Origin of the sequence: Sphingobium sp. SJ10-10, from assembly GCF_036038995.2 — a bacterium.
Lineage (GTDB): Bacteria > Pseudomonadota > Alphaproteobacteria > Sphingomonadales > Sphingomonadaceae > Sphingobium.
In genome coordinates this window covers 1133072-1361413 of the sequence record NZ_CP158132.1, presented here as the reverse complement: position 1 = coordinate 1361413, position 228342 = coordinate 1133072, and the positions used below count along the sequence as shown (strand labels likewise).

201 protein-coding genes, 4 tRNA genes and 2 pseudogenes (2 of these 207 only partly in view) are annotated in these 228342 nt (G+C 62.8%); 124 read left to right on the top strand and 83 right to left on the bottom strand.

The annotated features are described in order from the left end of the window. The 6 genes from VVT58_RS06450 to VVT58_RS06425 all read left to right on the top strand — a co-directional run. Positions 1-794: the 3' portion of a hypothetical protein gene (locus tag VVT58_RS06450; protein WP_327752087.1), read on the top strand. The gene continues 1 nt to the left of window position 1, outside the view; the window shows 794 of its 795 coding nt (coding positions 2-795); its start codon straddles the left edge of the window (only 2 of its three bases are visible, at positions 1-2); its stop codon occupies positions 792-794. A 33-nt stretch (positions 795-827) separates the two neighbouring features. Continuing rightward, entirely contained in the window at positions 828-2381 is a 1554-nt protein-coding gene (locus VVT58_RS06445) for an ATP-binding protein (protein WP_327752088.1), read from the top strand. 159 nt (positions 2382-2540) lie between these two features. Continuing rightward, positions 2541-3116 (top strand): hypothetical protein, encoded by a 576-nt coding sequence (locus tag VVT58_RS06440; RefSeq protein WP_327752089.1) that lies wholly within the window; start codon positions 2541-2543, stop codon positions 3114-3116. A gap of 106 nt (positions 3117-3222) precedes the next feature. Next, positions 3223-3513, top strand: coding sequence for a hypothetical protein (locus VVT58_RS06435; protein ID WP_327752090.1), 291 nt, complete (start codon positions 3223-3225; stop codon positions 3511-3513). After that, positions 3482-5257 (top strand): hypothetical protein, encoded by a 1776-nt coding sequence (locus tag VVT58_RS06430; protein WP_327752091.1) that lies wholly within the window; start codon positions 3482-3484, stop codon positions 5255-5257. Before VVT58_RS06435 ends, VVT58_RS06430 begins: the two co-directional genes overlap by 32 nt. A 159-nt stretch (positions 5258-5416) precedes the next feature. Continuing rightward, entirely contained in the window at positions 5417-6328 is a 912-nt protein-coding gene (locus tag VVT58_RS06425) for a ParB/RepB/Spo0J family partition protein (RefSeq protein WP_327752092.1), read from the top strand. A 103-nt stretch (positions 6329-6431) separates the two neighbouring features. Here VVT58_RS06425 and VVT58_RS06420 read toward each other — a convergent pair whose 3' ends face one another. Both VVT58_RS06420 and VVT58_RS06415 read right to left on the bottom strand, forming a co-directional pair. After that, positions 6432-8282 (bottom strand): site-specific integrase, encoded by a 1851-nt coding sequence (locus VVT58_RS06420; RefSeq protein ID WP_327752093.1) that lies wholly within the window; start codon positions 8280-8282, stop codon positions 6432-6434. Between the two features lie 472 nt (positions 8283-8754). Then, positions 8755-9561: a helix-turn-helix domain-containing protein gene (locus VVT58_RS06415; RefSeq protein ID WP_082748703.1), complete on the bottom strand. Its 807-nt coding sequence runs from the start codon at positions 9559-9561 to the stop codon at positions 8755-8757. 119 nt (positions 9562-9680) lie between these two features. On the opposite strand from VVT58_RS06415, the gene VVT58_RS06410 reads away from it, so the two are divergent. From VVT58_RS06410 to VVT58_RS06370, 9 genes and pseudogenes are all read left to right on the top strand, one after another. Next, complete coding sequence (locus VVT58_RS06410) at positions 9681-12257, top strand: TonB-dependent receptor (RefSeq protein WP_082748705.1); 2577 nt, start codon at positions 9681-9683, stop codon at positions 12255-12257. A gap of 10 nt (positions 12258-12267) precedes the next feature. Then, positions 12268-12798, top strand: a complete 531-nt coding sequence (locus VVT58_RS06405) for a cupin domain-containing protein (protein ID WP_082748707.1) — start codon at positions 12268-12270, stop codon at positions 12796-12798. Continuing rightward, positions 12795-13775 carry a 3-carboxyethylcatechol 2,3-dioxygenase gene (locus VVT58_RS06400; RefSeq protein WP_066560393.1) on the top strand — a complete coding sequence of 327 codons (981 nt, stop codon included), beginning with the start codon at positions 12795-12797 and terminating at the stop codon, positions 13773-13775. Before VVT58_RS06405 ends, VVT58_RS06400 begins: the two co-directional genes overlap by 4 nt. Then, entirely contained in the window at positions 13765-14622 is an 858-nt protein-coding gene (locus VVT58_RS06395) for an alpha/beta fold hydrolase (RefSeq protein WP_197672729.1), read from the top strand. Before VVT58_RS06400 ends, VVT58_RS06395 begins: the two co-directional genes overlap by 11 nt. A 73-nt stretch (positions 14623-14695) precedes the next feature. Further along, positions 14696-15868: an acyl-CoA dehydrogenase family protein gene (locus VVT58_RS06390; RefSeq protein WP_066560397.1), complete on the top strand. Its 1173-nt coding sequence runs from the start codon at positions 14696-14698 to the stop codon at positions 15866-15868. Positions 15869-16120: 252 nt separating this feature from the next. After that, positions 16121-16870 carry an acyl-CoA dehydrogenase gene (locus VVT58_RS06385; protein ID WP_197672730.1) on the top strand — a complete coding sequence of 250 codons (750 nt, stop codon included), beginning with the start codon at positions 16121-16123 and terminating at the stop codon, positions 16868-16870. A gap of 20 nt (positions 16871-16890) precedes the next feature. Then, a complete protein-coding gene (locus tag VVT58_RS06380; RefSeq protein ID WP_066560401.1) occupies positions 16891-18075 on the top strand; it encodes a CaiB/BaiF CoA-transferase family protein in 1185 nt (394 codons plus the stop codon). Between the two features lie 72 nt (positions 18076-18147). Then, entirely contained in the window at positions 18148-19347 is a 1200-nt protein-coding gene (locus VVT58_RS06375) for an alcohol dehydrogenase catalytic domain-containing protein (protein WP_197672731.1), read from the top strand. Positions 19348-19538: 191 nt separating this feature from the next. Then, a pseudogene (locus VVT58_RS06370) lies at positions 19539-20643 on the top strand (IS630 family transposase). A gap of 173 nt (positions 20644-20816) precedes the next feature. Here the strand turns inward: VVT58_RS06370 and VVT58_RS06365 are convergent. Both VVT58_RS06365 and traA read right to left on the bottom strand, forming a co-directional pair. Next, the gene (locus tag VVT58_RS06365) at positions 20817-21521 is read right to left on the bottom strand and encodes a DUF6118 family protein (RefSeq protein WP_066560403.1); all 705 of its coding nucleotides are present in this window, start codon (positions 21519-21521) and stop codon (positions 20817-20819) included. 9 nt (positions 21522-21530) lie between these two features. After that, positions 21531-24527 (bottom strand): Ti-type conjugative transfer relaxase TraA, encoded by a 2997-nt coding sequence (traA, locus tag VVT58_RS06360; protein WP_066560408.1) that lies wholly within the window; start codon positions 24525-24527, stop codon positions 21531-21533. Between the two features lie 171 nt (positions 24528-24698). Here traA and traD point away from each other — a divergent pair, with 171 nt between their 5' ends. Together traD and VVT58_RS06350 are read left to right on the top strand one after the other, a co-directional pair. Further along, the gene (traD, locus tag VVT58_RS06355) at positions 24699-25004 is read left to right on the top strand and encodes a conjugal transfer protein TraD (protein ID WP_066562018.1); all 306 of its coding nucleotides are present in this window, start codon (positions 24699-24701) and stop codon (positions 25002-25004) included. Between the two features lie 37 nt (positions 25005-25041). Next, positions 25042-25287, top strand: coding sequence for a conjugal transfer protein TraD (locus tag VVT58_RS06350; protein WP_066560417.1), 246 nt, complete (start codon positions 25042-25044; stop codon positions 25285-25287). On the opposite strand, the gene VVT58_RS06345 is transcribed toward VVT58_RS06350, so the two are convergent. Both VVT58_RS06345 and VVT58_RS06340 read right to left on the bottom strand, forming a co-directional pair. Continuing rightward, complete coding sequence (locus tag VVT58_RS06345) at positions 25278-25598, bottom strand: XRE family transcriptional regulator (protein ID WP_066560426.1); 321 nt, start codon at positions 25596-25598, stop codon at positions 25278-25280. The two genes, VVT58_RS06350 and VVT58_RS06345, sit on opposite strands and share 10 nt — an antisense overlap. 2 nt (positions 25599-25600) lie before the next feature. Continuing rightward, positions 25601-25963 (bottom strand): type II toxin-antitoxin system RelE/ParE family toxin, encoded by a 363-nt coding sequence (locus VVT58_RS06340; protein ID WP_066560434.1) that lies wholly within the window; start codon positions 25961-25963, stop codon positions 25601-25603. A 551-nt stretch (positions 25964-26514) separates the two neighbouring features. Between VVT58_RS06340 and VVT58_RS06335 the strand changes: the two genes are divergently transcribed. Continuing rightward, positions 26515-26718, top strand: a complete 204-nt coding sequence (locus tag VVT58_RS06335) for an AlpA family transcriptional regulator (RefSeq protein WP_066560436.1) — start codon at positions 26515-26517, stop codon at positions 26716-26718. A gap of 12 nt (positions 26719-26730) precedes the next feature. Here VVT58_RS06335 and VVT58_RS06330 read toward each other — a convergent pair whose 3' ends face one another. The 4 genes from VVT58_RS06330 to VVT58_RS06315 form a co-directional block, all read right to left on the bottom strand. Further along, a complete protein-coding gene (locus VVT58_RS06330) occupies positions 26731-27963 on the bottom strand; it encodes a phage integrase central domain-containing protein (protein ID WP_066560438.1) in 1233 nt (410 codons plus the stop codon). A gap of 164 nt (positions 27964-28127) precedes the next feature. Beyond that, positions 28128-28202 (bottom strand) — tRNA-Glu (locus VVT58_RS06325). A gap of 292 nt (positions 28203-28494) precedes the next feature. Then, the gene (locus tag VVT58_RS06320; protein WP_327752094.1) at positions 28495-29283 is read right to left on the bottom strand and encodes a SapC family protein; all 789 of its coding nucleotides are present in this window, start codon (positions 29281-29283) and stop codon (positions 28495-28497) included. Positions 29284-29424: 141 nt separating this feature from the next. Next, the gene (locus VVT58_RS06315; RefSeq protein WP_327752095.1) at positions 29425-30864 is read right to left on the bottom strand and encodes an FAD-binding oxidoreductase; all 1440 of its coding nucleotides are present in this window, start codon (positions 30862-30864) and stop codon (positions 29425-29427) included. A gap of 78 nt (positions 30865-30942) precedes the next feature. On the opposite strand from VVT58_RS06315, the gene VVT58_RS06310 reads away from it, so the two are divergent. Then, a complete protein-coding gene (locus VVT58_RS06310) occupies positions 30943-31377 on the top strand; it encodes a hypothetical protein (RefSeq protein WP_327752096.1) in 435 nt (144 codons plus the stop codon). A 111-nt stretch (positions 31378-31488) separates the two neighbouring features. Next, a complete protein-coding gene (locus tag VVT58_RS06305) occupies positions 31489-32838 on the top strand; it encodes a DEAD/DEAH box helicase (protein WP_327752097.1) in 1350 nt (449 codons plus the stop codon). Between the two features lie 143 nt (positions 32839-32981). Here VVT58_RS06305 and VVT58_RS06300 read toward each other — a convergent pair whose 3' ends face one another. Then, positions 32982-33608, bottom strand: coding sequence for a hypothetical protein (locus VVT58_RS06300; RefSeq protein ID WP_327752098.1), 627 nt, complete (start codon positions 33606-33608; stop codon positions 32982-32984). Positions 33609-33713: 105 nt separating this feature from the next. Beyond that, positions 33714-35162, bottom strand: a complete 1449-nt coding sequence (locus VVT58_RS06295; RefSeq protein WP_327752192.1) for a sigma-54 dependent transcriptional regulator — start codon at positions 35160-35162, stop codon at positions 33714-33716. 213 nt (positions 35163-35375) lie between these two features. On the opposite strand from VVT58_RS06295, the gene VVT58_RS06290 reads away from it, so the two are divergent. The 5 genes from VVT58_RS06290 (at position 35376) to VVT58_RS06270 (ending at position 38549) form a co-directional block, all read left to right on the top strand. Continuing rightward, the gene (locus tag VVT58_RS06290; RefSeq protein WP_327752099.1) at positions 35376-35501 is read left to right on the top strand and encodes an aa3-type cytochrome c oxidase subunit IV; all 126 of its coding nucleotides are present in this window, start codon (positions 35376-35378) and stop codon (positions 35499-35501) included. A gap of 25 nt (positions 35502-35526) precedes the next feature. Further along, a complete protein-coding gene (locus VVT58_RS06285) occupies positions 35527-36645 on the top strand; it encodes an NAD(P) transhydrogenase subunit alpha (RefSeq protein ID WP_327752100.1) in 1119 nt (372 codons plus the stop codon). A gap of 69 nt (positions 36646-36714) precedes the next feature. Continuing rightward, a complete protein-coding gene (locus VVT58_RS06280) occupies positions 36715-36984 on the top strand; it encodes a proton-translocating transhydrogenase family protein (RefSeq protein WP_327752101.1) in 270 nt (89 codons plus the stop codon). An 8-nt stretch (positions 36985-36992) separates the two neighbouring features. Further along, positions 36993-37796, top strand: a complete 804-nt coding sequence (locus tag VVT58_RS06275; protein ID WP_327752102.1) for an NAD(P)(+) transhydrogenase (Re/Si-specific) subunit beta — start codon at positions 36993-36995, stop codon at positions 37794-37796. 60 nt (positions 37797-37856) lie between these two features. Further along, positions 37857-38549 (top strand): amino acid racemase, encoded by a 693-nt coding sequence (locus VVT58_RS06270; RefSeq protein WP_327752103.1) that lies wholly within the window; start codon positions 37857-37859, stop codon positions 38547-38549. A 60-nt stretch (positions 38550-38609) separates the two neighbouring features. Here the strand turns inward: VVT58_RS06270 and VVT58_RS06265 are convergent, their stop codons facing one another. Then, on the bottom strand, positions 38610-40025 hold the full coding sequence (locus VVT58_RS06265; RefSeq protein WP_066556135.1) for a short-chain fatty acyl-CoA regulator family protein: 1416 nt from the start codon (positions 40023-40025) through the stop codon (positions 38610-38612). A gap of 120 nt (positions 40026-40145) precedes the next feature. Between VVT58_RS06265 and VVT58_RS06260 the strand changes: the two genes are divergently transcribed. The 6 genes and pseudogenes from VVT58_RS06260 to VVT58_RS06235 all read left to right on the top strand — a co-directional run. Further along, on the top strand, positions 40146-41678 hold the full coding sequence (locus VVT58_RS06260; protein WP_327752104.1) for an acyl-CoA carboxylase subunit beta: 1533 nt from the start codon (positions 40146-40148) through the stop codon (positions 41676-41678). Positions 41679-41786: 108 nt separating this feature from the next. Further along, positions 41787-42227 (top strand): methylmalonyl-CoA epimerase, encoded by a 441-nt coding sequence (gene mce / locus VVT58_RS06255; RefSeq protein WP_327752105.1) that lies wholly within the window; start codon positions 41787-41789, stop codon positions 42225-42227. A 1-nt stretch (position 42228) separates the two neighbouring features. Next, the gene (scpA, locus tag VVT58_RS06250) at positions 42229-44394 is read left to right on the top strand and encodes a methylmalonyl-CoA mutase (protein ID WP_327752107.1); all 2166 of its coding nucleotides are present in this window, start codon (positions 42229-42231) and stop codon (positions 44392-44394) included. Further along, the gene (gene bioB, locus VVT58_RS06245) at positions 44394-45392 is read left to right on the top strand and encodes a biotin synthase BioB (protein WP_327752108.1); all 999 of its coding nucleotides are present in this window, start codon (positions 44394-44396) and stop codon (positions 45390-45392) included. The genes scpA and bioB overlap by 1 nt, the downstream gene beginning before the upstream one ends. A 102-nt stretch (positions 45393-45494) precedes the next feature. Further along, complete coding sequence (locus tag VVT58_RS06240) at positions 45495-47495, top strand: acetyl/propionyl/methylcrotonyl-CoA carboxylase subunit alpha (protein ID WP_327752109.1); 2001 nt, start codon at positions 45495-45497, stop codon at positions 47493-47495. 86 nt (positions 47496-47581) lie between these two features. Next, positions 47582-47719, top strand: a pseudogene (locus VVT58_RS06235) (tRNA-binding protein); the annotation flags it as partial. A 241-nt stretch (positions 47720-47960) separates the two neighbouring features. Here VVT58_RS06235 and radC read toward each other — a convergent pair. Then, positions 47961-48698, bottom strand: coding sequence for a DNA repair protein RadC (gene radC / locus VVT58_RS06230; RefSeq protein ID WP_405053726.1), 738 nt, complete (start codon positions 48696-48698; stop codon positions 47961-47963). A 97-nt stretch (positions 48699-48795) separates the two neighbouring features. Between radC and VVT58_RS06225 the strand changes: the two genes are divergently transcribed. The 26 genes from VVT58_RS06225 (at position 48796) to VVT58_RS06100 (ending at position 73810) form a co-directional block, all read left to right on the top strand. Continuing rightward, positions 48796-52032 carry a YdbH domain-containing protein gene (locus tag VVT58_RS06225; RefSeq protein ID WP_327752110.1) on the top strand — a complete coding sequence of 1079 codons (3237 nt, stop codon included), beginning with the start codon at positions 48796-48798 and terminating at the stop codon, positions 52030-52032. Then, positions 52029-52217 (top strand): YnbE family lipoprotein, encoded by a 189-nt coding sequence (locus VVT58_RS06220; protein WP_327752111.1) that lies wholly within the window; start codon positions 52029-52031, stop codon positions 52215-52217. Before VVT58_RS06225 ends, VVT58_RS06220 begins: the two co-directional genes overlap by 4 nt. After that, the gene (locus VVT58_RS06215) at positions 52214-52615 is read left to right on the top strand and encodes a YdbL family protein (protein WP_066556160.1); all 402 of its coding nucleotides are present in this window, start codon (positions 52214-52216) and stop codon (positions 52613-52615) included. Before VVT58_RS06220 ends, VVT58_RS06215 begins: the two co-directional genes overlap by 4 nt. 177 nt (positions 52616-52792) lie before the next feature. Continuing rightward, positions 52793-53116, top strand: coding sequence for an AtpZ/AtpI family protein (locus VVT58_RS06210; protein ID WP_087574745.1), 324 nt, complete (start codon positions 52793-52795; stop codon positions 53114-53116). A 48-nt stretch (positions 53117-53164) separates the two neighbouring features. Continuing rightward, entirely contained in the window at positions 53165-53950 is a 786-nt protein-coding gene (locus VVT58_RS06205; protein ID WP_066561580.1) for a F0F1 ATP synthase subunit A, read from the top strand. Positions 53951-54006: 56 nt separating this feature from the next. Continuing rightward, the gene (locus VVT58_RS06200; protein WP_004207392.1) at positions 54007-54234 is read left to right on the top strand and encodes a F0F1 ATP synthase subunit C; all 228 of its coding nucleotides are present in this window, start codon (positions 54007-54009) and stop codon (positions 54232-54234) included. Positions 54235-54322: 88 nt separating this feature from the next. After that, a complete protein-coding gene (locus VVT58_RS06195; RefSeq protein ID WP_327752115.1) occupies positions 54323-54817 on the top strand; it encodes an ATPase in 495 nt (164 codons plus the stop codon). Then, positions 54810-55424 carry a F0F1 ATP synthase subunit B gene (locus VVT58_RS06190; RefSeq protein ID WP_327752116.1) on the top strand — a complete coding sequence of 205 codons (615 nt, stop codon included), beginning with the start codon at positions 54810-54812 and terminating at the stop codon, positions 55422-55424. Before VVT58_RS06195 ends, VVT58_RS06190 begins: the two co-directional genes overlap by 8 nt. Positions 55425-55789: 365 nt before the next feature. Beyond that, positions 55790-57703: an excinuclease ABC subunit UvrC gene (gene uvrC / locus VVT58_RS06185; RefSeq protein WP_327752117.1), complete on the top strand. Its 1914-nt coding sequence runs from the start codon at positions 55790-55792 to the stop codon at positions 57701-57703. A 167-nt stretch (positions 57704-57870) separates the two neighbouring features. Continuing rightward, the gene (locus tag VVT58_RS06180; RefSeq protein WP_352000032.1) at positions 57871-59526 is read left to right on the top strand and encodes a histidine kinase; all 1656 of its coding nucleotides are present in this window, start codon (positions 57871-57873) and stop codon (positions 59524-59526) included. 149 nt (positions 59527-59675) lie between these two features. Then, the gene (locus VVT58_RS06175; RefSeq protein ID WP_327752120.1) at positions 59676-60461 is read left to right on the top strand and encodes a DUF2569 domain-containing protein; all 786 of its coding nucleotides are present in this window, start codon (positions 59676-59678) and stop codon (positions 60459-60461) included. A 653-nt stretch (positions 60462-61114) separates the two neighbouring features. After that, a complete protein-coding gene (locus VVT58_RS06170; protein ID WP_066556169.1) occupies positions 61115-61306 on the top strand; it encodes a Flp family type IVb pilin in 192 nt (63 codons plus the stop codon). Between the two features lie 24 nt (positions 61307-61330). After that, entirely contained in the window at positions 61331-61528 is a 198-nt protein-coding gene (locus VVT58_RS06165; protein ID WP_242122816.1) for a Flp family type IVb pilin, read from the top strand. Positions 61529-61599: 71 nt separating this feature from the next. Further along, positions 61600-62526 carry a Flp pilus assembly protein CpaB gene (gene cpaB, locus VVT58_RS06160; protein ID WP_087575395.1) on the top strand — a complete coding sequence of 309 codons (927 nt, stop codon included), beginning with the start codon at positions 61600-61602 and terminating at the stop codon, positions 62524-62526. Further along, positions 62513-64018, top strand: coding sequence for a type II and III secretion system protein family protein (locus VVT58_RS06155; protein ID WP_327752121.1), 1506 nt, complete (start codon positions 62513-62515; stop codon positions 64016-64018). Before cpaB ends, VVT58_RS06155 begins: the two co-directional genes overlap by 14 nt. Positions 64019-64032: 14 nt before the next feature. Next, on the top strand, positions 64033-64308 hold the full coding sequence (locus VVT58_RS06150) for a hypothetical protein (protein WP_327752122.1): 276 nt from the start codon (positions 64033-64035) through the stop codon (positions 64306-64308). Between the two features lie 22 nt (positions 64309-64330). After that, positions 64331-65914, top strand: coding sequence for a pilus assembly protein TadG-related protein (locus tag VVT58_RS06145; RefSeq protein ID WP_327752123.1), 1584 nt, complete (start codon positions 64331-64333; stop codon positions 65912-65914). Positions 65915-65919: 5 nt separating this feature from the next. Then, on the top strand, positions 65920-66426 hold the full coding sequence (locus tag VVT58_RS06140; protein ID WP_327752124.1) for a TadE/TadG family type IV pilus assembly protein: 507 nt from the start codon (positions 65920-65922) through the stop codon (positions 66424-66426). Next, a complete protein-coding gene (locus VVT58_RS06135; RefSeq protein ID WP_327752125.1) occupies positions 66423-67058 on the top strand; it encodes a TadE/TadG family type IV pilus assembly protein in 636 nt (211 codons plus the stop codon). Before VVT58_RS06140 ends, VVT58_RS06135 begins: the two co-directional genes overlap by 4 nt. 20 nt (positions 67059-67078) lie before the next feature. Beyond that, positions 67079-68290 (top strand): pilus assembly protein CpaE, encoded by a 1212-nt coding sequence (locus VVT58_RS06130; RefSeq protein ID WP_327752126.1) that lies wholly within the window; start codon positions 67079-67081, stop codon positions 68288-68290. Further along, positions 68290-69651, top strand: a complete 1362-nt coding sequence (locus tag VVT58_RS06125; protein WP_066556187.1) for a CpaF family protein — start codon at positions 68290-68292, stop codon at positions 69649-69651. The genes VVT58_RS06130 and VVT58_RS06125 overlap by 1 nt, the downstream gene beginning before the upstream one ends. After that, on the top strand, positions 69651-70652 hold the full coding sequence (locus tag VVT58_RS06120; protein WP_066556188.1) for a type II secretion system F family protein: 1002 nt from the start codon (positions 69651-69653) through the stop codon (positions 70650-70652). The genes VVT58_RS06125 and VVT58_RS06120 overlap by 1 nt, the downstream gene beginning before the upstream one ends. A gap of 4 nt (positions 70653-70656) precedes the next feature. Further along, positions 70657-71628 (top strand): type II secretion system F family protein, encoded by a 972-nt coding sequence (locus VVT58_RS06115; protein WP_066556191.1) that lies wholly within the window; start codon positions 70657-70659, stop codon positions 71626-71628. A 21-nt stretch (positions 71629-71649) separates the two neighbouring features. After that, positions 71650-72465 (top strand): tetratricopeptide repeat protein, encoded by an 816-nt coding sequence (locus VVT58_RS06110; protein ID WP_327752128.1) that lies wholly within the window; start codon positions 71650-71652, stop codon positions 72463-72465. Further along, positions 72462-73289: a tetratricopeptide repeat protein gene (locus VVT58_RS06105; RefSeq protein ID WP_327752129.1), complete on the top strand. Its 828-nt coding sequence runs from the start codon at positions 72462-72464 to the stop codon at positions 73287-73289. The genes VVT58_RS06110 and VVT58_RS06105 overlap by 4 nt, the downstream gene beginning before the upstream one ends. Continuing rightward, positions 73286-73810, top strand: a complete 525-nt coding sequence (locus VVT58_RS06100) for a prepilin peptidase (protein ID WP_327752130.1) — start codon at positions 73286-73288, stop codon at positions 73808-73810. Before VVT58_RS06105 ends, VVT58_RS06100 begins: the two co-directional genes overlap by 4 nt. A gap of 126 nt (positions 73811-73936) precedes the next feature. On the opposite strand, the gene VVT58_RS06095 is transcribed toward VVT58_RS06100, so the two are convergent. Continuing rightward, positions 73937-74596, bottom strand: coding sequence for a response regulator transcription factor (locus tag VVT58_RS06095; RefSeq protein WP_066556198.1), 660 nt, complete (start codon positions 74594-74596; stop codon positions 73937-73939). Next, complete coding sequence (locus tag VVT58_RS06090; RefSeq protein ID WP_327752131.1) at positions 74593-76278, bottom strand: histidine kinase; 1686 nt, start codon at positions 76276-76278, stop codon at positions 74593-74595. The genes VVT58_RS06095 and VVT58_RS06090 overlap by 4 nt, the downstream gene beginning before the upstream one ends. 210 nt (positions 76279-76488) lie before the next feature. Here VVT58_RS06090 and recO point away from each other — a divergent pair, with 210 nt between their 5' ends. The 12 genes from recO (at position 76489) to VVT58_RS06030 (ending at position 98991) form a co-directional block, all read left to right on the top strand. Beyond that, complete coding sequence (gene recO / locus VVT58_RS06085; RefSeq protein WP_327752132.1) at positions 76489-77223, top strand: DNA repair protein RecO; 735 nt, start codon at positions 76489-76491, stop codon at positions 77221-77223. A 169-nt stretch (positions 77224-77392) separates the two neighbouring features. Then, entirely contained in the window at positions 77393-78439 is a 1047-nt protein-coding gene (gene leuB, locus VVT58_RS06080) for a 3-isopropylmalate dehydrogenase (RefSeq protein ID WP_327752133.1), read from the top strand. A gap of 24 nt (positions 78440-78463) precedes the next feature. Continuing rightward, a complete protein-coding gene (locus VVT58_RS06075) occupies positions 78464-79672 on the top strand; it encodes an aminotransferase class I/II-fold pyridoxal phosphate-dependent enzyme (protein ID WP_327752134.1) in 1209 nt (402 codons plus the stop codon). A gap of 33 nt (positions 79673-79705) precedes the next feature. Further along, positions 79706-80104: a Co2+/Mg2+ efflux protein ApaG gene (gene apaG / locus VVT58_RS06070; RefSeq protein WP_176595413.1), complete on the top strand. Its 399-nt coding sequence runs from the start codon at positions 79706-79708 to the stop codon at positions 80102-80104. Next, the gene (locus VVT58_RS06065) at positions 80101-80892 is read left to right on the top strand and encodes a LysR family transcriptional regulator (protein ID WP_327752135.1); all 792 of its coding nucleotides are present in this window, start codon (positions 80101-80103) and stop codon (positions 80890-80892) included. The genes apaG and VVT58_RS06065 overlap by 4 nt, the downstream gene beginning before the upstream one ends. A gap of 203 nt (positions 80893-81095) precedes the next feature. Next, complete coding sequence (locus VVT58_RS06060) at positions 81096-81770, top strand: tetratricopeptide repeat protein (RefSeq protein WP_327752136.1); 675 nt, start codon at positions 81096-81098, stop codon at positions 81768-81770. A 783-nt stretch (positions 81771-82553) separates the two neighbouring features. After that, positions 82554-92264, top strand: a complete 9711-nt coding sequence (locus VVT58_RS06055; protein ID WP_327752137.1) for a VCBS domain-containing protein — start codon at positions 82554-82556, stop codon at positions 92262-92264. A gap of 52 nt (positions 92265-92316) precedes the next feature. Continuing rightward, positions 92317-93024 (top strand): OmpA family protein, encoded by a 708-nt coding sequence (locus tag VVT58_RS06050; protein ID WP_197672775.1) that lies wholly within the window; start codon positions 92317-92319, stop codon positions 93022-93024. 12 nt (positions 93025-93036) lie between these two features. Beyond that, positions 93037-94431 (top strand): TolC family protein, encoded by a 1395-nt coding sequence (locus VVT58_RS06045; protein ID WP_327752138.1) that lies wholly within the window; start codon positions 93037-93039, stop codon positions 94429-94431. 50 nt (positions 94432-94481) lie between these two features. Next, positions 94482-96641: a type I secretion system permease/ATPase gene (locus tag VVT58_RS06040; protein ID WP_087575674.1), complete on the top strand. Its 2160-nt coding sequence runs from the start codon at positions 94482-94484 to the stop codon at positions 96639-96641. Beyond that, positions 96638-97720, top strand: a complete 1083-nt coding sequence (locus tag VVT58_RS06035) for a cell wall hydrolase (protein ID WP_327752139.1) — start codon at positions 96638-96640, stop codon at positions 97718-97720. The genes VVT58_RS06040 and VVT58_RS06035 overlap by 4 nt, the downstream gene beginning before the upstream one ends. Beyond that, complete coding sequence (locus VVT58_RS06030; RefSeq protein WP_087575676.1) at positions 97717-98991, top strand: HlyD family type I secretion periplasmic adaptor subunit; 1275 nt, start codon at positions 97717-97719, stop codon at positions 98989-98991. Before VVT58_RS06035 ends, VVT58_RS06030 begins: the two co-directional genes overlap by 4 nt. A gap of 154 nt (positions 98992-99145) precedes the next feature. On the opposite strand, the gene VVT58_RS06025 is transcribed toward VVT58_RS06030, so the two are convergent. The 3 genes from VVT58_RS06025 to VVT58_RS06015 form a co-directional block, all read right to left on the bottom strand. Then, positions 99146-100204, bottom strand: coding sequence for a transglutaminase-like cysteine peptidase (locus VVT58_RS06025; RefSeq protein ID WP_327752141.1), 1059 nt, complete (start codon positions 100202-100204; stop codon positions 99146-99148). A 113-nt stretch (positions 100205-100317) separates the two neighbouring features. Further along, positions 100318-102291, bottom strand: coding sequence for a DNA topoisomerase IV subunit B (gene parE, locus VVT58_RS06020; RefSeq protein WP_066556221.1), 1974 nt, complete (start codon positions 102289-102291; stop codon positions 100318-100320). A gap of 106 nt (positions 102292-102397) precedes the next feature. Next, positions 102398-103075: a GcrA family cell cycle regulator gene (locus VVT58_RS06015; RefSeq protein ID WP_066556223.1), complete on the bottom strand. Its 678-nt coding sequence runs from the start codon at positions 103073-103075 to the stop codon at positions 102398-102400. A gap of 117 nt (positions 103076-103192) precedes the next feature. Here VVT58_RS06015 and VVT58_RS06010 point away from each other — a divergent pair, with 117 nt between their 5' ends. Continuing rightward, positions 103193-104041: an ABC transporter permease gene (locus VVT58_RS06010; RefSeq protein WP_327752143.1), complete on the top strand. Its 849-nt coding sequence runs from the start codon at positions 103193-103195 to the stop codon at positions 104039-104041. Positions 104042-104093: 52 nt separating this feature from the next. Here the strand turns inward: VVT58_RS06010 and VVT58_RS06005 are convergent, their stop codons facing one another. Both VVT58_RS06005 and VVT58_RS06000 read right to left on the bottom strand, forming a co-directional pair. Continuing rightward, positions 104094-104219 carry a hypothetical protein gene (locus VVT58_RS06005; RefSeq protein ID WP_254911636.1) on the bottom strand — a complete coding sequence of 42 codons (126 nt, stop codon included), beginning with the start codon at positions 104217-104219 and terminating at the stop codon, positions 104094-104096. Further along, positions 104219-105538: a UDP-glucose/GDP-mannose dehydrogenase family protein gene (locus VVT58_RS06000; protein ID WP_327752145.1), complete on the bottom strand. Its 1320-nt coding sequence runs from the start codon at positions 105536-105538 to the stop codon at positions 104219-104221. Before VVT58_RS06000 ends, VVT58_RS06005 begins: the two co-directional genes overlap by 1 nt. Positions 105539-105695: 157 nt before the next feature. Between VVT58_RS06000 and wecB the strand changes: the two genes are divergently transcribed. The 5 genes from wecB to VVT58_RS05975 all read left to right on the top strand — a co-directional run bounded on the left by wecB (position 105696) and on the right by VVT58_RS05975 (position 111711). Beyond that, a complete protein-coding gene (gene wecB, locus VVT58_RS05995; RefSeq protein ID WP_327752146.1) occupies positions 105696-106838 on the top strand; it encodes a non-hydrolyzing UDP-N-acetylglucosamine 2-epimerase in 1143 nt (380 codons plus the stop codon). Between the two features lie 117 nt (positions 106839-106955). Then, positions 106956-108251, top strand: coding sequence for a UDP-N-acetyl-D-mannosamine dehydrogenase (wecC, locus tag VVT58_RS05990; protein ID WP_327752147.1), 1296 nt, complete (start codon positions 106956-106958; stop codon positions 108249-108251). Between the two features lie 122 nt (positions 108252-108373). Further along, the gene (locus VVT58_RS05985; RefSeq protein WP_327752148.1) at positions 108374-109084 is read left to right on the top strand and encodes a polysaccharide biosynthesis/export family protein; all 711 of its coding nucleotides are present in this window, start codon (positions 108374-108376) and stop codon (positions 109082-109084) included. After that, complete coding sequence (locus VVT58_RS05980; RefSeq protein WP_327752149.1) at positions 109084-111192, top strand: polysaccharide biosynthesis tyrosine autokinase; 2109 nt, start codon at positions 109084-109086, stop codon at positions 111190-111192. The genes VVT58_RS05985 and VVT58_RS05980 overlap by 1 nt, the downstream gene beginning before the upstream one ends. 165 nt (positions 111193-111357) lie before the next feature. After that, complete coding sequence (locus tag VVT58_RS05975) at positions 111358-111711, top strand: hypothetical protein (protein WP_066556236.1); 354 nt, start codon at positions 111358-111360, stop codon at positions 111709-111711. 350 nt (positions 111712-112061) lie between these two features. Here VVT58_RS05975 and purQ read toward each other — a convergent pair whose 3' ends face one another. Beyond that, entirely contained in the window at positions 112062-112736 is a 675-nt protein-coding gene (gene purQ / locus VVT58_RS05970; protein WP_327752150.1) for a phosphoribosylformylglycinamidine synthase subunit PurQ, read from the bottom strand. Positions 112737-112739: 3 nt separating this feature from the next. Further along, positions 112740-112970: a phosphoribosylformylglycinamidine synthase subunit PurS gene (gene purS / locus VVT58_RS05965; protein ID WP_007682101.1), complete on the bottom strand. Its 231-nt coding sequence runs from the start codon at positions 112968-112970 to the stop codon at positions 112740-112742. Between the two features lie 129 nt (positions 112971-113099). Between purS and VVT58_RS05960 the strand changes: the two genes are divergently transcribed. Continuing rightward, positions 113100-113249 (top strand): hypothetical protein, encoded by a 150-nt coding sequence (locus tag VVT58_RS05960; protein WP_165363364.1) that lies wholly within the window; start codon positions 113100-113102, stop codon positions 113247-113249. Between the two features lie 57 nt (positions 113250-113306). Then, on the top strand, positions 113307-114059 hold the full coding sequence (locus tag VVT58_RS05955; RefSeq protein WP_327752151.1) for a sulfite exporter TauE/SafE family protein: 753 nt from the start codon (positions 113307-113309) through the stop codon (positions 114057-114059). 18 nt (positions 114060-114077) lie between these two features. Here the strand turns inward: VVT58_RS05955 and purC are convergent, their stop codons facing one another. The 6 genes from purC to VVT58_RS05925 form a co-directional block, all read right to left on the bottom strand. Then, positions 114078-114860, bottom strand: coding sequence for a phosphoribosylaminoimidazolesuccinocarboxamide synthase (gene purC, locus VVT58_RS05950; protein ID WP_066556241.1), 783 nt, complete (start codon positions 114858-114860; stop codon positions 114078-114080). Between the two features lie 130 nt (positions 114861-114990). Further along, entirely contained in the window at positions 114991-115119 is a 129-nt protein-coding gene (locus VVT58_RS05945) for a hypothetical protein (protein ID WP_327752153.1), read from the bottom strand. A 31-nt stretch (positions 115120-115150) separates the two neighbouring features. Beyond that, on the bottom strand, positions 115151-116554 hold the full coding sequence (gene otsA / locus VVT58_RS05940) for an alpha,alpha-trehalose-phosphate synthase (UDP-forming) (protein WP_327752154.1): 1404 nt from the start codon (positions 116552-116554) through the stop codon (positions 115151-115153). A gap of 25 nt (positions 116555-116579) precedes the next feature. After that, entirely contained in the window at positions 116580-118349 is a 1770-nt protein-coding gene (locus tag VVT58_RS05935) for a glycoside hydrolase family 15 protein (RefSeq protein WP_327752194.1), read from the bottom strand. 107 nt (positions 118350-118456) lie between these two features. Then, positions 118457-119221 (bottom strand): trehalose-phosphatase, encoded by a 765-nt coding sequence (gene otsB, locus VVT58_RS05930; RefSeq protein WP_327752155.1) that lies wholly within the window; start codon positions 119219-119221, stop codon positions 118457-118459. Positions 119222-119291: 70 nt separating this feature from the next. Beyond that, positions 119292-119438 (bottom strand): hypothetical protein, encoded by a 147-nt coding sequence (locus VVT58_RS05925; protein ID WP_327752156.1) that lies wholly within the window; start codon positions 119436-119438, stop codon positions 119292-119294. 129 nt (positions 119439-119567) lie between these two features. On the opposite strand from VVT58_RS05925, the gene gcvA reads away from it, so the two are divergent. The 3 genes from gcvA (at position 119568) to VVT58_RS05910 (ending at position 124724) form a co-directional block, all read left to right on the top strand. Further along, the gene (gene gcvA / locus VVT58_RS05920; protein WP_327752157.1) at positions 119568-120488 is read left to right on the top strand and encodes a transcriptional regulator GcvA; all 921 of its coding nucleotides are present in this window, start codon (positions 119568-119570) and stop codon (positions 120486-120488) included. A 113-nt stretch (positions 120489-120601) separates the two neighbouring features. Further along, on the top strand, positions 120602-122890 hold the full coding sequence (gene parC, locus VVT58_RS05915) for a DNA topoisomerase IV subunit A (protein ID WP_327752158.1): 2289 nt from the start codon (positions 120602-120604) through the stop codon (positions 122888-122890). An 82-nt stretch (positions 122891-122972) separates the two neighbouring features. After that, positions 122973-124724 carry a bifunctional diguanylate cyclase/phosphodiesterase gene (locus VVT58_RS05910; RefSeq protein ID WP_327752159.1) on the top strand — a complete coding sequence of 584 codons (1752 nt, stop codon included), beginning with the start codon at positions 122973-122975 and terminating at the stop codon, positions 124722-124724. Here VVT58_RS05910 and VVT58_RS05905 read toward each other — a convergent pair. The 4 genes from VVT58_RS05905 to VVT58_RS05890 are packed head-to-tail and all read right to left on the bottom strand — an operon-like array spanning position 124688 to position 127618. Continuing rightward, on the bottom strand, positions 124688-125899 hold the full coding sequence (locus VVT58_RS05905; RefSeq protein ID WP_327752161.1) for a CCA tRNA nucleotidyltransferase: 1212 nt from the start codon (positions 125897-125899) through the stop codon (positions 124688-124690). The two genes, VVT58_RS05910 and VVT58_RS05905, sit on opposite strands and share 37 nt — an antisense overlap. Continuing rightward, positions 125880-126491 carry a CoA pyrophosphatase gene (locus VVT58_RS05900; RefSeq protein ID WP_327752162.1) on the bottom strand — a complete coding sequence of 204 codons (612 nt, stop codon included), beginning with the start codon at positions 126489-126491 and terminating at the stop codon, positions 125880-125882. Before VVT58_RS05900 ends, VVT58_RS05905 begins: the two co-directional genes overlap by 20 nt. After that, positions 126488-127054, bottom strand: coding sequence for a DUF1285 domain-containing protein (locus VVT58_RS05895; RefSeq protein ID WP_327752165.1), 567 nt, complete (start codon positions 127052-127054; stop codon positions 126488-126490). The genes VVT58_RS05900 and VVT58_RS05895 overlap by 4 nt, the downstream gene beginning before the upstream one ends. Before the next feature lie 45 nt (positions 127055-127099). After that, a complete protein-coding gene (locus VVT58_RS05890) occupies positions 127100-127618 on the bottom strand; it encodes an N-acetyltransferase (RefSeq protein ID WP_327752166.1) in 519 nt (172 codons plus the stop codon). A gap of 143 nt (positions 127619-127761) precedes the next feature. On the opposite strand from VVT58_RS05890, the gene VVT58_RS05885 reads away from it, so the two are divergent. Continuing rightward, a complete protein-coding gene (locus VVT58_RS05885; RefSeq protein ID WP_066556253.1) occupies positions 127762-128145 on the top strand; it encodes a dihydroneopterin aldolase in 384 nt (127 codons plus the stop codon). 46 nt (positions 128146-128191) lie between these two features. On the opposite strand, the gene VVT58_RS05880 is transcribed toward VVT58_RS05885, so the two are convergent. Then, positions 128192-129136, bottom strand: coding sequence for a 2-oxoglutarate and iron-dependent oxygenase domain-containing protein (locus tag VVT58_RS05880; RefSeq protein WP_327752167.1), 945 nt, complete (start codon positions 129134-129136; stop codon positions 128192-128194). A gap of 105 nt (positions 129137-129241) precedes the next feature. On the opposite strand from VVT58_RS05880, the gene VVT58_RS05875 reads away from it, so the two are divergent. Both VVT58_RS05875 and VVT58_RS05870 read left to right on the top strand, forming a co-directional pair. Beyond that, positions 129242-129649: an EVE domain-containing protein gene (locus VVT58_RS05875; protein WP_327752168.1), complete on the top strand. Its 408-nt coding sequence runs from the start codon at positions 129242-129244 to the stop codon at positions 129647-129649. A gap of 135 nt (positions 129650-129784) precedes the next feature. Then, entirely contained in the window at positions 129785-130069 is a 285-nt protein-coding gene (locus VVT58_RS05870) for a hypothetical protein (protein WP_327752169.1), read from the top strand. A gap of 64 nt (positions 130070-130133) precedes the next feature. Here the strand turns inward: VVT58_RS05870 and VVT58_RS05865 are convergent, their stop codons facing one another. Then, positions 130134-130436, bottom strand: a complete 303-nt coding sequence (locus tag VVT58_RS05865) for a glycine zipper 2TM domain-containing protein (RefSeq protein WP_066561591.1) — start codon at positions 130434-130436, stop codon at positions 130134-130136. Between the two features lie 121 nt (positions 130437-130557). On the opposite strand from VVT58_RS05865, the gene VVT58_RS05860 reads away from it, so the two are divergent. After that, complete coding sequence (locus VVT58_RS05860) at positions 130558-130998, top strand: cupin domain-containing protein (RefSeq protein WP_327752170.1); 441 nt, start codon at positions 130558-130560, stop codon at positions 130996-130998. A 484-nt stretch (positions 130999-131482) separates the two neighbouring features. Here VVT58_RS05860 and VVT58_RS05855 read toward each other — a convergent pair whose 3' ends face one another. The 5 genes from VVT58_RS05855 to VVT58_RS05835 form a co-directional block, all read right to left on the bottom strand. Next, a complete protein-coding gene (locus VVT58_RS05855) occupies positions 131483-131863 on the bottom strand; it encodes a YkvA family protein (RefSeq protein WP_327752171.1) in 381 nt (126 codons plus the stop codon). Positions 131864-131912: 49 nt separating this feature from the next. Continuing rightward, positions 131913-131987, bottom strand: a tRNA-Thr gene (locus tag VVT58_RS05850). A 29-nt stretch (positions 131988-132016) separates the two neighbouring features. Continuing rightward, positions 132017-132877, bottom strand: coding sequence for a hypothetical protein (locus tag VVT58_RS05845; RefSeq protein ID WP_327752172.1), 861 nt, complete (start codon positions 132875-132877; stop codon positions 132017-132019). Next, entirely contained in the window at positions 132874-134184 is a 1311-nt protein-coding gene (locus VVT58_RS05840; RefSeq protein ID WP_327752173.1) for a replication-associated recombination protein A, read from the bottom strand. The genes VVT58_RS05845 and VVT58_RS05840 overlap by 4 nt, the downstream gene beginning before the upstream one ends. Before the next feature lie 45 nt (positions 134185-134229). Beyond that, positions 134230-135408, bottom strand: a complete 1179-nt coding sequence (locus VVT58_RS05835) for a glycosyltransferase family 1 protein (protein WP_066556280.1) — start codon at positions 135406-135408, stop codon at positions 134230-134232. A gap of 123 nt (positions 135409-135531) precedes the next feature. Here VVT58_RS05835 and VVT58_RS05830 point away from each other — a divergent pair, with 123 nt between their 5' ends. Beyond that, complete coding sequence (locus VVT58_RS05830; RefSeq protein ID WP_066556281.1) at positions 135532-135750, top strand: DUF2945 domain-containing protein; 219 nt, start codon at positions 135532-135534, stop codon at positions 135748-135750. Between the two features lie 57 nt (positions 135751-135807). Next, a complete protein-coding gene (locus tag VVT58_RS05825; RefSeq protein WP_327752174.1) occupies positions 135808-136458 on the top strand; it encodes an MOSC domain-containing protein in 651 nt (216 codons plus the stop codon). Positions 136459-136646: 188 nt separating this feature from the next. Here VVT58_RS05825 and purU read toward each other — a convergent pair whose 3' ends face one another. The 3 genes from purU to VVT58_RS05810 form a co-directional block, all read right to left on the bottom strand. Next, the gene (gene purU / locus VVT58_RS05820; RefSeq protein ID WP_327752175.1) at positions 136647-137519 is read right to left on the bottom strand and encodes a formyltetrahydrofolate deformylase; all 873 of its coding nucleotides are present in this window, start codon (positions 137517-137519) and stop codon (positions 136647-136649) included. A 53-nt stretch (positions 137520-137572) separates the two neighbouring features. Further along, positions 137573-138601 carry a DUF1338 domain-containing protein gene (locus tag VVT58_RS05815; protein ID WP_327752176.1) on the bottom strand — a complete coding sequence of 343 codons (1029 nt, stop codon included), beginning with the start codon at positions 138599-138601 and terminating at the stop codon, positions 137573-137575. Positions 138602-138666: 65 nt separating this feature from the next. Beyond that, a complete protein-coding gene (locus tag VVT58_RS05810; protein ID WP_327752177.1) occupies positions 138667-139689 on the bottom strand; it encodes an SPOR domain-containing protein in 1023 nt (340 codons plus the stop codon). A 167-nt stretch (positions 139690-139856) separates the two neighbouring features. On the opposite strand from VVT58_RS05810, the gene VVT58_RS05805 reads away from it, so the two are divergent. The 3 genes from VVT58_RS05805 to VVT58_RS05795 are packed head-to-tail and all read left to right on the top strand — an operon-like array spanning position 139857 to position 142463. Beyond that, positions 139857-140576 (top strand): ParA family protein, encoded by a 720-nt coding sequence (locus VVT58_RS05805; RefSeq protein ID WP_066556294.1) that lies wholly within the window; start codon positions 139857-139859, stop codon positions 140574-140576. 15 nt (positions 140577-140591) lie between these two features. Beyond that, positions 140592-141128 carry a hypothetical protein gene (locus tag VVT58_RS05800; protein WP_327752178.1) on the top strand — a complete coding sequence of 179 codons (537 nt, stop codon included), beginning with the start codon at positions 140592-140594 and terminating at the stop codon, positions 141126-141128. Positions 141129-141143: 15 nt separating this feature from the next. Beyond that, positions 141144-142463, top strand: coding sequence for an SPOR domain-containing protein (locus VVT58_RS05795; protein ID WP_327752179.1), 1320 nt, complete (start codon positions 141144-141146; stop codon positions 142461-142463). A gap of 209 nt (positions 142464-142672) precedes the next feature. Here the strand turns inward: VVT58_RS05795 and VVT58_RS05790 are convergent. The 4 genes from VVT58_RS05790 to moaA all read right to left on the bottom strand — a co-directional run bounded on the left by VVT58_RS05790 (position 142673) and on the right by moaA (position 144878). Next, positions 142673-142747, bottom strand: a tRNA-Asn gene (locus VVT58_RS05790). A 194-nt stretch (positions 142748-142941) separates the two neighbouring features. Next, positions 142942-143016, bottom strand: a tRNA-Asn gene (locus VVT58_RS05785). 78 nt (positions 143017-143094) lie between these two features. Further along, positions 143095-143871, bottom strand: a complete 777-nt coding sequence (locus tag VVT58_RS05780) for an NAD kinase (RefSeq protein ID WP_066557182.1) — start codon at positions 143869-143871, stop codon at positions 143095-143097. Further along, complete coding sequence (gene moaA, locus VVT58_RS05775; protein ID WP_327752181.1) at positions 143868-144878, bottom strand: GTP 3',8-cyclase MoaA; 1011 nt, start codon at positions 144876-144878, stop codon at positions 143868-143870. Before moaA ends, VVT58_RS05780 begins: the two co-directional genes overlap by 4 nt. Before the next feature lie 94 nt (positions 144879-144972). On the opposite strand from moaA, the gene VVT58_RS05770 reads away from it, so the two are divergent. Beyond that, positions 144973-147009, top strand: a complete 2037-nt coding sequence (locus VVT58_RS05770; RefSeq protein ID WP_405053725.1) for a putative bifunctional diguanylate cyclase/phosphodiesterase — start codon at positions 144973-144975, stop codon at positions 147007-147009. Between the two features lie 13 nt (positions 147010-147022). On the opposite strand, the gene mfd is transcribed toward VVT58_RS05770, so the two are convergent. Next, positions 147023-150487, bottom strand: a complete 3465-nt coding sequence (gene mfd / locus VVT58_RS05765) for a transcription-repair coupling factor (RefSeq protein ID WP_327752183.1) — start codon at positions 150485-150487, stop codon at positions 147023-147025. A 128-nt stretch (positions 150488-150615) separates the two neighbouring features. Further along, positions 150616-150885 carry a succinate dehydrogenase assembly factor 2 gene (locus VVT58_RS05760; RefSeq protein WP_327752184.1) on the bottom strand — a complete coding sequence of 90 codons (270 nt, stop codon included), beginning with the start codon at positions 150883-150885 and terminating at the stop codon, positions 150616-150618. Positions 150886-150970: 85 nt separating this feature from the next. On the opposite strand from VVT58_RS05760, the gene recG reads away from it, so the two are divergent. Together recG and VVT58_RS05750 are read left to right on the top strand one after the other, a co-directional pair. After that, positions 150971-153034, top strand: coding sequence for an ATP-dependent DNA helicase RecG (recG, locus tag VVT58_RS05755; RefSeq protein WP_327752185.1), 2064 nt, complete (start codon positions 150971-150973; stop codon positions 153032-153034). A 146-nt stretch (positions 153035-153180) separates the two neighbouring features. Then, on the top strand, positions 153181-154272 hold the full coding sequence (locus VVT58_RS05750; protein ID WP_327752186.1) for a mechanosensitive ion channel domain-containing protein: 1092 nt from the start codon (positions 153181-153183) through the stop codon (positions 154270-154272). On the opposite strand, the gene VVT58_RS05745 is transcribed toward VVT58_RS05750, so the two are convergent. Next, on the bottom strand, positions 154244-154597 hold the full coding sequence (locus VVT58_RS05745; RefSeq protein WP_066557202.1) for a PilZ domain-containing protein: 354 nt from the start codon (positions 154595-154597) through the stop codon (positions 154244-154246). The two genes, VVT58_RS05750 and VVT58_RS05745, sit on opposite strands and share 29 nt — an antisense overlap. A gap of 76 nt (positions 154598-154673) precedes the next feature. Beyond that, positions 154674-155891, bottom strand: a complete 1218-nt coding sequence (gene tyrS, locus VVT58_RS05740; RefSeq protein WP_327752187.1) for a tyrosine--tRNA ligase — start codon at positions 155889-155891, stop codon at positions 154674-154676. Between the two features lie 117 nt (positions 155892-156008). On the opposite strand from tyrS, the gene VVT58_RS05735 reads away from it, so the two are divergent. The 3 genes from VVT58_RS05735 to VVT58_RS05725 all read left to right on the top strand — a co-directional run bounded on the left by VVT58_RS05735 (position 156009) and on the right by VVT58_RS05725 (position 158816). After that, positions 156009-157097 carry an anhydro-N-acetylmuramic acid kinase gene (locus tag VVT58_RS05735; protein ID WP_327752196.1) on the top strand — a complete coding sequence of 363 codons (1089 nt, stop codon included), beginning with the start codon at positions 156009-156011 and terminating at the stop codon, positions 157095-157097. Positions 157098-157550: 453 nt separating this feature from the next. Next, positions 157551-157901 carry a hypothetical protein gene (locus tag VVT58_RS05730; protein ID WP_327752188.1) on the top strand — a complete coding sequence of 117 codons (351 nt, stop codon included), beginning with the start codon at positions 157551-157553 and terminating at the stop codon, positions 157899-157901. Between the two features lie 75 nt (positions 157902-157976). After that, on the top strand, positions 157977-158816 hold the full coding sequence (locus VVT58_RS05725) for a transporter (RefSeq protein WP_327752189.1): 840 nt from the start codon (positions 157977-157979) through the stop codon (positions 158814-158816). Between the two features lie 22 nt (positions 158817-158838). Here VVT58_RS05725 and VVT58_RS05720 read toward each other — a convergent pair whose 3' ends face one another. Next, positions 158839-160014: a VWA domain-containing protein gene (locus tag VVT58_RS05720; protein ID WP_327752190.1), complete on the bottom strand. Its 1176-nt coding sequence runs from the start codon at positions 160012-160014 to the stop codon at positions 158839-158841. 124 nt (positions 160015-160138) lie between these two features. Between VVT58_RS05720 and VVT58_RS05715 the strand changes: the two genes are divergently transcribed. Next, the gene (locus VVT58_RS05715) at positions 160139-161518 is read left to right on the top strand and encodes a methyl-accepting chemotaxis protein (protein WP_327752191.1); all 1380 of its coding nucleotides are present in this window, start codon (positions 160139-160141) and stop codon (positions 161516-161518) included. 65 nt (positions 161519-161583) lie between these two features. Here the strand turns inward: VVT58_RS05715 and VVT58_RS05710 are convergent. The 8 genes from VVT58_RS05710 to VVT58_RS05675 all read right to left on the bottom strand — a co-directional run bounded on the left by VVT58_RS05710 (position 161584) and on the right by VVT58_RS05675 (position 170466). Further along, positions 161584-162344 (bottom strand): IS5 family transposase gene (locus VVT58_RS05710; RefSeq protein ID WP_351999964.1). Its coding sequence is split into 2 segments (ribosomal slippage): positions 161584-162017 and positions 162017-162344, totalling 762 coding nucleotides; the frame shifts between segments, so codons are not numbered across the junction. 133 nt (positions 162345-162477) lie between these two features. Further along, complete coding sequence (locus VVT58_RS05705; RefSeq protein WP_327754423.1) at positions 162478-163506, bottom strand: hypothetical protein; 1029 nt, start codon at positions 163504-163506, stop codon at positions 162478-162480. Between the two features lie 93 nt (positions 163507-163599). Beyond that, entirely contained in the window at positions 163600-164013 is a 414-nt protein-coding gene (locus VVT58_RS05700) for a GFA family protein (RefSeq protein WP_327754422.1), read from the bottom strand. Between the two features lie 4 nt (positions 164014-164017). After that, complete coding sequence (locus VVT58_RS05695; protein WP_066561703.1) at positions 164018-164863, bottom strand: MoxR family ATPase; 846 nt, start codon at positions 164861-164863, stop codon at positions 164018-164020. 67 nt (positions 164864-164930) lie between these two features. Then, on the bottom strand, positions 164931-165629 hold the full coding sequence (locus VVT58_RS05690; protein ID WP_327754426.1) for a DUF6975 family protein: 699 nt from the start codon (positions 165627-165629) through the stop codon (positions 164931-164933). Positions 165630-165837: 208 nt separating this feature from the next. Next, the gene (gene rpoD / locus VVT58_RS05685) at positions 165838-167883 is read right to left on the bottom strand and encodes an RNA polymerase sigma factor RpoD (protein ID WP_066557224.1); all 2046 of its coding nucleotides are present in this window, start codon (positions 167881-167883) and stop codon (positions 165838-165840) included. Positions 167884-167925: 42 nt separating this feature from the next. Continuing rightward, positions 167926-169824, bottom strand: coding sequence for a DNA primase (gene dnaG, locus VVT58_RS05680; protein ID WP_327754421.1), 1899 nt, complete (start codon positions 169822-169824; stop codon positions 167926-167928). A gap of 189 nt (positions 169825-170013) precedes the next feature. After that, on the bottom strand, positions 170014-170466 hold the full coding sequence (locus VVT58_RS05675; protein WP_327754420.1) for a GatB/YqeY domain-containing protein: 453 nt from the start codon (positions 170464-170466) through the stop codon (positions 170014-170016). Between the two features lie 154 nt (positions 170467-170620). On the opposite strand from VVT58_RS05675, the gene carA reads away from it, so the two are divergent. The 6 genes from carA (at position 170621) to VVT58_RS05645 (ending at position 177440) form a co-directional block, all read left to right on the top strand. Further along, a complete protein-coding gene (carA, locus tag VVT58_RS05670; protein ID WP_327754419.1) occupies positions 170621-171781 on the top strand; it encodes a glutamine-hydrolyzing carbamoyl-phosphate synthase small subunit in 1161 nt (386 codons plus the stop codon). Further along, positions 171778-172146, top strand: a complete 369-nt coding sequence (locus VVT58_RS05665; protein ID WP_327754418.1) for a ribonuclease E inhibitor RraB — start codon at positions 171778-171780, stop codon at positions 172144-172146. Before carA ends, VVT58_RS05665 begins: the two co-directional genes overlap by 4 nt. Beyond that, positions 172146-172886 carry a hypothetical protein gene (locus VVT58_RS05660; RefSeq protein WP_327754417.1) on the top strand — a complete coding sequence of 247 codons (741 nt, stop codon included), beginning with the start codon at positions 172146-172148 and terminating at the stop codon, positions 172884-172886. The genes VVT58_RS05665 and VVT58_RS05660 overlap by 1 nt, the downstream gene beginning before the upstream one ends. Before the next feature lies 1 nt (position 172887). Then, positions 172888-176223, top strand: coding sequence for a carbamoyl-phosphate synthase large subunit (gene carB / locus VVT58_RS05655; RefSeq protein ID WP_327754416.1), 3336 nt, complete (start codon positions 172888-172890; stop codon positions 176221-176223). An 81-nt stretch (positions 176224-176304) separates the two neighbouring features. Continuing rightward, positions 176305-176781 carry a transcription elongation factor GreA gene (gene greA / locus VVT58_RS05650; protein ID WP_066557239.1) on the top strand — a complete coding sequence of 159 codons (477 nt, stop codon included), beginning with the start codon at positions 176305-176307 and terminating at the stop codon, positions 176779-176781. A gap of 5 nt (positions 176782-176786) precedes the next feature. Next, positions 176787-177440: a rhomboid family intramembrane serine protease gene (locus VVT58_RS05645; RefSeq protein WP_327754415.1), complete on the top strand. Its 654-nt coding sequence runs from the start codon at positions 176787-176789 to the stop codon at positions 177438-177440. 12 nt (positions 177441-177452) lie between these two features. Here VVT58_RS05645 and VVT58_RS05640 read toward each other — a convergent pair whose 3' ends face one another. The 5 genes from VVT58_RS05640 to VVT58_RS05620 all read right to left on the bottom strand — a co-directional run bounded on the left by VVT58_RS05640 (position 177453) and on the right by VVT58_RS05620 (position 179747). Further along, complete coding sequence (locus VVT58_RS05640; RefSeq protein ID WP_327754414.1) at positions 177453-177674, bottom strand: DUF4170 domain-containing protein; 222 nt, start codon at positions 177672-177674, stop codon at positions 177453-177455. A 106-nt stretch (positions 177675-177780) separates the two neighbouring features. Beyond that, a complete protein-coding gene (locus tag VVT58_RS05635; protein ID WP_327754425.1) occupies positions 177781-178401 on the bottom strand; it encodes a hypothetical protein in 621 nt (206 codons plus the stop codon). Further along, positions 178394-178717, bottom strand: coding sequence for a hypothetical protein (locus VVT58_RS05630; RefSeq protein WP_327754413.1), 324 nt, complete (start codon positions 178715-178717; stop codon positions 178394-178396). Before VVT58_RS05630 ends, VVT58_RS05635 begins: the two co-directional genes overlap by 8 nt. Beyond that, a complete protein-coding gene (locus VVT58_RS05625; protein WP_327754412.1) occupies positions 178714-179070 on the bottom strand; it encodes a phage holin family protein in 357 nt (118 codons plus the stop codon). The genes VVT58_RS05630 and VVT58_RS05625 overlap by 4 nt, the downstream gene beginning before the upstream one ends. Positions 179071-179126: 56 nt before the next feature. After that, positions 179127-179747 (bottom strand): hypothetical protein, encoded by a 621-nt coding sequence (locus tag VVT58_RS05620; RefSeq protein WP_327754411.1) that lies wholly within the window; start codon positions 179745-179747, stop codon positions 179127-179129. A gap of 212 nt (positions 179748-179959) precedes the next feature. On the opposite strand from VVT58_RS05620, the gene eno reads away from it, so the two are divergent. From eno to VVT58_RS05600, 4 genes are all read left to right on the top strand, one after another. Next, positions 179960-181234, top strand: coding sequence for a phosphopyruvate hydratase (gene eno / locus VVT58_RS05615; RefSeq protein ID WP_327754410.1), 1275 nt, complete (start codon positions 179960-179962; stop codon positions 181232-181234). A 77-nt stretch (positions 181235-181311) separates the two neighbouring features. Beyond that, on the top strand, positions 181312-181623 hold the full coding sequence (locus tag VVT58_RS05610) for a septum formation initiator family protein (RefSeq protein ID WP_066557279.1): 312 nt from the start codon (positions 181312-181314) through the stop codon (positions 181621-181623). Positions 181624-181753: 130 nt separating this feature from the next. Next, on the top strand, positions 181754-182821 hold the full coding sequence (pdhA, locus tag VVT58_RS05605; protein ID WP_066557282.1) for a pyruvate dehydrogenase (acetyl-transferring) E1 component subunit alpha: 1068 nt from the start codon (positions 181754-181756) through the stop codon (positions 182819-182821). Continuing rightward, entirely contained in the window at positions 182821-184176 is a 1356-nt protein-coding gene (locus tag VVT58_RS05600) for a pyruvate dehydrogenase complex E1 component subunit beta (RefSeq protein ID WP_327754409.1), read from the top strand. The genes pdhA and VVT58_RS05600 overlap by 1 nt, the downstream gene beginning before the upstream one ends. 58 nt (positions 184177-184234) lie before the next feature. On the opposite strand, the gene VVT58_RS05595 is transcribed toward VVT58_RS05600, so the two are convergent. The 3 genes from VVT58_RS05595 to VVT58_RS05585 are packed head-to-tail and all read right to left on the bottom strand — an operon-like array spanning position 184235 to position 187100. Beyond that, complete coding sequence (locus VVT58_RS05595) at positions 184235-184915, bottom strand: TadE/TadG family type IV pilus assembly protein (RefSeq protein WP_327754408.1); 681 nt, start codon at positions 184913-184915, stop codon at positions 184235-184237. Positions 184916-184917: 2 nt separating this feature from the next. Beyond that, entirely contained in the window at positions 184918-185514 is a 597-nt protein-coding gene (locus VVT58_RS05590) for a TadE/TadG family type IV pilus assembly protein (RefSeq protein WP_327754407.1), read from the bottom strand. Continuing rightward, on the bottom strand, positions 185511-187100 hold the full coding sequence (locus tag VVT58_RS05585) for a TadE/TadG family type IV pilus assembly protein (protein ID WP_327754406.1): 1590 nt from the start codon (positions 187098-187100) through the stop codon (positions 185511-185513). Before VVT58_RS05585 ends, VVT58_RS05590 begins: the two co-directional genes overlap by 4 nt. A gap of 141 nt (positions 187101-187241) precedes the next feature. Between VVT58_RS05585 and VVT58_RS05580 the strand changes: the two genes are divergently transcribed. Further along, on the top strand, positions 187242-187889 hold the full coding sequence (locus tag VVT58_RS05580; protein ID WP_405053724.1) for a hypothetical protein: 648 nt from the start codon (positions 187242-187244) through the stop codon (positions 187887-187889). Between the two features lie 11 nt (positions 187890-187900). Further along, positions 187901-188365, top strand: coding sequence for a hypothetical protein (locus VVT58_RS05575; RefSeq protein WP_327754405.1), 465 nt, complete (start codon positions 187901-187903; stop codon positions 188363-188365). A 3-nt stretch (positions 188366-188368) separates the two neighbouring features. On the opposite strand, the gene trmFO is transcribed toward VVT58_RS05575, so the two are convergent. Together trmFO and VVT58_RS05565 are read right to left on the bottom strand one after the other, a co-directional pair. Further along, on the bottom strand, positions 188369-189706 hold the full coding sequence (gene trmFO, locus VVT58_RS05570; RefSeq protein ID WP_327754404.1) for a methylenetetrahydrofolate--tRNA-(uracil(54)-C(5))-methyltransferase (FADH(2)-oxidizing) TrmFO: 1338 nt from the start codon (positions 189704-189706) through the stop codon (positions 188369-188371). A gap of 61 nt (positions 189707-189767) precedes the next feature. Beyond that, the gene (locus VVT58_RS05565) at positions 189768-191069 is read right to left on the bottom strand and encodes a dicarboxylate/amino acid:cation symporter (RefSeq protein WP_327754403.1); all 1302 of its coding nucleotides are present in this window, start codon (positions 191067-191069) and stop codon (positions 189768-189770) included. 192 nt (positions 191070-191261) lie between these two features. On the opposite strand from VVT58_RS05565, the gene VVT58_RS05560 reads away from it, so the two are divergent. Then, the gene (locus VVT58_RS05560; RefSeq protein WP_327754402.1) at positions 191262-192674 is read left to right on the top strand and encodes a M20/M25/M40 family metallo-hydrolase; all 1413 of its coding nucleotides are present in this window, start codon (positions 191262-191264) and stop codon (positions 192672-192674) included. A 32-nt stretch (positions 192675-192706) separates the two neighbouring features. Here the strand turns inward: VVT58_RS05560 and leuA are convergent, their stop codons facing one another. The 7 genes from leuA to miaA all read right to left on the bottom strand — a co-directional run bounded on the left by leuA (position 192707) and on the right by miaA (position 200279). Further along, positions 192707-194380: a 2-isopropylmalate synthase gene (gene leuA, locus VVT58_RS05555; RefSeq protein WP_327754401.1), complete on the bottom strand. Its 1674-nt coding sequence runs from the start codon at positions 194378-194380 to the stop codon at positions 192707-192709. Positions 194381-194663: 283 nt separating this feature from the next. Then, a complete protein-coding gene (locus tag VVT58_RS05550; protein ID WP_327754400.1) occupies positions 194664-195287 on the bottom strand; it encodes a YceI family protein in 624 nt (207 codons plus the stop codon). Positions 195288-195425: 138 nt separating this feature from the next. Further along, a complete protein-coding gene (gene ilvC / locus VVT58_RS05545; RefSeq protein ID WP_327754399.1) occupies positions 195426-196445 on the bottom strand; it encodes a ketol-acid reductoisomerase in 1020 nt (339 codons plus the stop codon). A gap of 155 nt (positions 196446-196600) precedes the next feature. Further along, on the bottom strand, positions 196601-197116 hold the full coding sequence (ilvN, locus tag VVT58_RS05540; protein ID WP_066557311.1) for an acetolactate synthase small subunit: 516 nt from the start codon (positions 197114-197116) through the stop codon (positions 196601-196603). Continuing rightward, entirely contained in the window at positions 197116-197460 is a 345-nt protein-coding gene (locus tag VVT58_RS05535; RefSeq protein WP_327754398.1) for a hypothetical protein, read from the bottom strand. The genes ilvN and VVT58_RS05535 overlap by 1 nt, the downstream gene beginning before the upstream one ends. 10 nt (positions 197461-197470) lie before the next feature. After that, positions 197471-199219 (bottom strand): acetolactate synthase 3 large subunit, encoded by a 1749-nt coding sequence (locus VVT58_RS05530; protein WP_327754397.1) that lies wholly within the window; start codon positions 199217-199219, stop codon positions 197471-197473. 100 nt (positions 199220-199319) lie between these two features. Further along, entirely contained in the window at positions 199320-200279 is a 960-nt protein-coding gene (miaA, locus tag VVT58_RS05525; RefSeq protein WP_327754396.1) for a tRNA (adenosine(37)-N6)-dimethylallyltransferase MiaA, read from the bottom strand. Between miaA and serB the strand changes: the two genes are divergently transcribed. The 4 genes from serB (at position 200278) to VVT58_RS05505 (ending at position 204178) form a co-directional block, all read left to right on the top strand. Then, the gene (serB, locus tag VVT58_RS05520) at positions 200278-201156 is read left to right on the top strand and encodes a phosphoserine phosphatase SerB (protein ID WP_327754395.1); all 879 of its coding nucleotides are present in this window, start codon (positions 200278-200280) and stop codon (positions 201154-201156) included. The genes miaA and serB overlap by 2 nt on opposite strands. A 218-nt stretch (positions 201157-201374) precedes the next feature. After that, complete coding sequence (locus VVT58_RS05515; protein WP_066557323.1) at positions 201375-201635, top strand: hypothetical protein; 261 nt, start codon at positions 201375-201377, stop codon at positions 201633-201635. Positions 201636-201706: 71 nt separating this feature from the next. Then, the gene (locus VVT58_RS05510; protein WP_327754394.1) at positions 201707-203188 is read left to right on the top strand and encodes a L,D-transpeptidase family protein; all 1482 of its coding nucleotides are present in this window, start codon (positions 201707-201709) and stop codon (positions 203186-203188) included. A 229-nt stretch (positions 203189-203417) separates the two neighbouring features. Beyond that, a protein-coding gene (locus VVT58_RS05505) for an IS5 family transposase (RefSeq protein WP_351999964.1) occupies positions 203418-204178 on the top strand; the annotation gives its coding sequence in 2 pieces (ribosomal slippage) (positions 203418-203745 and positions 203745-204178; 762 coding nt in all). 18 nt (positions 204179-204196) lie between these two features. Here the strand turns inward: VVT58_RS05505 and ruvX are convergent. Together ruvX and VVT58_RS05495 are read right to left on the bottom strand one after the other, a co-directional pair. Continuing rightward, on the bottom strand, positions 204197-204667 hold the full coding sequence (gene ruvX / locus VVT58_RS05500; protein WP_327754608.1) for a Holliday junction resolvase RuvX: 471 nt from the start codon (positions 204665-204667) through the stop codon (positions 204197-204199). A 2-nt stretch (positions 204668-204669) separates the two neighbouring features. Next, a complete protein-coding gene (locus VVT58_RS05495; RefSeq protein ID WP_327754609.1) occupies positions 204670-205788 on the bottom strand; it encodes a DUF3089 domain-containing protein in 1119 nt (372 codons plus the stop codon). Between the two features lie 107 nt (positions 205789-205895). Between VVT58_RS05495 and gatC the strand changes: the two genes are divergently transcribed. Genes gatC through VVT58_RS05470 form a run of 5 tightly spaced genes read left to right on the top strand, consistent with a single transcriptional unit; the run spans position 205896 to position 210454 of the window. Beyond that, the gene (gene gatC, locus VVT58_RS05490; protein WP_046765720.1) at positions 205896-206183 is read left to right on the top strand and encodes an Asp-tRNA(Asn)/Glu-tRNA(Gln) amidotransferase subunit GatC; all 288 of its coding nucleotides are present in this window, start codon (positions 205896-205898) and stop codon (positions 206181-206183) included. After that, the gene (gatA, locus tag VVT58_RS05485) at positions 206183-207667 is read left to right on the top strand and encodes an Asp-tRNA(Asn)/Glu-tRNA(Gln) amidotransferase subunit GatA (protein ID WP_327754610.1); all 1485 of its coding nucleotides are present in this window, start codon (positions 206183-206185) and stop codon (positions 207665-207667) included. The genes gatC and gatA overlap by 1 nt, the downstream gene beginning before the upstream one ends. Beyond that, positions 207668-207997 (top strand): hypothetical protein, encoded by a 330-nt coding sequence (locus VVT58_RS05480; protein WP_327754611.1) that lies wholly within the window; start codon positions 207668-207670, stop codon positions 207995-207997. Position 207998: 1 nt separating this feature from the next. Continuing rightward, entirely contained in the window at positions 207999-209516 is a 1518-nt protein-coding gene (gatB, locus tag VVT58_RS05475) for an Asp-tRNA(Asn)/Glu-tRNA(Gln) amidotransferase subunit GatB (protein ID WP_327754613.1), read from the top strand. Between the two features lie 53 nt (positions 209517-209569). Further along, a complete protein-coding gene (locus tag VVT58_RS05470) occupies positions 209570-210454 on the top strand; it encodes a hypothetical protein (RefSeq protein WP_327754614.1) in 885 nt (294 codons plus the stop codon). 192 nt (positions 210455-210646) lie between these two features. Here VVT58_RS05470 and VVT58_RS05465 read toward each other — a convergent pair whose 3' ends face one another. The 4 genes from VVT58_RS05465 to VVT58_RS05450 form a co-directional block, all read right to left on the bottom strand. Next, positions 210647-213856, bottom strand: coding sequence for an autotransporter domain-containing protein (locus tag VVT58_RS05465; RefSeq protein WP_327754615.1), 3210 nt, complete (start codon positions 213854-213856; stop codon positions 210647-210649). 98 nt (positions 213857-213954) lie between these two features. Continuing rightward, complete coding sequence (locus VVT58_RS05460; protein ID WP_327754616.1) at positions 213955-216396, bottom strand: TonB-dependent receptor domain-containing protein; 2442 nt, start codon at positions 216394-216396, stop codon at positions 213955-213957. Next, the gene (locus tag VVT58_RS05455; RefSeq protein ID WP_327754695.1) at positions 216380-217309 is read right to left on the bottom strand and encodes a FecR domain-containing protein; all 930 of its coding nucleotides are present in this window, start codon (positions 217307-217309) and stop codon (positions 216380-216382) included. Before VVT58_RS05455 ends, VVT58_RS05460 begins: the two co-directional genes overlap by 17 nt. Before the next feature lie 55 nt (positions 217310-217364). Beyond that, complete coding sequence (locus VVT58_RS05450) at positions 217365-217877, bottom strand: sigma-70 family RNA polymerase sigma factor (RefSeq protein WP_327754617.1); 513 nt, start codon at positions 217875-217877, stop codon at positions 217365-217367. 140 nt (positions 217878-218017) lie between these two features. Here VVT58_RS05450 and VVT58_RS05445 point away from each other — a divergent pair, with 140 nt between their 5' ends. From VVT58_RS05445 to glgX, 6 genes are all read left to right on the top strand, one after another. After that, the gene (locus tag VVT58_RS05445) at positions 218018-219244 is read left to right on the top strand and encodes a serine hydrolase domain-containing protein (protein WP_327754618.1); all 1227 of its coding nucleotides are present in this window, start codon (positions 218018-218020) and stop codon (positions 219242-219244) included. 87 nt (positions 219245-219331) lie between these two features. After that, positions 219332-221800: a glycogen/starch/alpha-glucan phosphorylase gene (locus VVT58_RS05440; protein WP_327754619.1), complete on the top strand. Its 2469-nt coding sequence runs from the start codon at positions 219332-219334 to the stop codon at positions 221798-221800. Positions 221801-221818: 18 nt separating this feature from the next. After that, positions 221819-223996: a 1,4-alpha-glucan branching protein GlgB gene (gene glgB / locus VVT58_RS05435; RefSeq protein WP_327754620.1), complete on the top strand. Its 2178-nt coding sequence runs from the start codon at positions 221819-221821 to the stop codon at positions 223994-223996. Positions 223997-224046: 50 nt separating this feature from the next. Next, entirely contained in the window at positions 224047-225306 is a 1260-nt protein-coding gene (glgC, locus tag VVT58_RS05430) for a glucose-1-phosphate adenylyltransferase (RefSeq protein WP_327754621.1), read from the top strand. A 20-nt stretch (positions 225307-225326) separates the two neighbouring features. Next, a complete protein-coding gene (gene glgA, locus VVT58_RS05425; protein ID WP_327754696.1) occupies positions 225327-226769 on the top strand; it encodes a glycogen synthase GlgA in 1443 nt (480 codons plus the stop codon). After that, on the top strand, positions 226766-228342 hold the 5' portion of the coding sequence (glgX, locus tag VVT58_RS05420; RefSeq protein ID WP_327754622.1) for a glycogen debranching protein GlgX. Its footprint extends 304 nt past the window's final position; 1577 of the gene's 1881 nt are visible here — the first part of the coding sequence; it begins with the start codon at positions 226766-226768; the stop codon falls past the right edge of the window. The genes glgA and glgX overlap by 4 nt, the downstream gene beginning before the upstream one ends.

Below are 228342 nucleotides of genomic sequence, written 5' to 3'. Positions count from 1 at the left end.
TGGCGAAGCTGAACCGTAAGCAGATCGAGGACGCCACCCGCGCTATGCTTGAACGCCATCCTGGCGGGGTGCGTTGGGCGGAAGTGCTGAAGGCGGTGTCCGCCGCGCATCCCGAGACGCCGCCGAACTCGATCCGCGGTGCGACCCACCACCTATTCCAACGCGGCGACGGCATCGTGAAGATCGCGCGCGGTACCTATCAGCTTGCTCGCTATGCTGATGCCGACGCGGCAGAGGCCGTCGCGCAGGACGAGGCCGTTGCCGCAGAACAGGTTGTCATCGAGAACGCTGCGACAGATCCGGCCTCGCTGTCCGAACAAGATTTCTACGCGAGCTTCGCCGAATGGTTGGAGGAGAATGAGGAGGTGACCGTCGCCGGTGCGCTCGGCGGTAGCGTGCTGGGCGGCAAGTGGGGCACGCCCGACGTGATCGGCGTGTTGAAGCCCCGCGCACAGGACATCTTCAAGTTCGAGCCCCAGATCGTCTCGGCCGAGATCAAGGCGGTGCCGAGCCAGCCCGTCGTCGCCTTCGGACAGGCGGTCGCCTACCGCCTGTTCAGCCACAAGAGCTACATCGTCGTACCGCGCACGACGACCAGCGACGATATGAACCGCCTGACCTCGCTGTGCAGCATTCACGGTGTCGGCCTGGTGATTTTCACGCTCGACCGCGAACTGCCGGATTACGCCGTGGTAGTCCTCCCCGCTGTCGCCAGCCCGGACATGTTCTACGTCAACACCATGCTCGACCGTCTCAAGACAAGCGAGCCGAGGTTGCTGAATCGATTGTTCTGAGGTTGATTACACCCACGAAGTGGGGGCTAAAAAATGGCGAAGAGAAGTATAACCAACGAAGAGATTGCTCTTATAAAAGCGATGCGCGATCGCGGGATGCGAAACAGCTCCATCCAGTTTTACTTTAATCGCCCAGATCGACAGGTGAATTCCGGTCGCATCACCAACATTGCGGACGGAAGCTATAGCGACTCCGCCACGATTCCCGCGGCCGATGATGCGACCCTGGATACCTTTCTGGGCAGATTTCAGCAGGTGTCAGCCAACATGCCGACGGTGTCGGCGGCGGTCGCCCCATCACCGCCGAGGGGTCCGCTGGATCCGGTCACGATCGCGGAATTGTTCGCGCAGGATGCTGATGGCATCTGGCGCTTTTGCCCCGGCGAAACTGACGAGCACGAATGCAAGGCAAGTTTTCGCTTGCGCAATCCGCACGTCTGGCTTCGTGCGATTGCGGCGCTCGCCAACAACCGGGGCGGCTACATTCTGTTTGGTGTGCACGACAAGGATACCGCCCAGCCAGACGGGATCGACAAGAGTTTCGCGGTTCTTGGCCTGGCTGGCACGGAATTCGCTAATCTCGATCCGGCCGACCTTACCTCGCATATTAAGGCAAAACTCGACCCGACACCGCGGGTCAGTTCGGCAGTTATGGACTTGGGCGGCAAAGCGGTCGGCGTCCTCCATGTGGAGCAGCATCCGAGCCGTCCCGTCATCGTCACCAAGCAAGAAGGCGATATCCGAGAAGGAGATATCTTCTTCCGCTACCCTGGTCAGTCGTCGCGCATCAAATATGGCGACCTTCGCACTATGCTCGACGAACGCGACGCTATGGCTCGTCAACAGATTCTGCCGATGGTGGAGAAGTTGCTGCAACGCGGCCCCGGTCGCGTTCTGCTTGCTGACCTCGAAGACGGCGTCCTCGACGACGGCAAGCGCCCGATTTCGATCGACAAGACGCTGCTCGACCAACTCAGCTTCATCCGCGAGGGAGAGTTCAGCGAGGTGGACGGTGCCCCGACGCTGCGGTTGATCGGCGAGGTTTGCGCCATCGGTGACGACCGTATCGGAAGCCGCGGTGTTGTGACCGACGCAAATCTTTTAAAGAATTTTCTCAAGCAGGAGACGCTGTTCCGGCCGGTCGAATATATCCGTTTCGCGGTGGAGGCATCGCATGCCGAATGGCTGCCTATCTTTTACTTTGCCCAGCAATCGCAGTTCGATCGCGCTGATCTCGCCGCATTCATCGGTCGGCTTGGCGGCACCGCAAAGCGGCGCGAGATGTTCACCAAGCGAGCAACCGGCGCCAAGATGGCTCTGACCGTACCAGTGGGGACGCCCGCCGCCATGCTGATGCAGATTGTCGCAGGCGATTTGCCGGAGCCCACTAATGGCAAGGACGCCGCGAACGTAGCCCTCGCGATGTGCGGCCTGACCTCGCTCCCGGACATCGAGCGGGTGACGATCCTTGCGTTGCTGGAGCGATGTTACGACCTCGCCCAGGCGGAGGCGAAAAGCGGCGTCATCAGCACCATCCGGAGGGCAGCCTGCCGGATTGACGAACTGTTATTTGCGCCACCGTCATAGCCGCTGACAGCGCGGATGACCTCCAGCAAGTTTGGCAACGAATCATGATCTAAGGAGGTCATGCAACGTGACCTAACAGCTTCCGAACCAGCTTCTTCTTCCGACGCGCGAAATGCGTTGCGCAGCCAAATCGCCTCCGTGCGCGCACGCGTCAGGATCATGAAGGCCGCCGCCGCCGTCCGAGAAGGCGACGCGGAAAGGCTATCCTTCCACGTCCGGCAGGAAAATATCCGCCGGACGAACAGCCGCACCCGCAACAACAAATTGTTCGCGCACGGCTCGGTCGCTGAAAAAGGCGGCTACGTTGATCTGGACGATCTGGCCATTCTCGGCCTCGAACATCACGGGCCGCTGTATGCATATTGGATAGCGATCTCCGCTGCCGAGGTCGCCGGCGGCCGGGGCGCATATCTCGCAAACATCTTCGCCTGCCCGAAGCGGCTCGCCTGGTGTCATGCCGAGGGCGCGCGGGTGGCCTGGGCATGGGCGAAAACGCTTCGTGATCAGCAGACAGCGGAATTCGAAGCGAGAGATCGGGCGGGCACATTGAGCGACTGGCGCAAGCTGCCCATGTCCGCCCGGCAATATTATCTCATCGGCTTGATTTGTAAGCGCTTGGGGATCGAGGAACCCCGCCGTCTGCGACGTGGCACCGCCTATGACTGGATCAAGCTGAAGGGCGGTCATCCGATCTTCTGGCAGCCCCCCGATCGCCTTCCGGACTGGGAAGGTTGATGATGCAGATCATTCCAATTCTGCCGCTGGCCCGCTGCCATTGGCATCGCAGCCGAGCGCCACCCCGTGTTCCCATTCCACCAGATAAACTCAAAGGAGAATTTCGATGAAAGATGAGAATAGCATGGTTGGTCTGACGAGCGGCTACGCCGATGCCGACCAAAGCGAGAATATCAGGCTGTCTTTGGTGCAGCAGAACCGTCAGGCTGTCGAAGCCAAAATCAAGGAAATCGAAGCTCAATCACTCGCACTTGAGGCGAAAGTCGCGGCTGGTGAAATTTCGGCGGCTGATTTGAAGCGTCATCAGGACGAAATCGGCCGGGCTCACAAGCGTCTGGCAGGCAATCTCCGGCTACTCGAACTTTATGTTTCGCAGCTGGAACAGGTTGAAAATTAAGCGGATTAAAACCTTCGCTATTCATGTCGCACTCTCCAGCAATGAAGAGTGCGACATGAACGCAAGGATACCCTTCGAACTGATAAAGCTGTCGGCCGCCGACATCCCAGCGGCACGGGCAGATCTCAAGGAAGCGGTTAAGCGCGGGCGTTTCGCCAACTCAGGATGGGTCCGCGGGGATCGCGAAAGCTATGGCAAAGCTCTCCTCGCGTCGGACGATTTCTGCCGCAGCCCGTCCGGCTGGCTCGATGACGCGGACGTCCGCTTTCCGAAAAGCTGCATCCCTGTTGATGCGGCGGAGCTCGCTGAACGCTTCCGCTGGATGATGCACGCTCCTCGCAATGAGGAGGTTATCACGGCGCTCATTAACGCGCTTCGCCCGTTATGGGAAAACAATCGCCACAAAGAAAAATCCCGGCGGCGATCTCTGAAACACACCGCCATTTTATCGAAGCCAGATCCTTGGGCAGCCGCCGCCGCGGTATTTCGCCTGATAGTCGATCATCGCCCGTTCGCTAATTTTCTCATCCAGGGCTACAGGGAGAGGGCGCGCCGCTATATCGCGAACAGAAGACCCGACGACCGCGGCGACCTTTTGGACGTTTACCGCCAGGTCTCAGTCTTCTGGATTTACCTCAGAGCCCAAATCCACGCCGCACGACTATTCCATGCAGAATGGAACGGTTTTGAATCTGGATCGCCAGAAGCCCCAGTGCGGCTTACCGTCGGAGGCGCCGCTGTGCCTCTGGAGGAGGCCCGCAGATTGGCCCGCCTGGCTGCCAAATGGTCACACGGGGAAAGCATCAAGATTAAGGAAGAAGCAGAACTCCACGCATTTATCGAATCAAACAACCTGCGAGCCCTGGCATTAGATCAAGCCACCGCACTTGGCTTCACGTCAGGCCAAGTCGCGGGAGAAACGGCCGCCACGATCGAACAACTTGCCAGTTTGCACGACTATCTGGCGCACCTGGATTCCTGGGTTGCACCTTTCGTTGACGGTTTCTCGAAAAGCAAAAAAACGCGCTCGCTGACGGTCGTGGACATTGTCCATCAGAAAGCGGGAGGAAAAAGGCGTGAGAAATTCGGCGCCAACGTCTCGCTAAAGGCGCAGATCGAAGCGATCAAGGAAGCTGAGGGAAGCAGGGAGGCGGACATGGTTGCGGCCACCGTGCGATATGGCGCTTCAACACTCACCTGCCTAGCTTACGCGGTAGGCGAAATATATTCTTCCTTCATTTCTCTAACGAGAGAAGGTCTGATTCAGAAATGGGGTAGTGGCGACGAAACTCGGGGAGATAAACTCATTGCCACCGCGCATCGGGAGAAATCCGATGCGAAGTTTAATCTTTTTGCCATTTACCGATGCGCAATAACACGAGATCAATCCAGCATCTCTGTTGAAACCGGAAGTGATCATACTGACTTGGAAACGGGTGATTATCTAACGAACGAAGGAGTGGCCGACTACGACGGTACCGACTTTGTCATCGAAAATCGCTCGGGCGCATCTACAGATGGGCTGGACCATGTGATGGGCAGAGGCTTCTCCCTGGTGGACAAGATCGCATCAATAGAATTTGCGCTGGGACCATCACAAGCGGCTAGCCCGTTCCGCAACATGGCGGACAAGGCGGTCGCCGAGGCGAGCACAATCCGCAGATTTGAGGCTTCCGAAAATGGCCCGATCGGCAAGGCGATGACGCGCAGCGTGAACCGATTCCGAAAAAGCTTCGGGTCCTGACCTGGCGACAAATGCTCAACCTAAGCGTTGGGGTGCGCACGCTGCTGCAAGTCATTGGTGAACGCCACCCATAGGGGCCGCCGTCAGCATGACCTCCAGCAAGTTTGCGCACGATGCGTGCCATGCCCCGATCGGAAGCGCGGTGCTTCCGATTCGGAGATGACCATGAACCAGACGACTGACGCGCAGGCGCAGCTATTTTCCAAAGCGCCCGATGATCAAGAACAACGGGCTGAGGCGGATACTGTCCAAAGGGTTGATCCATCACTCTGCATCCCGTGGCGTGGCAATGCCCGGCATTCGCAGGAGTTCTGTCCGCGCCGCTCGGCTGACCTGCTGGACAGCATCGCCCGGGAGGGCCAGCGCATTCCCATCATTGTGCGGCGCTCCAATGAGGTGTCCGGACATTATGAAATCATTGCGGGGATGCGTCGGCACGCTGCCATCAGTCTGCTCGTCACGAGGGGGCACGACCTTGAGTTGAAGGTCAAACTCATCTCGGTCGATGACGAGGAAGCCTGGCGAATCTCGGAGGCGGAAAATGCCGGGCGGCAGGATGTCACGCCACTTCAGCGCGCAAGGTCGTGGCATTGGGCGATGACGCAATTCCACGAGGGCCGGCAGGATCGCCTGGCGGAAGCCGTCGGCAAGGACGTCGCGACGGTCAGCCGGACCTTGTCGCTTCTGAACGTTCCCCAGGCGATCCTCGACGTCCTGCTCGATCCCGAGAGCATGAGCATCAATTTCGCTTCGAAACTGCAGGCAGGCTTGAGCGACGACACGCGACGCGGGGCTGCTCTGATGCGGGCGAGGCAAATCCGGGAGCTTGAATTGCGCCTTCCCGGGCCGAAATTGCTTGAAGAGCTGTTCCTTGAGGGCGACCAACTCACCGCTCAACGGTGCATCGATCTCGATGATGTCAACGAAATCGCCAAGGTACGCCTGGTCCGGAAGGCGGATCGATCCCTGTCGCTTAAGGTCAAACCGCTGAATCAGGATCTGACCAAGCGGGAAAGAACTGCGCTGTTGCGCAGCATCGAGAAGGCGCTCTCGGCGGCACTTGATAGCTGAATTGAGTCATCGGGGCCGCCAAGTTCGGCGGCCCGCAGGTCTCCAGAATTCTCTGGCTGAACGGAGCGAGGCCATCGGTCGGCAAGATGGTGACCTGTTCGCTCTAGGCGGCTTCCCGGCGGGGCGCTGGTAGCTGTTGAACCACACCATCCCAATTGAAGTCAGCCAGGGCCGTCTTGATCGAAGGCCAGTCTACGCAAGAGAAATCAAGCTTGTGCAGCTCGCGATAGAGGACCCAAAGCGGTTGCCCTTCGCCATATTTGCCGCCTACGGTGGTCGCCGCATGGCCGCACAGCTGGTTCAATACCATTTCCTGCACAGCTGCCGTGCGACCGCGATTTTTAAAGGTGTGCCGGAAAGAGTGGTAGACCAGCCGACGGTCGCCGCTGACCTGCCGGTCAACGAGGCGGTTGATCCTTTGCGATGCGGCCTGGGTCCGCTTTCCGAAGATGTTCGCGGACAAATCCGGGAAAAGCTCCTTATGCCCGGCATAACGGAGCGCTTCGATATAGACGTGAAATCCGCAGGCGATCACCATGTCATGAATCGGCACCAACCGACGTGAACCATCTGTTTTTACGCTTTTGTTGTCCGATTCCTCGTCGGCATCGGAGTCATAATCGTCGATATCGATGTAGGTGACGTAGTCATCCCGCCGCACATCTGCGATCGCCGCCTGCCCGATCTCCTCCAACCGTGCCCCCGAGGTGAGCCCAATGAGGAGGAGCCAGAACATCGTGCTGTCCGATACCGCAGCGCCAGCGATCCGCCAGTCGGCGGGATTGAGAAACAACGGCGCTGTGAAAAGCGCCGCAATCTCGCTGTCGAGGAACGTACGGCGACCCTTACCCTTAGTCTTTGTGTAACCGTCCACCGCAATGCCCTTGCTGACATCCCTCACAATGAGCCGTTTACGCTTCCCGAACCCGAGGATTGCCTGGAGCGCTCCGAGCTGCTTCTTGGCGGTGGTAGCGCTAATTTTCCCTCCCTCGACGTTGCCGTACTTCGTGAGGCGCGCGGTAAACGTCAGAGCACGGTCCGCAGCAGGCAGTCTGGCGGGCATCTTCACCAGTGCGTCGAGCCAGTTGTGAAGGTCGTCCTCCGTCACCTCCATAGCCGCAATATCACCGATGTAATCGATGAAACCATCTATCGCGCGACGATATTCGCTAGCGGTTTGAGGGCGAGGGTTCATTCCCTCGTTCCATAGATTGAAGAGTTCGCCGAGACGCATGTCGGGCTTGAGCCTTGACACCGCGCCGACCGGCTTACGAGCCGAACCCTCTTCCTCCAGTCGCGCCTCGTCAAGATAGCTCACTACAGCTTCGCCGATGCCATCGGGAAGGTCCGCGCGGCGGAGGTTCGCATAACGGGCAATCTGCTCCACGACTCGATCTGCCTGCGCGAGCCGGACATCCTGTTGCGCAATGGGATCAGATGCCCGCCACTTCCCTTGCTTCGACCAAGGGAGGCCGACTCCGTTCTCTCGTAGCTTTGCTTCATGAGACCGAAACAGCGCCGCATTGATCGAAAGCTCCCACCAGCGATCAGGCGACGACAGGGCGGGCCCGCTAAGGCACGCCTGCGGTTCGGCCGCAAAAATGCCCCGATCGACTTCCTGAAACGCGAGACGAAGCCGCTCATGCCCGTCCAGCCCGCCGTCAGGGGCCCCCCCTTCAAAATAAGCTCGGATGAGATGCTCAGCCTGCTCGCGTTGGCAGGGGCGCGGGTCTCCCGTCGCGGCAAGTCGCTGGCGCGCCGTCTCAAGCTGCTGCTCGAATTCCGCGTTGACCGCGATGAACAACTGCGCCGCCCGAACGAAATCCTTCGTACGCAGCGACTGCTTGTGCACCGCCCGCATGCCGAAGGCAGGGCGGAGGTTCTCGGGGATCTGTCTACGGAGGTAATAAGCCCCGGTCTTGGGGTGCCGCCACGGCTGTGCCATCTGTGCCATTCTCGTCTCGCTGTACCAAGGCGCTGTACCAGCGAGAGGTCAAGAAAGGCTGAATCGCAGCATTCCGCGCCGAAATCGGCATATGGTGACCCCTACGGGCACCCGGGCACCGTGGCAAGGTATTGATTTAACGTCGCTATTTGCCTTTAGCACGATTGCTATACCATCAGACATGCCATCTGTCCATTGGGATTATTTGGGTCTGGATGAGCCTGTCGGGGAACCATATGGGGTATATGACGGCATCTCTGGTCTGACTGTGATAAGTAGCCGAACCGATTTGCGGGCCATTGGCGGTTAAGGGGGCAGATCAGAAAGTAGTTTTAGATATGATCCGCGGATCATAGTGCCGCCCAGCGGTTTCTGAAATGCCGCATTCGAAGACCTGATAGAGGACAGCACTCGATCATTTACACGTTCAAGCTCAAACCGTGTTCTGCAACGGACGGCAGTCACGGAGGTGCCAGATTTGTCATTGTTGATTGAGTTCGGCTTCTATGCCGCCTATCGCGTCCGCCAAATGTCGTTGAACTGCATCGAATCGAGAGGGGTTGGCGAACGCCTCGGGGGACATGACAATATTCATACATGCCAATACCTGGCCGTTGCGCATTATGGGCCTGCCGATCGCTGCAACATCGGCTTCTATGCTGCCGATCGCCGTGGCAAAACCGCGGCTGCGGACCTTGCCGAGGTGGCGTTGTGCATCGCGGATGCCCATGCGCCCGAAGCCGCTCTGTTCCCAATCATAAATGAATGGCTTCAGGAGAGGGCGTCGGATGGCCTCTCCTGAAAATGCGAGGAATGCTTGGCCCAGCGCGCTCGACAGTGGGACTTGACGTCCGATCATCGGCTTGTGCACGAAAAACGAGCCGAAGCGATGAGTGGTTTCTCGAAATACCATGAACCGGCCATCGAAGGTGGCGAGACTGCCTGGCCATGATGTCTTTTTCAGCAACTGCATGAGAACCGGGGCCGCGATCTGAGTGACCCAAAGCGGATCAGTGAAGCCATCGCTGAGCAGGCGCACTTTGGATGATAGCCGGTATTCGTGATTGGACGGGCTGCGGATCAGATAGCCATCAGCCTCCAATGTGGCCAGAAAGCGATACACCGTTGTTCTGTTTAATCGGGTGTGTGCCGCGATTTCCGCGACCGTCGACCGTTTCAAGCCAACCTGAATCAAAACATCAAGTCCACGACTTAACGCCGTGACCCGGCGATGAGTCTGCTTGGCTGCCCGAGCAGATGCAATCGGATCTTCTTCAGTGTTTCTCATAGCGAACAACCCTGTAAGCTCCTTTCACCCAAACCGCAATATTACCCTAGAATTTCCTTTTATCCTTTACTCCACGGTGCCGTGGCTCCACTCAAACATGAGTTCGCCATGCGAACATTATGTGTCTCGCCATTGTCGGCATTGATCCTCGGGCCGTAAACAAATCCGAGTTGGCGGAAAGAGAACAGCTCAAGCGTGCGGTCGCCAAATCTACAGTAAAACCAGAAAACCTGGAGGGGATCATGAGGAAGATATTACTTGCCGGAGTCAGCGCGGCATGGGCAACATTTCCGGCTGCCGGCTACGCCCAGAATATCGAGAAGACGACAGAGCAGAGCGCCAGCGCTATTGCGGAGCCGGTCGAAAACAACGATCCTATGATGGAAATCGTGGTCACTGCTCAGCGTCGGAGCGAGAAACTTCAGAACGTGGGCATTTCGGTCTCCGCCTTCTCCGGAGAGACCCTGCGCACGGCAGGTATCACTTCCAGCATTGAAATCACCAAATTCACGCCCGGAATCACAGCGTCAGGCGCCGTAGGCGGACAAGGCATGCAGTTTTCGATCCGCGGCGTGACACAGAGCGACTATAATGACGCCATCGAAGGACCGGTCGCTGTCTATATCGACGATGTCTATATCAACTCACAGCAGGGTCATGGCATGGCCCTATTCGACCTCGCCCGCGTAGAAGCGCTCAAAGGGCCACAAGGCACGCTCTTTGGCCGCAACGCAACGGGCGGCCTCGTCCACTTTATTGTCAATAAGCCTGAGCTAAGCAAATATGGCGGTTATGCAAACGCGACCTATGGCCGCTTCGATCAGACGACGCTGGAAGGCGCGCTAAACATCCCGATAGGCGACAGCACAGCGCTGCGTGTATCGGGCACTTGGGACCGGCATGGAGCCGTGTGGAGGAACAGCTATCCGGCCGGCATGGTGACTGGCACACCGCTGAACTTCGGCGCTAGCGCCATCTCGCCTATTGGACAGGACCTAGGCGGTGATGACAAGCTGGCGGGCCGCGCGCAGTTGCTCGTCCAGCCCAATGATGGCCTGACAATCCGCCTGACCGGTTCAGCGCTTCGTCAAAACCTCTCCTCCTCACCCTGGACGACATCTTCTGTCGTGCCGGTTGTGGATGGACAGGACCGCGTCGTGGGAGGTTTCTTTGCTTCACCAACCGAGACGCGCGCGGCCGCTGGCCCGAACGGGCAGAATTACTATAATCCGGCAGTTCTCGGCTTCCAAGGCTTCCTTTACAGTCCGAATAATGACGGGCACCGGGCACCGGGAGCAAGCTGGTTCGGCTATGTGCCGGTGGACATCGGCGAGCGGCGTCTTTCGGAAGAATTCGCCAAAAAGAACTCCAACAGCTTCCGCGCCTATAATGGCGCGCTGCACATCGATGCCGATCTTGGCGGTGCACAATTGGCGTCCGTCACCTCTTGGTCTCGTTACAAGAAGAACTTCCTGCTCGATGGCGAGGCTTCACCTGTCAACGCTTTTGACTTCGGCACTCGCTCCAATGTCCGCTCCATTTCACAGGAACTGCGTTTGAGCGGCGCAAGCGGTGGCGTAAACTGGACTACGGGTGCCTTCTATCTCGACATAGACGCCCGAAACGCGCAGGGGCTGCTTGGTCCGGCGGGATCGGCGCTGGGGGTCGCTTTCGGTCTCCCCGCCGGCGTGGATGCCATGAGCGTCTACAGACTCAAAACACGCTCCGTCTCTCTGTTCGGCCAGCTGAACTGGGAATTCGCCCCGGCTTTCACCCTGGTGGTTGGGGGCCGTCTAATCCGCGAACACCAGAACTATGAGTTTTCGTCGGATGCCTATGCGGACAGCGGCGCGTACGTGATCGACACGGAGACTGCGCTGTTCCCCCTCCATCCGTCGTTCCAGCAAACCCGAACCGATTGGCCATGGGCTGGCAAGGCGCAACTCGAATATAGGCCGCATCAGGGCCTGCTGTTATACGCGGGCATCAATCGCGGCGTGAAGGCTGGTAGCTACAATGCCAAACTGGCGGACGGTTCCCCTCCCCTTCAGCCTTCCGAAATTCCATACGAGCCAGAGGCGCTTCTATCTTATGAAGCGGGTGTCAAGCTGACCGGCCCGAGCAACCGCTACACGCTCAATCTCTCGGTCTTCCATTATGACTACAAAGATTATCAGTCGTTCACTTTCACACATATTTCGGGCCTCGTGCAAAACCGGGACGCCCGCACGAACGGTGTCGAAGTGGAGGCAACGCTGCGCCCGTTCGGCGGGTTCAACCTCTCTGCCTCGGTCGCCTATGTGGATACGAAGGTCAAGAACGTTCAGGTTGCGCCCGGTGTTAGCCGCGATGCGCGGCCGACCTATGCGCCGGAATTTTCGGGCAGTCTGGTTGCCAGTTACACCCTTCCTGCCATGGACGGCGACCTGACGATTGGCGGTAATCTCAGCCACCAGTCGAGTGTCTATCACAACGCCCGCAACTTTCAGTCACAGAAGATAAGTGGCCGAACCTTGACCGATTTCTCTGTCCGGTGGGAGAGTCAGTCCGGTCTCAGCCTGTCTGCTTTCCTCAAAAATGCATTTGATAAACGATACAAGACGGTGGGTCTCGACCTCGCCACGGCGTGCGGGTGTAACGTGGAGGCTTATGGAATGCCGCGCACGTGGGGCATTATGATTGGCCAGAGTTTCTAGGAGAAACCGGATGAGCATGACGCGGCGCCGTGTGGTCGCGGCTGAACGCAATGGGAAATCGGTGATCATCGACGATGTCGAACTGCCGGAGCAGCCATTCCTTCAAACGCCCGGCTTTTCTATCACGATGCTGTGGCAGACTGCGCCGGCTGCCGAACCGGGGCGTACGCCGCATATCAGCAGCATCATTCCGGGGCCGGGCGGGACAGCACTGCTGTTCGTGACCTTCCCGCCCGATGCCGTCATGGCGGATCCGCGTTTTGATCCTAACGCGGCCGGTCGTGAATATTTGGAGCGGCTTCCGGGTCTGGCCGAGTTGTTCGAGCCGGATAACCCCGGAATGCACCGCACTCCAACGATCGATTATGACATCGTGTTCGATGGCTGCATCACCGCCGAACTCGATGATGGCCAGTGCGTAGACCTGAAGCGTGGCGATGTGCTTGTGCAACACGGCACCCGCCACGCGTGGCGAAACCGCTCGCAGGAGCCAGCGACGATGATCTTTGTACTTGTAGCCGCAGGTGATAACCAGAAATGAATAGCCTGCCCAAGAGTGGACGACTTGCGCTCGCCTGCGCCTCACATTCTCCTCTCATGGAAAAAGGAGAATGTGAGGGTGGTGTTCGGGAAACCATTCTCGCCGCCTTCAGGTCACTTGCCGGGTTCATCGACGATTTCGGTGCCGACCTGATCATTCAATTCTCACCAGACCATTTCAATTCTTTCTTTTACAACATGATGCCCACCTTCTGCGTCGGGATCAGCGCGGAGTCCATCGGCGACTGGGGGACCGCCACGGGGCCTCTCTCCGTTCCGGTTACAGATGCGGAAGAACTTGCCGGCGCCCTGATAGCAGAGGGCTTCGACATCACCACCAGCCGGCGGATGACGGTCGATCATGGCTTCGTGCAAATATGGGAACAGATGTTCGGCAGTTTTTCCGGTCTTCCGATCATTCCCATTTTCATCAACTGCATCGCCCCGCCTTCGCCCACAACGCGGCGGGTACGAGAAATCGGCGAGGCCGTTGGACGTTTTGCCTTGGGAACGGGAAAGCGCGTTCTCATTGTCAGTTCCGGCGGGCTGAGCCACGACCCACCTATCCCTCGCCTCGCGACATCTTCGCCCGATGTTCGGGCGCAACTGATCGACGGCCCAACATCTATTGCCGCCGCTCGTCAGGAGCGAGAGAAACGTACTCTTGCGGTCAGCCATGAGGCCTCTCGCGGCAGTGCATCCATATTGCCCGTGTCCGAACAGTGGGATCGGCAATTCCTGAATTCGTTCCGCTTCGGGAAGTCTGATATATTCGACACAATGCAATATGATCACATCGTTCGGGAGGGGGGGCGTGCCGGGCCGGAAGTCCTGTGTTGGATCGCGGCTTTGGCTGCGCTTCGCGTTGGAGGCGCGATCCATACTGACTTGTATTGCTATGAAGCCATTCAGGGCTGGCTGTCCGGCATGGCGATCTTATCCGGCGTGAATGAAGAGGAGAGCGTCCGTGACATATGAAAGCATATGGAGTGAATTGCGCGGCGTTACCTTCGAACAGGGCTGGCTCGATGCGGACGGAATCAAGACGCGGTATTTGATGGCCGGTGATCGGTCGCGTCCGCTCCTGATCCTGTTGCACGGCGTGGGTGGACATGCGGAGGCATATGTCCGCAACCTCGGTCCTCACGCGGAGCATTTCTGGACCGTGGCCATCGACATGATGGGGCATGGATGGACGGATAAACCGCAAGCGGATTATCAAGTAGCCGACTACGGGAGGCATGTCCTTGCCGTTGTGCGCACACTGGGGCGCGAACGTGCCTTGATTTCGGGTGAAAGCCTCGGCGGCTGGGTGGCGACCTGGCTTGCGGTCCATCATCCGGAGCGTGTCGAAAAGCTGGTGCTGAACACTGCGGGGGGATGGACGGCTCATCCAGAGGTGATGGAGCGCTTGAAACGCCTCTCGATCGAAGCGGCGACGGACCCAAGCCCGGAACGTGTCCGGAGCAGGCTCGAATGGCTTATGTTCGACAAGAGTCGCGTGAACGACGACCTTATCGAAACCCGGCGCGCAATCTATGCACAGCCCGGTTACGCGGAAGTGATGAAGCACATTATGTGTCTACAGGACATGGAGGTTCGGCGACCTAACATGATCACGGAGCTTCAGTATAAGTCCATTCAATGCCCTACCCTGGTTGTTTGGACATCCCACGATCCATCGGCAACACCTGCAGAGGGAGCACAGATTGCGGGCATGATTCCGAATTCTCAATTTGTCGTCATGAATGAATGCGGGCACTGGCCACAGTATGAGAATGCAGCCGAATTCAACGGGATGCATATCAGGTTTTTGCTTCGCTAGCCGGTACCCCGGCGATGACCCATGCCGCTTCTGCCACTTACCTTTCAAAATTTATCCATGCCGCTGAGGTCCCATGACCGCATTCACACTTTTCCATCCTGATCAGTATCGAGATATCCGCGATGCCGTACGCGATCTTTGCCGCCAGTTTCCTAACGAGTACCATCGTCAAATTGACGAGAAACGCGCCTACCCAGAGGACTTCGTCAACGCGCTGACCAAGGCGGGCTGGCTCGCCGCATTGATCCCACAGGAATACGGCGGTTCCGGTTTGTCCATGGCCGAGGCGTCGGTGATTATGGAAGAAATCAACCGCGCCGGTGGCAATTCTGGAGCGTGCCATGGACAAATGTATGTGATGAACACTATCGTGTACAGCGGCACCCAAGCGCAGAAGGAGCGTTACCTGCCTCGCATCGCGGCCGGCGAGTTGCGCGTGCAATCCATGGGCGTGACCGAGCCGGGCACTGGCAGCGATACGACGAAGCTCAGGACTTCAGCAGTCAGGAAGGACGGACGCTGGGTCATAAACGGTCAAAAGGTCTGGATTTCCCGCGTACAGCACAGCGACCTCCTGATCTTGCTCGCGCGCACGACCCCTCTGGCCGAGGTGCAACGAAAGAGCGATGGCCTGAGTTGTTTCATCGTTGAACTCGACAAGGCCATCGGTAACGGCCTGACGGTGCGGCCCATTCTCAACATGGTCAACCATGAGACAAACGAGTTGTTCTTCGACAATCTGGAATTGCCCGAAGACGCGTTGTTGGGCGCCGAAGGCAAAGGCTTGAAGGCCATTTTCGACGGTTTGAATGCGGAACGCACCTTGATCGCCGCCGAATGCATCGGCGATGGCTATTGGTTTCTCGAAAAGGCGCGCGACTATGCGAGCCAACGCAAGGTGTTCGATCGTCCTATCGGACAGAATCAGGGTGTCCAGTTCCCTCTGGCTGAGGCCTTCATCGAACTGGAAGCCGCCAACCTGATGCGGTGGCGCGCTTGCGAGAAAATAGATGCGTGCCAGAATGCGGGTGTTGAAGCCAACATGGCAAAGTATCTTGCAGCCAAGGCGAGCTGGGAAGCCGCCAACGCTTGCCTACAGACATATGGTGGTTTCGGTTTTGCTTGCGAATACGATGTGGAACGCAAATTCCGCGAGACGCGCCTGTACCAAGTCGCGCCTGTCTCCACCAACATGATATTGAGCTACGTCGCCGAGCATGTGCTCGGGCTACCCCGTTCCTACTGATCTTTGGAAGGCGTTCTGGTCATGATGACCCTTGCACCGATTAAGTGCCACGAGAAGGCGTTTGTGAAATCCGACGATACGGGAGTCGACATCAGCAACGTGAAGATATCGATAAACTCATTTGACGGAGATCACGGTGACCCGTGCGCTCTCTAGACCATGAATGAGATTTCACATGACTCGCGTGTAGGGCGCACTCAGGTTCTTTGCGACCAGATCTCGGCTGCACCCCTTCGCCTGATGCGTGCCGCATTGGACCAGGATCCCGATCAGCCGCCCATCGAAGTCCTGCCACCGCTGTGGCACTGGCTGTATTTTCTACCAGCCGAAAGGCAGTCCAATATTGGCACCGACGGGCACCCGAGGCGTGACCGCAGCTTCATGCCGTCCGTAACACTTCCGCGCCGCATGTGGGCCGGCGGCCGCTTATACTTTATTCGGCCATTGATGCTGGGAGTGAGCGCTCAGCGTACCTCGCGTATCCTGTCCAAGCGGGACAAGGTGGGCCGCAGCGGCCATCTGGTCTTCCTTACTTTGCAGCACGAAATATCCGATGTGCAGGGGCTGGTCATCCGCGAAGAGCAGGACATCGTCTACCGTGAGGCAACGGTGAGCGGCGCCAAGGCGCCTGCACCGCCCGCCGCACCCGTCAACGAACAGTTCGCCCGCATCGTCACGCCTGACCCCATCCTGCTGATGCGCTATTCAGCACTCACGTTCAACTGCCACCGCATTCATTACGATCGTCCCTACGCGATGCAGGAGGAAGGCTATCCGGGCCTGGTAGTACATGGCCCCCTGATCGCCACACTCCTCATGGAGACGTTGCGCGGGGTCCATCCCGAACGGCCCATAGCCTGCTTCGAATTCAAAGCCGTGAGCCCGCTCTTCGACACAGAACCGTTCATGACGGCAGGCCGCGTCGATGGTCGGATCGCCCAACTGTGGGCGCGCGGCGCGCAAGGTCAACTCGCTATGTCGGCGAGCGCCGAGTTCGCTTGATGCGGGATAGGACTCTCCATATGCAGGCACTTCCTTTGAGCGGCATAACCGTCGTCACGCTCGAACATGCGATTGCTGCTCCGTTTTGCACTCGTCAACTGGCTGACCTCGGCGCTCGCGTCATCAAGGTGGAACGTCCCGGGAGCGGCGACTTCGCCCGGGCCTATGACCACCGTACACGCGGACTGGCCTCGCATTTTGTCTGGGCCAACCGTTCCAAGGAGAGTTTGACGCTCGATCTCAAGCAACCCAAGGCACGGCAGGTGCTGGGTGAATTGATTGCCCGGGCCGACGTTTTGGTGCAGAATCTGGTGCCGGGCGCGGCGGTGCGCATGGGGTTGGGCTACGAAGCGCTAAGTCTGCATCATCCACGCCTGATTGTCTGCGACATTTCAGGCTACGGCACCAATGGTCCCTACAGCGACAAAAAGGCCTATGACCTTCTGATCCAGGGTGAAGCCGCTTTCCTGTCCATTACGGGCACACCCGAGGAGCCCTGTAAAGCCGGCAATTCCATCGCGGACATCGCCGCCGGCATGTACGCCTATACCGGTATCCTCAGCGCCTTGTTACAGCGCCATCAGACCGGTCACGGCTCACACATAGAGGTCTCGATGCTGGAGGCGTTGGCCGAGTGGATGGGCTACCCGATGTATTATGCTTACGAGGGGCAGACTCCTCCGGGACGCAACAGCGCTTCTCACGCGACCATCTACCCTTATGGACCATTCGCGGCCGGTGATGGCGGCGTTGTCATTATGGGCCTTCAGAATGAGCGCGAATGGCAGTTGTTCTGCGATAAAGTGCTGGGCCAAGCAGATCTTGCCGATGACCAGCGCTTCGATACGAATGTGCGGCGTATCGAAAACCGTGCTGCGCTACAGCGGATCATCCTCGACTCCTTCTCTGATCTGACGTCGGTCGAGGCAAGGGCCAGACTGGACGAGGCCCAGATCGCTAACGCCGCCGTGAATCAGGTGGCCGATCTCTGGACGCATCCGCAATTGCATGCCCGCCACCGTTTCCGCGCCATCGGCTCCGCAGCCGGTCCTTTACAGGCGCTTCTGCCTCCAGCCACCAGTAACGAATATGAATGCCACATGGGTCCTGTGCCCGCGCTCGGCGAACACAGCGATACCATCCTGCGCGAACTTGGGCACGGCCCGGCGGACATCGCAATGCTGCGTCAAGAGGGCGCGATATGAACCTTTAGTGCGACGCATTTGTAGCCTGCTGTTCGCGCCAACCGCGCGGGCCATACGCGCTGGGCTTGGCCAATGACATTCTCCCCCCTCGACCAAAGGAAACAGATCGATGTTCAAAACAGTTTCAATCTGCTGCAAAGGAGCAATACGATGAGAATGATGAAGGCAGCTCGCCTCCATGAAGTGGGCGGCAAATTCCAGGTGGATGAGATTGAGAAGCCCACTCCCGGGTATGACGAAATTATCGTTAAGGTCGAGTCCGCCAACTTGGTGCAGAACCTCCGCAACGTCGTCTCGACCTATCCTATCGAGAAGCCGTTTCTGCCTCTTCCGGAGTTCCCTGCGATCTTCGGCCTCGACATAGCAGGGACGATCGCCGACGTCGGTGAGCGCGTGCGGAACCTCAAGCCGGGCGACCGAGTCTACATTGACACCGCGCGTTCGGCTGTGGACTCTTGGGAAACGCGTACCGGAGACCCGTTGAGTGATCCCGATTTTGCCTTCCAAGGCTACTTCGGCATCGGCGAGGGTGCGCGAGCGCTTCACCGTGACTATCCGCACGGCGGTATGTGCGAGTACGTTAGGGCGCCCGCCCGCTCGGTGATCGGCATTCCGGACAACGTCACTTTCGACCAAGCATCACGTCTCGGCTACATCGGGACTTCATACGCCGCGATGCGAAAGGGAGACGTACGTCCAGGGTCTAGTCTTCTCATCCTCGGTGCTACAGGCACTCTCGGTGTCGATGCAGTTCTGCTGGCTCTTGCGATGGGTGTAGGGAAAATCTTCGCGGTTGCCCGAAATGTCGAACTTCTTGAACGGGTCAAGGCATTCGCGCCGGACCGAATCAATATTATCTCGCTGTCCGATCAAGACCTCGGCGATTGGGTCCGCTCACTCAATTATGGCGGTCGAGGAGCAGATGTTGTCATTGACGCCCTTAACCACACCGCACCGGCATCGGTATCGATGAACGGCATCAATGCTCTACGCCGCGGCGGAAGATATATTTTTGTCGGTGCGATGCCGGAACCGCTACCAATACCGATTTACTTCCTGATGACACGGCAGATTCAAATCTTCACTTCCTTATGGTTCTCCACAGCTGAGGGCGAGGAGATCATGCGCATGGCCGAGGCAGGGACGCTTGAACTTGACCACTTCGAAATCAACTCCTTCTCTCTCGATCAGGCGAATGAGGCGTTGCAGTCGGCCGAAGACCGCAAGGGCGGATTCACTTCGATCATCGTGCATCCGCACAAGAAGGCGTAATTCCGCGATAAAGCGCCAATACTCATCGTGTGAGCCGCACCCCAACGTTGTAAAATTGTCTAACGTTGGGGTGCGGATCGCCCGTTGTCGGAACATTCATCCGTCTGATTCTGAACAACCGTGTTCAAACTAGTCATCTGGAACTGAAGTAAGTAGCATTGTATGCTGCGCTCGCGAATGAGGAGCGTGGCATGGCGAACGCGGGCGGTCGACGGACAGCGCCTCTTGTTTTGGAGGCTGACGAGCGGGAGTATCTTGAGCGACAGGTCCGTCGGCGCCGGATAGCGCGCTCGATGTCTGAGCGCTGCCGGATCATTCTGCGGTGCGCCGACGGCATCCAAAGCAAAGTCGTTGCTGCCGAGCTTGGCGTACACGAGCACACAGTCGGGAAATGGCGTCGGCGCTTCCTGAAGGACCGGGTCGAAGGGCTACTGGACGAGGCTCGACCTGGCAGGCCACGGACGATCGACGATGATCAGGTCGCTGCCGTGATCGAGCGCACGCTGCGATCGACGCCAGCCGATGCGACGCACTGGTCGATCCGCTCGATGGCCGGCGCGACCGGCTTCTCCCACACCACGATCCGGCGCATCTGGACAGCCTTCGGGCTGCAGCCGCATCGCTCGGAGACCTTCAAGCTCTCCACCGATCCGCTGTTCGTCGACAAGGTCCGCGACATTGTTGGCCTCTATCTGTCGCCGCCCAACCGCGCACCTTGTTCTCAGCGTCGACGAGAAATCTCAGATCCAGGCGCTCGACCGCGAACAGCCGGTCCTGCCGATGATGCCTGGCGTGCCTGAACGCCGCACCCACAGCTACATCCGGCACGGCACGACGTCGTTGTTCGCCGCGCTCGACATCGCGTCAGGCTTCGTGATCGGCAAATGCTACAAGCGCCACCGGGCGACGGAATTCCTCGACTTCCTCAAGCAGATTGAGGCGCAAGTGCCTCCCGACCTCGACATCCATATCGTCATGGACAATTACGCGACCCATAAAACCGCGCTCATCCGAACCTGGCTCGCTCGTCGGCCGCATTACCATGTCCACTTCACCCCGACTTCGGCCTCATGGATCAACCAAGTCGAGCGCTGGTTCGCCGAACTGACCCGAAAGCAGCTGCGCCGCGGCGTACACACCTCGACCAACCAGCTCGAGCAGGACATCCGCTCCTTTATCGAACGTCACAATGAGAACCCGAAACCCTATCGCTGGACCAAATCTGCCGACGAGATACTCGCCTCGGTCAAGCGATTCTGCCAGGCGACAGAGCGTAGTTTATGCGGCGAACTTTAGATTCACATGACTAGCGAGAGCTATCATCCGCAAAGGGGCGGTTCTTGTGGGGCTTGTGCGATAATTTTGTGCAAATTGACGCCACGGCTTAGAGCGATCCGACTGGCCGCGCGCTACCCATATAGCGCCGTAGCGGCCGGTCGGCTTCGCGGGGCTTGCCCCGCTCTCTCCGGTCAAGGCTGCCGATACCGCACCCTGATCGTGCATCGCACCGGCTGCTTGGCCTTGGCGGCCTGCTGCTCGCAAGCGTCGATGGCTTCGTGATTGTCGCGGCGTAGCTCGGCGGCGTCGGCTATGGATTGCCATGCGTGCGGGCTGTCGGCCTGCATGATCCGGGTTCCCGCCTGCCATAGCGTTGGCTCGCGCACGGTGCGCGCGGCGAGGCGTTCGGGCCAATGCCAATCGGTCGGCGCGATACGCGCGACGAAACCGGGAAGCGCCGCCCATAGGAGGCACCCGGCGATGAAGCCGCCGCCAGCCCATCGCCAGCGTTCGCGTTCCTGCTGCGCGATGGTGGCGGCGGTGCCGATGGTCGTCCGCATGTCGCGGCGGGTGTCGGCAAGCTCGCGCTTCAACTCGGTAATCGCGGCCTGATCCTCGCGCCGCGCCAGCGCCGTCGCCACCTCGAAGCGGCTCTGGAACTCCTCCGGCGTCATTTGCAGGGCGGGCGCGCTCTCGATGGCGATCACGGATTTCGCCAGCTTGGCAAGGGTGTTGCTGTAGTCGGGTATCTCTATGTCCGCTTTCTCGGCCGCCACATGCTCGATGGCGCGGCGGAGCAGCGCCAGTTCGCCCTTAAGCTCGGTGAACGCCCGTGTCGCCGGGTCCATCGGCGGCGGTGCGCCGGGGAGTGTGCCGGGTAGCTGTATGTCGTCCATGTCCTTCTCCTATCGGCTCATGCCAAGGTCGCGGCCATGATCGAACGGCACGGAGTCCGCCAAATCACGGGCAAGGCTGCGGCCCATGTCCACGTCGATGCCCAATTCCTGACGCCGCCCGGACAGCAGCGATTCCATCTGCGCGTCGCGTTCGAGACTTTTCGTCATCCCGGCCATGTCCTGACCGACGCGCTTCGCGCCCCGGAAATCCCCGTCGCGCCGTAGCTCGTCCTGCGCCTGCCGGAGCTGCTGCCAGCCCTCCACGAAGCGGTCGGCGCGGGCGTAGGGATCGGCCCGCAATTCCGCCTCTTGGCTCATCGCTCGTAGCGCGGCCTGGCCGCGCCCCTCCGCGGCCTCGCGGATCAGTTCCGGTTCACCCCGGAACGCGCTGGTGAGGTCGGCGGAGGCATTGGGCCGGATCGCGTCCAGCGTCTCCCTAGCGCGGTCCAGCGCCTCGCGCTGGTGGGGCATGGCGTCGATGCCTTGCGCGCGGGTCTGGTGGATCGCGTCCAAGGCTCTCGCGTAGCGTTCCACCGCCCCGCGCACGCCCCCGGCGCGCATCGGCTTATGCTCGCGCTGGTGCTGGCGGGCCGGATCGCGCTCGGCCATGGATATCGTGCCGCTCAGGTCCAGACCGTCGAAGATGCCGCGCGGGCGTTCGGGCGATGCCGCTGGCTCGCGCTGCTGACCGGGGAGCGAGAGGCGCAAGCCGTCGAAGATCCCGCGCGCCTTCTCCGCCACCGGGCGGACGATTTCCGCGATGCGCCCGCCAAACGTGATGCCGCGCCGTTCGGCATACTCCTTGGCCGGATCGGCGCGGGCATAATCGCTCGCCATGTCCTTCGCCCGCTCGCGCGACAGGACACCGGCAAGCCGGGACTGGTCCTTGAAGTCATCGCGGCCATAGTGAACCTGCGCGCCGTCCCTGTGGCGGGTCATGCCGACATAGGCGGAGTGGCGATCCATTCCCGGCGTGGCGAGCATATGCGCCCGGTCCACGGTCATGCCCTGCGCCTTGTGGAAGGTCGCGGCATAGCCATGATCGAGATGGGCGTAAGTCTTGGTGTCGAAGGCTACGGAGCGCCCGTCATCGGTGCGGACGGCGATATGCTCCGGGCTGACCTTCTCGATGGTCGCCAGCGTGCCGTTCTTCACTTGCAAATCGCGCTCGTTGCGAAGGAACATGATGCGGTCGCCCGATGCGAACATGCGATTGCCGCGCTCGGCCTTCACCAATACGTCGTCGCCAAGCTGGCCCGCTTCGCGCATCCGGTCGCGCGCCGCTTCGTTCAGTTCGCGTACCTCGTCATTGGTATGGGTGAGGATGATCCGCGACTGATCCGGCGCGGCGATGCGCTCGCGGCCCCACTGCTCGACAAGTTCGGCACGCGCCTGTTCGCGCGTCTCGGCGGCATGGACCATGCCATGATCGGCATAGGCCCGGATCGCCTCACCTGTGCGGCCGGTCGCGAGCTGGCGGGTGGCGTCCTGCTGCCACTCGACATGCTGGCGGCGAACCTCTGTAATCTCGACGCCGCCGTGCCGTTCGTGGATCGCACGGAACGCCGCGCCCGCCTCGATGGCCTGCAACTGCTGCGGGTCGCCCACCAGCACAACCCTTGCGCCGGCGTCGGCGGCATGGGACAGCACGCGCTCCATCTGGCGCGTGCCGACCATGCCCGCCTCGTCGATCACCAGCACGTCGCGAGGGCCGAGCATATCGCGGCCCTGCGACCAGCCATGTTCCATGCTGGCGATGGTCCCCGACGCAATGCCCGATCCGTTCTCAAGCCCTTCGGCGGCGATGCCGGACAGTGCCGCGCCGCGCACGTCATACCCGCCGCGCTCCCATGCCTCCCGCGCAACGCCAAGCATGGCGCTCTTGCCCGTGCCTGCGTAACCGACGACGACGCTCAAGCCGCGCTCGCCCGTCACATGCTCGAACGCTGCGCGCTGCTCGCCTGACAACTCCAACCCGCGCCTCTCCGCGCCGGTCAAAGCCGCCTCGCGGGCCTGCTCGTCGGTGCGGTGCCGCTCGCTTGTCGCAAGCAGTTCCGAAGCGCGCTGCAACCGCTGTTCGGTTTCGATCATCTCGCGGCTGGTGAATCTGTCATCGCCGCGCCCGTCCTTGCCGAGTGCGATCAAATCGGGCGAGCCGCGAACGGCGCTCATCGCCCGGTCGAACTGCTCCTTGCCGTCGCTGTGCCGGTGGACGAACATCGCAAGGTCGCGGGTGGTGAACGTCGCCTGATGATGGGTGATCGCGTCGAGCGCGATACGCGGTTCCGCGATGATACGTTCGCCGTTGCGCTGCGCGGTGGCGCGGTGATCCTCGATCCGCTCGGACTCAAGGCCGCGCTCATCCATGCGCGAAGCTGCGGGGCCGATCTTGTCTTGCGGTTCTAGGTCGATGCCCTGCGCTTCAAGGCTGCGGTGGTCGATGCGGGCGTCAATGTCGAGTTCGGCAAGGCGGGTGTTGACGTGATCCGCCCAACGCTCGCGCCATTGCTCGACAAGCTCGGTGCGGTTCCAGTCGCGTTCCTTCGCGCCGAACCCCTGTTCGTTCGCCGCGCGCATGGTGAGCATGACATGGGCATGGGGTTTGGGCCGGCCGTCCGCGCCGATATCCCAATGCACATTGAGGTCGGCAATCATGCCGCGCGCGACAAACTCCGCTTGCACAAAGTCGCGGGCAAGCTCGATGCCCTGCGCCTTATCCATCTCGCGCGGAATGGAAAACTCGACCTCGCGCGCTAGCTGTGCGTCCTTGCGCTTCTCGCCTGCCTCGACCTCGTTCCAGAGGGTTTCCCGATCCGACAAGCGTTCGGGCGCACCTTCGGGCAGCATGATCTCGCTATGCTCGACGCCCGACTTGGCGCGGAAATCATGGTCGCGGTCGAGGCGCTCGTCATGCAGGCGTTCCGCCGCGCGATAGGCCGCCGCCGCAACGGCGCTGCGACCTTGGCCGCGCCCGATGACCTGAACAGAGAAATGGTAGATCGCCATAGCGACATACCATCTACTGCCTCAAGCGCACGTCGGCACGACGTATAAGCGCGCCCTCCTCGAATAAAATCCGAGCAGGGACTAGGCGGTTCCAGAACGTCCCGGCGACTCTACAGCAATACGCAAAGCAATACTCTAGAATCACTCCATCCGCAAAGAATGGAGACTGTGATGCGTAAACCGCGTGACTTTGATTCGGAACTCAAGGCGCTGGCCGACAAGGCGAAGGCGCTCAAGGAACGCCGCGTGCGCCAGCTTGGCGAACTGGTCGCGGCAACCGGGGCCGATGCGCTCGATGCCGATCTGCTGGCGGGTGCGCTACTCGATGCCGTCGCCAGCAAGGACAGCGCGACAAGGGAGGGCTGGCGCAAGGCGGGCGCGGCCTTTTTTCGCAGCAAACAACGCAAGCCTGCGCCGCGATCTGAACAACAGCCGGAAGGCGCTCTACCGCTCCAAGACGGCGCGGCATCACATTGAGGCAGCAAAGGCGCGAACGGACACGCGGGAATGGGTGATGAGGCGACGGGAACGGACACGACACTTGATCGAATTGGGCGGGTTGGTCGTCAAGGCGGGGCTGGTCGATTTGACCGACGATGATCGCGCTACGCTGTTCGGTGCCTTCCTCACGGTCGCGGGCAAGCTGCAAGGCGAGGAACGAGCCAACGCGCTTGCCCTATGGCAGCGCAAGGGCAAGCGCGCGTTCGAGGCGGAAGCGGAAGCCAAGGCCGGGACGGAAAGTGCGACGGGTCAGGCGTGAAGATCGCCAACACCCGTCAGATGCAGGACGCCTTTGCCGGGCAATTCGACGCGAAGTTCCAGCTTGCCGCCCGCTGCCTCAACGAAGCGGCGAAGCGTCGAAAGGTAAAGGTCCGTCTGTCGCTCGATCTTGTGAACGGAAGGCTGCTTCACGCCCAAGGTTTCCGCGATCTGTTCTTGGCTGCGCTCGGCAAGCTGGCGTAACGCTTTTAGTCCCTCGACCTCCGCAACCAATTCCTGCGCGCGCGCCTCGATGCGGCGGCGGCGATCTTCGGGCAGGGCGGCCATGATCTCACTGCGCGAACGTCCCATCGTCATTTCTCCTTCGCGGCCAGCGCCGCCAGATGCTCGTCAAACCGCTTGTCGGCCTTGGCAATCAACGTCTTGTAAAACCGCTTCTGCGCCACGCCTGCCTTGTCGCCCGCAACCAGCAGGATCGCTTGCCGCTCCGGGTCGAACGCAAAAGCCACGCGCCATACACCGCCATCGGCATTGAAGCGCAATTCCTTCATGTTCGCGTGCCGCGATCCGCCAAGCGTATCGGCATGGGGGCGACCAAGCCGGGGACCGTAAAGTTCCAATAGGCCGGTTGCCGCCAAAAGTTCGTCCTGCACCGCATCGGGCATCGCGTCATATTCAGCGTCGAAGGCATCATGGTTGCGAACCGTCCACGGCATAAGGCTATATATCCTCTAAGCTATATTTTGTCCATAGCCTTGAAGCTATGATTGAAGGGGGCGGCCTGCATCTTCCGATTTGTCCGTCTCCCGACCAAATCGGACAAAATCGCCAGTTTTAGAACTAATTTTGCACCTGTCGGCAGTGAAGTGCCTACCCCCCTTGCGTCGCGGAATGAACTGATACAGCATGAGTTCGTGGCGATGGCGGGCCACCGAGAAAGGCTCCGCCATGTCGTGCGAATCAGAACTACGCCAAGTCCATCGGGTCGCATATCCTGCCAGCAAGTCGCGTGATCTCGTGGCTTATTTGTCACGGTTTGGAAAGAAACGTGCAAGCATAGGTCGTAAATCACCGCCTATTGCCGCCGTCCACCGCCATACGCCACCGTTTCCCGTAGTTCGCCGCCGTTTCCCGCCGTTCGATACACTTAGACCGCCGTGAGCCGCATCTTGGTCTTGTCTAGGCCGGGGCGCTCTTGCGCTGTGAATCCGTGCCGCCAATTCTGTTCGTAGGGGGATATGCCAACGTCAAAAACGGAAGTTATGCAATGCCTAACAAGGAAAAGATTATCCGCCTCAAGACGGTGCTGACCCGCACCGGCCTTTCGCGCTCCACTTTGTATAGAAAAATCGCGGAAGGCAGCTTCCCCCGGCAAATCACAATCAGCGTCCACGGCACCGGCTGGCACGAGTCCGCCGTGGATCGCTGGATCGCCAACCCCGCCGCCTACCGCGAGGATCGCGCCGAGTGACGCAAGGCCGGGCTATTGCCCGGCCTTGGCCTTGCGGAACGTGCCTTTGATGACCTTCGCGCCATCGCGGAGGAAATCGAGATGGTCGGACCAGTGCTGCATCATGCGAACGCGCTCATCCCAATACTCGCCGCGCGTATAGGCCCGGCGAACGGCGTTGTTGTCGCAATGGGCAAGCTGACGCTCGATGGCGTCGGGATGCCATAGCCCCATCTCGTTCAAGAGCGTTGCCGCCATCGCCCGGAAGCCGTGGCCGGTCATTTCGTCCTGGGCGAACCCCAAGCGCCGCAATGCCGCGTTGATGGTGTTTTCCGACATGGGCCGATCAACCGACCGCAGGGACGGGAACAGGTAGCTGCTATACTCCGCGTCATGCTCGATGGTTTCTAGGATCGCCAGCGCCTGCCGGGACAGGGGAATGCTGTGGATGCGCCGCATCTTGGTCTTGTGCTTCGGGATGACCCAAAGCGCCTTGTCGAAATCGAAGTCCGCCCACTCGGCATAGCGCAGTTCGCCCGGACGCACGAACACATGGGGGAGAAGTTGCAACGCGGCCTTGGTGTTAGGGTGTCCCTCGAACGTCTCGATGGCGCGGAGCAAACCGCCCGCCTCGTTGCCGCTGGTGATCGCCGCGCGGTGGACGGGCTGGGGCGCAATCAGTGCGCCGCGAAGGTCCGCCGCCACGTCGCGTTCTGCGCGGGCCGTGGCGATGGCGTAGCGGAATATTTGGCTGGCAGTGCTGCGAAGGCGCTTGGCCGTCTCATAGCGGCCTTTGCTCTCCATCTTGCGGAGCATTACCAAAAGCTCCTGTGCGGAAATGGAGGCGATAGGGCGCTTGCCGATGGACTCGTTGATGAAGTCCAGCAGCCAGCGCAATTTCTTCATGGTGACGGCGGAGCGGCCTTCAAGCTTGACCTTCACCAGCCATTCGTCGGCAACCGCCTTGAAGCTGTTGGACGCTGCCACGGCCGCCGCGATCTTTTCCAGCTTGATCTGCTCGGCCGGATCGTTGCCGCGCGCCAGAACCTTCCGCGCTGCGTCCCGCTGCTCGCGGGCTTCGGCAAGGCCGGTGTCGGGATAGACGCCAAAGGCAAGCGTCTTTTGCTTCCCCAAGTGGCGGTAGTTCATGCGCCAGTAGCGGCCACCGTTGGGGGTGACATACAGAAACAGCCCGTCGCCATCGGTGAGTTTGTAGGGCTTTGCGCGGCCTTTGGCCTTGTTAACTGCAACAGCGGTAAGCGCCATGATGGTATCTCCTTTTGGGGGAGGGCCGCGCTACCATCAGATATACCATCAACATGGTGGTATCCGGTGGCACGAAGCCGCTCCGTATGGGATACCTATACCACGAAAAACCCGCAGAAATCAGCCACTTGTGGCATCTTCTGGAACCCTCTGGGAGAGGATTTTGGTGACCCCTACGGGAATCGAACCCGTGTTTCAGCCGTGAGAGGGCCGCGTCCTAACCGCTAGACGAAGGGGCCACTGGTCGCATTGGGCGACGAGCAGGGGGTCGCCTTTAAGAGGGCGGGTACGAACCGTCAAGCGAAACCCGTGTACTTTCCTTCGGCACATAAAAAACCACCCCATGCGATTCGCATGGGGTGGCCAAGGTTCAGGGAGGAGACGCCTCCTAAGGGGGAGGCGCCCATACGACACACCCGAAAGGGGGGCAGGTGCGCCGTATGTTCGGTAAATAGAGAAAGCTGCGCGGAGTTTCAAGTGGCAACGCGCAACCTTTTTCCTTAAAAATTTGTCATAAATGCTTAATTTCAATTAAGATTCAGCAGGTTGGGGCGCTGCGGGCACGGCGATCGGACCCTTGCCCTGCGTCACCTGCGCCTCGAACAGTTCGCGCATCAGTTGCAGCGAGAAGAGATGGGCGTAGATCAGCGGCAGCATGCCGTTCTGGCTGATCTTGCGGAGCTGGTCGCCCCGCATGTCGCGCAGCTTTTCCTCATTCACCATGCGGAAGCCGCGATAGACGAAGGGCTGATCATTGCCCGGCACCTGAATGGCGACTTCGCCGTCCATCAGCAGGTCCAGATCCTTCAGATCCTTCATGAACTGCCCGGTGCGGGCGGCGGCCTGTTCGAAATCCTCGCAGAATTTAAGGACGCCCTGGGTCAGTTCGCTGGGCTTGCCGTCCTCGAACAGCGGCTGGCCGTCCTCGAACGCGCCGATGGCGTCGCTGGTCGGATCGAAGCAGAGCGACAGTTCGTCGCTGTCGGGGCGCAGCTTCGCCAGCATCCAGGGATAGCGGCGGACATAGGCCGGAACATAGGCCGGGCCACGCAGCTTGCCTTCATCGTCGAGGAAGGTGTTGACGCCCTCGTTAAGACCCATCAGCGCCAGCGGAACCGGCTCGTCACCGGCCGAGAAGATGATCGGCACGAAGCGCTGGGCAGCGACGAATTCGTCGACGGTCAGCGGGATCGCATGCTGCTTGGTGAGGAAGGGCGCCGAATCGACGGAGCGGCTGCGATAGGCGGCATGATCGACGCTGCTCAGCGGAATAAGGTCGTTGTAGAAGACGGGAAGGCCGTTCGCGGGCGCGCTTGCCATGATGTGCTAGTCCATTTCTAACAAAAAAGCGGCGCATTTTCCCTTGCGCCGCGGGCCTGATACTGGGCCGAGGGAGATAAAGCCCTCGAGCGCGGGAGGCAATCGCTTTGTCGACGCCCAGTGCTTCTGGCGGGCCTGCCTTCAGCCTTCTTCCGGGCGGGGGATGAGCTTGTCCGGATTCATGATACCCTGAGGGTCGAAGGCGGTCTTGATCGCGCGCAGGGCGTGCAGCCGTGCGGGGCTGGCAAGGCGGCCCAGTTCGGCGCGCTTCATCTGGCCGATGCCATGTTCGGCGGAGATCGATCCGCCCGCCGCAACCACCGCGTCATGGACAAAAGCGTTGATCGTTTGTCCCTCCGCCGCGATCCAGGCCGGGCCGTCCCTCGTGCCCTTGGGTGCGCGGACGTGGAAATGGACGTTGCCGTCGCCCAGATGGCCAAAAGATGAGGCTGTGGTGCCGGGGAAGGTTCTTTCCGCCGCTGCCGCCGCGTCGACCATGAAGGCGGGCATGCGGGCGACCGGGACGCTAATGTCATATTGCAGCGCCGGTCCCTGGGCACGTTCAGATTCGGAAAGCGATTCGCGGATGCGCCAGAAGGCTTCGGCCTGGGCTTCATTGGCGGCGATGGCGGCGTCGACGGCGATGCCTTGCTCCAGCGCTTCGGCCAGCGCGCTTTCGAGCCGTTCGGCGGGGCCGGGTTCGCGCAGGTCGCCATGGTCGACCTCGATCAGCACATGCCAGGGCGTGCGCGTCGCGATGGGGCAGCGGGTGCCGGGAATATGCGAGAGGACATGGCCAAGGCCGTCGTCCGCGATCACCTCGAAACCCTCGACGCTGTCACCGAGACGCGCTTCGCAGAGGCGGAGCAGGGCGAGCGCGTCGGTGGGGGAGGGGACTCCGACCCAGCCCACCGCGCGGGCGGCGATGGCCGGAACCAGGCGCAGCGATGCGGCGGTTATGACGCCCAGCGTGCCTTCGGCGCCGATCATCAATTGCTTGATGTCATAGCCCCGATTGTCCTTCTTGAGGGCGTCCAGCCCATGGAAGATGCTGCCATCGGGCAAGACCGCCTCTATCCCTTCGACCAGCGCGCGCATCGTGCCATGGCGCAGCACCTGCGTGCCGCCCGCATTGGTGGAGATGAGGCCGCCGATCGTGGCGGAACCCTTGGCGCCCAGACTCAAGGGGAAGCGGCGGTCCACGGCGGTTGCGGCATCGTGGAGGTTGGAGAGGATCAAGCCCGCTTCGCACACGGCGAGATTGTCGTCCGGCGACAGGCCGCGGATGCGGTTCATCCTGCGAAGCGACAGGATCAGCGCGGAACCGTCCGCAGGCGGCGTGGCGCCGCCGACCATGGAGGTGTTGCCGCCCTGCGGCACCAGCGCTACGCCAAGGTCCGCGGCCAGTTTGACGGCGGCGGCTACCTGCTCGGTCGTATCCGGCTGAAGGATCGCCACGGCCGCGCCATGATAGCGGCCGCGCCAGTCGCTGAGCCAGGGGGCGATGTCGTCCTCATCGGTCACGACGCGCTTTTCCCCCAACAGGGCGGTGAAGCGGGCGATAACATCTTGTCCTATCATGGGACTGTCCTATGCCTTGGAATTCATCGACGGTTCAACCTTTGGTCCATAGCGTCTGCGTCCCAAAAGGGGTTCGACTTGTTTCATTCCGTCCTGCTGCTGTTGACCGTGCCAGCCGCCGAGCCCGTGCAGTGGGCGCAGTTGACGATCGAGCAGCGCATCATCATTCGCGTGCCGATGGCGAAAAAGGGTCGTGTGCCGGCGCGCCCGGTGCCCGACGCGCGCAATGACTGGAAGGAGAAGAAGGGGCCGCGTTGCATCGCCCTGCGCTCGATTCGGTCGGCAAGCATCCTGATGGACAATGCCATAGATTTGTTGCTGGCGGATAATCACCGCTATCGCGCCAGGCTGGAACGCGGGTGCAACAGCATGGGCTTTTATTCCGGCTTCTATGTCGAGCCCGATGAGGATGGGTCGCTCTGTTCGGGGCGGGACGAGTTGCAGGCGCGCAGCGGCGCCAGTTGCGGGATCGACAGTTTCCGGCGGCTGGAACAGGCCGAACCTGACGAATAAGGGCATCATTTTCGCGATTTTCTTGACAAGAGAGCGATATTTCCGCAAGGCGCGCGCGATTTCCTCTGCGTGTTTTCGCGCGGTGGATAGCCTCCTGTCCCGGACATTTGAATGACTTTTGCCGATCTCGGCCTTTCCGACGAATTATTGAAGGCCGTAAGCGAGGCCGGATATGACACGCCCACGCCGATCCAGGCGCAGGCGATCCCGCCCGTTCTGATGATGAAGGACATTATCGGCATCGCCCAGACGGGGACAGGCAAGACCGCCAGCTTCGTGCTGCCGATGATCGACATATTGGCGCATGGCCGCGCCCGCGCGCTGATGCCGCGATCGTTGATCCTGGAACCGACGCGCGAACTCGCCGCCCAGGTGGCAGAGAATTTCGAGAAATACGGGAAGTATCACAAGCTCAACATGGCGCTGCTGATCGGCGGCGTGCAGATGGGCGATCAGCTCAAGGCTCTGGAAAAGGGCGTGGACGTGCTGATCGCGACGCCCGGTCGCCTGATGGACCTGTTCCAGCGCGGCAAGATCCTGCTCAACGGCTGCAGCATGCTGGTGATCGACGAAGCGGACCGGATGCTCGACATGGGCTTCATCCCGGACATCGAGGAAATCTGCACCAAGCTGCCCGCCCAACGGCAGACTTTGCTGTTTTCCGCGACCATGCCAGCGCCGATCAAGAAGCTGGCGGATCGGTTCCTGAGCAATCCCAAGTCGATTGAGGTGGCGCGGCCCGCGACCGCCTCGATCAACATCACCCAGCGGCTGGTGAAGGTCGATTCGCGCAAGAAGCGTGAAGCGCTGCGGGCGATGCTGGAAGCGGAGGATGTGCTGAGCGCGGTGATCTTCTGCAACCGCAAGACGACGGTGCGCGACCTTAATAAGAGCCTTCAGCGCCATGGCTTCAAGTCGGGCGAAATTCACGGCGATATCGACCAGTCGGCGCGCATCGCGGAACTGGAACGGTTCCGGGCGGGGACGGTGAATATCCTCGTGGCGTCGGACGTGGCGGCGCGTGGGCTGGACATCAAGGGCGTGAGCCATGTGTTCAACTTCGATGCGCCCTGGCATCCGGACGATTATGTCCACCGCATCGGCCGTACCGGCCGGGCAGGGGCAAAGGGGGTCGCCTATACCTTCGTGACGGCGGACGATGCCGAGGCGATCGACAATATCCAGAAGCTGATCAAGCAGAAGATCGAGATGATCGATGCACCGGCGGCTGCGGCTCCGGCTGAACGCGGCGCCGATGAACCGCGCAAGGCGGACAGGGACCGGCGGAAGGATCGCAAACCCGACCAGCGCCGTGAAGAGCGTCGCCCTGAAGAGCCTCGCGCGGCGCGTCCCGAAGGCAATGGCGCCCGTCCGCGTCGGCCCGAGCCGGTGGATAGCGGTCCGGACGAGGGCTGGAACGGGCCGGTTCCGGAGTTTCTGTCGGTCGGCTTTGGAATTTAGAGCGCGCTGCGTTCTATCGGACGCAGGGCGCGCTTTAGTTCTTTGATTTTACGCGATTTATTAACCGGCGATCGATTGGCTGTGCCGAACTGCGTTTTCGACCGCTTGGAGCCGAAGGCCAGCGCAGCTAAATCGCTCTGGCGTCAGGGCGTCGCGGCGTTGGCCGCTGGCGTCGCCGCCGCGCTACCCTCCGGCGTCTGGGCCTTGGGCGCGAAGATGTGCAGGCTGTCCAGCGTCTTTTCCGCCATCGTCTGATATTGCTCGCTCAGCATTTCGGGATAAACGAAGCTGGCGGTGACGATGGTGCCGTCCGGCTGTTTCAAAAGGCGCAGCGCGACATTATTGCCCTCGCCGTCATTGGCCGTGCCGCGATATTCATTGTTCCCGATATAATCGCCGCTGACCCCTTCGGAACCTTCGTTCACGGTTTCGACAATCTGTTGCAGCGTCTGGTCCCCATCCTTCTTCTGCCAGAAGATGCGGACATCCGCGCCTGCGCCGGGATCCTGATAAACCACGCCGTCGGCATTGCTGGAGGCGGCGTCCTTTTCCCAGCCTTCGGGGAAGGTGATGGAAAAGCCGCGCTCGACATTGACGTAATTGCGGGAGGCCGGGGTGTCGGCCTTGGCGCTGGCCATCGCCTTGGCCGCGGCCGCGTTGGCGGCGGCGGCAAGCTCCTCCTGGCTCGGCAGATCCTCGACAGGTTCGGCGCGGCCGCAGGCGACCAGCAGCAGGAGGGGCAGGGCGACGGCAAGGGAGGTTCTTTTCATCGCTCTCCCAAAGCATAGCCGCCGCAACATTTCAACTTTGCAGCCGATCGTTGAGCGATGGGGCGACGGCGGGAAGAGGCTGTCCGCCCTACTTCCGTCACGCGATCATGCGGCGCTGTCGATCCCCAGTTCCGCCAGCTTGCGGTAGAGGGTCGAGCGGCCGATGCCCAGCCGACGAGCCACTTCGGTCATCCGCCCGCGATAATGACCGATGGCCAGGCGGATGACGTCCGCCTCGATCTCGGCCAATTGGCGGACATGGCCGTCGCCTTCGAACAGGGTGATGCCGGCGGCCTCCCGATGCGGCTGGGGCACGGCGCGCAGCCGGCCATGGTGCGTGTCGCCATGGGCGCGGCTACGGATATGGGCGGCGATCTGCGGGAAATCCTGCGGCGTCAGGGCATCGCCCTCACACAGCACGGCCGCGCGGAACAGGGCGTTCTGAAGCTGGCGGACATTGCCCGGCCAGTCATGCTGCATCAGCAGCGCCAGCGCATCGTCGGTCAGGCCCAGGCCACGCAGCCCCGGCTGGATCGCGATGCGGGAGAGCAGATGGCGGCAGAGCGCCGGCACATCGCCCAGACGTTCGCGCAGCGGCGGAATGGTGAGCTGCACCACATTCAGGCGGTAATAAAGGTCTTCGCGGAAGCGGCCCGCCTCGATTTCATCATGCAGCCGCTTGTTGGTGGCGGCGATGACGCGGACGTCGACATGGATCGGGCGGCGCGCGCCGATCGGCTGCACCTCGCCATCCTGCAGCACGCGCAGCAGCTTCACCTGCGCGTCGAGCGGCATTTCGCTGACTTCATCCAGGAAGATGGTGCCCATGTCGGCTGCGGCGAACTTGCCGATCTGTCGCTCGAAGGCGCCGGTGAAGGCGCCGCGCTCATGGCCGAACAGGTCCGATTCGACCAGATTGGCGGGAATGGCGCCGCAATTCACGGTGATCATCGCCTGTTTATGGCGGGGGGAGGCGGCATGGATCGCGCGAGCGATCACATCCTTGCCGACGCCGCTCTCGCCTTCGATCAGCACCGGCACGCGGGCGCGGGCCGCCTTGGCCGCTATGGCGAGCGCGGCGCGAAATTGGGGCGCGGCGCCGACCACGTCCTCGAAGGAAAGGGCAGCGGGGATTTTTTCGGTGAGCGGACGCAACTCGCCCTTGCCATGATCGCCGTTCAGCGTGGCGTTGAGGGCCGCGAGCAGCCTTTCGGGCGCGATCGGCTTGGCCAGATAGTCCGTGGCGCCCGCCCGCATCGCTTCCACCGCGACGGCGACATTATTGTGCGCGGTCAGGATCAGGATGGGCAGAGCCGGGCGGCGGGCGCGCAACTCGCGGATCAGGCCGGTCGGCTCATAGCTCGGACTCCACTGGTCGAGCAGCACGGCGTCGAGCCGCATGCCGTCCTGCGTGCCCAGCATCGCGATCGCGGTATCGCCGTCATTGGCGAAGATGGTGCGCCATCCAGCGCGCGCGGCCAAAGCCGAAACCAGCCTGCGCTGCGCCGGCTCGTCATCGATCAACATCAGCATCGGAACGCCGTCGCGCACCATCTTACCCCTCATATGCGAACTGGCGTCCAAAGGTAGAGGGGAGGGGTAAAGACCGGCTTAACCGAAAAGATTTTCTTGTTCGCTCACGACTTGAGGGGGGGAGGGCTTGACGATAAGAGGATGCCGACGAAACAGGCCGGAGCATTTTCAACCTGACCCTTCGCGGTCAACGGCTCGGAAAAATACGGCTCCGGAAACAGAGAGGGACAGTGCATGGCTTTGGACGGGAATTTGAACAGCGCAACCCAGACTTATGAAGGGTTCGTGTCCCTTATGAAATGGGGAACGATCGCCAGTGCCGTGGTCGCCGCTTTGGTCGTGGTGCTGATCGCCAGCTAAGGCGGGCGACGGCAGGGGGATGTCCATGAAAATAGCGATTGTCAGGGAGCTTGCCGAGGGTGAGCGCCGCGTTTCGGGTACGCCGGAAACGGTCAAGAAGTTCAAGGCGCTGGGCGCCGATGTCGCGGTGGAGGCGGGCGCTGGCCTGACAGCCTCCATATCCGACGCTGATTATGCCGCCATGGGAGCGACCGTGGCGGACCGCGCCGCGACCGTGGCGGGTGCCGACATCATATTGGGCGTGCAGGGGCCGGACCCGGCCAGCATTGCGGGCGCCAAGTCCGGAGCTTGGATCGTCGCAGGTCTCAATCCCTTCGTGGAACGGGCGCGGGTCGATGCCTATGCCGCTGCGGGATTCGAAGCGCTGGCGATGGAGTTCATGCCGCGCATAACCCGCGCGCAGTCGATGGATATCCTGTCGTCCCAGTCCAACCTGTCCGGTTACAAGGCCGTGCTGGACGCCGCCGCCGAATATGGCCGGTCCTTCCCGATGATGATGACCGCGGCGGGCACGGTGTCCCCGGCCAAGGCCTTCATCATGGGGGTTGGCGTCGCGGGCTTGCAGGCGATCGCGACCGCCAAGCGCCTGGGCGCGCAGGTTTCCGCGACCGACGTGCGTTCCGCCACCAAGGAACAGATCGAGAGCTTGGGCGCCAAGGCGATCTTCGTGGAAAGCGTTGCGGGCATAGAGGGCGAGGGCAAGGGCGGCTATGCCACCGAAATGTCGGAGGAGTATCAGAAGGCGCAAGCCGATCTGGTGTCCGGCCATATCGCCAAGCAGGACATCGTCATCACCACGGCGTTGATCCCCGGCAGGGCCGCGCCGCGCCTGATTTCCGACGCGCAGATCGCGACGATGAAGCCGGGCAGCGTGATCGTCGACCTGGCCGTCGAGCAGGGCGGCAATGTCGAGGGCGCGGTGCTGGGCGAAGTGGTCGAGCGGCATGGCGTCAAGATCGTCGGGCACAAGAATGTGCCTTCGCGTCTTGCGGCAGACGCGTCCGCTTTGTTTGCGCGCAACCTCTATAATTTCCTCTCCGCCTTCTGGAACAAGGATCAGAATGCGCCGGTGCTGGATGAGGAAATCGGCAACGCCATCCGCGTGACGCAGGGCGGCAAGGTCGTCAGCGAACGACTGCTCTGACGCGGGGGCAGTCTTGTCCTGCGTGACGGGGCTTGACCGCAGGCGACTTCATGCAATGAGGAGGAACAGATGACCCTGTTCCTCCTCATTTCCTTTTTGGCCGCCTGTGGCTTTGGAATGGTCGTCGGATGGCGGGCGCGGCCGGATGACGGCTGGGCGCTGGCGGCCATCCTTCAGATGCTGTCATCCGCCATTTTGATCGGCGCCCTGATCGTCTCGGCGGAGGCGGGCAGCGCGGCGGCGCGGACGCTGGGGCTGCTCGGCATAGTCATGGGCAGCGCGGGGCTATCCGGCGGTTTCGTGGCAGCGAGGCGGCTCGACACGCCGCCACGTCCGTGATGGAGGGTATGAATCCGACGATTCTGACCGGCTGGTCGATTGCGGCGTTGCTGTTCGCGGCGGCCCTGCTGGCTCCGTTTGGAACCGGGCTGCGGCGTGGTGCCAGTTCGCTTGTGGCGGCGATGACGGTGGCCGGTGCGGTGACGCTCTACAGCCATGATGTCATGGCCCTGCCGCAGATTTGCGCGGCGCTGATTACCGGAGGCGCAGTCGGGTTGGCGTTGGGACGCGGCCTGCCGCGATCCGCGCTTCCGGCGCTGCTGAGCGGGCTGGTCGGGCAGGCCGGTCTGGCGGCGGTTTTTATCGGAGCGGCAGCATGGCGCAATCCCCATGCTTTCGGCCTGCTGGACGATGTGACGGACCGGCTGCGCATCGACGGCGCCGTCGCGATCGGAACGGCCGTTGCGTGGGGAGCGATGGCCTGCGGGGGGGCAGTAACGATCCTGTGGCGCGGGTCGGTGCATCAGGCGGGATATCCTCTTGTCGCGAGCGTTATGCTGCTGGCGACGGGCGGGTGTGTCGCGGTCTTTGTCGCGAATCCTCAGATCGGTTGGCTCCTGGCGTGCGTTGGAGTCGCGCTGCTTGCGGGCCGAGGGTTGACGAAATGGGGCATGGGCGCGGGCACGGAGCCTGCCCTGGCGTTGGTCGGTGGCTTCGCCGGCTGGGCCGTGGCGGCGTCCGCTTTCCTGATGGAAAATATGGCGATGGCCGTTGCCGGTGGGCTGGCGGGCGCAGCGGGAAGCCTGTTCGGCGCGCGCCTTTGCGGCGGGGCGGGCAGGAAGGGGCTTGCCGATGGGGGACGCCGCCCCTAACGATTTGAGGGGAGAGACAGGCCTGTCCGGCTTTGTCGGCGCATTGGGGTAAGCGGATTCATGAAGAAGCTCGGTCTGATAGGCGGTCTTAGCTGGACGTCGACGGCGCGCTATTATCAGATCATCAACCAGGCCGTATATCGCGCCCGCGGCGGCCAGCACAGCGCGCCGCTGCTGATCGAAAGCCTGGATTTCGCGGATATAGGCCGCTCCACCACCGAGGAGGAATGGACCCATGCGGCGGACGTGCTGACCGCTTCGGCGCGACGGCTGGAGCAGGGCGGCGCAGCGGCGCTGCTGATCTGCGCCAACTCCATGCACCGTGTTTATGACGAGGTGCAGGCTGGCGTCGACATTCCGATCATCAACATTGCCGAGGCGGTCGGGCGCAAGATGCAGTCGGACGGCATCGAAAAAGCAGCGCTGATCGGCACGCGCAACGTGATGACCGAGAAATTCTACCGCCAGCGGCTCGTCGCGCACGGCATTTCATTGTTGCCGCCCGATATGGAACTGGCCGAGCGGATCGACCGGATCGTCTATGACGAGTTGACCATCGGCAAGGTCAGTCGCGAGTCCGAGCGCTATATGAAGTCCGAACTGACCGACATCGCCAAGGAACATGTGCAGGCCGCGATCCTGGCCTGCACGGAACTGGAGATGATCGTCGACGTGAAGGCGAATGTGCTGCCGATCTATGACGGCACCAGCATCCATGCCCGCGCCGGGGTGGATGTGATTTTGGGGGAATAGCGCATCGCTTTTGTCCGCTATCCATCCGATTTGCTTCTCCAAGCCCAGTTCAGGAACATCCTAGCCGATCCAGTAGGGCACGATCTGGCGGTTATCGGGATCGACGTGGATGGGCCGGTCGGCCGGAGGGAAGGCGCGTTGGTCGCAACTTTGGCGCGGGCAGAGGCGGCAGGTGATGCCGATCGGCGTCGCGGCGCCCTCCACCTCCAGTTGCAGGCCGTCGGCATAGACGAAATTCGCCGCGTGGGCGATTTCGCAGCCCAGCACCACCGCGAAGCGGCGCGGGGTGCGGCTGTAGCTGCCTGATGGTTTCACCAGCCCCTTCGCCATGGAGACATAGCGCACGCCATCGGGGGTCTCGCCAAGCTGGATGTTGATCCGGTCGGGGACGGCGACCGCTTCATGGACGTTCCACAAGGGGCAGGCGCCACCGAAGCGCGCGAATTGCAGGCGCGTGGCGCTGTGGCGCTTGGTGATGTTGCCCGCCATGTCGACGCGGCAGAAGAAGAAGGGGATGCCGCGCAGGCCGGGCCGCTGGAGGGTCGAAAGACGATGGCAGGCCTGTTCGAAGCTTACGCCGAAGCGGCGGGCGAGACGGTCGATGTCGTGGCGAACATCGCGAGCGGCTTCGCGGAATGGAGCGTAGGGCATCAGCAACGCGCCCGCCGCATAATTGCCGAGGCCGATGGCGAGCAGGCGGTCGGCGCCCATGACGGGCAGCGCCGCTTTGCTCACCACGTCAGCGATGACCGCCTGCCCCTCCAGCATCATGAGCTGGTGGGCGAGCATGAACTTGCGGCTTTCTGTGGGCAGGGCGGCGTTGACGAACAGGCGCCGCTCGCTGCTGGTATAGGAGCGGAGCGCGGAATCCGGGGTCTCCGCGATCAGCGTCTCGATCCCGTGGCGGCGGGCCAGCGCTTCGACCAGCATGCCTTCGTCCAGGGTCTGGCCGGCGGTGAAGCTGGCGGCCATGTCTTCCGCCAGGCAGTCGAGAGCGTGGACATAATTGCCCGCCTCATGGAACCAGTCGCGCGCGGCTTCCCAGGGCAAGCGGGCCTGGACCGCATGATCGTTGGCGATCGCCTCCTCGATCATGTTGATGCGTTCATTGGCGCGCATATGGGCGTTGTAGAGATCGACATAGCGCGCCGCGAATTCCGGAAATTGCAGGTGCAGCTTCTCGATCCGCTCCGGTTCCAGCGCGGCGCCGGGCAGTTCGGGATGGGCGAGGGCGTAGGTGAAGGCGCCAAGAAGCTGCTCCTCCTCCCGGCTGTCGAAGCTGGCCCAGTCGGTGGGAAAGGCGCTGGCGAGCGCGGCCTTCACCTTGGCGGTGAGGGGGCGGTCGTCATTTTCCATCTGGCTGAGATAAGAGACGGATATGCCCAGCGCCTGGGCCATGGTCGCCTGGTCCATGCGATGATCCAGGCGGAGTTGGCGCAGGCGCGGACCTGCGAAGATTCGATTGCCACGAGCCATGATTCGTCCATAATTTGCAAAGTCGCAATTTGCAAATTAGCAAAATTGCATTTGCGAAAATGCGAAAAGATTGGAAGGGGCGGGCGAAGATGTCCGCGACAAGCCGGAGAGAAGCCTTATATGTCGAAGCTCGCCATCATCGAACAGCTCGAAGCCAAGCGCGATGCCGCGCGCCTGGGCGGCGGCCAGCGCCGTATTGACGCCCAGCATGCCAAGGGCAAGCTTACGGCCCGCGAGCGGCTGGAAGTGCTGCTGGACGAGGACAGCTTCGAGGAGCTGGACATGTATGTCGAGCATAATTGCATCGACTTCGGCATGGATGAGCAGCACATTCCGGGCGACGGCGTCGTCACCGGATCGGGCACCATCAACGGTCGGCTGGTCTATGTCTTCAGCCAAGACTTCACCGTCTATGGCGGCGCGGTGTCGGAACGACACGCGATGAAGATCTGCAAGATCATGGACATCGCCATGAAGGTCGGCGCGCCGGTCATCGGCCTGAATGACTCGGGCGGCGCGCGCATCCAGGAAGGCGTGGCTTCGCTCGGCGGTTATGCGGAGATTTTCCAGCGCAATGTGCTGGCGTCGGGCGTGGTGCCGCAGATCAGCGTGATCATGGGGCCGTGCGCGGGTGGTGCGGTTTACTCGCCCGCCATGACCGACTTCATCTTCATGGTGAAGGATTCGAGCTTCATGTTCGTGACCGGGCCGGACGTGGTGAAGACCGTCACCAACGAGGTCGTGACCCAGGAGGAACTGGGCGGCGCGGTGACGCACACCACCAAGTCGGGCGTGGCCGACGTGGCGTTCGAGAACGACATTGAGGCGCTGTTGGCGGTGCGCGATTTCGTGGACTTCCTGCCCGCTTCCAACAAGGAGCCGGTGCCGGAGCGTCCGAGCGCCGATGCGTGGGATCGCATCGAGGAAAGCCTGGATACGCTGATCCCGGCCAATGCGAACCAGCCCTATGACATGCATGAGCTGATCCGCAAGGTGGTGGACGAGGGCGACTTTTTCGAAGTGCAGCCGGCCCATGCGGGGAACATCCTCTGCGGTTTCGGGCGGGTCGAAGGCAAGACCGTTGGGATCATCGCCAACCAGCCGATGGTGTTGGCGGGCGTGCTGGACATCAATTCGTCCAAGAAGGCCGGGCGGTTCGTGCGCTTTTGCGATGCGTTCGAAATTCCGATCGTCACCTTTGTCGACGTGCCGGGCTTCCTGCCGGGGACGGCGCAGGAACATTCGGGCATCATCAAGCATGGCGCCAAGCTGCTGTTCGCCTATGCCGAGGCGACCGTGCCGAAGATCACCGTCATCACCCGCAAGGCCTATGGCGGCGCCTATGACGTTATGGCGTCCAAGCATCTGCGCGGCGACCTGAACTATGCGTGGCCGACTGCCGAGATCGCGGTGATGGGCGCCAAGGGCGCGGTGGAGATCATCTTCCGCGGCAAGACGCCCGAGGAGATCGCGGAAAAGACCAAGGAATATGAAGACCGCTTCGCCAATCCCTTCGTGGCGGCGAGCAAGGGCTTCATCGACGAGGTGATCCAGCCGCATTCGACCCGCAAGCGGATCGCCCTTGGCCTGCGCAAGCTGCGGAACAAGAGCCTCGAAAATCCGTGGAAGAAGCACGACAATATTCCGTTGTGACGGCCCGGGCCGTCATCCCAGCGAAGGCTGGGATCTCAGGCGGCCAGACGGAGCTTTTGGGGCATGAGACCCCAGCTTTCGCTGGGGTGACGAAAATGGTGAAGTAGTATGAAACTCGGCCGTCTCAATCATATCGGCGTCGCGACGCCTTCGCTGGAAGCCAGCATCGCTTATTATCGCGACGTCATGGGCGCGACGATCACGCACGAGCCTTTCGACCTGCCAGCGCAGGGGGTGAAGGTCTGCTTCGTCGATACGCCGGGCGAAAATGGCACCAACGGTACGCAGATCGAACTGATCGAGCCTTTAGGCGAGAACTCGCCCATTCATGGCTTCATCGCCAAGAACCCGGCCGGTGGGCAGCATCATATGTGCTATGAAGTGCCTGACATTATCCAAGCCAAGGGCTGGTTCGAAGGGCTGGGCAAGAAGGTGCTCGGCGAACCGCGCATCGGCGCGCATGGCACGCTGATCTTCTTCGTCCACCCCAAGGATATGAACGGGGTGCTGACCGAAATCATGGAAACGCCGAAAGAGGGCGCGCATTGATATGACCGAGAAGCCAACGCCAAAGCCCACGATCGATCAGTGGGCCACAGCCGCCGCCAAGGAGGTGAAGGGCAAGGATCTCAACTGGGAAACCCCGGAAGGGATCACGGTGAAGCCGCTCTACACGGCGCAGGATGTGACCGTCGATCCGGGCCTTCCCGGCTTCGCGCCGTTCACGCGTGGCGTGCGCGCCTCCATGTATGCGGGCCGTCCGTGGACCGTCCGGCAATATGCGGGCTTCTCGACCGCGGAGGAATCCAACGCTTTCTATCGCCGCAACCTCGCGGCGGGTCAGAAGGGTCTCAGCGTCGCCTTCGACCTTGCCACCCATCGCGGCTATGACAGCGATCATCCCCGCGTCGTCGGTGACGTCGGCAAGGCGGGCGTGGCGATCGATACGATCGAGGACATGAAAATCCTGTTCGACGGCATTCCGCTCGACCAGATGTCCGTCTCCATGACCATGAACGGCGCGGTGATCCCGATCCTCGCCTTCTTCATCGTCGCGGGCGAGGAGCAGGGGGTCGAGCGCAAGCTGCTCGACGGGACCATTCAGAATGACATTCTGAAGGAGTTCATGGTCCGCAACACCTATATCTACCCGCCTGAACCCTCGATGCGGATCATCTCCGACATTTTCGGCTATACCAGCCGGGAGATGCCCAAGTTCAACAGCATCTCTATCTCCGGCTATCATATGCAGGAAGCCGGTGCGACGCAGGTGCAGGAACTGGCCTTCACCATCGCGGACGGCGCGGAATATGTGCGCTATGGCGTGGCGTCGGGCCTCGACATCGACAAGTTCGCGGGGCGCCTCAGCTTCTTCTTCGCCATCGGCATGAACTTCTTCATGGAGATCGCCAAGCTGCGCGCCGCCCGCGTGCTGTGGCATCGGGTGATGACGAAGCTCGGCGCGCAGGACGAGCGCTCCAAGATGCTGCGCACCCACTGCCAGACGTCGGGCGTGTCGCTGACCGAGCAAGACCCCTATAACAACGTCATGCGCACCACCATCGAGGCGATGGCGGCAATGCTGGGCGGTACGCAGTCTTTGCACACCAACGCGCTGGACGAGGCGATCGCGCTGCCGACCGACTTCTCGGCCCGCATCGCGCGCAACACGCAGATCGTCATCCAGGAAGAGACCGGCATGTGCAATGTCGTCGATCCGCTGGGCGGCAGCTATTATATCGAGGCGCTGACCCAGCAACTGGTCGACGCCGCGCAGGAGATCATCGACCGGGTCGAGGCCGAAGGCGGCATGGCGAAGGCAGTCGCGGCAGGCTGGCCCAAGGCGATGATCGAAACCGCCGCCGCCGCCCGTCAGGCGCGCGTTGACCGGGGCGAGGACGTCATCGTCGGCGTCAACAAATATCGTCTGGCGAACGAGGATCTGCTCGAAACGCTGGAGGTCGACAACACCAAGGTACGCGAGGCACAGATTGCCCGCATCAACCGGGTCAAGGCGGAGCGCGACGAGGAAGCGTGTCAGGCCGCGCTGGAAGCGCTGCGCGCAGCCGCCGCGGGGCCGCAGTCGATCGAAAACAACCTCCTTGCCCATGCCGTCGAGGCAGCGCGCGCCCGCGCCACGCTGGGCGAAATTTCGGCCGCCATGGAGGACAGCTTCAACCGCTACGGCACGCAGCCGACGCCGGTGAAGGGCGTCTATGGCAAGCCTTATGCGCAGGACAGCCGGTGGAAACAGGTTCTTGACGGGGTGCAGGCCGTCGAGCGGCGCCTCGGTCGCAAGCCGAAAATCCTCATCGCCAAGATGGGGCAGGACGGTCATGACCGGGGCGCCAACGTGATCGCGTCGGCTTTTGGGGACATGGGTTTCGACATCGTGTCGGGTCCGCTGTTCCAGACGCCCGACGAAACGGTGGTGTTGGCGTTGGAGAGCGGCGTGGACGTGGTGGGCGCTTCGTCGCTTGCCGCAGGACATAAGACGCTCATTCCCGACCTCATCAAGCAGCTTCGGGAAAAGGGCCGCAACGACATCAAGGTGATCGCGGGCGGGGTCATCCCGCCGCAGGATTATGACTTCCTCCGTGACGCGGGCGTTCAAGGGATTTATGGACCGGGCTCCAACGTCGTGGAGTGCGCCGCCGATGTGCTGCGCCTCCTCGGCCACAACATGCCCCCGGCGGGGCTAGAGGAAGCCGCATAATGACCACCACTGCTCGCACTGACTGGACCCGCGACGAGATTGCCGCGCTGTTCGACCTGCCCTTCAACGACCTGATGTTCGAGGCGCAGTCGATCCATCGTGCGAACTTCCCGCGCAACGAAGTGCAGCTTTCGACCCTGCTGTCGATCAAGACCGGCGGCTGCCCGGAAGATTGCGGCTATTGCAGCCAGTCGACCGAGGCGGAAAGCGGCCTCAAAGCCACCAAGCTGATGGATGTGCAGGCCGTGCTTCAGGCGGCGGCGCAGGCGAAGGATCATGGTTCGGGCCGTTTCTGCATGGGCGCGGCGTGGCGCAATCCCAAGGAACGGGACATGCCCAAGCTCATCGAAATGGTGAAGGGCGTGCGCCAGATGGGCATGGAAACCTGCATGACGCTGGGCATGCTGTCGTCCGATCAGGCGAAGCAGCTCGCGGATGCGGGGCTGGATTATTATAATCACAATATCGACACCTCGCCGGAAAATTACGCCAACGTCATCACCACCCGGACCTTCGAGGATCGGATCGAAACGCTGGAAAATGTCCGCGACGCGGGCATCAATGTGTGCTGCGGCGGGATCGTCGGCATGGGTGAGACGCGCTCGGATCGCATCGGCTTCCTCCATGCGCTCGCCACCATGCCGCATCCCGAAAGCGTGCCGATCAACGCGCTGGTGCCGGTGGCCGGGACCGTGCTGGGCGACATGCTCAAGGACACGCCGCTTGGCCGTATCGACGAGGTGGAGTTCGTCCGCACCGTCGCCGTGGCGCGGATCGTGATGCCGCAATCGATGGTGCGGCTGTCCGCCGGACGCGAGAGCATGAGCGAAGCCTGTCAGGCGCTCTGTTTCATGGCGGGCGCGAACAGCATCTTCACCGGCGACAAGCTGCTGACGGCGGCCAATGCCGGGGATGACAAGGACGCCGCTCTGCTCGGCAAGCTGGGCCTGACACCAATGATGGCGCAGCCGCATGGGCATCTGGAAGCGGCGGAATAATTCAACACACATGCCGGTGGCTGCCTGCTCTCTTCAGGAAGGCGGACATCGGCAACTCAGCCCAAATGGGCCGAGAGGAATAGGACTGGGGCAAGGATAAAGATGGCAATCACCAAGATCCTGATCGCGAACCGTGGCGAAATTGCGTGCCGCGTCATCCGCACCGCGCGGAAGATGGGCATCAAGACCGTGGCGGTCTATTCGGACGCCGACGCCCGCGCACCGCATGTGCTGATGGCGGACGAAGCCGTCCATATCGGCCCGTCGCCCGCCGCCCAATCCTATCTGATTGCCGAGAAGATCATCCAGGCCTGCAAGGATACCGGCGCCGATGCCGTGCATCCGGGCTACGGCTTCCTGTCGGAGCGGGAGAGCTTCCGCAAGGCGCTGGACGCCGAGGGCATCATCTTCGTTGGCCCTCCCGCCAACGCGATCGCCGCCATGGGCGACAAGATCGAGTCGAAGAAGCTCGCCAAGGCAGCCGGCGTCAATGTCGTCCCCGGCTATGTCGGCGTGATCGAAGATACGGAGCATGCCGTCCGCATCTCCAACGAAATCGGCTATCCGGTGATGATGAAGGCGTCGGCCGGCGGCGGCGGTAAGGGCATGCGCCTGGCCTATAGCGAGCAGGACGTCCGCGAAGGCTTTGAGGCGACCAAGCGCGAGGGGCTCAACAGCTTCGGCGATGATCGCGTGTTCATCGAGAAGTTCATCGAAAGCCCGCGCCATATCGAAATCCAGATATTGGGCGATCAGCACGGCAACATCGTTTACTTGAACGAGCGCGAATGCTCGATCCAGCGTCGCCATCAGAAGGTGGTCGAGGAAGCACCGTCGCCCTTCGTCAGCCCCGAAATGCGCAAGAAGATGGGCGAGCAATGCGTCGCCTTGTCACGCGCGGTCGGCTATTTCAGCGCGGGTACGGTCGAACTGATCGTGTCGGGCGCGGACAAGACTGGCGACGGCTTCTACTTCCTGGAAATGAATACCCGTTTGCAGGTCGAGCATCCGGTGACGGAGGAAATTACCGGCCTCGACCTCGTCGAGCAGATGATTCGCGTCGCCAATGGCGAGGAACTGTCCTTCCGGCAGGAGGATGTGAAGATCAACGGCTGGTCGATCGAGAACCGCGTCTATGCCGAAGACCCCTATCGCGGCTTCCTGCCCTCGACGGGTCGTCTGATCCGCTACAATCCGCCCGAAGCCGGAGCCGATGAAACCGGAGCCAAGGTGCGCGTTGATGACGGCGTGGTCGAAGGCGGCGAGGTCAGCATGTTCTACGATCCGATGATCGCCAAGCTGATCACCTGGGCGCCGACGCGCCTCGAAGCGATCGACAAGCAGATCACGGCGCTCGACCAGTTCGAGATCGAAGGCCCCGGCCACAATATCGATTTCGTCTCCGCGCTGATGCAGCATGAGCGGTTCCGCTCGGGCAACATCACCACCGGCTTCATCGCGGAGCAATATCCCGAGGGCTTCATCGGCGCCCCGGCTTCCGAAACGCTGTTGAAGCGGCTGTCGGCCATTGGCGCCTTTGCCGCCATGGCGCAGGCGGATCGCGCTCGCCGGATCGAGGGGCAATTGGGCAAGCGTCTTGCTCCACCGACCGACTGGCAGGTGAAGATCGGGGACGCGATCCATGACGTCGTGATCAACGGCGACGATGTCACCGTGGACGGCGATGCGATCGAGCTGGCGCTGGAGTATACCCCTGGCGACCGGCTGATCGAGGCGGAGTTCGGTGAGGAGCAACTGGCGGTGAAGATCGCGCCGGTACGCTCGGGCTTCGTGCTGACCGCTCATGGCGCGAGCCATAAGCTGCGCGTCCTGCCTGCCCATGCGGCGGTGCATGCGAAGCATATGATCGAGAAGATCCCGCCGGATCTGTCACGCTTCCTGATCTGCCCGATGCCAGGCCTGCTGGTCGCGTTGAATGTCAAGGAAGGCGATAAGGTCGAGATCGGCCAGCCGCTTGCGGTGATCGAGGCGATGAAGATGGAGAATATCCTGCGCGCGCAAAAGGCGGGCACGGTGAAGAGCGTCTCCGCCGCGCAGGGCGAAAGCCTGCCGGTCGACGCGATCATCCTGGAACTGGAATAATCCGGCCATCTTGTTTTGGGTGAGGTCGCAGAGGGGCGTGGCAGCCTCTCTCGACTTTGCCTGATGGTCGGCATTAGCATGCCGCCATGCACTTGAATCATGATCCTGCGGCAACGGCCGCCGACATCATCAGCTTCGACGATTTTCTGAACGTCGATATCCGGGTCGGCACGATCCTCTCGGCCGAGCTTTATCCGGAAGTGCGGAAGCCTGCCTATAAGTTGTTTTGAAGGGGTGGCGGTGTTGGCCAATAGGGGACGTGGGATCCGTTCGGGCTGAGCCCTTCGTCTGCCTGCCAAGGCAGGCGCTCAGGATAAACTTGCCTTCGGCAAGTCGAAGCCCTCAGCCGAGCGGAGCGAGGCTCCCATGCTTCGCTTTCGCTCAGCAGAGCCCTTCGACAAGCTCAGGGCGAACGGAAACTCAAAGTCCACTCTCCACCCCTTCAGGTCAAGCGAGACGCGATCTCTAAATCAACCCCTTGGCGCGCAGGCTGCTATGTCCCTGTGATCCGATGATGATATGGTCATGCACCGCGATGTTCAGCCTTTTGCCTGCCTCGGCGATCTGACGGGTAATCTCTATATCCTGACGGCTGGGTTCGGGAGAACCGCTGGGATGATTATGCACCAGGATCAACGCCGCTGAACCGAGGTCGATAGCGCGTCGGATAACCTCCCGAGTATAGATCGCCGCCTGGTCGATCGATCCGTCACCCATATGTTCGTCGCGAATCAGCATGTTGCGGCTGTTGAGATGCAACACCCGCACCCGTTCCACCGTCAGAAAGGCCATGTCGGCGCGCAGATAGTCCAGCAACGCCTGCCAACTCGCCAGCACCGGCTTTTCCGCCACCTCATTCCGCAGCGACCGCAGCATCGTCGCCTGGACGATCTTGATCGCGGCTATGCTGGTGTCACCCATGCCGGGAATGCGGGCGATCGCCCGCCAATCCGCCGTCATGAGCCCCCCGATCCCGCCAAATTCCCGCAGCAGCGCCTTGGCCAGCGGCTTGGTGTCGCGGCGGGGTATGGCGAGCGCCAGCAGATATTCGATCAACTCATGGTCGTGCAGCGCCTCGCCGCCGCTGTCCGCCAGTTTCTGACGCAGCCTCGCGCGATGCCCTGCGCCGTCATGGGCGGTCTTCAAATCCTTTTCCGGCAATATCTTACCCGTCCCCCGTTCGCGGAGCGCGACGCTATTCATTGCGCATTTATCGAGCAAGGATATTTAGGGGTGATCGGACGTTGTGCAGGCGTTACGGACTTAACAGCGCGTTTGAAAGCCGGGGTTGGCCATAGGCATGGATGATGAAGACGGCGAAAAGGAGATTCGCCGGGGCTGGCTCCGCTGGCTTGGAGTGGGGACGGGATCGCTCGCGCTGATCCTCGCCGCGCTGTGGACGCAGCGTGCGCCCATAGCCGAAAATTTCATCAGCCGCGAACTCAACAGGCGCGGGGTGGAAGGCAGCTATGACCTGACGAATATCGGCCTGCGCACCCAGCGTATCGAGAATATCGTGCTGGGCAATCCCGCCCGTCCCGATCTGACCGCGCGCTGGGTGGAGGTCGACATCGCCTTCACCGGGCTGACGCCGCAGGTGGCGGCGGTACGGGCCGGGGGTGTCCGGATGCGCGGTTCGCTGCGCAATGGCGCCTTGAACCTGGGAGAGATCGACAAGTTCCGTGATCCCCGGTCCACAGCGCCGTTCAGCTTGCCGGACATCGTGCTGGGGTTGAAGGATGCGCGGTTGCGGCTGGATACCGACGCGGGGCTTGTCGGCATGCAGATCGACGGCCAGGGGAATTTGCGGTCGGGTTTCCGCGGCAGGCTGGCGGCGGCGATGCCCAATGCCGGAAGCAAGGGCTGCGGCCTGGCCGATATGCGGGCGATGCTGGATGTCGCGATGCGGGATGGACGTCCGCACCTCTCCGGGCCGGTGCGGGGCGAAGCGCTGGCCTGCCGCGATGCGGGCACGGCCATGGCGAAACCGGCGGCGGATGTGGATGTCTGGCTGGGCAAGGCGCTGGATCGCTGGAGCGGCCATGTCGATCTGGCGGGCGAGGCGCTCAAATCCAACGGGATGGTTCTGGCGCAGCCTTCGGGCCGGATCGATTTCGACGGGACGGCCGCGGTGACGGCGGGAAGGGTGCGAATCAAGGCGACCGCGCTGTCGGGGGCGGGTGCCCTGGCCGGGCCTGCCGATCTCCAGGGCGCCTGGCATGTCGGCAAGGATGGGGCGGCTCTGCAAGGACGTCTGTCGGCCCGGCAGTTGCGCCTGGCCGGACGCGATCCCTTGGCCGGGGCGCGCGAATCGACAGCAGGGACGCCGGTAGAGCCGCTGGCGGCGCGGCTGGCCGATGCCGTGCGGCGGGCGGGTGAGGATAATGTCCTGCAAACTACCCTGGCCTTCGCTCAGCGCGGGAAGGGCGGCAGTCTGGTCCTGACCGACACCCGCTTTTCGGCGCGCAGCGGTGCGCGGGCGACGATTCCGGGTGACGGACGCGTGACGATCGGCTGGCCGGGCAAGGGTGGCATGGCGATCGACTGGGCGCTTGACGGAGCGATAACGACGGAAGGCGGCGGACTGCCCAAGGCGGCTTTGCGGCTGGGGCGGCGGCCGGGCGGCGGTTTTGGCGGGCAATTGTTCCTCGAACCCTATGCGGCGGGCGAAGCTAAATTGTCGCTGGAGCCAGTGCACTTCGTAGCCGGACCGAAGGGGGACACGCGATTCTCCACCACGGTGCGGCTCGACGGGCCGCTTCCGGATGGACGGCTGCGGGGACTGGTGGCGCCGGTCGAGGGGCGATGGAGCGCCGATGGCTCGCTGGCGGTCAATCCGCATTGCGTGCCGGTCTCCCTGATCGAGGCGCGCTATGGCAGTTTCTCGCTCGGGCGAACCCGGCAGACCCTATGCCCGATCGGTCAAGGGCCGCTATTCGCTGCCGGACCTTCCGGCGTGGGGGGCGGCGCGGAAATCCGCAATCTGGCTCTGGCGGGCAAGAGCGGGGATAGTCCGATGCGCCTTGCCGCCGACCGGGCGCGGATCGCCATCGGACGGGAAGGTTTTGCGATCGCCAACGCCGATCTGTCTATCGGATCAGGGGAAGCGCCGGTCCGGCTGACCGCCGCGACGCTGGAAGGCAAGGTTGCGGGCAAGGGCTTTGGCGGCACTCTGACGGGCGCGGGTGGCAGGATCGGCGCCGTGCCGCTGATCGTCGAAAATGGCGCCGGCCAATGGAGCTTCGCAGCCGGAGCGCTCAAGCTGGTGGCAGGGCTGACGGTCCGCGACGCGCAGGCGCCGGGGCGGTTCGAGCCGCTGAAAGTGCCCGATTTCGCGCTGATGCTGAAGGAGGGGCGGATCGCGGCGACGGGTTCGTTGCGGGCGCCGCGCAATGATGGCCTGGTCGCCCGGGCCGTGATTTCGCATGATCTGGGCAGCGGGAAGGGCAAGGCCGATCTGGCCGTGCCTGCCTTGTCCTTTGGTCCCGCCTTGCAGCCGGAGGATGTGACCCGGCTGGCGCTCGGTGTCGTGGCCAATGTGACGGCGACGGTCAGCGGAGAGGGACATATACGCTGGGACGGCACGCATGTGACCAGCGACGGCCTGTTCCGCACCGACAACGCCAATCTGGCCGCCGCCTTCGGTCCGGTCGAGGGATTGTCCGGAGAATTGCGCTTCACCGATCTGCTCGGCCTGGTCAGCGCGCCGGGGCAGGAGATGCGAATCAGGGTCGTCAATCCGGGCGTGGAGGTTCGGGACGGCGTAGTGCGCTATCGGCTGGAGGCCGGGCAGAAGGTGCGGATCGAAGGGGGCGGCTGGCCCTTTTCGGGCGGGCAACTGGTGCTGTTGCCGACCACCATGGATTTCAGCGCGGATGTCGACCGTTACCTGACTTTCCGGGTCATCGGACTGGATGCGGGAGCCTTCATTCAGGCGATGGACCTCAAGAACATCTCCGCGACAGGCACATTCGACGGCATCATGCCTCTGATCTTCAACGCGCAGGGCGGACGCGTGGCGGGCGGCGTATTGACCGCTCGTCAGCAGGGCATGCCGCCCCTGATGATGCCCGAGGGAGTCTTGCCCGTGATTCCCTGCGATCCCACGCGCCAGTCGGGTACATTGTCCTATGTCGGGCCGGTGTCGAACGAGCAACTGGGCGCAATGGGGCGGCTGGCCTTCGATGCGCTCAAGAATCTGCAATATAAATGTCTCACCATATTGATGGACGGCGCGCTGGACGGCGAGATGGTGACGAATGTCGTCTTCAATGGTGTCAATCGCGGACAGATCGGTGGAGCGCCCGCAGGTCTGGCGCGCAATTTCACGGGCCTGCCCTTCATCTTCAACGTGCGGATCGCGGCGCCCTTCCGCGGGCTGCTGGGGACGGCGCAGTCCTTTATCGACCCATCAACGCTCATACAAAACAGCATTGGCGACCAGATGCAGGAGAAGATGCGCCTGAAAATGGGTGAGGGCGGGGTTGCAGTTCAGCCTGCCGAAAGCGAAACTATGCGAAACGGGGAGCAGAAATGAAGAAGCGAATGATCATGACGGCGGGTTTCGCCGGTTTGGCCTTGGGGGGCTGCATCCAGGTGAAGGCTCCGGACAAGCCGATCGAAATCAACCTCCATGTGAAGATACAGCAGGAAGTCGTCGTCCGCCTGCAGCGCGATGCGCAGGATTTGATCCAGAATAACCCGGAGTTGTTCCCGCAATGACACGCAAGTTTTTGATGATCGCCGCCTCTGCCGCGGTCGCGCTGGCGACCGGGCTGGTCATGACCTCTCCGGCGCGCGCGCAGTCGGGCGTCGTCGCTGCCGCCATGGCGTCGGGCGCGGTGGGCGAACAGGCCGACGGCTATCTCGGCATTGCCGGTTCGGTGAGCGACGCGGTGCGTTCGGAAGTCGAATCGATCAATATCAAGCGCCGGGCCGTTTATACCGACCTCGCAGGCAAGCGTGGCGTGACTGTGCAGGATGTCGCCGCCGCGACCGGATGCCAGACGCTCAGCAGCCGGGTGAAGCAGGGCCAGGTCTACCGCATCGGCGCCGGTGCGTGGCAGACCAAGGGGGCCGGGCCGATCGCATTGCCCTCCTATTGCGCGACGGCTGGCTGATTTCCGCCGCGCTAGTGGACTTTTGACCCAGCTTCGTCTGGACGGGAAATTCTCCTGCCCATCGACGGTTGACACTCCCGAAAGCCCTTTCTAAACGGGCCGCGCCTTGACGGGTGCAGCCGCAAGCGCCATGCCGCCTGACGTTGGGTTTGAAAGCCTTAACGGAAAGGATGGTCGATGGCGGCGGATGCACCGGGGCAGGACCCGGCGGGGGAAGATGCGCGGATCACTTCTTTGGAGGAGCGGATCGCGCAGGCCGAACACGCCGAAAAGGTCAGACAGGGGACACAGGTGCAACAGGCGGACGATGGGTCGCGCCTGGGCAACAGGGTTCTCGCGGAGCTGATCGGCGGTCTTGCTGGCGGTGCTGTGGTTGGTGGGACTCTGGACTACTTTCTGCGGACATCCCCATGGCTCCTGTTGGCATTCCTCGGTCTTGGGATCGTGGCGGCGTTCAGGAACATCATCAGATTGACGACGACGAAGCGTCCCGACCAATAGGGACGCTTTTGTCTTAGTCCGAATGCAATGACGTTACAGGGGTCCAGCGTGGCACAATCCGGCAAAATCGATCCGATGCATCAGTTTGCGATCGAACCGTTATTCGGTACGGATCATCTGTCGTTGGGCGGCTTCAACATCGCCTTCACCAACAGCGCGCTCTATATGGTGGCCGCCGCCGTGGTGTTGTGGATCTTCGTCGTCGGCGGGATGAAGCGGGAACTGGTCCCCGGCCGCTGGCAGATGGCGGTCGAATATATGACCGGCTTCATCAAGAGCCTGCTGATCGCCAATGTGGGTGAGGGCGGCAAGAAGTACATTCCTTACGTCTTCTCGCTGTTCATGTTCATCCTGCTGGCGAATCTGCTCGGCCTGCTGCCGCTGGGCTTGGTCGGCCTGCACCCCTTCACCTTCACCAGCCATTTCACCGCGACCGGCGTGCTCGCGATCATGAGCTTCTCGATCGTGCTGGGGGTTGGCTTCTGGAAGCATGGGCTCCACTTCTTCTCGCTGTTCGTGCCGCACGGCACGCCGCTGCCGATGATCCCGGTCATTTTCCCGATCGAGCTGATCTCGTTCATGGTGCGTCCGTTCAGCCTTGGTCTGCGACTGTTCGTTGCAATGACCGCCGGTCACGTCCTGCTCAAGGTGCTGGCGGGCTTCGTCATCAACGCATCGAACGCGGGCGTCGGCTATGGCCTCACGGTCGGCAGCGCCAGCTTCATCCTTATGATCGGCATCAGCGCCCTGGAAGTGCTGGTGGCGGTGATCCAGGCCTATGTGTTCGCGCTGTTGACCTCGGTCTACATCAACGATGCCGAGAACCTGCACTAAGAATTTCCGTTAGTTCCTCAACGTTTGACTAGAGTTTAGAAAAGGGAGTTTACGACATGGACGCAGAAGCCGCAAAGCTGCTCGGTGCTGGCCTGGCCGCCATCGGTGCGGGCATCGCCGCCCTCGGTGTGGGCAACGTCTTCAGCTCGTTCCTCGAAGGTGCGCTGCGCAACCCCGGCGCTGCCGACGGTCAGCAGGGCCGTCTGTTCATCGGTTTCGCCGCGGCGGAACTTCTGGGTCTGCTGGCGTTCGTTATCGCCATGATCCTGGTGTTCGTGGCCTAAAAAGCCGCTTTGGGTCGGGCAGGGAGCGCCGTCATGGCCTCCATGCCCGTCCTTTGATTGACCGCGCCCTGATCGGACGGACCGAAAAATGCCTCAAATCGCGCAAATTGCCGAAACCTACGCATCGCAGATCTTCTGGCTGCTGCTGACCTTCGGTTTCGTTTTCTTCGTCATCGGCCTGGGCATGGTGCCCAAGGTTCAGGCGACGGCCGATGCGCGTGACGCGAAGATCACCGGCGATCTGGATGCCGCCAAGGCGGCTTTCGCCCGCGCCGATGAAGCGGAGGCGGACTATCGCGTCCGTGACGCCGAAAGCCGTGGGGCCGTTCAGGCCATGCTGGCGAAGGCGAAGGCGGAAGCGGCCAAGGCCTCCGAAATCAAGCTTGCAGCCGCAGATGCGGAAATCGCAGGCCAGATCGGCGCGGCCGAAGCCCGCATCAAGGCTGCGTCCAACGCGGCCATGGCAGAGATTGAAACCGTTGCCGCTGATGCAGCGCGCGACATGGTGGCTCGCATTTCCGGCGTGGACGCGTCGGACGAGGCAGCCCGCAACGCAGTAAAGGCGGCACTGGCCCATGGCTGAGGCAGCAGCACAGCATAGTGAGGCGGAAGCCCCGCATCTGAATCAGGCAATCCATTCGGAAGGGATGGAGCCGGTCGGCACCGTAGCCCATGAAGGCGTGGCGCCGCACACCGACCCAAAGGCGGTCGGCATGGACGCCACGGCCTGGGTCAGCCTGGCGATGGCGGTCTTCATCGGCATTTTGCTGCTCAAGAAGGTGCCCGGCCTGATCGGCGGCGCGCTGGACGGCCGCATCGCGCAGATCAAGACGCAATTGGAGGAAGCCTCCAAATTGCGAGCCGAAGCCGAAGCGCTCAAGGCGGAATATGAAGCCAAGCTGACTGCGGCGGCGGGCGAAGCCGATGCCATGCGCAAGTCGGCGGAGCATGAAGCGGCTACGTTGCTGGAAGATGCGAAGGCCAACGCCGCCGCTCTGGTCGTGCGTCGTCAGAAGATGGCGGAAGACAAGATCGGCGCGGCCGAACGCGCGGCGATAGCCGATATCCGGTCCAAGGCAGTGACTGCGGCGACGAATGCAGCAGGGGCGCTGATCGCGCAGGGGCATGATGCCAAGGCCGACAAGATATTGGTCGACGACGCGATCAAGGGGCTTGGGCCTAGCGTTTGAAACCTGTTTGAAGGTCGGGAAAAGGGCCGGTGCGGATTGTCGCACCGGCCCTTTCCGTTTGAGCCATCGGCGCCAGAGCAGCCTATGGCTTGGATTCGCTAATTGCTGACGTGGGCTATCCGTTCGGGCTGAGCCCTTCGTCTGCCTGCCAAGGCAGGCGCTCAGGATAAACTTGCCTTCGGCAAGTCGAAGCCCTTAGCCGAGCGGCGCGAGGCTCCATGCTTCGCCTTCGCTCAGCAAGACCCTTCGACAAGCTCAGGGCGAACGGAAACTGAAAGTCCGCTTCCCATCCCGAACAGCCGTATTTTGTCAGGCTGATCGGCGGGCGCCATTGCGATCCCTGCCGGGACCGCTATCTCTGCCGCATGTCCGGTCCTCAATCTCCCGATCGTTTTTACGAAGACAAAGCCACCTCTACCGTCACCGGCAGCCAGCCCGATATCGATGCGGGCGTGGAGGCGATCCGCAACACATTGAAGACCCTGCCGACGCGGCCCGGCGTCTATCGGATGCAGGATGCGCGCGGCGACGTGCTTTATGTCGGCAAGGCGCGGGCGCTGCGAAACCGGGTCACCAACTATACCCAGGTGGATCGCTTGCCAAAGCGGCTCCAGCGCATGGTGGCGCAAACCCGCTCCATGACGATCGTCACCACCAATAGCGAGGCTGAGGCGCTGTTGCTGGAAGCGCAACTCATCAAGCGTTTCCGCCCGCCCTATAACGTCCTGCTGCGCGACGACAAAAGCTTTCCCTTCATCCTGCTGCGCGAGGATCATGAATTCCCCCGTGTGCAGAAACATCGCGGGGCGCGCAAATATAAGGGCCGCTATTACGGCCCCTTCGCCAGCGCCGGATCGGTCACGCGGACCATCAACGCGCTGCAAAAGCTGTTCCTCCTCAGAAGCTGCACCGACAGCTTCTTCGCCAACCGCTCGCGCCCCTGTCTGCTCTATCAGATCCGCCGCTGCTCCGCGCCCTGCGTCGGACGGATCGACGACGCTCATTATGCTGAGTTGGTCCAGGATGCGCAGGACTTTCTGGGCGGCAAATCGACTGCGGTGCAGAAGAAGCTGGGCGAGGCCATGCAGGCGGCTTCCGACGCGATGGATTTCGAACAGGCGGCGGTGCTGCGCGACCGGCTGAAGGCGCTGACCTTTATCCAGGGCAGCCAGGCGATCAACGCCGAGGGGCTGGGCGATGCCGACATATTCGCGCTGGCGACCAAGGGCGGGTCGATGTGCATCCAGGCCTTCTTCATCCGCGGCGGGCAGAATTGGGGCCATCGTAGCTTCTTCCCCGTCCACACCGCCGAGGTGGCGGAGGATGAGGTGCTCAGCAGCTTCATGGCGCAATTCTATGAAGAGGTGCCGCCGCCTAAGCTGATCCTGTCCGATCGCGCGCCCGCCGAATGCGAACTGATGGCGCAGGCGTTGACCGAACGCATCGGCTCCAGGGTGCGTATCGAGGTGCCGCGGCGGGGCGACCGCACCCGCCTCATCAAGCAGGCGCAGCGCAACGCAGTGGAGGCGCTCGACCGGCGGCTGGCGGAAACCACGACGCAGGCCAAGGTGCTGGAAGAGATGGTCGAGGCCTTCGGGCTGGACGGCGTGCCCGACCGGATCGAGATCTATGACAACAGCCATATTCAGGGCGCCCATGCCCTGGGCGCGATGGTCGTCGCCGGGCCGGAGGGGTTCCGCAAGAACGCCTATCGCAAGTTCAACATGCAGAATCCCGAAACCTCCAACGACGATTTCGCGATGATGCGCGAGATGTTCGAGCGCCGCTTTGGCCGGGCGGCCCGCGAAGATCCGGATCGCGACGGCGGCGAATGGCCCGATCTGGTGCTGATCGACGGCGGCAAGGGGCAATTGTCCGCCGCCCGCGCGATCCTGGAGGATATGGGCATAGAGGATGTTTGCATGATCGGCATCGCAAAGGGGCCGCATCATGGCCGCGAGGGGCGGGAGGTCTTTCACATGCCGGACGGGCGGGAGATATCATTCCCGCTCAACCATCCCGTCCTGTTCTACCTCCAGCGCCTGCGCGACGAAGCGCACCGCTTCGCCATCGGCGCGCACCGGCAAAAGCGCAGCAAGGCGATCACCGTCAGTTCGCTCGACGAAGTGCCCGGCATCGGCCCTTCCCGCAAGAAGGCGCTGCTGATGCATTTCGGAACCGCCAAGGCCGTGAAAAGCGCGGCGCTGGAAGATTTGTTGAAGGCGCCCGGCGTATCCAAGGCGGTGGCGCAGCAGGTTTACGACTATTTTCACGGCTGACCAGATGACCGGGGCTGGTGCTGCCCCTGTGACTGTCAGGATCCGCATGTCCGATTATCTTTGCGATGAGCGGATCGCCATTTGACCGCCGCATGATTTCCTTTCCATAAGATGCAGCCTGAAAAGGCATAAAGCCTCAGGGTCGGATAGGGGATGTGCTTCACGCGATGAATGGGCGGAGCGAACTCGCGATGCGCTTGAGCTGGTGGGATATGCGCGCCCTGTCGGCGCTCCGCCCCTGGCAGACGCTGGATTTCACTCGCCTGTTGCTGGCCGTCATCTATGCCTTCGTCAGCTTCACCTTCTCCAGCGTCCGCCATTGGGCGGAGGTGGCCGAGCATGTGCTGGTTCTCCTCATGCTGTTGCTGGCGCTTTCGGCGGTGTTCCTGTCGTCACGCTCCTGGGTGACGGACATGCGGATTCGCAGGCCGGTGGTATTGCTGGATACGCTGCTGTTCCTCGCTCTGCTAATGGTGACGAACCCTTCCAACAGCCCTTATTTCTCCGGCGGTTTCTTCGTCGCGATGGAAGTGGCGCTGATCGTGCGGCGACGACTCCATCTGCTGGTCGCCCTGTTGGGGGGCGCCATAGTGGTCGGTGCCACATGGATCGACGAGATTGCCTCTCTGCCGGCAGAGCCTGAAGTGGAGCGGTTGGTGCTTCGGGCCTGCTATCTGGCGGTGGCGATCCTGGTGACGGGCGCGCTGCTCGGGCCGCGGCGGGAAACATTGCTGGAATTCGAGAAGGGCAAGCGGTTGCTGGAGGGCGAATTGCCGACCGGCAAGAGCGATCATGGCTCTTTCCTGCTTCAGGCGCTGAGGTTCGCGACCGGAGGGGATGCCGTCGCGGTGTTGTTTCGCATGGCCAGCCATGAACCCCTGCGCTTCGCCAGCAGCGCGGCGCGGGAGATGCCGTCCATCGGTTTGGGCAATCTGTTGACGGCGGGCACTGGTTGGCACGACCGGTCGAGGGGTGCGTCCATTTCGCTGTCGGCCGACGGGATTCCCATGCTGGGCACGCTGTCGGCGGGCGGGCAGGCGTGGACCGCGTTGCTGGATACGAAGACGGTGCTGACCGTGCGGGTGACGATCGGCACCTTCGAAGCGGTGGGCGCGGCTTGCCTGGGCGATCCCTTCCACGAGGATCGGGCCGCCATCGCGCAGCGGGTCTTCGAAAGCGCTTGCGAGGAACTGACGGTCCGCAACAGCCTGGACTTTGCCCATGTCATCGCCGGCGCGCGCGAGCGGGAGCGGTTGCAGCGGGAATTGCATGACAGCGTCCTGCAGGCCTTGGCCAGCATCCGTTTCCAGATCGCGCCGCTGTTGGGCGGTCGGCAGGTCGAGCCCCGCGCCGTGATCGAGAATGTCGACCGCATCGCAAAAGACCAGATCGCCACGATCCGCTGGATTATCAACCCCGAAGCCGATGAGGAGGATTTTGCCTATCTGCCCGAAACGCTGGCGATGGTCGTGCGGTCGCTGGGCGAGCAATGGGGCATAGGCTGTCACCTGAAGGTGGAGGATGGCAATTGCGCGACCAGCGCGATGATCGGCCGGGAACTAAGCTTCGCCGTGCGGGAGATCGTTGCCAATGCGGTGCGCCACGCGGGGGCGAGCGCGATCGATTTCTTGCTGGAGCCTGATGGCAACCGCATCGCCCTTCAGGTGAGCGATGACGGCGTGCCGAACATGGCGCGGCTGGGATCGAGCGGGGCGGTGCCCTCACGCTCGCTGATGCGGCGTATTCAGGCGCTGGGCGGCGAAGTCTTCCTTCAGAATATCGGCGGACGCACGACGATCCGCATCACCATTCCGCGGAAATGAGCGCAGGCCGGGGTTTCGCTTTTCCAGCCGCCTCCCCATATTTAGGACTGCCGGGCAGAACTTTCCGCGCGGCCGCGCATTTACCGGGCGTTTACCAGGATCGCGGATAGTCGCGACCAGGCTTAGCGTTCGAAGGAGGTCCGGTTTCCATGGTGCGAGTGGTAAAGGACCATCTCTATCGCAAGAGCGTGGCCGTCGTGCTGTCAATGCAGGTCAATCTGGAGCGGATCGTCGCCATCTGGATATTGGCCGCCGCCTTTGCCTGCGGCCTGCGGCTGGCCTTTCCGGCTACACCCTATGATGGAACCCCCTGGGCGAGCGGGACGGGGCTGCTGCCCTATCTGCTGGTCGTGGGCGCGCCTGTCGGCTCGTTGCTGCTGGGGTTGAAGCTGTTTCCGGCTGGACGAGTCCATGCGCAGCCCGCCTTCCGCCTGGCGCAGGTGGGACGCTGGCGCAAACTCGATTGCCTGAAAGCGCGGGAGATGTCGCAATTCGGCCTCTATGGCGTGATGGCGTCGCTGCTCATTGGGATCGCGGTGAATGTGCCGGTGCGGACGCTGGAGTTTCTCAGCTCCATTCCTGCGCTGGGCAGCTATTCGCCGTCGTGGTTCATTGGCCTTTACGGCGTGATGCTGGCCGATGTGGTGATCCTGTCGAGCCTTTACATGTTCGCCTTCGCCATGGCGCTGCGGTTGGCGCCGCTGTTCCCGCGCTTTCTGGTGATGGTGTGGGGTGTGGATTTGCTGGCGCAGCTCAGCATTGCCAAGCTGGTGGCCGGGATGGACAATGTGCCGCACGGCGTGGATGCCGCATTGCTCGACATGTTGACAGGCAATGTAAAGAAGGTGCTGATCAGCGCCGCGATCTGGCTTCCCTATTTGTTGCTGTCGGATCGGGTGAATGTCACCTTCCGTCAACGTGTCAGCGTAAAGTAACGCGAACCGGCGCTTTTTCCCAAAACGGGACAGATTTAAATGGCTTTATTTTCCTGATCTTCCCGCGACGAGTCGCGGCTGATTCGCGATGAGCCGTGCGGGTCTTGGCGGTTTTTCATCTCAAGTCGTCGGACGTCCACGCGCCGAATAGCCTACAACGAAGGTATTAGCCGCGCAGGCAATTCTTATCCTTTTTCCCAACTATCCAGTCAAATAGCATTTTCTTTATCTATGAACGGCTTCCATTTTGTATAAGTAAAAAAATGGAATTAGCCATGTAACTCTGGATTTTAGTTGGAATTGAAAAGACCGGATGAAATGAAGATCGTAGTAAAGCCCAAAACAAACTATAATTTTCTAAAGACATATATCCAAAGATATATTTAAAAATGATGTCGTTTACTTAGGGTAACAATTCTGGTTTCCAGAAAAGGTTAACAAAAAATTGCAATAAGCTATTGATAAATATACACTTTTTTTACCGTGTTGACTTGCATCTGCTTTGGTTCAATTTGATCCCAAGTTCTACGGGAACTGCCAACTGCCTGGCGATCGGAGGATACCGACGCCGGGGTCGCGAGGTGGACAGGCCCCTACCGTGGAGCTGAGCAAGAGCGACTGGGGGTTGCTCCCAGCTACTAGGGGTAAAAGTTATGACTTTTGTGAAGAGCTTGTGGGCTGACCAGAGTGGTGCGTCGGCTGCTGAATATGCATTGATCCTGGCGATCGTCGGCACCGGCATTGCGCTTGCCGCGTGGAACCTGGGTGGGGCGATCAAGAATTCGATGAACACTGCCACCAACTGCATCAAGACGGTTGGCACGAATGTGGCGCCGACCTGCTAAACAATAGCTATAGGGGTAAAAGACATGACTTTTTTCAAGAATCTTTGGGCTGACGAAAGCGGTGCGTCGGCTGCTGAATATGCTTTGATCCTGGCCATTGTCGGCACCGGCATTGCCCTGGCTGCCTGGAACCTGGGCGGCGCGATCAAGAACTCTATGAACGCTGCCACCAACTGCGTTGCGACGGTGGGTACCGGCAACGCGCCTGCAGCGAACTGCTAAATTCATAAAGATGGGAAGGCCGGTTACTTTGCTGGCCTTCCCGTAACCTTCAATTCCGGGGGGGAGTTGTCGTGGGGCAGCGCAGATCACTTATCGTTCTAGGCCTCGCAATATTGCTGGGCCTCGCAGCCGTTTTCATCGCCAACTCCTATTTGACCAGCGCCGAAAAGGCGCCGCAAGCAGATGGCGGTATGGCGAAGGTCGTCGTGGCGACCGTGTCCCTGCCCTTCGGATCGGCGGTGACCGCCGAAAAGATACGCGTGGTAGACTGGCCCGCCAATTCGGTGCCGCCGGGCGCTTTCCGCGATCCTATCCAACTGACTTCGCTCGGTAAGGGCCGGGTCGTTCTGCGCCAGATCGAGCCAGGCGAGCCGATCCTGACCTCAAAGCTTTCGGGCGAAGGCGGGCGCGCAACGATGTCCGCCGTGCTCGCTCCCGAAATGCGCGCGGTCGCCGTGCGCGTGAGCGATGTGGCCGCCGCGGGCGGCTTCGTGCTTCCCGGCGATACCGTCGATGTCTTCGTCACGCGCACGCTGACGGACCCCGTCGCTGGCAGCCAGCAGATCACCGACGTCCTGTTGCAAGGAACCCGCGTGATCGCCATCGACCAGAACGCCAACGACACGTCGAAGGATCCGGCCGTCGGCAAGACCGCCACGCTGGAGGTCAACCAGGTCGACGCGCAGAAGCTGGTTCTGGCCCAGCAGGTCGGCCAGCTCACCCTGGTCCTGCGCAACCTTACCGACAAACCCAATCCGGCGGTGCAAACCGTGGGCATCGAGGATCTGCGCGACGGCGCTTATGTCGGCGGCTATGCAGGCCCGCGGGGCCGCGTTGCCGACCTCGCCTATCTGCCGCCGCGCCCCGCGTCCGCCTTCCGTCCGACGCGCCGCGCGGTGCCGAAGAACACGAACGCCCTGCCGTCAACCGCATCGGTCGAAATCGTGCGCGGCATGACCGGCACCAGCTATGAGGTGAAGCGCTATGGTTCCCGCTAAGTCTTTGCCGATGCAGGCGTTCTTCCTGGCGCTGAGCGCCGGAGCGTCGCTGCTGCCCATGCAGGCGCAGGCCCAGATCGCCTCGCTCAACGTCAGCAACGCCAATCATGCCGGTCAGCTTGACGTGCCGCTCAACAAGAGCCAGGTGCTGACCGTCGACCGGCCCTTTTCAAAGGCGCTGATCGGCAATCAGGAAATAGCCGACATCCTGCCCATGACCAACCGGTCGGTCTATGTGCTGGGCAAGAAGCCGGGTACGACGAGCCTGACGCTCTACGACAGCCGCAACATGTTGATCGCGGTAGTCGATGTGGCGGTCGGGCCGGACGTGGTGACGTTGAAGCGGCAATTGTCGGAACTGCTGCCCGGCCAGCCGATCGGCGCGCGCATGTCCAATGACTCGGTGGTGCTGACTGGCACGGTGTCCAGCGCGGCGGCGGTCGATCGGGCGGTGCAGATCGCCAAGACCTATGCCGGGGACAAGGTCGTCAACATGCTCTCGGTCGGCGCGGCGCAGCAGGTGATGCTGGAAGTGCGCTTCTCCGAAATGTCACGCGGTGCGGCCAAGCAGTTCGGCATCAACACCGCTTTCTTGTCCGACAGTGGCAAGGTGGTGGGCGGCATCGGCAACGCTGCGCAATCTTCCGCGATTCTGTCCGATGCCAATGGCAGGCCGATCGTGGATCTCGGCAAGATCCTCGACAGCTTCGGCATCGGCGCCGCCAATTACTCGATAGGAAGCCTCAACCTCACCAGCGCGCTCGACGCGCTGGAGCGCAAGGGCGTCGTGACCACGCTGGCCGAGCCGACGCTGGTGGCGCTTTCGGGTGAAACGGCATCCTTCCTGGCGGGCGGCGAGTTCCCGATCCCGGTGGCGCAAAGCAATAGCGGCGGCAGCGGGGGCGGTAATGGCGGCAATGCCATCACCATCGAGTTCAAGCCTTTCGGCGTCAGCCTCGGCTTCACGCCCACCGTGCTGGAGGATGGCATCATCAATCTGGTGGTGGAACCGGAAGTCAGTTCCATCGATCCTTCGGCATCGGTGACGGTGAATGGCCTCACCATTCCCGGGTTGCAGACCCGCCGGGCCAGTTCGACGCTGGAACTGCGCGATGGACAGTCCTTCGCTCTGGCGGGGCTTTTGCGCAAGGATTTCCAGGATACCGTGCGGCAGTTCCCGATCCTGGGTTCCATCCCCATCATCGGCGCGCTTTTCCGGTCGAGCGGCTTTCAGAAGAGCGAGACCGAACTGGTCATCATCGTGACCCCGCGCCTGGTGAAGCCGATGCGGGCGGAGGATGTCAGCCTGCCCACCGATCGGGTCAGGCCGCCGCATGAGCTGGACCTGTTCCTGATGGGACGGACGGACAAGGCGGTGGGCATCAACCCACTCAACCCGGATGCAATGCCGCCCGAAGCGCCCAAGAATGCGCCCGCGCCGGCAAAGGAAGCACCCGCATCGGGCAAGGCGCCCAGCGGATATGAGCTGTGAGCAGGAGATTTGTGATGCGCGGAATCTGTTTTGGTTCGGCCCTGCTGCTGCCGCTGCTGGCTGGTTGCACGGCCAATGACCCGACTTTCGGCGGAGCGGTGCGCAGCAATTATGCGATGCAGGTGATCAATCCCGACCCGCATTATGAGGGCACGCTGGTCGAGGGCGGCGATGGTCAGCGTTCTGCCGCAGCGGTGGAGCGCTATCGCACCGACAAGGTGAAAAAGGCCCAGTCGATTCGTACGACCAGTGGCACCGGTGGGGGTGGCAGTGGTGGTGGTGCCAACTGACCGAGAGAGAAGGAGTGATCCCATGTCTGCCCGGCGGAAAAGTCTGTTGCAGTCGACCAGCGGCGCGGTTGCGCCGACGGTTGCGCTGTCGCTTTTCGGCCTGATCGCGGCGGGTGGCATCGCCTTTGATTATGCGCGGATGGCCAGTCTTGATTCCGAGCTGCAGAACGCAGCGGATCAGGCGGCTCTGGCGGCAGCGACACAGCTTGATGGTAAGGCGAATGCATGCAGCCGCGCGGCCAGTGCAGCGAGTGCCCTTATCCGTAACGACGCCCGCTTTGCCAATGATGGTAATGCCAGCGGTCTTGCCGTGACGATCCAGAATGAGGCGGCTTGCGATCGTACCGGCTTTATCAAATTCTACAAGAACAAGGATCGGAGCGACACGGGGACGCTGACCGATGCGGATGCCAATTTTGTCGAGATCACAGTGAATTCCCGCACGGCCCGCTTTGCGTTGACGCCGATCGTGTCTGTTTTGTCTTCAGGTGCGTTGTCCGCGAAGGCCTATGCTGGTGTGGGATCGGCCATCTGTAAAGTGCCACCCGTCATGATCTGCAATCCAGATGAGCCGACCGGCAATAGTAATGAGGATTTGACCTTCAACGCGACGCGAGGCGTTGGCCTGAAACTCATCACAGGCAATGCCGACGCTCCGGGGAATTTCGGCTGGCTGGAAGCCGCTTTCTCGAACGGCGCAAACGGCCTCGCAGCGGCGCTTGGCTATGACTCCATTCAAGCGGACTGCCAGCAGACCGACGGTGTAACCACGAAAACGGGCATGAGCACTTCCGTTCTGGATTCACTCAATACGCGCTTTGATGTCTATGCCAACGGCAGCACCTGTCCGTCCCAATATGGCGGAACATGTTCCCCTTCCCGCAATACGCGCAAGGATCTGGTGTGCAATTCCAACAATGGTAGCACCTGTAACAACAGCAACGGCTTTGGTGTTTCGGCAAGTCCTTATCGGCCTGACAGCGTTGCTCCACTGCCGTCCACTGGTGGTGCGACCGACCCGGACATAATGGGCTATCCCCGCGATCTTTGTCACGCGGTGCAGCAAAGCGCACAGACATGCGGTACTGTCGGAAGTGGCACATGGGATCGAGACGCCTATTTTCGCGTCAACTATGGATGGACGAATGAGGCCGCATGGACCTTTGGGACAGGGCTAGGCGCAGGCGCCACGCGGTACGAAGTCTATAATTGGGAAGTGGCGCATCCCACCGTGGTTGTGGGTACCAACTCCCGTGGGATTGGTGTTGGGCAGCCTTTAAGCGGCAACAACTGGGGTTTCGGTTCCCCCGCAAACGGGGTCGCCGGCATAACGCCCAGTTCAGCCGGCATAGATCGTCGGCGTATCTCTGTAGCCGTTCTCAACTGCCGAGCGCTCAACCTGCATGGCAAGACAACGGGTATTGATCCCGTAAAGTGGCTTGACGTGTTCCTGGTGGAACCAGCCATAGACAGAGGTAAAGGCAAGAATGTTTATACCGACAAGAAGGAAGTATATGTCGAAGTCATAGGCGATACAGGGAGTGGCGCGAACGGAGCGAGCAATCCCCAGGTTATCCAACGTTCCGTCCCCTATCTGATCGAGTGACGGCGATGCGAACTTTTCTCTCTCGCCTGTTCACATGCAACCGCGCTGCCGCCGCTGCGGAAATGGCGCTGGTGACGCCGTTTCTGATTGTTTTGATGTTCGGTTCCTTCGAACTCGGCAATTATTTCCTAAGCGAGCATGTGGTGGCTAAAGCCGTGCGTGATGGCGCGCGCTACGCTTCGCGAAGATCGTTTGCCGACTTCACCTGCCCTAATAATGTGTCGACCGATGTCGTCGATAAAACGCGCAACTTGACGCGTACGGGGCAGATCGCCAGTGGCGGAACGGCTCGGTTGGCGGGCTGGACGACGGCGACGACTGTGTCCGTAACCATGAGTTGTACTGCGATTACTGGCGGCAATTATTCGGGCATCTATAACGGGATGTCCAATGTCCCCAAGGTCAAGGTGTCGGCAACGGTGCCTTATACCTCGCTGTTCAACAATCTCGGTTTTACCAGCACAACGCTGAACTTGGTTTCTGAATCCGAAGCCACGGTGCAAGGGATATGATGCGCTGGCTCGCTCGCCTGGCCCATGATACCCGCGCTTCTTCGGCGGCGGAGTTTGCGTTGGTCTTGCCGCTGCTGCTCATCTTCCTGTTGGGTATTGTTGACGTCGGACGGTTGATGTGGACATGGAACCGTGCCGAAAAAGCGACGCAGATGGGTGTGCGTTATGCCGTCTCTACGGATATGGTTCCCAATGGTCTTGCAGCCTATAGTTTTGTGGTGAACGGCGGGCTGACCCAAGGGGACGCCATTCCGCAGTCGTCCTTCGGCGGCGCGTCCTGCCTTATCAACGCCGGCGCGGTGAGTTGTTCCTGCAAGACCGGCGCGACTTGTCCAAGTCCGCTTGTCAGCAGCAGTGCCAATGCCCTCACGGCGTTCAACAACATCGTCAATCGGATGCGATTGTTCATGCCGGAAATCGGTTCGACCAATGTAACGGTCGATTATGATTATTCGGGCCTCGGCTATGCCGGCGATCCCAATGGATCGGACGTTTCGCCGCTGGTAAAGGTGTCGCTCAAGCAACTGACTTTCCGGCCACTCCTTTTCAGATTTTTTGCAGGCACCATAACCTTACCCAGTTTCAGCGCCGCTCTCACCATGGAAGACGGCCAGGGTACGGTGGCAAATTGAGGGACAAGATCTTGGGCATCGTGACAAACACAGCGGAACCCGCCGAGAGCTGGACCCTCAATATCGGGGATGAGGGGCTTCACCTCATCCTGTCGGAGCAGGAGGTGCAGGCGTCCGACATATTGGGCGACCGGCTGACCGGCCAGTCGCTGACCCTCTCCATGCTGGCTGCCGCAGCACCCGTGCCGCAGCAACTCGCCGCCGACGCCAAGGCGATCATCATCGAGGTGCAGCCTGACAATGAAGCCTCCATGGTGCGGCTCGCGGGACTGCGGGCGGCGCATCCCAAGCTGATGCTGGTGGCGGCGGTGCGCGATGCGCAGATTGCGGTCGTGCGCGCCTTGCTGCGCAGCGGGATCAACGACGTCATCGAATTGCCGCTGCGCGCTCATGATCTCGCGGCGATCATGGACGATCTGAGGAGCCGCATCGCCGCGACCCGCCAGGATGAGGTCAGGACCGGCCAGCTCGTATCGATCATCAAGAGCGTCGGCGGCGTCGGCGCAACCACCATCGCGACGCAGGCCGCCAGCCTCCACGCCCGGTCCGTCAAGCAGAATGGCGCCGAAGTCTGTCTGTTCGACCTGGATATCCAGTTCGGCAATGCGGGCACCTTCCTGGGCATCTCCTCGCCGTTGACGCTGGCCGACCTTCTCAACGCGGGCAATCGCGTCGATAATGATCTGTTGCGGACCGTCACCCTCGAAACCTCCACCGGCCTGCGTCTGGTAATGGCTCCGCCGGAGATCATGCCGATCGAGGCGGTGAACGCCGATCAGATCTTCCGCATCGTGGAACTGGCGCAGCGCAATTTCGATACGGTCTATCTAGACCTGCCGGGCAACTGGACCAACTGGTCGATGTCGCTGGTGGCGCGCTCGCAGGTCGTGTTCCTGGTGTGCGAACTCACCATCGCCAGCTTGCGGCAGGCGCGGCGGCAGATTTCGCTGCTGCGCGATCAGGATATCGATCCTTCGCGCATCCATGTCATCGCCAATCGCGTGGAGAAGAAATTCTTCCGCGCCATTGGTCTGGAGGACGCGGCTGCGGCGCTGGATCATCCGGTGAAGCTGAGCATCGCCAATGATTTCCCGTTGGTCAGCTCTGCGCTCGATCAGGGCGTGCTGATCCAGGAATTGAAGGCGCGCAGCCGCATCTGCAAGGATTTGCAGGATATTGTCGATTGTTGCGTTCAGGCGGCCGAGGCCGAGCGTCAGGCGGAGAAAAGCTGATGTGGCAGATCCGAAAAGGGGAAGCCGGGCGGGGCGACCCGCGGGACGAAGTCGGACCGACCGAGACGGAGGTCGTCCACTGGGAAGAGGACCGGCATACCGACCTCAAGGTCGCTTTGCATCAGAAGCTGATCGACATCATCAACCTCTCCGCGCTGGAAACCATGTCGCGGGCGCAGGTCGAAGTCGAGGTCGGTGAAATCGTCCATGAACAATTGGCGCTTCAAAAACATGCGCTCAATCTGGAAGAGCGCCGACGGCTGGTGTCGGACATTTTGGACGAGCTGCTGGGCCTGGGTCCGCTAGAGCCGCTGCTGAAGGACCACAGCATCACCGACATATTGGTGAACGGTCACAAGGTCGTGTTCGTGGAGCGCAATGGCCGGCTGGTCGAAACCGCCACCCGGTTCAAGGATGAAAAGCATTTGCTGCGCATCATCCAGAAGATCGTGGCAGCGGTCGGCCGGCGGATCGATGAGGCTTCGCCCTTTGTCGACGCGCGCCTGGCCGATGGATCCCGCGTCAATGCGGTGGTGCCGCCGCTCGCGATCGACGGGTCGCTGCTTTCCATCCGCAAATTCGCCAAGATACCGATCAGCATGGCGCGGCTCACCGAATTGGGCAGCGTGCCCGCGCCTATGGCGCAGGTGCTTGCGGCCGTGGTGGAGGCGCGCCGCAATGTGCTGATCTCCGGTGGCACCGGCTCGGGCAAGACGACGCTGCTCAACGCCATGTCGGCTGCCATTGACGAGCATGAGCGTATCGTCACCATCGAGGATTCTGCCGAACTGCAATTGCAGCAGCGCCATGTCGCGCGGCTGGAAACCCGCCCCCCCAATATCGAGGGTCGCGGCGAAGTCACGCAGCGGGACTTGGTCAAGAACGCCCTGCGCATGCGGCCCGACCGCATCATCGTGGGCGAAGTTCGCGCCGGGGAGGCGTTCGACATGCTCCAGGCGATGAACACCGGCCATGACGGTTCCATGACCACTGTTCATGCCAATACCGCTCGCGACGCTTTGTCCCGCGTCGAGCAAATGATCGGCATGAGCGGCATCGAGATCTCGCCTCGGTCGGCACGGGCGCAGATCGCTTCGGCGCTGAACGTGGTGGTGCAGGTCGGGCGTCTGGCCGACGGTCGCCGCCGCTTGCTCAGCTTGTCGGAGATCACCGGCATGGAAGGGGAGGTCATCACCATGCAGGACATCTTCCGCTTCAAGATGACCGGACGCGATGAGAATAATATGGTGCGGGGCCATTTCGAGGCCACCGGCATCCGTCCCAAATTCATGAGTGAGCTGGCCGATCGGGGGATCAACCTGCCCGCCGAACTCTTCCGTCCCGATGCGGTGATACACTGATGAACACGCTCTATATCCGCGTCTTCGTCCTTATCCTGCTGTTCGCGGCGGTGATGCTGACGATCGAAGGTATTTCGAGCTGGCTGCGTGCGCGGGCGACGACCGATCGCGTCGTCAATCGGCGCTTGAAGATGATCGCCGCGGGCTTTGAACGCAGCACCGTCCTTTCCAAGCTGCGGCGCAGCGATGAAGCGCTCGGTTTCGACCGCTCCACCCTGCTTGGGCGGGCCGGGTTGGGGATCATGCGGGTGCTGCATGGCGCGGGGCTGACGTTCCCGGCGCGTACCGTGTTGATGGCGATGCTGATCGCGGCGGGCGTGTTGTTCCTGTTGGTGATGGTCGGCGGCATGGCGTCGGGCTATGCGTTGACGGCGGGTATGTTCGTGATGGCGGCGGCCTTTGCGGGCGCGCTTGGGATTGCCCTGCCGCTGATGGTGCTGACGCGGCTGGCCCAGCGGCGGCGCAAGAAGATGGAGGAGCAATTTCCGGTCGCGCTCGACACTTTCGTCCGGGGCTTGCGCGCGGGCCATCCAATCGCCGCCGCGCTCGAACTGCTGACCAAGGAAATGCGCGATCCCATCGGCAGCGAATTCGGCATCGTCGTCGATGAAGTCACCTATGGCGCCGACCTGCGCGACGCTCTCCAGCGAATGGCGGAGCGGTGGGATATGAACGAGATGCACATGTTCGTGATTTCCCTGTCGGTGCAGAGCGAGACGGGCGGCAACCTGGCCGAAATCCTCGAAAATCTCTCCGCAGTGATCCGCGAGCGGGCGAGCCTCTTCATGAAGGTGCGGGCGCTGAGTTCGGAAGGGCGGATGACCGCCGTGATGCTGACGGCATTGCCGATCCTGACCTTTTGCGGGCTGTTCCTGGTCAACCCGGCCTTTTATCTGGACGTCGCGCAGGACAGCATGTTCATCATCGGCTTCACTGGCCTTATTCTCCTCTACATCATCGGCTTCGTCACGATACGCCGCATGGTCGACCTGAAGGTATGATGCGATGCTGAATTCGGCGCTCATGATCCAGTTGCGGCCTGTCATTCTTGGCTTGTTGTTCTTCGCCATCGTCGCGCTGGTTTTCGGCCTGTCGGAGGTTGTCCTGCGCAATGCGCGGGTGCGCGGGCGGCTCGACCTGGTCGGGGAAGGCGGCAATGCCGCGCAAAATAGCAGCCAGACGCTCCGCGGCGAACGGAACAACGGCGAGTGGAAGAAGCTCATCGACCGGATCGAGAAGATGGGCATCTCGCTGGTCGACACCAATAATGACAGCCTGCGCCGGCGGCTGATCGCGGCGGGCTATGTCTCGCCGGATGCGCCGAAGCTCTTCACCTTTTTCCGGCTGGTGCTGACCTTTACCCTCCCAGGGATTTTCGTTCTGACGTCGCTTGGCAATCCCGAGCCGCCGACCCCGTTTACCCTCTATCTGGTCGCGTCGCTGCTCGCTGTGTCCGGGCTTTACATGCCGAACCTCTATATTTCGGCAAAGGCGTCCCGGCGACAGGAAGCGATCATCAACGGCTTTCCTGATGGACTTGATCTGATGTTGGTCTGCGTCGAAGCGGGTCTGGGTCTTGAGGCGGCGATGGACCGTGTCGGCCGGGAGCTGGCCGTATCGCATCCTCTGGTATCGGCGGCTTTGGGCAAGGTGGTGCTGGAATTGCGCGCCGGACGCAGCCGGCAGGACGCTCTGCGGCGCATGGCCGACGATGTTGACGTGGATGAGATTCGCTCTTTCGCGACGCTGCTGATCCAATCCGACCAACTGGGGTCGAGCGTCGGTCAGACGCTGCGCGTATATGCGTCGGAAATGCGCGAGAAGCGGCGGATGCGTGCGGAGGAAAAGGCGCATCGCCTGCCGGTGCTGTTGTCTGTACCGCTGGTCGCTTGCATGCTGCCAGTGATGATCGGGGTGCTGATGCTGCCCGCGATCGTCCGCGTGGTGCGGGATATCTTGCCGGTGATGAGCCATTAGGAATTGAGGGGAGGGGGGACCATGAACAAAGCTGTGATAGTAATCGCTCTCATCATTGCGACGACGGCGTGCAGTTCGGGGCAAAAGGGCGTCCTCTCGATCCGGCCCGTCAATCAGCAGTCGAGCGGCCCGGCGCAGGATGCGCTGGCGCGTGGCGACCTGCTGTTTTCGCGAGGGGAATATGCGCTGGCTCTGGACGCCTTTCGCCGGGCAGTGCGCAACGATCCGACGGATGCGCATGGCCTGAACGGCGTGGCGATCAGCTATGCGGCCATGGGGCGGCATGATCTGGCGCGTGAATTTTTCGAACTGGCTCTGGCGCGTGCGCCGCAGGATGCGCGCATTGCTCGCAATTTTGCTCGCAGCCTGTCGGCGCAGGGGCTGAAGGGGGAGGCTGACGCGCTGCTGGCGCAGGCGGGCGCGGGGACGGCTGGCATGGTCATGGCCATGCGACCGACATTGGCGCAACTGGCCTCCGCCGCTCCTGCCGCGCGACCGGCGCAACTGGCGGGAGTGGAACTGGAGCGCGTCTCGCTGGGGGAGGTGCGGTTGCGGACGATGGAGACGGCGCTTCCTGCCGAACGCGTCAAGCCGCAACTGACGACCCGGATCGTGACCGTGGCCGAGACGAAGGCGCAACGCGAACTGACGGCACCGATCATCACTGTCGTAAAAGCTGAAACGCAGGCGCTGCCAAAGCTCGCCGGGACGGCGGGTGAAGCTGCCGGTCCGGTCATGAATGAAAAAACGGCCAATGCGGAGGGTCGCGACGACCTGTTCGAACGGCTCTGGAAAAGCCTTATGCGCCCTGCCGGGCGGAAGGGCGCGCGGGGATGATCTGGGCGCTGCTTCTGTCGGCGGCCGTCCCTTCGGCTGGGGCGGTCCCCGCTCTGCCGCCTTCACCGCCGCTGGATTATGCCCGGCTGGTGGATGAGGCGATCGATGGCGGGCGGATCATCCAGGCAGATGCGATGCTGACCCAGTGGCGTGCGCATGCGCAGGACGGGGATCTTCAGCCGATCGAGATTGCGACTGCGCGCATGGCGCTGGAGAAGCGCCGCGATGAGGAGGCGGTGGCGCGCTTCTCTACGCTTGTCCAGGGTGGGCTCAAGGATTGCCGGGTGGATGAGGGCCAGGGGATAGCATTGTTGCGGCTTGGCCGGTCAAAGGAGGCGTTGGAGCCACTGCGCCGGGCCGTGGGGGTCTGCGCTGATCGCTGGCGGGCATGGAATGCGCTGGGCGTGGCTTATGATCAGGCGCAGTCCTGGGCGTTGAGTTCCGCCGCCTATGAGCGGGCGTTCCAATTGACGGACAAGCCGGCGCAGATTCTCAACAATTACGGCCTTTCGCTACTCAAGCAGGGCAAGCCGGACAAGGCGGCAGTGATCTTCGACAAAGCCCGCGAACAGGCGCCGGATGATGTGCGGATCGTCACCAATGGCGACACCGCCTATGTCATGTCGGGGCAGGAGATTCGCCGCCGTGCCGCCGACACGGCGGATGAATGGGGACGGCGGCTCAGCAATGCGGGACAGGTTGCGATGCGCATGGGCGACTTGCCCAAAGCCCAGGCTTATCTCAGCCGCGCCATGACGGAAGCGGACGGCTTCGTGCCGGAAGCGGCCGCCGCGCTCGCCACCATGGAGACCCCACGGCAATGATCAAGGATGTGGTTCTGCTGGCTGTTTCTCTCCTGTTGATCGCCGCGGCGGTCGAGGACATGGCGCGCCTGCGCATATCCAACATCTTTCCGTTGTTGGTCGTTGGCCTCTATGCCGTCTGGGTTGCGGTGACGGGTTGGGAAAATGATATCTGGCGCAACGGCACCGTCTTTCTGGCGGTGTTTGCGCTGGGCTGCGGCTTGTTTGCGATGGGCTGGATGGGCGGCGGCGACATCAAGCTGATGAGTGCCTGCGCCCTCTGGTTCGACTGGCAGGGGGGCGTTCCCTGGTTCGTCTACATCACCGTGGGTGGAGGCATATTGGCGCTGCTGATCATCGCCGGACGCCGGATGGTGCCGCAAAGCGTGCGGGAAGGTTCCTCGGTCGCGCTGTTCGCGCAAAAGGGACCGATACCCTATGGCGTGGCGATCGCGCTTGGCACGATCATGGCGCTGTATATGGTGGGGCCGAATCCCAGCGGGGTCGCGCGCTTGCCTGATTTCATTCAGGGGCTGCGCTGAAGCTTTCGGCGGTTACTCGCCAGAAGCGGACGTTTGATAATATCGTCATCCCAGCGTTGGCTATGCCGCCCTTCGGGTCGCTGGGATGACGGAAATGATGTCCGCCTTCCATCCCTTTTTGGGCTTTTACTGCTCCATCCCGACGGCAGGCATTTCGCTGTCCATCGTCATCATCATGATGATCAGCTCCGAGCGCGACTTGATGTTGAGCTTCTGGAAGATGCTGTGCAGGTGCACCTTCACCGTGCCCTCCGTCAGCCCGCAACGCCCGGCGATCTCCCGATTGCGCAGGCCCGCGCGGATCAGGCCGGCAATTTCCAGTTCGCGATCCGTCAGCACGGCGAGCACATTGGTGTCATTGGCGGGCGCGGAAATGCTGTGCACCAAGGCCTGTTCCATGACGAAAGGCGCGATGCTCTTGTTGCCGCCCATGACCTGCTGAATGCAGGACAGCAGGTCGTTGGGGTCGCTGTCCTTCAGCACGACGCCGTCGACGCCCAGCTTGATCGCTTCCAGCGTCTGTTCCGGACGGATATGCACGGTCATGAAGATGACCGGCACCGTGCTGCCGCTGCCCCGGATGGCGGAAAGGATCGCCAGGCCGCCGCCGCTCTTCATGCTGACGTCCAGGATCAGCAGGTCCGGCTCGCCCGCCTGCATCCGTTCCAGCGCCTCTTCCACCGAGCGGGCGCAGAACAAGATGTCATGGCCGTGGGAATTCAGGAACTGCGCCATGCCATCCAGGAAGATCGGATGATCGTCGACTATCGCAATCTGGGCCATCATATCGGAGACCTTGGTAAAGAGGAGGGTAACCTGATCGAAATAAGTGAATTCATGCTTAAGTTATGAAAGTACGCCGTTCCGCCGATCTTGCCCAGTCGCTTCATGATCGACTGCGACTGGAGTTCGAAATCCCCGGTATAGCTTTCTTTGGCGATGGCCTGTGGTCCTGGATTATCCTTCAACGCGATCAATATTTCATCGTCGACCTGGGCGATCGAGACAGTGATGTGGCGGGCATGGGCATGTTTGACGGCGTTGGCGGCTGCTTCGCGGATCAGATATTCGACTTCCGCCGCCGTTTCGGCCGATACGGTCATGGAGCGCTCGACCAGGTTCAGGCGGCAGTCGATCGCCCATTGCAGCGCGATGAAGCGGCAGCAGCGTTCCACCTCCCGACCCAGGTCGACATCGCTTTCCGCTGGAACCGGACTTTGCTGGCTGAGCAGGCGGCGCAAATGGGCCTGTTCGGCCGTCACCAACTCTTCTATCGACTTGAGTTCCGCCAATTTGTCGGGAATGCCGGCATCGGACATGCCGTGGATCGTGGTCACGAGCCGGACGCGCAGCGCCGCCAGCGTTTGCAGCACGCTGTCGTGCAGATCGCGGCTCAGCGCCTGACGCGCTTCGGCAAAGGTCCGCTGGCGCCAGGCGAGGAAGAAGAAATGCCGCTCAAGGAAAAGGTCGATTCCTTCCTGTATGCGCAGGCACCGCAGCAGCACGGCGGGCGACCAGCCATGGCTTGTCCCGATGAATAGCCGCCCGCGCAGTTCGCCGGCCTGGACGTGGAAACTTACGCCCTGGCCGGGGCCGAACACGTCCGATATGGTTTCGGTCAGGTCCGCCGCGCGCTCGTTGCGCAATATGCCGAGGCGGCTGCGCAGCAGCAGCCGGGGCGATTGGGTGGAATAGAGGAAGGGCGCTTCCCGCGGCGTCACGTTCGACAGGCCGTCTATCTGCTTTTGCGGCAGGAGGAGATGGCGCACGCCCTCCGCATCGGCCAATTCGCAATGGACGGCGGTATCGTCCGTCATTTCCCAGACGAACGCGCAATAGCGGGAATTCATCAACTGGGAGACTTGCTCCACCAGAAATTGCGCCAGCGATTTCTGGAAGGAGAGGCCGACGCCCTGGAGCCGCTCAGTCCAGCTTATCAACCGCTGCTCCAGGATATTCATGCTCAACATGGATGCCGCGATGACGCAGCCGATGACGATGGTCAGGCTGTCGATGGCGCGATCCACCGCCGGTACATGCCGCGCCGAAGCCCATGCTTCATAATAGCCGCGCGCGATGAAGGCGACCACCAGGCAGAGCCCCAAAATGACAAGAGCCCCGCGGCCGAACCTGTCGGATGCTGACCATGCGACGAAGAACAGGCATCCCAGCGCCGCGATCTGCAAGGGTTCGCACAGCACGATGATCGTCAGGAAGATGATCAGGTCGAATATCAGGAAAACGGGACGCAGCAGCAGCCCCAGCGGCGGCGTCAACGAATTTTGGGCGATGCTGATCGCCGTCCATGTCCAGACGGCTGCCTTCAGCAGCAACGCCGTATGGGCGAAATCCGGCTCATTGTTGAACATGGCAGCGATCTGCCAGGTCGAGGCAGCCGCAAAGGCGACGCGGGATATGGCAAAACCCAGCGTCGGTGAACGTCCCAGCCAAAGCACCAGGTGGTCCATCGCGGACGATGACGCCAAGGGCATGTGATACATGGCGAAATTTGTCCCCCGACAAGTCCCCGGCGATAATTGTGGGCATGACCTGATGGAAAAGCAACTTATATCGAAAGGCAGAAGACTGCGAAACCGCGATTCTGCACGATTTCGGGACAATATGATCCATGCAGGGCGCGGATGGCGCGGCGGGCCATTGGCCGATATGAAGGCGGCATGGCGACGCTGATCACCCCGGCCCTTGTCTGCGCCCTGCGGCCCCATGGCGAACATGGAGCGATCGCGCGGCTGTTGACGCCCGATCATGGCCTGCTTCCCGGCTATGTGCGGGGCGGGCGCTCGCGTCAGATGCGTCCCGTCCTGCTGCCGGGCAATGCCGTCAAGGCCGAGTTTCGCGCCAGGACGGAGGAGCAGTTGGCCGGGCTGACCGTCGAACTGGACCATAGCCGCGCGCCCCTGTTGGCGGAACCGTTGCCGGCGGCGGCGATCGACTGGGCCTGCGCGCTGACGGCGGTCGCCTTGCCGGAAGGAACGCCCTATCCGGCGCTTTACCAGGCGCTGGACGGCGTGCTGGGCGCGGTGGAGGCGGCGCCTGCTGCAAGAGGCTGGGCGGTGGCGCTGATCCGCTATGAATTGTTGATGTTGGCCGAGTTGGGTTTCGGACTGGACCTGACCCGCTGCGCCGCGATGGGCGGCAATGACGATCTGGCCTATGTCAGCCCGCGCAGCGCGGCGGCGGTCAGCCGCGCGGGCGCCGCCGGTTATGAGGACCGGCTGCTGCCCTTGCCCGCTTTTCTGCTGGAGGGCGGGGCAGGGGATTGGCCTGCCATATTGGACGGCCTGCGGTTGACCGGCTTCTTTCTCGAACGGTCCGTACTCACGGATTGGCGGATCGATGTGCTCGCCGCGCGGGAGCGCTTGGTGGACAGGCTGAAAAGAGCGGTTGCCTGAATTTTAGCGGTTGGTGTTCCTGCGAAGGCAGGAACCCAGCTGAGACGTTGGAACTGGGTTCCTGCCTTCGTAGGAACACGCCGCGCCTCCTTCTCCCCCCTCGCCTAAACGCTTGCGCTGGCGGCGGCGGCTTCATAAGGGGCGGCGACGCGTTTGTAGGAGGTGCCCCATGTTGATCGCCCTGTTCCCCGGAGACGGTATCGGTCCCGAGATCGTCGCGCAGGCGAAGCGCGTACTGGATGCGCTGGCGATCCCCGGCATCACCTATGAGGAAGGCCTGGTGGGCGGCGCGGCCTATAAGGCGGTCGGCCATCCGTTGCCGCCGGAAACGCTGGACCTCGCCAAGCGCGCCGACGCGATCCTCTTCGGCGCGGTGGGCGATCCGGATTGCGACTCGCTGGAGCGGCATCTGCGCCCTGAGCAGGCGATATTGGGTCTGCGCAAGGAACTGGGCCTCTTCTCCAACCTGCGCCCGGCCAAGGTCTTCCCCGAACTGGCCGATGCCTCCGCGCTCAAGAAGGAGGTGGCAAGCGCCATCGACCTGTTGATCGTGCGCGAAACCAATGGCGACGTCTATTTCGGTGAGAAGGGCATGCGCAAGACGCCCGAAGGCCTGCGCGAAGGCTATGACATCATGTCCTATAATGAGGAGCAGGTGCGCAAGATCGCCCATAGCGGTTTCCAGGCGGCCCGCGCGCGCCGGGGCAAGCTCTGTTCCGTGGACAAGGCCAATGTGCTGGAGACGAGCCAGCTCTGGCGCGATGTCGTGATCGAGGTGTCGGCGGACTATCCCGATGTCGCCTTGAGCCATATGTATGTCGACAATGCCGCGATGCAGCTCGTGCGCAATCCGGGCCAGTTCGACGTGATCGTCACCGGCAATATGTTTGGGGACATCCTCTCCGATCAGGCGAGCATGTGCGTCGGCTCCATCGGCATGTTGGCTTCGGCCACGCTCAACGACAGCAATCAGGGCCTGTATGAGCCGATCCACGGCTCCGCGCCCGATATTGCCGGGCAGGGCAAGGCCAATCCGCTCGCAACGGTCCTGTCGGCGGGAATGATGCTGCGCTACTCGCTGAACTTGGCCGATCAGGCCGACCGCATCGAAGCCGCCGTCGCCAAGGCGCTCGCCAATGGCGCGCGCAGCTTCGATCTGGGCGGCACGATGAGCACGGTCGAAATGGGCGATGCCGTGCTGGCGGCGCTGGTCTGAATATGGGGGTCTGAGGGTAAGCAAATGAAGCGCAAGAGCGGGCAGAACCCCGAAATCACCAAGCACTGGCGTCCCGCCACTCTGGCGGTGCGCGGCGGCAGTGCGCGCAGCGAATGGGGGGAAACCTCCGAAGCGTTGTTTCTGACCAGCGGTTATAGCTACGACCGGGCGGAAGACGCCGCGATGCGCTTCGCGGGCGAGCAGCAGGGCATGACCTATTCCCGCCTCCAGAACCCCACGGTGGAGATGCTGGAACAGCGCATCGCTTTGCTGGAAGGCGCCGAAGCCTGTCGCGCGACCGCGACCGGCATGGCGGCGATGACGGCGGCCTTGCTCTGCCAGCTTTCGGTGGGGGACCATGTGGTCGCGGGCAAGGCGCTGTTCGGTTCCTGCCGCTGGCTGACCGACACGTTGCTGCCCAAGTTCGGGATCGAGGCGACCACCGTCGACGCGACCGACAATGCGGCATGGGAAGCGGCGATCCGCCCCAACACCAAGGTCTTCTTCTTCGAGACGCCCGCCAACCCGACCATGGATGTGGCGGACCTCGCTGCGATCTGCGGCATTGCGAAGGCGCATGGCATCGTCAGCGTCGTCGACAATGCCTTTGCGACGCCCGCGCTCCAGCGGCCGATGGAATTCGGGGCGGACGTGGTGGCCTATAGCGCGACCAAGATGATGGACGGGCAGGGCCGCGTTCTGGCGGGCGCGATCTGCGGCACTGAAGATTTCATCATCAACACGCTGCTGCCGTTCCACCGCAACACCGGACCGACGCTCAGCGCCTTCAACGCCTGGGTGGTGCTGAAGGGTCTGGAGACGCTCGACCTACGTATCCGCCGCCAGAGCGAGAATGCGCTCAAGGTTGCGAAATTCCTCGAAGGCCGGGTGGCGAAGGTTCTTTATCCGGGCCTCGAAAGCCATCCGCAGCACGCCCTCGCCATGAAACAGATGGAGATGGCCGGTCCTATCTTCTCGCTCTATGTCGGCGGCGGCCGGGCGGAGGCGCACGGCCTGCTCAACGGTCTCGAACTGGTCGACATCAGCAACAATATCGGTGACTCGCGCTCGCTGATGACGCATCCGGCCTCCACCACCCATTATGGCATGGCGGAAGCGGCGCGGCTGGAGGTCGGCATCACCGAGGATATGCTGCGCCTCAATGTCGGCCTGGAAGACCCGGACGATGTGATCGAGGATCTCGATCGCGCGTTGAAGTCGATAGGCCGTTGACGGAACAGGGGGGAAAGGCGCATTTCTTACCCTGTGAACGCACTTTTCCCCTTCCACGCGACCACGCGTGACGTCAACGTCCATGTGGCCGTCACCTTCTTGCCCGAACAGTCGGAGCCGGACCGGGGCCGATGGTTCTGGGCCTATCATATCCGCATAGAGAATGACGGGGATCAGCCGATCCAACTGCTGACCCGTCACTGGATCATCACCGATGGGCGGGGCACGCAGCATCGGGTCGATGGAGACGGCGTTGTAGGGGAACAGCCAGTGGTGCAGCCGGGCAAGAGCTACGACTATGTGTCGGGCTGCCCGCTCAACACGCCGACGGGTTCGATGAAGGGCCATTATCATATGATCGGCGCCAGCGGCGAGACGTTCGACATCGCCATCCCCCATTTCGCGCTGATCGCGCCGGCGGTGGCTGAATGAAGCGTACCCATTTGCCGTTGAACGGCCTGCGCGTGCTGGATGCGGCGGCGCGGCACCTGTCCTTCACCCGCGCGGCCGATGAACTCGCCGTGACCCCTGCTGCCGTGGGCCAGCAGATTCGCGCCCTGGAAGATCTGCTGGGCGTCGTGCTGTTCCGCCGCACGCCCAAGGGGTTGGAACTGACCCCTGAAACCGAGGCGGGTCTCGCCGCCCTGCGCGCCGGTTTCCTGGAGTTTGAGGAGGCGGTGCGGGCCATGCAGGCGGGCCAGTCCAGTTCCTCGCTCACCATCGCGGCGCCGCGCGACCTCACCGCCAAATGGCTCCAGCCGCGCCTCGCGGGCTATGCGGCCAGCCAGCCCGACCTCAAATTCGCGCTGGTCGCGGCGGACGAGACGCTGGACTTCACCGAAGCCAATCTCGACCTTGCCCTGCGCCTTGCCGAAGGGCCGGGCGAGAATGAAGGCATCAAGCTGGGCGAAGCGTCCTTCGTCACCGTCGAAGCAGCCGGGGGCGGCCCCGACCACCGTATCGAATGGCCTGGCTGTCCCAAGGGAGATGCGCCCGCGACGATCCGCGTTGCCGATGCGGGGCTGGCGATCGAAGCGGCGGCCAACGGCTTCGGCCATGCCTGCGTGCCCTTTTTGCTGGCGCAGGCGGATATAGCCGCAGGACGGGTCCGGCAGGTCGGTGATCCGGCGCCTTCGCCGCTGGCCTATTGGCTGATCGCGCCGCTGCCGCAATGGCGGCAGAAGAAGGTCAAGGCTCTGGTCGAGGCGCTGACCGGGTAATCGGTCCGCGCTTGCACTTTCTTAAGACTGTTGGGCGTAGAGCGTTTTCGAAGCAGATGGTATCATCTGCTGGCTTGGAAAACGCGTCAAATCAAAAGACTAGAGCATTCGAGCCGATGCAATCGGATCGGAATCTGCTCTAACATCCATCGGCAAGGGATTGTGTAGGGAGAGTGGCCTTGGGCGGCGGCAAGAGGGTCTGGATGATGCGGGGCGCTTTGCTGCTCTGCCTTGCGGCGCCGTTGCAGGCGCAGGCGCCCTATGTGCCGGACATTACCGAAGCGCGGGAAAAGGAATGGCGCAAGCTGGTGGCGGCATCCCAGGCGGCCTATGCCTTGGGCAAGCCCGCAGACGGCATCGATCCGGCGCGCAAGGGTTTGGCGCTGGCCGATGAACTGTTCGGCGCGGATGATCCCCGCACGCTGATTTCCGCCAACGACCTGGCGTTGCAACTGGATTCGACCGGACATTATCGGGAGGCGGAGAGCCTGTACCGGCGCGTCTTCGACAGCTATTTGCGGACGCGGGGGGAGGATGATCCCAATACCCAGCTTGCCGTGGAAAATCTGGTCGATTTCTACATGGCGCGCAAACGCTATGACGCGGCGGGGCCGCTGGCCGATTATGCGCTGCGCAGTTTTCGGCGGACCACCGGCTCGGGCAGCACGCGCAGCCAGCGGATGGAACAGATCGTCGCCGCCATATCGCAGCCTGCTGCCGCCCCATCGGCGTCTGCGGAATCCGCAGCCACCAAGGGCGCGACAATGGATAGCGCCGATCCGGCAGCAACGCCCGTGCCGGAACTGGCGCCCCATGTGGATAATGTGGAAAAAACACCTGCAACGGCAATGGAATCGATAGACGAAAAGCGTCCATGAGCACCGATATGCTTGCATTTTCGTCACATCGTCTTGAAAATTAACCTTGGATATAAGTCATCGGGTTAATTGTTAAAAATACCGCACCCGCTATTCCTGATTCTCATCGGAGGGGGGTTGATTTTCCATAGCTTATCGCCAGTCACAGGCCGACTGGACGAAGCCGGGGAAAGGAAAACACGGCTCCGTAAAGATAAGCCTATGGGTCGCAATTCGGGCGGGCGGCTGGCTGTATAAGCCGGTCGCCCGTTTCCATATCCGCTCGAGCGGAATTTCGGGCTGATCGACCGGCGCCGATGCGCCTTTCGCATAATTTTCGAAGCCAAACCGCACACAGCTTCCGGAAGAGCCAGAAGGCAATCGACTCGTCCGAGTCGCATATGTCGTAAGCCTTGTTTGTTAACCAAACCCAAGTTCAGCATAGGCTGAAGGATATGCATGGCTGATAAAAACTATATCTTTCGTAATAGACCTTAAGTTATTTTTCAGTCCCTATCGCATTAAAATGGTTAACAAAACTGGAATCTGCGTGACTCATTTCGCACGGCGGCGAATAAGGTCAGCCATCGGGTCAGTAAAAACACAAAAGCAGATGGTTAATCCGGGGCGGCAGTCGACTTTGGCAAAGAGTCCTGCCGGCGGGAGAACGTTGACTAGGGGCAATAGCTGATCCGCTGATTGCCGCAATGTCGGGGAAGGCGCCAGGTCCGTATGCACCATGCATTCGGAGCGAGGCCTTCTGCGCGCTCCCTCCATGCCCCATGGCGACAGGTGGGATGGACAATGGATTTCGAGCGCGACTGGAACAGCAAAGACACCGCCGACCATCAGCAGGCCCTTCATCCTGAAGCGGCTGCTCTGGCCGCAAAGGGCAAGGCGGTCCATCCCGGCAAGATGCATCATGCGGACGTCGTTCGGACGGTCGCTCCCAATCCCGACGGCACCGTCGTGCTGCCCGCCGGAACCGACATCAACCAGATCGAGGTTTCCGGACGCAATCTGATCGTCCACTTGCCCGACGGCACCGACATGGTGATCCTGGACGGCGCGGTGGTCATGCCTCGCCTGGTCGTGGGCGATGTCGAAATTCCGTCGGTCAACCTGGCCGCCCTGCTGATCGGGGAAGAGCCCCAGCCTGCCGCGGGTCCGCCGCGCAGCTCCGGCGGCAATTTCCTCGGTCCGGACGGCAATGTAGGCGATCCTCATGGTCTGGGCGATCTGCTGCCGCCCACCGAATTGCTGTTCCCTCAGCCCGAAACGCGGGAAATCCTGCCGATCGCGCCCGATGAAGAGCCGGAAGTCACCATCATCACGCCCGATCAGCCCACCGGCGCCACCGCCGCGACTGCTGGCGTGAGCGAGGCAGGCCTCCCTGCGCGCGGCAATGAACCGGCCGGTTCGGCGGCTGCCAGCGACAGCGAGCGCACCACGGGCACGATCGCCATCACCGCCAATGACGGCCTGGCCGGCGTGACCATCAATGGCGTTGCGATCACGACGGTCGGTCAGACGGTCGTGACGCCGCTCGGCGTGCTGACCATTACTTCGATCGCGCAAGACGCCATCGGCTACAACTATGTGCTGAGCGACAATGTCGTTGGCGCGCCGCCCGCCGAAATCTTCACCGTTGTCGTCACCGACAATGACGGCGATCAGGCGAGCGCGACGCTGACCATCTCCATCGCGGACGATGCGCCTACCGCCGTCAACGACGTCGACAGCGTGACCGAAGACGGCCCGCTGGTCGCCGACGGCAACGTCCTGACCGGCAGCGGCGGCAGCGACGCCAACGCCACCGACGGCGTTGCCGATGTGCAGGGCGCCGACGGGGCCGTCGTGTCGACCACCGGCACCTTTCAGGGGACTTACGGCACGCTGACGCTGACCGCGTCGGGCGGCTACAGCTATACGCTCGCCAACGGCAATGCGGCGGTGCAGTTCCTGGTGCCCGGCCAGACGCTGACCGACAGCTTCAGCTATACGATCACCGATGCCGATGGCGACACCTCCACGGCGACGCTGACCATCACCATCAACGGCGCGGACGATGGCATCACCATCACCGGCCTCAACGGCGCACCGGGGATCGAGGGCGCGGAAGTTGTCCTGCTGGAAAACGACCTGGCGGACGGCAGCTCGCCCGACGCGGCGGGCCTCACCAAGACCGGCTCCTTCGGCGTCAGCGGTGCTGACGGCCTGTCGGGCGTCACGGTCGGCGGCGTGTCGGTGCTGGCCAATGGCGCATTCGTCGCCGGGCAAGTGGTGACGACGCCGGTCGGCACACTGACCATCACCGGCTTCACCGCGACCGCCACGCAGGGCGGCGTGCCGACGGCCGGGACCTTTACCTACAGCTTCGTGCTGACCGACAACAGCCTGGGCCACAGCGGCGCAGGCGTGGACAGCATCCTGCAGAGCTTCGCCGTGGTGGCGACCGACCGCAACGGGTCGACCGCCAATGCCACGGTCGACGTGCAGATCGTCGATGACGTGCCGACCGCCAACAATGATGTCGATGGCGTCGCGGCTGGCACCTATGGCCCGGAAACCGGCAATGTCATCACCGGGGCGGGCACCGTCTCCGGCGCGGCGGGCGCCGACGTCAAGGGCGCGGACGGCGCCGTGGTGGCGACCACCGGCACCTTCGAGGGCGCCTATGGCACGCTGACGCTGAACGCCGACGGCAGCTACAGCTATGTCCGCGCGGCCGGAACGCCGGGCGGCGTGAGCGACAGCTTCAGCTACACGCTGCGCGACGGCGATGGTGATCTGTCCACCGCCACGTTGCGGATCGATATCGCCAATAGCGACGTCATGATCATCTCCATCCCGAAGGTGGGTGAGGGCACGATCGTCGACGAATCCGGCCTGACCGACCCGGTGGGCTCCAATGCGGGCAGCGGCGTCGACACGACGGACGGCACGATCACCTACACCGCGCCTGATGGTCCGGCGAGCGTCACCATCAACAATATCCCGATCACCGGGATCGGGCAGGAGATCGTCACCGACAAGGGCATTTTGACGATCACCGGCATCAGCGAAGGCAGCATCGATTATAGCTACACCCTGACCACCAACACGACCGGCGACAATGTGACCGACAGCTTCGTGGTCACTGTCACCGACGTCGACGGCGACCAGGCGACCGACACGCTGACCATCACCATCATCGACGACGTGCCGACCGCCACCAATGACGCGGATTCGGTTCGCGAGGATGGTCCGCTGGTGGCTGACGGCAATGTCATCGCCGGTTCGGGCGGCGGCGACGCCAACGCAACGGACGGCAATGCCGACGTGCAGGGCGCCGACGGCGCGCATGTCACCGGCATCGTCTTTGGCGAGACGGCTGGAACCGTCGGCGCGCCGCTGGCCGGGCTGTACGGATCGCTCTTGATCCAGGCGGACGGCAGCTATGCCTATACGCTGAACAATGAAAATGGCGTGGTCCAGGGTCTGGACAAGAACCAGACGCTGACCGAAACATTCACCTACACGCTGACCGATGGCGACGGCGATCCGTCCAGCGCGACGATCACCATCACCATCCAGGGAAGCGACGATGGCGTGACCATCAACGGTCTGGACGGCGAGGGCGCTGAGGAAACCGTCCTCGAAAATGATCTGCCGGGGGGTAGCTCGGAAGATGCGGCGGCGCTGACGCAGACGGGCAACTTCACTTTGTCCGCGCTGGACGGCGTGGCGGCGATCACGGTCGGCGGGCAGCCGATCTTCGGCGCGAGCGGCTTCATCAGCGGCGTCACCCTGTCCAACGCCTATGGCACGCTCAGCATCACCGGCTTCACGCCGACCGTGGGCGCGGATGGCGATGTGATCGGTGGGACGGTCAGCTACAGCTATGTCCTCAACGACAATACGCTGCTGCACACCGGCGCGAACGATGGCAGCCTGACCGACAGCTTTGCGGTCGTCGTCACCGACACCGATGGGTCGACCGATAGCGCCAGCCTGGATATCCGCGTGGTCGACGACGTGCCGACGGCAGTGGACGACAGCGCGGGCCAGCTCACGGAAAATGCGGCGGTTACGATCGACGTCTTCGCCAATGACGTAGCCGGGGCCGACGGCGTCAACCTCGCCAGCGGGGTAGCTCTGGAAACCGGCGCGGCCAAGGGCACCGTCGTCTATCAGGGCAATGGCGTATTCCTCTACACGCCCAATGCGGGCGCGGAGGGCAGCGACAGCTTCACCTACACCATCACCGACGGCGACGGCGACAAGTCGACCGCCACGGTGACGATCAATCTGCTCCAGGACTCGACGCCGACCGTCAGCGCAACCGACATGACCGTGTCCGAAGCTGGCCTGCCCGGCGGCACGCAGGAGGACGGGAACAGCGAGACCGCAACCGGCTCCATGACCATCGCGACCGGCGGCGATACGCTGACCAAGGTCGAGGTGCAGGACAAGAACGGCGCCTGGATCGACGTGACGGCGGCCAATGCGGGAACGCCGGTGGTCGTCGCTGGCGCGGCGGGCATGCTGACCGTGACCTCCGATGGGGCGGGCCATTACAGCTACAGCTACACGCTGGCGGTCAACGATCCGACCCATCCCGACAATAACCCGCTGGATGGTGACGGCATCAGCGGCGCGGCCGATCCCAAGGCGGGCGACGCCTTCGCCGTGCGCGTGACCGACAGCGACGGCGATCTCTCGCCGGCCGATACGATCAATGTCACCGTGCTGGACGACGCGCCGATCGCGGCGCCCGACAGCGGTTCCGTGACCGAAGGCGACTCGCTGGTCGTCACGGCTGGCGACGGCGTGCTCCACAATGACCAGCCGGGCGCGGACGGCTATGCGCCGGGCGTGGTCGGCGTGGCCAAGGGCAGCGACGCAAGCGCGCCGGTCAGCGGCGACGTCGGCACGGCGGTCGCGGGCGATTACGGCACGCTGACCCTCTTTGCCGACGGCAGCTATCGCTATGATGCGACGCCCAACGTCATCTCCGCCGACAAGCAGGATGTGTTCGTCTACACGATCCGCGATGCGGACGGCGATCTGGCGACGACGACGCTGACCATCAATGTCGCCAATGTCGCGCTGGCGGCGGACAATCAGACGAAGACGGTCTTTGAGGCGGCGCTGGACACCAGCATCACCGGCGACGACATCGCCGCTGGCAGCGTCACCGGCAGCACGCCGGGTCAGCCGACGGAGACGACGACGGGCCAGCTCAATGTCGTGGGCGCAGTCAGCTACACGCTGACCGGCCCGGCGACCGGCAGCCATGGCCAGCTTTTGCTCAACAGCGACGGCAGCTACACCTATACGCTGACCTCGCCGGTCGACGGCCCGACGGCCAATGACGGCGCCCTGCCGCTGGCGGGTGTGGAGGTCTTCACCTATCAGGCGGTCGACGGCTCCGGCAATATCGCCAACGGCACCATCACCATCGACGTGGTGGACGATATTCCGACGGCGGTGGACGACGTCGCCCAGACCGTGGCGGAGGACGGCGCCAATATCGGCGGCAATGTCCTGACCAACGACACGCAGGGGGCGGATGGCGCCATCCTGACCTCGGTCACGATCGGCGGCGTCACGACGGCGGTCAACGCCGAGGGTACGACCAATGTGAACACGGCCTACGGCGCCTACACCTTCACGGCGGCGGGGGCGTGGACCTTCAACCCGTCGACCAATCTCAATAATGCGAACGGGGTCAGCGCGGGCTTCTCCTATGTCATCACCGATGGCGACGGGGACCAGTCGACCGCCGTGCAGCCGATCACCGTCACGGACGGCGCGGAACCCGGCGCGAGCGGCCCGATCACCCTGGCGCTGGACGACCAGAATCTGGCGGGCGGCACCAGCTCCGGCAATCCGGACTCGACCAGCGGCACCATCACCTTCACGCCCGGTTCGGACGCCATCACCTCGATCGTCTTCGGTGGCATTGGCGGCCTGACCGGCGACCTGACCTGGCTGCGGGTGTCCGACACCAAGATCACCGGTTCGGACGAGCGCGGCGTCGTCGTAACGCTGGACCTGTCGGTCGTCGGCAATGTCGCGACCGTGACCGCCACGCTCAACGACAATTATGACACGCATCCGGGCGTCAATGTGGACGATCTGGTCGCGCTCGGCTCCGTGCAGGTGATCGCGCAGGATACCGATGGCGACACCGCCACCGGCACCGTCTCGGTTACCGTGTCCGACGACCTGCCGGTAGTCAGCGCCAATCCGGTCGTGCAACTGGATGACGACGCGCTGGGCGGCAATCCGAACGGCACGGGCGACGATGCGAACAGCGTCAACGCCACCGGCACGCTGGGGCATGACTATCGCGCGGACGGCGCGGGCGGCATCACTCTGCTCGCCACCGGCGCGCCGGTCGGCTTCACCTATGAAAGCAACGGTACCGTGCTGCAGGTGAAGCAGGGCAGCACGACCGTGTTGACCGTGACGCTGACCGATCCGGTCGCCGGCACCTATTCGGTGGCGCAGAATGCCGCGATCGTCCACCCGCTTGGCAGTGACGAGAACAATGTCAGCTTCGACATCGCCTATCGGGTCACGGACGCCGACAATGATACGGCCACCGGCACGCTGACGATCAATGTCGACGACGACACGCCGGTCGCGGCCGACGATACCGACGTCGTCAAGGAAGACGTCACGCTGACGGCCAGCGGCAATGTGCTGACCGGCGCGGGCAGCGACGGCAATCCGGCAGGCGCGGACTCGCTGGGCGCCGACGGTTCGGCGGCGGGCGGCGCGGTGACGGCGGTGACCGGCGGTTCCATCGGCGGCAACGCGATCGGCAGCTATGGCACGCTCGTCCTCAATGCCTCGGGCGGCTATACCTATACGCTGAACAATGGCTTGGCGGCGGTCCAGCATCTGGACGACGGCCAGACGCTGACGGACAGCTTCACCTATACGATCACGGACGGCGACGGCGACAGCACGACTGCCGTGCTGCGCATTACCATCCAAGGCACCAATGACGCGCCGCAGGTCGGCAGCGGCATCGCGGTCGTCTCGGAAGAGGGGCTGACCGGCGCCAATGCCGACACCGCACCCGGCCTGCCGAACGACACCACCAATGCGACGGTGGCGACCGGCACGATCACCGCGAGCGACGTGGACGGCGACGGCATCAGCATGACGCTGGGCAATCCGGGCGCGGTGCTGACCGCCGACGGCCTGCCTGTCACCTGGAGCGGCGTCGGCACGCAGACGCTGACCGGTTCGGTCGGTGTGGTGCCGGTGATCACCATCACCATCACCAACGGCGGCGCCTATACGGTGACGCTGCTCCAGTCGGTCGATCATAGCGGCATCAATGTCGAGGATCTGAAGAATTTCTCGGTCCCCGTGAACGTCAGCGACGGCACCGCCACGGTCGCCACCAGCATCGCCGTCACGATCGAGGATGACAGCCCGATCGCCGTCGACGACAATGTCACGACGATCGAAAAGGCATTGGCATCCACCGGCAATGTGCTGACCAACGACCATGTCGGCGCGGACACGCCGGGAGCCGTGGTGTCGATCGGCGGTAACGCCATCGCGCTGGGCGGCAGCCAGACGATCGTCGGCGCCCATGGCACGTTGCAGCTATTCTCCGACGGCAGCTACATCTACACGCCCAAGGCATCGGTTCCTTCGGGATCGTTCGACAGCTTCACCTATGTCATGCGCGATGCCGACAGTGATACGGCCAGCGCGACGCTGAAGTTCACTTTCGCAGGTGACGCGAACAAGCCGACGGCGGATAACACCGCCGCCAAGCTGGACGATGACGGCCTGACCGGCGGCAACGCGGCCAGCACGACCGGCGACGTCGACGCCAATGTGGGCGACAACGGCTTGGCCGGTCCCAGCGAGGCCAGCTATAGCGGCACCTTGCCCTTCACCTTCGGCGCGGACGGCGGCGGCAGCGTGACCTTCGCCAATCTGAACGGTACGACCGGCACGGTGGGAACCGATACGGTATCCTATAGCTGGAACGGCACGACCAACATACTGACCGCGACCATCACGACGGTTGGCGGCCGTGGTACGCCGCTGTTCCAGGTTGCCGTCGATCCGACCACCGGCGCCTATACGGCGACATTGCTCGACAATATACTGCACGCGGCGGGCGGGAATGAGAATGACGCCTCGGTCAGCCTCAACTTCCTCGTCACCGACAGCGATTATAACGCAACGACCAACCCGACATCCTCGGCCGTTGGACAGCTCAACATCTCGTTCAACGACGACATGCCCAGCGCCTTCACGCCAGCGGCTGGATCGGTGGCGAACAATGATAGCCCGGCGACATCCTTCAATCTCAACTTCGCCAGCGTGGCGGGCGCTGACGGCGTCGGCAATGCGCTGTTCAACATCACCGATGGCACGCTTGCCAAGGATACGGGCGGTGCGACGCTGCGGTTCAACGGCGAAGACCTGTTCATTTTCGGCAACGGCACCAATGTGTTGACGGCGAAGACCGCGGATGGCGATATCGGCTATACGATGACGCTGCAGCCCGGAACGGACAAATATGTGTTCGACCTCTACGGCACGATCACCAACGGCAGCGAAATTTCGATCAGCAGCTTCAGCTCCGCGAAGGCAGGCAATACCGATTATCGCGGCCTTGGGGTCGATACCACCGATGCCATCGATGTGCTGTTCTCCGGGCGCAGCGCGTCGGGCGCGCGGGGGTCGGTCAATACCGACAGCGACTCGATCGGCGTGGACAACCAGTCGGTCAATCCTGACGAGGGGGTTCGCATCGACTTGGTGAAGACGCTGACCAGCAGCGCGGGCACGACCACGGGCTTCGCCTATGCCGATCATCAGAGCGTCATCAGCTTCGAGCAGAATATCGCTCAGGTCGGTGGCAATCCCAACAATACGGTGTCGATCAAGGTCACGGCCATCGATGCCGACAACGACCAGGATCTGGGCTTCTCGTCCGCGACGCCAGAGACAGGCGAAAGCTTCGTCCCGATCGCAAAGGTGATCGTGACCGATGTGAGCACGGGGAATATCTACACCTTCACCGGCACAGGCTCGCAGGGCAGCATCGGCGTGACATTCGCTTCGGGCAGCGTCACCATCTCTGGCCTGCAGGTGAACGACAAATATGAGATTGTCGGAACCAAGGGCTTCGATGCAGTGCTGGTGGAAGCGCCGCACGTCAACAACCCCTTCGATCTTGGCGTGTTCTCGGTCGAGACGCTGAACAGCGGCGCCCCGATCAACATCAACCACGCCATCGTCGCTTCGGATGCCGACGGCGATAGCGTCAACAGCTCGGTCAGCGTGACGCTGACTCCGGTCGCCGTTCCTCCGGTCGCCATCGATCTCGACGGGGACGGGCTGGAGTTTGTCGGCCTGTCGAGCGGCGTGACCCATGATTATGGTCATGGCGAGGTTGCGACGGCCTGGATGTCTTCCGATGACGGCCTGCTCGCCCATGCGACGGGTGGCAGCTATGACATCGTCTTTGCCGACGACGCGCCCGGCGCGGCGAGCGACCTGGACGGCCTGCGCCTTGCCTATGACGGCAATGGCGACGGCGTGTTCGATGCCAAGGATGCGGCATTCGCTGAATTCGGCGTGTGGCAGGACGCGAACGGCAATGGCGTGGTGGATGCGGGCGAATTCAAGTCGCTCACCGATGCCGGGATCGCCGCGATCGAACTCAACGCCGACGGCAAGAGCTACACCGCCGCCAATGGCGACGTCACCGTGCTGGGCGAAGCGAGCTTCGTCCGCACCGACGGCACCAAGGGCACGATTGGCGACGTGCTGTTTGCGACCGGCGCCAAGGAAAGCGACGCCAGCAAGACGGAGAGCACGGCTAGCGGCTTCAACCAGGCGCTGGTAGCGGCCAGCCTGGTCGCGGTGGCGGGCGCAACCGCAACCACCACTGAGGAGCAGCCCGCGTCGACCACGACCGATAACGCCGCGCCGGTCACGGAAACCGCGCCGGCCGCCACGGTCACGGCCGAGCCGACCACGACGCAGGAAGACTCGTCGACCAAGATCGCGGCAACAGACGACAAGGCGACGCATGAGCAGCCCGCCGCGCCGGCCAGCCATGGCGGCGAGGAAACTGCGCCCGAGCATGCCACCCTGTCCGGCGGCGGCGATGCGCATGCCGCGGCAACCGAAACGGCTGAGGCATCTCAGCCCGATCTGGGCGGTCATCAGGGTCTGTTGGCGCAGTCGATCGACCTGCCGCCTGCCTTTGACGGCAATGCGGCGGCGGTTCTGGCGGCCCAGCAGGCGGCTCCGGCAGCGAATGCGGCGGAGGTCGTGAAGGAGGCGCTGGGCGCCCATGACGTGCCGAATATCGATGCGTTGCTGGCCGCCCTGCCGGGTGGCGAGCATGTCGCCGCGCCCTTCCTCCTCAACCCGGTAGCGGGCGAGGCGGTGGACAGCGGGCATCTGGCAGCGGCCACCGCCATCTTTGACGCGGCGATGGTGGCGCATGAAGCGATGGCGGTCGCCCATGGCTGATTTTGGGGCTGATCTGGAAATTTTCTCGCGGGGAATTTTGGGGAGAGTGAATATGCGAAATGCGTTGGAAAGGGCGGCGGCCGTCGGGCTGGTGACTGCCATGCTGACGACGACTGCGGCCTGGGCGGCGCCTGCTTCGCCCTTGCTGCAACTCGGCAAGTCCGAACTGAGGGATGCGCTGACCAGCCGTTACGATACGGCGGTCAAGGCTGTGGGCGACGCCAGCGTGCGTGCGGCCCAGGACAGCCGCTGGACCTACGCCGTCGAGGCGAAGAACCAGTGCGGCATCGCCATCGGTTTCATCAAATCCGGCACGAAGGATGCGGACAGCATCAACAAGTGCGACGACTTTGTGGCACGCCTTTCGGCGCCGCCACCGCCGCCGGTGTCGGCAGCTTCAGCCCCACCCGCGCTGGACTGTACGGCACCGGCGGTGTCCATCTTCTTCGACTGGAACATGGACACGCCGCTTTCCGAAGGGGCGAGCACCATCTCCACGCTGACGCAGACGGCGGCGCAATGCGGCTGGAAACGCTTCGGCGTCACCGGCTACACCGATACGTCGGGCGGCACCCGCTATAATGACGGTCTGTCGCTGCGCCGGGCGCAGAATGTCGCCAGCCTGATGAGCCAGGGGGGCATCGCCACGGATGCCATGACCGTCAATGGTCTGGGCGAAACCCAGTTGAAGATCGAAACCGCAGATGGTGTGCGCGAACCGATGAATCGTCGGGTCGAAATCACCGCCAGCGCGAATTAAGGGGAAGAAGGCATGACTATCATGCGCAAGACATGCGGCAGCCTGATCGCCCTTTGTGCGGCGGCGATGGTTAGCACGGGCTTGGCCCAGACCACCGATCTCAAGAGCGCGATCGCCGCGGCGATCGACAGCCATCCGGAGATCAACCAGGCGATCCAGAACAAGGAAGCGATCGAGTTCGAACGTGAACAGGCGCAGGGTCTTTACCTGCCCCGCGTCAGCGTAGAGGGATCGGCTGGCGTCCGCCGTCTGGAAAACGCCACCCGCCGCGCCCTCAACCTTGACAACCAGACGCTCTGGCCGCTGGAAGCGAGCGTGCGGGCCGAAGAGACCGTCTGGGACTCGGGCTATCGCAGCGCGGAAAAGCGGCGGCAGGCAGCGCGGACCGATGGCGCGGCCCTGCGCGTCGGTGAACGCTCGCAGTTCGTGGCGCTGAACGTCACCCGCCAATATCTTGACTATATGCTCCAGCAGCGGGTCGTGGCGGCGGCGGACGACAATATCGCCTTCCACCGCAAGTTGCTGGGCGATTTGGGCGAAGGCGTGACCAAGGGGTCGATCAGCATCGCTGACCAGCAGCAGGCCGAAGAACGGCTGCAAGCCGCCCTCGTCCGCAAGAGCGAGGCGGAGCAGGACATGACCAATGCGGCCATCCAGTTCCGCACGCTGACCGGCCTGTCGATCGATCAGGTCACCATGCCCGATCCGGTGATGAGCGCAGTGCCGCCGACGCTGGACGAAGCCATTGCCGCCGCGCGCACCAACAATCCGCTGGTGCGTGAGGCAGAGGCCGATATTCAGGCGGCCCATGCCGTGGTGGATGAGGCCAAGTCCGAGCTCGGGCCGACGGTTTCGCTGGAAGGAACCGGCCGCGTCGGACAGGATGTGGACGGCTTCAAGGGCAACACCAACGACATTCAGGGCCGGGTGGTCGTGCGCTGGCAGCTCTATAACGGCGGCATCAACCGGGCGAAGGTCCAGGAAATGACCCGCCGGTCGAGCGAAGCGCGCTTCCGCCTGAGCCAGCGCCAGCGCGAGGCGGAGGAAGATGTCCGCACCGCCTGGAATCGCTGGGATACGGAAAAGAAGCGTGTCACCGACCTGTCGCGGCAGGGCACGGTGTCCGACGGGCTGCTGGTGTCCTATCGCGAGCAGTTCAATGTCGGGCGGCGCTCGTTGCTGGACGTTTTGGACAGCCAGAACACCCGCTTCAACACGCAGGTACGGACCGAGACGGCGCGTTTTTCCGAGATTTTCGCGCAATATCAGATCCTGGCCGCCACCAACACGCTTCTCGATACTCTGGGCATAGCGGCACCTTCGGGCGCAAACCCCTATGCGCGGAAGAAATATGATGTCCCCGATTTGCCGCCTGCTGAATTGCAGCGGCGGCGTTATCCGGGCTAAGATCCATCTTTGGGGCCATCCGGGCGCAAGCCCGGATGGGCGGGGAAACAATGTTGGAACGAAGCACACTCAGTCTGGCCGAATGGCTGGACCATCAAGGCACGCCTAGCGACGAGCTGGTGGAGAGCATCGCCCATGCGGCGCGGCATTTCGACCGGTCGCCGGGTATCGTAAGCCTTCGCGCCGGCCTCGCCGTCGATGAATCCGGGCGCTTGCCCTTTCATCAGGCGGAATCCGCGCTCGACCAGATCGGTCTCTTGAGCGATCATGTCCGGGGACGGCTGGATAAATGGCGGCCGGGCAATCTGCCCGCCATCCTGCCGCTCCGGGGCGGGCGCTTCCTGCTGCTGCTGGATATCAAGGCCGGCGATGCGCTGGTCCAGCTTCCTCATGCGAGCGAAGCGGTCTGGGCGCCGCTCAGCGATCTGGAAGGCTATTTCACCGGCGAAGCGCTGGTCGTCATGGCCGACCATGGCCGTGAACGCGCCGAGGAACGTCCCTGGGACGAGCGGGTGCGCCAGCACTGGTTCTGGCGGGAAGTCTGGCGCGCGCGCGGCGGCTTCGGTTATGTGATGCTGGCCGCGGCGATCATTAACCTGCTCGCCTTCGCGCTGCCGCTGTTCACGATGAACGTCTATGACCGGATCATCCCGAACAAGGCGGCGTCCAGTCTCTGGGTGCTGGGCGTCGGCGTGATGCTGGCCTTCAGCCTGGATTTCGCGCTCAGGATCGCGCGCGCCAGGCTGGTTGACGAGGCGGGGCGCGAGATTGACGAACGCCTTTCGCAACGCCTGTTCGAAAAGGTGCTGAACACGCCATTGGCAAGCCGCTCCGGCAGCACCGGCGCGCTGGCGCGGCGCGTGTCCGAGTTCGAATCCGTGCGGGAATTCTTCACCTCGACCACCGTGGTCCTGGTGGTGGACATTGCTTTCCTTTTCTTCTTCGTCGGCATTATCGCGCTTCTGGGGGGCTGGCTGGCCATCGTACCGGTCGTCATGATGGGGATCATGGCGAGCGCAGGATTTTTCCTGCAACGGTCGATGGCCCGCCTGTCACGCGATGCCCAGGCGGATTCGAGCCTGCAAAGCGCGGCGCTGGTCGAAGCCATTGGCGGCATCGAGACGCTGAAGGCCTGCCGGGCCGAAGGGCGCATGCTGGAACGCTGGCGCCGCTACGCCCGGATGAGCGCGGCGACGCAGGAAAAGCTGCGGCGCCTGAGTTCGAAGAGCGTGACCCTGGCGGCCCTTTGCCAGCAGGTGACGAGCATCGCCCTGGTCATCGGCGGCTTCTATATGTTCGCGGCGGGCGACATTTCGATGGGTGCGATCATCGCCATCGTCATGCTGGCCGGGCGTTCGCTGGCGCCGGTCGGGCAGCTCGCCTTCGTCATTGTGCGGGCGCGGCAGGCGATGACGACGCTCGACAGCCTCCAGACGCTGATCGATCAGCCCGACGAGCGGCTGGACGGCGCGCGGGGCATCATCCCCAAGATCCGTAAAGGCGCGATCGTCGCGCAGGGGCTGGAGTTCGCCTATCCCGGCGCCAGCCAGCCGAGCCTGCGCGGCATCAATCTGCGGGTCGAGCCGGGTGAGCGCATCGGCCTGATCGGCCGGGTGGCGTCGGGCAAGTCGACGCTGGGCCGGGTGATCTGCGGCCTTTATCCGCCCACTGGCGGGTTGCTGACCATCGATGAAATCGACAGCCGCCAATATCATCCGCATGAGCTGCGTTCCGCCTTCCGCTATGTCGGCCAGGATGCCGAATTGTTCAGCGGTTCGGTGCGCGAGAATCTGTTGCTGGGCGCCCGCGAAGCCAGCGAGGAAAAGCTGCTGGAGGCGCTGGAGCGTTCAGGCGCGTCGCGCTTCTTCGGACGCGATGCGGCGGGGTTCGACCTGCATATCGGTGAACGCGGCAGCCGCCTCTCGGGCGGGCAACGCAGCTTCCTCGTCATGGCGCGCGCGCTGGTCGAACCGGCAAAGCTGCTTTTCCTGGACGAGCCGACAGGCGCGATGGACAACCAGACCGAGAATCTCTTCATCGACCATCTGGAAAAGGCGCTGGAACCCGATCAGACGTTGATCGTGTCGACCCACCGCCATGCGCTGTTGCGGATCGTGGACCGGCTGATCGTGATCGATCAGGGCGTGGTGCTGGCCGATGGACCGCGTGACGAGATCATCGGCCAGCTCCAGCGGGGGACAGGGCTATGAGCGCGCAGCCTGTCCGCATGGCGCCACGTGCTCCGGCGAAGGCCGGAGCCCAGTTCAGACGGCCGGACTGGGTTCCTGCCTTTGCAGGAACACGGCGTGCTGCGATCCTAGGCCTTGGCTGCTTCGCCACAGCGGCGTTGGCGGCGGCGGCGGCGGTGCTATTGCGCCACGACCAACCCCGCCCAGCCGTGCAGGCCAAGATCGTGGAGTCCGCGTCAGAGATCCCCCGCCAATATCTCGCTTTGGTCCAGATGACCGAGCAAACCGACGCCGCAGCGGAAGGCGACGAGGCTCGCGAGGAAAATCAGCGTCTCGGCTTCTCTGGCGGCATGATCGCTTCGGCCAAGCCGTTCCGCGCCTTGACGACCGCGGGCGAGGATCATGACCGCGCGCTCCAGTGCCTGACGCAAGCCGTCTATTATGAGGCGGCCCGCGAGCCCGAAAGCGGCCAGCGCGCCGTCGCGCAGGTTGTGCTGAACCGCGTTCGCCACCCCGCCTTCGCCAAGACGGTGTGCGGCGTCGTCTACCAGCGCTTCGACGCGTCGGTTTGCCAGTTCAGCTTCGTCTGCGACGGCTCCCTTGCACGCCACCCGCTGCCGGACCTCTGGAGCCGGGCGAAGCGGATCGCCGCCGATGCGCTGGCCGGACGGGTCGAGAAAGAGGTGGGCACCGCAACCCATTATCATGCCGATTATGTCTTCCCGCGCTGGGCGCCGCATCTGGCGAAGTTGGCGCAGGTCGGCGCGCATATCTTCTATCGCTGGCCGGGCGGCTGGGGTCTGCCGGGGGCATTCACCGGGCGTTATGCAGGCGGGGAGCATATTCCGGCCTTCGATCCGGCGCGCTTCGCCACGGTCGCGGAACCCGCGATCGACTATCCGCCCGTCGCGGCTTTGCCCGAACGCCGGGCATCCAATGATGTGGGCGGCCGCATGGACCCGACCAAGGGGTGGAAGCTCACCATCCCCGATCCTTCGACAAGCGGCGGCGCGTTGGGCGACATGCTCGCCCGCCAGCAAAAGGCCGCGCCGGTCGCGCTGGCGGCCGACGACCATAATCTTCAAGGGGTGCAACCATGATTTCGCGCTGGGTACGCTGGCTGCGGGGGCAACCGGGCAACAAGCAGGTCATTCTTTACAGCGGCGGCGGCATGCTGGTCTTCCTGATGTGGGCCAGCCTTGCGCCGGTGGATGAAGTGACGCACGGGCAGGGTAGGGTGATCCCGTCCAGCAAGGCGCAGGTCATCCAGTCCGCCGAACCGACCACGATCGAGGAAATATTGGTCCGTTCCGGGCAGAAGGTCGGCAAGGGACAATTGCTGGTGCGCCTGGATGACGCCATGCTGGCGTCCGAACTGGGGCAGATTCAGGCGGAGACGCGCTCGCTGACCGCGCGCGCGGGGCGTCTGGAGAAGGAAGGCACAGGCACCGGCGCGGCCTGCGCGACCGGCGGGCCGGAATGCGCGCAGGAACAGGCGCTGGCCGCAGTCCGCCAATCCGCGCTGCGCAGCAAGCAGGATGCGATGGCGGCCGCCGTCGACCAGCGCCGCCGCGAACTGGGCGAGGCGCAGGCGACCATCGACAGCCTTGGCGGCAGCGTGCAACTGGCGCGCCAGCGTGTGGCGATGCTGGAACCGCTCGCCGCGAAGTCGATCATCCCGCAGACCGAATTGCTGGATGCCCGTCGCGATCTGGTGGATGCGCAGGGACGACTGAACGCGGCGCAGCAACAGGCGTCGCGTGCCTCCGCCGCTATCCGTGAGGCGCAGGCGCAACTGTCCGAGGCAAATTTCCAGTTCCGGCAGGACGCGCTCAATGAACGTAGTCAACTCGAGGCCAAGATCGCCGTCAACAGCGAGTCTCTTCGGGGCGCAAAAGGACGGGCGCAGCGGGCGGAGATCCGCTCGCCCGTCGATGGCGTGGTCAATGACGTGCAGGTGACGACCATCGGCGGCTTCGTCAGTCCGGGGCAGAAGATCATGCAGATCGTGCCGGTGGGCGATAAACTGCTGGTCGAGGCGCGGGTGAAGCCCAACGATATCGCCTTCATCAAGACCGGCGACCGCGCGGTGGTGAAGGTGACGGCCTATGACTTTTCCATCTATGGCGGACTGTCCGGGACCGTACAGCAGGTTTCGGCCGACAGCGTCTATGACGAAGCGACGCGGGAAGCCTATTTCACCGTGGTTGTGGAGACGGACCGCGCATGGCTCGGCACTGGCGCGCACAAGCTGCCGATCACGCCCGGCATGGTGTGCGATGTGGAGATCATGACTGGCCGCAAATCGGTGCTGGCCTATCTGCTCAAGCCCATCATGAAGGCGCGGTCGGAGGCGCTCCGGGAGCGTTAAGCCATTCCCCAAGGATGAGGTGCTCCTGCGAAGGCAGGAGCCCAGTTCCGCCCTGGGATGATCGCTCTACCGTTTGAACTGGGCTCTCACGAGCCACGCGTCTCGTTCGAGTGCCTCCGCAGGAGCATGATTCACCAGGAAGGCGAGGATGCCCTCAGCGTGCCGCGAATTGCACCGGCTGCGGCGTCGTCACGCGATAGCCATGGGTCCAGCGGCCAAAGGCATTGAAGCTCATGATCGGCCGATAATCGCTGACGCTGGATGAAGGCAGCACCCGGTCGGTCATATTGTCGAGGATCATCAGATCGCCGCCGATCCGCACCGCCAGCACGGCATGGTCGGCCTGCCGCACCAGATCGCGGGCGATCACCAGGAACATGGCGTGCCGGTCGAAGCCCGCCGCCTCCAGCAGCTTCATCTTGGCGATAGCATAATCCTCGCAATCGCCCGCGCCGCTTTGCAGCGTCCGCGCCGCCGAACCCCAATTGTCGCCGCCCTGCCGGTCGTCCACGAAACGCAGCCGCCGGTTGACCCAGCTATTGATCATTTCGACCTGCTGCTGCGTCGACGAGCCGCGAGCTGCATTGAGGACAGCGCTCCAAACCCCCTTGCCGGGCAGGGCCGCCGAAACCGAAGCCCATTTGCCGTCGAGCAGAGTCCGGGAGATCGGCATGGCCACCGAACCGAACACGTCGGGCTGCCCATTGCGTGGCGGCTGGCCTGAAAATGCGGGAACAGGACGAGCAGGCATGACGAAAGCGCTTGCCTGCGGGATCGCAGCAGCCGTCGGCGTTGGCAGAAAGCCGCGCATGAAGCCCGGCACCAGTTCGGGCTGGCGATAGCTCGCCACGGAAAGCTGTACGCCCTGCAACTGCCAGCCGGGCAGCTTGCCGCTGAAATCGTTGATGCGCCGGTCGTTGACGATAGCGTCCGGAACGGCGGGCTGCGCGATCCAGGCGGTTTGGATGCTCCCGCCGCCCTGCTGCGCGCTGATCGCCGCCAGACGGCTCATGCCGCCCGCGAGGAGATTGGCGGAAATTCGTTCGGCCGGCGTATAGGCGGCAACGTTCCGCCCCAGAGCGTCCGGAAAGGCTGCCAGCGGCGCTTGCGCCAGCGCATGACCGCTTGCCGTTGCCAGCAACAGGGCAGGCGCAGCGCGGAGCGCGACACGGCACAGGGCCGGGGAATGAAGGGGCGGGGCGAAGCCTGACATGCTTGCCCGTATCGCGCCAAAAATTGAACATCCGGTGCGCCACGCTGGTTAACGCGGCGCTAGGCAAAAAATTGCCGCCCCTTTTGCCGCCCCTGTTCAGGCGAGCCTTTCGATCAGGCGTCGATCGCCTCTTCATCCACGGTCGCGGCATTTTCCTGAATGAAGGCAAAGCGATGCGCCGGGTTGGTGCCCATCAGCCGCTCGACTAGTTCGCGCACCTGTTGCCGATCCTCGATATCGTCGGGCAGGGTGACGCGGATCAGGCTGCGTGTCTTGGGGTCCATGGTCGTTTCGCGGAGCTGGCCCGGATTCATCTCGCCCAGCCCCTTGAAGCGGCTGACCTCGACCTTCTTGCCCTTGAATTCCTTGCGCAGAATCTCTTCGCGATGCGCATCGTCCTTGGCGTAGAGGCTCTTGCCCCCGGCCACGAGGCGATAGAGCGGCGGCTGGGCCAGATAGAGATGCCCGCGCCGCACCAGTTCCGGCATCTCCTGAAAGAAGAAGGTCATCAGCAGCGTCGCGATATGCGCGCCGTCGACGTCCGCGTCGGTCATGATGACGATGCGTTCGTAACGCAGATGATCGGGGTTGCAGTCCTTGCGCGTGCCGCAGCCCAGCGCCAGGATCATGTCGGCAATCTCCTGATTGGCGAGGATCTTGGCGGTGTTGGCTGATGCTACGTTGAGGATCTTGCCGCGCAAGGGCAGGATGGCCTGCGTCTTGCGATCACGCGCCTGCTTGGCCGAACCGCCCGCCGAGTCACCCTCGACCAGGAAAATCTCCGCGCCCTCAGGATCGTCGTTGGAACAATCGGTCAGCTTGCCCGGCAACCGCAGTTTGCGCGAATTGGTCGCGGTCTTGCGCTTGACCTCTTTCTCCTGCTTGCGCTTCAGCCGCTCGTCCATGCGGTCGAGTACATAGGCGAGCAGCGCCTTGCCGCGCTCCATATGGTCGGACAGATAATGGTCGAAATGATCGCGCACGGCGTTCTCGACCAGCCGCGCAGCTTCCGGACTGGTGAGCCGGTCCTTGGTCTGGCTCTGGAACTGGGGATCGCGGATGAAGACCGACAGCATCACCTCCGATGAGGTCACGATGTCGTCGGCGGTGATGTCCTTCGCCTTCTTCTGCCCCACCAGTTCGCCAAAGGCGCGGATGCCCTTCACCAGCGCGGCGCGCAACCCGGTTTCATGGGTGCCGCCGTCGGGCGTCGGGATGGTGTTGCAATACCAGCTATAGCTGCCATCCGACCAGAGCGGCCAGGCGACGGCCCATTCGACGCGCCCGACCGAATCGGGAAAATCCTGCGACCCGGAGAAAAAGGCGCTGGTCGCGCATTCCCGGTCGCCCACCTGTTCCTTGAGGTGATCGGCCAAGCCGCCGGGAAACTGGAACACGGCCTCAGGCGGCGTATCGTCGGTGATGAGTTCGGGCGCGCATTTCCAGCGGATTTCGACGCCCGCGAACAGATAGGCCTTCGACCGCGCCAGCCGGTAGAGACGGGACGGCTTGAACTTCTGCTCCCCGAAAATCTCATGATCGGGCACGAAGCTGACCGACGTGCCGCGCCGGTTGGGCGCGGCGCCGACCTTCTCCAGCCCGCTGCTGGGCAGGCCTTGCGTGAAGCTCTGGCGGAACAGCTCCTTGTTGCGTGCCACCTCCACCACGGTAATGATCGAAAGCGCATTCACCACGCTGATGCCGACGCCGTGCAGGCCGCCGGAGGTCGCATAGGCCTTGTCGGTGAACTTGCCGCCTGAATGGAGCGTGGTGAGGATGACTTCCAGCGCCGATTTGCCGGGAAATTTAGGATGCGGATCGACCGGGATGCCGCGGCCATTGTCGGTGATGGTGAGCTTGTTGCCCGGCTCCAGCAGCACCTCGATCCGCGTGGCATGGCCCGCCACCGCTTCGTCCATGCTGTTGTCGAGCACTTCGCTGGCGAGATGATGCAGCGCCCGCTCGTCCGTGCCGCCGATATACATGCCGGGGCGGCGGCGAACCGGTTCCAGTCCTTCCAGCACTTCGATGGTGGAGGCGTCATAGCCGGGGGAAGAAGTGGGCTGGCTCTCGAACAGATCGGACATGGATATAGCTATAAGCGGGTGCGCGTCGTGCGCAAGCGCGACGCGCAAAGGAAAAGGGCCGGCTCTTTCTAAGAACCGGCCCTTTTTTCCGCATCTATCGTATTTTTTACCGGACCCTGGGTCCGCCAAAGGGCAGTGGCGGCGGCGGACGCCGCGTGCCGCGCGGCAACTGCGCCTGATAGGCACGGCCGCAATGTTCGACGCAATAGGGGAAGCCCGGATTGACCGTCTCACCGCAGAAGTGGAAGTCCGGCTCGCCCGGATGGCCCATCGGCCATTTGCAGATGCGTTCGGTCAGGTCCAGCAGCGTGGTCTTGCCGGCGATTTCCGGGCTGGGCTTGGCCGGCACCAGGCGACGCGGCGGCGCGGGCGGAATCGGCGCCTGCTGGTCGCCGGGGCCTTGGCGCAGGAAGCCGCCCGGCCCGACGGAGATGATGCGCGGCTGCGGCTTGGGCGGTTCCGCATCCGGAGCGGCCGCCACTGGAGCCGGTGCGGGTGTGGCAGGAGCCGCAGGCCGGACCGGCGAGGGGGCGGCGTGATGCACCGGAGCGGCCGGCTTGGGCGCTTCGGCCTCTGGCGCGGGTTTGCGCAGGGGCGGTGCTGCCTTTTTCGGCACTTCGTTGGCTTTAACCGGGGAAGGACGGGATTGCAGGCCCAGGCGATGCGCCTTGCCGATCACCGCGTTGCGGCTGACCCCGCCCAGTTCGTCCGCGATCTGGCTGGCGGTCAGACCCCGTTCCCACATTGCCTTGAGCTGGTCGATACGCTCGTCGGTCCAGGACAATGAATGACTCCTCAAAATTTCAAATCCGCGCCCTATATGGGGCGCGCCAGCACAGGTTCAATTTCCCGTGCATAACGCTCTTGCGGCACAACCCCTCAGCCGATAGTCGATCCGATCATGAACGACCAGTCCAAAATTGCTGCCTCCCTGTCGCATCAGCCGCCTTTCCATGAACCCGGCGAGCTGGTCATCCGCAATGTCAACTGGGCGGGAACCCGCGCGCTCTACCGGAAAGAAGTCAGGCGCTTCATGAAGGTGCAGCTTCAGACCATCTGGGCGCCTGCCGTCACGACGCTGATGTTCCTGGTGATCTTCACCCTGGCGCTTGGCGGGGCCAATCGTCAGGTGCTGGGCGTGCCGTTCCCGGATTTCATCGCGCCGGGCCTGATGATCATGGGCATGATGAACAATGCCTTCGCCAATAGCAGCTTTTCCCTGCTCGCGGGCAAGATGCAGGGGACGTTGATCGATTATCTGATGCCGCCGCTGTCGGTCAGCGAATTGCTGCTGGCGCTGGTCGGCGCGGCGGTGACCCGGGCTGTCTGCGTGGGGCTTGCGCTGTGGGGCGCGATGGCGCTTTGGCCGGGCGTGCACGTGACCCCGGCTCACCCCTGGGCGATCCTGTGGTTCGGGTTGATGGGCGCGGGACTGACGGCCTTTATCGGCGTGCTGACCTCGATCTGGGCGGAAAAGTTCGATCATGCCGCCGCCATCACCAATTTCGTGATCGGGCCGATGACGCTCCTGTCGGGCACTTTCTACTCGATCGACCGGCTGGCGCCCGTCTTTCGCGCTATCAGCCATGCCAATCCCTTCTTCTACGCCATTTCCGGCTTCCGCTACGGATTCGTCGCGGCGGCGGACGGCGATGTGGTGGTGGGCAGCCTGGTGCTGTTGGGATTGAATATCGGTCTGGGAGTGCTGTGCTATGCGCTTCTCAAGCGCGGGTGGAAGCTGAAGGCCTGATTGGAGAGACGCCGTCCTCCTGCGAAGGCGGGAGCACGGCATTTTCAGGCACTCAGGTCAGGCCTGCAATGACCGGCACGACCAGTATGATCGCAAACAGGGTAACAGTCGCCATCACCCAATGATGCAGCCGGGGAAGGACGCGCTCCTCGCGCCCTTCCGAGGGTTTCAACAGCATCAGACCGAAACGCCCTTGCCCCCGACCCGCGTCAGCGCAAAGCCCGCCGCTTCAGCCTCCCTGCGCGGATAGATGTTGCGCAGGTCGACCAGCACCGGCCCGTTCATCGAAGCGGCGAGGCGCTTCAGGTCCAGCGCCCGGAACGCGTCCCATTCCGTCACCAGAACCAGCGCGTCGGCGCCGGTCGCGGCTTCATAGGCATCCTTCGCCATGGTCACGCCCGGCATTAGCGGCGCGGCCACCTCCATGCCCTCCGGATCATAGGCGACGATCTTCGCACCCGCATCCTCCAGCGCCTGCACGATGGCCAGGCTCGGCGCATCGCGCATATCGTCCGTATTGGGCTTGAAGGTCAGGCCCAGCAGCGCGACCGTCTTGCCTCGCGCTTCGCCGCCCAGCGCCTTGACGATCTTGCGGCCCATGGCGCGCTTGCGCAGGTCATTCACCTGCACGACGGTTTCGACGATGCGGATCGGCGTGTCGTAATCCTGACCCGTTTTCACCAGCGCCAGCGTGTCCTTGGGGAAGCAGGAACCGCCATAGCCCGGCCCGGCATGCAGGAACTTCGATCCGATCCGATTATCCAGCCCGATTCCCCGCGACACATCCTGCACCTCGGCGCCGACTGCTTCGCACAGGTCCGCCATCTCGTTGATGAAGGTGATCTTGGTCGCCAGAAAGGCGTTGGCGGCATATTTGATCAGCTCCGCCGTCCGCCGCCCGGTGAACATGACCGGCGCCTGATTGAGGTTCAGCGGGCGATAGACCTGCGCCATCACCTCGATCGCGCGCTCGCTGCCGGTGGTGCCGACGACCACGCGGTCGGGCCGCTTGAAATCCCCGATCGCCGCGCCTTCGCGCAGGAATTCGGGGTTGGAGACGACATGGATGTCGAGATCGGGCCGGGCTTCCCTGACGATCCGCTCGACTTCATCGCCGGTGCCGACGGGGACGGTGGACTTGGTGACGATGACCGTCGGCCCGTCCAGCGATTCCGCGATTTCCTTCGCAGCGGCATAGACATAGCTCAAATCCGCGTGCCCGTCGCCGCGCCGCGAAGGCGTGCCCACGGCAATGAAGATCGCGTCCGCGCCCTTCACGCCCGCCGTCAGATCGGTCGTGAAGGTCAGCCGCCCCGCGGATGCGTTGCTGCCCACCAGATGGTCGAGGCCCGGTTCAAAGATCGGCATCCGCCCGGATTCGATCGCGGCGATCTTGCCCGCATCCTTGTCCACGCACACCACGTCATGGCCGAAATCGGCAAAGCATGCGCCTGACACCAGCCCGACATAGCCCGTGCCGATCATCGTGATCTTCATAAAATAACTGAGCCTTCGTTTGGGAAGAGGGTTCGGCTGGCCTCTAGCATAGGTTTTTGCCAATGCGAAAGCGTGCGTCGGGGGTACTCATGTTCAGGGGATAGTTACCATTTTCTGCCAGGCACTTATCCGATTGGCGGCTTGCAAAGGGCAGGAAATGAAGGTTGCGCTGGTGTTCGGGACGCGCCCCGAAGCGATCAAGCTGTTTCCGGTGATTCACGCGCTACGGGCGCGGGAGGATGTGGAAACCCGCGTGATCGTGACCGCGCAGCATCGCGGCCTGCTGGATCAGGTGCTGGAGATTGCCGGGATCGTGCCCGACATCGACCTGGACGTGATGACGCCGAACCAGACGCTGGACGGCCTCACCGCAAAGCTGATCGTGGAACTGGGCCGCGCCTTCGACGCTGAAAAGCCCGACCGCATCGTCGTGCATGGCGACACGCTGACCACCATGGTCGCCAGCTTTGCCGCCTATTACCGGAAGATTCCCGTCGCCCATGTCGAGGCGGGCCTGCGCAGCGGCGACATCCACCATCCCTGGCCGGAGGAAGTGAATCGCCGCGTGGTGGCCTGCATCGCGGACATGAACTTCGCTCCGACGCAGGCGGCCGCCAATGCCCTGCTGGCCGAAAATCGCGATCCGGCGACCATCCACATTACCGGCAACACCGTGATCGACGCCCTGCTGGCCACCCGCCAGCGCGTTCTGCAGGAGCCCAGCCTTGCCGCGGGGCTGGACGACCTGGCCCAGCGTTTCGCGGACAAGCGGATCATCGCCGTCACCAGCCATAGGCGGGAAAATTTCGGCGGCGGCATGGAAGCGATCGCCCGCTCCATCGCGGATATCGCCGCGCGTCCCGATGTCGCGGTGATCTTCCCCGTTCACCCGAATCCCAATGTGCGTCCGGTGATGGACGCGGTACTCGGCGGCCTTCCCAATGTCGCGATGATCGAGCCGCTGGACTATCCTCATTTCGTCCGCCTGCTCGACCTGTGTGACCTTGTCCTGACCGATAGCGGCGGCGTGCAGGAAGAGGCGCCCTCGCTCGGCAAGCCGGTGCTGGTGATGCGCGAAACGACGGAGCGTCCCGAGGGGGTGACGGCCGGGACGGCGAAGCTGGTCGGCACGGACCGGGCTGCAATCGTCCGCTCCGTCTTCGCCCTGCTGGATGATGAGGCTGCCTACGCCGCCATGTCCCGCGCCCACAACCCCTTTGGCGATGGCCACGCGTCGGAGCGCATCGCGGACGTCATAGCCGCCAGCGCAGCGGCTGACGATCTGGAAGAGGCGGCCTGACGTTAGCGGTGTTCCTGCCTGCGCAGGAACACAACGCATCCAAATCCTCGTTACCGAAATCTTCAGCATTTCCAGTCAGAAACCGGGGGAAATCATCGGCTTCCCCAGGAATTCCAAATGCCCCTCGACAAGCTTCAGCAGAAGGTTTCCGTCATCGGCCTAGGCTATATCGGCCTGCCGACCGCCGCCCTGATCGCACGAGGGGGCGCAAAGGTGGTCGGCGTCGACGTCAGCGCCCATGTGGTGGAGACGGTCAACTCCGGCCGCGTCCATATCGAGGAAGTCGACCTCGACGGCCTCGTCCAGGGCGTCGTCTCCCGCGGCAATCTGCGCGCCAGCCTGGAAGTCGAACCCAGCGACGTCTTCATCATCGCCGTCCCCACGCCGGTAGCCGAAGACCGCGCCCCCGACATCAGCCACGTCCTCAAAGCCGCCCGCACAGTCGCGCAAGTTCTGAAAGCGGGCGACACCGTCATCCTCGAATCGACCTCCCCCGTCGGCACTACCGAGGCCATGCGCGACCTCTTCGCCCAGCTTCGCCCCGACCTCAAAATGCCTGAGCCGGGGGTCGCGGGCGACATCGCCATCGCCTATTGCCCGGAGCGGGTTCTCCCCGGCCGCATATTGGTCGAACTGATCGACAATGACCGCTGCATCGGCGGCATCACGCCCCGCTGCGCCCGCAAGGCGCTGGGCTTCTACCGCCAGTTCGTGCGCGGCGCCTGCATCACCACCAGCGCTCGCGCCGCCGAAATGGTGAAGCTGGTCGAAAACAGCTTCCGCGACGTCAACATCGCCTTCGCCAACGAACTGTCCGTTATCGCGGAGCGCATGGACATCGACGTGTGGGAAGTCATCCGGCTTGCCAACCGCCACCCCCGCGTCAACATCCTGCAACCCGGCCCCGGCGTCGGCGGCCACTGCATTGCCGTCGACCCCTGGTTCATCGTTCATGGCGACCCGGAAAACAGCCGCCTCATCCGCACCGCCCGCGAAGTGAATGACGGCAAGACCGACCATGTCGTCGCGAAAGCATCCGACCTGATCGACGAATTTCCGGGCGAGCAGGTCGCCTGTCTCGGCCTCGCCTTCAAACCCAATATCGACGATTTCCGCGAAAGCCCCGCCGTGAAGGTCGCCGCGCGCCTCGCCAAACGCTATGGGCGCCGGATCAAACTGGTCGAACCCTATGCCCATGATCTGCCGATGGAGTTCGCCGGAACCGGCGCCGAGCTGATCGATCTCGATACGGCTCTGGAACAATGCGGCGTTTTCGTCATTCTTGTCGATCATGACATGTTCAAATCGGTCCCGGTGGACGAACGTTCCGACAAGGCGGTCTACGATACGCGCGGCGTCTGGCCCGATCAGCCCCGGCGAGTCGTCCCGGATCAGGCCCGGATCGCCATCTGATCGGGCGCATGGGCTCGCCTTCCGACGAGCCCATGGTTGCCATGTCCCCGTCGCGCCGTTAACCCCGCCCGCAATGGCAGGCTTCATGCGTGCCCAGAGAATTTGCGGGGATTTTTAACGGCATGAACCGGCCGACCGACAGCAGGAACCAGATGCTGGTCATGATCATGGCCTGCGCGCTGCTTGGCGCCTGCTCGACCGTGGAGGACGCGCCGAAGTGGGATGCCGCCTATGCCGCCATCCCGCCCGCCCCGGCGGTAGGTGTCGATTACCGCATATCCCCCGACGATATCCTACGCATCCAGATCTATCACGAGCCGGGCCTGTCGCTGGAAGATGCGCAGGTGACGGCGGCGGGCATGGTGCGCATGCCGTTGGTCGGAGACGTCTCCGTCGCAGGCCTTTCCGCCAGCGAAGCGTCGGACGTCATCGCCGGGCGCTTGGGCGAGCGCTATCTCGTCTCCCCGCAGGTGACGATATTCGTCAAGAAGGCGGTGGGCCGCCGCATCACCGTCGACGGCGAAGTCCGCGAACCGGGCCTGTTCCCGTTCGACGGCCGCCTCGGATTGTTGCAGGCTGTCGCCTTGGCCAAGGGGCCGACCCGGCTCGCCAGCCTCGGCCAGATCGTGGTGGTCCGGCAATCGGACGGCGAGCGCAAGGCCGCGATGTTCGACCTTGGCGCGATCCGTAAGGGGCGGGCGCCCGATCCCGAAATTCTGCCGGGCGACACCATCATCGTCGGCCTGTCGCGAGCCAAGGCGATCCTGGGCGGCGCGCTGTTGGCCCTGCCGGTGGTCGGCGCGGGCTTCGTCGCGCTGGATGGAGGGCTCTGATGGCGGGGCCGGGCCTGTTGATCGACGGCGCCTCCACCACGATGGAAGGCCGCGCTGCCCGCTTCGCCACTGCCGCGAGCGGAGCGTGGACGGCGGTTCGGCGGCATCGCATCATCCTGTTCGTCACCATGGCGCTTTGCGTGCTGGCGGGCGTGGTCTTCATCCTGCTGTCGACCCCCGATTATCAGGCGACCGCCTCGGTCGAGGTGGAGGATATCCCGGCCGGTGCCGCAGGTGCCGCCGCCGCGCAAAGGCAGGCGACACCGTCCGACAATGAAGCGCTGATGCAGACCGAACTGGAGGTGCTGCGCAGCCGCGCTCTGGCGGAGGATGTGGCCCGCGAACTGGCGCTGGTCGGCAGCCGCACCTTTTTCGACGGCATGGATGTCCGCCGCCCGGACCAGGGAGCGGGATCGCTCACCCAGCGGCAGGTCGAAACCGAGATGGTCGTGGGCCTGCTGCGCGACAATCTGCATGTCGAGCTGCCGGGCAAGTCCCGCGTCATCCGCATCAGTTTCACCAGCGCCGACCCGGTGCTGTCGGCCCGCGTCGCCAACAGCTATGCCGACAGCCTGATCCGCGCCGACCTCCGGCGCGGCTTTGAATCCGGGGTTCAGGCCCGCCGTTTCCTGCTGGGCGAACTGGACGGGGCGCGCAAGGATCTGGAACGAGCGGAGCGCGATCTGGCGGTTTATGCCGCCAATGCCGGCGCGATGGCTCCACCGGGGTCGAAGGACGATGAAAGCGGCGACACGCCGCCCGAAGGCACCACGGCGACCCGGCTGGCCCAGCTCAACGCCTTCCGCGCACAGGCGACGGCGGACCGGATCGCCGCCCAGAAACGCTGGGAAAGCGCGCGCATGTCCAGCGTCGAAACCCTGCCCGAAGTGCTGAACAACGGTGCCATGCAACAGATCATGACGGAGCGGGCCCAGGCGAGGGCGCAGGTCGTGCAGGAACGCCAGTTCCGCAAGGATGCCCATCCCGAAATGCGCGAAGCCCGCGCGCGGCTGGCGGCGCTGGACGATCAGGCCGAAGGTATGGCGAACACCATCCGCGCCTCGCTCAAGGAACAGTTCGACGTCGCCATCCATGGCGAAAAGCAGATCCAGTCCGAAATCGCCAAGGTCGAGCGGCAGGCGCAGGCCGAACGCGGCCGGGGCGTGCAGATGAACATATTGGAGCGGCAGGTCGACACCTTCCGCCTGCTGCACGACAGCCTGCTCCAGCGCTATCGGGACATGGCCTCGCAAGCGGGATTTCAGGCGGGCCGCATCCAGCCGCTGGACCGGGCGGCGGTGCCATCGCGGCCTTCCTCGCCCAATATCGGCGTCACCATGCTGCTGGCGTCGCTGGGCGGGCTGTTCCTCGGATTATTGGCGGTGGCGGGGCGGCATATTTTCGACGATGCAGTGACCTCCGCCGATACGCTGGCGGAGCGGGTCAACCTGCCGCTGCTGGGCGCGGTTCCGGCGGGCGAGAAGCCTGGGGCGGAGATTTTCGGGCCCATGGCCTCCTCGCTGCTGCTGGGTTCTGCGGTGGGCCTGCCGCGCTCGATCCTCGTCACCAGCGCGCAGGAGGGGGAGGGCAAGTCCTCGACCCTATATGCCTTGGCGAAGGCGCTGGCGAAGCTCGACAAGCGGGTGCTGGTGATCGACGCCGACATGCGGCGGCCCAGGCAGCATAGCCTGTTCGGCGTATCGCCCGCGCGCGGCATCAGCGAATTGATGACGGGACAGGCGAAGATGGACGATGTCATCGTCGACAGCGGCGTGGCGGGCGTGGCTCTGCTGCCCTGCGGCGCGATCCCGCCCAGCCCGGCCGAATTGCTGGTCACGCCCGCGATGGATTCCCTGCTGGCGACCGTGCGCGAACGTTATGACACGGTGCTGATCGACGCGCCGCCCATTCTCGGCCTGTCGGACGCCTGCCTGCTGGCGAGCAAAGCGCAAGTGACGCTGCTGGTGGTCGAATGGGGGCGCAACCATCATGGCGGGTTGCGCGTGGCGGTGGATCGCCTCCGCCGCGCAGGCGGCGCGATTATCGGCGCGATCCTCACCAAGCAGGAAGGCCGCCCGTTCGAATATGACTATCACCGGGGCGGCTAGAGCGGAAAGCGCACCCTACCAGTCATTCCCGCGGAAGCGGGAATCCATCTCCGGACATTTCCATAAATTTCGGCTGCCAGGGGATGCATATCCGGCAGAGTGGGAGTCTCGTTAAACGGCATTTGCCGACATCCGTCATCCCAGCGAAAGCTGGGATCTCAGGCGATGATGCAATATCAATCCTCACGGGATTCCAGCTTTCGCTGGAATGACGAAATTGGGTGGAAAGCGGTCATTAACTCGATAGCCTTACAGCGGCGTCGGAAAGGAAACGCCGTGCGGAAAAAGAAGTTGTCTCAGTGGGCGCTTATATATGGGATAGCCTTCGCGTTATTCGCCGCTGGCTTTGCGGTCCGGTTTCTTTCCCTTCCTGCATGGCTCAATCTGACGATTTACGGGATTGTCGCTGCGCCAGTGATATGGCTGGCCTGCCGCGAATTGATCAAACGAAAGGCCGAAAAGCGGATGGACCGAAAGGCAGCTTGGCGCACCTTTATCCGCGACCGCAACGTCCGGTAGTGGTCGTTTTCCGACTCTCCTTTCAATCATCCGGCCCCTGAGCCTGATGGCTGGCTGAGGATAATGGGTGACCCAATGGCCACAGCATCCTCAAAAGCATCCTATTTCTCCAACAATGTACAATTTCGCCTGTCCTATTTCGCGCCGACGGGTCTATCTCGCTTCCCTCTTTGAAACGTCCGACACATCGCGCCGCCACGCATACGCGCGCCCGGGCACGCGCGCGCATACACTGTGAACTTCGGCGTGGAACGCTCGACCGCGAACAGGAAAAAGGCCCGGAAACCGCAGTTTCCCGACCTTCCATAGCGTCAACTATGTCACTCTACCCCTCGGAGGGACAGCGCCTCTTAGGCCCGGGCCAGCAGCCCTTCCACCAGCCCCTCGAACAACCTTCGGCCGTCGGTCGCGCCATGGGCCGCTTCGATCACCCGTTCGGGATGCGGCATCATGCCCAGCACATTGCCCGCTTCGTTGAGGATGCCCGCAATGTTCCGCGCCGAACCGTTGACGCTCTCCGCATAACGCAGCGCCACCCGGCCTTCACCTTCCAGCCGGTCCAGCGTCGCCGCATCGGCAAAATAATTGCCGTCATGATGCGCCACCGGAAAGCTGATCGCCTCGCCCGCATCATAGCGGCTGGTGAAGGCGCTCTGCGCATTTTCGACCGTCAGCGCTACGTCGCGGCAGACGAAATGCCCGCCCGCATTGCGCAGCAGCGCGCCAGGCAGCAGCCCGCTTTCGGTCAGCACCTGGAAACCATTGCAGATGCCGAGCACATAAGCCCCGCGCTCTGCCGCTTGTCCGACCGCCTGCATCACCGGCGAACGGGCCGCCATCGCGCCGGAGCGCAGATAGTCGCCATAGGAAAAGCCGCCCGGCACGCCGATCAGGTCGATATCGTCCGGCAATTCGGTCTCGCGGTGCCAGATCATGGCAGGCTTCGCGCCGGTCGCCGCCTCGAACGCCACGGCGAGGTCGCGGTCGCAATTGCTGCCGGGGAAGACGATGACGGCGCTCTTCATGGCTCAGGCCTTTTCGATGCGGTAGTTTTCGATCACCGTGTTCGCCAGCAGCTTGCGGCACATGGCGTCGATATCCTCGTCGCTGGTGCCGTCGGCCAGGTCCAGCTCGATCAGCTTGCCCGCGCGCACATCGTTGACGCCGCCAAAGCCAAGGCCTTCCAGCGCGTGGTGGATCGCCTTGCCCTGCGGGTCGAGGACACCGCCCTTGAGGGTGACGAAGATGCGGGCTTTCATGGGGCAAGGAACTCCGTAAACAGGCTTTCGCGCACCCCCTAATCTCCTCGGCTCCTACAGGCAAGGCATTATGCTTTTGTTAGCGACAGCCGCGCTATCTTCCGGGCCGGAGGGAAGGGTTTTTGCATCATGGCTGGTCTTGCTTTGGCGATGTTTGTCGGGCTTTTCGCCTTCGGTCAACAGGTTATGGGCTATGACGATCCCCATGGCCGGGTTCAGCTTGCGCTTCTGGCGACCTTCACCTTCGGCGTCTTGATCGGTTATCGCGCGCATAGCTGACACGCCCGGACGAAAAACCTGCTCCCGCCATCGGCTTCCTTGCTTTAGGCGGGCGCCATGAATCCGGAATATCTCTATTATGCCTGCGCCATTGCGGCTGTGATCCTGTCGGGTCTTGCCAAGGGCGGATTTGCCGGGGTCGGCGCGCTGGCCATGCCGATCATGGCCCTGGGGGTCGACCCGGTGAGGGGGGCGGCGATCCTGTTGCCTATCTTGATCCTGCAGGATGTCGTCAGCGTCTGGTCGTTCCGCCATAGCTGGGACCGGCATGTGCTGACGGTCATGCTGCCGGGCATGGCGACAGGGATCGGTCTTGGCTATTTCTTTGCGGCGCAGGTGTCCGAAGTCGCTGTGCTGGGGGTGCTGGGCCTGATCTCGACGCTGTTCGGCCTTCAACGCCTGTGGGTCGAGCGGGGCGGGGCGATCGTGCTGCCGTCCACGTCACCGACTTGGGTGGGGGTGCTGTTCGGCGTGGCGAGCGGTTTCACCAGCCAGATCGCCCATGCCGGATCGCCGCCCTTCCAGATGTGGGTGCTGCCCAAGCGCTTGCCCCGCGACGTTCTGGTCGGAACGACGGCGATCGCCTTTGCGACGGTGAACTGGATGAAGGTGCCCGCCTATGCCGCCCTGGGGCAATTCACCAGAGGCAATCTTCTGGCGACGGCGATGCTGACCCCGTTGGCCGTGGCCGCCACTTTCGCGGGTGTGGCACTGGTCCGGCGGGTCGACGCCGCGCGTTTCTACACGCTCATCTATGTGCTGATGGTGCTGCTGGGCGTCAAGCTGATGGCGGACGCGCTGCTCGCCTGAGCAGCGCGCCGAACTCCATCAATCCTTGCCGCGCTTCTTGCGGTGGGTGTCGAGGTCGAGGACGGTCGTGTCCGCGCCTTCGGGCATCAGGCCCAGGCGGCGGGCGACTTCCTGATAGGCTTCGACTTCGCCGCCCAGGTCGCGACGGAAGCGGTCCTTGTCCAGCTTTTCGCCGGTGGTCATGTCCCACAGGCGGCAACCGTCCGGGCTGATCTCGTCGGCCAGGATGACGCGGCTATATTCGCCGTCCCACAGCCGGCCGAATTCCAGCTTGAAGTCGACCAGGCGGATGCCGATGCCCGCGAACAGGCCGCACATGAAGTCGTTGATGCGGATCGCCATGTCGGCAATGTCATGCATCTCGTCCTGCGTTGCCCAGCCGAAGCAGGCGATATGCTCTTCGGACACCAGCGGGTCGCCCAGCGCGTCATCCTTGTAGCAATATTCGATCAGCGTCCGGGGAAGCTGCGTGCCTTCCTCGATCCCCAGCTTCTTGCTGAGCGAACCGGCGGCGACGTTGCGCACCACGACTTCGATCGGCACGATCTCGACCTGACGGACGAGCTGCTCGCGCATGTTGAGGCGGCGGATGAAGTGGGTGGGAACGCCGATCTGGCCGAGCAGGGTGAAGATATGCTCGGAAATCCGGTTGTTGAGGACGCCCTTGCCTGAAATCGTGCCCTTTTTCTGGGCGTTGAAGGCGGTCGCGTCATCCTTGAAATATTGGATGATCGTGCCCGGCTCCGGGCCTTCGTAAAGGATCTTTGCCTTGCCTTCGTAGATCTGGCGGCGACGGGCCATATGCGGTTCCTGTCTTCCCAATAATGAATGTGCCCCGGCAAACGCGAATCGAGAAGGATCAGCGGGTGCCGGGGCTGCTTGGGCTGGCCCTTAGACCAAAGTGCGCAAGGGTGCAAATGGATGGCCGCTCCTACAGGACGTCCCCGAACATCAACCAGACCAGCGCGATCCAGGCCACTAGCCCGATCGCGCCCAATATGACGCCCGATCTGGCGCGAAGGGCGGCGATCGGGCCGCGCGCTTGTTCTTCGTCTTCCATCGCCGCGACATTAGCGGCAGATGAGGGAAAGTTAAGCCGGTTCCGCTTCCGGCTTCATTTCGCCGTTGCGCTGCACCGCCATCAACCGTTCGGTGAAGCGCTGGCGCCACCAGCTTATGTCCTGCTGTTCCACGCTGTCCATCATGGCGCGCCAGCGGCGCTTGCGCTCGTCCAGCGGCATGGCGAGAGCGCGGGTGATGGCGTCGGACATCTCCTCCGGGCTGTAGGGGTTGATCAGCAGCGCGTCCTTGAGCTGCTGGGCGGCGCCCGCAAAGCGCGACAGGATGAGGACGCCGGGATCGTCGGGATTTTGCGCCGCCACATATTCCTTGGCGACCAGGTTCATGCCGTCGCGTAGCGGGGTGACGAGGCCGATCTTCGCCGCGCGATAGATGCCCGCCAGCTTGTCGCGGGGATAGCCCTGGTTGACGTAGCGGATCGGCGTCCAGTCGACATCGCTATATTCGCCGTTGATGCGGCCGGCGAGGGAATCCAGGGTTGCGCGGATATGCTGATAGCTCTCCACCTCCCCGCGGGAGGGCGGAGCGATCTGTGTCAGGACGACGTTGCGATGGTGTTCGCTATGGTCCTTCAGGAAGCGGGCATAGCCGTTGAAACGTTCCTCCAGACCCTTGCTGTAGTCTAGCCGGTCGACCCCCACGATCATGACGCGATCCTGGAGGGAGCGGCGGACCTTTTCATACATGTCGCCGGCCGCTTCGCTGACGGCGGCATGGGCATATTCCTGCGCGTTGATGCCGATCGGGCAGGCGATGGCCTGAATGGTGCGGTCGCCCAGCGTCACAAAGTCGCCGTCCACCGAGCCGTTCATTTCCCGTTCCACATAATGGCGGAAGGATTCCAGCCATTCCTCGGTATGGAAGCCCACGACATCATAGGCGAAAAGAGCCTGCACCAATTTGGTATGATGGGGGAGTGACACCAGCAGCCGGGTCGGCGGCCAGGGGATGTGCAGGAAGAAGCCCATGCGATTGTCATGGCCTCGGTCCCGCAGCATCCGGCCCAGCGGGATCATGTGATAATCCTGGACCCAGATGACGTCTTCCGGTTCGATCAGCGGGCTGGTGGTGTCCGCGAAACGCTGGTTGACGCGGTTGTAGCCGCCCTCGAAATCGCGTTCATATTCGGCCAGATCGATGCGAAAGTGGAACAGCGGCCAGAGCGTCTTGTTGGCATAGCCGTTATAATATTCGTCGACATCCTGTTCTTCGAGGTCGATGGTCGCGGTCTTGACCCCTTCATCCTCGGAAAAGCCGATCTGCCCGGTGAAATTTTCCGTGACCTCGCCGGACCAGCCGACCCATATGCCGCGGCTTTCCCGCAGCGCCTGGGAAAGGGCGACGGCCAGCCCGCCCTGATTGCCGGTTTTGCTGGGTTTGCTGACCCGGTTGGAAATGACTATCAAACGGCTCATGCCAAGCGCCTCCATGCCAAGCGCCTCATCGCATCACGCTCCATGGTTTGCTCAATAGCACGGCGCAGTTGATAATGCCGACCAATGAGTAGGTTTGGGGATAGTTCCCCCATAACTCGCCGGAAACAGGGTCGATATCTTCGGACAACAGCCCGGCGGCGGTGCGGCGGGAGAGCATTTCCTCGAACAGGGACCGCGCCTCCTCCCCGCGGCCGGTGCGGTGGAGTGCCTCGATCAGCCAGAAGGTGCAGACGTTGAAGGCGGTGACAGGCTCCCCGAAATCGTCCGGCGCGCTATAGCGGAGCATGTCGTTGCCGCGCCGCAAATCCTTTTCCAGCGCCGTCAGCGTCCCCACGAACATGGGATTGTCCGCGGTCAGGAAGCGCAGGTCGAGCAATTGGAGCAGGGAAGCATCCCGCGCATCATCCTCGAAATTGGCGGAAATGGCATTGCTGTCGGTCCGCCAGGCGGATTGGAGGATGCGGGCCTTCATCACCTCCGCCCGCTCGCGCCAATAGGCTTCGCGTTCTGGCAATCCCACGGCGGTCGCCGCATGGGCAAGCCGGTCGCATGCCGCCCAGCACATGACCGCGCTATAGCTGTGGACATGGGCGCGGGTGCGCAGTTCCCAAAGACCCGCATCGGGCTGGTCATAGACCTGCCAGGCACGTTCGCCCACCGCCTCCAGCGCTTCGAAATCCGCCGGGCCGGCCATGCGCAGCAGGCGCTGGTCGATGAAGCCCTGGACGGAGGACAGGACGATCTGGCCATAGGCGTCATGCTGGATCTGCGAATAGGCGGCATTGCCGATCCGCACCGGCCCCATGCCCCTGTATCCGGGGAGATTCTGGGCCTCCCGCTCCTCCAGCGTGGCGTTGCCGCGCACGTCGTAGAGCGGCTGGATATGGCCGCCCCGCGCGCCGTCGACGATGTTGCGCAGATAGACGAGATAGCTTTCCAACACGTCCAGCGCACCCAGGCGATTGAGTGCCTCGACAGTATAATAGGCGTCCCTGATCCAACAGTAGCGATAGTCCCAGTTGCGGCCGCTGTCGGCATGTTCGGGGATGCTGGTGGTCAGCGCCGCTACGATCGCGCCGGTTTCTTCATGCTGGCAGAGCTTGAGCGTGATGGCGGAACGAATGACCGCCTCCTGCCATTCGGCGGGGATGGCTAAGCTGCGCACCCAGATCTGCCATTCGTGGATCGTATCGTCCAGCATTCGTTCCACCGCTGGGCGAAGGGCATCGGAAAAGCTCTCATCCGGCCCCAGGAAGAAATGCATGTCATGTTCGATGCGGAACCAGCTTTCCTGGGAAATGAGGCCGATGGGCGCGTTGGTGGACATGCGCATCGCCATATAGGACAGCACCAGCCGGATATGGTTGGATCCGTAGCTGATTGGCACTTTTTCCGAATGCCAGGAGGTGGTCGGGCGCAGCCTGACGCGAACCCGTGGACTCCCGGAGATCGGCCGGACGACGCGGGCGAACGCCACTGGACGGTACATGCGACCCTGATGCTTGTGACGGGGGCAGAAGTCGTAAAGCTCTATCGCATTGCCCTGATCATCAGTCTGGCGTGTGACCAGGACGGGTGTGTTGCGAATATAATGCTGCTCGATCCGGACGCAGTTTTCCAGCTCGATGGCCCAGAAACCACGCGCTTCCGGCTTGTCCCAGGCGGCATCGTCCAGCAGCGCGGAAAAAACGGGATCGCCGTCCACGCGGGGCACGCACGCCCAGACCATTCGTCCGGCGCGGTCGATCAGCGCGGACGCCTGGCAGTTGCCGATGGGCCAAAGGTCGAGCGTGCGCTCGTTCCCGCCCGGGCGGTCGTTTTCCTGCGTTGCTATCGGTCCGTCCCCCAAGCTCGTGCACGACGGGGACGACGGACATCGGATCAGTCGGTGCCAGCGAACCCCTGAGCAAGATAATGCCTGACGGCGGCAACCTGTTCCAAAGAGAATGCGGCGAGCGTCGATCTGGGCGCGCCGACCAGAATTCCTGCGCCGCCCAGATCGCGGGCGACGGCAAAGCCTTCCTCATCGGTGACATCGTCCCCGATGAACAGCGGCGTGCCGCCGGTCATGGGCTCGCGTCGCATCAGCGCGCGGACGGCGCTGCCCTTGTCGGCGCCGCCGGGACGCAATTCGTAGAGCATCTTGCCCGGCTGGAGCGCGAGGCCGAACTGGTCCGCCAGGCGGGTCGCCAGATCGCCCGCCTCCCGGCCCCATTGGGGCGCGCCGCGAAAATGAAGGCCGACGCTGATCGTCTTGCGTTCAACAAGGACACCGGACTTGCCCGCCGCGAAGCTCTGGAAGGCGGCTTCTGCCTCACTGATCGCGGGCAGGCGGGCCGGCGCCTCGGCCGGACGGCCGGGTTCCGCCAATTCCAGCCCATGCGTGCCCGCCAGCAGAAATTCGCCAAAGCCGAAGTCGCGCAGCGTCGCGACCGATCGGCCGCTCACGATCGCGAGCCGTCCCTCTAGGTGATCGCGCAGGCGACCGAGCAAGGCGAGCAGATCGTCATCGACCACGACGCTGTCGGGGGTATCCGCGATCGGGGCGAGCGTTCCGTCGAAGTCGAGGAACAGCGCGGCCCCGATCAGCAGCGCGGGCGGCGGAGGGGGAAGATCGGGAAGAGAGGAAAGACGGGAATCGGACACGCGCGCAAGGTGGCGCATGGCGCGGAATGTGCAAGCCCCGTCGGACGGTCTTCGCGATTTTTGAGCGGCTTCATCGCCGTTCCTCCGTCCAGGGCGCTGACCATGCGATGCGGTGAAGCGTGCAGAAGGCCTGCATGATGGTGGCGATCAAGCCGGAGAGAGAGGTGGATGTTTCATGGCTGTTGGCGCACAGCCGGTCGTCGTCAGACAAGCGCATGACGGGCTCCTTTTCCCATGATTGAAGTGCGAAACGCTTTCGTTTCGCTGGAATGTCTATCGCTTTTTTCCGTAGCGGCCGCCAACAAAAGGATGGACCTTTCATATAAGGTCTGCTTATCAATCCGTCATGAGCCAATTGCCGCCTTTGTCTGCCGTCCGCGTGTTCGAGGCCGCGGCGCGGCTCGAAAATTTCACCGCCGCCGCGCAGGAATTGGGGATGACCCAGGCGGCCGTCAGCTATCAGGTAAAGTTACTGGAAGAGCGGCTGGGGATCGGCCTGTTCCAGCGGGCAGGACGTAAGGTGGCGCTGACCGACAAGGGGCGAGAGATCGCACCCATCATCACCCGTGCCTTCGACCAGATGCGGCAGGGTTTCGCCGCGCTGACGCAGGATCATTCGACGGTGCTGACGATCAGTTGCTCCATCAGCTTCGCGCATCTCTGGCTGGCGCCCCGGATAGGGGCTTTCCAGATGCGCCAGCCGGGGCTGGCCGTGCGGATCGATGCGACAAACCAGGTCGTGGATTTTGCCCGCGACGGCGTGGATGTCGCGGTGCGGGGCGGGGAAGGGAAATGGCCGGGGGTGGAGGCGAAGCTGCTGACCCATAATCGGCTGGCGCCGCTGTGCAGCCCCGGCTGGCTGGCGAAGAACGGGCCGATTGCCGATCCGCGCGCGCTGCACGCCATGCCGCGCCTGTCGCCGGACGACATGTGGTGGCATGAATGGTTCGCCGGGGTTGGCGTGGAGGCCGACGACAAGGGGTTGCCGCCGGGCATCGCGCTGGATTCCCAGGTGATGGAGGGCCGCGCGGCCATGGCAGGGCAGGGCGTCGCGATCGTCAACCTCTTCCTGTGGAAGGCGGAGGTGGAGGCCGGATTGCTGGTAGAGGCGGTGCCGTCCTATGTGAAGGAGCGAGCAAGCTATTGGGTGGTTTATCCGCCCCATGCTCGTAATGCGCCCAAGGTGAAGGCCTTTCGCGACTGGATCAGAGCTGAGTTCGCGCGGGAGATCGCGGCGGACCCGGAAGGGCGGTTCCTGCCGCGTTAGTAATGAGGCGCTCGGCGCTCCTGCGAACGCGGGAGAGCGATTCCCTTCAACTGGATCGATCGCCTATTTAAACTTCGTTTCCGTTTTGTCGCGGCGCTGCTATTCCCTCCGCGATGACCGATTTTCGCGACCCGTTCGACGCTATCAAGGATCACCCGTTCGACGATGCGCTGTCCCAGCGCTATCTCGTCTATGCGCTTTCGACCATCACGGCTCGGTCGCTTCCGGACCTGCGCGATGGGTTGAAGCCGGTGCATCGCCGGCTGCTCTGGGCGATGCGGCTGCTGCGGATGGAGCCGAGCGGCGCCTCTCTGGATGTGCTGGTCGCCAATCCGGCGCGCAACACCACCTCCTACAAGAAATGCGCCCGCGTCGTCGGTGACGTCATCGGCAAATATCACCCGCATGGCGACGCGTCGGTCTATGACGCCATGGTGCGTCTGGCGCAGGATTTTTCGCTGCGCACGCCGCTGGTCGATGGACAGGGCAATTTCGGCAATATCGACGGCGATAATGCGGCGGCCATGCGCTATACCGAGGCGCGGCTGACGCAAGCGGCGGCCGATCTGATGGCGGGGCTGGACGAGGGCACTGTCGAGTTCCGCCCGACCTATAATGGCGAGGATCATGAGCCGGAGGTCTTTCCCGGCCTTTTCCCCAATTTGCTCGCCAATGGCGCAACCGGCATCGCGGTCGGCATGGCGACCAGCATCCCGCCGCATAATGTGTCGGAGCTGATCGACGCGGCCAGCCTGCTGATCGAAAATCCCGATGCCGAGCATGCCGACCTCATGCAGATCGTGCGCGGTCCCGATTTTCCGACGGGGGGCGTTCTGGTCGACAACGCCTCTATCATTTCAGAGGCTTATGCGACGGGGCGGGGATCGTTTCGAACCCGCGCGCGCTGGCACAAGGAGGATGGCGGGCGCGGCACCTGGGTCGCCGTGGTCACGCAAATCCCCTTCCAGGTGCAGAAATCCAAGCTGATCGAGCAGATCGCGGTTCTGATCAACGACAAGAAGCTGCCGATCCTGGCCGATGTGCGAGACGAGAGCGACGAGCAGATCCGCATCGTCATCGAACCTCGCGCCCGCACAGTCGACCCCGATGTGCTGATGGACAGCCTGTTCCGGCTGACCGACCTGGAAAACCGCTTTCCGCTGAACCTCAACGTGCTCGACGCCACGCGGACACCGCGGGTGTTGGGCCTGAAATCCGTGCTGGTCGAATGGTTGAAGCACCAGATCGATGTGCTGGTGCGGCGCGCGCAGCACCGGCTGGAGAAGATCGCGGCGCGGCTGGAACTGCTCGACGGCTATATCATCGCCTATTTGAACCTCGACCGGGTGATCGAGATCATCCGTACAGAGGATGAACCCAAGGAAGTGATGATGGCCGAATTCGGCCTCAACGACCGGCAGGCCGAGGCGATTCTCAACATGCGGCTGCGTTCTTTGCGCAAGCTGGAGGAGATGGAACTGCGGCGCGAACATTCGGAGCTGCTGAAAGAACGCGACGAACTGATCAAGCTGGTCGAAAGCCCGACGCGGCAACGGACCCGGCTGAAGAAGGATTTGGCGGACCTGCGCAAGCGCTATTCGCCCGACAGCGATTTCGGCAAGCGGCGCACTTTGGTCGAGGAAGCCGCCCCGGCGCGGGAAATCCCGCTGGAGGCGATGATAGAGAAGGAGCCGATCACCGTGATCCTGTCCGAGCGCGGCTGGATCAGGGCGATGAGCGGGCATCGCGACCTCGCCTCGGCAGACACGCTGAAGTTCAAGGAAGGCGATGGTCCGATGATCGCCTTCCACGCTCAGACCACGGACAAGCTGTTGCTGGCCACGGAAACGGGCCGCATCTTCACCCTGGGCGCGGACAAGCTGCCGGGCGGGCGGGGTTTTGGTGATCCGGTGCGGTCGCTGGTCGATATGGATGGGACCGGCAATATCGTTGCCTTGATGCCAGCGCGGATCGGCGGCGAACTGTTGCTGGCGGCCTCTGACGGTCGCGGCTTCGTGGCCGCTGTGGCTGACGTGATCGCGGAAACGCGCAAGGGCAAGCAGGTCGTCAATGTGCGGACCGGCGCGAAGCTCAGCGTCGTGCATCCCATCGCGCCCGAGGCGGACAGCGTCGCAGTGGTGGGCGAGAACCGCAAGTTGTTGGTCTTCACGCTGATCGAAATGCCGCGCATGGCGCGTGGACAGGGCGTCCAGATGCAGCGCTATCGCGACGGCGGATTGTCCGACGCCATCGCCTTCCGCCTGTCGGACGGCCTGAGCTGGGCCATGGGCGGAGGATCGGGCCGGACCCGGACGGAAGCGGACATGACGCCATGGCGCGTCGCAAGAGGCGCGGCGGGGCGGATGCCGCCCACGGGCTTCCCTCGCGATAACCGGTTCTGACAAACTGATTTTTTGCCATTAGCGCATCGGGTACGGGAATGTCGTTTCCCGAAAATTTACCGATTGGGCCTATCGCGGGCCTATGAAATCCATGTCGATGCGCGATCGGACGAGTGAGATGCCGAAGATCGAGCTCCTTAAGGGGGCGGATGACGCGCATCTTTCGCATCGCGTGGCGATAGCCGACTGGCTGGCCGCATTACCCTATCCGGCGGCGACATTTTCGTTCAAAAATAATAAGTTATCGATGATGGCGACTAATGTGCCGTTCGGCAATTATTTCAATCCCTGCGGGCCGGGGGAAGCCGAACGATCCCATGTCGCGGAATGGCGCAAGCGCATCGTGCAATGCGTCCTGTCAGGACGTGATTCGGAAGGTTTCGAATTGCGTCGTGATGGCGTTTTGGGCCCTGAATATTTTTACTGCACGGTGGGCCGCCTGCCCGAAATGGAGGGTGAGCCCAATCTTTTCCTGTTCACCGCGCTCGACCGAACCAGCGACCGGACCATCGAGAAGAATTTGCGGCGGGAATTGCTGTCCGACGGCTTGACCGCGCTGCCCAACCGGACCGGCTTTGGCGAGGAAATCGACGAACGGCTGGCCAATATGCCCTGGCCGGACAATGCGCAGTTCGGGATCATAGCCATTGATCTCAGCCGGTTCAGCCGGGTCAATGAGTCATTGGGACCGATGGCCGGCGACGAATTGCTCATCACGGTCGCCAAGCGATTGAAGTCGAGCCTGCGGCAGGGCGATGTGCTGGCGCGCATCGGGGGCAATGATTTTGCGATTTTTGCACGCCTGAACAATGGTTTGTCGGATGCTCTTCATATCGTTCAGCGCATTCGCGACGCGCTCAGCTATCCGATCAGGCTGAGCGATCTGCAAATCCGGGTCGATTGCGCGATTGGCTGCGCCTTGTCGACCAACCTGACCGAAGACCCCGAAGATGTGGTGCGAAAGGCTCAGGCGGCGGTGAAAATCGCCAAACGCAGCGGCAAGGTGGAAATCTACCGAAACGGCGTACTCAAGGAGGCGCAACGGCGCTTTTCCATAGAGAGCCGTCTGCGCGATGCGCTGGCCCAGGGCGGGCTGACCCTGGCCTTCCAGCCGCTCATCCATTTGCAGACCGGAGAAATTACCGGCTTCGAGGCATTGGCGCGGTGGGAGGACGAAGAACTGGGCCATGTCTCGCCTGTCGAGTTCATCGCCGTGGCGGAAGAAAGCGGGCTGATCACGCCGCTCGGTCGCTGGGCGGCTTATGAGGCGGCGCAAGCGCTCAGCCGTTGGGACGCGAAATTCGGCCAGCCGCTGCCGGTGGGCGTCAATGTGAACCTTTCGCCCATTCAGATGGCACGGGACGATGTCGCCTCGATGTTCGAGGAATCGCTGCGCTATTCGGGCATTTCGGGCAATCGGCTGACCGCGGAACTGACCGAGAGCGCCATCGTGGCCGATCCGGAAAAGGCGAGGAAGCTGCTTTTCGCGCTCAAGGATCTCCACATGCCGATCGCCATGGACGATTTTGGCACGGGCTATTCGAACCTGGCGAGCCTGCACAGCTTGCCGATCGATATTTTGAAGATCGATCGCAGCTTCGTGACCTCCATGATGGAGGATCGCGACAAGGAAATCATGGTACGCACCATCCTGTCGCTGGCCGAATCGCTGGGCCTGCATGTGACCGCCGAAGGGATCGAGACGCAGGAACTGGCCCATGCGTTGCAGAATCTGGGCTGCTGGCAGGGGCAGGGCTATTATTTCGCGCGGCCGATGCCGGAGAGCGAAGCTTTCGATTATTGGCGGGCGCGCTGGAATTTCGAAACGGTCTGATCCGCGATCTCGGCCACGCGGCTGTCATCGGGAAAGCCCTCGGCCACCCAGATTTTCTGAACCTCCGCCAGCGCCTTGGCCACGTCTGGGCCGGGTTGCAGGCCACGCGCGATGAGCGCGCCGCCGCCTAGCGGCAATCGGGGCGGGGTCCAGTCCATGAGCGTCGCTATGCCGCTGAGCGGCGCTTCGGGATCGATCAGGAGGCGATCGATCGCCCCTTCAATGCCGATCTGAAAGGCGAGGGTGCGGGGGGCCGCGCCGGTGGCGCTTCCGTCCAGCGCGGTCATGAGCCGCTTGCGGGCCTTGTTGGACAATTTGAGCCGGGCGCCGACCTGATCGGCTATGCGCGGATCGGGAGGGAGAAGGGCGGCCAGACGGCGCATGGCCGAAGGGCTGGTGCCCGAAGCGGATTCGCGCTCGATCAGCGTGGACAGGCGAGCGAGCCCGCTTCCATCGATCTCGGGAATGACCGGCAGCAATATGCCACCCTCGATCATGAGTTGAAGCGAGGCAAGGGGCCGGGGAATGGCGAGCAATTTGAGCAACTCGTCCGCGATCCGCTCTCGCGAAAGCGCCATCAGGCTGTTGGCGGCGGCACGGCAGGCGGTATAGGCCTCTTCGTCCGGTTCATCATGACCGAAGCGGGCGAGGAAACGGAAATAGCGCAGGATGCGGAGATGATCCTCCGCGATCCGGGCGCTGGCATCCCCGATGAAGCGGACGCGGTGCGCCTTCAAATCAGCCACGCCGCCGAAGAAATCCGTGATTTTGTGGGTGAAGGGATCGGCATAGAGGGCGTTGATGGTGAAATCGCGCCGGGCGGCGTCTTCGCGCCAGTCGTCGGTATAGGCGATGGTTGCGCGGCGGCCATCCGTGCTGACGTCGCGGCGCAGAGTCGTGATCTCGACCGGCCAGCCATTGATGACGGCGGTGATCGTGCCATGATCGATGCCGGTGGGCACGGCCTTGATTCCGGCGGCTTTCAGCCGGTCGATAACGCCCTTGGGTTCGATGACGGTCGCGATGTCCAGATCGCTCACCGGCAGGCAGAGCAGCCCATCCCGCACCGCGCCGCCGACGAAGCGGGCAAGACCCTGTTCGCTCCCCAGAGCCTTCAGCAACGCGTCGAGGCCGGGTCGATGGCGCCAGTCGGCGTCAGGCAACAGGCTGGTCATGGCCGAGCCTTCGCGAAAGATTGGCGAGGATGGCGGCGGTAATCCCCCAGATGCGGCGTCCTTCCCACATTATTTCGTAATAATGCCGTTCAACACCCTGAAATTCTATGGATTTCTTGATTCGATTGGATGGATTGAGGGCGAAGGAGAGCGGAAGTTCGAACAATTCCGCGACCTCCGTCTCTTGCGGGAAAAGGGGAAGATCCGGCGGGATTACGCCGAGCACCGGGATGATGTCGAAGCCGGTAAAGGTGTGATAGCGATCCGATGTGCCGATGATGTCCACCATATGCGGGACGAGGCCGATTTCCTCCTGCGCCTCACGCAAGGCGCCAGCGATTTCGTCTGCATCATCGTCATCGACGCGTCCGCCGGGGAAAGCGACCTGTCCCGCATGTTTGCGCAATCGGGCCGAACGTTGGGTCAGAATGAGGCCGGGTTCGGGGCGGTCGGTAATGGCGACCAGCACGGCGGCGGGGGCCAGGATGAGGTCGCCCTCTATGCGCGGGTCGCGGGTATCGGATAGCAACAGGCCGACTTCGCGCTCATGCCCTTCCTTCAAGGCGGCGCGCAACCGCTCCGCCAGGGTCATGCCGATCCGTCCAGCGCGAAGAAGGCGCCGTTGCTCCAGAGGCCGATGGGGTCGGAGCCTTCGTCCAGCGCGAGGTTCATCAACTCATAATAGACGCTGCGGGCGATGAGCGCCTCCAGCCCACCGCGCACATGGAGATAGGGATGGGGTCCGTCCGGCGTCTCACGCAGGATGAGGGCGTTGTCCGGACCGGCAGCGACCAGATCGCCGGTGTTGAGCCGGAAGGCCAGGTTGCGCTCCCGGCCTTCGCCTTCGGTCTTGAGTTCGACGGCGATGAAGGGGGCGTCCTCCACCTCGATCGACAGCTTTTCGACCGGCGTGACGAGGACGTAGCCGCCATCGGCTTCTCGGCGCAGAATGGTCGAGAAGAGGCGGACCATGGCTTCGCGGCCGATGGGCGAGCCTTGGTGGAACCATGTGCCGTCGCGGGCGATGCGCATGTCGCTGTCGCCGCAATGATCGGGATTCCATTTTTCCACGGGCGGCAGGCGCTTTTCCGCAAGCAGGTGCGCAATGTCGGTCAGGGACAGGCTGGCAAGATCAGGAGGGGGTTCCATCGGCATAGGGCCGAGATAGGAGCGCGCGCGTCCGAAGGCAAAAGGGAAATTTCAGGCCTGAACGGCGATCCGCGGGCTGAGCATGCCCCTGCCGTCAATAGGGCGCCCGTCGACGGAGAGCGCCAGCAGGCGACGCGCCTCGAAAGGGCCGGGGCAATCCCAGCCGCTGGTGCCTTCCGCGGAAAAGCCCCAGAAGCGGCCATAATATTCGGGATCACCGATCATCATCAGCGGGTCGCTGCGATGGGAGCGGGCGGCGGTGACGACAGCATCCATCATCGCGCGGCCATGGCCGGTGCCCTGGGCGGACGGGTCGACGGCGACGGGCCCGACCATGATGAGCGGCGTCTGGCTGCCGTCGTCATGGGTGAGGGCGACGGGCCAGCTTTGCAGCGATCCGATGAGCCTGCCCTTCTCATCCTCGATCCCGAAGGACAGTTCGGGCAGCCAGGGCATGCCGTCGCGAATCAGATAGGCGGTGCGGCCGTGCCGGTCAGGGCCGAAGGCGGCATCGAGCAGATGCTCGATCACTTCCTGCGACATGATGTTGAGGGGCACTATCACAGACACGTCTTGCCGATCCGTTCTCAATGGCGCATGGACGCGCCGAGAGCGGCGGGCTTTAGCGCGTGGCTCGCAAAATAAAAGTCTAAACTGGCCCCCGCCCGCAGCAGGCTATATCTGCCGCAGGGACCGGCCGAATGTGGCGAGCTATGAGCAGCGGATTTGACGATTTTCTGACCTTGGAGGTCAATCATCTGGATGTGGATGTCCTGACCGGCATCTATTCCGAAGAGACGCACCTGCCGCAGCCGCTGCGCATCTCGATCCGGGCGAAGCTGAAGATCGCGGATCATTATGAGTCCGATACGCCGCTGTCCCGGTCCAAAAACTATATGGACCTGAAACATGCAGCGACCACGGCGCTGCCGGAAGGGCAGCATTTCACGCTGATCGAGGCGGTGGCGGATCACATCATCGAGACGATTTTCCTTCAGGACGACAAGGTGACGCATGTCGAGGTGAAGATCGTGAAACTCGCCCTTAGCGAGAAGGGCGAGGAGATCGGGATTACCATGGGACGCGGGCGGAGATAGTTTTCTTCGTGATCCTGTCCGAATAGGTCATGCTGAATCTCAGCTATTACCCCTTGATCAGCCCGATTTCCCGCAGTCGCTCCGTCAGATAGTCGTGCGCGGTGATCGGCGGATCGCGCCGAGGATGCTCCGCGTCCACACATTGCGGCAGGGCGTCGATCAGGAAATCCGGCCGCAGGTGCAGGAAGAAGGGCATCGAATAACGGGAAAAGCCGCGGCGTTCCGGTGGCGGATTGACGACGCGGTGGCTGGTCGAGGGCAAATGATAGTTGGTCAGCCGCTGGAGCATATCGCCCACATTGATGGCCAGCGCACCCGGCGGCGGCACCACGGGTAGCCAGTTGCCGTCGCGATCCTTGAGTTCAAGTCCGCCTTCCTCAGCGCCCAGCAGCAGGGTGATGAGATTGATATCCTCATGCGCCCCGGCGCGGATGCCGGGGGCTTCTGGAGATACGGGCGGATAATGGAGCAGGCGCAGGATCGAATTGCCGTTCTCGATCGGTTTGTCGAACCAGCGCTCCTCCAGGCCCAGATAGAGGGCGATGGCGGAAAGCAGTTCGGCGCCAACGCGGTCGAACTCGGCATAGAGCTGCACAAAAGTCTCTTGAAATTCGGGCAGCTCGTCCGGCCAGACATTGGGCGGCATGGTTTGCGCCAACGGATCGTCTTTGGGCAGGTCGCGGCCGACATGCCAGAATTCCTTGAGGTCGTTCTCGCTCGCGCCCTTGGCGATTTCCACACCGAAAGCCGTGTAGCCGCGCTGGCCGCCATTATATTTGGCGTCGTAGCGGCGCTTCGCCTCTTCAGGCAGCGCGAAAAACTGACGAGCCAACGCCCAGCCCTTGTCGATCAGCGCCTGGTTCATGCCGTGGTCCTTCACCATGGCAAAGCCGAAGCGCTGGAAGGAACCTCCGAAGGCGACGGAAAAATCGGCCTTTGTCATCTCCGCCATGGACAGGACAGGCACTTGTTCCAGCACCGATTGCGACACTTTTAGTCTCCGAAAACAATATGATCGGCCCGGCGCACCGTCCAGGCGCCACGCGGCCATGCACACATCCTTGATCGTCCTTGGCGGCTGATGCAAGGAGGAGCCATGAACTACTGGCTGATGAAATCCGAACCCGATGTCTTTTCCTATGACGATCTGGTCGAAAAGGGAAAAGCGGAATGGGACGGCGTGCGCAACCATGCCGCCCAGAACAATATGAAGGCGATGAGGAAGGGCGACCTGTCGATCTTCTATCACAGCAATATCGGCATCGAGGCGGTCGGCATCATGGAGATTGTCGAGGAAGCCGCGTCCGACAGCACGGACGACAGCGGCAAGTGGATCGCCGTCCATGTGGGACCGAAGGAAAAGTTCGACAAGCCGGTGACGTTGAAGACCATGAAGGCCGATCCGGCGCTGGCCGACATGGCGATGATCCGCCAATCGCGCCTGTCCGTTTCCCCGCTGACGGAGGCGGAGTTCAAGCATATCATCAGTTTATCAAAGGCTTGAGAAAGCGGTTGCGGGAAATGCAATCGTTTCGCCTTTGTTTGCGATTGAGCTTTTGCCGCGGCGCACCATAAATCGACGCCAACAGAAAAGAATATTCCCAGAGGTGTTTGATCGGCATTCACAAGGAGTTTACCCATGCGAATGCTGTCCAAGTTTGTCCTTTCCGCCCTGTTTGCCCTTGGTGCCGCCAACGCTCCGGTCCATGCCGAAGACGCTGCCAAGCAGAAGTTCACGCACGAGGGTTATACCTATGTGTATGACGTCAAGGACACCAAGACCGGCAAGCTGATTTCCGGCCGTCGTTATCCCGACGCCGTTGCCTTCAATCTGTCTGTCAAGAACGGCCGCGTTTCGGGCGTTTCGGGCGGTCAGGCCGTTGCGTTCAAGGTTGAAGACGCTCGCGGCGCTACCACAGAATAAGCATTTCGAAGCTTATCGATCAAAAAGGGCGGCTCCCCATCGGGAAGCCGCCCTTTTTCATATTTTAGCGGCAGCGACGCTTGCTGTCGATTTCCTTGCCGAGCAGCGCGCCGCCTGCGGCGCCCAGGATCGTCCCGGTGGCGCGATCGCCACGGGTGTCGATCGCGCGGCCGACAAGAGCACCGCCGACGCCGCCGACGATCAGGCCGGTCGTACCGTTGGACTTGCGGCAATAGGTCCGACCGTCACGGCCGCGCCATTCGCGATACTCATAATGACGGCGGGCATTCGCGCCGTCCGTGGGAACGGCCATCGAAACAGGAATGGCCAGCGAAACGGCGGCCAGGGCCATAAGGGCTTTACGCATTTTATCTCCTCCAAAAGGCGTGCTTTGGTCGTTCAACTCGCCCATATTGATCGAGGTTGCATGAACCTGCGACAACGGCACATCATATTGTTTTTGCAAGAATAAAATTTAAGGTGAAGTGATGAACGGATGCAACGAAGCGGCGGCGAAGGCGCTGATCCAGTCTCTTGGCCTGTTGCCTCATCCCGAAGGAGGATGGTTTCGGGAAAGCTGGCGGGCGGCGGCCAAGCCGGGCGAACGGGCTGCGGGTACGGCAATCTATTTCCTGTTGGAAGCGCATCAGCGTTCGCATTGGCATAGGGTCGATGCCGATGAACATTGGTTCTGGCATGCCGGGGCGCCGCTGACCCTTTCCGTCGCTCCGGAGGACGGGCCTGTGCGGGATCGGCTGCTGGGCGGCGATGTGCTGGCGGGGCAGCAGCCCCAAGGGTTGGTTCCGGCGCATCATTGGCAGGCGGCCCGGCCCATGGGCGGCTGGACATTGGTGAGTTGCACGGTGGTTCCAGGCTTTGAATTTTCGGGCTTTACCCTGGCGCCCGAAGGGTGGTCGCCGGACGGCTGAAACCCCATGAAAAAATTATCCACATTTATCCACAGCTTTAGGGGCAATCCGTCTTCGAAGTGCAAGATTCCGCTTTGAACGACTCGCTTTTGGTGAGAGCATCCTCTTATCGGAAAGGACGGGAGACAGAGAAATCTGAATGCCAAAGTCAGTGAGAAATCAGTGACTTGAAGGACTTTTCGAGCGTCGGGAAAGAAGCATGGACCGGAAGGAAAATGTGGAAAGCCGATGGTTCTCAATAGACGATGCTGTGCACGCGCGTAAGTGAACGTCGGGTATCGAATAAAGAGAACAGGCTGCGTGAGAACGGCCGACCGGCCGGGCAAACGGAGCCGACACGATAGGAAAACCTTTGAGGCAGACCTATCGCGCGCCGAGTCCGATGATCGCATCTTGAAAGAGAAGCGGATCGAGAGACACGACGGAAGTGGGGACCGGCAGAAATGTCGGCCCCCATTTTGCGTTGGGGGGCATCGGGATTTGCTCAGGCCCGGTATCGCAAGATCCAGAGACCGGCCAAAAGCGACAGGCCCAACCAGAACAGGATGATCAGCGCCATCGCGATCCGGCTTTTCGGGCGGTCCGCTATGCTGCGCGCCTGGAGACGGAATTCGGCCATCAGCGCGGGCGGGATGAGACGGATCGCCAGAGCTATGCCCAAGGGAAGGATGATCAGGTCGTCCAGATAGCCCAGGACCGGGATGAAGTCCGGAATGAGGTCTATCGGGCTGAGCGCGAATCCGGTGATGCTGGCCGCGACCAGTTTGGCGATAAAAGGCGTGCGACTGTCGCGGGCGGCAAGCCACAGGGCGATGATGTCGACCTTCAGCGCGCTGGCCCAGCTTTTCAGACGTTGAAATGCCATCCGCCGATTTTAGGTGCAAAGGACCGTGCCGCAAGAGCGTTGGCCGATATGGTGCCGGATGAGGGGATCGAACCCCCGACCTTCGGTTTACAAAACCGCTGCACTACCGCTGTGCTAATCCGGCCCATCGTTCTGACGGGGAGCGCCTTACTATCAGATGATGCCGAACGTCCAGCCCTCTGTTGCGGCGATTTTTTCATTGAGGGGCGCGGGTGTCCACAGGCCCGGGCGGGGCGCCGCGCGGCGGAGCCAGGCGGCGGTGAGGATCGCGTCGGCGCCGTGATCGTCCGGGGGCGGGCCTTCATGCCGCTGCGATTCGACGGCGAGCAGCGCGTCGTTCAGCGCGGCGAGGCTTCGCATCTTGGCCTTGCCCTTGGGACGCCCGGCGGCGCGGGCGGCTATGCTGGTGTAGATTTCGATGACCAGCGAGCCGGTTTGAGGCGGCGGGTCGAATGGCCAGACCGGGACGTGGGCGTGGACATGGTGGAGCAAGCGCATGCCCGCAAAGCTCGCCTTGGCGACCTGCGCCGCGCCGATGGCGTCGTAGACCGTGGAGGGCTTGCCGCCGCCCTGCGTGTTGTAATGGGCTTCGCAGGCGCGGTTGTGCATATAGTCGGCCTTGATGCCGTCGGCCTTGCCGAAATAGAAATGGCGGCGGTGGGTGCGTTCGAGCAGACTGGCGGCGCCCAGATCCTCATCATCGCAGACACCTTCGACATAGGCCCAGAAGGCGGGGCCGGTGATGGGGACTGGATCGCCGGGAAGATAGCTTTGGCGGGCGACATAGGGCGGCGCGAAGCTGAAATCGAAACCGAAGAGGGTTGGCGCTTCGCTGGCCGTTTGGATGAGCCATTTCGCCACGGCCTGACGCGACCAGAAGCCGCCGCCTTCGGGATGCTGGAGCAGGGGAACCCCGCCACCGGCTTCGCAAAGGGCGATGGCTATGCCTTTGTGGCGGGCGCCTTTGGCTCCGGACCAGTCGATGGCGGCATAGCGGGCAAAGCTGGGCGTCATTGCTGACGGCGTACGGCTCTCAGGCGATCCCAATAGGCCAAACGCTCGGCAATGCGCGCTTCGAATCCGCGTTCGGTGGGGGCGTAGAAGCTTTGGGGTTGCATCTCTTCCGGCCAATAATTATCGCCGGAAAAGCCGTCCGCCGCGTCATGGTCATAGTGATAGCCCTGCCCATAGCCGATGGTCTTCATGAGCTTGGTCGGTGCGTTCAGGATATTTTGCGGCGGCATCAGCGAGCCGGTTTCGCGGGCGGACTTCCAGGCGGACTTCATGGCGCTGTAAGCGGCGTTGGATTTGGGTGCGGTGGCGCAATAGAGGCAGGCCTGGACGATGGCGAGTTCGCCTTCGGGGGAACCGAGGAATTCGTATGTGTCCTTGGCGGCGAGGCATTGGACCACGGCTTGGGGGTCGGCAAGGCCGATATCCTCCACGGCGAAGCGGACAAGACGGCGCAGGACATAGAGCGGTTCCTCGCCTGCGGTCAGCATGCGGGCGAGATAATAGAGCGCAGCCTGCGGGTCTGAGCCGCGCAGGCTTTTGTGCAGCGCGGAGATCAAATTGTAATGGCCCTCGCGGTCCTTGTCATAGACCGCGACGCGGCGATGGAGCAGGGCGGAAAGCCCCGCCGGATCGAGCGGCTCCGGTATGTCGATGGAATAAAGGGTTTCGACCTGATTGAGCAGGAAGCGCCCGTCGCCGTCGGCGCTGGCGAGCAGTGCGTCCCGGGCGGCTGGGGCGAGCGGGAGCGGGCGGCTGGTCAAGGCCTCGGCGCGGTCGAGCAATTGTTCCAGAGCGCTGGCATCCAACCGGCGCAGGATCAGCACTTGCGCGCGGGAAAGAAGCGCGGCGTTGAGTTCGAAACTGGGGTTCTCCGTGGTCGCGCCGACCAGGGTGACGGTGCCGTCCTCCACGAAGGGGAGAAAGCCGTCCTGCTGCGCCCGGTTGAAGCGGTGGATTTCGTCCACGAAGAGCAAGGTCTTTTCGCCGCGCCGGGCATATTCCTTCGCTGCGGCGAAGACCTTCTTGAGATCCGCAACGCCGGAAAAGACGGCGGAGATCGGCTCGAAGCGCATGCCGACCGCGTCCGCGAGCAGGCGGGAGATGGTGGTCTTGCCCGTGCCCGGCGGTCCCCACAGGATGATCGAGGAAAGGCGGCCAGCAGCAACCATGCGGCCGATCGCGCCCTCAGGGCCGGTCAGATGATCCTGCCCCACCACATCGGTCAGAGTGCGGGGCCGCAGCTTGTCCGCCAGCGGGGCATCCGCAGGGGTGGTGGGCAGGTCGTCGGGAGCGAAAAGGTCAGCCATCGCCCTCGATATAGGAAGGCTTTGGCTTTCAGGAAATGAGTTTGGTCAGGGAACCGGACTCGACCGCACCAATGCGCCATGTTCGCGCTGGCGGATGACGCGGACATAGGTGTCGACCAGCGCCTGGTTCACCTGATCCCAGCCATAGCGTTCCGCTTCGGCCATGGCGGCCGCGCCAGCGGCGGAGCGAATGGCGGGATCGGTGCAATAGGCGGTCAGCGCATCGGCAAAGGCGGTGATCGCGCCGGGGCGGATCAGCCGGCCGGTGACGCCTTCGGTGACCAGGCTCTCGCTGCCGGTGGCGCGGGCGGCGACGGTGGGCAGGCCGCAGGCCATCGCCTCCAGCGTCACGTTGCCGAAGGTCTCAGTGACGCTGGGGTTGAACAACATGTCCATGCTGGCGACTGCGCGGCCAAGGTCCGGACCTTTCTGAAAGCCGGTGAAGACGGCGTCGGGCAGGCGGTTCGCGAACCATTCGCGGGCCGGGCCTTCCCCGACGACCAGCACCTTATGGCGCACATTCTTCGCCGCCAGATGGTCGATCGTGTCGGAAAAGACGTCGAGACCTTTTTCCATCACCAGCCTGCCGATGAAGCCGATCACGGGTTCGTCGCCCGCTATGCCAAGCGACTGGCGCCAGGCGGTGTCGCGGCGGCCGGGGTTGAAGATTTCCCGGTCGATGCCGCGGGTCCAGATGCCGACATCATAGCTCATCCGCTGTTCGCGCAGCAGTTGCGCCATCGATTCGGACGGTGCGACGATGGCGTCGCAGCGCCGATAGAAGCGGCGCAGGATCGATTCGATCAGCGGCTCCAGAAAGGCGAGGCCATAATAGCGCGGATAGGTTTCGAAGCGGGTATGGACCGATGCGACGGCGGGCAGGCCGCGCGCGCGCGCCCAACTGATTGCGCGGTGACCGAGCGGGTCGGGACTGGAGACATGCACCAGATTGGGGGCGAAGCGCTTGAGATCGCGGCGGACGGCGCCCGAAAGACGATAGGGAATCCGATATTCGCTGCGCCCCGGCACCGGTACGGAAGGCGTGCTGACCAGGTCGCCCGCAGGGTCGAAGGCCGGAGTATCGGTCGTGGGCGAATAGACGCGCACCGCCGCCCCCTGCCGCAGCAAATAGCCTACGAAACGGTTGAGCGCCTGGTTCGCGCCGTCTCGCACATAATTATAATTGCCGCTGAAAAGCGCGACGCGAAGCCCCTTAACATCCATCCGCCGCCCTTAACGCAGACAATCGCAAAACCCAAGGGAACCACGACGCCATTCGGGATTTTTGCATGCCGGCAGCAGTGATGGCCGGCCGGCGCGGTTATTCCCTATAGGAGAGAACGCTTGATGACCGAAAGCTTTCGCAAAGGAGCGAGGGTCAAGTGGAATTGGGGGCAGGGCGTCGGCCGCGGGAGAATATCCGAGCGGTTTGAGCGGCATGTCGAACGCAAGATCGAAGGCGCCGTCATCCGCCGCAACGGGTCCAGCCGCAACCCGGCCTATCTGGTGACGACCGACAGCGGCAGCGAAGTGCTGAAACTGGGGTCGGAGCTTTCCCCGGCCTGAGGCCTTTTCCTGTCGACCGGCCTTTCCCCGCCGACGGCTTCCGTGCCAAGAAAAGCCATGACCGCGCTTTCCATGACCATCGACGCGCTGCTGACCGGCAAGCCCGTTCCTTTCCGGGATGGCGAATATAGCGCCATCGCGAAGACGCCGGTGACAGGCGCCGTGCGGATCGGCTGGATCGGCCTTGAGGGCGACGGGGTAGCCGATACGCTGCATCATGGCGGATGGGACAAGGCGATCCATCTCTATCCGCAGGACCATTATGGCTGGTGGCGCGACCTGAAGCCGGGACATCCTCTGCTCGACCGGCCAGGCGCCTTTGGCGAGAATATCGCATCGCGTGGGATGACCGAGGCGGAAATCTGCCTGGGCGATCGCTTCACCCTGGGCAGCGCCGTGGTGGAGGTGAGCCATGGGCGGCAACCCTGCTGGAAGCTCGACCACCGTTTCGGTGCGCGGGACGTGATGGCGACCATCGTGAAGACGGCGCGTTGCGGCATCTACTTTCGGGTCATCCGGGAGGGACAGGCAGAAGCGGGGACGCCGATGGAATTGCTGGAGCGGCCTTTGCCGGACTGGCCGATTGCGCGGGTGTTCCGGTTGTTGATCGGCGCCGGACACAAGGCCGAGCCGGACGCGGTGCGGGCGCTGGCCGACATGCCGGTGCTGGCCGAAGCCTGGCGCGAACGGGCGCGGAAATTGGCGTGATAGCTAGGGCGTGAGGAAATAGCGCGGCAGGTTTTGGCCAATTGCGGACATTACAGGTTGTCATCCCAGCGAAGGCTGGGATCTCGTGAGGCTTGGTCGTGCCCTATCGCCTGAGATCCCAGCTTCCGCTGGGATGACGGGAATAATGTCACCACCCATCACAACCGCACCCTCCGGCTCGCTCGTTCCTACCGGAATACCACCGTCTTCCCGCCATTCTGAAGCACCCGCCGGTCCGCCAGCCAGCTTACTGCGCGGGCCAGCACCTGCGCTTCGATGTCCCGCCCGATCCGGATCATATCCTCCGCCGTTGCGCGATGATCGACCCGCTCCACCGCCTGCTCGATGATCGGCCCTTCATCCAGATCGGCGGTCACGAAATGCGCCGTCGCGCCGATCAGCTTGACACCCCGCTCATGCGCCCGGTGATAGGGGCGAGCGCCCTTGAAGCCGGGCAGGAAGCTGTGGTGAATATTCACGCAGCGTCCCGCAAGCGCCTCAACCAGACCTTCCGACAGCACCTGCATATAGCGCGCCAGGATCAGATATTCCGACTGCGTCCGCTCGAAAATGCCGAGAAGCGCTTTCTCCTGTGCCGCCTTGTCGCCATTGGGCGGCAGCTCATGATAGGGGATGCCATGCCATTCGGTGATCCGGCGCATGTCGGGATGGTTGGACACCACGCCCATGATGTCGACCGCCAGCGTTCCGGTCTGCCAGCGATGCAGCAGGTCCGCCAGGCAGTGCGACCCCTTGGACACGGCGATCAGCATGCGCGGCTTTTCCTCCGCCGCCGTCAACCGCCAGTCCATCGCGAAGCGCGTGCCGACATTGGCGAACTCCTGGCGCAGCCGCCCTGTGTCGCCCATGCGCTCGTCGGTCGCCTCGAACGCGACGCGCATGAAGAAGCGGCCCGCTTCCCGGTCGGCATATTGCTGGCTGTCGGTGATGAAGCCGCCGCGCTCCGCCAGAAACTGGCTCACCGCAGCGACAATGCCCACCCGATCGGCACAGGCCAGAGTCAGCACCCAGGATGGAACAACCGGATCAGTCACGCACATCTCCCCGCAAACAGGGAAACGCGTTGCCCCAAGCCCGCGCGCCGATCAACCCGTTACGCGCTTCCTTCGCCCTGGGCGCTGGTCATCGCGAAAATGCCCGTCGCATTGCCGGTGTCGAAGGCAAGGTCCAATCCACCCGTCTCAGGATCGATGTCCCGGCTGATGAATTCATAGAAAGACCCTGGCACCCGGCGCAATTCATCCCCGGCAAAGAGCCGCTCCACGGTATCTGCGCGAAGGGCCGTCTGCCGCACCCGCCCAGTGCGGGAAATCTCCAGCCGATCCTTGATCGGCCAGTCCTCCACCTTCAGTCGCTCCGCCAGCGCGGCCACATCCGCCACCCGGTCCGTCGCATGGTTGAAGGCATTGCCCTCGGTTGCGATCCAGCCCGCCTCATGAGACCGGGATAGCAGCAACTCATAATCCTCTATGCTCGCTGGTTCATGCTGCCGGTCGAAGGCCGCGACGATCACTGGCAACGCTGCCGCAGCTTCTGCGAGGGAAACGGGACGACCGTCCGCATATCTCTCCAACACCGCCTTGGCTTCCGCAGTCAACGGATCGCGCGAGGTGCCGAACACCCGCGCCGCAACCTCGGCAAATTCCGGGTCAAAGCGGTCGACATGCAGTTCGGACAGGAAGAATTGCGGAATGGCTTCGGGCAGATCGGCATGGCGATAGGCACGCCCGGTCATCCGCAGCCGGTCCAGCGGATAGACCGCCGCCATCTCATAGCCCAGCGGCGCCAATATGCGGGTAAAGGCCTCTTCGCCCGGCGGCAATTCGCCGGTCGGGCCTTGGGCCAGCCGCACCGTGCGCAACGCGCCATGATCGAACACCACCTTGCCGCCTCGCGCCAGCCGGTCTTCGACATAGGCCGCGCCGCTCGGCACCCGCTCCAGCAAGTCGTGAAACAGGGCGATGTTCATTGCCATGGCGAAGGCGGCGCGGGATATGGCAGGACCGCGCTCAGCCATTAGTGTGGGATCGATATCGAGCGCCGCCAGCACCGCATGCGCTGCCTCCGGGCCCAATATCCCCTCCACCAGCGCGTTGATCACCGATTGATTTTCGACCGACATGGGACGCTCCGTGCTGAAGTCCCATTATCGCACGCTTGAAATTAAATTCCAAGCTTTGGTAAGATTTACATCTTCTTGGGCATGCACTCCGCGCCCGCAGCCTTGATCGCGCCGCATAGCTTGGCGGCGTCCGCATTGCTCGCAAGGGGGCCGGCCTGCAACCGCGTCACCCCGCCGCTCGTCACTATATAGGGTTGATAGCTCGACAAGCCGCTGACCTTGGCGCTGAGCTGGCTCCAAAGCGCGCGCGCGCGCGTTTCCGCACTGAATGCGCCGATCTGCACACGCCATCCGCCGCTGCTTGCCTTGGGCAAGGCAGGCTTGGGAGCGGTCGGCTTGACTGCTGCCACCTTCGCGGGCGCGGGCGCGGGTGTGGGCGCGACTTCAGGAGCCTTGGGTTTGGGCGGAGTGGAGGGCGGCAATTGCGTCGTCCGGATCGGCTTGGGCGCTTCACGCGAGACGGGCGCGGACTGGCGAGGTTCATCCGCCGTCAGCGCCGTCTTTTCCTGCCGACCGATGGATCGCGCCATGGCGATGCCATCATTGCGCTGATCCTGCGGAATATATTTGTCCATCTGGCGAAGGCTCGCCGTCGCCTGCGCCAGCCCGGATTCGGATGCCCGCGTCATCAGCGCATAGGCCCGCACCCAGTTCTTCGCCGTCAGGTCGCCGTTGAACAGGGCCGTGCCGACGATATATTGGGCGCGCGGCTCGCCCCGGTCTGCGGCACGCTGCAAATAGGGGAGGGCGCCCGCCCGGTCGCCCTGCTGGAACATCAGCAGCCCCAAATTGTCCTCGGCGCGGCTATGACCCTGTTTCGCCGCCTTGCGATACCAATCGATCGCGGCGGCCGGATCGGCCTTAACGCCCCGGCCCAGCTTATAGGCCTGCCCCATGTTGAACTGCGCATCGGGATCGCCGGCCTGCGCGAGGGGCTGCCAGACGGCGACGGCCTTGGCATAGTCGCCCTGCTGCCAGGCATCGACGCCCGCCTTCACATCGGCCAGCGCCGCCCCGGCCAAGCCCAGTTGCGCCAGGCTCAACATCGTTCCAGCGGCCAGCACGCCCCAGATACGCCTCATGCTCATGCTCCCAATGGGTTCTTGCGCGATCCTATGCCGCAGCAAGGTTAATAGCGACTTAGCATTAAGAACATCGCCTTTTTACCGTCCGTCAGGCTTCCACGCGGATTAACCAATTCTTAGGCGGGCCTGTGGCACTCCTTGCCTCAATTGGATTTTCTGGGGGAAGTTGCGTGCGCATATTGGCATTGGCATCGCAAAAAGGGGGATCGGGCAAGACCACCCTGTCGGGGCATCTGGCCGTTCAGGCCCAGATGGCGGGCGCAGGTCCGGTCGTGCTGATCGACATCGACCCGCAGGGATCGCTGGCCGACTGGTGGAACGAGCGCGAGGCCGAATATCCCGCCTTCGCCCAGACGACCGTCGCCCGCCTGGCTGCCGACCTTGAAATTCTTCGCCAGCAGGGTTTCAAGCTGGCCGTCATCGACACTCCTCCCGCGATCACCATGGCGATCCAGAGCGTCATCTCGGTGGCCGAGCTGATCGTCGTCCCGACCCGTCCCAGCCCGCACGACCTGCGCGCCGTGGGCGCCACGGTCGACCTGTGCGAGCGTGCGGGCAAGCCGCTGATCTTCGTGGTCAACGGCGCGACGCCCAAGGCGCGGATCACCTCCGAAGCCGCCGTCGCCCTGTCGCAACATGGCACGGTCGCCCCGATCACGCTGCACCATCGCACCGATTTCGCCGCCTCGATGATCGACGGCCGCACAGTGATGGAGGTCGACCCCAAGGGCCGTTCCGCCGGAGAGGTCACCCAGCTTTGGACCTATATCTCGGACCGGCTCGAAAAGAATTTCCGCCGCACCGTCTTTTCCGTCCCGCACAATGCGGTCGGCGCGGCAGGCACGGTCCGTCCGGCAAGCGGTGGCTTCGGCCGCCGGGTCTCGCAGTAAGGGGAGGGGAATATCATGGTCGAACCGAAACCTCTCGCCTCGCTGACTTCCGGTCTGCTGGCCCGCAAGGGCGCTGCTTCTCCCGCCATGCGCCGTCCGGTATTCGGCCTGACTGCTGGAGCCACTGCGCTCCAGGAGGATCTGGGCTGGAACGACATGGGCTTTGACGTGACGCAGCCCGAACCTGCGCCGACCGAATCCCGCTCCGTGGCCGGTCTGACGCCGATGACCGCCGTTCCGGTCATGGCTCCAGTGCCCGTCGTGGTGACCGAGCGCGAGGAACTGGCCGAGCGCATTGCCGAGGCCAGTGTCCCGGCCAAGGTCGAAAAGCCGAAAAGGAAGGCCCATGCTGCCGTCGTGGCGAAGGGCCGCAAGGCCGCCTTCACCCTGCGGCTCGACGCCGACCGCCATCTGAAGCTGCGGCTTGCCAGCGCAATCGTCGGCCGTTCGGCGCAGCAGATGGTGACCGAAGCGCTCGACTCGTTCCTCAGCAGCTTGCCGGATGTCGACCGGCTGGCCCAGCAACTGCCGCGCGCTCGCGGCAACAATTAAGGGTTGGGAAAAGCCATGAAGCGCAAGGCCTTCGCCAAAGCAGCGGTCGCGTCGATGCTTATCGGCACGACCATGGTGGGATGCACCGGCGCGGCCTTCCGCCCCGCCGCGATCGCTCCGCAAAATGATCCCGATCGTCTCGCCGCCAATGTCGAAAAGGCGCTGGCCGACCGCGATGGCGCCCGCGCGGTCGAACTGGCCGAAGCCGCCGTACAGGCCGCGCCGCAGGACGTCCGCTATCGCCAGTTGCTCGGCCGCGCCTATGTGGCGGACGGTCGCTTCGCTTCGGCCGAAACCGCGCTGTCGGACGCGATGACGCTGGGCAATCGCGATGCGCGCACCATCATCACCCTGGCGCTGGTCGAAGTTGCGCTAGGCAAGGATCGCGCCGCCCGCGACCTGCTCGCCAACCATGCCGACATCGTGCCTGCCGCCGACTATGGCCTCGCCATGGCGATGGCGGGCGACGCGCCGGAAGGCGTGCGCATCCTCTCCGAAGTGATCCACGACCCGTCGGCCACTGCGCGCACCCGTCAGAATCTGGCCTATGCCTATGCATTGGCTGGCCGGTGGAAGGATGCGCGCATGATGGCGGGCTTCGACCTTGATCCGCTCGCCGCTAATCAGCGCATCACCCAATGGGCGCAGAATGCAGCGCCTGGCCTTTCGCAGCAGCGGGTAGCCGCTCTGATGGGCGTGACGATCAACGGCGCCGATGCAGGTCAGCCGGTCGCCCTGGCCCTGGCACCTGCGACCACGCCAGCGCAGATGGCGGAGGCCGTTCCCGTGGAGCAGGCCGTTTCCGCCGCGCAAACCGTCGAAACCGCACCCGTTGAGATCGCCGCTGCCGATCCCGCGCCGCAACCGGCCGTTGCAGAAGCGGTTGCGCCGATGATCCAGGCCATCGCGACCCCTGTCCGTGTTGCTGCGCCGCATCAGGCCTCGTCTGTTCGTGCCGCTCAGCCTGCGCGCGCCCCGCAATCCGCGCGCATCCAGCAACTCGCTTTCCGCCCTAGCGGCAAGGGCGGCAGCAACTGGGTGGTTCAGCTTGGCGCCTATGACAATGCGGCCATCGCGAAGGAAAAATGGTATGCCATGGCCCGCCGCAATGGCGCTTTGGCGAGCCTGCCTGTCCTCACCAGCCAAGTCACGGTGAACGGCGCGACCTTGGCTCGTCTAGCCGTCGGCGGCTTTGACGATCGGGCTGAGGCGATGGCGCTTTGCCACGCGGTCAAGGCCCGTCGCGGCCAATGTTTCGTGCGGGAAAATGTGGCCGACGCCACGCCGCAACGCTGGGCTCTGGCGACACGGGGCCGGCAATACGCCTCCCGCTGAAACGGGCTTAAAGACTGCATATCTTGCGGGCGGCACCCCTGGTGTCCGCCCGCAACTATTTTGCGGGTACATCCTTGGGCATTCCGGATACCGAACCAGATCCCTGCGCAGGCAGGATGGCAGTTCCACCGTCGGAACCGCGTTAAGGTAAATCGCTGGTCGCGCATCGGCGCTGAGCGTCAGGAAAAACTTGTCTGGCCCGGTCAAATTGGCTCCCCGAGTAGGATTCGAACCTACGGCCATTCGATTAACAGTCGAATGCTCTACCGCTGAGCTATCGGGGAGCAACCTGGCTTTCGCCGGGCAGGCCGCGCCTATAGCAGCGGCTTTTGCGGAATGGCAAGGGTCTGGAAACCCTCCCGCCTCAAAAAATGGATAAACCGCCCCGACTGCACGAAGCATGGGGCGCGATCCAATCAAAAGCGCCGATCTATTTGATTATGGAAGGTTTTTCCGGCCTCAGCCGCCGGATGAAAATTGGCTCCCCGAGTAGGATTCGAACCTACGGCCATTCGATTAACAGTCGAATGCTCTACCGCTGAGCTATCGGGGAGCAACCCGGCTTTCGCCGGGCAGGCCGCGCCTATAGCAGCGGCTTTCCGACAATGGCAAGCGCCAAATTGCGGAATTTTTACGCGATGAACTGTTCCGCCGCGATCCGGTCGTCCAGCGTATGTTCCGGGTCGAACAGCAGCGTCAGCGGCGTCGCGCGATCGATCTTCACCTCTACCTGCGCGATGTCGCGCACTTCGCGCTGATCGGCCACGGCGCTGACCGGGCGCTTCACCGGATCGAGCACGGTGAACTGGATCGCGGTATTTTCCGGCAGAATGGCTCCGCGCCAGCGCCGGGGACGGAAAGGGCTGATCGGCGTCAGCGCCACCAGCGCCGATCCCAAAGGCAGGATGGGTCCATGGGCCGAGAGATTATAGGCCGTCGATCCCGCAGGCGTGGCCACCAGCACGCCGTCGCAAACCAGTTCGGGCAAGACGGTGCGGTCGTTGACCTTCACCTCCAGCTTGGCGGTCTGGCGCGTTTCACGCAGCAGCGAGACTTCATTGATGGCGGGGATCGAGAATCGCTCTCCATCCACAGTATCGACGGTCATGCGCAACGGATTGACCTTGAACAGCTTGGCCGCCTCGATCCGCTGTTCCAGCCGTTCCAGCCGCCATTCGTTCATCAGGAAGCCGACCGTGCCGAGGTTCATGCCGAACACCGGCAAAATCCGCCGCCCCTCCAGCATGGCGTGCAGCGTCTGGAGCATGAAGCCGTCGCCGCCCAGCGCGATGATCATGTCCGCCTGATCGACGGGCACGAAATCATAGGCGGCGCGCAGCCTTTCCTCCGCCGCCTTGGCTGCCGGACTGGGGGAGGCGACCAAGGCGCGCCGAACGTCTTCGGTCATCCGCCGGTCACGCTCATATGCCGCCTGACCGCCGCCTCAGTTCCTGCGCCGATGCGGAAATCATGGGCCGCGGGTTTCAGCCGCAGCGCGCGATCGATCAACGGTTCCACCGCATCCAGCCCACCTTCGCGGAAGGCGGTTTTCAGGTCGACATGATCTTCATGACCCAGGCACATGAAGATCTTGCCCTCACAGGTCATGCGCATGCGGTTGCAATCGGCGCAGAAATTATTGGTGAGCGGCGTGATCAGCCCCAAGCGGACACCAAGACCCTCGACCGCATGATAGCGTGCGGGTCCGCCGGTGCGATGCGCGATCGGCGTCAGTGCATGATGCTGCCCGATCGAATCGGCCACCTGCGTCAACGGCAGATAATGGTCGGTCCGATCTTCCCCGGTTTCGCCCAATGGCATCGTCTCGATCAGCGTCAGGTCGAAGCCTTGAGCATCGCACCAGTGCAGCATCGGCAGGATTTCATCCTCATTGATGCCCTTGAGCGCCACCATATTGATCTTCACTGCCAGCCTGGCGGCCCGCGCCGCCTCCAGCCCTTCGAACACCGGCCGGATGTCGCCATTGCGCGTCACATGGGCGAAGCGATCCGGATCGCGGCTGTCCAGGCTGACGTTGATCCGCCGCACGCCTGCATCGGCCAGCGCCTGTGCATGCTGCGCCAGCCTTGTGCCGTTGGTGGTGAGCGTCAGCTCATCCAGCCCTTCGCCCAGATGCCGCCCGATGCGACGGACGAGGTCGATAATGTCCCGCCGCACCAGCGGCTCGCCGCCGGTCAGCCTGATCCTGCGCACGCCCCGCGCGATGAAGATGTCGGCCAGCAGCGCGATCTCCTCCAGCGTCAGCACTTGGTCCTTGGGCAGGAAAGTCATCCGCTCCGCCATGCAATAGCGGCAGCGCAGGTCGCAGCGGTCCGTCACCGAAATCCGCAAATAGCTGATCCGGCGGCCGAGTGCATCGGTCAGCGCCGTACGCCCAAGATCGACCTTCTCCATATTTCCTAGCTAGGCGATGGACCTGCGCCGTGCAAGCGTCCCCGGTTGCGACAACGTAAACAGGTCGCTAACCGATAAGGGTTAGAGTGGGACGATGGGCCGTCCCGAGGAGCATCAAGTGAGCGGTGAGACCGCACTGGACGGACAGCGCAGCCTCTTCATCCTGTCGCCGGGCGACCGCGACGGGCTGTCACAGCAGGCGCGGACGGCTGGCTGGCGGGCGATGGCGGCCCGGCGCGCCACCGACGCGGCGCAACGCTTCCTCCACAGCGATGCCCAGATCGCTCTGGTCGACATGCGGGGCGCGCGCGACGGCGACGTCCGTTTGATCACCGCCTTGGTCCCGGCGGTCGATGCGGGCGGCGGCGCGCTGATCGTGCTGGTCGACGGACAGGATATCGCCGCCGTGCCGCGGTTGCTGGAGGTTGGGGCCACGCATTTTCTCGCCGCGCCCTTCACGCCCGGCGACTTGCGCGCCACACTCGCTTCCGCCCAGCGGCTGGTCGACCGGCTGGTCGGCGGCGCTACGCATAGTCGGCGCGCCCAGCGCATCCGGCGCGGCGACGCGCTGTTTTGGGAAAGGGAGGGGGATCGCATCCGCCTCAGCGACAATCTTGCCCGCCATCTTGGCCTTGATGAACAGAGCATCGGTCCGGCGGGTTTCATCCGCTGCCTGCCGCGTTCGGAGCGCCGTTCCGTGATGGCGGCCTTGCGCGGCATGATGCGGTCCGGCCGCCCCGAAGCCTTCGCCCACGCCGCGCCCGGCCGCCCCGGCGACCGGCTGGTCCATCATCTGCGGCTGATCGACGGCGTGGTTGCGGCGGATGTGGAGTGGCTTTCCGACGCTCATGGCCCTGATGAGACGGGCCGCGACGACCTGACCGGCCTACGCTCGCGCCCGGCGGCGCTTGACTGGCTCGAGCGGCGCAAGGGGTTGGCGACCACGGTCCTGCTGCTCTCGATCAGTCAGTTCGACCGGATGAACGCGGCCTATGGTCAGGTGGTGGGGGACGCGCTGCTGGGCCGCATCGCCCGCCGGATCGAGCGCATGACCGTCGACATGGCCGTCGGCGCCATGGTGGCGCGCATCGCCGGGACGGAATTCTTGATCGGTTTGACCGGGGAAGCCGCCACGGCCGAGAAGGCGACCTTCCTCGCCCGGCAACTGATCGGCGCCATAGGCCGCCCTTTCAGCGCGGGTGACCATCTCATCCGCCTGACCGCTCGCTGCGGCATTGCCCAGTCGCGGTCCGACGATGACGCCACCCGCCTCATCCGCCGCGCCGGCACGGCCTTGGCGGACGCCAGAGTCGGGGGAGGGGAGGGCATCCGCATTTTCTCCTCGGAAAAGCGTAGCCGTCAGGTCGATGCCGACCAGTTGGAAACCGACCTGCGCCTTGCTCTCCATCGCGGCGAGATCGCCATCCTGTTTCAGCCGCAATATCCCGTCGATGGCGAACATATGATCGGGGTCGAGGCGCTGGCCCGCTGGAATCACCCGCAATATGGGGCGCTGGGGGCAGGCATGTTGTTCGCAACGGCGGAGCGTTCCGACTATATGCTTCCGCTTTCCGCGCACATCCAGGCCGAAGCGCTTCGTCAGGCGGCTGCATGGCCTCGCGCGCTGTCCCATCTCCGCCTGTCGATCAACGTCACGGCGGAAGATATCGCCCAGCCTGGCTTCATGCCGCAATTGCTGAATCTGGTGGATACCAGCGGGTTTCCCCGTTCGCGCCTGACGGTGGAGATCACCGAAAGCGGTCTGATGGAGGATGTGGACAACGCCACCGCCCTGCTGACGGCCCTGCGCGCCGAAGGGCTGGCGGTCGCGGTGGATGATTTCGGCACCGGCTATTCTAGCCTGGCCTATCTGAAAAGCCTGCCGCTCGATTATCTGAAGATCGACAGCGGCTTGGCACAAGACATCGCCGGAACTGCCCGCGACCGCATCATCGTGCGCGGCGTCATCCACATGGCCAAGTCGCTGGGCCTACATGTGATTGCGGAAGGCGTGGAAACCGAACAGCAGCTCGATCTCCTGTCCCGCGAAGGCTGCGACTATTATCAGGGCTTCCTCCGCTCGGCAGGAGTCTCCTCCGCCGATCTGGTCGCGCTGGCGTTGAAACCCTGAGCCTCACATAATTCTACCCTGCCGCCTTCGCCAATCCCTTCGAAAGCTGCAAAGCCCCGTTCAACCGCGCCCCTGGATCGGCCCAGGCCCGGTTCACCACGATCTTGCTGTCCGGCCGCAACCGGGCGACTCCATTCAACCGCTGAATATAAGCCACCAGCGCCTCGGGCCGCGGGAAGCGATCCTCGAAGAAGCTGACCAGCGCGCCCTTTGGCCCCACATCGATCTTGGCGATATTGGCGGCCACGCAATTCTGCTTGATCTCGATGATCTTGAACAGATTCTGCGTCGGCGCTGGCAGCTTGCCGAAGCGGTCGATCAGTTCCGCTGCGAAAGCCTCCAGCCCCTGCCGGTCCTCGACCTCGTTCAAGCGCCGGTAGAGTCCCATGCGCAGGTCCAGATCCGGCACATAATCCTCCGGAATCATGATCGGCGCATCGACGCTGATTTGCGGCGAGAAGCTGTCGCGCGCCTTCTCCAGACCCGCGCCGCCCGCCTTTGCCTCCAGGATCGCATCCTCCAGCATCGACTGGTACAGTTCGAATCCGACTTCCTTGATATGCCCGGACTGCTCGTCCCCGACGAGGTTCCCCGCGCCGCGAATATCCAGATCGTGGGAGGCCAACTGGAACCCGGCCCCCAGCGTATCCAGATCGGACAGCACCTTTAGCCGCTTTTCCGCCGTTTCGGTGATCACCCGATTCGCAGGCGTGGTGAAATAGGCATAGGCCCGCGTCTTCGCGCGCCCGACCCGCCCGCGAAGCTGGTAAAGCTGCGCCAGCCCAAAGCGATCGGCCCGATGGATGATGAGCGTATTGGCCGAAGGAATATCCAGCCCGCTCTCGACGATGGTGGTCGACAGCAGGACGTCGTAGCGCTTGTCGTAGAAGGACGACATGCGCTCCTCGACTTCCGTGGCGCTCATCTGCCCATGCGCGACGACGGGCCGAACCTCCGGCACCTCCGTCCGCAGGAACTCCTCTATCTCGGTCAGGTCGGAAATGCGCGGCACCACGAAGAAGCTCTGCCCCCCGCGATAATGTTCGCGCAGCAGAGCCTCGCGGATCACCACCCCGTCCCAGGGCATGATATAGGTCCGCACCGCCAGACGATCGACCGGCGGCGTCTGAATGACGGACAATTCGCGCAGGCCCGACATGGCCATTTGCAATGTGCGCGGGATCGGCGTCGCCGTCAGCGTCAGCACATGCACATCGGTCTTGAGGCTCTTCAGCCGCTCCTTGTGCGTCACGCCGAACCGCTGTTCCTCGTCGACGATGACCAGCCCCAGCCGCTTGAACTCCAGCCCCTTCGCCAGCAGCGCATGGGTTCCCACCACAATATCGACGGTTCCGTCGGCAAGGCCCGCCTTGACGGCTTTTGCTTCCTTGTCCGGCACCAACCGCGACAGGCGCCCGATATTCACCGGAAAGCCACGGAAGCGCTCCTCGAAATTCATATGATGCTGCCGGGCGAGCAGGGTGGTGGGGCAGATCAGCACCACCTGCATCCCCGCCATCGCCGCCACGAATGCGGCGCGCAAGGCCACCTCCGTCTTGCCGAAGCCCACATCGCCGCACACCAGCCGGTCCATCGGGCGGCCCGCGCCCAGATCTTCGACCACATCCATGATCGCGCGGTCCTGATCCTCGGTCTCCTGATAGGGGAAGCGATCGACAAAAGCCGGATAACCCGCACTATCCGGTTCCGCCACCGTCGCGGCCCGCAGCGCTCGCTCCGCTGCCGTCTTGAGCAGCTCGCCCGCAATCTCGCGGATGCGCTCCTTCATCCGCGCCTTGCGCCGTTGCCAGGCCTCTCCGCCCAGCTTGTCGAGGCTCACGCCCTCGCTGTCGGAGCCATAGCGGGAGAGAACCTCCAGATTCTCCACCGGCACATAGAGCTTGTCGCCGCCCGCATATTCCAGCGCCACGCAATCATGCGCCGCCTTGGCCACCGGAATCTGCGTCAGCCCTTCATAGCGGCCGATGCCGTGATCCATATGCACGACCAGATCGCCGGGGGAGAGCGTCGCCAGTTCCTGAAGGAAGGCGTCGGCATTCTTCTTCCGCTTGGCCCGCCGCACCAGCCGGTCGCCCAGCATGTCCTGCTCTGTCAGCACGGCCACGTCGGGCGCGGTAAAGCCATGATCCAGCGGCAAGACGGTCAGCACAGCGCTGCCGCCCGCAGCGATTCCCAAAGCCTCCTGCCAGCTATCCGCCGCCGCGATCCGCTTCAGCCCATGATCGGCCAGCAGCCCCGAAAGCCGCTCCCGCGCGCCCACCGAGTAACTGGCGATGACGACCTTCTTCTTCGCCCGCTGGAGCGAACCGATATGCTTGCCGACCGCCTCATACACATTGGCGTTCTGCGCCCGCTCCGGCGCGAAATCGCGAGGGCCATCAACCGCGAAATCCAGGACCGAGGCGCTTTCCGGCTCATGAAAAGGGGTGGTGGCATGCATCGGCCACTCGCGCGCGACGGCATCCCATTCTTCGGCATCCAGATAGAGCGCCTTGGGCTCCAGCGGCCGATACGCCCCCGGATCGGAGGACTTCGCCTGCACGCGATTGGCGTGATAATCCCGGATCGCCTCGAACCGCGCCTCGGCCGCGCCCGCCACGCCATGATCCAGCACGACCAGCGTGTCGTCGCCCAGATGCTCGGTCATCGGCACCAGCCGTTCCTCGAACAGCGGCAACCAATGTTCCATACCCGCCAACCGCCGTCCGTCGCTCACCGCCTGATAGAGCGGATCGCCCGTCGCCGTGGCCCCGAACGTCTCGCGATAGCGCCCGCGGAACCGCTTGATCGTCTCCTCGTCCAACAAAGCCTCGGACGCAGGCAGCAGAGTGAAGCCCTCGACACTCCCGCTGGTCCGCTGATCGGCGGGATCGAAGCGCCGCACCGTCTCAATCTCATCCCCGAAGAAATCGAGCCGTAAAGGCTGCTCCTCGCCGCCGGGAAACAGATCGACAATGCCGCCGCGAATGGCGAATTCGCCCCTGTCATGCACGGTATCGGTCCGCACATAGCCATTGGCCTGCAACATCTCCGCCAGCCGCGAAATCGCGATCCGCTCCTTGGGCGCGAGCTTCGCCACCAACTGCCGCACGCGAAAAGGCGTCAAAGTCCTCTGCGTCAACGCATTGAGCGTCGTCAGAACAAGCTGCGGCCCCTTGGGCTTCGCCTGCAAGGCATGCAAGCCAGCCAATCGCGCCGAAGCCGTCCGCAGCGAAGGACTGGCCCGGTCGTAGGGCAGGCAGTCCCAGGCGGGAATTTCGACGATCTCGATCTCCGGCGCGAAATAATGCGCCGTATCCGCCACCGCCCGCATGAGTTGCTCATCCGGCGCCACGAACAGCGCGCGCGAAGGCGCCGCCCGAGCGATGTCCGCCAGCAACCATGGCTGGAAGCCGGCGGGCACCCCGGAAAGCGTAATCGGGTTGGAGGCTTTGAGAATCTTGAGAAGGTCGGTCAAACTAACAACATCCGTTCGCGCTGAGCTTGTCGAAGTGCCTGCCTGAGCGAAGGCGAAGCCGGGTTGGGATGATCTCATTTCGTTCGATCAAGGGGCTTCGGCTTCGCTCGGCCCGAACGGGGAGAGGCTTATTTCTTCCCGATTTCCACAAAATCCAGCTTGGCGAACTTGTCCCACATCGCGCCCTGCCACTCCTCCGGCACCGGCAGCACGCCCATGGCCCAAGCCATGATGTCGGCATCCTGCTCATCCATGAACCGCTCGAACCACTGAATCTCTTCCTCGCCCCACTCGGCATGGTAGCGATCGAAATACCCGCCCACCGCAAGGTCCGCTTCCTTGATGCCGCGATGCCAGGCCCGAAATTGCAGGCGGCGGATACGGGGATCTTCGTTCACAATTTGTTCCTTAACCGAACATGCCAAAATTGCCGATCGGATGTTTGCGCATCGTCCCGGCTGGGCTAGACACCGCCAGATAGCCATGCGACCCGATATCCTCAACCCACTCTTCACCGAAATCGAAGCGCTGAAAGGCGTAGGCCCCGCGCTCGCAAAACCGCTGGAGCGCCTGGGGCTGGCCCGCGCCGTCGACGTGGCCTTCCATCTCCCGGTCAGCTTCATCGACCGTCGGATGGTGGACGAACTGATTCTCTCCGACTCCGGCCGGGTCATCGGCATAGAACTCACCCCCACCGACTATCGGGCATCCGGCAGCGCCCGCGCGCCCTTCCGCGTCATCGCGCAGGACAAGCGCGGCAATAGCGTCGCGCTGGTTTATTTCGGCCGCAACAGCGCCTGGCCCCGCAAGCTATTGCCCTTGAACGAGCCCAAATTCATCTCCGGCAAGCTGGAGGCCTATGGCGACAATCTCCAGATCGTCCACCCGGACTATGTCCTTCCCCCCGAGGAAGCCGCGACGATCCCTGCCCGCGAGCCGGTCTATGGTCTTTCCGAAGGCCTGACCAACAACCGCATGCGCGATCTGGCCACCCAAGCCCTGACCCGCGCCCCGGATCTCCCCGAATGGATCGAACCCAGCCTGCTCGCCCGCAAGGGCTGGCCCACATGGCACGAAGCGCTCACCCGCATCCACGCCGACCCCTCCGACGCGCAGGCGCGCGAACGTCTCGCTTATGATGAAATCTTCGCCGGTCAGCTCGCGCTGATGCTGGTCCGCCAGTCTTCCCGCAAACGCAGGGGCGTTCCCATCGCCGGAGACGGCCGCCTTCGCGCCATGCTCCAATTGCCCTTTGCGCCGACCGGAGCGCAACGCTGCGCCTTTTCGGAGATTGAAGGCGACATGGCCCAGGCCGTCCCGATGCTCCGCCTGCTGCAAGGCGATGTAGGCTCGGGCAAGACTCTGGTCGCGCTGATGGCGCTCCTCAACACGGTCGAAGCGGGCGCCCAGGGCGCGCTCCTCGCACCCACGGAAATCCTCGCCCGCCAGCATTATGAAACGCTGCGCAAAATGGCGTCGGGCCTGCCTGTCACCATCGCCATCCTCACTGGCCGGGAAAAGGGCAAGACCCGCGAATCCACCCTCATGGGCCTGGCGGACGCCAGCATCGATATCCTCGTCGGCACCCACGCCATCTTCCAGGAAGCCGTGCGCTACAAGAATCTCGCGCTGGCGGTGATCGATGAACAGCATCGCTTCGGGGTCGCCCAACGCATGATGCTTGCCTCGAAAGCCGAACGTACCCCCCATCTGCTGGTGATGACCGCTACCCCGATCCCGCGCACGCTGACGCTCACTTATTATGGCGAAATGGACGTCTCCCGCCTCGACGAGATGCCCCCCGGCCGCCAGCCGATCCAGACGGTCGTCATGTCCGCCAACCGCCTGGATGAAGTGGTCGAAGCACTTGCCCGCCATGTCGAAGGCGGCGGTCAGGCCTATTGGGTCTGCCCCTTGGTCGAGGAAAGCGAAACCAGCGACCTCGCCGCCGCCGAAGCCCGCGCCGAAATGCTGAAAATGCGCTTTGGCGAGTTGGTCGGCCTTGTCCACGGCCGCATGAAGGGGCCGGAAAAGGACGCCGCGATGGACGCCTTCGCTTCGGCCCGCACCAGGATACTTGTCGCCACCACGGTCATCGAAGTGGGCGTCGACGTTCCCAATTCCAACCTCATCATCATAGAAGGCGCCGAACGCTTCGGCCTCGCCCAACTTCACCAGCTCAGAGGCCGCGTCGGCCGAGGCCAGAACCATTCGGTCTGCATCCTCCTGCGCGGCGGCGCGCTGAGCGAAACCAGCCGCGCGCGCCTGGCCCTGATGCGAGAAACCAATGACGGCTTCCGCATAGCCGAAGAAGACCTCCGCCTGCGCGGCGCGGGCGAAATCCTGGGCACCCGCCAATCGGGCGAACAGCAACTCAAACTCGCCACCCCGGAACATCTCTCCGCGCTGCTGGACTCAGCCCGGGATGACGCGCATCTCCTGATCGACCGGGACGGCGGCCTCACCGAAGCCAGAGGGGAGGCTGCCCGAACCTGTCTCTACCTCTTCGAACGCGATGCCGCCGTGGGCCTGCTACGAAGCGGCTAAAGTTGATGTGCTCCTGCGAAGGCAGGAGCCCAGTCCTGCCGATCGAACTGGACTCCTGCCTTCGCAGGAGCACGTTTCACCTAGTCCCATGGCCCGCAATTGCTGCAACCGCGAAACCATCCCGCCGCCAAGCCGTTGCTTGCATCATGCAATCGGACATCAGCCTGCACCACATCACGCCGATGGCGGCGATCTCCATCGCCCTGTCGGTGGTCGCCGCCTTCCTCTTCCACTGGCTCGCCTACTGGACAGCCACCCGCATATTTCGCCGGATGCGCATAGAGCCGATCATCCTCCCGGCCATCTACCAGCCGACCCGCTGGATCATCGTCCTGATGACGCTCGCCGCAGGCATCCAGCCCCTGACCTTCAGTCCCAATGTCGAGGCGATCTGGTCGATCGGCTCGAAAATGCTGTTCATCCTCCTCAACGGCTGGCTAATCTTCGCGGCCATGCGCGCAGGCCGCATTTTCCTCGAACGCCGCAGCGACATCACCGTCGAGGATAATCTCCAGGCCCGCCGCCAGCACACCCGCATCCGCATCCTCTACCGCGTGGCGCAGTGCATCATCGGCTTCCTCATCCTCTCGCTGATGTTGATCATGATCCCAGGAGTCCGCACCGTAGGCGTCACCCTGATGGCCTCGGCAGGTCTTGCGGGCCTCGCGGTGGGCGCAGCAGCCCAACCAGCGCTCAAAAACCTGATCGCCGGTATCCAGATGGCCTTTTCCGAACCCATCCGCCTGGATGACGTGCTGATCGTGGAGGGCGAATGGGGCAGGGTGGAGGACATCAAGCTCACCTATGTCGTGATCCGCATCTGGGACGACCGCCGCCTGATCGTCCCCGTCTCCTATTTCCTGGAAAAGCCTTTCCAGAACTGGACGACCAGGACGTCGGATCTGCTCGGTACCGTCTTTCTTTATGTCGATCCCGCCACGGACATAGAGCCGATCCGCGCCAAATTCATCGAGGCGGTCCAGTCCAACAGCCGCTGGGACGGCCGCGTCGCGATCCTGCAAGTCACCGACCACCGTGCCGACGCGCTGGAGCTACGCGGCCTGCTGAGCGCGCGCAACGCCGGCACCGCCTTCGACCTGCGTTGTGAAGTGCGCGAAGCGATGATGAATTTCCTGCGCACGCACATGCCGCAGGCCTTGGTCCGGTCGCGTCAGCGTCTGGAAGCAGGGGAGGGGTTTGCGGAAGCCGTTACCAGGCCGTCTGCCGCGGCGGGATGAGGGACAGCATCGCGTCATAGACGTGCGGCTCGATCTTCTTCAGAAACTCGACACCTATGCGGCCATCTTCGGCCCAGCGCACTTCCCCGGCATGATCCTTTACGACCGGCAGCCAAATCGTCACCCGCTCACCGATCGCCAGTTGCGCCTCGGTCCGGCACATCAGTCCCAGCGCGGAGATATTGATGATCCGCGTCCCATGGGTCCGGCCCTGCGCCGTGATATGGCTCACCATATCGACCAGATCGCGCTGTGCGCGTCGCTGGTTGACGGCAGGATCCCGCGACTGGTTCAGATGAGAGAGGCTTGCGAACATCGAAGGCATGCCCGCAGGATAAGGTAAGGAAGATAGCCCCTTCCTTACCTCATCTGGTTAACGCGCCATATACGCTCTTTTGATTTCAGGCGGTTACCAGCCCATGCTTCTTCGCGCCGAAGCTGACCTTGTCGCCCGGTTTCAGCGCCAGAGCAGGATCGCTGACCACTTCGCCATTCACGCGAATGGCGCCCTCGGAAAGCTTGCGCCGCACTTCCTTGTTGGAGGCGGCAAAGCCCAGCGCCGTCGTGCCCTGAACGATATTCAGCCCCTCGGCCCCCAGGCTGACGGTCGGCAGATTGGCATCCGATGCGCCCTCCTCAAAGGTCCGCCGCGCCGTCTCAGCCGCCAAGGCCGCCGCATCGGCGCCCCGGCAAAGCGCCGTCGCCTCATTGGCCAAAATCTTCTTCGCCTCGTTGATATCCGCCCCTTGAAGCGAAGCCAGCCGCTCCACCTCATCCATCGGCAGGTCGGTGAACAGCCTCAGCCGGTTCGCGACGTCGGCATCGGCGGTATTCCGCCAGAACTGCCAATAATCATAGTTGGAAAGCTGATCCTCGTTGAGCCAGACCGCGCCGCCTACGGTCTTGCCCATCTTGGTCCCATCGGCGTTGGTCAGCAGCGGCGTGGTGAGGCCGAACACATGAGTCCCGTCCACGCGCCGGGCCAGTTCGACGCCGTTGACGATATTGCCCCACTGGTCCGATCCGCCCATCTGCAACCGGCAGTCCGACCGCCGCGACAGCTCCAGAAAGTCATAGGCCTGGAGAATCATATAGTTGAATTCGAGGAAACTCAGCGACTGCTCACGATCCAGGCGCAGCTTCACCGAATCGAAGCTCAGCATCCGGTTCACGGAGAAATGCTGTCCGATATCCCGCAGGAAGGGGATATATTCCAACTTGTCCAGCCATTCGGCATTGTCCAGCATGATCGCGTCCGTCGGCCCGTTACCGAAGGTCAGGAAGCGCTCGAACACCCGTTTGATGCTCGCGACATTCTCCGCGATCAGATCGGTGGTCAGCAGCTTGCGCGCCTCGTCCTTGAAGCTCGGATCACCGATCTTGCCGGTGCCGCCACCCATCAGAACGATCGGCTTGTGCCCGGCCTTCTGCAACTGCCGCAGCATCATGATCGACACCAGATGCCCGACATGCAGCGAAGGCGCCGTCGGATCGAAGCCGATATAGCCCGGTACGATCTGCTTGGCGGCCAGGGCGTCCAGCCCCTCCGCATCGGTCAACTGATGAATGTAGCCGCGCGTTTCGAGCAGGCGGAGCAGATCGGATGAGTAGCTGGTCATAGTGCGGCGCCCTTAGCATCGCGGTTTGTCATCGTCACCATTATGTTGATAGTCACGCCAAAGTTGATTCTCCGCATTTTAGGGGCAGCAGGACAGGCCATGACAGACAGTCACCCCATGCTGGCAATAGGCCTGATGTCGGGCACCTCGCGCGACGGCATAGACGCCGCGCTGATCGAAACCGACGGCGAGGGCGCCAGCAGAGGCATCGCCTTCCACGCGATGCCCTATGGCGACGGCTTCCGCATGCGCCTGGCCGAAGCCTGTCAGCGTGCCATGACAATGGAAAAGCCCGGCTTCGAACCCCTGATCCACGCGGTCGAGGAAGAACTGACCGAACTCCATGTCGAGGCCGTCTCCGACCTTCTCGCCCGCACTGGCCATATCGCGCAAGACATCGCCGTCATCGGCTTCCACGGCCATACCGTCGCCCACCGCCCCGAACGCCGCTGGACCTGGCAGATCGGGGATGGCGCCGCCCTCGCAGGCGCGTTCGGCATTCGCGTTGTCGCGGACCTGCGCAGCGCCGACGTCGCCGCGGGAGGGCAGGGCGCTCCGCTGCTTCCGGTCTATCACCGTGCTCTCGCCTATGATCTTCCCAAGCCGGTCGCCGTCCTGAACCTGGGCGGAGTCGCCAATATCACCGCCATCGCCTCCGACGGCGAGATTGTCGCCTTCGACACCGGCATGGCGAGCGGCCTCATCGACAATTGGATGCAGACCCATAGCGACCGCAGCTTCGATGAAAATGGCGCCGCGGCTGCCAGGGGCAAAATCGACGAAGCGCGGCTGGCGTCCATGCTCTCCGACCCCTGGTTCGCCGCCGCGCCCCCGAAAAGCATAGACCGGGAAGCCTTCACCATCGACGCCACGCGCGCCCTCTCTCTGGAGGACGGCGCGGCAACCCTGACGGCCTTTTCCGCCGCAGCCGTCGCCAAAGCCCTCGACCATCTGCCGGAACGTCCGAAACATATCTATGCCGCCGGCGGTGGCCGCCACAACGCCACGCTCATGCGGATGCTGGCGACCTATACCGGCACGGAGGTCCGCCTTGTGGACGAACTGGGATGGGACGGCGACGCCCTTGAAGCGCAAGGCTTTGCCTATATGGCCGTTCGTCATCTGAAAGGCCTGCCGATCAGCTTCCCCGGCACGACTGGCGCGCCGCAGCCCATGACGGGCGGCGTGCTCTTCGAACCGGCTTAGACTGTCGACGGCTCGAATTGGCCAATGCAAGCCATTAAGTGAAACGTGTTCCTGCGAAGGCAGGAACCCAGTTCCGCCGCTTGTGGATCATCGCACCGTAGGAACTGGGCTCCTGCCTTCGCAGGAGCACGATGCGCTTCAAGAAAAGCCGTACGAAGCAGACCGTCCACCTTCCACCCATTCCCGCCAATCCACACGCCCTTTGTCGCCCATTTTGCACATATCACCTGATAATCCGACAGAGCGAACCTCAGGACAGCATCAGCCCATTCTTCTATCCTGCCGAAAAACATGATGAATTTCGGTCGATAAAGCTGCATCGGCGCATGGTCATTTCGATTTTCCCGAAACTAATTCTTTCGATCGATTCCACGCCGGAAAGAAATCAGCAACATACAGGGCGGGCCTTCGAACCGGAAGCGCCCGGGGGTGTCACAACATAGGAGAGTCGCAGTGACCAGATTTACCCTTCCCCTCATCGGCCTTGCCGTCCTGACCGCCGCCACGGGCGCGCAGGCGCAGGATAGCGGCGTCAAGGGAGCCCTTCAGGACAGCAATGTGAAGGGAACGCTGCAAGATGCCAATGTGAAAGGCACCTTGCAGGACGCCAATGTCAAAGGCACGCTGCAGGATGTGCAGAGCGCCACGAGGGCGGCGCAGGATGCGCGTACCGCGTCGACCGAAGCGCGCTCCTCGGCCGCTGAAACCCGCAGCGCTGCGCAGGATGCCCGCGCCAACGCGAGCGCTGCCCGCGAAACGGCCACGTCGGTCAAGGAAACCGCGCGTTCGACCCGCGGCAGTTGATCGCATCCCAAGCATGAAGAGTGAAGGGCGGGCCCATCAAAGGCTCGCCCTGCTTGGCATATGGAGGGGAAATCGATGAAAGGGACCATGAAGCTGGTCGCTGCCGGCATGGTCATGGCCGCCACGCCCGCGCCGGCGCAAATCGCGGCGCAAAGCGGCCCGCAAACCGTGCAGGCCGAAGAACCGTCCACAGCTTTATCCACAGCCTTATCTACAGGCGGCAGTCTCACCGCGATCACTGGCGTCGACTATAGCAGTGGCGATTACGGCACCGGCTCCGACACCCATATATGGGTCGTGCCGATGAGCCTGCGTTATCGCACCGGCCCGCTTCGTTTCACCGCGACCTTGCCATGGCTGCGCATCAACGGATCGTCCGCGATCGTCGGCGGCGGATCGGGCGGCGTCATCATCGATCCGAACGCCCCCCGCACCACCCGCAGCGGCCTTGGCGACCTGACATTGGGCGTCGGCTACCAGATTCCGGAGGAACAGCTCGGTTTCGGTCTAGACTTCTCAGCCCGCGTCAAGCTCCCCACCGCCTCGCGCTCGAAGGCGCTGGGCACCGGCAAGACGGATGTGACGGTCGCGGCGGAAATCTCCAAAAGCTTCGGCATCGTCACGCCCTTTGCCAATGTGGGCTATCGCATGCCCGGCGACCCTTCGGGCTTCGATCTGCACAACGCCTGGACCGCATCGGGCGGCGCAAGCGTGATGCTGGGCAAATCGGCGCTGATCGTCTCCTACGACTATCGCGAATCCACCAGCGACCTCGCCCGCGACAGCCGGGAACTGTTCGGCGCCTTCAGCACGCCGGTCGCGGAAAAGCTGATCTTCACCCTCTATGGCACCGGCGGCCTCAGCAAAGGCGCCGCCGACTATGGTCTGGGCTCCATGGTCAGCGTGAAATTCTGATCCGCATCTTAGCCGCCGCAGCTCACCGCTTCCGGGTTAGCTCCCGCATCGCGTCGTCAATCCCCTCGATCGTGAGCGGATACATGCGCCCGTTCATGATCTCGCGGATGATCTTGGTCGACTGGCTATAGCCCCAATGCGCCTCCTGCGACGGGTTCAGCCAGATCGCGGCGGGATAGGTGTGCAGCACCCGGCTCAACCATGTCGCGCCCGGCTCATCGTTCATATGTTCGACCGATCCGCCGGGATGGCTGATCTCATAGGGACTCATCGCCGCATCCCCGACGAAGATCACCTTATAATCATGCCCATATTTGTGAAGGATGTCCCAGGTCGGCGTCCGTTCCGAAAAGCGCCGCTTATTATCCTTCCACACGCCTTCATAGAGGCAGTTATGGAAGTAGAAGAATTCCATATTCTTGAATTCGCTGGTCGCCGCCGAGAACATCTCCTCGCACAGCGTGATGAACGGGTCCATCGACCCGCCGACATCCAGGAACAGCAGCAGCTTCACCGCATTGTGCCGCTCGGGCCGCATGCGGATGTCGAGCCAGCCTTGCCGCGCCGTGCCCCGGATCGTCTCGTCCAGGTCCAGCTCGTCCGCCGCGCCCTCCCGCGCAAAGCGCCGCAGCCGCCGTAGCGCCACCTTGATGTTGCGGGTGCCCAGTTCCTTTTGATTGTCCAGATTGGCGAATTCGCGCTTTTCCCACACCTTGATGGCGCGCTTGTGCTTGCTTTCGCCGCCGATCCGCACGCCTTCGGGATTGTAGCCGCCATGGCCGAACGGGGACGTGCCGCCGGTGCCGATCCACTTGTTGCCGCCCTGATGACGCTCCTTCTGCTCCTCCAGCCGCTTCTTCAGCGTCTCCATGATCTCGTCCCAGCTCCCCAGCGACTTGATCTTCTCCATCTCCTCGGCGCTGAGGAATTTCTCTGCCACCAGCCGCAGCCATTCCTCGGGGATTTCCGCCTCGACGCCCTCATTGCCCAGCACGCCCTTGAACACGCGGGCGAACACCTGGTCGAAGCGGTCGATCAGCCCCTCATCCTTCACATAGGTGGCGCGGGCGAGATAATAGAAATCCTCCGGCCGCTGCCCGATCACGTCGCGATCCAGCGCCTCCAGCAGCAGCAGATGTTCCTTGATGCTGGCGGGGATGCCGGCAGCACGCAGCGCGTCGAGGAAATTGAGCATCATGACGGCGCCCTTGTCCGTCAGCTTGGCCGAGTATGCAAGCTCCGCGGCGTTGTCGGAATGTTAAGTGTTGCAATGCATCGTTAACAAGGCAGTATCCATATCGGGCGGAATAGGGCGGCGATCATTGGAAAACGGGGATTTATTGACTGATCTGGGGGAGCGATCGGGCGACATCGCATTGCAATGCAGCGAAACGGCGGGCTTCCTGGGGGAACTGACGCGGCGCATCCAGGCCGATTCCGCGCATCTGGTCGAATTGCAATCGACCATGGAAACGTTGGCGATCAGCCAGAATGAAAGCGTGCTGGCGGCGCAGGAACTCAGCCTCACCGCGCGCCGGGCCGGAACCATCATCGCTCAGGGACACGAAACCATCGGGCGTTCGCTGGGGCAGATCACGGAACTCATCGAGAATGTGACGGGACTGGAAGGGCATTTGCGCCAGTTTTTGGACGTCATCGAAACGGTGGGCGACATTTCCGATCAGCTCGGCGCCATTGCCCGCCAGACCCGGCTTCTGGGCGTCAATGCGGCGATCGAGGCGGCGCGGGGCGGAGAAGCGACCCAGGGTTTTGCCGTGGTAGCGGACGAAATCCGGCGGCTGGCCGGGCAGGCGGGGGAGTCCGCCGCGTCCGTGGGAGACAAGCTGGGTCAGCTCGATCGCGACGCGCGCCAGTTGATCGGCGGGGTGGAGGCCAATATCCTGCGTGGCCGCGACGTCGGTTCCCATATCGACACGCTCCGGATCAGCATGGCCGAAATCGCCTCGTTGGTGACGCAATTCGGGGCACGGTCCGACACGATCGTCACCTGCACGGATGAGGCCGACAGCGATGTGGCGGCGCTGCGGCAGGGTCTTGCCCGGTTCAGCCGTTCCTCGACGGAAAGCGCCACCCGCGTCGAAACCGCGCGCGGCCATCTGGAAGGTCTGGAGGGGATGGCGAATGCGATGCTCAACACCGCCGCGCACAGCGGTCATGTCACGCGCAACAGCCGCTATATCGCCATGGCCGAAGAGGGCGCCGAAGAGATGCAGGCGCTGATCGAGCAGGCGCTGGCCGAGGGGCAATTGGACATGGCCGGCCTGTTCGACACCGCGTACCGGCCGCTGCCCGGTTCCGAACCGGCGCAATATGAAAATGGCTTCACCGCCTTTGCCGACCGCTTCGTGCGGCCCTTGCTCGACCGGCGGACGGCGCAGGACAGCGCGATCGTCGGCTGCTGCCTGATCGACATGAACGGCTATCTGCCCACCCATATCAGTGCGCGCAGCCAGTCGCAGCGGCCCGGCCAGACGCGCTGGAACATGGAACATGCACGCAACCGCCAGATATTCATGGACAGCCAGACCCGCCGCGCACTGGATGGGGAAGGGGACTTCTTCCTGTTCACCTACCGCCAGGATCTGGGCGAGGGGCGCTATCGGGCGCTGCGCAGCGTATTCGTGCCGCTGATGTTCGGCGGTCGGCGCTGGGGACTTTATGAAGTCGGCTATCTCATTTAAATTCTAAAGCGGTTTGCGATCCGATTGCATCGGATCAACCGCTCTAGGTTGTAGTGACGATTTAATCATTTGAGCCATAGCATGATGCTGGCGAGTTTGACGAAGCCGAGAAAGTTTGCGGCGAGCTTGTCATAGCGGGTGGCGATGCGTCGCCATTGTTTGAGCTTGGCGAAGAAGCCCTCAATGCCCCAGCGGTGTTTGTAGGCGATGCGGTCGTAGGGATGCTGATATTTGCGATGGCGGCGAGGCGGGATGACCGGTTCGCCGCCTTGCTCGTAGATGAGGTCGTGCAGGCTGTCGGCATCGTAGGCGCGGTCAGCCAGAACCTTGCCGGCCGGGATGCCGCGGATCAGATCATGGGCGGGTGCCATGTCGTTCTGCTGACCGGGGCCGAGGATGAAGCGGATCGGCAAGCCAAGTGCATCGACTACGGCGTGTACTTTGGTGCCGAACCCTCCTCGCGAGCGGCCGAGAGCCTGGGCTTGAGCGCCCCCCTTTTAACCCGTGCCCCAGCCGCCTGGGCCTGAGCGCGGATCACAGTCGCATCGATCGCCAGCCACTCAATGTCGGGATCATCCGACACGGCCTCGAAGATCCGGTCGATCACGCCCTGCTGGACCCAGCGATAATAACGCCGCTTGGCCGTCTGATAGGGGCCGAACTTCTCCGGCAGATCACGCCAGCGTCCGCCTGACCGGGCCAGCCAAAGCAACGCATCGAGAAACAAACGCCCGTTACTGCGCGGGCCGCGCTTGCCCTTGCGTCCCCCCGGAACGAACTCACGCAGCCGCTCCCATTGATCGTCCCGAAGCACTTCGCCTTCCACACCAGCCTCCAAAAGCCAGTGGTGAATCACAAATCGGCGACGACGTGAATCCCTAAAATGTCACTACGCCCTAGATTCCTTGTTTTACGCGATTTCCGAGTCATCAGATGATTCCATCTGATTGGAAATTGCTCTAGCGCAGCTTCGTGTCCGCCGTCCGCATCGTCATCTCGCCATTGGCGGCGTAATCGGCGGTTGCTCCGGCCTGGGCGGTCTGGGGATCCTTTCCGTCCAATATCTGAGCGATCTGCCGGGCGCTCGGCACCTTGTCATAGATGCCGTAGAGATCGGTCTGACCCACCGAATGGATCGAAAGCTGATAGCCCCGGCCCGCTTTCGCCGGGTCGAACGCCACCACCGTGCCCGCATCGTCCACCGGCACGATAATCGCGCCGTCTGCCGCGCCCGCCTGCTGCAGAATGTCGTAGCTGCCTTCAGCCGTATCGACCTTTCCCCGCACGCAGAGCGGTGCCTGCCCTTCACGCGGGAGGGAAATATCGGCTGGCTCAGCTACCGTTCGCGTGGTCAGTCGCGCATCGCCGCCATCATTGGCTGGACACGCAGCCAGTCGCGCCGGCTTTGTCGCATGGATGGAGACCGGGTTGTCGAAACGAAGGCCGGCCAGCATGCCATCCAGTCCGGCCAGCACTTCCTTCCGGCGTTCCGTCGGCCCGGTGACGCGCAGCTTCACCACCCAGCGCCCCGCATGCAGGAAAGCTGCCGCAGTCGTGAGCGCGCCGTCCGCCGCATCGTCATAAACGGCGCGGATCGCGCCATCGGCATGTCCCGCCACAGCCACAGCCGCATAAGCGGTGCGATGCGTTCTGGCGCCGAAACGCTCCATCACCGCCTTGTCCGTCATATAGGCGGCGAGGGAGGCGTCGGCATAGCTCGGCAGATAAACATAGAGCGTCGCCTGGATCGCGCCATCATCCGACAGATATTGGGCGTAATTGTCGATGCCCTTGCCGCCGTTGGAAACCTCCCCGCTCTTGGATAGCGACAGGCCTGCCACGCTTTGCGACATGCTGATTCCGGCGGCATTGGCGCGCAGGGTTGTGGCAGTCGGTGTCCAGGCTTCCCGTTCCTCGGCGGCGCGCACGAGCGCAGGCGCTGACAAGGCCAGCACCGCCGATAAAAAGGACAACGCACGCTTGGGCATTGGCATCCTTCCCCTATTCTTGACCGTCTTTTCGCGGCTTGGAATGTCAGGAGGAAGGTTGAGCCGAAATGCAGGGTCTGCGCAAGCGGGCTTTTAGGCGACCGGGGGAATTTGTGCCGGATAATGGGGCAGATCCGGGTCCAGATGCGCCCAAGCGGGGGCCGCATCGGTCCAGATGACCGCCTGAGGGGCCAGAAGATCGGGATCGTTCAGCGCTCCGGCCCGGATGAAGGTCAGGTGCGGACGCGATTCGGCCAGGCTGAACAGAGGCGTGCCGCATTCAGGACAGAAACCGCGACGCATCGCATTGCCGCTGTCCGCGACGGCATGATGCCAGCGCACCTCACCCGTGGTCGTCACTTTGTCGGAGGGGAAGCAGACATTCACCGTCCCCGACCCGCCGCCCAGATATTGGCAGAGCCGGCACCAGCACATGCGCGCCGCCATGGGCTCCGTGTCGATGCTGATCCGGACCTGTCCGCACAGGCAACCCGCACCATGCGCCATGGCCTCAGCGTCCCTGCCTTCTGGCCATGAAGGCGAGCCGTTCGAACATCATGACGTCCTGCTCGTTCTTGAGCAACGCGCCATGGAGCGGCGGGATCGCCTTGGTGGGATCACGGTCCTGCAACACGTCGAGCGGCATGTCCTCGGCCAGGATCAGCTTCAGCCAATCGAGCAATTCGCTGGTCGAGGGTTTTTTCTTGAGGCCCGGAACCTCCCGGATTTCGTAGAAAATCTCCAACGCGCGGTTGACCAGGATTTTCTGGATGCCGGGGAAATGCACGTCGATGATTGCCTGCATCGTCTCCCGGTCAGGGAATTTGATATAGTGGAAGAAACAGCGGCGCAGGAAGGCGTCCGGCAGTTCCTTCTCATTATTGGATGTGATGACGACGACCGGCCGTTCCTGCGCCGCCACCGTCTCGCCCGTTTCATAGACATGGAAGGCCATGCGATCGAGTTCCTGCAACAGATCGTTGGGAAATTCGATATCGGCCTTGTCGATCTCGTCGATCAGCAGCACGGGCAAAGTGGGGGACGTAAAAGCCTCCCACAGCTTGCCCTTGCGGATATAATTGCCGATCTCATGGACGCGTGGATCGCCAAGCTGGCCGTCGCGCAACCGGGCCACGGCATCATATTCATACAATCCCTGATGCGCCTTGGTCGTCGACTTGACGTTCCATTCGATCAGTGGAGCATTGAGAGCCGTGGCGATTTCCTGCGCCAATACGGTCTTGCCGGTGCCCGGTTCACCCTTCACCAACAGGGGGCGGCGAAGCAACACCGCAGCGTTGACGGCCACCTTCAGATCATCGGTGGCGACATAATCCTGCGTGCCTTCAAACCGCATATTCTTGTTCACTCATCCTGCTTGCACTGGCCCAACTATGGCAAAGCAGGGATGGAGCGCAAAGCCTTTATGCGCGATTCAAGACTTGGTCTTTGCCGGCGCGGATCTTTGCGCGGGCTTGAAGCACGTCCCAAAGCCCGCGATGCTGGTTGAGCAATTGGCGCGCTCCGAACAGGATGGCGCGATTGATCGCATCATCCCCGCCGATTTCCCGGGCAACCTCCAGCGTCGCTGCGCGGTCCGGCAGGTCGCAGACATGGGGTTCCAGTCCGACGCGGATCGCGGCGATATCCAGAATGTGGCGCACGGCCCGCCAATCGAGAACCAGCGCGATCGCCGCGCCCATGGCGCAGCCGCGACGGTCCGATTGCGCCAGCATGTCGAGCGCGTGGCGCTGCTGGCTGACGACCGTTTCGCAATCGCTTTGTCCTGCGGTGCTGGGGGCGGGGCCGACCGCGACCGTCACCTGCGTCAGATAGGCCCGTTCCCGCGCAAAGGCATCCGCCGCCTGGATCAGCCAGCCGCGCGCCGCATTGTCGGCCGACCGCGTGGCGGCATGGTCGATGACGCCTGGATGCCGGCCATGGAGCAGGCAAAGATAATAGGCTCCGTCCGCCAGATCGGGCAGTGACAGCGTCGCATTCGGCCCGAAGCTTGCGCGGGCGCCGCTGGTATAGCCATGACCGGCGGTGCCATCGGCGGCCACGACGGCCTCCAAAATCTGCGATACATCGCCAAATTGGTAGCGCGGTGCTGCTTCGCTCATCATCTTCCCCTGGGCCCCGGTGCTGGCGAGGCATCATCGGAACGACCCTAGAGAGACGAGGTAAAAGAGGAGTTTACGCCATGAAAAAAGGGCGGCCCGAAAACCGCCCTTTTGGATCATTTTACCGCGCCTTAGCCTCGGCCTGCCGAGGCGCCCTTACCCGTAGAAGCCTCGGCCTGCCGAGGCACCTTCTCCTGTCAAAACGCCTCTATTGGTCGAGGAAGCTGCGCATCTTGCGGCTGCGGCTGGGGTGCTTGAGCTTGCGCAGCGCCTTCGCCTCGATCTGGCGGATGCGTTCGCGGGTCACGCTGAACTGCTGGCCCACTTCCTCCAGCGTATGGTCGGTGTTCATGCCGATGCCGAAACGCATGCGCAGCACGCGTTCCTCACGCGGCGTCAGCGAGGCGAGCACGCGGGTGACGGTTTCCTTGAGATTCGCCTGAATCGCGGCATCCACCGGGATGATCGCATTCTTGTCCTCGATGAAATCGCCCAGATGCGAATCTTCCTCGTCACCGATCGGGGTTTCGAGGGAGATCGGTTCCTTGGCGATCTTCATCACCTTGCGCACCTTCTCCAGCGGCATGGACAGGCGCTCGGCCATCTCCTCCGGAGTCGGCTCGCGGCCCTGTTCGTGCAGGAACTGGCGGCTGGTGCGGACCAGCTTATTGATCGTCTCGATCATATGGACCGGAATACGGATGGTCCGCGCCTGATCCGCGATCGAGCGGGTGATCGCCTGACGAATCCACCAAGTGGCGTAGGTGCTGAACTTGTAGCCGCGCCGATACTCGAATTTATCGACCGCTTTCATCAGGCCGATATTGCCTTCCTGAATAAGATCAAGGAATTGCAGGCCGCGGTTCGTATATTTTTTAGCGATGGAAATGACGAGACGCAGGTTCGCCTCGACCATTTCCTTCTTCGCGATGCGCGCCTCGCGCTCGCCCTTCTGCACCATGTTCACGATGCGGCGGAATTCGCTCAAGGACATGCCGGTCGCCTGCGCGATTTCGCTGACCTCGGTGCGGATACGCTCCACCGCGCGGCCCTCGGCGGCGGCAAAGGCGGCCCATTTCTTGTCGAGCCCCGACACCCTGTCCATCCAGCCGTCATCCAGCTCATGGTTCACATAGCGGTCGAGGAAGTCCTTGCGGCTGACCTTGTGGCGCTCGGCCAGGCGCAGCATCTGCCCGCCCAGCGCGGTCAGGCGCCGGTTATAGGCATAGAGCTGGTCGACCAGATATTCGATCTTCTGCTGGTGGAACTGGACGCTCTCGACCTCGGCGGTCAGTTGCTCGCGCAGTTCCTGATAATCGTCCTCTTCCTTCTGGCTCAGCGTCTCACCGATCGCCATGGCAATCATGCGTGTTTCCTGCGCGTTCGAGAAGGCGCGGAAAATCTCGGTGATGGTCGCGAACTTCTCCAGAGCCATGGGCTTCAGAGTCTCTTCCATCTGGGCAAGGGAGAGGGTGTTGTCTTCCTCTTCTTCCTCTTCCACCCGGCGCGTGCGGCGTTCGGTCAGGCCGTCTTCATCCTCATCGGCGTCGGCGGATTCTTCTTCCGGCTCTTCCTCTTCCTTGAAGCTGGGGCCAGCGGTCTTCTCGCTGATTTCGCCATCATCGTCCTCGGCGCCTTCCTCCAGATTTTCCGGAGCCGGATCTTTGGACAGCATCGCGTCGAGATCGAGAATCTCGCGCAACTGCATCTCGCCATTGTTGAGCGCGGTCGACCATTCGATGATCGCGTTGAACGTCGTCGGGCTTTCGCACAGCCCCAGGATCATGGTGTCGCGACCGGCCTCGATCCGCTTGGCAATGGCGATTTCGCCCTCACGGCTGAGCAGTTCCACCGCGCCCATTTCGCGCAGATACATGCGCACCGGGTCATCGGTGCGATCGACGGTCTCTTTCTTTTTCTCGGCTACCGGACGCGGCGAGCCATCGTCTTCAGCGCTGTCATCGCTGCTGTCGTCATCGCTGTCGTCTCGGCTGTCGTCGCCATCCTCGCTGGCTTCTTCATTCTCGACGATGTTCACGCCCATTTCATTGAGCGCGGACATGATGTCCTCGATCTGCTCGGAGGACATCTGGTCCTGCGGCAGAGCGTCGTTCAGCTCGTCATAGGTGATGTAGCCGCGCTTCTTGGCGCGGGCGATCAGCTTCTTTACCGACGCTTCATTCAGATCCAGCAGCGGCGCATCGCCGGTATCCTGTTCCTCGCCCGCACCCTTGCTGTTCGCCTTGCTCGCCATTTATTCGCCTTAACTGCGTCGACCCGAAAAGGGGCGATCTAATCAAACAATATCTTCGGGCTGCGCCAGTTCCGCTATGCGAGCCAGATGGTTCCGATGAGCGGTCAGAGCCTGCTGTTGAGCAGTCAGATTCTCTTCGTTCACATCTTCCATCAGCCGCCGGGTGGCTTCAGCCAAATTCAATTCGAGCTCCGGCCCTAGCGCAATTTCCCCAATGACCTCATCCAGATCGCGCTGCACGCGATCCGAGTCGGTCTTGCTTCTGTGGGGGGTGAATGTGAACGTGTCGGCCCGAAGCATCCCCTTCGCCATATTATACACTTCACCTTGCCCCAATATGGTAAGGAGGCCACCGGTTTCAACTGTTTCTTTGCCGAATGAGGCCGCGATCATCACGTTCAGCAATTCCGCCAGGGCGGCGTCAGCGATTCGCAAGCCTGAAAGCATTTCCCGATGCAGCGCGATTTGTTCCGGATGCCGCAGGAGACTGGCGAGAACGGCGCGCAAAAGCCTTTGTTCCATGCCGCTTGCACCGATCGCCCGAGCCTCGTTTCCGGCGGGTGGAAGAGGTGGCTTCCAATTGCCCCGCCGATCCCGTTGCCAGCCGGAGCGCGCGCCACCACCACGTTGATGCCGGGGTTGAAAAGGCGCCCGCGCAAAGAACAACGCATCATAACGCTCGCGAAAAGCATGGATATAATGCGCCCGCACATCGGGATGCGCGATGGCGTCGGTGATGGCGGAGAGCCGCTGCTTGAGCGCGGCCTTCTGTTCCGGCGTGTCGAGAGGGGCCGCCGCTTGCTCATATTTCCACAGACGTTCGACCAACGGCTCGGCCGCGCTCAACACGGCCTCCATGGCCGCAGATCCCTCGGCACGGATCAGGTCGTCGGGATCCTGTCCGCCCGGCAAGGTCGCGAAGGCCAGGCTCATCCCCGGTTGCAGCATGGGCAAGGCACGCGTCGCTGCCCGGATCGCCGCTTTCTGCCCCGCCGAATCGCCGTCGAAACAAAGGATCGGCACGTTGGCCATTTTCCACAGCCGCTCAATCTGATGCTCGGTCAGCGCTGTCCCCATCGGGGCCACCGCCTCGCCAAAACCCGCCTGCGCCAGCGCGATCACGTCCATATAGCCTTCGACGACGATGATCCGTCCCTTCTGGCGACTGGCCGGCGAGGCGCGGTCGATATTGTAGAGCGTCCGCCCCTTGTCGAAGAGCGGGGTGTCGGGCGAGTTCAGATATTTGGGTTCGCCCGCGCCAAGGATGCGCCCGCCAAAGGCAATGACGCGGCCCCTAATGTCCCGGATCGGCAGCATCAGCCGACCCCGGAAGCGATCATAGCTGTCGCGCTTTTTGATTTTGCCGTCGTCCGGCTCGGCTCCATCAGGATCGATCAGCAACCCGGCTTCGATCAGCAAAGCTTCGCCAAAATCCTTGAGCGCGGCCTTGAGCCGCCCGCGTCCGTCAGGCGAAAAGCCGAAGCCAAAACTTTTGACGGTCGTTGCGCTCATTCCCCGCTTCTGGAGATAGGCCCGCGCCTCCGCGCCCTCGATCCCGCCTAGCTGCTCCTCGAAAAAGCTTTGCGCCGCCGCCATGACGTCGTGCAGCCCCTTGGCCTGCTCCGCTCGCTTTGCCGCGCGAGGATCGGGGGCAGGGACCTCCATCCCCGCCGTCTGCGCCAGTTCCTTCACGGCCTCCATGAAGGGCAGGCCGCGCTGATCGGTCATCCAGCGGATCGCATCCCCATGCGCACCGCAGCCGAAGCAATGATAAAAGCCCTTCTCGTCGTTGATGGTGAAGCTGGGCGTCTTCTCATTATGGAAGGGGCAGCAGGCCTTATACTCGCGGCCCGCCTTCTGCACCTTCACCGTCCGCCCGATCAGGGTGGAGAGCGACGTTCGGGCGCGCAATTCATCGAGAAAGGCGGGGGATAGGCTCATCCTTGCTGCATATCCTCATGCGCGGGTCTATTTCCTCCACACCCGTTCGTTTCGAGCCGCCCGATCAGATGCTCCAGATTGCCGGCATGCCTGGTATGATAGCGCCCGTCCGAGCATCGCAGCATGTAGGTCCAGAACGCCATCATCCGATTATGCCGGAACCCATGCCAATGTCGAGCCGGAGCCCGATCAGGTCAGAGCCGCCTTCACCAGCCCGCTGGCCTTGCTCATGTCGATCACCGACCCATGCCGTTCCTTCAGCACAGCCATGACCTTGCCCATATCCTTGACGCTCGCCGCGCCCACTTCAGCCTTTATCCCTTCGATCGCGGCCCTGGTCTCATCCTCGCTGAGCTGCTGCGGCAGGAAGCTTTCGATCACGTCAAGCTCGGCCTGTTCCTTCGCGGCCAGTTCATCGCGCCCGCCATTCTTGAACATCTCGATGGATTCGCGCCTCTGCTTGGCCATCTTCTGCAGCACTTCGACCACGACCACATCGTCATCCGGCACATTCGAAGCGATACGCAGCTCGATATCCCGGTCCTTCAGCTTCGCGAGGATCAGGCGCACGGCGGCCAGCCGATCCTTCTCCCCGGCTTTCATGGCAGTGACCTGGGCACTCTTAACAGCGTCGCGAATCATGCGAATGAGTCCTGTTCGTTGGGAAAGGATCAGATATAACGCCAAAAGAGATTTTTAACAGGAGTTGACCCGACGGCCTCACACGCATAGGTGACCGGCCGTTTAACCCGCTTGAGACGGGTTCTTAGCAAAAGCATAAAAGGACGATATGACCATGGCTGACGCCAAGACCCTCATTGTGCCCAAAGGAGCGACAGGGGTATTGGTTTTTGCCGATGGCTCTGCGGTGTTCGGCCGTGGTTTCGGCGCGACCGGCGATGCGGTGGGCGAGCTGTGCTTCAACACGGCGATGACCGGCTATCAGGAAGTGATGACCGATCCCAGCTATGCAGGCCAGATCGTTACCTTCACCTTCCCGCATATCGGCAATGTCGGCACCAATCTGGACGATGTGGAGGCGGACGCCCCCCATGCGCTGGGCTGCGTCGTCCGTCAGGATGTGACCGAGCCGAGCAATTTCCGCAATGTCGAACCTTTCGACCAGTGGATGAAGGAAAAGGGCCGCATCGGCCTCGCCGGGGTCGATACCCGTGCGCTAACCCGCATGATCCGTGTGAAGGGCGCGCCCAATGTCGTGATCGCCCATGATTCCGAAGGCCGGTTCGACCTCGAAGCCCTCGCCGCCAAGGCTGCGTCGTGGCCGGGCCTCGAAGGCATGGACCTCGCCATCGAAGTGTCGGGCAAGGAACGCCTCTGGAAAGACGGCGTGTGGAAGCTGGGCTTCGGCTACGGCCTGAATGAAGCGGGTGAAGAGCGCCCCCATGTCGTCGCCCTCGATTATGGCGCGAAGAACAATATCTTCCGCAATCTGGTGAAGGCCGGCGCCCGCGTCACCGTGCTGCCCGCCAGCGCCAGCTACGAGCAGGTGATGGAGCAGCAGCCCGACGGCGTGTTCCTCTCCAACGGCCCCGGCGATCCGGCCGCGACCGGCGAATATGCCGTGCCGGTGATCCGCAAGCTGCTGGACGCCGACTTGCCCGTCTTTGGCATCTGCCTCGGTCACCAGATGCTTGCGATTGCTGCTGGCGCCAAGACGATCAAGATGCATCAGGGCCATCGCGGCGCCAACCACCCGGTCAAGCGCCTGTCCGACGGTCTGGTCGAGATCACCTCGATGAACCATGGCTTCGCGGTCGATGCCGATACGCTGCCCGCCAATGTGAAGCCGACCCATGTGTCGCTCTTTGACGGTAGCAACTGTGGCATCGAACTGACGGATAAAAAGGCCTTTTCTGTCCAGTATCACCCCGAAGCCTCGCCCGGCCCACAGGACAGCTTCTACCTGTTCCAGCGCTTCGTAGAGGGGCTTAAGTGAGCCTCAACCTGCCCCCGGTTGACGAAGCCCGCCTCGAAGCGGAGTGGCAGGCGGACAAGGAAGTCCTCGCCAATCTCGCCGCCAATGGCGACGTGGCCCGCATCGCGCGGCCCGTGGACGTCAGCTTCAAGGGCAGCGAAAAGGATTTCGAGCGCGTCCTGACCATCGCCAGCCAGTTCGGCTTCGTCGAACTGGACCGGGAGGAAGATGAGGATGGCGACTTGTTCCTCTTCCTCGAATGCGAACAGCCGGTCGACGAACAGTCGATCCGCGCCCTGACGAAGAAGTGCCTCCAGATCGAAATCCTCTGCGGCGTCGAATATGACGGTTGGGGTTGCGAAGCCCGGACAGGGGGCGTGCATTAATGAACGCAATTGACGAGTATATTTTCGTTGCGCTTGCGAAGATGTCAATTCGGCAAGATCAGCTTGCTCAATCATATCAATTTAAGCCTGAGGTGGAACAGGTTTTATCAAGTCTCTTCGTGAAGGCTTTGCGCGCTTATGGTGTTGACCCTGAGCCTAAAATCCCTGATTTGGCAAAAAAACTATTCGAAGATTTGTATGAATATGGAGCCATAGAAAAAAACAGTGATCCTGTTGCTGGTGATTACTATCGGCTTTCTTATGAAAAATATGTTGGCTGGAAAAAATATTATTTAGCCAACAGTGGTGTTGCCAAGCGTTCTTCAATAATTGGTCCCCGCTTTTTACGAGATGCGTTTAATGCGCATTATAATGGACCCTCTGTTCATGAATCGGTTGAAGATGAAGTTGTGTCCGAAGTGCCTAATATCCCAGCTTCGGATCGACTTGTTACCGTGGCCCATAATTCCCCAGAATATGAGGATTTAGTTCAGAGAACAGAAAGCGCTTCTGAAGCTATTAGATCTTCTAACTCGATAGATGAAGAAGAGCGAGGCTGGATTCGGACCCACATTTCCGCTGGTTTGGAATTTATAAAGAATAGAAAAGTCTTGGCGGGGGCAGTGTCGGCTCTTCTTCTGGAGCCGCTATTAAGCGCTTATGACTCGGTCGCGGAAGAGCCTGCGAAACAAGCTATCCTTACGGCGATACAAGCCGTTCGCTCATTTTTCGGATTTTGATATGCCTAAAAGAACCGACATCTCCTCCATCCTCATCATCGGCGCTGGCCCGATCATCATCGGCCAGGCTTGCGAGTTCGACTATTCGGGCACGCAGGCGGTGAAGGCGCTCAAGGAAGAGGGCTATCGCATCATCCTGGTGAACTCCAACCCGGCCACCATCATGACCGACCCGGAATTTGCCGACGCGACCTATGTCGAGCCGATCACGCCCGAAATCGTGGCGAAGATCATCGAAAAAGAACGCCCCGACGCGGTGCTGCCGACCATGGGCGGCCAGACGGCGCTCAACACGGCGCTCGCGCTGTTCAATGACGGCACGCTGGAGAAGTTCGGCGTCAAGATGATCGGCGCCGACGCCGAAGCCATCGACAAGGCGGAGGATCGCCTGAAATTCCGCGACGCGATGGACAGGATTGGCCTCGAATCCGCCCGCTCGCGCATCGCGCACAGCATGGAGGAGGCGCTGGAGGCGCTGGAATTCACCGGCCTTCCCTCGATCATCCGCCCCAGCTTCACGCTCGGCGGCACCGGCGGCGGCGTTGCCTATAATAGGGAAGAGTTCAAGCGGATCGTCATGGAGGGTCTGGATGCCTCCCCGACCACCGAAGTCCTGATCGAGGAATCGCTGCTGGGCTGGAAAGAATATGAGATGGAGGTCGTCCGGGACCGGAACGACAATGCCATCATCATCTGCTCGATCGAAAATATCGATCCGATGGGCGTCCATACCGGCGATTCCATCACCGTCGCGCCCGCGCTGACTCTGACCGACAAGGAATATCAGATCATGCGCAACGCGAGTATCGCGGTACTGCGTGAAATCGGCGTGGAAACAGGTGGTTCGAATGTACAGTTCGCAGTCAATCCGAAGGATGGCCGCCTGATCGTCATCGAGATGAACCCGCGCGTCTCCCGTTCCTCGGCGCTGGCGTCGAAGGCGACCGGCTTTCCCATCGCCAAGGTCGCGGCGAAGCTGGCCGTCGGTTACACGCTGGACGAGATCGAGAATGACATTACCGGCGCGACGCCCGCCAGCTTCGAACCGACCATCGATTATGTCGTGACCAAGATTCCGCGCTTCGCCTTTGAGAAGTTCAAGGGGAGCGAGCCATTGCTCGGCACCGCGATGAAGTCGGTGGGTGAGGTGATGGCGATCGGTCGCAACATCCATGAATCGATGCAGAAGGCGCTGCGCGGTCTGGAAACCGGCCTGTGCGGCTTCAATGAGGTGGAACATCTGGTCGGCGCGCCCAAGGATGACATCGTCGCCGCGCTCGCCCAGCCGACCCCGGATCGTCTGCTGGTTGCCGCGCAGGCTCTGCGCGAAGGGCTGAGCGTCGCGGAAATCCACAATATCGCCAAGTTCGACCCCTGGTTCCTGGAGCGGATCAAGGAAATCGTCGACGCCGAAGCGGAAATCCTCAGCAACGGCCTGCCGCAGGATGCGGACGGCATGCGTCGCCTGAAGGCCATGGGCTTCTCCGACAAGCGCCTTGCTTACCTTGCACTCAAGTCCGCCAATCTGCGCGGCATGGAGCGCGGCATTGCCCGTGGCTCGGGCCTGATCCACGAAGCGGTCAAGGCCATGACCGGCGGCGTCACCGAGGACGAAGTGCGGAGCCTGCGCCACAAGCTCGGTGTGCGCCCGGTCTTCAAGCGCATCGACACCTGCGCCGCCGAGTTCGAGGCGAAGACGCCCTACATGTATTCGACCTACGAAGCCCCGATTTTCGGGCAGGCCGAGAATGAAGCGCAGCCCAGCGATCGCAAGAAGGTCGTGATCCTCGGTGGCGGCCCGAACCGCATCGGGCAGGGCATCGAGTTCGACTATTGCTGCGTCCACGCCTGCTTCGCGCTCAGCGAAGTCGGCTATGAGACGATCATGATCAACTGCAACCCGGAAACGGTGTCGACCGACTATGACACGTCCGACCGCCTCTATTTCGAGCCGCTGACGGCTGAGGACGTCCTTGAAATCCTGAACGTCGAAATGTCGAATGGCACGCTGGCCGGGGTCATCGTCCAGTTCGGCGGCCAGACGCCGCTCAAGCTGGCGCAGGCGCTGGAGGATGCGGGCATCCCGATCCTGGGCACCTCGCCAGACGCCATCGATCTTGCCGAGGACCGCGAGCGGTTCGCCGCTCTGATCGACAAGCTCAAGCTCAAGCAGCCCGCCAACGGCATCGCCCGCAGCCGCGAGGAGGCCATCGCGGTCGCCAACCGCATCGGCTATCCGGTGCTGATGCGCCCGTCCTACGTCCTTGGCGGCCGCGCCATGGAGATTGTCGACGGCCAGGCCCAGCTTGAGGAATATATCGCCACCGCCGTTCAGGTGTCGGGCGACTCGCCCGTGCTGATCGACCAATATCTGCGCGATGCGGTCGAGGTGGACGTGGATGCCCTGTGCGATGGCGAAGATGTCGTGGTCGCCGGCGTGCTCCAGCATATCGAGGAGGCGGGCGTCCATTCGGGCGATAGCGCCTGCTCGCTGCCGCCCTATAGCCTGTCAGACGAGGTGATCGCGGAAATCGAGCGCCAGACCGACGTTCTGGCTCGTGCGCTGTCGGTACGCGGCCTCATGAACATCCAGTTCGCGGTCAAGGACAGTGTGGTCTATCTGATCGAGGTCAACCCGCGCGCCAGCCGCACCGTGCCCTTCGTCGCCAAGGCGATCGGCACGCCCATCGCCAAGATCGCCTCGCGAGTCATGGCGGGCGAGAAGCTCAAGGATCTGCCGAAGATCGACCGCAACGCGATTTCGCATATCGCGGTCAAGGAAGCGGTATTCCCCTTCGCCCGCTTTGCCGGTGTCGACCCCGTATTGTCGCCTGAAATGAAGAGCACCGGCGAAGTCATGGGCATCGACAGCGACTTCGCGACGGCCTTCGCCAAGGCGCAGCTCGGCGCGGGCACCGTTCTGCCCAAGAGCGGCACGGTGTTCGTGTCGGTCAAGGACAGCGACAAGCCGGTGATCCTGCCTGCGGTGCAGAAGCTTTGCTCCCTCGGGTTCACCATCATCGCGACCGGCGGCACCGCCCGCTATCTGGAAGAGCAGGGCATCGCCGTGCAGCCGGTGAACAAGGTGGCCGAAGGGCGCCCCCATATCGTCGACAAGATCACCGACGGCGACGTCGACCTGATCTTCAACACGACCGAGGGTTGGCAGTCGCTCAAGGACAGCAAGGCGATCCGCACCAGCGCGTTGCGGGCCAAGGTCTCCAGCTTCACCACGGCGGCGGCCAGCGTCGCGGCGGCGAACGCGATCGAGGCTCTTCGGGGCCATGCCCTTGAAGTGCGATCGCTCCAGTCCTATTATCCCCTGTCGCAAGCCTGATCCCCTGCATAAGGAAGCACGCTGCGGGTGGCCCCATGGTAGGGGCCGCCAAAGGGAAGTTTTGACGAAGGATTTGCAATAATGGCGACCGTCGAGAAGATGCCGATGCTGCAAATGGGCTATGACAAGCTCAATACGCAGCTCCGCGAGTTGAAGGCCGAACGGCCCCTGATCGTGGACGCCATAGAAGAAGCGCGCGCACATGGGGACCTCTCCGAAAACGCCGAATATCATGCGGCCAAGGAACGGCAGGGCCAGGTCGAAGCGACGATCGCTGACCTGGAAGACAAGCTGTCGCGTGCCCAGATCATCGATCCCACCACGCTTTCGGGCGACAAGATCGTGTTCGGCGCGACCGTCACCCTGCTCGATGAAGATGAAAAGCCGGTGAAATATCAGATCGTGGGGCAGGCCGAGGCGGATGCCAAGGTCGGCATGATCAGCTATAACAGCCCGATCGGCCGCGCGCTGATCGGCCGTCAGATCGGTGAAGAGGTCGAAGTGTCGGTCCCGTCGGGCGACAAATTCTACCTGGTCGACAAGATCGATTTCATCTGAAATCCATGAAACTGCCTGCTGGCCGCATGACCAACGGGATCGCGGCGATGACTTTCGTCGCGTTCCTGTCGATCTATCTGACCGGGCAGGTCGACAATGCCGCGATCATCGCGGGCTTCATCCCTGCACGGGTGGAGGATGGCGCTCTGCTCGCCGGAATGGCGGCGGTGCCGGTATGGCTGACGCCGCTCAGTTGCACGTTGGTTCACGCAAACTGGCTGCACATCGCCTTCAACCTGTTCATGTTCGTCTTTTGCGGACGGCAGGTGGAACATGTTCTGGACAAGGGCGCCACTCTGGCTCTGTACGTGGCGGGGGCTTATGGGGCGACAGCGCTGCAATGGGCGGTCGACCCGCACTCCACCAATCCGATGGTCGGGGCGAGCGGCGCGATTTCCGCGATCATCGCAACTTATGCGCTGCTTTACAGCCAGCAGAATGTCCGGCGGATCGGTCCGTTTTCGGCCAATCTGGTGCGCGCGCTATGGCTGGCGGCAAGCTGGATCGCGATCCAGTTGATGATCGGGCTGGCCGGAGGATTTGGCGATCTGGGCCAGATCGCCATTGCCGCGCATATTGGCGGATTCCTGGTGGGGCTGGTGTTGACGCGCCCGCTGCTCCGCTGGCGTTTCCGCAAGCGCCCCCAGCCCCTGTCCTGAATGTAAACGTCCTTATCCGGTCGGCAATTCCGGTTCCAGCAGACGGTGCAGATGCACGATCACATAGCGCATCTCCGCGTCGTCGACCGTCCGTTGCGCCGCGCCGCGCCAGGCGTTTTCCGCCGCGGCATAATCAGGATAAACCCCGACCAGCTCGATGGAGTTCAGATCTTCGAATTCGAGCGTCTGGGGATTTTTGACGCGACCACCCATTACAAGGTGTAGCTTGCTCATGGTATCTTATGTTCTCCCGTTCGGTGAAACATATACCCTAGCAGGCCGCCCGCACCCATCCAAGGGGGCAGGCGGCCAGATCAGCATGCTTTTGGCGATGAAGCGATTAAGCTTTTGGCAACCGCGCTTTCAATGCGTCGCTAATCGCCTCGACCTTGGCCGCGACCAGCGCGATCACATCGTCCGCGAGGCGAGAGGTCTTCCCTCCCAGATCGGCGGAAGCCACCGCATCCCGAGCCGAAATGGCCGCCTCCTTCGTTCCCTCGGCAGCATTGTTCAGCGCTTCGCCCGTGCTTGACTTCAGGCTTTCCGCGCTTTCCGCCGCCACTGCCTTGGCAGCGAGCGCGGCCTCCAGCACTTTCGCGCTCGCGCTTGAGGCAATGCCGGGCAAAGCTTTCATCGCAGCGCGGCTCTTGGGGAACATCCATGCGATGACCGCGCCCGCCGCCACGGCTCCGGCCACGGCAACGATGGGATGTTCCTGAACGATCTCATTGGCGCGCGCGGCAACACGCTGGGAGCGTTCCCGCGCATCGGCATAGGCGGCGTTGGCCTTGTCGCGCGCCCGATCCCGCGCATCCCCGGCCCGTTCCTTGCTCGTCTGGATCAGGCCGCCGGCGCCTTCCATGGCTCGGTCTGCCGTATCGCGGAACTTGCCCGATGCGGTTTCAGCGATGTCGTTCGCCGCCTCGCGGGCGCGGGTGATTTGAGCGCGGATATCAGCCATCATCAGTCTCCGAAGTCTCTTCTGTGCGGTTCCTTATCCGAACGTATATCCGCTGGAAAAGTGCCCCAAGCGGACGGCGCAGCAAATACAGCGCCAATGCGCCGATCGCTGCCGCCGTTGCGGCCGGCCGTTGCCGGACCTTCGCGGCGGCGTAGGCGGTGCCGTCCAGAAGGGTTTCGGTCGCCTTGCCCTTCGCGTCCTGCTTCAGTCGGGCGGGCATAATACGCGCCTTGGCGGCAAGGGCGCTGGACATGAAGGCAGTCCTGCGGGCATCCGCCCGCGCCACCGCGGCGCGATAGGCTTCTTCCCGTTTCATGACTTCACCGCCTTCTTCATCCGGTCGATCCGGCCCTTGGCGATCAGCAACAACAGCAATGCGACGATCAGAGCGCCGCCGAATACCGCGCAGGTCGCCCAGCCTGTTCCCAGATGGGGCGCCAGCGCCAGGATGAAGCCCACCAGGCAGGCGACGATCGCGGCAAAGATGAGCATGATGCCCACCGCGGCAAAGATCAGAGCATCGCGCAACCCGGCGCCGACAATGCCCGCGCGCAGTTTCTGCCGTTCGACTTCGGCTTCCGCATAGGCGCGCCCGTCGGCGTACAGGCGCGTGAAAACATCCCGGACGGTCTCGTCCTGTGCCTCGGTCTGCAGGGGCTCTTGCGTCAAAACTTCCTCCGCCCCGGCGCCGGGGCTTTATCGTCCTTCACTTGCGCAGGACGTGCTCAGGCGTCTTCGTCGGAACCCTTGGCAAGCCGCATCAGCACGAAGCCGACCACCGCAGCCGCGCCGATCGCCACGGCAGGGCTCTTCCGCACGAAATCGCGCGCTTCGGTCATCAACTGATCGACATCCTTGCTGTCCAGCGTCTTTGCGGCACCGGCTACCGATTCTGCGGCCTGGCGGGCATAATCGCCATATTGGGGGCCAAGCTTGGCATCGACCGTGCCGGCCGTATCGGAAATCAGCTTGGCCAGGCTCTGCATGGCCGATCCGGTCTTGTCCTTGGCGACGCCGGCCGCCGACTTGGCGGTCTTGGATGCCTGATCCTTGATCGGGTCGATATGCGCTTTCCAGTCGACGGCGTTGATTTTGTCGGCGGCTGCCTTCGCCGCTTTTTCCGCTTGCGCCTTGATCGGGGCGATCTGGGCGGTCCAGCCATGCGCGGCGGCGCCATTGCCGGCGGTCTTGGGAGCGGCTGCCTTGCGGGTGGCGGCGGTCTTGACGGGCGCGGCCTTCACCAACGTGCCGGAGGAGGCGGCCTTGGCCGGTTTGGCCTTGGCGGTCTTGGCCGGGTTGGCTTTTCTGGCGCGCTTGGCGGGCGGGGTTTCCGGGGTGTCGGCCATCGTCCTATATCTCCCTTTGAAATACGGTGGAATTGCGAAGCGGGCAGGCGGCTTTGCTTCTAATGCTTCGCCACCGCCCACAGTTCCGTTGCCGTTACTATTTTGAGCATCGGCATTTTTCGAGTCCTTGCAAGCCCCCGCATTGCCAATCGGGAAGGTGGTAGCTAAGCGAAGCGCGAAAAGCGACCCAGCGCCACTCCAAGGAGCGATCCATGACCGCCATTCTCGATATTCACGCCCGCCAGATTCTGGACAGCCGCGGCAATCCGACCGTCGAAGTCGATGTCATGCTGGAGGATGGCAGCTTCGGACGCGCCGCCGTGCCGTCGGGCGCTTCCACCGGCGCCTATGAAGCGGTCGAGAAGCGCGACGGCGACAAGAGCAAATATCTGGGCAAGGGCGTCCTGACGGCTGTCGCTGCCGTCAACGACCAGATTGCCGAGCAGATCATCGGCCTGGATGCCGAGGATCAGGCCGAAGTCGACGCCGCGATGATCGCGCTCGACGGCACGGAGAACAAGTCGAACCTGGGCGCCAACGCGATACTGGGCGTCAGCCTGGCGGTGGCTAAGGCCGCTGCCGATGCGCGCGGCCTGCCGCTCTATCGCTATGTCGGCGGCGTCAACGCCCATGTGCTGCCGGTGCCGATGATGAACATCATCAACGGCGGCGAGCATGCCGACAATCCGATCGACTTCCAGGAATTCATGATCATGCCGGTCGGTGCCGAGAGCATTGCTGACGCGGTTCGCATCGGTTCGGAAATCTTCCATACGCTCAAGAAGGGTCTTCACGATAAAGGGCTGGCCACCTCGGTCGGGGATGAGGGCGGTTTCGCGCCGAACATCGCTTCGACCCGCGACGCACTCGACTTCATCATGCTGTCCATCGAGAAGGCGGGCTACAAGCCGGGGGACGATGTCGTGCTGGCGCTGGACTGCGCGGCGACCGAATTCTTCAAGAACGGCAAATATGAAATTTCGGGCGAAGGCCTGTCGCTTAGCCCCGTCGAAATGGCCGATTATCTGGCAGCTCTTTGCGCGGACTATCCGATCAAGTCGATCGAGGACGGCATGAGCGAGGATGATTTCGAAGGCTGGAAGGCGCTGACCGACAAGATCGGCGCCAAGGTCCAACTGGTCGGTGACGACCTGTTCGTGACCAACCCCAAGCGCTTGGAAATGGGCATCGGCAAGGGGCTTGCCAATTCGCTGCTGGTCAAGGTGAACCAGATCGGCTCGTTGACCGAAACGCTGGCGGCCGTCGACATGGCCCACCGTGCGCGCTACACCGCCGTCATGTCGCATCGTTCGGGCGAAACCGAGGACGCGACCATCGCAGATCTCGCCGTCGCCACCAATTGCGGCCAGATCAAGACCGGGTCGCTTGCCCGCTCCGACCGGCTCGCCAAGTATAACCAGCTTATCCGTATCGAAGAAGAGCTGGGTGACATTGCCCTTTACGCGGGCCGTTCGATCTTCCGCTAAGTCAATTTTTCGACGGTCGGCCGCAAGGGCAATAAATTTTGCTTGCGGCCGGCCCGTCCCTGTGATTCAACTGGTCCATGGCGCATATCGCGAAACTCCGCATGTTGCTTTTTTCAGCCTTCGGGCCGGCGATTGCGGTGCTTCTTCTTCTTTTCTTCGCCGGCTATGTGGTGCTGGGTTCCAACGGCGTTCTGGCCTGGGGCGATTATAAGCGCCAGCTTCATCATGCGCAGGCTGAGCTGAAGCAAATCCAGACTCATCGGCAAGAGCTTAAGAACCGGGTGGATTTGCTCAATCCCCGGCGCGTCGACCCCGACCTTTCCGATGAGCTGATCCGGCGCGAGCTGGGCGTCGTCCATCATGATGAAGTGATCGTTCCGCTGAACTGATTATCAAACCGGAACGCTTGTCTAAGCGCATTTGCTGCGTTTCGAGGCTCCATGCCGCGTTGCATTTGGGGGCGGACTGCCGCTATACCGGCCTTCCTTCCATCCTCACCCACGCAAAAGGATAAAAGCCTTGGCGAAACCAACAACGCCGCGTCCGTCACGCGCAAAGGCAGCCAGTCCGGCTGGCGCGGACCATAACCGGCCTCGCCCCGACGCTCCGAAAGATTATAAGGCCACCAAGGAAGAGCTGCTGGAATTTTATCGGCAGATGGTGCTCATTCGCCGTTTCGAGGAAAAGGCGGGTCAACTTTACGGCCTCGGCCTGATCGGTGGCTTCTGTCACCTTTATATCGGTCAGGAAGCGGTTGCCGTCGGCATCCAGTCGGCGCTCAAGCCCGGCAAGGACAGTGTCATCACAGGCTATCGCGACCACGGCCATATGTTGGCCTATGGCATCGATCCCAATGTCATCATGGCGGAACTGACCGGCCGTGAAGCGGGCATCTCCCGCGGCAAGGGCGGTTCGATGCACATGTTCAGCGTCGAGCATAAATTCTTCGGCGGCCACGGCATCGTCGGCGCGCAGGTGTCGCTGGGCGCGGGTCTAGGCTTTGCGCATAAGTATAACAATGACGGCGGCGTGTGCGTCGCCTATTTCGGTGACGGCGCGGCCAACCAGGGCCAGGTCTACGAAAGCTTCAACATGGCCGAGCTGTGGAAGCTGCCGATCATCTTCGTGATCGAGAACAACCAATATGCCATGGGCACCAGCGTCAACCGTTCGTCGGCGGAAGATCAGCTTTACCGCCGGGGCGAGAGCTTCCGCATTCCGGGCATTCAGGTGAACGGCATGGACGTTCTCGCCGTGCGCGGCGCCACCGAGGAAGCGCTCAAATGGGTGCAGGGCGGCAATGGCCCGATCCTGCTGGAAATGAAGACCTACCGTTATCGCGGCCATTCCATGTCCGACCCAGCCAAATACCGATCGCGCGAGGAAGTGCAATCGATGCGCGACAAGTCCGACCCGATCGAGGGCGTCAAGAAATATCTGGCCGATGTCGGCGTTTCCGAAGACGAGTTCAAGAAGATCGATCAGGATATCCGCAAGATCGTCAGCGACGCCGCGGATTTCGCTGAAACCTCTCCCGAACCGGAACTGCACGAGCTTTATACTGACGTGCTGGTGGAGCAATATTAATGGGTATCGAAATCAAGATGCCGGCGCTTTCCCCGACCATGGAGGAAGGCACGCTGGCCAAATGGCTGGTGAAGGAAGGTGACGAGGTCCGCTCGGGCGACATTTTGGCCGAGATCGAGACCGACAAGGCGACGATGGAATTCGAAGCCGTCGACGAAGGCAAGATCGGCCAGATCATGATAGCCGAGGGCACCGAAGGCGTGAAAGTCGGCACCGTCATCGCGACGATGGCGGGTGAGGGTGGTGAAGCGGTCGCTCCTGCTCCGGCAGCCAAGGCGGAAGCGCCTGCAAAGGTCGAAGCGGCGCCTGAGCCGAAGAAGCCGGTCGAGGTCAAGGCGACGGTCAAGGATCCGGCTCTCCCCGAAGGCACGGACTATGTGAAGACGACCGTGCGTGAAGCGCTGCGCGATGCCATGGCGGAGGAAATGCGCCGTGACGAGCGCGTCTTTGTCATGGGCGAAGAGGTGGCCGAATATCAGGGCGCCTACAAGGTGACCCAGGGGCTGCTGGAAGAATTTGGCGACAAGCGCGTCATCGACACGCCGATCACCGAATATGGCTTTGCCGGCATCGGTGCGGGCGCGGCGATGGGCGGATTGAAGCCGATCGTCGAGTTCATGACCTTCAACTTCGCGATGCAGGCGATCGACCACATCATCAACTCGGCCGCCAAGACCAACTATATGTCCGGCGGCCAGATGCGCTGCCCGATCGTGTTCCGCGGTCCCAACGGCGCCGCGAGCCGCGTTGCCGCGCAGCATAGCCAAAACTATGGTCCCTGGTATGCGGCGGTTCCGGGCCTGATCGTGATCGCGCCCTATGACTCGGCCGACGCCAAGGGCTTGCTGAAAGCCGCGATCCGTTCGGACGATCCGGTCGTGTTCCTTGAGAACGAACTGGTCTATGGCCGCAGCTTCGATGTGCCCAAGGTCGACGATTATGTCCTGCCGATCGGCAAGGCGCGCATCATCCGCGAGGGCAAGGACGTGACGCTGGTCAGCTATTCGATCGGCGTCGGCGTCGCGCTGGAGGCGGCCGAAAAGCTGGCGGCCGAAGGCATTGACGCGGAAGTCATCGACCTGCGCACGCTGCGTCCGCTCGACACAGCGACGGTTCTGGAGAGCCTCAAGAAGACCAACCGCCTGGTGGTAGTCGAAGAAGGCTGGCCGGTTTGCTCGATCGCATCGGAAATCGCTGCTGTGGTCATGGAGCAGGGCTTTGACGACCTCGACGCGCCGGTGCTGCGCGTGACCAATGAGGATGTGCCATTGCCCTATGCGGCCAACCTCGAAAAAGCAGCCCTGATCGACGCCGCGCGCGTGGTCGAGGCGGTGAAGAGGGTTTGTTATAGGTAAGAAGGAGGCGGGCGGCGCAAAATGGGCCGCCCCCTTTTGCAAAGGCTATCCATGAGGGTCAGGCCGAATAATAGTTGCAGGTCGACTTTGCCGTACCAGATAGGTTTTGAGCGTTTTGAAGGCTCTGAATTGTGCGATCGCGCACCGAAAAGGCCGATGAGTAGTGGATGGTGATCGGGCCGAAGAACATGTTCGACATGATCGGCTTGTAGTCGTAGAAAATTTCCACGACTACCACCGGGTTGCCCGGCGTTGCTGAAATCTGACTACCTGCTGCGCCCATGCCGGTGGTCAACACCTGACCTTCCGTTCCGATGGTCTGAGCTGCGGCGACACTCTTTATTCCTTTGCAGCGTTGCCATGTGATCACCTGGTCGGTGAGAGGAGTCGAGGTTGCTGCATTGTCTTCCACGGTAGATATGATGATCCGACCCCGCGATGTCAGATCAAGTGAATCCCCAGCATATTTTGCTCCAATGATGACGTCGTTGATGTCGTTTTCGTCAATTCGATCCCTGACGCGCGCCACGCCATCAGCCGCCATGCTGGTAATGGCGCTTATCCGTGCATGTGTAATGGCGATGTTCGCAAGCTCCGTTCCTCCGAAGGTGAGCAGGATGAGAAACGGCAACGCATAGGCAAACTCGATCAGAGCCAGCCCTTTTTGATTTGCGCGAAGCTGGCGTAGAGGCATCGGGAGTACGCGTTCGAATTTATCGATATGCCGCGTGGCAAACATGCTCAAACTCCGCATTTCACGGGGGGATCGACAATGCCGGCATAGGGTTCGTTGCGCATGAAAGTCGTCCGGGAAATCGTCACCAAATTGCCCATGCCCAAGAGTTGCGGAATAGGCGAAAGGCGGTTGTAGGTGACGGTGATCTGATAACGGACGACATCTTCGGCTGTGCCGATGCCCGATGCGCCCTGACTGGCGATGTCATAACTATTGTTGCGATTATCGTCGATGAAGCAGTCGGGCCCGCTCTTGTCGTAAAGGCCGTTCGAATTGACGTCGGTCGTCAGCTTTTCGGGCTTGCCGATCTTGTTGTAGGTCAGAAAATTCGAAGAGCCTATCTGCACATTGGAACCGCTCGCAATGCTAGCCAGCCGCCCTCGAACATAGGTTTCGACGGTGGCGGCCGCGGCGTTTTCCAGCGTCACCTTTCGAGCGGCTGCGTTCGCAGTACCCTGAACGACGGCGGTTGCATAAGCCTGATACGCAAGATCGAGCGCTCCAAGGATCATGAAGATCAGTGGCGCTGCAACGACGGCGAATTCCACGATGGTTACGCCGTCGCGATTTTTCGCGAGTTGCTTGAGGGGGGCGGGGATCATGCGCCTAGCCTCAAATTGCCCACCTTGTCCGATATCCGCTTGAATGCATTGGCAAGGTCGGTAGCGTTGCTGACCGAAATGGCCTGGCTGCTATTCGATGCGCAGGACGCAATATCCGAATTCATTGTTTGGCCGGACAAGACCCCGATGACCCATATATCGACATAATAGGGATCGGACTTCGCCTTTGCGCACATCAGCTTGAAGCGTTGCGTGTGAATGGCTTCCAGAGGTGTATCTTGCGTACCGGTCGACGCTGTTCGCCCTGCATATTTAGCTACGCCATAAGCGCTGTACGCGTCTCGGAATGGCGACATCTCGCCATCGGTCATGAAGACTATGGTGCGGCGGACCTTCACGTTGTTGAATTTATCCGGATTGCGATATCCGAAGATGCCGTTGTTAGCTATCATCCTAAGACCCCAGATGATGCCGAGGTCGTGATAGGTCGCGCCGTCGCCTGTTACGATCGTATCGACCTGCGCGTCGAACTCGCTTTGGCTGGCCCATGCCTTCATGTGGACAGCAGGCTTTGGGCAGGCGGCTTTGTAGAAGTTAGAACCCGTAACTGAACCCATGGATTCTTCGCTGATACGACTGGAGCCGCTCATTGCCTCATAGTCATAGGGTGCCCAGCGGGTGGCGTCACTGTCAGGGATTTTCGCGATGTCGAGGTCCCACGCGTCAGCCGGTATGGTGGTGCTGGTTGCCGTAAGTGCAGTGGATGTGCCGCGTTCCTCGATGCATCCTTGCCAGCTATTGTCGAGCCAGGTCGATGAATAATTCGGCCAGTCGGTCGCCGTTTTCAATGTTCCGCTGCTGTTTCGATACTGATAGGATGAACGAACATAGGCTGTATTTTCGGCGCGGATCAGTTTGCCGACATTCACCGTGCTGGAAAATTGCAGGAACCCGATCCTCATACGAAGATTTTTTCCTTCGAGCGCTACTTGGGCGGGACGCAAATTGGAATATAGGGTCTTTAGCGCATCCCGCATTTCTCGCATTTTGGACTTATTTGTCCCGCTCACAGGTTTTTCTGTCTCCTGGGCGCAGCTAAGCGCATTGGACATATAACAGTTCATCGAGCCGGTCGTATCGAGAACAAGCATCAGATCAGTATTGACGTAATATTCTTCCGCCAGGCATTCGGCGTTTACGCGCATTTCAGTGATCCCGACGACCCGCAGCAGGGTGGTCGGGACAGTCGTGGTGGCTTCCATCCGAAGCTGGCCGTTGTCCAGCGCAGTCGTAACGCGATTGGCGGCATTGGCGTCCGTCGTGGACATGACCGCAGACCCCATCAACTGATTAGGGAAGTTAAAGTTGAAATAGTTGAGGGCTTGTTGCTTGTCGGCACTCGTCAATATGGTCCCGCTCATGGAGCGTCGTCCGGCAAGCGCGCCTGCGTCGCAGGCCTGCTGCATGCGGGCTTTCACCAGATAGGCTCGGCTGAAATCCACAGCGGCGCCAGCCATGCCTGCTAACGGAATCATCGCCGCAGCCACGATCGCCAGCGTATTGCCCGCCTGATTGTGGTAAAGCCGCGTCAGAATGAACAGCGCGCGCTTGATCCGATCACCCATAATCCGCTCTGCCTTTACTTGCCCCGCACCCCCATTTCAGGCAGGGCAGCCCCATGCCCATGAAGGGGCAGTTGCCAGGATCACTATGTCCGCTGAAGTTAAAAAGCTGATAATTTCAGCAAAAACTATTTCCATGGATATATGTGGATAGTCGTGGTGCAGGATGATCTCCACCCACTCGCTTCGCTGTTGAGCGCCTATGCCGGGCCGGATGTTGCGCGCCATCGACTCATCTGGGCGCTCGATGCGCGGTTCGCGCGGTTGGTGGCGACGACCAGCGAGCCGATGATCGGACAGATGCGCTTAGCCTGGTGGAATGACGCGCTAACCGACGACAACGGCGTGAAAGGGCAGGGCGAACCGCTGATCGACGCGATGCGGAAGCTGGGGGCCGTGCCGCTGTGCGGGCTTTCGCAATGGCTTGATGGATGGGAAGCCTTGATCGGGGAGATCGATCTCCATGCTTATGCGGAGGGACGGGGCGGTGGCCTGTTTCGTGCCTTGGCGGGGCGGGACGATATTCCGACTTGGCTCGTCCAGGCGGGAGCGGCCTGGGCGCTGTGGGATTTGTCGGGTCATATCGACGATCGGGTCATCGCCGGCCGGGCGATCGAAATGGCGCGGGAGCATATGTTGCGGGAGAAACCGGCCTGGCCCAAGGAATGGCGCGCTTTGCGCATCGCTTATCATCTCGCGCGCCATGACATTAAAATGGGCCGTTGCGCACCGGCGGGATTGACCCCTGCGCTGTATCTGAGATTGGTGCGCGTCGCGCTGACGGGACGTTAGGAGGATTAAAGGTGGGGCGAAGTCTGGTGGGCGCGATGGCCGCTTTGCTGTTGATGGCCGGAGGGCTGTTCTGGTGGCAGGGACACGCGAGCAATGAAGCCATGCCTCAGCCGCTGATCGGATCACCGCCGCCGCCCGCCGTCGAGGCGCTGCCCGAAGGCGATCCGGACGCCACGGGCGATGCGCCGCTCATGCCCGGCGAAGCTTCGCCGCAGAGCCGTGAGCAGAAGCGTTTCGGCCGTTATGACCGCAATCGCGATGGCGTCATCACCCGGATCGAGATGATGGGCAGCCGGGTGAAGGCGTTCAAGGCGCTCGACAAGAACAACGACAATCTCCTCTCCTTCGAGGAGTGGGCCGTGACCACGTCGGACCGTTTCGCCAAGGCCGACGGCAATGGCGACGGCAAGCTGACCCCTGCCGAATTCGCGACGACCGCGCCCAAACGCACGGCCGCGCCGAAGTGCAAATGCTAAGCGTCAGGCGGGCTGAAGCTCGCCCAGCCACTGGCCTAGAGCGGCGCGCGCGCGCGCGGTCATGGCTTCCTTGCGCTGCTTTTTCTTGACGTCTGCCAGTGGCGGGAACAGGCCGAAATTGACGTTCATCGGCTGATAATCCGCCGTCTCGACATTGCCGATGACATGGCTCAGCAGTGCGCCCAGCGCTGTTTCGGGCGGCAGCGGCGCCAACGGCCTGCCCAAAATCTCGGCCGCGGCAAAGCGTCCGGCGAGCAGGCCGATGGCCGCGCTCTCGACATAGCCCTCGCAGCCCGTCACCTGCCCGGCGAAGCGGATGTGCGGCGCGCTTTTGAGGCGCAGCGTGGCGTCGAGCAGCTTGGGGCTCTGGATGAAGGTGTTGCGATGCAGCCCGCCCAGCCGCGCGAACTCTGCCTTTTCCAGGCCGGGGATGGTCCGGAGCAGTTCGGTCTGCGCGCCATGCTTCAGCTTGGTCTGGAAGCCGACCATATTCCACAGCGTCCCCGCCGCATTGTCCTGCCGAAGCTGCACCACGGCATAGGGCCAGCGGCCGGTGCGCGGATCGTCCAGGCCCATCGGCTTCATCGGCCCATGGCGCAACGTTTCGGGGCCGCGTGAGGCCATCACCTCGATCGGCATGCAGCCTTCGAAATAGGGTGTGTCCTTTTCCCACTCCTTGAACTCGGTCTTTTCGCCGTCCAGCAGTCCCTGGACGAAGGCCTGATACTGTTCCTTGTTCATGGGGCAGTTGATATAATCCTTGCCCTCGCCGCCGCCGGGGCCGATCTTGTCCCAGCGATTGGCCATCCAGCATTTGTCCATGTCAATGCTGTCGAAATGCACGACCGGCGCGATGGCGTCGAAAAAGGCGAGATGATCGATCCCCGCCGCCTGGCCGATGCTGGCGGCGAGCGCGGGTGCGGTCAACGGGCCGGTGGCGACGATGGTCATGCCCTCGGTCGGCAGCGCGTCGATGCGTTCACGCACGATCTCGACATTGGGATGTTCGGCCAATGTTCGGGTGACGCCGTCGGAAAAGATATGACGATCGACCGCCAGCGCCGATCCGGCGGGCACCTTGGCCGGTTCTGCCTGCGCCATGATGAGCGAGCCAAGCCGCCGCATTTCCTGATGCAGCAGCCCCACGGCATTCTTGTCCGGATCGTCGGAGCGGAAGCTGTTGGAGCAGACCAGTTCGGCAAGACCCTCGGTCTGGTGCGCGGGCGTCATGTCGCCGCTGCCGCGCATTTCCGACAGGCGGACCTTCACGCCGGCCTGCGCCAATTGCCATGCCGCTTCCGTGCCCGCAAGCCCGCCGCCGATGATATGAACCTGATGCATGGGGCGACCCATGGTCCCCTCCGCGCCGCAGGTCAACCGTTGTTCAGAAGGGGGGCGCTGCTCAGGCCGGGGCCAGCTCCGTCCCGCCATAATAGGCAGCTTCGTCCAAGATCCCTTCCCGCTTGGCGACGATGGTGGCGACCAGCACCTGGCCCGCGACATTGACGGCGGTGCGGCCCATGTCGAGGATCGGATCGATGGCGAGCAGCAGGCCCGCTCCCTCCAGCGGCAGGCCGAGCGTGGAAAGCGTCAGCGTCAGCATGACTATGGCGCCCGTCAGGCCAGCCGTCGCCGCCGATCCGACGACCGACACGAAGACGATCAGCGCATAGTCCGCCGCATGGAGTGGGATGCCGTAAAAGCCAGCCACGAATATCGCTGCAAGCGCCGGATAGATGGAAGCGCAGCCGTCCATCTTGGTGGTGGAGGCCAGTGGAATGGCGAAGGCGGCATAGCCCTTTTCCACGCCCATGCGTTCCGTCACAGTCTCGGTGACGGGCAGGGTGCCGACCGAGGATCGCGATACGAAGCCAAGCTGGATGGCCGGCCACGCCTTGGCGAAGAAGGGCAGGGGTTTGAGGCCGTTGGCGGCCAGCAGCAGCGGATAGACGACGAGCAGGACGATGGCGAGGCCCAGATACACCGCCCCTGCAAAGCTGCCGAGCTGGGCCAGCGCGCTCCAGCCATAGGTGGCGATCGCGCTGCCGATAAGAGCGGCTGAGCCGATGGGCGTCAGGCGGATGATCCAGCCGAGGATCGCGCGCACCACGGCGAGCAGCGAACGGACGAAGGCCAGGAACGGTTCGGCCTTTTCTCCGACCTTCAGCGTCGCGAGGCCGATGGCGATGGAAACAACCAGCAATTGCAGGATATTGAAGGAGAGGGTGGTGGTCGCTCCGCTATCGTTCAGCTTCGTACTGGCGGACAGGGCGAAGCTGTTGCCGGGGACCAGGCCTTTCAGGAAATCGAGCCAGCCTCCAACGGAATCGGGCTTTCCCACGGCCAAGGCCTGTCCGTGCAAGCCGGAACCCGGCTGGACGATCAACCCGATGGCAAGGCCGATGACGACGGCGATCAGCGCCGTGATTGCAAACCAGAGGAGGGTTTGTCCGGCCAGCCGCGCCGCATTGTCGAGGGCGCGCAGATTGGCGATGGAGGCGACGATCGCCGCGAACACCAGCGGCGGCACCACGGCCTTCAGCAGCGAAACGAAGATCGACCCCGTGGTCTTGAGCGCCGTCGCCAGCCAGTTGAGATCGCCGTCCGGCCCCGAACCGATGGATCGCGCCAGCAGGCCAAGCAATAGGCCGACGGCCATACCGGCAAGAACCTGAAATCCGAAACTGCGATAGTTGATGGCCATGGGCTCACATTCCTTCGGGCGACCGGCGCGCGATATGGGGAGCGACCCTGCCAAATGCGCGCAAGCAATTCTTTATGGGGGTGAACGCGGATAAGGACGCCCTCTTTCCGCAGCTTAACAGCCAAACGGATTGGCCGCCGCGATCCGCTATGCCACATGGAATGGCGAAATCCAGCATGGAGAGGCGATTTGATGAAGTGGTGGCCGGTTTTGATGGCCCTGTCCTTGCCGCAGGGGGCGTCGGCGGCGGGCGATCCGGCGCTGGCCAAGGCGGTGCTGATGAAGTCGATTGCCTTCCGGACGGTGGCGGATGAGGGGCAGGTTCCCCGCCTCGCTGCTTATTATGCGTCGGTGTTGCGGCAGGCGGGCTTTGCGACGGTCGATCTGGAGATCACGCCGATAGGCGAAACGGCGACATTGGCCGCGACCGTCCGGGGCAGCGATCCCCAACTCAAGCCCCTGCTGATGATCGGCCATATGGATGTGGTGGCGGCCAATCCGGCGGACTGGACACGCGATCCCTTCACGCCGGTGGAGGAGAATGGCTATATTTTCGGCCGGGGGGCGGAGGACAATAAATATGACGTCGCCATGATGGTGGCGACGATGGCTGGGCTGAAGAAGGAAGGCTGGCGACCGCGGCGGACCGTCACCTTGCTGCTGTCAGGCGACGAGGAAACCCATATGCGCACGACGCGGGCGCTGGCGGAGAAATATAAGGACGCCGAACTGCTGTTGAACGGCGATGGCGGCGGCGGCCTGCTGGATGAGGCTGGCCAGCCCGTTCTGTATCAGTTGCAGGCGGGCGAAAAGACCTATGCCGATTTCGAGATCGCCTTTACCGATGCCGGCGGCCATAGCGGCGCGCCGACGCCCGGCAATCCCATCTATCGGCTGGCGCGCGCGATCGATCGGATCGCGGCCTATCGCTTCGCGCCGATGCGCAACGAACTGACCAAGGCTTCGCTGTCCTTGTCGGCCGATCGCATCGGCGGCGCGGTGGGGGCGGCGATGCGGCGCTATGCGGAGACGGGAGACAGCAAGGCAGCTAATTTGCTGTCCGAATATCCCGAATTTGTCGGGCAGGTGCGGACGACCTGCGTGGCGACCATGGCGCAGGCGGGGCATGCGCTCAACGCTTTGCCGCAAAGCGCGAAGGTCGATGTCAACTGCCGCATCTTTCCGGGCATCGCCATCGACGTGGTGAAGGCGGAACTCGCCCAGGCGGTCGACGACCCCGGCGCGGCGATCACCACGCTCGACGATCCCAAGGCGAGCGATGCGTCGCCCTTGCGCGAGGATGTGGTGAAGGCGGTGACGGCGGCGGTCGCGGCGCGCTATCCGAATATTCCCGTCATCCCCTCCATGTCGGCGGGGGCGACGGATAGCCTCTATTTCCGGGCGCTGGGAGTGCCGAGCTATGGCGTGTCCAGCCTGTTCCAGCGGGGCGAGGACGGCTTTGCCCATGGACTGGACGAACGCGTGCCAGTGGCGGGAATAGCCGACGCGCTCGATCAGTGGGAGCGCGTGATAAAGGTGCTGGCGGAGGAGGGCGCGCCGACGCTCCGTGCTCCTGCGCAGGCAGGAGCCCAGTCCAAACCGTAGAACTGGGCTCTTTTTGTAGGTTGTCTTAAAGATCAGCGCTGCGCCGCGACGCTATTGGCCGCCGACAGCACCGCCTGAACAGACGCCGTGGCCACGTCCGTGTCCGTACCGATGCCGAAGATGGTCCGGCCATCGGGCGTGCGGCATTCGACGTAAGCGGCCGCCGCGACGTCAGTGCCTGCGCCGATGGCATGCTCGCTATAGTCCGCAATCTCCAGATCGACGTCCAGTTCGTCGCGCAGCGCGGCCAGCACCGAGGAGATCAGGCCGTTGCCACGCCCGGAAATCGAGCGCTCGCCGCCCTTGTGCGTGATCTTGCCGGTGAAGATGCGGTCGCCCGCCGCGCCGCTCTCATGATAGTCGATCAGGCTGTAGGGCTGTTCGCCCGCCAGACGGTAATGGGTTTCAAAGGCTCCCCAGATATCGGCGGCGTTCAGTTCGCGGCTGCTCTCGTCGGCCAGCGCCTGCACGATCTTGGAGAAGTCGGCCTGCATGCGCTTGGGCAGCTTCAGCCCCTTGTCCTGCTGCAACACCCAGGCGACGCCGCCCTTGCCCGATTGCGAGTTCACGCGGATCACGGCTTCATAATCGCGGCCCAGATCCTTGGGATCGATCGGCAGATAGGGCACGTCCCAAATCCGGTCGTTGCGGGCTTCCTGCGCGGCGAAGCCCTTTTTGATCGCGTCCTGATGCGAACCGGAGAAGGCGGTGAACACCAGCTCTCCCGCATAGGGATGGCGCGGATGGACCGGCAACTGGTTGCAATATTCGACGGTCTGGATGACCTCATCGATGTCGCTGAAATCCAGGCCGGGATTGATGCCCTGGGTGTACATGTTCAGCGCCACCGTCACCAAGTCGCAATTGCCGGTGCGTTCGCCATTGCCGAACAGGCAGCCTTCGACACGGTCCGCGCCCGCCATCAGGCCCAGTTCGGCGGCGGCAACGCCGGTGCCCCGGTCATTATGGGTATGCAGCGAGATCACCACGCTGTCGCGCTTGGAAATATTGCGGCAGATCCATTCGATCTGGTCGGCATAGATGTTGGGCGTCGCGGCCTCGACCGTGGCGGGCAGGTTCAGGATCAGCGGGCGCTCAGGCGTCGGCTGGAGGATTTCCATCACCGCCTCGCAGCATTCCAGGCTGAAATCCAGCTCGGCGGTGGAGAAGGTTTCCGGCGAATATTCGAAATGCCAGTCGGTGTCGGGCTGCTTTGCCGCATTGTCGCGCAGCAGCCTGGCGGCGGTGATCGCAATTTCCTTGATCTGCGGCCGGTCCATCTGAAACACGATGTTGCGCCACGCGGGCGACACGGCGTTGTAGATGTGGACGATGGCCTTCTTCGCGCCGCGCAGGGATTCGAAGGTGGTGGCGATCAGATCCTCGCGTGCCTGTGTCAGCACCTGCGGGAACACATCGTCGGGGATCGCGCCGTCACGGACCAGCCCGGAGATGAAGTCGAACTCGGTCGCGCCCGCGCTGGGGAAGCCGACCTCAATTTCCTTGACGCCGACTTTCACCAGCAGGTCGAAGAAGCGGCGCTTCTTTTCCGCGTTCATCGGGTCGATCAGCGACTGGTTGCCGTCGCGCATGTCGGTCGACAGCCAGCGCGGCGGCGCGGTGATGACGTTCGATGGCCACTGGCGATTGGGCAGGTCCACCTGGGGGAAGGGGCGGTATTTCAGCGAGGGATCGTTCAGCATCATGACGAAAATGACTTCTCTGCAATCGAGCGGCTGCAGCCTGCCCGGTGGTACGACTATCTGCTTGAATGTGCCCTTAGGCGTATTGCCGCGTCATTCAAGCGAAGAGCAGCACAAAAACCACGCCTAAGGGCGTGTAAGTCGTAGCAGAGGAAGAAGCGCACGCTGCATGATGGGATGGCCATAGCCTGAATCGGCAGGGAAGCGCAAGCGTCGCTGACAAGAGGGATGGGTTAGAGGGAGCCTGTCAACTCCCCTCCCGCCTGCGGGAGGGGAGCGTGAAGTCTTATTTCTGGAAGGCTGCGACGATCTTCAATTCCACATTGTCGCCAACCATGGGCACGCCATAACCCATGTTGAAATCGCTGCGCTTGATCGTGGTCGTAGCAACGAAGCCCACATTCTCCTTGCCGCCCATCATCGCCGGAGCCTTGCCCGCGCCGTAGAATTCGGTGTCGAGCGTCACCGGCTTGGTGATGCCCTTGATCGTGAGATTGCCGCTGATTTCCGCTTCGGTGCCCTGAACCTTCACGCCGGTCGACACGAAGGTCGCCTTGGGGAATTTGGCGGAATCGAAAAATTCCGGCTTCATCAGATGCTCGTCGAGCTTGGTGATGCCGGTCTTCAGGTTCGTCACCGGAACCTCCACCGAAACCTTGGCGGCGGACGGGTTCTTCGGATCGAGCGTCAGCGTGCCGGTCGATTCGGAAATGACGCCCATATTGTTGGAAAAGCCCATATGGTCATAGGCGAAGACGATCTGGGTATGGCCGGGGTCGATCGTATAGCTACCCCCCGTGACGCGCGCGGCGTCCTTTGCGCCGGGCGCCGCGGGCATTTGCTGGGCGACGACGACGCTGCCGCCGGCAAGGGCGATGAGCGCGGCGGCGGGGATCAGATATTTGCGCATGAAGGATATTCTCCGGAAACGTTCAAGGGACGCCGCCAGAATAGGCAACGTCCCCTGATTGTTCCAGAGCCGTAACCGGAAACAAAGGGTTACCGGTTGAGACCTCTTTCCCCATAACTGGGGAAAGAGGAAAAGGGCTTAGTTCTTGTCCTTGTCGACCAGCTTGTTCGCGCCGATCCAGGGCATCATGGCGCGAAGCTTAGCGCCGGTTTCCTCGATCGGGTGGCGCTGGGCGGCGATACGGCTGGCCTTGAGTTCCGGCTGGCCGGCGCGGTTGTCGAGCACGAAGTCCTTGACGAAACGGCCCGACTGGATGTCGGCCAGAACGCGCTTCATTTCCTTCTTCGTTTCTTCGGTGATGATGCGCGGACCGGTCTTGATATCGCCATATTCGGCGGTGTTCGAGATCGAATAGCGCATGTTGGCGATGCCGCCTTCATACATCAGGTCGACGATCAGCTTCAGCTCGTGTAGACATTCGAAATAGGCCATTTCGGGGGCATAGCCGGCCTCGACCAGTGTTTCGAAACCGGCCTGGACCAGCGCGGTCGCGCCGCCGCACAGAACCGCCTGCTCGCCGAACAGGTCGGTTTCGCATTCCTCGCGGAAGTTGGTTTCGATGATGCCCGAACGGCCGCCGCCGACGCCTGAGGCGTAGGAGAGGGCGATGTCATGCGCGTTGCCGGTCGCGTCCTGATGAACGGCGATCAGGCAGGGCACGCCGCCGCCGCGCTGATATTCGCTGCGGACGGTATGACCCGGACCCTTGGGCGCGATCATGATCACGTCGACGTCGGCACGCGGCTCGATCAGGCCGAAATGAACGTTGAGGCCGTGCGCGAAGGCAAGCGCGGCGCCGGGGCGCAGATTGGCGTGGATGTCGGTGGCGTAGATGGCAGCCTGATGCTCGTCGGGTGCCAGGATCATGAGCACGTCGGCCCAGGCAGCGGCGTCAGCGTTCGACAGCACCTTGAAACCGGCACCTTCGGCCTTCTTGGCGCTGGGCGAACTGGGGCGCAGGGCGATGGCGACTTCGGTGACGCCCGAGTCACGCAGGTTCTGGGCATGGGCGTGGCCCTGGCTGCCATAGCCGAGGATGGCGACCTTCTTGCCCTTGATCAGGCCGATGTCGGCGTCGCGGTCGTAATACACCTTCATTTGACGTTCCTTCTTTCAGTTCGGTCGGCGCCTTGCGGAGCCTGGATTTGCGGTGAGGGGAACCACCTGCGCGCGGGGGAGGGGTTTTCGCCCTCACCCTCCCACCGCTGCGCGGTAGGCCCCTCCCTCTCCCGGTGGGAGAGGGGTTATTGCTGTCAGTTCGGCTCCTTGCCTCGGATCAGGCCGACGACGCCGGTGCGGCCGACCTCGACCAGTCCGATTTGCCGCATCAGGCCGATGAAATTATCGATCTTCTCGGTCGTGCCGGTGATCTCGAAGATGAAGCTCTCGATCGTCGTGTCGACCACTTTGGCGCGGAAAACGTCGGCCAGGCGCAGCGCCTCGATCCGGTCCTCGCCCGTGCCGGCGACCTTGACCAGCGCCAGTTCGCGCTCGACGAAGGGGCCGTTTTCGGTGAGGTCGGTGACCTTGTGCACCGGCACCAGCCGGTCGAGTTGCGCCATGATCTGGTCGATCACCTTGGGCGGGCCGCTGGTGACGATGGTGATGCGGCTGATCGCATGATCGGGGGTGATGTCCGCCACGGTCAGGCTGTCGATATTATAGCCGCGCGCGGTGAACAGACCCGCGATGCGCGCCAATATGCCCGCTTCGTTGGAAACCATCAGCGACAGGACGTGCCGCTCACTCAGTTCTTCCTGAATATGCATCAGTTCGTTCCGTTATCCGCTTCTTCGCGCTCATGGCGCTGCGAAATCATGCCCGTAAAGGCGTAGTGCCAACTGCCGTCATCCCTGTGCGCGAGACGTACCGGGAAACCCGCAATCGCATCGAACATCCGATTGAGATGCTCGCCTACATAACGTGGGCTGACCAGCAAGCGGCCGATATGGCGCTCATGAAAATCGAAGCCCGCATCCAGATGAACTTCCCAATCCTCATTCTCCGGATCGGCATGATCCACCGTCCAGCCCGTCAGTTCCGACGTGCCTGCGATCCGTTCGAAGTCGAACGGTTCGCTCACATGAATGCGGAGCTTCAGGTGCCCAGTCACTGTATCGCTCTCACACCAGCGCCTTCGCCTCATCCGACATGATGCCTTCGACCTGGCTGGGGTCGAGCAGCATTTCGGTATGCGCCGCGCCCGACGGGATCATCGGGAAGCAGTTGGAAAGCTTCGCCACGCGGCAGTCCACGATCACCGGGCCGGGCGTGTCGATCATCTGACGGATGCCCGCTTCCAGTTCCTGCGGTCCTTCGATGCGGATGCCGGTCCACCCGTAAGCTTCCGCCAGCTTCACGAAGTCGGGCAGGCTGTCCGAATAGCTGTTGGAATAGCGGCTTTCATAGGTCAGTTCCTGCCACTGGCGGACCATGCCCATATATTCATTGTTCAGGATGAAGATCTTGACCGGCAAGCGATATTGGCTGGCGGTGCCCATTTCCTGGATGTTCATCTGGATCGAGGCATCGCCCGCGACGCAGACGACCAGGCTGTCGGGATTGCCCAACTGCGCACCGATGGCGGCCGGAAAGCCATAGCCCATGGTGCCCAAGCCCCCGGAGGTCAGCCATTTATTGGGCGCATCGAAGCTGAAATGCTGCGCCGCCCACATCTGGTGCTGACCGACTTCGGTGGTGATGATGACGTCCTTGGCCGATCGCGAAGCCTTGTAGAGCTGGGCGATCGCCTCCTGCGGCATGATCTCCTCGCGGCTTTCCGGATAGGCCAGGCTGTTGCGCGCGCGCCAGCCGTCGATCCGTGCCCACCATTCGGTGAGGGCCGCCGCCTTGTGGCCGCGATCCTTCCAGAGCGCGATCATGTCGGTGAGGGCGCTGGCGACATCAGCGATGATCGGCAAGTCCACCTCGACCGTCTTGTTGATCGAGCTGCGGTCGATGTCGATATGGATCTTCTTCGCATGGGGTGCAAAGGCATCCAGCCGCCCGGTCACGCGGTCGTCGAAGCGGGCGCCGACGCAGATCATCAGGTCCGCCTTGTTCATCGCCCAATTGGCTTCATAGGTGCCGTGCATGCCCAACATGCCCAGCCACTGGCCGGATGAAGCGGGAAAGGCACCCAGACCCATCAACGTCGATGTGACCGGAGCGCCGGTCAGCGCCGCGATCTCGCGCAGCAGTTCGCTCGCTTCCGGGCCGGAGTTGATGACGCCGCCGCCGGTATAGAAGATCGGCCGTTCGGCAGCCGCCAGCATCTCGACCGCGTGGGCGATGGCGACCGGGTCCGCCTTGGTCTGCGGGCGGTAGCTGGCATGCTCGAAGCTTTCCGGTTTCTTATACGGGGCGGTCGCGATCTGGACATTCTTCGGAATGTCGATGACGACAGGACCGGGGCGACCGGTGGTGGCGATATGGAACGCCTCATGGACGACGCTGGCCAGTTTGCCGGGCGACTTCACCAGATAATTATGCTTGGTGCAGTGGCGCGTGATGCCGACCGTGTCGGCTTCCTGGAAAGCGTCGGTGCCGATGAGCTGCGTCGGCACCTGGCCGGTGATGACGACCATCGGGATGGAATCCATCAGCGCGTCGGTGATGCCCGTGACGGCGTTGGTCGCGCCGGGGCCGGAAGTGACGAGCACGACGCCCGGCTTGCCTGTCGAGCGGGCATAGCCCTCCGCCATATGGGTCGCGCCCTGTTCGTGGCGGACGAGTATGTGGCGGATCTTCGGATGATTGAAGAGTGCGTCATAGATGGGCAGCACCGCGCCGCCCGGATAGCCGAACACGACCTCGACCCCCAGGTCGATCAGGCACTCAACCAATATGTCCGCGCCGCTCTTTTCGGCCACGATAGATCCTTCCGTTGGATATTTGCTGCGCCCTCTGCTCCAGAAGCGGACCGAAGGCAAGGCGGCTGCCATTATTAGACATAAAATGGCAAGTCAACCGCTAATGTTGTAATTTAATTACCAATTCATCTGCTATTTTGTCATCAATCTGCCGTGTTTCCCGCGCCCAGTGCGCCGGAGGCTGGCGGGAAAACCAGGTATATTGCCGTTTGGCATATTGGCGGGTCGCGATCCGGCCGCGCTCAAGCATCGCCTCGCGGTCGATTTCTTCCGCCAGCCAGGCGGCGATCTCCGGCACGCCGATGGCGCGCATGACGGGGAGGTCGGGGGAAAGATTTCGGGCGAGCAGGGCTTCGACTTCCGCTACGGCTCCTTCATCTACCATCTGCTCGAAACGCAGGTCGCAGCGGGCTATCAGCCAGTCGCGGGGGGGCAGCAGGATCATGGGCGAGAGCGTGATCCGGTCGCCTATGCCGCCGGTCTTGTGCTGTTGCCATTGCGCGAGGGGCTTGCCGGTCGAGCGGACCACCTCCAGCGCGCGGGCGACGCGGGTGGTGTCGGCCGGGGCGAGGCGGGCGGCCGCTTCGGGGTCTTCCTTCGCCAGCGCGGCATGGGCCTGCGCCACCGGCATGGCGCGGATGGCTGCGCGGATGGCGGGGTCTATGTCCGGGACCGGGGCGATTCCGTCGAGCAGCGTGCGCAGGTAGAGGCCGGTGCCGCCGACGAGGATGGGCAAATGCCCTGCCCCATGCGCCTTGTTCACTTCGGCGCGGGCTTCGGCGGCCCAGCGGGCGGCGGTGCAGGCTTCGCGGCCGTCGATATGGCCGAAAAGGCGGTGTGGGACGCCGGTCATCTCCTCTTCGCTCGGGCGGGCGGAAAGAATCTGGAGGTCGGCATAGACCTGGCTGGCGTCGGCGTTGATGACGATGCCGTTCGCCGCGCGGGCAAGGCGAAGCGCAAGCGCGCTCTTGCCGCTGGCGGTAGGCCCGGCAATAAGCGCGACGCGCGGGCGGGATTCGCCCCCCATTTTTTCAGGGTCTGTTGTTGTGGGAGTATCCATGTTCGTTGCGACCTTAGTGGCAAGTGGCGCCTTGAGTCAGGAAGATATTGCCGAAGCTGTCGGGCGGCTGGCCACGGCGGGTTGCGCGCCGGTGGATAGCAAGTGGCTGGACGAGGGCAAGGCGGCGGACATTTTCTTCGGGAGCGATCCGATCGCGGGGCGGGCCGCGCTGACCGGCATTGGCGACAAGGTGGATGTGATCGTTCAATCGGCAGAGGGCCGCGAGAAGAAGCTGCTGATCGCGGACATGGATTCCACCATGATCACCGTCGAGTGCATCGACGAATTGGCCGACTATGCCGGGATCAAGGCACAAATTGCCGAAATCACCGAGCGGGCGATGCGGGGCGAACTCGACTTTGCGGGCGCGTTGCATGAGCGGGTGGCCTTGCTCAAGGGGCTGGCGGATGCGGCCATCGACCAATGCCGGACCGAGCGGGTGAAGATCATGCCGGGCGCCAGGACTCTGGTGCGCACGATGAAGGAGAGGGGGGCAAAGACCCTGCTCGTATCGGGCGGCTTTACGCGCTTCACCGGACCTGTGGCGGAGGAAATCGGCTTCGATGCCGCCGTCGCCAATGTGCTGGAGATCGCGGACGGCGCTTTGCTGGGCACGGTCACTGCGCCGATCGTGGACGCGGCACGCAAAAGGGCCGAACTGGAGGCGGCGATCGAAGGCGGGATCGACCGGACCTTGACCCTGGCCGTGGGCGACGGCGCCAACGACATTCCGATGATCCAGGGGGCCGGGCTGGGCGTTGCCTATCATGCCAAGCCCAAGACCCGGGAAGCGGCTGCGGCAGAGATCGTGCATGGCGATCTGTCCGTACTGCTTTACGCGCAGGGCGTATCTTCGGCGGAGTGGGTCGAGGGCTGAAGCTTCCCTTACGCGGTTCGTGCTCCTGCCCTCGCAGGAGCGCGTTGCTATTGAAGGCCGCGCCGCCAAAACGGTTAATCGCTGATTAGGCACGATTCGTCGTCATTGCGGGCGAGTAATGGAATCGAATTCAATGCCCGGTCGTTACACTTGCGCTGCAATCCGCAGCGTCCAAATTCTAGCCGGCGCACGGTCCTCGTAGCGCCAAGGGAGAGGGTATGAAGATCAGGTTATTGGCGCTTCTCGGCGGCACGGCGCTCGCATTGAGCGCATGCGCGTCGACGAAGGATGAACCTGTCGCTCCTGCGCCGCCGGTCGGCCCCGGCGCGATCAGCGGCACCGTTGCGGCGGACCGCAACGGCGATGGCATCGTCGACGGCTATTATTCGCCGGACGGCATGTATCATGAGGTTCAGGGTCCGCCCTGCCCGCCGCCTCCGCCACCTCCGCCGCCCTCGCGTCGTGGAGAACGCGGCTGACAAAGGCATATTTTCGGGCGCGGCAGCGATGCCGCGCCCCCTTCCTTCGGACGATTCTGGTTCCAGCGCTGATGCTTGCCGCATGGCCTGGACAAGTCATCGCACAACCCAGTGCCGCTTCGGACACCGCGCGCACCAGCGTGGCGGCGGAAATCCGTTCGTCTGTCGGTGGGAAGCTCAGGGATTTCTACGGCCCTCGCGGCTATTGGCCGCTCTGGATCGAGAAGGACAGGGTTGGTCCGCAAGGCGATGCGCTGATCGCTCTGATCGAGAGCGCGGATGCGGATGGGTTGAAGCCCAGGGATTATGATTCCCGCGCCCTGAAAGATTTGATGAAGGAGGCTGGCGCGAGCGGCGATCCCAAGATGCTGGCACGGGCGGACCTCGCCTTTTCCAAGGCTTTCGCCGCTCTGGTGGGCGACATGCGCAAACCCTCGCGCAAAGTGAAGGTACGCTATCTCGACCCGGAGGTTGAACCGAAGGATGAGGAGCCGAAGGAGATTTTGCGCGCCGCTGCGGTGGCGCCATCCTTTGTCGACTATCTTCGGTCTGTCGGCTGGATGAGCCCCTTTTACGTGAAGCTGCGCGATGCGCGAGGGGGCTTTGCCAAGCGCTGGGCTGGCCTGCCGCGGGTTGCCGTGCCGACCGACGTGAGGCTGCGTCCCGGCATGAAGTCCGGTGCCGCGCCTCTTCGGCAGCGGCTGGGGCTGGACAATGGCGCAGCCTATGACAAGGCGCTGGTGGCAAAGGTGAAGGCCTTCCAGGGCGATCATGGCTTGAAGCCCGATGGCGTTGCGGGCGCGGCGACGATTCAGGCGCTTAATCGGGGCGACGACTATTATGACCGGCTGATTGCGCTCAACCTGGAGCGGACGCGGCTGCTGCCCGGCCCCTATGTGCGGCATGTGGTGGTGGACGCGGCTTCGGCGCGGCTCTGGTATTTCAGCAAGGGCGCGCAGGACGGCACGATGAAGGTCGTCGTCGGCGCGAAGGAAAGCCAGACGCCGATGATGGCGGGCATGGTGCGTTATGCGACGCTCAATCCCTATTGGAATGTGCCGTCCGACCTGGTCGAGCGGAAGCTGGCGCCCAAGATGCTGGCAGGGGACAGCTTCACGAAGAAACATTATGAGGCGCTGACGGATTGGAGCGCCAATGCGCAGAGGGTCGATCCGGCCAATATCGACTGGCGGGCAGTGGCCGATGGGCGCACCGAATTGCGCGTGCGGCAGCTTCCCGGTGGCGACAATGCCATGGGGAAAGTCAAGTTCATGTTCCCCAACGACCTGGGCATCTATCTGCACGACACGCCCTCCCGCGATCTGCTGGCGAAACCGGCGCGGCAGTTCAGCAATGGCTGTGTGCGGCTGGAGGATGCGCAACGGCTGGGACGCTGGTTCTTCGGGAAGCCGTTGACGGTCGACAGCGACAAGCCCGAGCAGCATGAACCGCTGCCCCAGCCGGTGCCGGTCTATCTGACTTATCTGACGGCAGTGCCTTCCGGGAACGGAGTGCAGTTCCTGCCCGATGTCTATGGGCGGGATGCCATGTAGCCAATGCTTCGTTCGAAACGAACGGAACTGGTTAGAGGGTTTTCTAAGCAGATAGAAACGGCAGTTCGGCGAAGCCAATCATCTGCTGACTCGGAAAACGCGGCAAAACAAAGGTTTAGAGCAGCCGATCCGATGCAATCGGGTCGGATTCTGCTCTAGGGCGTAGTGACATTTTAGGGATTCACGTCGTCGCCGATTTGTGATTCACCACTGGCTTTTGGAGGCTGGTGTGGAAGGCGAAGTGCTTCGGGACGATCAATGGGAGCGGCTGCGTGAGTTCGTTCCGGGGGGACGCAAGGGCAAGCGCGGCCCGCGCAGTAACGGGCGTTTGTTTCTCGATGCGTTGCTTTGGCTGGCCCGGTCAGGCGGACGCTGGCGTGATCTGCCGGAGAAGTTCGGCCCCTATCAGACGGCCAAGCGGCGTTATTATCGCTGGGTCCAGCAGGGCGTGATCGACCGGATCTTCGAGGCCGTGTCGGATGATCCCGACATTGAGTGGCTGGCGATCGATGCGACTGTGATCCGCGCTCAGGCCCAGGCGGCTGGGGCACGGGTTAAAAGGGGGGCGCTCAAGCCCAGGCTCTCGGCCGCTCGCGAGGAGGGTTCGGCACCAAAGTACACGCCGTAGTCGATGCACTTGGCTTGCCGATCCGCTTCATCCTCGGCCCCGGTCAGCAGAACGACATGGCACCCGCCCATGATCTGATCCGCGGCATCCCGGCCGGCAAGGTTCTGGCTGACCGCGCCTACGATGCCGACAGCCTGCACGACCTCATCTACGAGCAAGGCGGCGAACCGGTCATCCCGCCTCGCCGCCATCGCAAATATCAACATCCCTACGACCGCATCGCCTACAAACACCGCTGGGGCATTGAGGGCTTCTTCGCCAAGCTCAAACAATGGCGACGCATCGCCACCCGCTATGACAAGCTCGCCGCAAACTTTCTCGGCTTCGTCAAACTCGCCAGCATCATGCTATGGCTCAAATGATTAAATCGTCACTACAACCTAGAAGCCAGCCATCAACCCGTCGATCGCGCCTTGCAGGATATAACTCGCTGCAAGCTTGTCGACCAACTCATCCCGACGGGCTCGGCTGGCGTCGGCTTCGAGCAGGGTGCGCGTCACCGCCTGGGTAGACCAGCGCTCGTCCCAAAGCAGGATGGGCAGGCTCAGATCCGCTATGTTCCGGGCAAATGCGCGACTGGCCTGGCTGCGCGGGGACTCGCTGCCGTCGAGGTTGAGCGGCAGGCCGATCACCACGCCCTTCACCTGCTGCTGTTCCATGAATGCGGTGAGCGCGATCTTGTCCTTGGTGAACTTGCCCCGGCTGATGGTATGGGCGGGGCTGGCGATGGACCAGCCCGCGTCGCACAGCGCGAGGCCGATGGTCTTGGTGCCGACATCCAGCCCGATCAGGCGGCCGCCATGAGGCAAGGCTTCGCGAAAGGCCGCGCGGTCGGCAGTCAGGATGGACATGGTTACTTCTTCAGAAAGACGGCGAGCCGTTGCTTTGCGTCCTCGCGGACGTCGGCCCAGAACAGGGCATAGTCATACACATGATAGTTGTTGCCCGGCAAGGTGAACGGACCCATGTCGACCGGCTCCCCGATCATCAGCACCCCGCTGGTGTCGCAACGGGCCGGAACTATGCCGGGGACCAGCCGGGTCGGCTTGTCGGCATCGCGGGCGTCCAGCGTGCCGCGATTGGCGCTGGCCGGGGCGGCTCCGTTGAAGGCGCCGGTGATCGGATTGGTGCAGAGCATGTGCGTGCCCTTGTGGGGCGTGCCGGTGAAGCTGGGCTTGCGCTCGAAGCTTTCGATCACGGCGGAGGGATCGGCCGGTTCGGCATAGCTTTGCCAGCTTACGATGCAGTGCGACTGGTCGCGCCGCGCGCAGGCGGGAAGGCCGAGGGCAGGGAGGTCCGCCTCGACCGAGATCGGCCAGCCCACGGCGTAAACGGCCGCGATGCGATCGGCGACGGGCTTGCCGGCGACCTGCTCGCGCAGAAGCTTGAGCAGATGGAGAGACCCCTGACTATGTGCGGCAAGGATCAGCGGGCCATCGGGATTGGCCTTGAGGAAGGCGGCAAAGGCTTGGGCGACGTCGCGATAGGCGGCGGCGAGGGATTGATCGCCGGCGGGCTTGTCGGTCAGGAAGGCGCCGTAATTGGCCTGGCGATAACGTGGCGCCCAGATCGCGCCGACGGCGTTGAAGGCGCTCGCCTGATTCTTCACGAAACGGCTGGCGGTGGCGAGCGATTCCTGATCGTCCAGGCGCATGTTCCAATGCGCGTCGCCCAGCGTGGTGATGTAGGAGGTCGGGTGGATGAAGAAGACCGCCGCCTTTTCCGTTGGGGGGGCATCCTTCACTCCTTCCGGGGTCCAGAGCGCGGGATTGTCCTTCACGATGTCGGGGCGGGCGATCCACATTTTCGGATCGTCATAGGCGTTGGCGGGCAGTGGCGGAATTTGCGTAAAGGCTTCCCGCGGGACCATCACCGCACGGATCAACTGCATCCCCCAGATGCGATAGGCCAGCAATGCCGCGATCACCAGCACGATCAGGCCGGCGACGACATAGAGGAATTTGCGGGCCAACCGGCGCTCTCCATATTGGGTGCTATGCTGATGCGTCTCTGTCTGGCGCAAGCGTGACATGTGCGCAAGGACTTGAAGCCTGGGGACGCCAATGGTAGCGGCGGCGCATGTCGATAGACCTTCAAACCGTGAAAAAGATCGCCAGCCTTTCGCGCATTTCGGTAACGGATGCCGAAGCGGAGGCGATGGTGCCCGAACTCAACAACATCCTTGGCTGGGTGGAGCAACTGGGCGAGGTGGACGTGACCGGCGTCGAGCCGATGACCGCCGTCATCCCCAACCATCTGCGCCTGCGCGAGGATGCCGTCACCGACGGCAATGTCCGCGACAAGGTGTTGGCGAATGCGCCGCAAGCTGAACACGGCTTTTTCGCGGTGCCGAAGGTGATCGAATAATGGGCAATCTCACTGATCTTACCGTAGCAGAAATCCGTGATGGTTTCCGTGGCGGCAACTTTTCGGCGCGGGAAGTGGCGGAGGCGTTCAACGCCAATGTCGCTGCCGCCAAGGCGCTGAACGCCTTCATCGTCGAGACGCCGGAAAAGGCGCTGGAAGCCGCCGATGCGGCCGACAAGGCGAAGGCCGCAGGGGAGGCGTTGAAGCCGCTTTCGGGCGTGCCGATCGGCATGAAGGATCTGTTCTGCACCGAAGGCGTGCAGACCACAGCCGCTTCGCACATGCTGGAGGGTTTCAAGCCAACCTACGAGTCCACCGTTTCGAAGAAGCTGTGGGATGCGGGCGCGGGCATGTTGGGCAAGCTCAATCTCGACCAGTTCGCCATGGGTTCGTCCAATGAGACCAGCTATTTCGGCAATGTGATCTCGCCGTGGCGGCGCGGCGGTGGTGATAATGCCGCGCTGGCGCCCGGCGGCTCCTCGGGGGGTTCTTCGGCGGCGATTTCGGCGCGGCTGTGCCCGGCGGCGACTGGGACCGATACAGGCGGGTCTATCCGCCAGCCTGCCGCCTTCACCGGCATTTCGGGCATCAAGCCGACCTATGGCCGCTGCTCGCGCTGGGGCATCGTGGCCTTTGCCTCGTCGCTCGATCAGGCGGGGCCGATGGCGCGGACGGTGCGCGACAATGCGATCCTGCTGGAAAGCATGGCGGGCTTCGATCCCAAGGATTCGACTTCGCTCGATTTGGCCGTGCCGCAGTGGGAAGCCAATTTGTCGAGCAATCTCAAGGGTAAGAAGATCGGGATTCCCAAGGAATATCGCCCTGATGGCCTGAACGCGGAAATCTCCGCCATGTGGGATCGCGGCATTGAGTGGCTGAAGGATGCGGGCGCCGAGGTGGTGGAAGTATCGCTGCCGCACACCAAATATGCGCTGCCGACCTATTATATCATCGCGCCGGCCGAGGCTTCCTCGAACCTCGCCCGCTATGACGGCGTGCGCTACGGTCAGCGCGACCTGCCCGATGGGGCGGGCTTGCAGGACATGTATGCCGCCACCCGCGCCGCCGGTTTCGGGCCGGAGGTCAAGCGCCGCATCATGATCGGCACCTATGTGCTGTCGGCGGGCTTCTACGACGCCTATTATACGCAGGCGCAGAAGGTCCGGGCGCTGATCGCCCGCGATTTCGAGCAGGCGTTCGAGAAGTGCGACCTGCTGCTGACGCCGACCGCGCCGAGCGCCTCCTTCGCATTGGGCGAGAAGCAGGCCGATCCGCTCGCCATGTATCTGAATGACGTCTTCACCGTGCCGGCGTCGCTGGCGGGGCTGCCTGCGATGGCGGTGCCGGGCGGGCTGGACGCGCAGGGGCTGCCGCTGGGCTTGCAGATCATCGGCAAGGCGCTGGACGAGCAGACCGTGCTGAACGCGGGCCTAGCCATTGAGGAGCGTGCGGGCTTCACGGCACGGCCGGAGAAGTGGTGGTAGATGGAAGTCTCAACATTTACCGACTGGATAGCGTGGGGTGGACTAGTTGTTCCTTTGTGCGCTCTCGCTTGGTCGGCTGTTCAATATGTAACTAGTCAGCGCAGAGAGCAGGCATTTCGTGAGTTCGAGAAATTTTTTAGCCTGATGACGAAGCTTGGTAGCAAAGAAAATTCTCGCTTTGAAGCGGTAGCTATCCTTTATGAGCTAAGAAAATTCCCGCAGTATGCAGATGTTCTTGAGCGAACACTGCGTGGAATTGATACCGGTGGTCCGGACGCCGTCATGCTGAAAACAGAAATCGATCTGCTTTTAGAAAAGTTTGGTAAATAAGATGACTGAATCAACCTATCGCATTCAGGGCGCAACCGGCGAGTGGGAGGTCGTGATCGGCCTGGAAGTCCATGCGCAGGTGACGAGCCAGGCGAAGCTCTTTTCCGGCGCCGCCACGGCATTTGGCGCTGAGCCGAATACGCAGGTGTCGCTGGTCGACGCGGCCATGCCTGGCATGTTGCCCGTGCCGAACCGCGAGTGCATCCGGCAGGCGGTGCGCACCGGCATGGCGATCAATGCGCAGATCAACAAATGGTCGCGCTTCGACCGCAAGAACTACTTCTACGCGGACTTGCCGCAGGGCTATCAGATCAGCCAACTCTACCATCCGCTGGTGGGCGAGGGCGAGATCGAGATCAATCTCGATGAGAAGAACCCCGACGCCGAAACCAAGCGGATCGGTATCGAGCGCATCCATGTCGAGCAGGATGCGGGCAAGCTGATGCACGACCAGCATCCGACGCGCTCTTATGTCGACCTCAACCGTTCGGGCGTGGCGCTGATGGAAATCGTGTCGAAGCCCGATATGCGCTCGCCCGCCGAGGCTGGCGCCTATTTGTCGAAGTTGCGGACGATCCTGCGCTATGTCGGCTCGTGCGACGGCAATATGGATCAGGGCTCGATGCGCGCCGACGTCAACGTCTCGGTCCGCAAGCCGGGGCAAGAGTTCGGCACCCGCACCGAGACGAAGAACGTCAACTCCGTCCGCTTCGTCATGGCGGTGGTCGAATATGAGGCCAGCCGTCAGGTCGACGTGCTGGAGGCCGGCGGCAAGATTGTGCAGGAAACCCGCCTCTACGATCCGGACAAGAATGAAACGCGCTCCATGCGGTCGAAGGAAGACGCGCATGACTATCGCTATTTCCCCGATCCGGACCTGCTGCCGCTGGAATTGGACGACGCGTTTCTGGAGGATTGCCGACAGTCGCTGCCGGAACTGCCGGACGTCAAGCGCCAGCGCTATGAGCAGGATCTGGGGCTGTCCGCCTATAACGCCGCCACGCTGACCGCCGATGCCGACACCGCCCGCTGGTTCGAGGCGCTGCTGGCCGAAGGTGCGCGCATCCAGAAGAAGAGCGAGGGCGAAGTTGCCAAGGCATCGGCCAACTGGCTGCTGTCGGAGCTTTACGGCGCGCTCAACCGCCTGGGCAAGACGCTGGAGAACAGCCCGGTCGGGCCCGAGGAAGGCGCGGAACTGCTGGCTCTCGTTGCGGACGGCACGATTTCCGGCACGATCGCCAAGCAGGTGTTTGAGATCATGCTCGAAACCGGCGCCAAGGGAGAGATTTGGCGCGCGCCCAGGATTGTCGAGGAAAAAGGCCTGAAGCAGACCAGCGATACCGGCGCCATTGAAGCGGCCGTGGCCAAGATCCTCACCGACAATGCCGACAAGGTCGAGCAGTATAAGGCGGGCAAGGAAGCGCTGTTCGGCTTCTTCGTCGGCCAGACGATGAAGGCCATGCAGGGCAAGGCCAATCCGCAGGTCGTCAACGAACTGATCAAAAAGGCCTTGGGTTAAGCGACATGAAAGCCCGGCATGGGGATGCCGGGCTTTTTCTTTTGGGGGTTGGTATGAACAGGGGAATTTTGGCCGTGGGGCTTTGCCTTGCGGCGTGCGCGCTGTCCGCGACAGCGCGAGCCGAAACGCTCAATAACGAAAGCGTCGTGGCTTTGGTGACGGCGGGGTTGGGCGACGAGGCCGTCATCGCCAAGATCAAGGCGTCGCCTGCCCAATATAAGCTGTCCACCGACGATCTGATCGCGCTCAAGAAAAGCGGCGTGTCCGGCCCCGTCATCGCCGCGATGATCGAGGCGGGGTCACAGGGCATCACCTCTTCCAAAGCGGCGATGTCGGCGGACTCCCCCGATCCGATGGTCCCGCATCCATCGGGCATCTACATGCTGATGGAGGGCGCTTCGACCGCCCGCATGGCGCGGATCGACCCCACCATTTCCAACCAGAGCAAGACCGGCGGCATTTTGGGCTATGCGTTCACCGGCGGCATCGCCTCTCTCAGCATCAAGGCGGTCATTCCCAATGTCAGCGCCCGGATCGCATCGGGCAAGGCGCGGCCTATCTTTTATTTCTATTTCGACGAAGCCAATCGCAGCCTGTCGCAAGCGGGGACGCCTTCGCTCTGGCTGGCAGGCCCGGCGACCGCGATCACTTCGCCCAATGAATTCAGCCTGATACAGTTCGATGTGAAGAAGGATCGCCGCGAAACCCGCGTGGGCAGCATGAATCTGGGCGGCGCCAAATCCGGCGTGATGGACAAGGACCGCATCGCCTTCGACTATGAACAGGTCGCACCCGGCGTCTTCAAGGTCATGCCTAAGGCGGATCTGGGGGCGGGCGAATATGGCTTTCTTTATTCGGTCAGCGCCGGTTCCGGTCCCGGCATGTGGGGCGGGGGCACGGGCGGCGCGCGAATCTTCGATTTCGCGATCCGGCCCTGAAAGGCAAATAAAAGGGGCGCTGCCGGGGGAGGCAGCGCCCCTTCCGTTTAAGGCCATGACCCCGTGGGACCGGGTTTATGTCATGGCTGACTGGCGGGCCTGGGAGGGTCTGTGGGGTGCGGCCCGCCAATTCAAGAGTCGTCATTCCCGAGCCGGTGGATGTTCATCCGGCTCGAAATCACGCCTTAGACGTCACAGGATGAAGTTAACCGTCGCGCGTAAGGAGATGGCGACGTGATTTTGTTGTTGTTCCGCGCCGAATTCGCCGCCGACGCGGAAACTCTCGGTGCCGCCGATAAGGCGGGCGCGGCCGGTCCAGCCGCTGGTGCGTTTGTCGGCCACCAGGGTGAAGTCCTCGCCGCCGGTGAAATGCGCGGTGGTGTCGCCCAGTGATCCGCCGATGATCTGGCGACGGCCGCCTTCCAGCTCGAACCGCCTCCAGCCGTCCTCGCGGTTGAGGCTGCCGAAATCATAGCCAACCGTCACATTGCCGCTGGCGGTCAGTTCATCGCTGGTACGCCCCTCGACGATCAGGTTGAACGCGTCGCCACCGCCGGTTTCGCCATAGCCGTCTTCCTTGAGGCGGTAATAATCGATGCCGGCCGCCGGGCGCAGGGAGAAACGATTGAAGCGCATCTCATAGGAGCCGCCCGCCGTCGCGGATAACAGCTTGCCGGTCCAATTGCCGTCGGCGGTGCGAACGACGTCGCCGCTTTCGAAATGGCGGCTGCCGTCGAATTTGATATGGGCCGCCGACAGCCGGGCATAGGTCTGGAGCGGGCCAAAGTCGCCACGCCAGTGCGCCGCCAGTTCGAACTGGTCTGAATCGACCGCATTGTTGGTGCTGCCCGAAGAATCGCTGCCGTGAATATAGGCGAACGATCCGCCAAAGGCGCCGATTCCCGTTAGATACTCCGCGCCGAAGCTCGCTCCCCAGCCGTTGATGTCATAGGAAGCTGTGTCGCCCACGCTCTTGGAACTGCCGAACGCCATCTGTTGCAGCCAGAAGCCCAGATGGCCGTCGCCCGTGCGATAGATGCCTCCGGGGTCGGACAGGATGCGTGCGGTTGCCCGCGAACCCGCCGTCACTGCCTCGAACGCGCCGCCCGCATGGTCGGGCAGCATTTGTTGCAGATCGGCCTTCAGCGTGTCGCCGTCCGTGATAGCAAGATAGGTGCTGGCGAAGGCGCTGTCCTTGTCGAGCGCGTTGAAGACCGCGTCATAGGCCCGTGCCTGCGATCCGGTGAGGCCCAGTTCGGACACCGTCTTGGCGGCGATCGACAACGTCACCTCTCCGGTCGACGCGTTGCTGGCTATGGCGCCCTTGAACATATAGGGGATCAGCGTCGTGCTGGAGAGAGCGGGCGTGCCGCTCAGCGATCCGGCGCGGACGATGACATAATCGCCCTCCGATCCGACGACGCTGCTCAGCGTCGCCTTGACCTGCGCACCGCTGGCGAAGGTGGCGGCTCCGGCGACATCGTAGAGCGTGTTGGTGCCGTTGGCCGCGTCGATCGTGACGCCGATGACGGAGGAGCCGCCGACCGCCAGCGATGCCAGCGCGACCGTGCCCTTGTTGCTGGCGTTGAGCGTGCCGCCATTCAGGATGACCGCGGTGTTGGCGGCATTGCTGATCGCGCCGTTGAGCGCGGCCGTATCGGACAGGGTCAGGGTCGACGCGCTGCCGCCGAAATCCACTCCGCCATTGATCCGCGCGCTTCCCGCCAAGCCGAGGCTGGAACCGTTCCCGCCCAGCGTCACATTTCCTGCCAGGGTGGGGGCGCCGGACAGCGCCAGGCTGTTGCTACCCGCCCCCAGATCGACATTGCCCGTGATCGCGCCCGCGGAGACGGTCACGACATCGTTGCCCGACCCAAGCCGCACGTCGCCGCTGATCTTCGGCGCGGCCGCCGTCGCGGAGGCGAGCGATTGGGTCAGGGTGACGCCGCTGTTGTTGGCGGTCAGGTCTATGGCGACGTTCGATCCGGTCTTGCCGCCCGATGCCGTGATGGCGCCGCTATTGCTCAGGGTCGACACGGTGCCCGAGGAATCGAGAATGGCAATGGCCGTCCCCTTTTCAGCGCTGAGCGCCGTAGCGGCGATGGTGCCGCTGTTGACGATGGCGCGGCCCACGGCGCCCGCGTCGATCACCAGCGCATGCGCCGACGTCCCTGCCAGGTTGGAGCCGGTTGCGCCGATGGTGCCGCTGATCTGGATAGTATCGGCGTTCGTGCCGCTGCCCAGCCGGACGGCGGTCGCATTGCTGTCATAGGAAACCGCGCCGACCGATCCCGCGATCAACATGCCCTTGGCCAGCGTCACATTGCCGCCAAGCCCGCCGATGGCCAGGCCGTTTGCGGCGATGCCGTCATAAATGCCGTAACCCGCGATCGAGCCCTTGACGATCAGGCTATAGCCGGAGCTTTCCGCTACCACCGCGCCGATGCTCGTGTCGCTCGTGGCCGATCCGATCCGCACGGCGGCGGCGGAGCCATAGGTGATGACGGTGGCGGAACCCTCGCTGGCGTCGGTCAGCCCGTCATTGTCGACATCGGGCTTGGTGCTGTCGAGCGTCGGGGGAATGTCGAAGATCACGCCGCCCGTGACATTGCCCGCGATCGTCACCGCCGATCCGCCCTGCAGCAGATCGTCCGCGTCCAGTTTCGAAACGTCGGTGGGACGGGAGGTGGAGCGATAGCCGGTGCTGGTGATCGTGCCCTGGATCTTGACCGCCCCGGTGACATCGCCCTGCAGCGCTACGCCAACGCTGTTGGCACCCACCACTGCGGTCGTTCCACGGATCGTCACATTGCCGGTGACCGCATTCGCGCGCACGCCATAGCCATTGTCACCGATCACGCTGGTGGAGCCGCTGGTCGAGAGATTGCCCACCAGCGGGCCGTCGACGCGGATGCCGGCGGATTGATTGCCTTCGATGGTGATCGTGCCGTTGCTGTCGATATTGCCGCTATGCGCCGCGCCCGACTGGACCCAGATGCCGTTGCGGTTCGACCCCTTGGCGAAGGCGCCGTCCACATCGCCGTCGCTGTCGCTATCGGTGGCGGTATAATCCTCGTCCAGCGTGATCGTGCCGCTGTGCGTGATGTTGCCGCTGGTCCCCGCCGTCGTGAGAATCCCAGTCGCGCCGTCAGCGTTCGAAATCTTCAGCGTGCCGGCATTGCTCACCTTGTTGTTGCTGTCCTGGGTGATGGCGGTGCCGCTGGTCAGCGTGATCGAGCCTGTGGAGCTGACCGTCACGTCATCGGCCGAGCCATTCGCTGCGGTGGAGGTCTTGACGGCGGTGGTGGTGGCGGAACCGATAGTGGTTTCCGCTGCCGCCTCGGCCACTGTGAGGGCGGCCAGAACGGAAGCGATGGCCGTGCAGGCCAGTAGATTGCGCATGATGTCTCCTCTGCGTGCGCCCTTTTTAATCAGCGCCTATGCGCGGGAGACGGCGCTGAAACGCCTGTTCCGTCAGATAAAAATAATGCGATGCAAGATCAGAAGGCGAAATCCAGCCCCAGCCGGACGGTGCGCGGGCGCAGCGGCGTCACATAATCCCCACGCAGGTCGAAGGGCGTACCGAGCGAGAAGCGGTTGCCGCTGCTGTCGAGCAGGTTGGAGAGCGACAGCGACCATTGTACCGTCCCATGCGTCAGCGCGGCGCTGAGCGCGGTGTCGACATAGTCGCCCTGTTCCCGCCCCAATATCGGCCCCACGCCCAGCCGGGACTTGCCGACATAGCGCGCCGATCCGCTGAGGTGAAATTGCATGTCCTTGCCCACCGGCGCACGATAGTCGAAGCCGATGCGCCCGCCCAGATTGGCGACATTGGGCAGGGTCAGCGACTGCCCCTCATAGGAGAGCAGCCGCACGAATTGCGCGGGGCGGCTGAGGCGGCTGCCATTATAGATGATGCTGCCGTCCAGCGTCAGGCGCGGCATGAGGCGGACGGCGATGCGGCCCTCCACCGTATAGATGCGTCCATCCCCGATATTGGCGGTGGTGGGAATGCCGATCCGGTCGGTGACGTCGGCCTGGATGTCCTTCCATTTCGTATGGGCGACATTGCCGGTCAGCGCGACCGCATCGACGCCCGGCACGCCCTTGCGAAAGCCGAATTCCAGGGTGGAGGCGCGGTCGTTGCGAAAGCGCTGGATATGCTGGTCATCGACCGCAAGGCCGCCGGGACGGAAGCCCTGCTGGAAACGGGCGTAGAGCGTCATGCCGGGCAAGCTATCGGTCAGCAGCGAGAAGGATGGGAGGAAGATCGTTTCGTTCCGGTTCGCCTGGGCCTCGGCCCGCGCGATGGCGGCCATGGACAGGACAGCGATGGGATCGAGCGCTTCGCCGCTCAGGCGGCTGTTGGTCAGACGCCCGCCGATCGTGGCGATCAGACCTGGGACCGGCTCGAACGAGGCTTCCCCGAAAAGCGTCGCTTCGCGGATGCTGTTGCGCACGCCGGTGGAGGTCGCGGGCATGCCGCGCCCGTACATCGGCACGCCGGGAATGACCTGCGGCTGCATCGGCGCCGTGCCGAAGGAGGTCAGCGACCGCTTGATGTCGGACGTGCTTTCCAGATAGGAGGCGCCCAATATCCAGCCCAGGCCATTGTCCAGATCGCGCACGATGCGGTTTTCGGTGGAGAAGATGTCGACCTTGTTCCTTTGCCGAAACAGGGCGGCGGGGCCGTCCGCCCCAGCCGGGTCATACTGGGTCGCGTCATAGCTTTCCGAGAGGATGTTGCGCACGAAGCCGGTCGAAGACACGAAGCGCAGATCGTCCCATTGCCGCTCTACCCTGAGATTGGCGAGCGCATAATCCGACGAATAGGGCTGGGCGACGGCGGAGGCGCGTTCGAGGTTGCCGATCAGCTTGGCGGCATATTGGGCGTCGTCGGCCTTGATCCGCTGGTAGACGCCGGTGAGGTCGATGGTCCAGTTCTCGTCCGGCGCGAACCGCAGCGCCGCACGGCCGCCATAGGTGCGGGTGCGGTTGACGTCATCCTTGTGGCGCAGGACATCGTCGATATAGCCGCCGTCTTGCACGCCATAGCCGACGACGCGCAGCGCGATCTTCTCCATGGCGATGGGCAGGTTGATCGTCGCGGCAAGGTCGCCACCCGGATCGCCATGCTGCGTTGCGCTGAACCCGGCGGAAATCTGCCCGCCTGCCTGACCCAGATTGGGCGCATTGGGGATCATGCGTATGATGCCGCCCAGCGAACCGGCGCCATAGAGCGTGCCCTGCGGCCCCTCCAGCACCTCCACGCCCTGCATGTCGTAGAGCTTCAGGTCCGGGTCGGGCGCGGCATAATTGAGCCGCATGTCCCCCAGATATTGCCCTGTCGTCGCCTGGGTCGGTCCGGCGACGCCGGAGTCCGCGATGGCGCGGACGAACAGCTTGTTGCGCCCCGCACCGGCATGGGTAGAACTGAGGCTCGCCACGCGGAAGATCAGGCTGGCGGTGCCGCCCGCCGCCTCTCCGGCCGTAAAGGCATTGTCGCTCACCACATCGACCATCCCGGCATAGCGGGGAAGGGACGTGTCCCGCTTGGAGGCGGTGACGATGATGTCGGCGGGTTCCTGCTCGATTTCCGATGCAGGGACGGTGGCGGCGACGCGAGGCTCGCGGGCCACGCGTTCCCGGACGATCCGATAGGTGCTGCCGTCGATCCGCCGGATGCTGGCGCCGCTGCCCTTGAGCAGGCGCTTGAGCGCGCCTTCCACAGACAAGCGGCCATGGACGGCGGGAGTAGCGATCCCGGTGAGCGACTGATCCGACATGCCGATGCTGGCGCCCGTTTGGCGGCCGAGCGCTATCGCCGCCTCGCCCAGCCGACCGGAGGCGATGCTGATTTCTTGTCTTTCCGCCGCTTGCACAGGCGAAGCGGCCGTTATGGCGAGGGCGGTGACGAAAAGGACGTCAGCGTGGCGGGCCATCCCCCTCCTTCAACAGCCATCCGTCGCCCTGTTTGACGGCGCTAAGGCCCATCAGCGGAGCGGCCTGGCCAAAGAAACGCACGGTATCGCGATCAAGGCGGATCGTGCCGGTAAAGCGCACCGCGCCCGCGCCGGGCGTGGCGTTGAGCCGGACCCCCAGCGAACGGGCGATGTCCGCGCTGATCTGCGTCACTGGGGCATTGGCATAGGTCAGGCGGCCCTGGCGCCAGCTCGCGACGGCATCCGTGGCGATGTCCATGACGCGCAGGCCGCTCTCGTCCTCGCTCAGTCCCCGGCCGGCGGGCAGGGCGATCGCCTCGGCCTTCGGATTGTAGATCACCTTGCCTTCGGACACGGCGATGCGGGTGGCGCCGCCGGTGTGGACGATGTTGAAGACGGTGCCCGCATCCTCGAACAGTGCATCGCCCACGGTCACGCGGAAAGGATTGGCGGCGTCATGCTGGACGGTGAAGGCCGCCTCGCCGCTGTCGAGCGCCGCGAAACGCGCATCATGCCGGTCGAAGCGCATGGTCGTGCCGCCGTTCAGTTCGACCCGCGTGCCATCGTCCAACGCAATGCTGCGCGTTTCGCCGGGCCGGGTGGTGACGGTGTAGATGTCAGGGCGATTGAGAAGGCCGACGGAAACCACTCCAACCAGAGCCGCCGCGATCGCGCCGCCAGCCAGCCAGCGCACCGGCCTCCATCCGCGGCTTCCTGCATCATTGGCGGGCGTGGCGATGGTGACAGGCTCTGCCGGAACGATCCCGGCCAGATCGGCATCGGCCGCCATCAGCGCGTCGTAAACGGGCGCACGCGCCGGATCAGCCTCCAGCCATGTGGTGAAGGCTTCCCAATCGGCAAATTCAGGATCGCGCGTGCGGATGACCCATCCGAGCGCCTCCTCATTCATCATGGCTCCAGCCCTGTTCATTTCAGCCCCTCATCTGAGCCAGACGCCGCCGCATGCCTCATTCCGTATCCATTTTCTGCTTGAGGGCGATCATGGCACGATAGGCCTTTTGCAGATCCTTCTCCACGGTGGTCAGGCTGACGCCCAATTCTTCCGCGATCAGCCTTTGCCCGACGCCCTCGATGCGGAAACGGCGGAACACCAGTTCGACGCGGGGGCCAAGCGATCGCAGCACGGCGCGGGCCTCCTCCAGCCTTTCGGTGAGGATCAGCCGTTCGTCGATCGCAATGTCCTCCGACGGGTCGGCCATGACGCCGCCCGCGCCCTCCGCCCAATCCTGTTCGCGCCGCTCGCGCCGGGTGGCGGAACGATAGCGGTCCAGCATCAGATTGTTCGCCATGCGGTAGAGATAGGGCAGCGGATCGGCAATCGGCCCCAGATCCTTCTCCTCCAATTTCATCCACATGTCCTGCAACAGGTCTTCGGATTCGTCCCCGGCGCCACGGGCGCGCAAAAAGCGCATCAGCGCGGGGCGATTATGCAGGAAGATGGCGGAGAGGCCGGTAGCCATGAAGAACTTGCGTCCAGTGGGATCAGGCGGTTGCCATAAAGGGCCGATGGGGGCGTTGCAACGGGCAAGCAGCGGAGGGCGCTTGGCATTTACCTGCGCCCGCGCCTGTTCTAGGGCCGATGGGCGGACAGGCAGGAGGCATGATGCAGGCGCCAGGGCAGGTGAGCGGGCAGGTGGACGTAGCGGCGGCGCGGACCGCAGGCATGGATGCCGGGAAATTGCAGGCGTTGGTCGACTTCGTTCATGAAACCTATGTCGCGCCGGGCAAGCTGCCCCATATGCAATTGCTGGTATCGCGTGACGAGCAGCCTGTCGTCTCGGTCCGCAGCGGCATGGCGCGGGCGACGGGCGAGCCTTTGCGGGAGGATGCATTGTATCGCATCGCCTCCATGACCAAGCCCGTGACCTCGGTGGCGTTCATGATGTTGGTCGAGCAGGGAGCGGTAGCGCTGGATGATCCGGTGGCGAAGGTCTTGCCTGAATTTTCCGGTCTGGCTGTTGGCGCTGACGGCAAGGGCCGGATGAAGCGGCCGATGCTGATGGTCGACCTGCTGCGGCACAGCTCAGGCCTCACCTATGGCTTGCAGCGGCAGACGGCGATCGATGCGCGTTACCGCGACCTTGGCCTCGACGAATTTCAGCAGAGGCGCAGTTCGGATGAGTTCATCGCCGCGCTCGCCTCGCTGCCGCTGGAATTTTCGCCCGGTGAGCGGTGGAACTATTCGGTGTCGACCGACGTGCTGGGCGTGGTGGTGGAGCGCCTCAGCGGCCTCGATCTGGAGCGCTATTTCCGCGAGCGCATCTTCGATCCGCTGAGCATGGCCGACACTTTCTTCGAGTTGCCGGAGGATCGTGTCGAGCGGATGACCGATGCCTGGCAATTGGGGGCGGACGGCGCGCTGTCGCTCTATGATCGCGGTTCGCGCAGTGGCTGGCGCAGGCCACTGAAGCTGCGTTCCGGCGGCGGAGGGCTGGTGTCCTGCGCGACGGATTATCACCGCTTCGCCCGAATGCTGCTGCGGGGCGGGGAGCTGAATGGGGTGCGCCTGCTCAAGCCCGAGACGGTGGCGGCGATGCACGTCAATCATCTGCCGGGGGGCAAGGATTTGGCCAGCCTGTCCTCCTCCATGTTCAGTGAAGCGGACTATGCGGGGGTCGGTTTCGGGCTGGGTTTCGCGATCGACCTTGGGACGCAGGAATATTATTGGGGCGGGGTGTTTTCGACCTTCTTCTTCATCGATCCGGTGGAACGGCTGATCGGCATCTTCATGACCCAGCATTTCCCTTCCAGCACCTATCCGGTGCGGGCCGAATTGCGGCGGGGCATTCGCGACGCGATCGTCGATCGCCAGAGAAAACGCCCCTAGGATTGCTGCGCTGCAAAATTTGCTGTTGGCGAGGGGAAGGGGCCGTGCAATCATCCGCCCGGACTCACGGCAAAAGGGGCACACGCCATGAACCTCAAAGGCCAACCGACCCTTCCCAAGCCCGCTCCCCGGCAGGTCGATCCGGAGGTTCTTGCCCATGAGATCGTCGAGCGGCTGACCTATCGCATCGGCAAGAACGCAACGGCTGCGAAGCCGCATGACTGGCTGCATGCCGTCATTCTGGCCATTCGCGACCGGGTGATCGATGCGTGGATCGATTCCACTGAAAAAACCTATGAGGCGCAGGGGCGGCGGGTCTATTATCTGAGCCTGGAGTTCCTGATCGGCCGACTGATGCGCGATGCCGCGTCCAACATGGAAATGCTGGACGACATGCAGGTGGCGCTGAGTTCGCTGGGCGTCGACATCGACATCATCGCCGCGCTGGAGCCGGACGCAGCGCTGGGCAATGGCGGCCTGGGGCGGCTGGCGGCCTGTTTCATGGAAAGCATGGCGACGGTCGACGTGCCCGCCTATGGCTATGGCATCCGTTATGTGAACGGCATGTTCCGGCAGGAGATTTCCGACGGCTGGCAGGTGGAGCTGCCCGAAACCTGGCTGACCCACGGCAATCCCTGGGAGTTCGAACGGCGCGAGGCGAGTTACGAAATCGGCTTTGGCGGCCGGGTCGATCCATCGGAAAATGAGGATGCCAGCCCGCACCAGATGCGCTGGCGGCCCGCCGAACGGGTGATCGCGACGCCCTATGACACGCCGATCGCGGGTTGGCGGGGCAAGCGCGTCAACACGCTGCGCCTCTGGGAAGCGCAGCCGATCGACCCGATCCTGCTCGACCGTTTCAACGCGGGCGACCATCTGGGCGCGCTGACGGAAAGCAACCGGGCGGAGTCGCTGACGCGGGTGCTGTATCCGGCCGACAGTTCGCCGGCGGGGCAGGAATTGCGGTTGCGGCAAGAATATTTCTTCTCCTCCGCTTCTTTGCAGGACATCATCCGGCGGCATATCCAATATTTCGGAGATGTGCGGACCTTGGCGGACAAGGCGGCGATCCAACTCAACGACACGCATCCGGCGGTCGCCGTGGCGGAGCTGATGCGGCTGCTCCTCGACAATCACGGCCTCGATTTCGACGAGGCGTGGGACATCACGCGCCGGACGTTCAGCTACACCAATCACACGCTGCTGCCCGAGGCGCTGGAAAGCTGGCCGGTCCCGTTGTTCGAGCGGCTTCTGCCCCGGCACATGCAGATCGTCTACGCCGTGAACAGCCGTCTGCTGGGCGAGGCGCGGCGGTCCGGCAAGTTCGACGACAGGGCGATCGGCACGATTTCCCTCATCGATGAAGGCGGCGAGCGGCGGGTGCGCATGGGCAATCTGGCCTTTGCCGGATCGCACAGCGTCAACGGCGTGTCGGCACTGCATACAGAGTTGATGAAGGAGACGGTCTTTGCCGACTTCCATCAACTCTATCCGACGCGGATCAACAACAAGACCAATGGCGTGACGTTCCGCCGCTGGCTGATGCAGTGCAATCATGGCCTGTTCGAGTTGATCCGCGAGGCGATAGGCGACCGCTTCATGGATGATCCCGAAGCGCTGCGGGACCTCGATCCGTTCGCGGAAGACAGTGGTTTCCAGGAGAAATTCCTGGCCGTGAAGCGCGGCAACAAGGCGGCGCTGTCCGATCTGCTGCGGCAGCGGGTGAATGCCCGGATCGATCCGGCGGCTTTGTTCGACATCCAGATCAAGCGCATCCATGAATATAAGCGGCAGTTGCTCAATATCATCGAGGCGGTTTCGCTCTACGACCAGATCCGGTCGCATCCGGAAAAGAACTGGGTGCCCAGGGTCAAGCTGTTCGGCGGCAAGGCGGCACCCAGCTATCATAATGCCAAGCTGATCATAAAGCTGGCGGGCGACGTGGCGCGGGCAGTCAATCACGATCCCGCCGTGCAGGGGCTGCTGAAGCTACAATTTGTACCCAATTACAATGTCAGCCTTGCCGAAGTAATGATCCCGGCGGCGGACCTGTCGGAGCAGATTTCGACGGCGGGCATGGAGGCGTCGGGCACCGGCAATATGAAGTTCGCGGTCAATGGCGCGCTCACCATCGGCACGCTGGACGGCGCCAATGTCGAGATGCGCGATCATGTGGGTGACGAGAATATCGTGATCTTCGGCCTGACCGCCGCTCAGGTGAACGAGCGGCGCGCTCAGGGCTATCATCCCCGCGACGTCATCGGCCAGAGCCGGGAACTCGGGCAGGCGCTGGACGCGATTGCTGGGGGCGTCTTTTCGCCGGACGATCCGGATCGCTACAAGGATCTGGTGCAGGGCATTTACGACCATGACTGGTTCATGGTGGCGGCCGATTTCGACAGCTATTCCGCTGCCCAGCGGCGCGTGGATGCCATGTGGCAGGATCAGGCGCTCTGGGGGAAAAAGGCGATCCACAATGTTGCGCGGATGGGCTGGTTTTCATCCGATCGCACGATAAGAGAATATGCGACCGACATATGGAAAGTGCCGGTTTGAGGGGAGGCCGTTAACAGGGTGGGATTGACGCCGGAACAGATCGCCCGGCTGCTGGAAGGGCGCGAGGACGATCCATTTGCGACGCTTGGCGTCCATCCGGCGGGTGCTTCTGAGGGAAAAGGGGGCTTCACCGCCTGCGTCCTGTTGCCCGAAGCGGTCAGCGTCACGGCGCACAGGCTGGACGGCAAGGCTGTCGGAACCCTGACCCCGCTCGGGATTGGCGGATTGTTCTTCGGCAAGGTGTCGATCCGCAAGCACCAGCCGCTGCGCTATTGCGCCACTTATGCGGATGGCGGCGAATATCGGTTGATCGATCCCTACAGCTTTGGTCCGGTGCTGGGGCCGATGGACGATTATTTCTTTGCCCAGGGATCTCATGCCCGCTTGTTCGACAAGATGGGCGCGCATCTGATCGCCCATGAGGGGGTGGAGGGCACGCATTTCGCGGTCTGGGCGCCCAATGCGCAGCGGGTTGCGGTGGTGGGCGACTTCAACCGCTGGGACGGCCGCCGGGGGCTGATGCGGCGGCGGCAGGATGCGGGGGTCTGGGAAATCTTCCTGCCCGAAGTGGGGCAGGGCAGTCCCTATAAGTTCGAGATTATCGGGCCGGATGGCGAAATGCTGCCATTGAAGGCCGATCCCTTCGCCTTCCAGTCCGAATTGCGGCCCTCGACCGCTTCCATCGTCGCGAGCGCGCCGGATCATGTCTGGGGCGATGAGCGCCACCGCGCTCATTGGGAAAAGGCCGATCCGCGCCGCGAACCCCTCTCCATCTATGAAGTTCACGCCGGATCATGGCAACGCGACGAGCATGACGATTTCCTGAGTTGGGATGCGCTGGCCAACCGGCTGATCCCCTATGTGGTCGGCATGGGTTTTACCCATATCGAGTTCCTGCCGATCAGCGAATTTCCCTATGATCCAAGCTGGGGCTATCAGACCACCGGCCTTTATGCGCCGACAGCGCGTTTCGGTGATCCGGAGGGATTTGCGCGCTTCGTCGACGGCGCGCATCGGGCGGGTGTCGGGGTGATCCTCGACTGGGTGCCAGCGCATTTTCCGACCGATGCCCATGGCCTCTCACGCTTCGATGGCACGGCGCTTTACGAGCATGAAGACCCGCGCAAGGGTTTCCATCCGGACTGGAACACCGCCATCTACAATTTCGGGCGGCGCGAAGTGGCGCAGTTCCTCGTCAATAACGCGTTGTTCTGGGCGGAACGCTATCATGTCGACGGGTTGCGGGTCGATGCCGTCGCCTCAATGCTCTACCTCGACTATAGCCGCAAGGAAGGGGAATGGATTCCCAACAAGCATGGCGGGCGGGAGAATGTGGAGGCGGTTGAATTCCTCCAGCAGATGAACAGGGCGCTCTACGGCGCCCATGGCGGCATCATGACCATAGCCGAGGAATCGACGAGCTGGCCAAAAGTGTCCCACCCCGTTCATGAAGGAGGCCTGGGTTTCGGCTTCAAATGGAATATGGGTTTCATGCACGACACGCTGCGCTATCTGGCGCGCGATCCGGTGCACCGCGCCCATCATCATGACGACATCACTTTCGGCCTGCTCTACGCCTTTACCGAGAATTTCGTGCTGGCGTTGAGCCATGACGAGGTGGTGCACGGCAAATCGTCCCTGCTGCACAAGATGGCCGGGGACGATTGGCAGAAATTTGCGACCCTGCGCGCCTATTACGCGATGATGTGGGGCTATCCCGGCAAGAAATTGCTGTTCATGGGGCAGGAATTCGCCCAGCGCGACGAATGGAGCGAGGCGCGGGCGCTGGACTGGCATCTGCTCGACCATGCCCCGCATCGGGGCGTGCAGTTGCTGGTGAGCGACCTCAACCGCCTCTATCGTTCCCGCCCAGCCCTCCATGCCCGCGATTGCGAGGCGGAGGGGTTCGAATGGGTGCTGGTCGACGCGGCGGCGGACTCGGTCTTTGCCTGGGTCCGGCGCGCGCCGGGCGCCGCGCCGATCGTCGTCATCAGCCATTTCACCCCGCAATTGCGCCATGGCTACCGGATGCGCCTGCCTTCGGGGGGACGCTGGCGGGAGATCATGAACAGCGACGCGGCGGAATATGGCGGCAGCGGTGTTGGGAATATGGGGATCGTCACCGCTGATGAGGAAGGATGGGGCAATGTCACCATCCCGCCCTTTGGCACGTTGATGCTGGAACTGGACTATTGAGACCGACGGGTGGAAGCCAAACGCTCGCGGGCATGAAGGAGAAGAGGCCGATGCAGCCAAGACACCAGCCGATCGCCCGTGACGCCATGGCCTATGTGTTGGCCGGGGGGCGCGGCAGTCGTCTGGCCGAACTCACCGACCGCCGCGCCAAGCCTGCCGTCCATTTCGGCGGAAAGGCGCGGATCATCGATTTCGCCCTCTCCAACGCGCTCAACAGCGGCATCCGCCGCATCGGCGTCGCGACGCAGTACAAGGCGCATTCGCTGATCCGCCATCTCCAGCGCGGCTGGAACTTCCTGCGGCCGGAGCGCAACGAAAGCTTCGACATCCTGCCCGCCAGCCAGCGCGTGTCCGAAAGCCAATGGTATGAAGGCACGGCCGACGCCGTGTTCCAGAATGTCGACATCATTGAAAGCTATGCGCCCGAATATATGGTCATCCTGGCGGGCGACCATGTCTACAAGATGGACTATGAGCTGATGCTCCAGCAGCATGTCGACAGCGGCGCGGACGTCACCGTCGGCTGTATGGAGGTGCCGGTGAAGGAAGCCAGCGGCTTCGGCGTCATGCATGTGGATGAGCGGGACGTCATCACCGCCTTCGTCGAAAAGCCGAAGAAGCCGCCACATATCCCCGGCAATCCTGGCGTGGCGCTGGCGTCCATGGGCATCTATGTCTTCCGCACGGCTTTCCTGATCGAAGAACTGCGCCGGGATGCGGGGGATCCCGCCAGCAAGCGCGATTTCGGCGGCGACATCATCCCTCATATCGTCAGCCATGGCAAAGCTGTCGCCCACCGCTTTTCCAACAGTTGCGTGCGCGCCGAAAGCGAGCCGGTGCCCTATTGGCGGGACGTTGGCACGATCGATGCCTATTGGCAGGCCAATATCGACCTGACCGATGTGGTGCCGTCGCTCGACCTTTATGACCGGAGCTGGCCGCTCTGGACCTATTCCGAAGTCACGCCGCCTGCCAAGTTCGTGCATAATGAGGAAGGACGGCGCGGGTCCGCGACATCCTCGCTGGTCGCGGGCGGCTGCATCGTGTCGGGGTCGTCGCTCCACCGCAGCCTGCTCTTTTCCGGCGTGCGCACGCACAGCTTTTCCTCCGTCACGGAAAGCGTCGTCATGCCCGATTGTGTCATCGGGCGCGGGGCGCGGTTGCACAAATGCGTGCTGGATTCTGGCGTCATCATCCCGCCTGGCCTGATCGTGGGCGAGCATCCCGATCATGATGCACAGCGGTTCCGCCGCACCGACAGCGGCGTGACGCTCATCACCCAATATATGATCGAACGGCTGGTGGACTGATCTTGAGCAAGACGGCTTCGATGCAGGTGCTTTCGGTCGCGTCCGAAATCTATCCGCTGATCAAGACCGGGGGGCTGGCCGATGTGGCGGGAGCCTTGCCTGGCGCGCTGGCCGGACATGGCATTGCGGTGCGGACGCTGGTGCCGGGCTATCCCTCCATCCTCTCGCGGCTGGGCAAGGCGAAGGTGCTGCGGCGCTATGATGCGCTGTTCGGCGCGTCTGCCGCCGTTCTTGCCGCCAAGCTGGGCGATCTCGACCTGCTGGTGCTGGACGCGCCGGATTTCTTTGCGCGGGAAGGCGGGCCTTATGGCGATCCCGGCGGCGGCGAATGGAGCGACAATTGGAAACGCTTTGCCGCTCTGTCCCGCGCAGGCGCGGATATCGCGGCCGATGGGGTGAAGGGCTGGCGGCCCGATCTGGTCCATGCGCATGACTGGCAGGGGGCGATGACCGCCGCCTATATGCGCTTCGGTCCGGCTTATGCCGTGCCCAAGGTGGTGACGATCCACAATTTGGCCTTTCAGGGTCGTTTCGGCGCGGATGTCTTCCCCCATCTCGGCCTTCCTCCCGAAGCCTGGGGCGTCGACGGGGTCGAATATTATGGCGGCACGGGCTATTTGAAGGCGGGGCTCATCTCCGCCGACGCGATTACCACCGTCAGCCCCACCTATGCCGATGAAATCCGCTCGCCGGTGCATGGCATGGGGCTGGATGGGCTGATCAACGGACGTGCGGACCGGCTGCACGGCATATTGAACGGCGTCGATACCGCCATCTGGAACCCCGCCGCCGATCCGCTGATCGTGAAGCCCTTCAGCGCGCGAGCATTGGGAGGACGCAGCGCAAATCGCCGGGCGCTGGAAACGGGCTTGGGCCTCGACCGCGACGATGCGCCGATCTTTATCATCGTCAGCCGCCTGACCTGGCAAAAAGGCATGGACATGGTGATGGGCGCGATCGACCATCTTGTGGAACTGGGCGGCAAGCTGGCCGTGCTGGGGTCGGGCGATCATCCGTTGGAGGGCGCTTTTCTGGCCGCCGCGGACCGGCATCGCGGCCGGGTGGGGGCGCAGATCGGCTATGACGAGCCGCTGTCCCATTTGATGCAGGCTGGCGCCGACGCCATATTGATCCCGTCTCGCTTCGAACCCTGCGGGCTGACGCAGCTTTACGGGCTGCGTTATGGCTGCGTGCCGGTGGTGGCGCGGGTCGGCGGGTTGGCCGACACGGTGATCGACGCCAATGAGGCCGCCGTCAGCGCGGGTGTCGCGACAGGCATCGTCTTTCCGCCGTCCGATCCGCTGGCGCTGCACGGCGCGATCGCCCGGACCATCCGGCTTCATGCGCACAAGCCGGACTGGCAGGCGATGCAGCGTGCGGGGATGCGCGCCGACTTTTCCTGGACCCACAGCGCGGCGCGCTATGCGGAGCTGTTCCGCACATTGCTCCGGAACGCGCCATGAGTCCAAGGGCGCTCGGCCCGGACATTCATGGGTTGGGAACCCGTTTTCGCGTCCATTCGCCCGATGCCGAACGGCTCTGGCTGTGCCTGTTCGATGCCGATGATAGCGAGACGCGCCTGCCGATGGCGCGGGATGGGGAGGGCGTCTGGTCCATCGATGCGCCGGGCGTGGGTGAGGGCGCGCGCTACGGCTTCCGCGCTGACGGGACTTATGATCCAGTCCCAGGACTGTGGTTCGATCCCGACAAGTTGCTGCTCGATCCCTATGCAACGGAAATCGACCGGGCGTTCGTCTACGATCCGGTTCTCGCCGCGCAGCGGGGGAGGGGCATCGATACCGCGCCGCTTGTGCCCAAGGGAGTTGTGAGGCCGCCGCTTCCGCCGGTAGCCCTTGCGCAGCCCTTATTTCGTCGCGGCGGCCTGATCTACGAAGTGCAGGTCCGTGGCTTTACCATGCTGCACCCCGACATTCCGCAAGAGCAGCGAGGGACGATTGCCGCACTCGGTCATCCCGCCGTGATCGATCATCTGCGTCGCCTGCATGTATCCGCGATCGAACTGATGCCGATCAACGCCTGGATCGATGAACGGCATCTGGGGCCGCTTGGGCTGCACAACGCATGGGGTTATAATCCGGTCAGCTATTTCGCGCTCGATCCCCGGCTCGCGCCCGCCGGCATGGCGGAACTGCGCGCCGCTGTGGAGGCGTTGCACGCGGCGGGGATCGGGGTGATCCTCGACATGGTCTATAATCATGACGGGGAAAGCGATGCGCTGGGGCCGACGCTGTCGCTGCGCGGCCTCGATGCGCGCAGCTATTTCCGGCATGAATCCGATGGTCGCCTGATCAACGATACCGGCACGGGGAACAGCATCGACTGCAATCATACTGTCGCACAGCGGCTCATCCTGGATTCGCTGCGTCATTTCGTCAGAGCGGCGGGCGTTGACGGCTTTCGCTTCGATCTCGCGCCAGCGCTGGGACGTTTGCCGGCCGGTTTCGATCCGCGGGCGCCATTGCTGGAAGCGATAGGAGCCGATCCGCTATTGGCCGACCGCATCCTGATCGCGGAGCCGTGGGACATCGGTCCCGGCGGCTATCAGCTTGGTCATTTCGGGGAACGCTGGCTGGAATGGAATGACCGTTACCGCGACGATATACGGCGCTTCTGGCGAGGGGATCGCGGTACGCTTGGCGCTCTGGCGACGCGGCTCTCCGGATCGTCGGATATCTTCCGTGGCGGTCCAGCCACGCGCACCGTCAATTTCCTGGCGGCCCATGACGGTTTTACTCTGGCGGACCTCACCGCCTATGAACACAGGCATAATGAAGCCAATGGCGAGCAGAATCGCGACGGCCATGGCGAGAATTTCAGTTGGAACAACGGCGTCGAAGGGGTGAGCGACGACACGGCAGTTCAGGCCGCGCGGCGCCGGGATATCAAGGCGTTGCTCGGCACGCTGTTCTGCTCGCGCGGCACGATCATGCTGACGGCAGGCGATGAGTTCGGGCGTACGCAGCAGGGCAACAACAATGCCTATGCGCAGGATAATGCGACAGGCTGGGTCGACTG

What these genes read in the sequence shown, in the direction of transcription:
- VVT58_RS06005 (WP_254911636.1), bottom strand. Translation starts at nt 104,219, where the DNA reads ATGCTGTTGAAACCCTCGGAAGGGCGCGAGGAGCGCGTCCTTCCCCGG.
- VVT58_RS06055 (WP_327752137.1), top strand. Translation starts at nt 82,554, where the DNA reads ATGGATTTCGAGCGCGACTGGAACAGCAAAGACACCGCCGACCATCAG.
- VVT58_RS05725 (WP_327752189.1), top strand. Translation starts at nt 157,977, where the DNA reads ATGAAAGGGACCATGAAGCTGGTCGCTGCCGGCATGGTCATGGCCGCC.
- VVT58_RS05925 (WP_327752156.1), bottom strand. Translation starts at nt 119,438, where the DNA reads ATGCGCTTGTCTGACGACGACCGGCTGTGCGCCAACAGCCATGAAACA.
- VVT58_RS05645 (WP_327754415.1), top strand. Translation starts at nt 176,787, where the DNA reads ATGAAACTGCCTGCTGGCCGCATGACCAACGGGATCGCGGCGATGACT.
- VVT58_RS05595 (WP_327754408.1), bottom strand. Translation starts at nt 184,915, where the DNA reads ATGTTTGCCACGCGGCATATCGATAAATTCGAACGCGTACTCCCGATG.
- VVT58_RS06110 (WP_327752128.1), top strand. Translation starts at nt 71,650, where the DNA reads ATGAACAAAGCTGTGATAGTAATCGCTCTCATCATTGCGACGACGGCG.
- VVT58_RS05550 (WP_327754400.1), bottom strand. Translation starts at nt 195,287, where the DNA reads ATGCGCAAATATCTGATCCCCGCCGCCGCGCTCATCGCCCTTGCCGGC.
- VVT58_RS05975 (WP_066556236.1), top strand. Translation starts at nt 111,358, where the DNA reads ATGATGCAATATCAATCCTCACGGGATTCCAGCTTTCGCTGGAATGAC.
- VVT58_RS06105 (WP_327752129.1), top strand. Translation starts at nt 72,462, where the DNA reads ATGATCTGGGCGCTGCTTCTGTCGGCGGCCGTCCCTTCGGCTGGGGCG.
- VVT58_RS05465 (WP_327754615.1), bottom strand. Translation starts at nt 213,856, where the DNA reads ATGCGCAATCTACTGGCCTGCACGGCCATCGCTTCCGTTCTGGCCGCC.
- VVT58_RS06435 (WP_327752090.1), top strand. Translation starts at nt 3,223, where the DNA reads ATGAAAGATGAGAATAGCATGGTTGGTCTGACGAGCGGCTACGCCGAT.
- glgC (WP_327754621.1), top strand. Translation starts at nt 224,047, where the DNA reads ATGCAGCCAAGACACCAGCCGATCGCCCGTGACGCCATGGCCTATGTG.
- carA (WP_327754419.1), top strand. Translation starts at nt 170,621, where the DNA reads ATGGCTGACGCCAAGACCCTCATTGTGCCCAAAGGAGCGACAGGGGTA.
- VVT58_RS06280 (WP_327752101.1), top strand. Translation starts at nt 36,715, where the DNA reads ATGACCCTGTTCCTCCTCATTTCCTTTTTGGCCGCCTGTGGCTTTGGA.
- VVT58_RS06220 (WP_327752111.1), top strand. Translation starts at nt 52,029, where the DNA reads ATGAAGAAGCGAATGATCATGACGGCGGGTTTCGCCGGTTTGGCCTTG.
- VVT58_RS06165 (WP_242122816.1), top strand. Translation starts at nt 61,331, where the DNA reads ATGACTTTTTTCAAGAATCTTTGGGCTGACGAAAGCGGTGCGTCGGCT.
- VVT58_RS06050 (WP_197672775.1), top strand. Translation starts at nt 92,317, where the DNA reads ATGCGAAATGCGTTGGAAAGGGCGGCGGCCGTCGGGCTGGTGACTGCC.
- VVT58_RS06145 (WP_327752123.1), top strand. Translation starts at nt 64,331, where the DNA reads ATGTCTGCCCGGCGGAAAAGTCTGTTGCAGTCGACCAGCGGCGCGGTT.
- recO (WP_327752132.1), top strand. Translation starts at nt 76,489, where the DNA reads ATGGCGACGCTGATCACCCCGGCCCTTGTCTGCGCCCTGCGGCCCCAT.
- serB (WP_327754395.1), top strand. Translation starts at nt 200,278, where the DNA reads ATGTTCGTTGCGACCTTAGTGGCAAGTGGCGCCTTGAGTCAGGAAGAT.
- VVT58_RS05885 (WP_066556253.1), top strand. Translation starts at nt 127,762, where the DNA reads ATGAGCAGCGGATTTGACGATTTTCTGACCTTGGAGGTCAATCATCTG.
- scpA (WP_327752107.1), top strand. Translation starts at nt 42,229, where the DNA reads ATGACCGAGAAGCCAACGCCAAAGCCCACGATCGATCAGTGGGCCACA.
- mce (WP_327752105.1), top strand. Translation starts at nt 41,787, where the DNA reads ATGAAACTCGGCCGTCTCAATCATATCGGCGTCGCGACGCCTTCGCTG.
- VVT58_RS06095 (WP_066556198.1), bottom strand. Translation starts at nt 74,596, where the DNA reads ATGATGGCCCAGATTGCGATAGTCGACGATCATCCGATCTTCCTGGAT.
- VVT58_RS05875 (WP_327752168.1), top strand. Translation starts at nt 129,242, where the DNA reads ATGAACTACTGGCTGATGAAATCCGAACCCGATGTCTTTTCCTATGAC.
- VVT58_RS05795 (WP_327752179.1), top strand. Translation starts at nt 141,144, where the DNA reads ATGAAGCGCAAGGCCTTCGCCAAAGCAGCGGTCGCGTCGATGCTTATC.
- VVT58_RS05840 (WP_327752173.1), bottom strand. Translation starts at nt 134,184, where the DNA reads ATGGCTGACCTTTTCGCTCCCGACGACCTGCCCACCACCCCTGCGGAT.
- VVT58_RS05855 (WP_327752171.1), bottom strand. Translation starts at nt 131,863, where the DNA reads ATGGCATTTCAACGTCTGAAAAGCTGGGCCAGCGCGCTGAAGGTCGAC.
- VVT58_RS06305 (WP_327752097.1), top strand. Translation starts at nt 31,489, where the DNA reads ATGACTTTTGCCGATCTCGGCCTTTCCGACGAATTATTGAAGGCCGTA.
- VVT58_RS05630 (WP_327754413.1), bottom strand. Translation starts at nt 178,717, where the DNA reads ATGAAACGGGAAGAAGCCTATCGCGCCGCGGTGGCGCGGGCGGATGCC.
- ilvN (WP_066557311.1), bottom strand. Translation starts at nt 197,116, where the DNA reads ATGCATATTCAGGAAGAACTGAGTGAGCGGCACGTCCTGTCGCTGATG.
- VVT58_RS05810 (WP_327752177.1), bottom strand. Translation starts at nt 139,689, where the DNA reads ATGAGCATGAGGCGTATCTGGGGCGTGCTGGCCGCTGGAACGATGTTG.
- VVT58_RS06215 (WP_066556160.1), top strand. Translation starts at nt 52,214, where the DNA reads ATGACACGCAAGTTTTTGATGATCGCCGCCTCTGCCGCGGTCGCGCTG.
- VVT58_RS06120 (WP_066556188.1), top strand. Translation starts at nt 69,651, where the DNA reads ATGAACACGCTCTATATCCGCGTCTTCGTCCTTATCCTGCTGTTCGCG.
- VVT58_RS06000 (WP_327752145.1), bottom strand. Translation starts at nt 105,538, where the DNA reads ATGAAGATCACGATGATCGGCACGGGCTATGTCGGGCTGGTGTCAGGC.
- VVT58_RS05585 (WP_327754406.1), bottom strand. Translation starts at nt 187,100, where the DNA reads ATGGGTGATCGGATCAAGCGCGCGCTGTTCATTCTGACGCGGCTTTAC.
- VVT58_RS06425 (WP_327752092.1), top strand. Translation starts at nt 5,417, where the DNA reads ATGACCATGAACCAGACGACTGACGCGCAGGCGCAGCTATTTTCCAAA.
- VVT58_RS06380 (WP_066560401.1), top strand. Translation starts at nt 16,891, where the DNA reads ATGCAGGCACTTCCTTTGAGCGGCATAACCGTCGTCACGCTCGAACAT.
- moaA (WP_327752181.1), bottom strand. Translation starts at nt 144,878, where the DNA reads ATGGAGAAGGTCGATCTTGGGCGTACGGCGCTGACCGATGCACTCGGC.
- VVT58_RS06115 (WP_066556191.1), top strand. Translation starts at nt 70,657, where the DNA reads ATGCTGAATTCGGCGCTCATGATCCAGTTGCGGCCTGTCATTCTTGGC.
- VVT58_RS05770 (WP_405053725.1), top strand. Translation starts at nt 144,973, where the DNA reads ATGGGCCGTCCCGAGGAGCATCAAGTGAGCGGTGAGACCGCACTGGAC.
- VVT58_RS05660 (WP_327754417.1), top strand. Translation starts at nt 172,146, where the DNA reads ATGAACGCAATTGACGAGTATATTTTCGTTGCGCTTGCGAAGATGTCA.
- greA (WP_066557239.1), top strand. Translation starts at nt 176,305, where the DNA reads ATGGCGACCGTCGAGAAGATGCCGATGCTGCAAATGGGCTATGACAAG.
- miaA (WP_327754396.1), bottom strand. Translation starts at nt 200,279, where the DNA reads ATGGATACTCCCACAACAACAGACCCTGAAAAAATGGGGGGCGAATCC.
- traD (WP_066562018.1), top strand. Translation starts at nt 24,699, where the DNA reads ATGCGTAAACCGCGTGACTTTGATTCGGAACTCAAGGCGCTGGCCGAC.
- trmFO (WP_327754404.1), bottom strand. Translation starts at nt 189,706, where the DNA reads ATGCATCAGGTTCATATCATCGGCGGCGGGCTTGCGGGCACGGAAGCG.
- VVT58_RS06365 (WP_066560403.1), bottom strand. Translation starts at nt 21,521, where the DNA reads ATGGACGACATACAGCTACCCGGCACACTCCCCGGCGCACCGCCGCCG.
- leuB (WP_327752133.1), top strand. Translation starts at nt 77,393, where the DNA reads ATGTTGATCGCCCTGTTCCCCGGAGACGGTATCGGTCCCGAGATCGTC.
- glgA (WP_327754696.1), top strand. Translation starts at nt 225,327, where the DNA reads ATGCAGGTGCTTTCGGTCGCGTCCGAAATCTATCCGCTGATCAAGACC.
- VVT58_RS05895 (WP_327752165.1), bottom strand. Translation starts at nt 127,054, where the DNA reads ATGCCGATGGAACCCCCTCCTGATCTTGCCAGCCTGTCCCTGACCGAC.
- VVT58_RS05985 (WP_327752148.1), top strand. Translation starts at nt 108,374, where the DNA reads ATGAACCGGCCGACCGACAGCAGGAACCAGATGCTGGTCATGATCATG.
- tyrS (WP_327752187.1), bottom strand. Translation starts at nt 155,891, where the DNA reads ATGACCAGCTACTCATCCGATCTGCTCCGCCTGCTCGAAACGCGCGGC.
- uvrC (WP_327752117.1), top strand. Translation starts at nt 55,790, where the DNA reads ATGTCCGGTCCTCAATCTCCCGATCGTTTTTACGAAGACAAAGCCACC.
- VVT58_RS06345 (WP_066560426.1), bottom strand. Translation starts at nt 25,598, where the DNA reads ATGGGACGTTCGCGCAGTGAGATCATGGCCGCCCTGCCCGAAGATCGC.
- recG (WP_327752185.1), top strand. Translation starts at nt 150,971, where the DNA reads ATGCGACCCGATATCCTCAACCCACTCTTCACCGAAATCGAAGCGCTG.
- VVT58_RS06010 (WP_327752143.1), top strand. Translation starts at nt 103,193, where the DNA reads ATGAACGACCAGTCCAAAATTGCTGCCTCCCTGTCGCATCAGCCGCCT.
- VVT58_RS05480 (WP_327754611.1), top strand. Translation starts at nt 207,668, where the DNA reads ATGGAAGTCTCAACATTTACCGACTGGATAGCGTGGGGTGGACTAGTT.
- VVT58_RS05750 (WP_327752186.1), top strand. Translation starts at nt 153,181, where the DNA reads ATGCAATCGGACATCAGCCTGCACCACATCACGCCGATGGCGGCGATC.
- VVT58_RS05815 (WP_327752176.1), bottom strand. Translation starts at nt 138,601, where the DNA reads ATGTCGGTCGAAAATCAATCGGTGATCAACGCGCTGGTGGAGGGGATA.
- purC (WP_066556241.1), bottom strand. Translation starts at nt 114,860, where the DNA reads ATGGCCCGTCGCCGCCAGATCTACGAAGGCAAGGCAAAGATCCTTTAC.
- VVT58_RS06065 (WP_327752135.1), top strand. Translation starts at nt 80,101, where the DNA reads ATGAAGCGTACCCATTTGCCGTTGAACGGCCTGCGCGTGCTGGATGCG.
- VVT58_RS05720 (WP_327752190.1), bottom strand. Translation starts at nt 160,014, where the DNA reads ATGATGCTCAATTTCCTCGACGCGCTGCGTGCTGCCGGCATCCCCGCC.
- VVT58_RS06225 (WP_327752110.1), top strand. Translation starts at nt 48,796, where the DNA reads ATGGATGATGAAGACGGCGAAAAGGAGATTCGCCGGGGCTGGCTCCGC.
- VVT58_RS06125 (WP_066556187.1), top strand. Translation starts at nt 68,290, where the DNA reads ATGTGGCAGATCCGAAAAGGGGAAGCCGGGCGGGGCGACCCGCGGGAC.
- VVT58_RS05510 (WP_327754394.1), top strand. Translation starts at nt 201,707, where the DNA reads ATGCTTGCCGCATGGCCTGGACAAGTCATCGCACAACCCAGTGCCGCT.
- VVT58_RS06175 (WP_327752120.1), top strand. Translation starts at nt 59,676, where the DNA reads ATGGTGCGAGTGGTAAAGGACCATCTCTATCGCAAGAGCGTGGCCGTC.
- VVT58_RS06045 (WP_327752138.1), top strand. Translation starts at nt 93,037, where the DNA reads ATGACTATCATGCGCAAGACATGCGGCAGCCTGATCGCCCTTTGTGCG.
- VVT58_RS06180 (WP_352000032.1), top strand. Translation starts at nt 57,871, where the DNA reads ATGAATGGGCGGAGCGAACTCGCGATGCGCTTGAGCTGGTGGGATATG.
- VVT58_RS05980 (WP_327752149.1), top strand. Translation starts at nt 109,084, where the DNA reads ATGGCGGGGCCGGGCCTGTTGATCGACGGCGCCTCCACCACGATGGAA.
- VVT58_RS06300 (WP_327752098.1), bottom strand. Translation starts at nt 33,608, where the DNA reads ATGAAAAGAACCTCCCTTGCCGTCGCCCTGCCCCTCCTGCTGCTGGTC.
- wecB (WP_327752146.1), top strand. Translation starts at nt 105,696, where the DNA reads ATGAAGGTTGCGCTGGTGTTCGGGACGCGCCCCGAAGCGATCAAGCTG.
- VVT58_RS06430 (WP_327752091.1), top strand. Translation starts at nt 3,482, where the DNA reads ATGTTTCGCAGCTGGAACAGGTTGAAAATTAAGCGGATTAAAACCTTC.
- VVT58_RS06405 (WP_082748707.1), top strand. Translation starts at nt 12,268, where the DNA reads ATGAGCATGACGCGGCGCCGTGTGGTCGCGGCTGAACGCAATGGGAAA.
- VVT58_RS06285 (WP_327752100.1), top strand. Translation starts at nt 35,527, where the DNA reads ATGAAAATAGCGATTGTCAGGGAGCTTGCCGAGGGTGAGCGCCGCGTT.
- gatA (WP_327754610.1), top strand. Translation starts at nt 206,183, where the DNA reads ATGGGCAATCTCACTGATCTTACCGTAGCAGAAATCCGTGATGGTTTC.
- VVT58_RS05845 (WP_327752172.1), bottom strand. Translation starts at nt 132,877, where the DNA reads ATGACGCCCAGCTTTGCCCGCTATGCCGCCATCGACTGGTCCGGAGCC.
- VVT58_RS05580 (WP_405053724.1), top strand. Translation starts at nt 187,242, where the DNA reads ATGTGGATAGTCGTGGTGCAGGATGATCTCCACCCACTCGCTTCGCTG.
- VVT58_RS05865 (WP_066561591.1), bottom strand. Translation starts at nt 130,436, where the DNA reads ATGCGTAAAGCCCTTATGGCCCTGGCCGCCGTTTCGCTGGCCATTCCT.
- VVT58_RS06155 (WP_327752121.1), top strand. Translation starts at nt 62,513, where the DNA reads ATGGTTCCCGCTAAGTCTTTGCCGATGCAGGCGTTCTTCCTGGCGCTG.
- VVT58_RS06035 (WP_327752139.1), top strand. Translation starts at nt 96,638, where the DNA reads ATGAGCGCGCAGCCTGTCCGCATGGCGCCACGTGCTCCGGCGAAGGCC.
- VVT58_RS05745 (WP_066557202.1), bottom strand. Translation starts at nt 154,597, where the DNA reads ATGCCTTCGATGTTCGCAAGCCTCTCTCATCTGAACCAGTCGCGGGAT.
- VVT58_RS05735 (WP_327752196.1), top strand. Translation starts at nt 156,009, where the DNA reads ATGCTGGCAATAGGCCTGATGTCGGGCACCTCGCGCGACGGCATAGAC.
- VVT58_RS05800 (WP_327752178.1), top strand. Translation starts at nt 140,592, where the DNA reads ATGGTCGAACCGAAACCTCTCGCCTCGCTGACTTCCGGTCTGCTGGCC.
- radC (WP_405053726.1), bottom strand. Translation starts at nt 48,698, where the DNA reads ATGAATAGCGTCGCGCTCCGCGAACGGGGGACGGGTAAGATATTGCCG.
- VVT58_RS06440 (WP_327752089.1), top strand. Translation starts at nt 2,541, where the DNA reads ATGAAGGCCGCCGCCGCCGTCCGAGAAGGCGACGCGGAAAGGCTATCC.
- VVT58_RS05675 (WP_327754420.1), bottom strand. Translation starts at nt 170,466, where the DNA reads ATGATTCGCGACGCTGTTAAGAGTGCCCAGGTCACTGCCATGAAAGCC.
- VVT58_RS06275 (WP_327752102.1), top strand. Translation starts at nt 36,993, where the DNA reads ATGAATCCGACGATTCTGACCGGCTGGTCGATTGCGGCGTTGCTGTTC.
- VVT58_RS05445 (WP_327754618.1), top strand. Translation starts at nt 218,018, where the DNA reads ATGATGCAGGCGCCAGGGCAGGTGAGCGGGCAGGTGGACGTAGCGGCG.
- VVT58_RS06140 (WP_327752124.1), top strand. Translation starts at nt 65,920, where the DNA reads ATGCGAACTTTTCTCTCTCGCCTGTTCACATGCAACCGCGCTGCCGCC.
- VVT58_RS06315 (WP_327752095.1), bottom strand. Translation starts at nt 30,864, where the DNA reads ATGATAGGACAAGATGTTATCGCCCGCTTCACCGCCCTGTTGGGGGAA.
- gcvA (WP_327752157.1), top strand. Translation starts at nt 119,568, where the DNA reads ATGAGCCAATTGCCGCCTTTGTCTGCCGTCCGCGTGTTCGAGGCCGCG.
- VVT58_RS06190 (WP_327752116.1), top strand. Translation starts at nt 54,810, where the DNA reads ATGGCTGAGGCAGCAGCACAGCATAGTGAGGCGGAAGCCCCGCATCTG.
- VVT58_RS05825 (WP_327752174.1), top strand. Translation starts at nt 135,808, where the DNA reads ATGACCGCGCTTTCCATGACCATCGACGCGCTGCTGACCGGCAAGCCC.
- VVT58_RS05560 (WP_327754402.1), top strand. Translation starts at nt 191,262, where the DNA reads ATGAAGTGGTGGCCGGTTTTGATGGCCCTGTCCTTGCCGCAGGGGGCG.
- VVT58_RS06390 (WP_066560397.1), top strand. Translation starts at nt 14,696, where the DNA reads ATGACCGCATTCACACTTTTCCATCCTGATCAGTATCGAGATATCCGC.
- VVT58_RS05955 (WP_327752151.1), top strand. Translation starts at nt 113,307, where the DNA reads ATGAATCCGGAATATCTCTATTATGCCTGCGCCATTGCGGCTGTGATC.
- VVT58_RS05600 (WP_327754409.1), top strand. Translation starts at nt 182,821, where the DNA reads ATGGGTATCGAAATCAAGATGCCGGCGCTTTCCCCGACCATGGAGGAA.
- VVT58_RS06030 (WP_087575676.1), top strand. Translation starts at nt 97,717, where the DNA reads ATGATTTCGCGCTGGGTACGCTGGCTGCGGGGGCAACCGGGCAACAAG.
- VVT58_RS05835 (WP_066556280.1), bottom strand. Translation starts at nt 135,408, where the DNA reads ATGGATGTTAAGGGGCTTCGCGTCGCGCTTTTCAGCGGCAATTATAAT.
- VVT58_RS06100 (WP_327752130.1), top strand. Translation starts at nt 73,286, where the DNA reads ATGATCAAGGATGTGGTTCTGCTGGCTGTTTCTCTCCTGTTGATCGCC.
- VVT58_RS05440 (WP_327754619.1), top strand. Translation starts at nt 219,332, where the DNA reads ATGAACCTCAAAGGCCAACCGACCCTTCCCAAGCCCGCTCCCCGGCAG.
- VVT58_RS06330 (WP_066560438.1), bottom strand. Translation starts at nt 27,963, where the DNA reads ATGGCGCTTACCGCTGTTGCAGTTAACAAGGCCAAAGGCCGCGCAAAG.
- VVT58_RS06270 (WP_327752103.1), top strand. Translation starts at nt 37,857, where the DNA reads ATGAAGAAGCTCGGTCTGATAGGCGGTCTTAGCTGGACGTCGACGGCG.
- otsA (WP_327752154.1), bottom strand. Translation starts at nt 116,554, where the DNA reads ATGAGCCGTTTGATAGTCATTTCCAACCGGGTCAGCAAACCCAGCAAA.
- parC (WP_327752158.1), top strand. Translation starts at nt 120,602, where the DNA reads ATGACCGATTTTCGCGACCCGTTCGACGCTATCAAGGATCACCCGTTC.
- VVT58_RS05470 (WP_327754614.1), top strand. Translation starts at nt 209,570, where the DNA reads ATGAACAGGGGAATTTTGGCCGTGGGGCTTTGCCTTGCGGCGTGCGCG.
- rpoD (WP_066557224.1), bottom strand. Translation starts at nt 167,883, where the DNA reads ATGGCGAGCAAGGCGAACAGCAAGGGTGCGGGCGAGGAACAGGATACC.
- VVT58_RS06090 (WP_327752131.1), bottom strand. Translation starts at nt 76,278, where the DNA reads ATGGACCACCTGGTGCTTTGGCTGGGACGTTCACCGACGCTGGGTTTT.
- VVT58_RS05910 (WP_327752159.1), top strand. Translation starts at nt 122,973, where the DNA reads ATGAAATCCATGTCGATGCGCGATCGGACGAGTGAGATGCCGAAGATC.
- VVT58_RS05870 (WP_327752169.1), top strand. Translation starts at nt 129,785, where the DNA reads ATGCGAATGCTGTCCAAGTTTGTCCTTTCCGCCCTGTTTGCCCTTGGT.
- VVT58_RS06260 (WP_327752104.1), top strand. Translation starts at nt 40,146, where the DNA reads ATGTCGAAGCTCGCCATCATCGAACAGCTCGAAGCCAAGCGCGATGCC.
- VVT58_RS05860 (WP_327752170.1), top strand. Translation starts at nt 130,558, where the DNA reads ATGAACGGATGCAACGAAGCGGCGGCGAAGGCGCTGATCCAGTCTCTT.
- wecC (WP_327752147.1), top strand. Translation starts at nt 106,956, where the DNA reads ATGCCCCTCGACAAGCTTCAGCAGAAGGTTTCCGTCATCGGCCTAGGC.
- bioB (WP_327752108.1), top strand. Translation starts at nt 44,394, where the DNA reads ATGACCACCACTGCTCGCACTGACTGGACCCGCGACGAGATTGCCGCG.
- VVT58_RS05450 (WP_327754617.1), bottom strand. Translation starts at nt 217,877, where the DNA reads ATGGCTACCGGCCTCTCCGCCATCTTCCTGCATAATCGCCCCGCGCTG.
- VVT58_RS06060 (WP_327752136.1), top strand. Translation starts at nt 81,096, where the DNA reads ATGATGCGGGGCGCTTTGCTGCTCTGCCTTGCGGCGCCGTTGCAGGCG.
- VVT58_RS06410 (WP_082748705.1), top strand. Translation starts at nt 9,681, where the DNA reads ATGTGTCTCGCCATTGTCGGCATTGATCCTCGGGCCGTAAACAAATCC.
- ilvC (WP_327754399.1), bottom strand. Translation starts at nt 196,445, where the DNA reads ATGAAGGTGTATTACGACCGCGACGCCGACATCGGCCTGATCAAGGGC.
- VVT58_RS05690 (WP_327754426.1), bottom strand. Translation starts at nt 165,629, where the DNA reads ATGAGCGAAGCAGCACCGCGCTACCAATTTGGCGATGTATCGCAGATT.
- VVT58_RS05565 (WP_327754403.1), bottom strand. Translation starts at nt 191,069, where the DNA reads ATGGCCATCAACTATCGCAGTTTCGGATTTCAGGTTCTTGCCGGTATG.
- VVT58_RS06295 (WP_327752192.1), bottom strand. Translation starts at nt 35,162, where the DNA reads ATGGTGCGCGACGGCGTTCCGATGCTGATGTTGATCGATGACGAGCCG.
- parE (WP_066556221.1), bottom strand. Translation starts at nt 102,291, where the DNA reads ATGTCCGATCTGTTCGAGAGCCAGCCCACTTCTTCCCCCGGCTATGAC.
- dnaG (WP_327754421.1), bottom strand. Translation starts at nt 169,824, where the DNA reads ATGAGCCTATCCCCCGCCTTTCTCGATGAATTGCGCGCCCGAACGTCG.
- VVT58_RS06400 (WP_066560393.1), top strand. Translation starts at nt 12,795, where the DNA reads ATGAATAGCCTGCCCAAGAGTGGACGACTTGCGCTCGCCTGCGCCTCA.
- VVT58_RS06445 (WP_327752088.1), top strand. Translation starts at nt 828, where the DNA reads ATGGCGAAGAGAAGTATAACCAACGAAGAGATTGCTCTTATAAAAGCG.
- VVT58_RS05455 (WP_327754695.1), bottom strand. Translation starts at nt 217,309, where the DNA reads ATGATGAATGAGGAGGCGCTCGGATGGGTCATCCGCACGCGCGATCCT.
- VVT58_RS06025 (WP_327752141.1), bottom strand. Translation starts at nt 100,204, where the DNA reads ATGTCAGGCTTCGCCCCGCCCCTTCATTCCCCGGCCCTGTGCCGTGTC.
- VVT58_RS06210 (WP_087574745.1), top strand. Translation starts at nt 52,793, where the DNA reads ATGGCGGCGGATGCACCGGGGCAGGACCCGGCGGGGGAAGATGCGCGG.
- traA (WP_066560408.1), bottom strand. Translation starts at nt 24,527, where the DNA reads ATGGCGATCTACCATTTCTCTGTTCAGGTCATCGGGCGCGGCCAAGGT.
- VVT58_RS05945 (WP_327752153.1), bottom strand. Translation starts at nt 115,119, where the DNA reads ATGGAAGACGAAGAACAAGCGCGCGGCCCGATCGCCGCCCTTCGCGCC.
- carB (WP_327754416.1), top strand. Translation starts at nt 172,888, where the DNA reads ATGCCTAAAAGAACCGACATCTCCTCCATCCTCATCATCGGCGCTGGC.
- VVT58_RS05610 (WP_066557279.1), top strand. Translation starts at nt 181,312, where the DNA reads ATGGCGCATATCGCGAAACTCCGCATGTTGCTTTTTTCAGCCTTCGGG.
- VVT58_RS05640 (WP_327754414.1), bottom strand. Translation starts at nt 177,674, where the DNA reads ATGAGCAAGCTACACCTTGTAATGGGTGGTCGCGTCAAAAATCCCCAG.
- VVT58_RS05705 (WP_327754423.1), bottom strand. Translation starts at nt 163,506, where the DNA reads ATGCCCAAGCGTGCGTTGTCCTTTTTATCGGCGGTGCTGGCCTTGTCA.
- VVT58_RS06375 (WP_197672731.1), top strand. Translation starts at nt 18,148, where the DNA reads ATGACATTCTCCCCCCTCGACCAAAGGAAACAGATCGATGTTCAAAAC.
- VVT58_RS06415 (WP_082748703.1), bottom strand. Translation starts at nt 9,561, where the DNA reads ATGAGAAACACTGAAGAAGATCCGATTGCATCTGCTCGGGCAGCCAAG.
- VVT58_RS06420 (WP_327752093.1), bottom strand. Translation starts at nt 8,282, where the DNA reads ATGGCACAGATGGCACAGCCGTGGCGGCACCCCAAGACCGGGGCTTAT.
- VVT58_RS05460 (WP_327754616.1), bottom strand. Translation starts at nt 216,396, where the DNA reads ATGGCCCGCCACGCTGACGTCCTTTTCGTCACCGCCCTCGCCATAACG.
- VVT58_RS05905 (WP_327752161.1), bottom strand. Translation starts at nt 125,899, where the DNA reads ATGACCAGCCTGTTGCCTGACGCCGACTGGCGCCATCGACCCGGCCTC.
- VVT58_RS05900 (WP_327752162.1), bottom strand. Translation starts at nt 126,491, where the DNA reads ATGACCCTGGCGGAGCGGTTGCGCGCCGCCTTGAAGGAAGGGCATGAG.
- VVT58_RS06240 (WP_327752109.1), top strand. Translation starts at nt 45,495, where the DNA reads ATGGCAATCACCAAGATCCTGATCGCGAACCGTGGCGAAATTGCGTGC.
- VVT58_RS06075 (WP_327752134.1), top strand. Translation starts at nt 78,464, where the DNA reads ATGAAGCGCAAGAGCGGGCAGAACCCCGAAATCACCAAGCACTGGCGT.
- gatC (WP_046765720.1), top strand. Translation starts at nt 205,896, where the DNA reads ATGTCGATAGACCTTCAAACCGTGAAAAAGATCGCCAGCCTTTCGCGC.
- VVT58_RS06195 (WP_327752115.1), top strand. Translation starts at nt 54,323, where the DNA reads ATGCCTCAAATCGCGCAAATTGCCGAAACCTACGCATCGCAGATCTTC.
- VVT58_RS06170 (WP_066556169.1), top strand. Translation starts at nt 61,115, where the DNA reads ATGACTTTTGTGAAGAGCTTGTGGGCTGACCAGAGTGGTGCGTCGGCT.
- purQ (WP_327752150.1), bottom strand. Translation starts at nt 112,736, where the DNA reads ATGAAGAGCGCCGTCATCGTCTTCCCCGGCAGCAATTGCGACCGCGAC.
- VVT58_RS06200 (WP_004207392.1), top strand. Translation starts at nt 54,007, where the DNA reads ATGGACGCAGAAGCCGCAAAGCTGCTCGGTGCTGGCCTGGCCGCCATC.
- VVT58_RS06040 (WP_087575674.1), top strand. Translation starts at nt 94,482, where the DNA reads ATGTTGGAACGAAGCACACTCAGTCTGGCCGAATGGCTGGACCATCAA.
- VVT58_RS05515 (WP_066557323.1), top strand. Translation starts at nt 201,375, where the DNA reads ATGAAGATCAGGTTATTGGCGCTTCTCGGCGGCACGGCGCTCGCATTG.
- VVT58_RS06320 (WP_327752094.1), bottom strand. Translation starts at nt 29,283, where the DNA reads ATGGCAAGCGCGCCCGCGAACGGCCTTCCCGTCTTCTACAACGACCTT.
- leuA (WP_327754401.1), bottom strand. Translation starts at nt 194,380, where the DNA reads ATGATGCTGAACGATCCCTCGCTGAAATACCGCCCCTTCCCCCAGGTG.
- VVT58_RS05620 (WP_327754411.1), bottom strand. Translation starts at nt 179,747, where the DNA reads ATGGCCGACACCCCGGAAACCCCGCCCGCCAAGCGCGCCAGAAAAGCC.
- VVT58_RS06135 (WP_327752125.1), top strand. Translation starts at nt 66,423, where the DNA reads ATGATGCGCTGGCTCGCTCGCCTGGCCCATGATACCCGCGCTTCTTCG.
- VVT58_RS05830 (WP_066556281.1), top strand. Translation starts at nt 135,532, where the DNA reads ATGACCGAAAGCTTTCGCAAAGGAGCGAGGGTCAAGTGGAATTGGGGG.
- VVT58_RS06335 (WP_066560436.1), top strand. Translation starts at nt 26,515, where the DNA reads ATGCCTAACAAGGAAAAGATTATCCGCCTCAAGACGGTGCTGACCCGC.
- VVT58_RS06150 (WP_327752122.1), top strand. Translation starts at nt 64,033, where the DNA reads ATGCGCGGAATCTGTTTTGGTTCGGCCCTGCTGCTGCCGCTGCTGGCT.
- ruvX (WP_327754608.1), bottom strand. Translation starts at nt 204,667, where the DNA reads ATGTCCATCCTGACTGCCGACCGCGCGGCCTTTCGCGAAGCCTTGCCT.
- VVT58_RS05590 (WP_327754407.1), bottom strand. Translation starts at nt 185,514, where the DNA reads ATGATCCCCGCCCCCCTCAAGCAACTCGCGAAAAATCGCGACGGCGTA.
- VVT58_RS05635 (WP_327754425.1), bottom strand. Translation starts at nt 178,401, where the DNA reads ATGGCTGATATCCGCGCTCAAATCACCCGCGCCCGCGAGGCGGCGAAC.
- purU (WP_327752175.1), bottom strand. Translation starts at nt 137,519, where the DNA reads ATGTGCGTGACTGATCCGGTTGTTCCATCCTGGGTGCTGACTCTGGCC.
- VVT58_RS06265 (WP_066556135.1), bottom strand. Translation starts at nt 40,025, where the DNA reads ATGGCTCGTGGCAATCGAATCTTCGCAGGTCCGCGCCTGCGCCAACTC.
- VVT58_RS05780 (WP_066557182.1), bottom strand. Translation starts at nt 143,871, where the DNA reads ATGACCGAAGACGTTCGGCGCGCCTTGGTCGCCTCCCCCAGTCCGGCA.
- VVT58_RS05960 (WP_165363364.1), top strand. Translation starts at nt 113,100, where the DNA reads ATGGCTGGTCTTGCTTTGGCGATGTTTGTCGGGCTTTTCGCCTTCGGT.
- VVT58_RS05695 (WP_066561703.1), bottom strand. Translation starts at nt 164,863, where the DNA reads ATGCGGTTTGAAGGCACGCAGGATTATGTCGCCACCGATGATCTGAAG.
- purS (WP_007682101.1), bottom strand. Translation starts at nt 112,970, where the DNA reads ATGAAAGCCCGCATCTTCGTCACCCTCAAGGGCGGTGTCCTCGACCCG.
- VVT58_RS06350 (WP_066560417.1), top strand. Translation starts at nt 25,042, where the DNA reads ATGAGGCGACGGGAACGGACACGACACTTGATCGAATTGGGCGGGTTG.
- VVT58_RS06290 (WP_327752099.1), top strand. Translation starts at nt 35,376, where the DNA reads ATGGCTTTGGACGGGAATTTGAACAGCGCAACCCAGACTTATGAAGGG.
- eno (WP_327754410.1), top strand. Translation starts at nt 179,960, where the DNA reads ATGACCGCCATTCTCGATATTCACGCCCGCCAGATTCTGGACAGCCGC.
- VVT58_RS06340 (WP_066560434.1), bottom strand. Translation starts at nt 25,963, where the DNA reads ATGCCGTGGACGGTTCGCAACCATGATGCCTTCGACGCTGAATATGAC.
- gatB (WP_327754613.1), top strand. Translation starts at nt 207,999, where the DNA reads ATGACTGAATCAACCTATCGCATTCAGGGCGCAACCGGCGAGTGGGAG.
- VVT58_RS05700 (WP_327754422.1), bottom strand. Translation starts at nt 164,013, where the DNA reads ATGGCGCATGGTGCGGGTTGCCTGTGCGGACAGGTCCGGATCAGCATC.